Raw genomic sequence first — 228,647 nt, 5'->3', positions numbered from 1 at the left:
CACGGCCTTGGAGATGTCGCCCGTGCCCAAGTTCGAGGTGAAGATCAGCACGGTGTTCTTGAAGTCCACCGTGCGGCCCTGACCGTCGGTCAGGCGACCGTCCTCCAACACCTGCAGCAGCGTGTTGTAGATCTCCTGATCCGCCTTCTCGATCTCGTCGAACAGCACCACCGAGAACGGCTTGCGCCGCACCTTCTCGGTCAGCTGCCCGCCTTCCTCGTGGCCCACGTAGCCGGGAGGAGCACCGGTCAGCCGCGACGCGGTAGCGCGGTCGTGGTACTCGCCCATGTCGATCTGCACGAGCGCGTCGTCGTCGCCGAACAGGAACTCCGCCAGTGCCTTGGACAGCTCGGTCTTACCCACACCGGACGGGCCGGCGAAGATGAACGAACCGGCCGGACGCTTCGGGTCCTTCAACCCGGCACGAGTGCGGCGGATCGCCTGCGACACGGCCTTGACCGCGTCCTCCTGGCCGATCACGCGCTTGTGCAGCTCGTCCTCCATGCTCAGCAGCCGAGTCGTCTCCTCCTCGGTCAGCTTGAACACCGGGATGCCGGTCCAGTTCGCCAGCACCTCGGCGATCTGCTCGTCACCGACCTGCGCTTCGGTCTCCGCGTCGTCCTCACCGGCGATCACCCGGTTGATCCGGGTGCGCGCACCGGCCTCGTCGATCAGGTCGATCGCCTTGTCCGGCAGGTAGCGGTCGCTGATGTAGCGGTCCGCCAGGCTGGCCGCGGTGGTCAGCGCGGAGTCGGTGAACGTCACGCGGTGGTGCGCCTCGTACCGGTCGCGCAGGCCCCGCAGGATCTGCACCGAGGTGTCCAGCGACGGCTCGCCCACCTGGACCGGCTGGAAGCGGCGTTCCAGCGCCGGGTCCTTCTCGATGTGCTTGCGGTACTCGTCCAGCGTGGTCGCGCCGATGACCTGCAGCTCGCCGCGGGCCAGCACCGGCTTGAACAGGTTGGCCGCGTCGATCGCGCCCTCGGTGGCCCCGGCGCCGACGAGGGTGTGGATCTCGTCGATGAACAGGATGATGTCGCCACGGCTGTCGATCTCCTTGAGCACCTTCTTCAGGCGCTCCTCGAAGTCACCGCGGTAGCGCGCACCGGCGACCAGCGAGCTCATGTCCAGCGTGTAGAGCTGCTTGTCCCGCAGCGTCTCCGGCACGTCGCCTGCCGCGATCCGCTGCGCCAGGCCCTCGGCGACGGCGGTCTTGCCGACACCGGCCTCGCCGAGCAGCACCGGGTTGTTCTTGGTGCGCCGGGCGAGCACCTGCATGATGCGCTCGGTCTCCTGCTCCCGGCCGATCACCGGGTCCAGGTCGTTGTCGGTGGCGCGCTTGGTCAGATTCGAGCCGAACTGGTCGAGCGTCGTAGCGGAGGACGGCTGGCCGCCGCCCCGCGCGCCGGCGCCGGAGGGCTCCGCGCCACCGCCGGTCGAATCCGACAGCAGCTGCAGCACCTCCTCGCGCAGCCGGTCGAGGTCGGCGCCGAGCTTGATCAGGACCTGGGCCGCGATGCCCTCGCCCTCGCGGAGCAGGCCGAGCAGGATGTGCTCGGTGCCGATGTGCTCGTGGCCGAGTTGCAGCGCCTCGCGCAGCGACAGCTCCAGCACCTTCTTGGCACCGGGGGTGAACGGCAGGTTCTCGGCCGGTGAGCGCTCGCCCCGGCCGATCGTCTCCTCGACTTCCCGGCGCACATCTGCGCGGTCCAGCCCCGACGACTCGAGCGCCTTGGCGGCGACACCCCCGCCCTCCTGGATCAAGCCCAGCAGGACGTGCTCGGTGCCGATGTAGCTGTGGCCGAGCTCCCGGGCCTCTTCCTGGGCCAGGACGACCACCCGCCTAGCGCGGTCGGTGAACCTCTCGAACATTCGCACTCCCCTGACCGCCGTGGCGGTCGACGTGACTCCGGCCGCTGGCCGGCCAGTGCAACTGGTGGCCGCTCGCGCGGCCGGTCTTGCTGGTCTAACTCGGGACCGCTGGTGCGGTCGGGCTTTCTTGTCGTCGACTCCCCTGGTTAACGGACGGGCCCGTCCGACCATTCCAGATGAAGCGATCTACGGGGGCGTGTTCGTCCCTGGCGAACAGGCCCCGGGCGGCCGCTCGCGGCCCGCCTGCCGCTCCGGCAGCGGCCGCACCGCCGCAGAGCGGCAGGTCAGGCCGGGTCATCGGGTCCGCGCGCCGGGAGGCCAGGGCTCCGGAACCTCGGCGCCGTGGTGTCTCAATGACCGGAACGGAAAGCGCCGGAGCACTTGGTGGTTCGGCGCACGGCCAGCTGGGGAACGGCGCCCACCGCGCGGACAACGCACCCGGACTCCTTGCGCATTCCCGCGCCGACGTCGCTGCCTGCGAGAGTGACAGTCCTCCCAGCGAGGCTGGGTTCCTGCCCGCCACGAGTGGTATGTGGCACGGCAGGGCCGTCCGGCCACCGCGCTCGCAGCGCCGATGTTCCGGCCGCCGGACCGCCCTGTGATAGTCCTGCACTCGTTGGAAATTGCCCGGATGCAGGACCAGCCGGTGAACCGGCCCGCACCCGGCCCGATCCGGCGAAGGTGGAGCGCATGGCGCAGCAGGTCGCGGTGATCATCGGTAGCGGCGGGATTGGATCGGCCATCGCCCGGCGCCTGGGCCCCGAAGCGCACCTGCTGATCGCCGACCACGACCGGCAAACCCTGCACTCGGCGGCGACCGAACTGGACGGCGCGCGATGCATTACGACCACCGCGCACGTCGACGTCGGCTCGCCGGAATCGGTCACCGCGCTCGCCAGGCAGGCGGCTTCGCTCGGCGAGGTCGGCTCCGTGGTGCACACCGCCGGGCTCTCGCCGGTGCAGGCCGATGTGTCCGCGGTGCTGACCGTGGACCTGCTCGGCGTCGCGCTGGTGATCGAGGAGTTCGCCGAGGTCATCGCGCCCGGTGGTGCGGGCGTGGTGATCGCCAGCATGGCCGCGCACGGCCATCCCGGGTTCGCGCCCGAGCTCGCCGGGCAGCTGGCCACCGCACCCGCAGCCGAGTTGCTGTCGCTGCCGGTCACCGACCCCGCGGGCTTCGCCGACGCCGGGCACGCCTATTCCTTCGCCAAGCGGGCCAACCTGCTGCGCGTGCAGGCCGCCAGCCGCACGTGGGGCGCGAACGGAGCCCGGATCAACTCGATCAGCCCCGGCATCATCGAGACCCCGATGGGACGGGCCGAGCTGGCCGGGCGAAGCGGCCCGGACATGCGCGCCATGATCGCCGCGTCGAACGCGGGCCGTCCCGGAACCGCCACGGAGATCGCCGAGGCGGCGGCGTTCCTGCTCGGCCCCGCGGCGAGCTTCATCTCCGGAACCGACCTGCTGGTGGACGGCGGCGCCGTCGCCGCGTTCAGCTGACGCAGCTCAGTCCGGCACCGACCGAGAGGTTGCGCGCATGACGCCTCAGCACCCCTACCAGGACGCCGCGCTCGACGTGGATCAGCGGGTGGCCGATCTGCTGTCCCGGATGGACCTGGCGGACAAGGCCGGGCTGCTGTTCCAGCCCATGGCCGACGTGGGCGACTTCGACCGGCCCGGAACGTTCGGCACGCCTTCCGTGCACACCCTGCTGCAGCGGCGCATCACGCAGATGAACGTGCTCGAGGTGTCCTCGGCGCGCGAGACGGCCGAGTGGCACAACGCCCTGCAGCGCGCCGCCCGCGAGCACCCGCTCGGCATCCCGGTGACGATCTCCAGCGACCCGCGGCACTCGTTCACCGACAACCCGGCCGCGGCGTTCCTGGCGGGCCCGTTCTCGCAGTGGCCGGAGCCGCTGGGGTTCGCCGCGCTCGGGTCCGCCGAGCTCGTCGAGCGCTTCGCGGAGGTCACCCGCCGGGAATACCTGGCGGTCGGCATCCGCACCGCGCTGCACCCGCAGCTCGACCTCGCCACCGAACCGCGGTGGGCGCGCCAGAACGGCACCTTCGGCGAGGACGCCGACACGGTCGCCCGCTTGGGCGCCGCCTACGTGCGGGGTCTGCAAGGGCCGGCCGGCGCCGGTGTGTCGGCCATGGTCAAGCACTTCCCCGGCGGCGGACCGCAGCGGGACGGCGAGGATCCGCACTTCCCCTACGGCCGTGAGCAGGTCTATCCGGGCGGGTGCTTCGATCAGCACCTGGAGCCGTTCCGCGCGGTCATCGACGCGGGTGCCGCGCAGGTCATGCCGTACTACGGGATGCCGGTCGGCACCGAGCTCGAGGAAGTCGGGTTCGGTTTCAGCAGGCAGGTGCTGACCGGCCTGCTGCGCGAGGAGCTCGGCTTCGACGGAATCGTGTGCTCCGACTGGGGAATCCTCAGCGACATGTGCTGGGGCGTCGAGCATCTCTCGCACGCCGAGCGGATGCGCAAGGCCCTGGAGGCCGGGATCGACCAGTTCGGCGGGGAGTCGAGCACGGACGTACTGATCTCCCTGGTCGAGTCCGGCGCGGTCAGCGAGCGTCGCTTGGACTCCTCGGCGCGCCGGGTGCTGCGCGAGAAGTTCCGCCTCGGCTTGTTCGACGACCCGTTCGTCGACGCCGGACGCGCCGCGGCGGTCGTCGGTGCCGCCGACGCCCGCGAGCAGGGGCTGGAAGCGCAGGCCGCCGCGCACGCGTTGGTGCAGAACACCGCAGGCTCGGCCGCCGGTCTACCGCTGCGTTCCGGGATCAAGGTCTACGCCGAGAACGTCGATCCGGCCGCGCTGCGCGGCCGCGCCCAGGCGGTCGGAAGCCCGGAGGAGGCCGACGTCGCGATCTTGCGGCTGACCGCGCCGTGGGAGCAGCGCGGCACGCCGGGTGACCTGGAGAGCTTCTTCCGCGCCGGTTCCCTCGCGTGGTCCGCCGAAGAGCTCGACCGCATCGGCCGGATCGCCGCCGCGGTGCCGACCGCGGCCGTCGTGCACCTCGACCGGCCCGCGCTGCTCGGCCCCCTCGCCGAGGCCGTGTCCGCGCTGGTGGTGGAGTTCGGCGCCTGCGACGAAGCGGTCGCGCGGGTGCTGTTCGGGGAGGCCGAACCGCGCGGCCGACTGCCCTTCGACATCCCTTCGTCGGCCGAGGCGGTCGCGGCGAGCAGGCCCGACGTCGCGTTCGACACCGCCGAACCCGCGTACCGGTTCGGGCACGGCCTGCGCTACGGCTGATCGGCCGCGCCGACACGCCCGCGCGCCGCTCGATCAGTGCCGTTCGGTCAGCCGCTGCTGCCAGCCGATGCGCGATAGGTCCAGGTGAAGGCGTCGACGCCGCGTCGCGCGGCTCCGGACGTCCCCGGCGGAGCCTGTTGTTCGCCACCGCCGATGCGCATACTTGATCGGCCAAGGACACCGCAGTCCGCGGCCCGGCACCGGGCGCGGCAGCGAGGAGGAACATGACGGGCAACGACGGCCGCCGGCTGCGCTCGCAGGACTGGTTCGACATCCCGGGCGATCCGGGCACGAGCGTGCTGATGCTCGAACGGTTCCTCAACTACGGCCTGTCGCGGGCCGAGCTGCAGGCGGGCAAGCCGGTGATCGGGATCGCGCAGACCGGTTCCGACCTGTCCCCCTGCAACCGCCACCACCTGGAGCTGGCGCAGCGGCTGCGGGAGGGCATCCGGGAAGCGGGCGGTGTCGCGATGGAGTTCCCGGTGCACCCGATCCAGGAGACGGCGCGGCGCCCGACCGCGGCGCTGGACCGCAACCTGGCCTACCTGGGGCTGGTCGAGGTGCTGCACGGCTACCCGCTCGACGGGGTGGTGCTCACCACCGGCTGCGACAAGACGACACCGGCGGCGCTGATGGCGGCCGCGACCGCCGACCTGCCCGCGATCGTGCTCTCCGGCGGTCCGATGCTCAACGGCTGGGTGGACGGCGGGCGCTGCGGTTCCGGCACCGTGCTGTGGGCCGCGCGCAAGAAGTTCGCCGCCGGCGAGATCGACGAGGACGGCTACTGGAACCTCGTGTCGGCCGGCACTCCCTCGGCCGGGCACTGCAACACCATGGGCACGGCTTCGACGATGAACGCGCTGGCCGAGGCGCTCGGCATGAGCCTGCCCGGCAACGCCGCGATCCCCGCGCCGCACCGGGAACGCGCCGAGATGGCCTACCGGACGGGGCTGCAGGCCGTCGAGCTGGTCCGTGCCGATCGCAAGCCGTCGCAGGTGCTGACCAGGGACGCCTTCCACAACGCGATCGTGGTCAACTCCGCGCTGGGCGGGTCGTCGAACGCACCGATCCACCTCAACGCGATCGCCCAGCACGCAGGGGTCGGACTCACGCTCGACGACTGGGAGCGGATCGGGCAGGAGGTCCCGCTGCTGCTGAACATGCAGCCGGGCGGCACCTACCTCGGCGAGGACTTCCACCGCGCCGGAGGCGTGCCCGCGGTGCTGGCCGAACTCGCCGACGGCGGCCTGCTGCGCACGGACGCGGTGACGGTCAACGGCTCCACCATCGCCGAGAACCTTCCCCGCAGCGGCACCGCGGACCCCGACGTGATCCACCCGTTCGCTTCGGTGGCGGGCTCGCCGGGCGCGGGTTTCCGGGTGCTGCGCGGCAACCTGTTCGACTCGGCGATCATGAAGACCAGCGTGATCTCCGCGGAGTTCCGCGCCCGCTACCTGTCCGACCCCGAGTCGCCGAACGCCTTCACCGCGCGCGCGATCGTCTTCGACGGGCCGGAGGACTACCACGAGCGCATCGAAGATCCCGGCTTGCGGATCGACGCGGATTGCATCCTGGTGATGCGCGGGTCCGGCCCGCTCGGGCACCCCGGATCGGCGGAGGTCGTCAACATGCAGCCACCTGCCGCGCTGCTCGGCGCGGGCGTCGAGGAACTCCCGTGCATGGGCGACGGCAGGCAGTCCGGCACCTCCGGATCGCCGTCAATCCTCAACGCGGCGCCGGAGGCCGCGGCCGGTGGACGGCTGGCGATCCTGCGCACCGGCGATGCCGTCCGGGTCGACCTGAACGCCGGGCGGGTCGACGTGCTGATCGGCGAGGACGAGATCACGCAGCGTGAACGAGAACTCGCCGACGCCGGTGGTTACCCGGTGCGACCGCACCAGACGCCGTGGCAGCAGATCTACCGCGAATCCGTTTCGCAGCTGGACGACGGCGGTGTGCACACCAGCGCGCTGGCCTACCGCGAAGTCGGGCGGCGGGAGAACCTTCCGCGTTACAACCACTAAACGGCTGAAACAGCGGCTCGGACAGATTCACCCGGCGCAGTTGGATCGCCGGGAGAAAACAGCCTTTTCCGCCGTCCGCGGTAGTTTGCCAGTCCCCATGCGCGAGCGCCGCCACTCCTGCGACGTCTTCGCGGACGCCGCAGGAAATGGCGGAGTTCGACCAGTGCCGGAAGGCGGCCGGAACGGGCTCGCGAATCCGCCCGACGAAATCGCGGAGGTCAGCGCCGTGCGACCTGCCGTTGCAGGTCAGCGTCGTGCGACCTGCCGTTGCAGGTCGTCGAGCACGAGGTTGGCCGCGATCGGCCCGAGCCCGAGGAACCAGGTGCCGTCCGGAACCTCGACCGCGTTGCCCGCACGCACCGCACCCAGCGCAGGCCACTGCGCCGAGCCGATGACGTCGTTCATCTGGCCGCGGGCGTTGTCGCCGTAGGCCGCGTAGAACAACAGGTCGCCGTCGGCCTGACCGACCTGCTCCCGGCTGACCCGGGTGAAGGTCGTGTCCGCCTGCTGGTTCTGCGGCCGGGCGAACCCGGCGTCGGCGAGGATGCTGCCGATGAACGAGCCCTTGCCGTAGAGCCGGATGTCGCCGGGGACGAACCGCAGCATGCTGACCCTGGTGCGCCCCGGATCCCCTGCCTGCGCGCCGATCGCGGCCGCGCGCTGCCGGTACTCGCCGAGGATGCGCTGCGCTTCGGCCGGTTTGCCCAGCGCTTCGGCGTCCAGCAGGAAGTTCTGCTGCCAGGTCTTGCCGGTGGTCTCGGCGAACACGGTCGGCGCGATGGCGCTGAGCTGGTCGTAGCGCTCGCCGTCGCGGACCTTGCTGGACAGGATCAGGTCCGGCTTGAGCGCGGCGATCCGCTCCAGGTTCGGCGAGCCGATCGTGCCCACGATCTCCGGTTTGCCCGCCTGCTGCGCCAGGTACGGCGGTAACGAGCCGCCCGCGTCCGGCTGCACGACACCGACCGGCCGGACGCCGAGCGCGAGGGATGCGTCGAGTTCGCCCGTGTCCAGCACCACCACCCGCCGCGGTTCGCCCTTGATCGTCGTTTGCCCCATGGCGTGCTCGACCACGCGGTCTCCCGGCTGGGGAGACGCCTGATCGGCGGGCTGCGCGCCGCATGCCGCGGCAGCGGTCAGGGTCAGTGTGGCGGTGACCGCGGCCAGCAGGCGTCTTGGTCGGAACATGCTGCTCCTTTTAAGTCTCGAACAAGCTCGGCGAGCCTAACCTAACCATTCATCTTGCATAGTGATCGAGAGCCGAATCACGATCGGAGCAACGGATCGCCGAGCGCACCGGGAGCAGGCGCGGAACTTCGTTGAACGAATCAAATGGAACGCGATTCCCGCCGAGCGCGCGCGATCCGAAAACGTTCCACATCCGGCGAACCGAGTCCGCCGCGCAATCGAATCCCGGCCCGCTTGTCCGCCGCGGGAAAAAATTGTCGATCTTGTTCGGTGAGTTCGCCCCAGGTGATCGCGCTGAGCGCGGACACGACGCGCGGCGCGGAGGAATCCGGGGTGTTGAAAACCGCGGCGACGATGATTACCGTGCGTTCTCGACCAGGGTAGGCAAACCTAACCAGCCCTTTCCTGTCCGGCCGCAGACGACGACGCACGGCCGTGGCTCAACACAGCGAGACAGCACACCGCCGCCGGTGCGACGCCGCGCGCGGTGCGTTGCCGCACGACCCGAGCACGAGGAGACCCCGACGTGACGATCCGCACCGAGCTCGCGGGCGGCGGCAGCGGGCCGGCGAACCTGCGCCCGCTGCTGGCGACCGCGCTCGACGCCCTGGCCAAAGGCGTGGTCGAACGCGCCGGGCCGCTGCCTGCGGGCGGCCCCGGCGCCGTCGACGCGCTGCTGGCGGCCGATCCGCTTCCCGAGGACGGCATCGGCGCCGAACCCGCGCTGGCCGGTGTGCTGCAGGACTTCGCCGCGGGCGCGGCCGACCCGGCCGATCCCGCCTGCGCCGCGCACCTGCACACCCCGCCGCTGGCGGTCGCGGTCGCCGCCGAGGTCGTCGCCGCGGCGCTGAACTCCTCGCTGGACTCCTGGGACCAGGCGCCTTCGGGCAACCGCGCCGAGTCCGCAGTGGTGCGCGCGATGGCCGCGTGCACCGGCTACGACCCCGACACCGCGGGCGGCGCGGTCACCACCGGCGGCACCGAGTCCAACCTCACCGGCCTGTTGCTGGCCAGGGAACACGCGTTGGCCGCCGAGTTCGGCGCGCACCCCGTCGCGTCCGGATTCCCCCCGCAAGCGCACGGGCGGCTGCGGCTGCTGTGCTCGGAGACCACGCACTTCTCCGTCGCGCGCAGCGCGGGCGTGCTGGGTCTCGGCGAGGACAGCGTGGTGGGGGTCCCGGTCGACGACGAGTACCGGATGGATCCGCGGGCACTGCATTCGACCCTCACCGACCTGCGGGAACGCGGCGACGTCCCGGTCGCGGTGATCGCCACCGCGGGTACCACCGACCTGGGCGTGCTCGATCCGCTCGCGGAGATCGCGCGCATCGCCGGTGAACACGGCACTTGGCTGCACGTGGATGCCGCCTACGGCGGCGGTGCGCTGTTCTCGCAGCGCCTCGCCCCGCTGCTGGAGGGCGTCGAGCTGGCCGACTCGGTGAGCATCGACCTGCACAAGCTGGGCTGGCAGCCGGTCGCCGCGGGGGTGTTCCTGACCCGGCGAGCCGCATCGTTCGAGCCGGTGGAACGGCGGGTGGCCTATTTGAACACCGCCGATGACGAGGACGCCGGGTTCCGCAGCCTGCTCGGCCGTTCGCTGCGCACGACTCGGCGGCCGGACGCGGTCAAGATCCTCACGACCTTCCGCGCTCTCGGCCGCCGCGGGCTCGGCGAGCTGGTGGACAGCTGCCACGACCAGGCTCGGCACGCCGCCGCGGCGGTGCGCGCGCACCCCCGGATGCAGCTGTACCGGGATCCGGTGCTGACCACGGTCGTCTTCCGGTACCTGCCGGAGTCCGGTGATCCGGATCCGGTCAACGCGCGGCTGCGCCGGAGGCTGCTGGACGAGGGCACCGCCGTGGTCGGCCGCACCGAACTGGACGGCTCGGTGTGGCTGAAGCTCACCCTGCTGAACCCGAACACGACCGGTGGCGACATCGACGCCCTGCTGGCCGACGTGCTGGCCGCCGGCAACAAGGAGGTCCGATGACCGGCCGCTGGGCGGACCACGAGGCTTCGCCGGACACAGCCGCGCCGGACGCAGCCCTGCCGGACGCAGCTCAGTCGGATGCGGCGATTGCGGACGCGGCGACCACCGGCGGCTTGTTGCGGTGCTGGTTCCGCGAGACGGGCGTGCCGGTGCCGGACACCGGCGAGGTGCGGATCCCGCTGCCTGCCAGCGGCACCGCGCTGGTGGCCGAGGTGCTGCACCGGTCCCCGACCGGGCACCACCGCTTCGGTTCCGTGCGCTTGCCCGGGGGTGCGAGCCCGAACGCCGTGACCGTCGCCGCGCTGCTGTCGCTGGAAGGCTCGGCCGGGAACGCCGCCGAGGTCACCGAGCTGCTCGCGCGGGTCGCCGATTCGCAGCAGCGGACCACCCGGCACCTGCGGGAACGCCGGGACTCGCCGGAGGGCGCGAGCACCCCGTTCCTCGCCGCCGAGCAGGCGCTGGTGCTCGGGCACCCGATGCACCCGACGCCGAACAGCCGCAACGGCTGGAGCGAGCAGGAGGCGGCCGCCTACTCGCCGGAACTGCGCGGGAGCTTCGCGCTGCACTGGTTCGCCGCCGACCGGTCGGTGGTCTCCTCCGACGGCGGGCCGCAAGCGCGCCTCGAAGGCTTCGCGCCGGAGGTTCCGGAAGGCACGGTGCCGGTGCCGGTGCACCCGTGGCAGGCGCGGTCGCTGCTCGGGACCAAGGGCGTGCGAGCTCTGCTGGATGCGGGGCTGTTGCACGACCTCGGCGTGCAGGGTCCGCGCTGGTTTCCCACCTCGTCGATCCGCACGGTCTACCACCCCGATGCGCCGGTGATGCTCAAGTTCTCGCTGGGCCTGCCGATCACCAACTCGAAGCGGGAGAACCTGCGCAAGGAACTGCACCGCGGCGTGGAGATCGACCGGCTGCTGGACGCGGGCCTGGCCGGTGAGCTCGCCGCGGCGCATCCGGACTTCTCGATCGTGCGGGATCCGGCGTGGCTCACCGTGGACGTGCCCAGCGATTCGCCCGATGGCGCGGAAAGCGGTTGGGAAGTCCTGCTGCGGGACAACCCGTTCGGCGCGCAGCAGCGCGCGGCCTGCGTCGCCGGGCTGCTCGCGGAACGCCCGGAACTGGGCGGATCCGCGCTGCAGCAGGTGATCGGCGGGCTGGTCGAGCGCACCGGTGAGTCCCGTCAGCAGGTCGCCGAGCAGTGGTGCGCGCGCTACTTCGACCACCTGGTGGCTCCGGTGCTGTGGCTCTACCGCGAGCACGGCGTGGGGCTGGAGGCGCACCAGCAGAACTCCCTGATCGGACTCGACGGCGACGGCTGGCCAAACGGCGGCTGGTACCGGGACAACCAGGGCTACTACCTGTCCGAAACCCGGGTGGCAGAGCTGGAGCGGTTCCTGCCCGGCGTCGGCATCGCCGGGGAGAACCGGGTGGACGACGCGGTCATCGACGAGCGGCTGGGCTACTACATCGGCATCAACAACCTGATCGGCCTGGTCGGCGCGTTCGGCTCGCAAGGCCTCGCCGACGAGCGGCGGTTGCTCGCGCTGCTGCGGGCGAGGCTGCGCGAGTTCTCCGATCTCCCGCTCGCGGCGGGACTCGCCGAGTCGTCCTCGTTGCGGTGCAAGGCGAACCTGCTGACCCGGCTCGGCGGGATGGACGAGCTGGTGGGCCCGCTGGAGACCCAGTCGGTCTACGTGGACATCGCGAACCCGTTCGCAGAAGGGGAATCAGCCGCATGAGCCGCAGCTACGACCTGCTCGGGGTCGGTCTCGGCCCGTTCAACCTGTCGCTGGCCGCGCTCGCCGCGGAGGTACCCGGTGTTTCGGCGGCGTTCCTGGACGAGAAGCCGGAGTTCAGCTGGCATCCCGGGCTGCTCATCGAAGGCACCACGCTGCAGGTGCCGTTCCTGGCGGATCTGGTCACGATGGCCGACCCGACCAGCCGGTGGTCGTTCCTGTCCTACCTGCGCGAGCACGACCGGCTGTTCCCCTTCTACTTCGCGGAGAAGTTCCACATCTCGCGCCGCGAGTACGAGCACTACTGCCGGTGGGTCGCCGACTCGCTGGACTCCTGCCGGTTCGGGCGCCGGGTGACCGCGGTGCGGTGGGACTCCGAGCAGGAGCTGTTCCTGGTCCGCGCCGAGGACGTCGAAACCGGGCAGCACCAGGACTTCGCGGCGCGCAACGTCGTGCTGGGCGTCGGGACCGGGCCCGTGGTGCCCGAAGCGTTCCGCGACGTGCTCGGCGACGACGTCTTCCACGCCGCCGAATACCTGGACCGCCGGGAGTCGTTGCGCGCGGCCGGGGACGTGACCGTGATCGGCTCCGGGCAGTCCGGCGCGGAGGTCGCGCTGGACCTGCTCAGCGAGCGCGAAGGGACCGGGCGGCGGACGCGGTGGCTGACGCGCTCCCCCGCGTTCGCGCCGATGGAGTACTCGAAGCTCGGGCTGGAGCACTTCACCCCGGACTACACCGGCTACTTCCGCACGCTGCCGCAGGAAACCCGGGACCAGGTGGTGCCGTCGCAGTGGCAGCTCTACAAGGCGGGCAGTGCCGGGACGCTCGGTGCGATCCACGACGTGCTCTACGAACGTTGCGTGGGCGGCCGCGAGCCGGACTCGACGCTGATGCCGAACGTGGCCGTCACCGGCGCCCAGCGCGCCGCGGGACGGGTCGAGCTGCGTTGCCATCACACCGAGCAGGACCGCGAGTTCGATGTCCGCACCGACAAGGTCGTGCTCGCCACTGGCTACACCGCACGGCGACCGTCCTTTCTGGACACCATGAGCGACTTGGTGGACTGGGACGGCAAGGGTCGGTACAAAGTGGACGACGACTACCGGGTGGCGCTGTCCGCAGAGGTCACCGGTGGGCTATACGTGCAGAACGCCGAGATGCACAGCCACGGCGTCGGCGCCCCGGACCTCGGGCTGGGTGCGCACCGGGCGGCGTCGATCGTCAACTCCGCATCCGGGCGGAAGGTCTACCGGCTGCCGGAGCGCAACTCGTTCACGACCTTCGGCGTCACCTGATGCATTCGCGCACGGTTCTGCTGGCAGCGGCCGGAATGCACATGGTGACCGAGACGGCGCTGGCCCCGTTCTACCCGGCGTTGTTCCGGGCGGCGTTCGGGGTGCAGGACTTCGCCGCCACCGGTTGGTTCATCACCTTCACCCGGGTCGCCGCCGTGCTGGCGCTGCCGCTGTGGGGCTTGGCCACCCGGCGCTGGCGGCTGCACTCACTGGTCCTGTTCGGACAGTCCGCGGCGGTGCTGCTGACCATCGCGCTCGCGCTCGCACCGACGTTCGCGGCGTTCACCGCGATCGGTGTGGCGCTGGTCGCGGTGAAGTCGGTGGTGCTCGTGGCGCACCCGAGCACCGCGGGGACGCACCCGGACGGACTGCTGCCGGGGGTGCGCCAATACGTCGCGGTGCTGCAAGGCGCGATCGTGCTGGCCGCCGCGCTCGGCACGACGATCGTGACCGTTCCCGACCCGATGCGGGCGCTGCCCGCTCTCGCGGTCGCCGAAGTGGCACTGCTGCTCGCCTGCATCACGGCGTTCCGCCGAACCGGCGTTCCGCAGGCGCCGGACACCGCAACACCCGCGTACCGGGCGCCGCGGCTCGCGCTGCCACCGCTGGCGGTCGCGGTGTTGTTGTTCGCACTGGCCGGTGCGGTGGTGCGCCCCTTCTTCACCGAATTCGCCGCGGCGCGGGGAGCGTCCGAAGTGGGCGGTGCCCTGCTGTTCGCGCTCGCGCACGCTGCTGCCGTGTTCGCGGCGATCCGAGCGCGCACGGCCCCCGGTCTGACCGGGCCGGTGGCGCTGGCCGCGGTCGGCCTGGCGGTGCAGGCGGTCGCGACCGAACCGTTGTTGCTCGCGCTCGGCCGGGTGGTGTTCGGAGTCGGCCTCGGGCTCGCCCAGGTCGGACTCGACTTGCGGGTGCTGGGCGCCGCCCGCGGATCCGGCACCGGCTACGGCCTGGTGGCCGCCGCGCAGCACGCGGGACTGCTGGTGGCGCCGATGATCGCCGCGTCCGGGGCCGACGCGGACCTGGCAGCGCCACTGGCGATGGGTGCCGCCTTGTTCGCCGTGCTGGCCGTGGCCGCCATCCCGCTGCTGCGCACCGCCGTGCCCGACCGACCGCTGTCTCCGGAGGTATCTGATGTTCTTGTCCGTACCCGCTGAACTCGACGCCGGCCGCTGGAACCGCGCCGGGCGCGACATGCTGGCCAAGTCGCTGGCCGAGTTCTCCTACGAGCTGCTGCTGCAACCGGAGGAGGTGGAACCGGGCCGGTACCGGCTCGACCTGCCGGACGGCATCTCCTACGGCTTTTCCGCCCGCCGCGGAGCGTTCGGGCACTGGACGGTGCGCCCGGACTCGATCGTGCGCCGCACCGCGGACGGCGAGCAGCCCGCTTCGGACCCGCTGCGGTTCCTGCTCGACGCGCGCTCGACGCTGGGCATCACCGGCGACACCGCCGGGCATCTCGCGCGGGAGCTCAGCGCGACGCTGGCCGCGGACACCCGGTTGCTCGGATCGGGCCGCAGCTCGGCCGAACTCGCCGACCTGTCCTATGTGGACTTGGAGGGGCACCAGACCGGGCACCCGTGGATCGTGCCGAACAAGGGCCGCGTCGGCTTTTCCGCCTCGGACACGTCCCGCTACGCGCCGGAGGCGCGATCGGCGATGCGGCTGCCGTGGATCGCGGTGCACACCTCGCTGGCCGCGTACCGCGGAGTCGACTGGCTGCCCAGCGAGCGGTTGATCGAGGACGAGCTCGACGAGCCGACGCGGCAGCGATTCCGCGACCAGCTCGGCGAACGCGGCCTCGACCCGGCCGATTACAGCTGGCTGCCGGTGCATCCCTGGCAGTGGGACGAGATCGTGCTGCCCACCTTCGCCGCGGACATCGCGGCGGGCCGAATCGTGGCGCTCGGCGAAGGACCGGACCACTACCGCCCGCAGCAGTCCATCCGCACCTTCACCAACGTCGACGACCCGCAGCGCCACCACGTGAAGCTGCCGGTGTCCATTCTGAACACTTTGGTCTGGCGCGGGCTGCCGACCGAGCGCACCGTCGCCGCGCCAGCGCTGACCGCGTGGGTGCTCGGGCTCGCGGACAACGACCCGTACCTGCGGGACGAAGCCCGCGTGGTGCTGCTCGGCGAGGTCGCCTCGGTCACCGTGCGGCACCCGGTGCTGGAGGAGATCCCGGACGTCCCCTACCAATACCGGGAACTGCTCGGCGCGATCTGGCGCCAACCGATCAGCGGCAAGCTCGACGAGTCCGAACGCGCCCGCACGCTCGCTTCGCTGCTGCACGTCGACGACGACGGCCGCGCGTTCGTGCGCGAGCTCGTCGACCGGTCCGGATTGGACGCGGAAACCTGGCTGCAGCGGCTGTTCAGCGCGCTGCTGCCGCCGCTGCTGCACTTCCTGTACCGCTACGGGCTGGTGTTCTCCCCGCACGGGGAGAACGTGATCGTCGTGTTCGACGAAGCCGACGTGCCCAGCAGGCTGGCCGTGAAGGACTTCGTCGACGACGTCAACGTCGCCGACGCGCCGCTGCCCGAACTGGCGGGCATTCCCGATGAGGTCTCCGAAGTGCTGCTGCGCGAGCAGCCGCAGTTCCTGTGCCAGTTCATCCAAAGTGGACTGTTCGTCGGGCATTTCCGCTACCTCGCCCCGCTGGTGGAGGATCACCTCGGGCTCGCCCAGCAGCGGTTCTGGGAGATGGTGCGCGACGAGGTGCTGAACTACCAGGCGAAGGCCCCCGAACTCGCCGACCGGTTCGCGATGTTCGACCTGCTGACCCCGGAGATCGAGCGGCTGTGCCTGAACCGCAACCGGCTGCTGCTGGACTCCTACCGGGACCGCCCGGAGCGGCCGCACGCGGCGGTGCACGGCCACGTCGTGAACCCGCTGCACGATCCCGGGGCGCGGTGAGTTCCCGATAGCCGGCGCGCCCGGGCCGCGACTCGGGCGCGGCCCGGGCTCCGCCGTCGAGGACCTATCCGCGCCGGCGGAGCCTGGCGTTCGGCAACGCCGGTGCGGGCAGCGTCTGGGCCCATTGCTGCGGGAACGGCCCGAACCGGCCCGTTCCCGCACCGTCGCGTTCGGCCTGCCACTGCTCGCGGAACTCGACGATCTCCTCGTGCGAGCGCCCGACGAAGTTCCACCACATCACGATCTGCTCGCCCAGCGGCGGCCCGCCGAGCAGCAACACCCGCGCGCCGTCCGCGGACCGCAGCGACAGCTCGCCCGCTCCGGGCGGCTGGTACACGAGCCCGCCCGCGGTCGCCTCGACTCCGGACGCGGCCACCGCGCCGGTGTCCACGAGCACGCCGTGCTCGAACGCCGGATCCACTTCGATCCGCACTTCCCGCTCCGCGGGCAACGTGATCTCCGCGCCCAGCAACGGGGTGTGCGTGCGCACCGGTGCGGTGCACCCCAGCAGCGAACCGATGAACACCAGTGCACGAGCGCCTTCGTGCTCGACCACCGGCGGTGCGAAGTGCTCGAAACCCGGTGCGGTGAAACGACTTCGCTCCGGCAACGCCACCCACAGCTGAACACCGTGCAGCACGGTCGTGTCCGCAGTGGAGTACTCGGAGTGGGCGATTCCCGCACCGGCGGTCATCAGCTTGACCTCGCCGGGTCGCACGCGCGCGTGCGCACCGGTGGTGTCGCGGTGCTCGATCTCGCCGCTGAACAGCCACGACACCGTCTGCAGCCCGGTGTGCGGATGCCCCGCGACGCGCATCCCACCGGTCGCCGCGACGTCTTCGGGACCGTAGTGGTCCACGAAGCACCAAGCACCGATCAACGACCGCGCGCGCCGCGGCAACGTGCGCCGAACCTGCATTCCGCGCGGGCCGCCCAGCGGCACCTCGCGCGGTTCGATCAGCTGGCCGCGCACCCGATCGTCCGCTGCCGAGCCGCACTCGAACTCCGCGGGCGCTGCCTCGATGTTGCTCATGACACCTCTCCACTCCCCGACGAAGCCGGACTGCGCTCGGGCAGCGGCCCCTGCCGGACCGACAGTACCCACTTGAACCGGCCGGTCCGACGCGGCGCGAGCCGCGGGAACGCTCCATGCGCGGTGCCGCCGCACGGCTTAGCCTGACTTTCGTCACGCGCAACGACCGAACGGGATTTCTCGACGACCCGCGCCACGACTCGCCCGCAGCGGCACACCGCTAGGAGAAACAATGGCGAAGGAAATCAAGGTCTGCATCGGAACCGACATCGACGCCGTTTCCGGATGGCTCGGATCCTACGGTGGCGAGGATTCGCCCGCGGACATCCAGCGCGGCATGTTCGCCGGTGAAGTCGGCGTCCCGCGGTTGCTGCAGCTTTTCCGCGAATACGGCCTGACCACTACCTGGTTCGCGCCCGGGCATTCCATCGAGACCTTCCCACACCGGATCGAGCAGATCGTCGCGGCAGGCCACGAGATCGGCGCGCACGGGTACTCGCACGAAAATCCGATCAAGCTGAGCCCGCAGCAGGAGGAGGACGTGCTGAACCGCTCGATCGAGCTGATCGAGCGGTTCACCGGAGCCAAGCCGCGCGGCTACATCGCACCGTGGTGCGAGCTCTCGCCGGTCACCGCGGACCTGCTGCTGAAGAACGGGTTCCGCTACGACCACAGCCAAGCGCTGCACGACTTCCAGCCGTTCTACGCCCGGACCGGGGACAGCTGGACCAAGATCGATCTGAACCTGCCCGCCTCGTCCTGGATGCGACCGTTGCAGCGCGGCCGGGAGATCGACCTGGTGGAGATCAATTTCAACTGGTTCGTCGACGACCTGCCGCCTATGCTGTTCATCAAGGGCAGCCCGAACAGCCACGGATTCGTCAACCCGCGGGATGTCGAGCAGATCTGGCGGGACCAGTTCGACTGGGTGCACCGCGAATACGAGTACGCGATTTTCCCCATCACGATTCACCCGGACGTTTCCGGACGCCCGCAAGTGCTGCTCATGCTGGAACGGCTCATCGAGCACATCCTCGGCCACGAAGGCGTGGCATTCGACACGTTCGCGAACATCGCCGAGGATTTCCGCGAGCGCTTCCCGTTCGACACGAACCAACGCTATCCTTTCGACCGCGAACTGCCCTGAAGCGACGAGGTGGCGATCGATGCCGAAACCGCGCGTTCTCGTGCTGGCGCTGGGTGGAACCATCGCGTCGGTGCCGGAGTCCGGCCGGAGCGCAGCCGTCCCCCGGCTCGGCCCGGAGGAACTCCTCGCGGCCGTGCCCGGCATCGGCGAATCCGCCCGGATCGAAGCGGAGTCGTTGCGCACGTCCCCGTCCGGCGACCTGACGGTCCGCGACGTGACCGAGCTCGCCGAGGTGATCCGCACCCGGCCCGCCGACGGGTTCGTGATCACGCAGGGCACCGACACGCTGGAAGAGACGTCCTACCTGCTCGACCTGCTGCTCGGCGCGGGCGGCCCGCCGGTCGTGCTCACCGGGGCGATGCGCAACCCTTCCCTGCCGGGAGCGGACGGCCCGGCCAACCTGCTGGCCGCGGTCCGCGTGGCCGCCGCGCCGCAAGCCGAGGGGCTCGGGCCGCTGGTCGTGTTGGCCGACGAGATCCACTTGGCGCGCTACGTGCGGAAATCCCACAGCTCCAGCGTCACCGCGTTCGACTCGCCGAACGCCGGGCCCGTCGGCCGGGTGCACGAAGGCAAGGTGCGGATCCCGCTGGCGCCGCGCCACCACCCGCCGCCGCTGCAGGTCCTGGGCGAGCGGGTGCCGTCGGTGGGGATCGTCAAGTTCGGGCTGGGGTCCGGCCCGCTGTTGCCGCAGCACGCCGCCGGGCACGACGGGATGGTGCTCGAAGTGTTCGGCGGTGGGCACGTGCCGAGCTTCGCCGTGGACTCGCTCGCGGAGCTGAACGAGCGGATCCCGGTCGTGTTCGCCGGCCGGACCGGTGGCGGTGAACTCTACGAGGCGACCTACGGATTCCCCGGTTCCGAGCAGGACCTGCTCGGCCGCGGATTGATCAGCGGCGTCGCCTTCGACGGGGTCAAAGCGCGGCTGCTGCTGACCGTCCTGCTCGCGGCGGACGCCGATCGCCCGGCCATCAAGGCGCGGTTCGCAGCGGAACCGTGAACGCGCGCTAGCGCGGCCGGACCAGCAGGGTTTGGCTGCTGTTGGCCACCTGGCCCTGCTCGTCGTGGATCACCGAGACGGCCGTGCCCGTGCCGTTCGGCCCCAGAACGGTGCGCGCGTCCAGGCCGATCCACTCGCCGACCGGTTCGCGCTGGACGTGCACGGTGAGTTCGGTGTTGATGAACAGGAATCGGGTGGGGTCGAGCCAGGTGGACACGCCGCTGGCGGAGTCGGCGATCGTCATCAGCCGTTGCAGCGGCGTCGGCTCTTCCCCGGACACGAGCGGAATCCGTTGCCTGGCCCAGACGGTCGCCGGGCCGGGCTCTTGGAACGAACCGGACAGGGCGCACCATTCGACCGCGTCGATGTAGCCGGGCGACCAGCCCTCCGGACGCCCGAACGGCACGCCGTCCTGCGGCGGCGCCAAAGCCGGTGCCGCTCCGCTGGCCTGCGCCGAGGTGTCGGTGCTCGCCAACCGCCACGCCGAAGCCCTCGCCACCGCCCGGTCGGCGGTGCGCAGCTCGGCGGACAGCAGTTGCACCGACTTGCCGGGCCGGTCCACCTGCGCGCCGGTCCGCAGTTCAGCGATCGGGACCGGGCCGAGGATCTCGACGGTGATGCGCGCCAGCGCCCCACCGTCGTCGCCGCAGCCTTCCAGTTCCCTGGTCAGCAGCGCCGCCGGTGGTCCGAAGTGCTGCGCGTCCGGCGCCCACGGCCCGGCCGTGCTGTCGGTCGAGCTGAAGCCGTCGCCACTGGGCACGTAGAACGCGTCTGCCACTGCTGAACCTTTCGCGCGGATGCTTGCCGGCACCTTCCTACCCGATCGCGCACCGTGTCTTCGAGGGACGCGGTGTTTTGGTGGGCCTCGGCATCATTGGGGGCTGCGCCGTCATCGAGGGCTCCGGCATTCGACGGCCCCGGCACTTGACCGTGGCGGGCACCGAGGAGCAGAACTGGACGCTTCACCCGGCACGTTGTGGAGGCACCGTGGGACAGCCTCGTGTTGCGGACGAAGCCGACGTCCGCTGGATCACCTTCGACCGCCCGGAAAGCGGCAACGCCCTGCACCTGGACGATCTGGAGCAGGTCGCCGAAGCCGTCCGCGGCGTGCACGGCCGGGCGCGGGCGATCGCGTTCACCGGCAGCGGGCACGTGTTCTCCGGCGGGATGCACGTGGACACCTTCGCCGAAGCAGGCCCGGACGACGGGCGAGCGGTGATCTCGCGGGTGCGCGACTGCCTCGCCGAAGTCCGGCACTGCGCGGTGCCGACCGTCGCGGTGCTCAACGGCCACTGCGTGGGCGCGGCGTTCGAGCTGGCGCTGGCCTGCGATCTGCGGGTCGCCCACCACGGGGTGCGCGTCGGGTTGCCCGAGGTCAAGCTCGGCATCCCGTCGGTGGTCGAGGCCGCGCTGCTGCACCAGTACATCGGCCTGTCCAAGGCCAAAGAACTCGTTCTGACCGGCGAGCTCTACCCGCTGGGCACCTTCGCGGGCCACGACCTCGCCAACCGCACGGTGGAACCGGGACGGTTGCGGACGGTGGCGCTGGAACTGCTGGCATCGGTCACCGCGCACACGGCCGAGGTGATCGCCGCGCAGAAGTCGCTGTTCGAGACCTGGCTCAACGACGGCTTGCAGCGCAGCGTCGACACCAGCGTCGACGTGTTCGCCGAGGTCTTCCGCGAGCCCGCGACCGCCGAAGCCGTCGCGGCTTACCGCAGCAGCCGCCGGCCGAGTCGACCCGCTCCGGAAGCAGGCTGAGCGCACGCGCCCCGGCTCACGAGAAGCGGCCGACGAACCGCTTCTGCCAAGGCGTCTCCACGGCGCGCTTCGAGTAGTTCTCGCGCACGTAGGAGATCGGATCGTGCTCGGACGGCCCGTCCATCGCCACCAAGCAGGCCAGCGCCGTACCGGTGCGGCCGAACCCGGCGCCGCAGGCGATCTCGACCCGCTCGGTCTCCGAACGCTCCAGCGCCTCCCGCAGCGCCGCGCCGAAAACGGCGCGGTCGGTCGGCAACCAGAAGTCCGGCCAGCGCAGCCAGCGGCTCTCCCACTCCGTCTCCGGCGGCCTGCGCCCGCGCAGGTACAGCGCGAAGTCGGGTTTCGGTCCGGCGGGCAACCCATTTCGCAGCCCGCGGCCGCGCACCAGCCGTCCGGACGGCAAGCGCAGCACACCGGTCGCCGCAGGGTCCCAGGTCGTGTCCATCAGCCCAGCGTATTCCGCCGAACACCACTGCGAATGATCGGATGCTCGCGAAGCGCGACCGACCTTTATCCACAATGGATCGAATCGGAATCCGAACCCACCGCGGCGGAGCCGCCCAGCAGAGCTTTCAGGCAACGAGCAAGGACCGGGCCTCACATCTTCGCCACCGCGGCGTGCAGCGTCTCCGCGGCCATCCCGAGCCCGTCGAGCTGGGAGTAGTCGGCGTCCTCGTGCTCGATGTTGACGGCCATGTCGGGGTCCACTTCGGACAGAGCGGTCAGGAATCCGCTCCAGTACGCGACGTCGTGCCCGACGCCCACTGCGACGAACTTCCAGGCCGGGTCCTGCGGCCAAGCGTTGGCCCAGTGCCCGATACCGGTCGGGACCTTGCCGGGCGCATCGGCCGGCACCCGGGAGAACGACGTGTCCAGCACGCCGCGCACATCGGCCCCAGGGCAGATCTCGGCGTCCTTGGCCGCAGCGTGGAACACCAGCGGCCCGAGGTGGCGGATGCAGGCCGCGACGTCCATGCCCTGCCACATCAGGTGCGAAGGGTCCATCTCGGCACCGACGTTGGTCGCACCGGTCAGCTCGACCAGCCTGGTCAGCGTCACCGGGGAGAACACCAGGTTGTGCGGGTGCATCTCGACCGCGACCCGCACGTCGCGGGCCCGCGCCAGCCCGTCGATCTCCGTCCAGAACTCGGCGGCCACGCCCCACTGGTAGTCCAGCACGTCCAGGTAGACGCCGTCCCACGGGTTCACCACCCACGACGGGTATTTCGCCGCCGGGTCGGAGCCGGGAGTGCCGGACATGGTCACCACGTTGCGCACCCCGAGCAGCCCGGCGAGTTCGATGGTGCGGCGCAGGTCGTTCGCGTGCTTCGGGCCGACGCCGGGTAGCGGGTTGAGCGGGTTTCCGTTGCAGTTGAGCCCGGTCAGCTCCATGCCTCGCGCGGCGAAGCCCGCCAGGTAGTCCCGCCTGGCGGCCTCCGAGGACAGCAGCAGGTCCACCGGGCAGTGCGGCGCTGGCAGGAAACCACCGGTGTTGACCTCGACCGAGCTCAACCCGTTGGCCGCGAGCACGTCGAGGACGTCTCCGAGCGGGCGGTCGTGCAGACAGGCGGTGTAAGCACCGAGTTTCAGCGGCATCGCGGTACCTCCGGTTCAGGCGACCTCGACCGCGGCGCCGCCGTCCTCGGCGGAACGCACGACGGCGCGGATCACGTTCATGGTGTGCAGGGCGTCGGCGAAGGTGGCGCACGCGGGCAGCGGGTCGGCGATGCCCGCGATCTGATCGAGGAACGCGCGGCACTGGTAAACGAACATCTCCGCGTTGCCGCCGCCGTTGCCCGGCGCCTGCATCGGGTAGCCGCCCGCGAAGTAGGGCAGCTGCGGCCCGGCGATGACCTGCCGGGCACCGCGGGTGCGCGCTTCGGGCTGCGCGTCGTCGAAGGTGTACTCCGCCGGGCGGTGCCAGTCGAACGACGCCCGCCCGGACACCCCGCAGGCATCGACGGCCAGCCCGTTGGGCATTCCGAACGCGGTGCGCGAAACGGAGAACGAGCCGGTGATCCCGGAGCCGAACCGCGCGGTGAACGCCGCGGTGTCCTCGTTGCCGACCTCTCCCAGCTCGGCACCGACCGGAGCCGGTTCGTGCCCGACCACCGGGCCGAGCGGAACCGGCCGCTGCGGGATCTGCGTGGACAGCAGCCCGCCGGTGACCGACGAGATCGGGCCGCAGACGTGCTCGGCGACGTCGATGAGGTGCGCCCCGAGGTCGCCGAGCGCGCCGCTGCCGGGGCCGCCCTTGAACCGCCAGCTAAGCGGACCGCGCGGGTCGGCGGCGTAGTCGGCCCAGTAGCGGCCGTTGAACAGGCTCAGCTCGCCCAGTTCGCCGTCGCGCACGTGCCCGCGGATCGCGGCGAGCGCCGGTGAGCGGCGGTAGGTGTAGCCGACCGAGGTCACCACGTCGCCGGCTCGTTCGGCGGCCACCATCGCCTCCGCGTCGGCGATCGAACCGGCCAGCGGCTTCTCGCACAGCACGTGCTTGCCCGCGCGGATCAGCTCTTCGGCGATCGGCCGGTGCAGGTCGTTGCCGACGACGATGCTGACCGCGTCGATCGACGGGTCCGCGGCGATCGTCTCCCAGCCGGAGACCGCCCGCTCGTAGCCGTAGCGGCGGGCAGCGTCGGCGGCGAGATCGGGGTCGGCGTCGGCGATCGCGGCCAGCCGCACCGGCGGCAGCCCCGCGCCGAAAACCGTGTTGACCTGCCGATAACCGGCCGCGTGGCTGCGCCCGGCCATGCCGGCGCCGATCACGGCGACCGACAGCGGTTGCTCGGACATCGGGTGGAGTCCTCTCGTCGCCCGAGGCCGGGCCCGGAGGGGCGACCGGAGTCGGGGAGGTGCGGGAGCGGGAAGAGTTCTACCGAAACGTTTCGGTAACCTGCGACGGCGGGCATTAGGCAGCTATGGTCCTTATGTCAATACATACTCAGCGGGGCTCCGGGGGCTCCGCACACAGGAGGTCAGCCAAGTGCCCACCAACTCCGGCCGGGCGACGATCGTGGACGTCGCCCGCGCCGCCGGGACCTCGGTCTCCTCGGCCTCGGTCGCGCTGCGCGGCGCTTCCGGCGTCTCGGAGCCGACCAGGGAACGCATCCTGGAAGCCGCGCGACGGCTCGGCTTCCGCGCCGACCGGCAAGCCAGCCTGCTGCGCAGGCAGCAGCCGCGGGTGCTGGGCGTGACCTTCGCCCTGGACCAGCCCTTCCACACCGACGTGGTGGACAACCTCTACCGCGCCGCGGACGGCTGCGAGCACGACCTCGTGCTCAGCGCGGCGACCGCGACCCGCTCGGAGACCGACGCCGCCGAGAGCCTGTTGCGGGACCGGGCCCGCACGCTGCTGCTGATCAGCCCGGCGCTGTCCGAGCGGCAGCTGGCCGAGCTGACCACTCGGGCATCAGTGGTCACCATCGGCTCGCAACTGCGGGCGGGCCGGGCGGATTCGGTGCGCGCCGACGATCAGCAGGGCATCACCGACGCCGTCGAGCACCTCGTCTCGCTGGGCCATCGCGACATCGCCTACGCCGACGGCGGGGACTGCGCCATGAGCGCGGTCCGCCGCGCGGCGTACGCCGAGGCGATGCGAACGCGCGGACTCGAGCCCCGGGTCATCGGCGGTGCACCCACCGAGGAATCCGGGATCGGGATCGCGGAGCACCTGCTCGCGCAGGGCGGCCCGCCCACGGCGGTGCTCGCGCACAACGACATGATCGCGCTCGGCCTGCTGCTGACCCTGCGTTCGCGGGGAATCGCGGTGCCCGGCGAGGTTTCCGTCGTCGGCTACGACGACACCCGGACCGCCGCGCTGGCGACGGTCCGGCTCACTTCGGTGAGCCAGGACGCGGCCCGGCTGGCCCGGACCGCGGTCGAACTCGCGACCACCGAGGGAGAGGAACCGTCCGGGCAGGACGTGGTGGTGCCGACGCGCCTGGTCGTGCGGGACACCACGGGACCGCCGCGGGAGTGAAGGTCCTTCGTGGACGGAATCTCCGGGTCACGGCTGCACCGTCACCTCCCGCAGGCCCGCGTTGCCCTCGCCTTCCGGGTTGGTGAGCTCGACGCGGACGAACCGCGCCGTGCGGCCTTCCGGCATTTCCGGCGCGGCTTCCCGGAAGTGCACACCGTCCACAGAGGTCAGCAGGCGCGACGACACCGGCTTCGTGTCCGTCCACTGTGGCGTTATGCGGGAGATCTGCTGCGGTGCGCCGAGATCGACGGTCAGCGATCCCGGGCCGGTGGCGTCCAGTTCCCACGTCGTGGCGGGGCTGCCGTCGACCGCGGCTTCGGCGTACTTGCCCGCGTCCTCGGACGTGGCGGTCGCGGTCTTGCAGCGGGCGAGGTCGTCGGTCGGAGCACGGTCCGGGCGGCGGGTCTTGAGGCTCAGCGGCGCCGCCTCGCTCACGACGTGCGCACCGTCGGGCGCGTGCACCGTGAACGGCTCTCCCCCGCGGAGTTCGACGGTGCTCGTCTCCGGGCCGACGCGGACGTCGAAAGTCCTGCCCTGCCAATGCAATTCGGTCAGCTCGACGCCTCGCGGCAGCTGCGGCGGCAGCATCGGGTCGAGCGCGACGCCGTCCGCGCGCCAGCGCAGGCCGGTCAGCCCGAAGGTGAACACCTGCGAATACCCGCCGCCTCCGGTCAGGAAGTTCAGCGCGGGCGCACCGGCGCCCTCCCCCGCCTGATCCCCGCGCGCCTCGGAGAACTGCGCGAACGGTTCCCGCACGAACGGCCGGATCGAGCGGTTCAGGTAGGTGTTGGTGGCGCAGCCGGGTTCGCCTGCCGCGGCGGCGTCGATCGCGTGCACCGCGTCGGTCATCGCCGGGCCGTCCGGATCGGTGCGCGGCGCGTAGTAGTCCAGCGTGTTCGCCGCCGCCTCCGGCGACATCGGCCATTCCAGCGGGTATTGCAGCAGCACCGTGTCGGCCTGCTTGATCTTGCCCCCCTGGTAGCCGTCGTACTGCTGGAACACCTGCTGCTGCGGGTCGAACGGGATGCGCAGCTTGTCGGCGATCTCGGTCCACTGCGGGGGTGCCTGCCCGCCCAGCACGCGAGCGGCTTCCGCCGCCTGGCGCAGCGCGGTGGCCGCTCCGGCGTTGGTGAAAACCCCGTCGTTGACGCCGTTGCTGTATTCGTCGGGCCCGGCGACGTTGTTGATCGAGTAGCTGCCGTCCGGGTTCGGGGTGACCCGGCCGGTCCAGTACTCCGCGATGCTCTGCAGCACCGGCCACCCGTGCTCGCGCAGCCACTGCCGGTCACCGGTGGCCAGGTAGTACTGCCACGCCGCCAGCGCCACGTCGCTTTGCAGGTGGTTCTGCGTCCGGCAGTGCGGCGGATCCCAGCTGTGGCAGTCCTTCTCCAGATCACCGGTGTCCGCGCTGGTCCACGGGTAGAAGGCGCCGCGCTGGCCGAGAGCGGCCGCGTTGGCGCGCGCGGCGGGCAGCGTCTTCTCGCGGTACTCGACCACCGATTTGGCCAGTTCCGGGTGTTGCAGCAGCAGGCTCGGGTACATCCACAGCTCGGTGTCCCAGAAGATCAGGCCCGCGTAGTTGTCGCTGCTGAGCCCGGCGGGCGGGATGCTGGTGTCCTGCCCTTCGCGCACGCTCGACAGCAGCGCGTACTGCGTCGAGCGCAACGAGTTCTGCAGGTCCGGGCGCCCCGGGACGCGGATGTCGCTGTCCCACAGCCGCAGCCACCGCTGGACGTGCTCGCTGAACAGGTCCTGCCAGCCGCGGCGGGCGGCGTCGTGCGAGGCCGACACGGCCGAAGTGGCGTGCTGCGGCGAGGTGTCGACTCCGACGAACTTGCCGAGCTCGTAGGTTTCGCCCTGTTCGACGGGGAAATCCACGGTGTGCTCGGCGGTCAGCCCGTCGACGCTGCGCCGGTGCTCGGTGACGTCGACGCCCGAGCCCGGCCGCAGCGTCGACGCCACGGTCCCCTTGGCGCCGACACCGTCGGTGGAGAACCCGACCCGGACCGTGTCGCCGTTCGCGTCACCACCGGTCGGCTGCATCCGGCGCGCGCCTGCGCCGTCGATCGCGTCGGTGACCCGCGCCTGGCCGTCCCAGCGCGGGGTCATCCGGACCCGCACCGCGCCCACGCGCTCGTGCGCGCGGTCGGCCACCACCTCGTAGACCAGGTCGGTGGCCCGGCCGTCCGGGGCGGTCCAGGTCAGCTCGGTGCGCAGCAGTCCACATCGGACGTTGAGGGTCTGCCGGTAGTGCGAGATCTGCTCCGGCGGCGTGTATGCGCCGTATTCCTGGTCGCCGACGCCGACACCGAGCGTCGACCAGGTCGGGATCGCCGCGATCGAGTGCCGGTCCTTCGGCGTCTGGTCCGTCGGCGCGAGCCCGTAGAGCCCGGCGACGAAAGCACCGTCGAGCCGCGGCGTCTTCAGCGGATACCCGGTCTCCTCGCCGGTGGCCATGTAGCCCATCCCGGCGGGCGGAACCCGCTGCCCGAGGTAGCCGTTGCCGACGAAGGCGTGCCGGGTGTAGGTGTTGTCGAACTCGCCGGTGGACAGCTCCCACCCCGGCCCGGCGGCGCAATCGGCGGGCGGCTGGGCCGGAACGGCTTGCATCGGAGTGGGGGCCACCGTGGTCGCGATCGCCAGCACGGTGCCGCCGAACACTCCCCCGAAGCGCGTCAGTCGCATGGAGACACCTTTGTCCTGGGCCGGCACGAACAGCCGGAGAGCCAACACTCTGTCACGGGTTCAGTCAATACCGGGTTCGCGGCGCAGTTCCCGGTTCGGCGGGCGCCGGGCGGCGAAACCGTCTCGTCAAGCGAGTTCGTGCACTTCCAGCGAGATGACCTCGACCCGGCCTCCATCGGAGAACAAGCACAGGCGGTCCGCACCCGCATCCGGCAGCACCAGGTCGGTGAGCACCGCCTGCCCCCGGTCCCCGAACACCTCCACGCAGCAGCGGTCCGCGAGCAACCGGATCCGCAGCACCTCGCCCGCCGGGTCCAGCGGCGTGCCGTGCCGTGCCGGGAACGTGGGGCCGACCGGTGCCGATCCGGACTGCGTGCGATCGACGAAGAGCTCGCCCGCATCCGCGTCGTAGCCCACTCGGGTGCGCCGTCCACCGCCGGCGAACACGTCGAACCCGAACGCGCTCGCCGTCCCGAGCCGGAACTCGGCGACGACGTCGAGCGCGGTTCCGGTGAACTCCGGCGCCGATTCGCCGAGGACGCCTCGCCATCGCCGCACCCCCGCACGCCGGGACTCCAGCTCGGCGACCGGCTGCTGGGTCAGCAGCACCCCGGAAGCGGTCGCGGTGAGGCCGACCTGCCGCGGCACGGTCATCGCTCCGCGCCAGGGATCCGTGGGCACCTGCTCGGCGTAGTCCCAGTTGCTCAGCCAGCCGATCAACAGCCGCCTGCCATCCGCGGCTGGAACGTCCGAAAAGGACTGCGGAGCGTAAAAGTCGGCTCCCCGCTCCGCCCAGCGCACCCCGTCGGCCGGGCCCTGCGCGGAAAAGGTCGTCCCGTCGAAGTCGCCGAGGAAGTACTGCGTCGCCGAACCGCCGGCGGGACCGCCGGGGTTGATGCTGACGATCAGCACCCACCGCGTGTCCGCCGGATCACCGTCCATTGGCAGCTCGAACAGGTCCGGGCACTCCCACACGCCGCCGTGCGCGCCTTCTGCGGCGCCGAACTCGCTGAGCCGGTGCCATTCCCGGAGGTTCGGCGAGCCGTAGAACACGATGCGGTCCCCGGCCGCGAGCAGCAGGATCCACTGCGCGGACCGCTCGTGCCAGAAGACCTTCGGGTCGCGGAAGTCTTCGACGCCCGGGTTCGGGATGACCGGGTTGCCCTCGTACTTGGTCCAGGTGCGCCCGCGGTCGGCGCTGTGCGCGATGCTCTGCTGCTGGGTTTCGCCCGCGCTGGTGTAGATGGCGACCAGTCCCGCGCCGCCGTCGAAGAACCCGCTGGTGTCGTGGTGGTCGACCACGGCGCTGCCCGAGTAGACCTCGCCGAGCTCGTCCGGCCGCAGCGCGACGTCCAGCTCCTGCCAGCGGACCAGGTCGGTGCTGACCGCGTGCCCCCAGCTCAGGTTCGCGTGCGCCGTGCTTTCCGGGTTGTGCTGGAAGAAGAGGTGGTACTCGCCGTCGTGGTGCACCAGGCCGTTCGGGTCGTTCATCCAGTTGCGCGCCGGGGTGAAGTGCACCGCCGGTCGCCAATGCGGCGTCGCCGCGGCGCGAGCCGGTGCCGGGGCGAGGCCCAGGCCGAGCAGGGCTCCGGTGCCGACGAGGAAACCGCGGCGGTTCAGCGCCCGGCCACCGGGTGTCGTTGCGGCCCTGAAAGCGTCCGATCGCTGCTGCCATGCGGGTTGGTCGCGCACTCGATCCTCCTTGATCAAGCCTTCCGATCAGAGCGTTGTGCTGCGGTTGGGACTCGGCCGACATCACCGCGCGTTCTCGGAACCTGCGTTCGCTGAGGAGCATCAGCTGCTTGACGCAGGAACTCGGATTCCTGGGGAGGCCTAGGTGGCCGCGGGTTCCTCGTCGAGGTCCCGTTCGAGCAGCGCGACCAGCTCGTCGAGCGCTTCGGCGCTTTCCGAGCTCAGCTCCACCTGCTCGCCCTGCCGGGCGCCGAGCGTCATCAAGCCGAGCACGCTGCTCGCGTCGACCGGGTCGCCGGGACGATCATCGGTGACCTTCGCGATGGTCACCGCGGCGGGCTGCCCGGCAGCGGCCGAAGCCAGCAGGGCGGCGGGCCGGGCGTGCAGGCCGACCGCGGCGGCGATCGTGGCGCGACGATTCATGGAAATGCCTCTCAGTCCGTCGGTGCGAAAACCCTCGAGCTGCTTCCCGCGCAGCGAATTCAGGCTGCGACGGCGGTTTCGGCGGCGCCGGTCCGCTCGGTCCGCCGGAGCCGCTTGGCCAGCAGCACCGCCCCCGCCGCGACCACGACGCCCGCGACGATCGCACCCAGGTACGGCAACAGGTGCCCGGCGAGCGGCAGCACGAACACCCCGCCGTGCGGGGCGCGCAACGTGGCACCTGCGGCCATCGACAGCGCACCCGTGGTGGCCGAGCCGAGCACGACCGGCGGGATCACGCGCAGCGGGTCGCCCGCCGCGAACGGGATCGCGCCTTCGGTGATGAACGATGCGCCCAGCAACCACGCCGTTCGACCGGCGTTGCGCTCGGCCGCGGTGAACAGCTTCGCGCGCACCGCAGAGGCCAGCGCCAGCGCCAACGGCGGCACCATCCCCGCAGCCATCGCCGCGGCCATGACCTCCAGCGAGGTCTCGCTGGCGATGCTCAGCCCGCCGACGGCGAAGGTGTAGGCGACCTTGTTGACCGGTCCGCCCATGTCGAACGCGATCATCGCGCCCAGCAGCGCCCCGAACAGCGCGGCGTTGGTTCCGGACAGGCCGCTGAGCCAGCCGGTCAGCCCGCTCATCGCCGCGGCGATCGGCTTGCCGACCAGCACGAACATGATCGCGCCGACCAGCAGCGAGCCCAGCAGCGGCAGCACCACCACCGGCATGATCCCGGCGACCGCCCGCGGCACCGGAATCCGCACCAGCGCGGCGACCACGGCACCGGCCAGCAGGCCCGCGACGAGCCCGCCGAGGAACCCGGCGCCGACGGTCACCGCGACCGCGCCGCCGACGAACCCGGGCGCGATCGCCGGGCGCTCGGCCATCGCGAACGCGATGAAGCCGGCGAGCACCGGCACCAGGAAGTCGAACGCCTGCTGACCGATCTGGTTGGCCAGTGCCGCCCAGCTCTGCGCGCTCGCCGCGTCGAAGTGCTCGGTGACCGGTGGTGCCTCGGTGATCTGGTAGCCGCCGAGCGCGTAGCTCAGCGCGATGAGCAGTCCGCCCGCGGCCACGAACGGCAGCATGTAGCTCACGCCGGTCATCAGCCATTGGCGCAGCCGTGCGGCCGGACCTGCGCCCGCCTGCACCTTGCTGCCCAGTTCGGCTGCTCCGGAATCGTCCGGCGCCGCCGCTTCGGCGGCTTCGGGCTTGTGCTCGGCTGCCGTGTCTGCGCGTTCGAGCAGACCCGCGGCGTCGTTGATGGCCTGCTTGACGCCGGCTTCGACGATCGGTTTTCCCGCGAAACGCTCGCGGTCCCGCACGCCGACGTCAGCAGCGAAGATCACCGCGTCCGCCGCCCGCACGTCGGCCTCGGAAAGCGGGCTCGACCCGGCCGAGCCTTGCGTCTCCACCCGGATCTCGGCGCCTGCGTCCTTCGCCGCCTGCTCCAGGGCTTCGGCCGCCATGTAGGTGTGCGCGATTCCGGTGGGGCAGGCGGTGACGGCCACGAACTTCACGGCGAGACCTCCTGGCGCACGTACTGCGCCAGCGCCGCCGGATCGTCGGCCCGGCGCAGCGCCGTGGTGAACTCCTCGCGCACCAGCCGCCGGGCGAGCGCGGCGAGCACGGTCATGTGCTCCTCCCCGCCACCTTCCGGCGCGGCGATGAGGAAGATCAGCGTCGCCGGGCCGTCGTCGGCGCCGAAATCGACCCCCGCGGTGCTGCGGGCGAACACCAGCGTCGGCTCGGTCACCGCGGCCGAGCGGCAGTGCGGGATGCCGATGCCGCCTTCCAGCCCGGTCGCCATCTGCTCCTCCCGGGCCCGCACATCGGCCAGGAACCGTTCGAGGTCGGTGATCCGCCCGGCGTCGACGGCCCGCTGCGCCATCGAGCGCACGGCCGCGCGCCGGTCGTCGGCCGCGAGGTCGAGGTCGACCAGGCCGGGCGTGATCAGTTCGGTGGGGGTCATGCCGCCGCTCCAGTGAGGCTCAACGTCTCGTCCACTTCGTGCACCCGCACCCGTGCCGTGCGCACCTGGTGCGGGGCGGGCATCCGGGAGCCCGCCAGCCCGACCGCGGCGGTGCCGTAGGCGACCGCCGCGCGCAGGGCCGCGGGCCCGGATCCCCCCGCTCGCAGGAAACCCGCGAGCGTCGCGTCTCCCGCTCCGACGGTGCTGAGCACCGCCGGAACCGCCCGGCTCGTCGCGTGCCAGGCTCCGCCGCACTCCGCCAGGAGCGCCCCGTGCTCGCCGAGGCTGACCAGGACCGCCCGCACCCCGCACGACCGGATCTCGCCAGCGGCGTCGAGCACGTCGCCGAGCCGCGGCAGCGGTCTGCCGACGTGCCCGGACAGTTCCTGCAGGTTCGGCTTGATCAGGTCCGGCCCGGCCGCGCAGGCAGCGGTCAGCGCCGCGCCGGAAGCGTCGACCGCCACGCGCGTGCCCGCGGCGCGCCCGGCGGCCACAAGCCGCGCGTGCAGGTCGTCCGCGCCGCCCGCGGGCAGGCTCCCGCAGGTGACCAGCCAATCCGCCGTTTCGGCGAGTTCGGCGGAACGCGCTTCGAGCGCGGCTTGTTCGGTCCCGGTCAGTTCCGGGCCGGGCTCGTTGAACTTGCTCGTGGTCCCGTCGGCTTCGACGACGGCGAGGTTGCTGCGGATCGACCGCGCGATCGGCACCTCGGCCACCGGGACGCCTTCGGACGTGAGCAGTTCGGCCAGCTCGGCGCCCTCGGCACCGCCGGTGGGCAGCACGGCCACGGTGCGGCTGCCCGCCGCCGCCAGCGCCCGGGCCACGTTCACGCCCTTGCCGCCCGGGTCCAGGCGCGCGGCACCGGCGTGGTGGATCGTGCCCGGAACCAGCCGGTCCACCGCGACGGTGCGGTCCAGGCTCGGGTTCGGGGTGACCGTGACGATCATGCCGGGACCACTTCGGTCTCCGCGGCGAGTTCGGCGCGGGCCTCGGCGTCCAACGCCTCATCGCTCACCACGGCGTCCATCTCGCAGATCCGGGCGAAGCGGCTGAACTGGTCGTCGCCGTACTTGCTGTGGTCGGCCAGCAGCACGCGCCTGCGGCTGGCCGCGACCATCGCCGCCTTCACCGCCGCTTCCGCGGTGTCCGGCGTGGTGCATCCGCGGTGAGCGGAGAAGCCGTTGGTGCCGAAGAACCCGACGTCCACGGTCAGCCCCGCCAGCACGTCCAGCGCCCACGACTCGACCGAGGCCAACGTGGTGCCTCGGATGCGCCCGCCGAGCATGTGCAGCGTGCAGTTGGTCCGGTTGGCGAGCTGGGTGGCCACCGGCAGCGAGTTCGTCACGACGGTGTATTCGCGATCGCTGGGCAGCAGCCCGGCCAGCCTGCCGGTGGTGGTGCCCGCGTCGAGCAGCAGCGTGCCGCGCTGCGGCAGCAGGTCGACCGCGGCGCGGGCGATGCGTTCCTTCTCCGCGGCGTTGGTCTTGTCGCGCTGGGTCACGCCCGGTTCGAAGTCGATGCGGCCCACCGGGATGGCTCCGCCGTAGACGCGGCGCACCAGCCCCTGCCGTTCGAGCGCGCCGAGATCGCGCCGGATCGTCTCCGGTGCGACCTCGAGCTCGGCCGCCGCGGCCATGACGTCGATGCGCCCGTCGCGCCGCGCCCGCTGCGCCAGCAGCTGCTGCCGCTCGGCCCCGTACATGCCCGTTTTCCTCCGCTTCAAGATTTGTTGTTGCCTGATTGTGCCCTGTGTCGACATGTTGTCAAGGCTGCGCGGATGATCGACCACTCGGAGGCGGCACCTCGCGGCCGGCATCGGTTCGGCTACGTCGCTGCGGTCGTGGATCGCGGGATTTCCGTTCGGCCTCGGCGGGTCCGGGTGGTGTCGTAGACTCGCGATGATCTGTCGTGATCACGGGTGCAGTCGCGTGCGAGCGCTTGCTCAATGCGCTTTGTTCGTGCCTGTTGCCGTTGGCCGGATCGTCTGTGCGCGCCGTCTCGGCGTGGGTTCGTGTGGTGGGGGTTGCGATGGCGGATTTTCCGGAGCATTTGTTCTCGCTGGGCGGGTCGCCGGAGGCGATCGCGGGTTCGGCCCGCCGGTATGACCGTTTCGGCGAGTCCGCGGCGCACGCGGCCGAGCGGATCACCAGCATGGACACGGGTCAGTTCCAGGGTCCGGAGGCGGAGCAGTTCCGGGAGAAGATCGATTCGGAGTTGCCGCCGGACCTGCGGGTGACCGGCACGGCGTTCAGCCAGGTCGGCACGGCGCTGAACACCTTCTCGTCGCGGTTGTCGGAGCTGCAGGGCAAGATGCGACCGCTAGCGCATCAGGCGCCTGGCTTGTGGGAGCAGCTCAAGGCCAGCGAGGGTCGTGTGGAGCGGGCGGAGTCGGCCGACCGTGCTCATGCCCAGGCGGAGCGGGAGAAGGCGGCTCATGCTCCGGCCGGGCAGGCTCCGCCGCCGGGCCCTGCGTATGAGTCGGATACCGGGGACGCCTCGGCGGCGTTGTCGTCGGCGCGGGCGGCGTGGCAGGACTGCGTGGACAAGGCCAACGGCCTGCGCACGGAGATGACCGCTGCGGCCCGTGAGTGCACGAATCGCATCCACGAGGCCAAGGGGATGCGGTTCAAAGAGCCCCCGGCCAGCTACGACCTCATCGGGCAGGGGCAGGACTTCATCCGCGAGAACAAGGATGTGCTCAAGGAGATCTCCTCGGCGCTGAAGGTCGTCTCGGGCGCGCTCGCGGTCGTCGGTCTGGTCCTGCAGGCGATCCCGGTCGTCGGCAACGCCGTCGGCGGCGCCTTCCTCATCGCCGCCGGCATCACCGGCGGCGCCGCGCTGGCCATCGACGCCGGTATCTACGCCGCCACCGGCGAAGGCAGCCTCACCTCGATACTCGTCGACACCGCATTAACCGTCATACCGTTCGGACGAGTCGCGAAACTCGGCAGCAAAGCCATCGGGGGCTTGTCGAAGGCCGCCAAGGGCCTGCGCGGCACCAAACACGCGGGTGATGCGGCGGGGTTGTCGAAGACGACCCGGGAGATGCCGCTGTGCAAGGACCCGATCGACATCGACAGCGGCCGCATGGTGATGACCCAGACCGATGTCGAACTCGGCGGGCTGCTGCCGCTGATCCTGCGCCGCACCCATCTGTCGTCGTATCGGATCGGGCTCGCGTTCGGCCCCAGCTGGGCGTCCACTTTGGACCAGCGGCTCGAGGTCGACGCCGAGGGCGTGTACTTCGCTTCCGAAGACGGGCTCGCCCTGTGCTACCCGGACCCGATGCCCGGTGTGGAGGTCTACCCGGCCGAGGGCCCGCGCTGGCCGCTGACCCGCACCGACGACGGCGGCTACACGATCACCGACGTGCCCCTGGGCCAGCAGCTGCACTTCACCCAGCACGACACCCACTGGCCGCTCACGGCGATCACCGACCGCAACGGCCACCGCATCGACTTTCACCACGACGACACCGGATTACCCACCGAGATCGAGCACAGTGGTGGCTACCGCATCCGGATCGAGACCACCAACCGCCTGGTGACCGCGCTGTACCTGTGCGACGCCGACAACGGTGCGGACGTGGCCCTGATGCGCTACCGCTACCACGGCGAGCGGCTCACCGAAGTCATCAACGCCTCCGGCCAACCGTTGACGCTCGACTACGACGACGCCGGGCGCATCACGGGTTGGACCGACCGCAACGACTGCTGGTACCGCTACACCTACGACGCCGAGGGCAGGTGCGTGCGCACCGAAGGCTCCGGCGGCTCGCTGTCGGCCACCTTCGACTACGACCTCGACAACGCGATCACCCACGTCACCGACTCCCTCGGCCACACCACCGCCTACCACCTCGACAACGACGGCCAAGTCACCCGCGAAATCGACCCACACGGCGCCGAAACCCACTCCGAATGGGACGAACACCGCCGCCTCCTCGCCCGCACCGACCCGCTGGGCCGCACCACCAACTACGAGTACGACGAGGACGGCAACGTCGCCTCCGTCATCCGCCCGGACGGAAGCCGCATCCGAGCCGAATACAACGACCTCCGACTCCCGATCACGCTTATCGCTCCGGACGGTGCGATTACGCGTAACGAATACGACGAACGCGGGAACCTGACCCGGTCTGTCGATCCGGCGGATGCGGCCACTACCTGTGAATACGATCGGAATGGCCATCTCGTCAACGTCACCGACGCACTGGGGAACACCACTCGCGTTGAGATAGATGCTACGGGCTTGGCGACCGCGATCACTGACCCGCTCGGCGCCACGACCTGGTACGAACGTGACGCATTCGGTCGCGTCGTCGTGATCACCGACCCGGTCGGCGGGGCGACCCGCTTGGGCTGGACCGTCGACGGCAAACCCGCGTGGCGCATCCTGCCTGATGGCGCCACTGAGCGGTGGCTCTACGACGGGGAGGGCAATCTCCGCACCCATGTCGACGCGCTCGGGCAGTGCACGTCCACAGACGTAACTCATTTCGACCTGCCCTCAGCGGAGGTGCGCCCGGACGGCACGCGGCTCGAATTTCGCTATGACACCGAACTCCGCCTCGTAAACGTGACCAACGAGCAGGGCCTCGTCTGGCGCTACGACTACGACGCCACGGGTTGTCTGGTCTCCGAGACGGACTTCAACGACCGCACTCTCACCTACCGTCACGACGCTGCGGGCCAACTCGTCGAACGAACCAATGGGGCGGGCGAGACGACGACGTTCAACCACAACTTGCTCGGCGACGTCGTCGAACGCCGTGGGGGCGACACGAGTGCCACGTTCACGTATGACGAAGCCGGAAGGCTCCGCCATGCGATCAACTCGGATGCGTACGTGACCTTTGAACGCGATCCGGCAGGACGTGTGCTGAGCGAAACCATCAACGGGCGCACCCTGACTTCGGCCTATGACATGTTGGGGCGTCGAACCCGGCGCGTCACCCCGTCCGGGGCGGAAACCGACTGGGAATACGACGCGAACAGCAACCCGGTCGCGCTGCACACCGCAGGCCGCACGATTCGGTTCGACCACGACGCGGCGGGTCGCGAGATCCACCGCTCCATCGGCGGCGAGGCGGTCCTTACCCAGGCATGGGATGCGAACCATCAGCTCAAGTCACAAACGTTGATCGGTCAAGGCGGTAAACGAACCCAGCACCGCGCCTACCAATACCGCGCCGACGGCTACCTCACCGGCATCGAAGACCGACTCACCGGCGACCGCACCTTCACCCTCGACCGAGCTGGGCGAGTGACGGCAGTACAGGGCCGGGGTTGGACCGAGCGCTACGCATACGACTCTGCGGGCAATGTCACGAACGCGGCGTGGCCGAGCCCGGAGCAGTCCTACGACTCCGAAGCCCACGGAGAACGCGAGTACACGGGAACCTTGATCCGCCGAGCGGGCAAGGTCCGTTACGAACACGACGACCAAGGACGGATGGTGCTCCGTCAGCAGAAGCGTCTGTCGCGAAAGCCGGCCACTTGGCAGTACTTCTGGGACACCGACGACCGATTGACCGCCGTAGTAACTCCCGACGGACAACGATGGCGATATCGATACGATGCCCTGGGACGGCGAGTGGCGAAGGAACGTTTTGATCCAGAAGGCCCCGAAGTCGTCGAGCAGATCAAATTCAGTTGGGACGGCACGGTTCTGGCAGAGCAAGAGCACACTGAATTCGATCCTGGCGGGACCGTTCTTACGGATGCGAAGGCGACCGCATGGGACTATCAACCTGGAACGTTTCGGCCATTGACCCAGAATGGACGCACCGCCGCGCACGACGCGCCTCAGCAGTGGGTGGACGAGAATTTCTTTTCCATTGTCGCCGATCTCTCCGGAAGCCCGTCGGAAACAGTCGATGGCCGCGGTAGCATTGACTGGATCGATCGGACGGCATTGTGGGGCGGAACCGTCCTGCAAAATTCTGTCGCAACGCGCGTGCCGCTGCGGTTTCCCGGCCAGTATTTCGACCCCGAAACAGGATTTAATTACAACTTTTACCGCCATTATGATTCTTCCATCGGAAGATATTCGAGCGCTGATCCGGTGGGTCTTGCTGGTGGCCCTGACGCACACCGGTACGTGATCAACCCGCAAGTGTGGATCGATCCGCTCGGTCTCGCCCCCAAGGAATGCATAGAAAATGCAGTCCGACACACAGGGCCAGCTAGCCCTGCGGGGAAGCTCAGTCCAGCGCAGCAGAAAGATCTCGCCAAGTTCGTAGGGCTCAAGCCACTCGAATCGAAGCCCAACAAGAGTCACGGCCAGCCCGTGTTCACCGACGGCAAGAAATACTACAGTTATGATGTGGACGGCCACAGTGGTGGCCTTTTCAAGGTTGCCAAGAGTGTGCGGGCGCTCGGCTCGAAGCAAACTCGTGACGGAACCCTCGGTCTGGGGCGACCACGGGGGACGGACGAGCCATGGGAACTCTACCAGGTCGGGGATTGACAGATGCACCAATACAAGATCACCAAGTACGACCCCGAACTATACGGTGCGGGTGGCGCTTACGAGGGCGACGACTGGACTTCGATGTCCGAGATAGGAAAGGAGTTCGACGGTGCGATCCTGACACATTCGGATTATCGCCGCACCGAGTCCGCTTACCTGGAAGCGATTCGCTTGCTGGCTTCCTCATCTGGGGTTAGCTCACTAGAAGTCCGGGACCTGGAGGTCGACGAGGACAGCGGAGTCTCCGTGCGGGAGGGGGGACTCGTCACCATTGATCAGGGCTTGGAGCTCTGCAGGATGATGCTTCGCGAAGGGCCGGTTTGGTGCAAGCTGGAGAACGGAGAGCGGTTCTACGTACATGTCGGATATGATTACTACATGTACATCGGCTCCAGCGGAAACGATGCAAGCGAAATCTCAGAAATAAGAGAATCCGGTCTTTTTGTGACGGAAAACTTTCCCTCTCCGTATATCGACTAAGCAGATTCCCACTCGTCGAACACGCTGAATCCCGGCAGCAAGCGACGTGCGGGATGTCCCTCAGCGCTAGGTCGGAACCTTCCCACCCGGGCGTACCGAGGGCCGCTCAGGGTTTCCGGCCGATGGCGCCGATGTGCAGGGCGTGTGCCGGGTTCTGCGGGTCCGGGAAGTCCTCGTCCGGTCGCCATTGGTTGTTCGGCACCAGGCCGGGTTCGATCAGTTCGAGGCCGTCGAAGTAGTGCAACTGCTGCTCGCGGGTGCGGAAGCAGTTCGAGCCCATGCCGCCTTCGGCGAACGCGCGGGCGAGGTCGCGGGCGTGCGGCTCGCCGGTGTCGCAGGTGTTCGAGGCCATCAGGTAGCCGCCCGAGGGCAGCCGGTCGCGGATGCGGGCGGCGACGCCGTCCGGGTCCTCCTCGGCTTCGAGGTGCATGAGGATTCCGCCGAGCAGCACTGCGAACGGCTGGTCGGGGTCGATCAGCCGATGAGTCTCGGGGTCGTCGAAGATCGCGTCCGGGTCGCGCAGGTCCGCGTGGATGAGTCCGGTGGTCTCGTCGGCGGGCAGCAACGCGCGCCCGTGCGCGAGCACGATCGGGTCGTTGTCGGTGTAGAGCACCCGGACTTCCGGATCGATGCGCTGCGCGACCTCGTGCACGTTGCCCGCGGTGGGCAGGCCGGAGCCGATGTCGACGAGCTGGCGCACGCCGGCCTCACCGACCAGGTACCGCACCGCCCGGCGCAGGAACGCGCGGTTGGCCTTCGCCAGCAGCGGTGTCTCCGGGACCGCCTCGATCATCGTCCGGCACGACTGCCGATCCGCCTCGTAGTGGTCCTTCCCGCCGAGCAGGTAGTCGTAGACCCGCGCGATCGAAGGAACGCTCGTGTCGATCTGCGACGGGACCGGCGCCCGCCCGCTGGAAAGCCGGGAAAAGACCGGGTCGCTCACGTCCACCACCTGTTGCTCGTACCGCGGGCAGAGTGTCGATCATAGAACGGATCACCGCGCCGTCTCGACACTGCGTGCCACATCGCCCGAAATGCCGAGAACGACCGCCGGCGAGCAATTCGCTACCGCTCGCAGCCGGTACCCCGGGTCGCGAGCCACCTATCCTTGGACCAGCCGCGACGCGGGGGGTCGACAGGTGAGCAGCTGCCAGGACGAACCCGAGGATCCGCTGCTGGCAGGGGTCGTTCCCGCAGCGGAGCGGCGGATCTGGCTGTTGCTGGACGCCGGCCGCTTCGAGGAGGCCGAAGCCGCGTTCGACCGCATACCGGCCGCGCCGGACGAGGCCGGATACGCCCGGGCCGTGGTCCTGGTGAACCGGGCGCTGCTGGCCGCGCGGCTGGACCGCATCCCGCGGACGATCCAGCTGGCCGCCGAAGGGTGGTCCCGGCTCGACCTGGAAAGCGCAGACGACGCGAGCTCGGCGCACGCGGTCGGGATGCTCGGTTATCTGCTGGGGTCGGTGGGCAGCCACGATTCCGCGGTGGCGATGGGCACCTCGGCGGTGCGGCTGGCGCGCCGTTGCGGTGATCCCGACACCTTGGCGCACTGCCTGCTGCGCGAGGCGGGCACGCGGCTGGCCGGGCTGATCGACGACCCCGACGCCACCCGCGCCGATTTCACCGCGGTGCAGGCGCTCTGCGAGGAATCGCTGTCGCTGGCCTCGCCGAGCCAGACCCGCCGCCGGGCGCTGACCGCGAGCGCGCGGGTGCTGGCCAGCTTGGACTCCCTGGAGGAGGCCGAGAGCCGCGCCACGCGAGCACTCGAGCTCAGCCGCCGGACGGAGGACTGCTACACGCTGTCGTTCGCGAACCGCGTCCTCGTGGAGGTCCGCAAGCGCCAGGGGCGCCTGCACGAAGCCAGGGCCTTCGCCGACCGGGCGGTGGACGCGGTGCAGCGCACTCGCGAATACCGGCTGTTCCGGCGGTTCTCGTGGCAGCTGGCGACGCTGTGCCGGGAGCTGGACGACCCGGCAGGCGAGGCCGCCGCGCTGCACCGCATGATCGGGGCCGGGCGCACGACCGTGCGCGCCTTGCACGAGGGTCTCGGGCAGGCGCTGGAACAGCGCCACCTGTCCATGCGGGAGCAGCGGCGCGAAGAGGCCGCGCGGAAGGCGGCCGACCGCGACCCGCTGACCGGCCTGCTCAACCGCCGGGGCCTGGAGCACCGCGCGACGGTGCTGTTCGACCGGGCCGGGGGAACCGTCGTGCCGTGGCTGGTGCTGATCGACGTCGACCACTTCAAGGACATCAACGACCGCGCGGGACACGCCGCGGGCGATCGGACGCTGCAGGAGATGAGCAGGCTGCTGCGGCGCGAATGCCGCGATCAGGACCTGGTGTGCAGGTGGTCGGGTGACGAGTTCGTCGTGCTGGCCGTCGACAGCCGCGCGGCGGGCTGCCCACCGGCAGGTGCGGCCGCGGCGGAACGGATCCGGCGCCGCGTCGGCGAACACGACTGGCGCGGTGTTCTCGGCGACAGCGCGGCCGGTGCGGAGGTGACCGTGAGCATCGGCGTGGCTTCCGCGGCAGGCGCGCTGCCAGACCTCGTGCAAGCTGCCGACAACGCGCTGTACCGGGCGAAGCGGGAAGGCCGGAACCGCATCGGCACCGCCGCGCGATCCGCGAGCTGACGCCGCGGTTTGCCGCCCTCGGCGGCGTGGGTAGCGTCGGCGCGGAACCTGCGGGAAGGAGGTCCGGGCCGTGTCCGCAACCCCGACGATCGCGCTGCCCTCCGGCGAGGTGATCCCGGCGCTGGGCCAGGGCACCTGGGGCTGGGCCGAGCGCCCCGAGCGCCGCGAAGGCGAGATCGATGCGCTGCACGCCGGAATCGACCTGGGCATGACGCTGGTCGACACCGCGGAGATGTACGGCGACGGCGCGGCCGAGGAACTGCTCGGTTCGGCACTCGGCGGCCGCCGCGACGAGGTCTTCCTCGTCGACAAGGTGCTGCCGCAGCACGCCACGAAGCAGGGCGTGATCGACGCCTGCGAGCGGAGCCTGCGGCGGCTGCGAACCGACCGCATCGACCTGTACCTGCTGCACTGGCGCGGCCGGACACCGCTGGAAGAAACGCTGGAGGCGTTCGCCGAGCTGGTGCGGTCCGGCCGGATCCGGTATTGGGGCGTGAGCAACTTCGACCCCGAGGACATGTCCGAGCTCGCCCGCACCCGCGGCGGCGAAGGCGTCGGCACCGACCAGGTGCTCTACAACCTCACCCGCCGCGGCGTCGAGTACGACCTGCTGCCGTGGTGCAGGCAGCGCGAGTTGCCGGTGATGGCCTACTCCCCGATCGAACAGGGCCGGATGCTGGATTCGCCCGCGCTGCGGCAGGTGGCCGAGCGCCACGACGCGAGCCCCGCGCAGATCGGACTGGCCTGGCTGCTGCGCAACGAGGGCGTCTGCGCCATCCCGCGCGCGAGCAGCCGGGCGCACGTGCAGGAGAACCACGCGGCGCTGCGGTTGCGGCTGTCCGAACAGGACTTCGCCGAACTCGACGAGGCGTTCCCGCCGCCGACGAGCCCGCAGCCGCTCGAAGTGCTCTGAGAACCCGAACCGGCTCTCCGCGACGGGTTTGCACCACCCGGCGCTGGGGAATGCTCGCGCGCGGAAAGCACTCGCCGATCAGTACCGGCGAGGCGACGACCGAACTTGAACGAGGACTCCAACATGGCCAACACCAACCGGGTACTGATCATCGTCACGAGCGTCGGCGAGTACGAGAAGGCCGGATTCCGCACCGGGCTGTGGCTCGGCGAGCTGACCCACTTCTACGACGTGGTCGAACAGGCCGGATACGAACCCGTCATCGCCAGCATCGCGGGCGGACATGTGCCCATCGACCCGGAAAGCCTGTCCCACGACGTGCTCGGCGAGCTGGGCACCGACCGGCGCTACGCCGACCGGCAGTTCATGGACCAGCTGCGCGAGACCAGGTCCGTGGCCGAGGTCGACCCGGCCCACTACGACGCGATCTATCTCACCGGCGGCCACGGCGTGATGTTCGACTTCGCCCAGAGCGACCGGCTGGCCGGGCTGCTGCGGGAGTTCCACGAGTCCGGGAAGGTCGTCTCCGCGGTCTGCCACGGCCCGTGCGGGCTGCTCGGCGCGCAGCTTTCCGACGGGCGGTACCTGGTCGACGGCAAGGACGTCACCGGCTTCTCATGGCCGGAGGAAGAACTGGCGCAACGCGACCGGGCCGTGCCCTACAGCCTGCAGGACGAGCTCAAGCAGCGGGGCGCCGAGTATTCGACGGCCGAGCAGCCCTTCGCCACGTACGTTCGCGAGGACGACCGGTTGATCACCGGCCAGAACCCCGGTAGCGCCAAGGCCGTCGCCGAGGCAGTGGTCGCCAAGCTGCGCTGACCGCGGTCGCATCGACGCCGCGCGAGTTAGTCGATCCCCGCCGCGGGACACCCTCGGCACGGGAGCGGCCGTGCTGCCCGGCCGCCGCCGGAAGGAGGGGGATGGGCGGGTTCAGCGAACGCCGGCGACGCTTCCGGCGGTGCGGGGTGCGTCCGTGAGCGCGGCGGAGGCCGTGAGCGCGGCGGTGCCGGGCACCCCGGCGCAGGCCGCGGTCCTCGCGGTGGCGCACTCCCCCGCCGATCTGGCCGCGGCCCGCACGCAGATGGGGTTCTCGCTCGGCTGGCACATCGTGATCGCCTGCTTCGGGGTGGGGATGCCCGCGATCACGCTCATCGCCGAATGGCGCGGCCACCGCTACGACGACCCCACCTACCGCCTGCTCGCGCACCGGTGGGCCAGGGCGATGGGTGTGCTGTTCGCCGTGGGAGCGGTCTCCGGCACCATCCTGAGCTTCGAGATGGGGCTGCTGTGGCCGGGGATGATGTACACCTACGGCGAAGTCATCGGGCTGCCGTTCACCCTCGAGGGGTTCGCGTTCTTCATCGAGGCGATCTTCCTCGGGATCTACCTGTACGCGTGGGACCGGTTGCCGCCCCGCGTGCACATGCTCACCGCCGTCCCGATCTGCATCGCCGGGGTCGCCTCGGCGTTCTTCGTGGTCACCGCGAACGCCTGGATGAACCAGCCGCGCGGGTTCGACGTCGACGACGGCCGGGTCGTGCAGGTCGACCCGTGGGCGGCGATGTTCAACCCGGCCGCCTGGCCGCAGACCGTGCACATGATCATCGCCGCGTTCATGGTGGCGGGTTTCGGCATGGCCGCCGTCTACGCGGTGGCGATCCTGCGCGGCCGAAACGACCGCTACCACCGGCTGGGTTTCCGGCTGCCGTTCACCGTGGGCGCCGTGCTCGCCCCGGTGCAGATCGGAGTCGGTGACTGGGCGGCGAAGTTCCTCGCGACGAACCAGCCCGCGAAGCTCGCCGCGATCGAGGGCGTGTACCGCACGGCCAGCGGAGTCCCGCTGCACGTCGGCGGGGTCTACCGCGACGGCGAGATGCACTACGCGCTGGAGATCCCCGACGGGCTGTCGCTGCTGGCGCACTGGGATCCGGGCGCCACGATCATCGGGCTCGCGGAGTTCCCAGCGGCCGACCGCCCGCCGGTCAACATCGTGCACTGGTCATTCCAGATCATGGTGGCGATCGGGTTCGCGCTGCTGGCGCTCGGGGTCTGGTTCGCGATCACCTGGTGGCGGCGCCGGAACCTGCCGCGTTCGAGCTGGTTCTTCGCGGGCGCGGCCCTCGCCGGGGTGGCCGCCCCGATCGCGGTGGAATCCGGGTGGATCACCACCGAGGTCGGCAGGCAGCCGTGGATCGTGTGGGGCCACATGCGCACCGAGGACGCCGTTTCGCCGGTGCCGGGTCTCGTGGTGGGGCTGCTGGCGGTGCTGGCGGTCTACCTGGTGCTCACGATCACCAGCGTGTACGTGCTGCGCAGGCTGGCGAAGGTGCCGCTGGCGCAGGACGAGGACGTGCCGTGATCCTCGCGAACCTGCTGATCGGGACGATGTGGGTGGCGCTGACCGCCTACGTCCTGCTCGGTGGCGCCGACTTCGGCGCGGGCTGGTGGGCGCTGCTGACCGGCCGGAGCCGGTACGGCTCCCGGCAGCGGGAGCTGATCGACCACTCGATCGGCCCGGTGTGGGAGGCCAACCACGTATGGCTGATCTTCGTGATCGTGCTCTGCTGGAGCGGGTTCCCCGCCGTGTTCGCCTCCGTCTCGTCCACCATGTACATCCCGTTGACGCTGGTGGCGCTGGGCATCATCGCGCGCGGTTCCGCCTTCGCGTTCCGCAAGGCCAGCACCGCGACCGCCCAGCGGCACGCCTACGGCTCCGTGTTCGCGCTCTCGTCGGTGCTCACGCCGTTCTTCCTGGGCACCGTCGCCGGCGGGATCGCGTCCGGGCGCGCGTCGCTGGGCATCGCGCAGGGCGACATCATCACCAGCTGGATCAACCCGACCTCGATGCTGGGCGGGGTGCTGGCCGTCGCGGCCGCCGCGTACCTGGCCGCGGTCTACCTGTGCGCGGACGCGGTGCGCGAAGGCGCCGACGACCTCGCCACCGCGTTCCGCGCGAAGGCGCTGGTGACCGCGGCGGTCACCGGAGTCGTAGCGCTCGCGGGCATCGCCGTGCTGCACGCCGACGCGCCGGTGCTCTACCGGGGACTGATCGGGCCCGGTCTGCCGATCATCATCGTCTCGGTCGTGACCGGGGTGGCCTCCTTGGCGCTGCTGCTGATCCGGCGCTACGTGGCCTGCCGGGTCGCGGCCGCGCTCGCGGTCACCGCACTGCTGTGGGGATGGGCGGTCGCGCAATATCCGCTGGTGCTGCTGCCGGACACCACGATCCGGATGGCCGCGGCGAACCCGTCGGTGCTGCTGGCGGCGCTGATCTCCTCGGCGGTGGGAGCGGTTCTGCTGGTGCCTTCGCTGCTGTGGATGTTCGTGCTGTTCCAGCGATCCCCGCGGCGGTCCCGGACCTGAGCGCTCAGGCCCGCGGAGTCAGCAGGTCCTGCAGCAAGGCGCCGTACCGGGACACCAGCTCACCGCGGTCGGCGGCCAGCAGCCGCTCGTCACCGACCACCAGCAGCCCGTACAGCAGCCCCGCCAGCAGCGATCCCGCGAGCCGGGCGCGCAGGTCCGCGTCCGGCCCGGACAACCGGGCGCGCAGCGGTTCGACGAACGTGCCTTCGTGGGTGGCCTTGAGCCGGTCGGCGATGTGCGGTTCGTTGCTGCCGCGCAGCAGCGCCACGAACACGCCGCCGGACTCGTGCTGCAGGTCCAGCAGCAGCTCGACGAACTTCTCCCCGAGCTGTTCCAGCGGCACGTCCAGCAGCGGCTCGTCGTCCAGCGTCAGGTGCATGGTCTCCAGGAACAGCAGTTCCTTGCTGCCGAAGTGGCGGATCACCAGCGCCGGGTCGGCACCGGCCGCGGCCGCGATCTCCCGCACGGTGGTCCCGGCGAATCCGCGTTCCTGGAACAACCGGGTCGCGGCCGCGTGGATCGCCGCTGGCAGCGCGGTACCGGGTCGGGGCATGTCCGCCAGGCTAGGCGATCACCGGCCGCGCACGGCCGGGAGCCGCCGCGCCCCGCATGTTGCCGAGACGAACGTCGCCGGGCCCGGACGTCGCCGCACCCGAGCGTCCGCACCCGAACGTCACTGCGCCGACCAGCCGCCGTCGGACGGCACCACCGCCCCGGAGATGTTCACCCCGTCATCGCTGAGCAGGAAGCTGATCGAGGCGGCGAGCTGCTGCGCGGTGGCGACCGACGGCATCAGCGCCACGAAATCGCGGACGCGCCCCCGCCCGAACTCGGACATCTCGCCGCTGCCGATGCCGCCGCCGATGCCGGTGGCGACGCCACCGGGCGCGACCGCGTTGACCCGCACACCCTGTGGCCCGTACATGAACGCCGCACTGCGCGTGATGCCGACGACGGCGTGCTTCGAGGCGGTGTAGGCGACGCCCGCGGCCGATCCGCGCAGCGCGGCTTCGGAGGCGACGTTGACGATCGAACCGCTCCCGGCCGCGAGCATCGCGGGCACGACCGCGCGGGTCAGCCGGAACACCCCGTCCACGTTGATCGCGAAGATCCGCTCCCAGACCTCGTCGGAGACTTCGTGGATCGGGCTGAAGTCGTCGACCACGCCCGCGACGTTGGCCAGCCCGTCGATCCGCTCGCCGGCGGCTTCCAGGATCCGCTCGGTGTGGCCGGGGTCGGTGAGGTCGGCCTGCACGGTCACCACGTCCGGCAGCTCGGCGATCTCGGCCAGCCGGTCGGCGGAGATGTCCACCGCGACCACTCGCCCGCCTTCCCTGGCCACCCGGGACGTGGTGGCCCTGCCGATGCCGGAACCGGCACCGGTGACGATCACGGTCCGGCCCTCGAAGCGGCCCGGCGTGATCCGTTCCTGCCAGGCGGGCCGGTCGTCCGGAACGTCCTCGTCCGGGATCGTGCCGCCGTTCGCACGCCGCACCAGGTCGTCGACGACGTCCTCGGGCAGGGCGCCCTGGCTGAGCTCGGCCAGCTGCCGCAACGAGAGCTGCCGGACCGGCGCCAGCGCCTGCTCGTCGAAGCCCGCCTGCGCGAGCATCTCGCGCAGCAGCACGCCGCCCTCGGGGTGGGTGAGCCACTCGTCGACCGTGCTGGCCGCCCGCACCGGCCGGGGTTCCTGCGCCGTCCCGGGTTCCTGCGCCATGTCGTCTCCTCGAGAAGTCCGGCTGCGACTGCCCCGGGCAGGTTATTGTCAACTTAGTTGACACCGGCAACCGGGGTCGGCGTGCGGGCCGCGGACGTGCCGGAACCGGCGGGCCGCTGCCCGCGATTCCCCTGGTCCGGCGGGAGGCGGCGCCTGCGGTTCCCGATCACCTGCGCAGAACGACGTGCAAAGCGAGGAACTCAGAGGTCGGCGAGCGCGGAAACGGGCGACTCGACGGCATCGGCCACGAACCGCAGGAAGCCGGCGGCGGTCCCGCCGTCGCACACGCGGTGGTCGAACACCAGCGACAGCTGAGTGATCCGCCGCGGCTCCAGCCGCCCGTCCACGACCCACGGCCGCGGCAGGATGCGCCCCATGCCGAGGATCGCCACCTCGGGGTGGTTGATGATCGCCGCGCTGCCGTCGACGCCGAACGACCCGTAGTTGTTGAGCGTGAACGACCCGCCGGTGAGCCCGGCCGAGCCGTCCTTCGCCGCGGCGGTCGCGCTGCGGATCTCCGCGTCGAGCCCGCGGGCGCTGAGCCGGTGCGCGTCGCGCACCACGGGCACCACCAGTCCGCGATCGGTGTGCGTGGCGATGCCGAGGTTGATCCCGTCGAGCACCTGGATCTCCCCGCCCGCGACCCGCGCGTTGAGCACCGGGAAGCGGGCCAGGCCGGCGAGCGCGAACCGCGCGACGAGGGCCAGCAGGCCGGGTCCGCCCGCGTCGGCGGCGCGGTGCGCCACCAGTTCGGTCGCGTCCACGTCCACCCAGGTCGTTGCTTCCGGGATCTCCTGCCTGCTGCGGGAGAGCGCGGCGGCGATGGCTCCGCGCGTGCCGGTCAGGGGGATGCGTTCACGGATCGGCAAGCCGGTACGCGCGTCGGCTCCCGCGTCCGCCGATGCCACAGCTCCCGTGTCCGCCGGTGCCACGGCGCCCGCGTCCACCGGTGCCGCAGTGCCCATGTCCGCCGATGTCGCGGCGGACTCCACATCGGACCTCGTGATCAGGCCGTTCGCACCGCTCCCGCGGATCGCGGTGAGATCGACACTGCGATCCTTGGCGAGCTTGCGCACCAGCGGGGACACGACCGCGGGCCGCTCCCCCGCCGCCCGCTCGGGCGCCGGAGCGGATCGGCGGCGACGACGCGGCGGAGCATCAGCGGCAGGTCCGGTCCCGTACCCGATGAGGACGTTCCCGGAACCGCCGCGCTGCTCGTCCCCACCGGAGGGCGCGCCGTCGGCTTCGGCCCGCGCGGTTTCCACCGTGATCAGCGGTGCGCCCACGGCGATCGTGGCGCCTTCTGCACCGTGCAGTTCGGCGACAACCCCGGCGTAGGGCGATGGCACCTCGACCATCGCCTTGGCGGTCTCCACCTCGGCCACCGGCGCGTCGATCGCGACCGCGCCGCCGGGTTCGACCAGCCAGCGGACCAGCTGCGCTTCGGTGAGCCCTTCCCCGAGGTCGGGCAGGGCGAAGGTGCGGGTGCTCATCGGTGATCCCATTGCAGTTCGTCGACGGTGTCCAGGACGCGCTCGGCGCCGGGCAGGTAGTGCCGTTCGAGCTTCGGCGGCGGGTACGGCACGTCGAACCCGGTGACCCGCCGGACCGGCGCTTCGAGGTGGTGGAAGCACCCCTCGGCGACCCGCGCGGCGATCTCGGAGGCCACCGAGGCGAACCCGGGCGCTTCGGCCACCACGACCGCGCGCCCGGTCCGGCGCACCTCGGCAAGCACGGTCGCGTCGTCGAACGGCACGATCGAGCGCAGGTCGACCACGCCCAGGTCGCGCCCTTCCGCGGCGGCCATCTCGGCGGCGCCGAGCGCGACCGGCACGGACGGGCCGTAGGCGATCAGCGTGGCGTCCGCGCCGGGCCTGCGCACCACCGCCCGGCCGATCGGCGGCACTTCGCGCGTGGTGTCGACCTGCTCGGCGCTGAAGTAGTGCTTCTTCGGCTCGAGGAAGATGACCGGGTCCGGATGCTCGATCGCCGCCCGCAGCAGCCCGTAAGCGTCCGCGTTGGACGAAGGCGCCACCACGGTGAGTCCCGGAGTGTGCGCGTAGTACGCCTCGGACGAGTCGCAGTGGTGCTCGACCCCGCCGATGCCTCCGGCGTAGGGCACGCGCACCACCACGGGCAGCCGGACGCGTCCGCGCGTGCGGTTGGCCATCTTCGCCAAGTGGCTGGTGATCTGCTCGAACGCGGGGTAGGCGAACGCGTCGAACTGCATCTCCACGACCGGGCGCAGCCCGTTCATCGCCATCCCGATCGCGAGCCCGGCGATGCCCGCCTCGGCCAGCGGCGTGTCGAAGCAGCGCTGTTCGCCGAACGTCGCGGTCAGCCCGTCGGTCACCCGGAAGACCCCGCCGAGCGGGCCGACGTCCTCGCCGAACACGACCACCGAATCGTCGGCGGTCATCGCGTCGCGCAGTGCCGTGTTGAGCGCTCCGGCCATGGACAGTTGTGTCTCCACGCCCGGGATCGCAGTCGTCGCGGTCACCGGATCTCCTCCTGTGCAGCCAATTCCGCTTGCAACAACGCGGCCTGCGCGGCCACGTCCGGTGTCGGCCTCGCGTGCACGTGGGCGAACAGCTCGGCCGGGTCGACCGGGGAGTCCGCCGCCAGTGCGGTGCGGACGCGCTCTGCCTCGGCCTCGGCCGCCTCAGCGATTTCGGCGTCGGCCCGGTCGTCGAGCACCCCTTCGGCGCGCAAGTGCGCGCGCAGCCGGATCAGCGGGTCCCGCGGTTGCCATTCCGAGACCTCCGCGTCGGCGCGGTACCGCGCCGCGTCGTCGGCGTTGGTGTGCGCTTCAAGTCGGTAGGTGTCGGCCTCGACGAGCGTCGGGCCCGCACCGGCCGCGGCTCGCTCGACCGCCTCCTGCAGCACCACCGAAAGCGCCGCGGCGTCGTTGCCGTCGACCAGCACACCCGGCATCCCGTAGCCGACGCCCTTGTCCGCCAGCGAAGGCGCCACCGACTGCCGCGCCAGCGGAACTGAGATCGCGTACTTGTTGTTCTGCACCAGGAACACGACCGGCGCCCGCAGCACCGCGGCGAAGTTGAGCGCCTCGTGGAAATCGCCCTCGCTGGTCGCCCCGTCCCCGCACAACGCCATGACCACGGTGTCCTCGCCCTTGAGCCGCGCGGCGTGCGCCACGCCGACCGCGTGCGGCAGCTGCGTGGCCAACGGTGTCGCCTGCGGAGCCACCCGGTGCCGCAGCGGGTCGTAACCGCAATGCCAGTCGCCCGCCAGCAGCGTCAGGACTTCGACCGCGTCCACACCGCGGGCGGCGGCCGCGACCGAGTCGCGGTAGGTCGGGAACAACCAGTCGCCCGGGCGCAGCGCACCGGCCGCGACGACCTGGCAGGCTTCCTGGCCGCGCGAAGACGGGTAAACCGCGAGCCTGCCCTGGCGGACCAAGGCACCGGCCAGTTCGTTGAGCCGCCTGCCCAGCACCATCGTGCGGTAGTGCGCCAGCAGCGATTCCGCCGGTGGCAACGAATGGCGCTGGTCCTCGACCACTGCTCCGTCCGCCGCCAGCAGCCGGATCGGCCCATCCCGCGTCATGCGCACCTCCGCGTCGAACAGATCTCCCGGGATTGTGCGCAGCACTGCTATGTTCTGCCCACAAGTGCGGCGATTTCGCAGACACAGTGCCGAAAAAGCACTTCGGGAGGAGTCAGATGTCCAGCAACGGCGGCACTCCGGAAGGCGCGGGCGGACAGATTGCTCCGGGCCTGGACGAACTCGATCAGAACATCCTGCGCGAGCTCAGCCGCGACGGCCGGATGGCGGTGCGGATGCTGGCCCAGCGGTTGAACATCTCGCGCGCGAACGCCTACACCCGACTGGAACGGCTCAAGCGATCCGGCGTGCTGACCGGTTTCACCGCGGTGATCGACCCCGCGCGAGCGGGACTGTCCACATCGGCCTACGTCACCCTCACCGTGCGGCAGAACTCCTGGCGCGACCTGACGCAGCACCTGCGGCGCATCCCGGAGGTCCGGCACATGGCGCTGGTCGGCGGGGAATTCGACGTGATGCTGCTGGTGCACACGACCGACAACGAACACCTCCGGCGCGTGGTGCTCGAACAGCTGCCGAGCCTGCCCGGTGTGCGCGGCACCCGCACCCACTTGATCTTCGACGACATCCGCAACGATCCCGCCGACAGCGGTGGCTGAGGTGCCCGGCCGACTCTTGACCTGACACCGCGCGCACCGCACGCTTCCGGACACCGGCCGCGCCTGCGCCGGAGTGCGGAGGTTCGCATGGGCTGGGATCTGATCGTCGTCGGCGCCGGTTCTTCGGGCGCACCGCTCGCGACGCGTTCCGCGCAGCGGGGCAAGCGGGTGCTGCTGCTGGAAGCGGGATCGGACTACCGCTCGGCCGAGATGCCCGAGGCCTGGCGCTCCCCCAACCCGGGCCGGGCGTTGCTGGATCCCGCGGCGGCCGCGCACCTGCTGTGGGCGGGTCTCGACGCGACTCGCACGGACGAGCAGCCGCCTGCGCCGTACTGGCGCGGCAAGGGCGCGGGCGGGAGTTCCGCGGTCAACGGCCAGATCGCGATCCGCCCGCCGCTGGAGGACTTCGACGACTGGGCCCTCGCGGGCTGGTCGCGCGACGACGTGCTGCCGTACTTCGTGAAGCTGGAGGACGACGAGTCCTACGGCCACCTCCCCTACCACGGCCGTGGTGGCCCGACGCCCATCTACCGGACGCCGGACCACGAGTGGGGTGCGGTCGACGCCGCGCTGTGCCGATCGGCGCTGGACGCCGGGTACCCGTGGTCCGGGAACGTCAACGCGCCGGGCGCCACCGGGGTCTCGCCCTACCCGATCAATTCGCGTTCCGGGCGACGGGTTTCGGTCAACGACGCATATCTGGAAGCGAACCGGGACGGTGGCGGGCTCACGGTGCGCGGCGATGCTCTGGTCGAGCGCGTCGTCTTCGCCGGGGAACGGGCGACTGGGGTCGACGTGCGCGTTGGCGGGAAGACCGTCACCGAGTACGCCGACGAGATCGTGCTCAGCGCCGGAGCGATCCACTCGCCCGCGATCCTGCTGCGTTCCGGGATCGGTCCCGGTGCCGAGCTGCGGGCGCTGGGCGTCGAGGTGCGCGCGGACCTGCCGGTCGGGCGCGGGCTGCAGGACCATCCGCTGGCGCTCGTCGAGATCCCGCTGACCGCCGAAGCCACCGCCACGGACCCGGACGCCCGGCACACCAACGTCTGCGTGCGCTACGCCAGCTCGCCGACGGCGAGCAACGACATGCTGCTGACCGCCATGAACCGCAACGTGCTGTCGATGGCCGGAGCCGACACCGGCGCCGGAGCGGGCGCGTTCGGAGTGTGGGTCAACCAGTGCCACTCCCGCGGCTTGCTGCGGCTGACCTCGCTCGATCCGGAGGCGCAGCCGCGGGTGCAGGAGCGGATGCTCTCCGACGAGCGGGACCTCGCGCGGATGCGCGACGGGCTGCGCGAGCTGGTCGAGCTGGCGCGCGCCCCGGCCACCGCGAAGATCACCGAGGACTCGCCGGATTCGCACAACAGCGCCTTGTTCGCCGCGCTCGACGACGACCGCGCGCTGGATCGGTACCTGCTGAGCGCGGTCGCCGACGCGCAGCACGCCACGAGCACCTGCAGGATGGGCGGCGCCGGTGACCGCGACGCGGTGGTCGACCCGGACTGCCGCGTGCTCGGGTTCGATGGCTTGCGGGTGATCGACGCGTCGATCTTCCCGTCGGTGCCGCGGGCCAACACGAACCTGGCCGCGATCATGGCCGGTGAACTCATGGCCGACCGCCTGCGCTGAGCCGGATCTTCGCAGCGGCCACGTCGATTACCGTCGTGCGCCGGGTCGCTCAGCCCGGAGACCCGATGCCGGACTCCGATGGCGGCCCGGCAAGATCGGCCGCGTCTCGCCGGACGCGATAGGAGGCTGCGTGCAGTACTCGGAGTACCGCGAACACGACGGGCTCGGCCTGGCGGAGTTGATCCGTACCGGTGCGGTGCCCGCCGCCGAGGTGCTGGAAGCCGCGGTGGCGCGCGCCGAGGACGTCGGCCCGCGACTCGGGGCGCTGACGCAACGGCTCTACGACCAAGCCCGCGAGCGCGTCCGCGGCGGCGCACCCGAAGGTCCGTTCGCAGGAGTCCCGTTCCTGCTCAAAGACCTGCACCAGGAAGTGGCCGGGCTGCCGTCCAGCGGCGGATCACGCGCGCTGCGCACGGTTCCCGCCGCGGAGACCGCCGAGGTGGTGCGCCGCTGGACCGACGCCGGGCTCGTCGTGTTCGGCCGCACGAACACCCCTGAGTTCGGCGCGAAACCCATCACCGAGCCGACCGCGTTCGGCCCGGCGCGCAACCCGTGGCAGCTCGACCGCACGCCCGGCGGCTCGTCCGGTGGCGCCGCTGCCGCGGTCGCCGCGGGGATCGTCCCGCTGGCCGGTGCCAGCGACGGCGGTGGCTCGATCCGCATCCCGGCCGCCTGCTGCGGGGTGTTCGGGCTCAAGGCCGGGCGGGGCTTGGTGCCCGCCGGGCCGATGCGCGGCGAGAACTTCCACGGCGCCGCGCTGGACGGCGTGGTCTCGCGCAGCGTCCGGGACAGCGCGGCGGCGCTGGACTGCCTCGCCGGTCCCGACCCCGCGGGCCCGTTCGCGGCGGCGGCGCCGGAGCGCAGCTTCGCCGAGGAGGTCACGCGGGAGCCTGCGCCCCTGCGGATCGGCTTCAGCGCCGCCTCGGCGCTGGGTGATCCGCATCCGGAAGCGGTCCGGGCGATGACCGACGCGGCGGAACTGCTCACCTCCCTGGGCCACCACGTCGAAGAAGTCCCGCCGCCGGTGGACCTCTCCGCACTCGCCGTGGACTTCCTGCAGGCGTGGTCGGTGCGGCTGGCCGCAGCGCTCGACGAAGCCGCCCGCCACGCGCCGCGCAGCTCCTTCGAGCTGGACACCCGGCTGCTCGCCGCGGCGGGCCGCAGCACCGGCGCTGCGCAGTACGTGTCCACGTTGGATCGCTGGCACCAGCACACCCGGCGGCTGGCGGAGTTCCACCGGCACCACGACCTGCTGTTGACGCCCAGCCTGGCCGGTCCGCCGCTGCGCATCGGCGAGCTGGACACCCCGAAGGCGTTGCAGGTCCTCGGCAGAGCCGCGCTGGCGATGCGCGGCGGCGGACTGCTGCGCCGCTCCGGCGTGGTCGACCGGGTCGCGCGCGGCAACCTGCGGCACGTGCCCTACACGCAGCTGGCCAACCTCACCGGCCGCCCGGCGATGTCCGTGCCGCTGCACTGGACGCCCGAGGGCTTGCCGCTCGGCGTGCAGTTCGTCGCCCCGCTCGCGGGCGAAGGAACGCTGTTCCAGCTGGCAGGACAGCTGGAACAGGCTCGGCCCTGGGCCGGTCACGAGCCACCGCTGCGCGCCGCCGCGCACGGCTGAACCGACCCTGGCGAGGAATGCGCTCGCAACTCACACCCAGCCTGGATTCCGGGCGAAACGCGCATTTCCCCGCACCGCGGGCGCACGTTCGTCCATAGTGGAGGAAAACCCCGGAGTCGTGCGTCCGGGCGCCGGATTCCGCGCACGGTTCGGCAAAATTGCCACCGAATCGGAAAGTGCTATGCGCAAGGTGGTGGCGTGCAGTATTCGGAGTACCGCGAGCACGACGGGCTCGGGCTGGCAGAGTTGATCCGTTCCGGCGTGGTGCCCGCCGAAGAGGTGCTGGAAGCCGCGGTGGCGCGCGCCGAGGAGGTCGGCCCGCGGCTGGGCGCCCTCACGCAGCGCCTCTACGACCAGGCCCGCGAGCGCGTGCGCGGCGGATCCGACGGCCCCGCTGCTAGCGGAGGCCCTTTTGCCGGAGTCCCGTTCCTGCTCAAGGACCTGTACCAGGAGATGGCAGGAATGTCCTCCAGCGCCGGATCACGCGCACTGGCCAACGTTCCCGCCGCCGAGACCGCCGAGGTGGTGCGCCGCTGGACCGACGCCGGACTCGTCGTGTTCGGCCGGACGAACACCCCGGAGTTCGGCACGAGTGCCGTTACCGAGCCGGCCGCGTTCGGCCCGGCGCGCAACCCGTGGCGGCTCGACCGCACCCCCGGCGGCTCCTCCGGTGGTGCCGCGGCCGCGGTGGCAGCAGGGATCGTCCCGCTGGCCGGTGCGAACGACGGCGGCGGCTCGATGCGCAACCCGGCCGCGTGCTGCGGAGTGTTCGGGTTCAAGGCGGGCCGGGGCGTGGTGCCCGCCGGGCCGGCGCGCGCGGAGGGCTTTCACGGTGGACTGGTGGACGGTGTGCTCTCGCGCACCGTGCGGGACAGCGCGGCGGGCCTGGACTGCCTCACCGGCTTCGATCCCGCGGGGCCGTTCGCGGCAGCGGCGCCGGACCGCAGCTTCACCGAGCAGGTCACCCGGGAGCCCGGGACCTTGCGGATCGGGTTCAACGCCTCCGCGGCGCTGGGAGAACCCCATCCGGAAGCGGTCCGGGCCATGACCGACGCGGCGGAACTGCTCACCTCCCTGGGCCACCAGGTCGAGGAGGTTCCGCCGCCGGTGGACTTCGCCGAGATATCCGTGGATTTCCTGCGTGCCTGGTCGGTGCACCTGGCTTCCGAGGTCGAAGCCGCCTCCGCCCACGCACCGCAGAGCTCCTTCGAGCTCGAGACCCGGTTGCTCGCTGCGGTCGGCCGCAGCACCAGCGCCCCGCAGCTGCTGTCCGCACTCCAGAACTGGCACGGGCACGCCCGGCGGCTGGCGCGGTTTCACGAGCACTACGACCTGCTGTTGACGCCGAGCGTTGCCAGCCCGCCGTGGCGAGTCGGCGAGCTCGAGACCCCGCGGGCATCGCGGGTGCTCGGGAAGGCCGTGCTGGCGCTGCGCGCGGGAGGGCTGGTGCGCCGCTCGGGCATTCTCGACAAGCTCGCGCAGGACAGCATGTCGCGGGTGCCCTACACGCAATTGGCCAACATCACCGGCCGCCCGGCGATGTCCGTCCCGCTGCACTGGACGCCCGAGGGCTTGCCGCTCGGCGTGCAGTTCGTCGCCCCGCTCGCGGGCGAGAGCACGCTGTTCCAGCTGGCAGGACAGCTGGAGCGGGCCCGGCCGTGGGCCGGCCACGAGCCACCGCTGGCCCCCGGGGACGACTGACCCGACGGCAAGGCGTTCCCGGCCGTGGCGGCAAACGGCCGCGCGCCGGGAACGCGCTTGCCGCGGAACACCGGCCCTGGGCCGGTTCCCTCACGAGCGGACGCCGAAGACCCCGCGGCGACGCCTGCCGAGGGCTGCGGCTGACGCCTGCCGAGTCCCGGCCCGCAAACGACTCCGCCGCTCGTTCGGCAGCGCCGCACCGCGCACTCGGCGAGCTCCACTCCCCCGGCCGGATTCGCCGTCCTGACCATGGCGCCACCTGCTGTTCCGCGCGCACTCTTGCCACGCCCGCAGTATGTGTTACGTTTGGTAACAGGTTACCGCTGGTAACGGTAATGGGTGTCACGCGACCTCTCGAGGAGTACCCATGAGCAGCAACATCACCGGCACGGACACGCGACCGGCGCAGTCCGAAGACCACGATGCCGCGCCCGCGGACGCCGAGCGGGACAGCACCGCGCGCCGGTTGCTGGACTCCTCGGAGCAGCTCTCCTACGACCCCGCCCAGGAAGTCGACTGGGAAACCCCGCTGGACACCGATTTCCACGGCGCCAGCCCGGAGTGGAGCACGCTGTACGGGACGTCCTACTGGGACGAGCTGACCCCGGCCCAGCAGCGCGAGCTGACCCGCCAGGAAGCCGCATCGGTGGCCAGCACCGGGATCTGGTTCGAGATGATCCTGCAGCAGATGATGCTGCGGGACTTCTACGCGAAGGACCCGACCGACCCGGCGTTCCAGTGGGCGCTGACCGAGATCGCCGACGAGTGCAGGCACTCGATCATGTTCGCCCGCGGTGCGGCGAAGCTGGGCGCACCCGCGTACCGGCCGAAGCGCTCGGTGGTCGAACTCGGCCGCGTGTTCAAGACGCTGGCCGGAGGTGAAGCCGCCTACGCCGCGATCCTGGTCGCCGAGGAGGTCCTCGACGTCATGCAGCGCGACTGGATGCGCGACCAGCGGGTGGTGCCGTTCGTGCGGACCATCAACAACATCCACGTGGTCGAGGAATCGCGGCACATGAAGTTCGCCCGCGAGGAGACCAAGGAGCGGCTCAAGTCCGCCGGGTGGCTGCGGCGGCAGATCAACGCCGTGGTGGTGGCCGGTTCCGCCTACTTCATCGTCACCAGCATGGTCAACGACGAGGTCTACGCCAACGCCGGGCTGGATCCCGAGCGCGCCAAGCGCGAGGCGAAGGCCAACCAGCAGCACAAGTCGATGCTGCGCTCCAGCTGCTCCGGGCTGATGGAGTTCCTGCACTCGGCCGGGCTGCTCACCAAGCCCGCCACCTGGTTCTACAAGCGCGCCAGCCTGCTCTGAGCCGCGGCTCGGCAGAGCCGGACGTCGAGCCTGCTGCGGGAGCGAGCGGCCCGCTTTCGCCACCTGACCACCTGCCCGACCGGACTCGAAGACAGGCATTGCACCGATGGCCTTCGCGATCACCCAGACCTGCTGCAACGACGCCTCCTGCGTGAAGGTGTGCCCGGTCAACTGCATCCACCCGACGCCGGACGAACCGGACTTCGGCAGCACCGAGATGCTCTACATCGACCCGGCCACCTGCATCGACTGCGGGGCGTGCGCCGATGCCTGCCCGGTGGAGGCGATCTTCCCGGTGGACCGGCTCACCGGGCCGCTGAAGGCGTACGCCGAAGTCAACGCGGACTACTTCGCGGACAAGGCACCGGTGGCGGAGGCCCCGGGACGGGCCGCGGCGGAAGCTCCGGCCGCAGCAGCGGATACGCAGCCCTCGCCGAACTTCCACTCCTGGCAGCAACCGGTCTTCGACCGCAACATCCCCAGCGACCTCGCGCCGCTGGATGTCGCCGTGGTCGGGACCGGGCCCGCGGGGATGTACGCCGTCGAGGACCTGCTGCTGCACACCAACGCCAAGGTCACGCTGATCGACCGGCTGCCGGTCGCCGGGGGCCTGCTGCGCTACGGCGTGGCTCCGGACCACCCGTCGACGAAGAAGATCGGTGAGACGTTCGCGCGCTTCCACGACCACCCGCGGCTGCGGTTGCGCCTCGGCGTCGAGGTCGGCCGCGACGTCACCGCAGAGGAACTCGGCGCCCAGCACCACGCGGTGATCTACGCGGTCGGCGCCTCCTCCGCGCGGCGGATGGGCATCGCGGGTGAGGACCTGGCAGGCAGCATCACCGCCACGAGCGCGGTGGCCTGGTACAACGGCCACCCGGACGTGCCCGCGGACGCGGTCGGCCTCTCCAATGAGCGGGTGGCGATCGTGGGCAACGGCAACGTCGCGCTGGACGTGGCACGGATCCTCACCAGCGACCCGGATGCGCTGCAGGGCACCTCGATCTCCCCGGAAGCCTTGGAACGGCTGCGTTCCAGCAAGGTCCGCGAGGTCGTGCTGCTCGGCAGGCGAGGCCCGGAATCGGCCGCCTACACCAGGCCGGAGATGCTGGCGCTGACCCAGCAGCAGGGCGCATCCCTGGTGGTCGACGACCACGATCCGCGCATCGCGGCGGCCATCGATTCCGCCGCGTCCGATGACAAGGCGGCTCTGCTGCGGACCGTGCCGCGGGAGCAGGTGGACTGGGCCGCCACCCCCTCGCAGCGCAGGATCGTGCTGCGGTTCCATTCCGCGCCGGAGGAACTCCTCGGCGACACCGAGGTACGCGGGCTGCGAGTCACCGGTGGCGTGGAGATCCCGGCCGGGCAGGTGGTGCGGGCGATCGGCTATCGCGGGACCGCGCTGCCGGGCCTGCCCTTCGACGAGCAGACCGGCACGATCCCGCATTCCGGCGGGCGCGTCGAGGGGCGAGCCGGCACCTACGTCGTCGGGTGGATCAAGCGCGGCCCGTCCGGCGGCATCGGCGCGAACCGGGAATGCGCGCGGGAAACGGTCGGCACGCTACTCGACGACGCGGTTTCGGGCGCACTCCCCGAGCCGCAGCGACGCTCGTCGATGCTGGCCGGGCTGACCTCCCGGCTGCGGGAGCGGCTGATCGGCGCCGGGCGGTGAGGCCGGGAGCCGTGCGGTGAAGCCGCGTCGAGCGGACCTGAGTCACCGCACAACAATCCGGAAGGGCTGAAGAGCGCGGGCGGGCTTGCTAGCGTAAGTCACGTGACTGAATCACCAGTCGGCCACGCCGCACCGACGGGAGCCTTCCGCCGATGACCCGCACGCTCAGCTCGCCGCCCGTTGCCGACCCGGCGCAACCGGCGCACCCGCGCGTCGTCGTCCCGGTGCTGGCCTTCAGCGGAATCGTGGTCTCGCTGATGCAGACCCTGGTGATCCCGCTGGTGCCGCAATTGCCCGCGCTGCTGGGCGCACCCGCGGCCGACACCGCGTGGGCGATCACCGCCACCCTGCTGGCCGCCGCCGTGGCGGTGCCGACGGTGGGGCGGCTCGGCGACATGTACGGCAAGCGCCGGATGCTGCTGTTCAGCCTCGCGATGCTGGTGCTCGGTTCGGCGCTGTGCGCGCTGTCGGCCGGGCTGGGGATGATGATCGTCGGCCGGACGCTGCAAGGGTTGTCCTCGGCCGTGATCCCGCTGGGCATCAGCATCATGCGCGACGAGCTGCCGCCGGAGCGGCTCGGCGGGGCGACCGCGCTGATGAGCGCCTCGCTCGGCGTCGGCGGCGCGCTCGGCCTGCCCGCGGCGGCGTTCATCGCCGAGACGGCCGACTGGCACGTCTTGTTCTGGGTCGCCGCCGGGCTCGGCACCATCGCGGCGGCCGGCGTGCTCGGTCTCGTGCCGGAGTCCAGGGTCCGCACCGGAGGCCGGTTCGACCTGCCCGGCGCAGTGGGCTTGTCGATCGCGCTGCTGTGCCTGCTGCTGGCGATCTCGAAAGGCGCGGACTGGGGTTTCGGCAGCGGCATGACCTTGGGCCTGCTGGCTACCGCGCTGGTCGTGCTGCTGGTGTGGGGCTGGTGGGAGCTGCGCAGCCCGCGGCCGCTGGTGGACCTGCGCACCTCGGCCCGGCGGCAAGTGCTGCTGACCAACATCGCATCGGTGGTGTTCGGGTTCGCGATGTTCGCGATGTCCCTGGTGCTGCCGCAGCTGCTGCAGCTGCCGGAAGCGACCGGTTACGGGCTCGGCCAGACGGTGCTCGCCGCCGGCCTGGTGATGGCCCCGAACGGGCTGGTGATGATGGCGATGGCGCCGATCTCGGCGTGGATCTCCCGGACCATGGGCCCAAAGGTGACGTTGATGACCGGCGCGGTCGTGGTCGCCGCCGGCTACGGCCTGAACCTGGTGCTGATGTCGGCCATCTGGGAGCTGATGCTGGCCTCCAGCATCATCGGTGCCGGGGTCGGGCTCGCCTACGGCGCGATGCCCGCGCTGGTGATGGCGGCGGTGCCGGTCTCGGAGACCGCCGCGGCCAACAGCCTCAACACCCTGATGCGCTCGATCGGCACGTCCACCTCCAGCGCGGTGGCCGGTGTGATCCTCGCGCACATGACCGTCGACCTCGGCCCGGTCGCCGTGCCCGCGCAGAACGGGTTCCGCGTCGTGCTGGGCATCGGTTCGCTCGCGGCGCTGGTCGCCCTCGCGATCGCGGCGTTCTTGCCCGCCCAGCGCCGATCCGGCGACGACGCGCAGGACGCCGCCGCTGAGCCGGGCGGCATCGCGGGCACGCTGCGGACCGCGTCCGGCAGCGCCGTCGCCGGGGTGGTCACGGTGACCGAGCCCGGTGGCCGCCAGGTCGGCCGAGTTCGCAGCGACGCCGAGGGCAATTACGCGGTGCCCGCGTTGCAACCGGGTCAGTACACGATCATCGCCACCGCGGACGAGTGCCGCCCGGAAGCGGAGTCGGTCCAGATAGACGGTTCCGGTGCCGTTCAGGACTTCACGCTCGCCGGACTCGGTGCCATCGCCGGAACCGTGACCGCGCCCGGCGGACGTGTTCTGCCGGAGGTGACCGTGGCCGTGACCGACAGCGGCGGCAACGTCATCGGCAGTACCAGCACCGACGCCGACGGCCGCTACGAACTCGGCGGACTCGCGCCGGGCGACTACGTGGTGGTGGCGAGCCTCTACACGCCCGCGGTTCGGGAAATCCGCTTCAGCGGGGGAAAACCGCTCACGGCGGACCTCGCTTTGCACGGCGCCGGCCACGGGCGGAGCACCGCTTGACGCCCTTCGTCCATAGTGGATGGTTCATCCGTGCTGCGGCGTCGGCTTGCCCCCGTCGTATACGAGCAGGCCGTCGTCGCGCAGCCGGACACCGGAAATGGGCCGGTTCTCGGCCAGCGAGCTGTCGTGCATCAGGTGCCGCACTTCGACCCCCCGCGCGAGTTGCAGGAAATCGGCGATCATCCGCCGGTGACAACGCCACCACACCGTTTCGCCGCACATGATCGCGGTCACCTGGCCAACGGCCTGGTCGACGAGTCCGTCCACTGCGGACTGAAACTCCGAAGTCCGCATGTGCGCCGCATAGGCCCGGAACGCGTCGTTGTTCCACACCGGGTCCGGGGAATCCGGCGGCAGCTTCCGGAATCCGCCCAGGCGCCGGTCCCAGCGGTAGGAAATGCCCTGCTGCGGCAACCAGCTCTCGAGCTCGCCCCTCGCCACGTGCGGGTGGCGCCTGCTGCCCGGCGCGGAACGCACGTCGACCACTCCGGCCACGCCAGCTCCGCCGAGCAGCCGGATGATCTCGTCCTGCGTGGCGGTGCCGTGCCCGAACGTCAGTACCTGCACCATCTCCGGCGGTCCTCACGTCGCGAGACCGCGCCGATCACCTCGGCCGCGCCCCGTCCGGTCATCCTGCCCGTCGAGTTCCCGCACCGGGCGGTAACCATGCCTCGCAGACAGTGAACGGCCTGTTGGTCCCACTAGATTGGTCAAACGGTCCGTTCGCTCAGAGACGGCCCGGCGGCAACGGCTGCCTCCGGCCGTCACGAAGGCATGTACTCCCCGCCGTTGACGTCCAGGGTCGCGCCGGTGATCTCGCTGGCGTAGCGGGACAGCAGGAACAGGATTCCGCCGGTGCACGCGTCGTCGGTCGGGATCCGGCCGAGCGGGTTGCGCGCCGCGATCTCGTCGTAGACCTGCTGTTCGTCCACCCCGCGCTGCTGCGCGGTCATCTCCAGGTAGAACCGCACGCCCGGCCCGTCCAGCCAGCCCAGCACGGCCTGGTTGACGCGGATGGCGGACTCGCCGAGCTCCAGCGCGAGGAACCGGGTCGCCGCGGCCATCGCCTCCTTCGCGACCGAATAACCGCCTTCACCGCGGAGGGGCTTGCGAGTGGCCATGGTGCCGATGTTGACGATCGAGCCGCGGCCGGCGGCGCGCATGTGCGGCACGACCTCGCGCGCCATGTTCAGCGCCCCGAACAGGATGATGTCCATCGACCGGCGCAGCTTCTTCTCCGGCGTATCCAGCAGATCGGTGAACCCGGGGTGCCCGTAGGCGGAGTTGACCAGCCCGGTGATCGGGCCGAACCTCTCGGTCGCGGTGCGCACCACCCTGCTCACGTCGTCGGGATCGCGGACATCGCAGCGCACTCCCAGCGCTTCCCCTCCCGCTGCAGCAACGTCCTGCTCCACCTGTGCGAGCACGTCGCCGGAACGGGCCGCGGCGACCACTTTCGCCCCCTCGGCCGCAGCGCGGGTGGCGAGCTTCGCGCCGAGCCCCGCGCCGACTCCGGAGATCAGCACCACTTCATCGGAGAGCATCACAGGTAAGCCTCCCGGTAGAACGCGAAGTCCCGTTCCAGCCGGGACTCGGACAATCCGAACTCCTCCGGGGAGTACCGGTGCGCAGCGGTGCGACTCGCGCGGTCGCGCTCCACATAGGACTCGAACGCGGCTCGGTCGCTCTCCCCCGGTGACAGGCCCAGCGCGCGCAGCACCCGCAGCGCTTCGGCGACCGGATCGTCGAGCAAGGCGTCGAACCGCACGTCGACGAACCGGTCCGGGCGCGCCTCGCGAACCGCGCAGAACTCCCGCAACGACGCGACGAACCGGTCGCTCCAATACCGCCCGAGCCCGGCGTCGTCCACGTTTTCGCTGTACTGCGCGGAAAGATTGCTGACCATCGAGGCGTAGGAGGGCACCGCCCGCACCGGCGAGCGGTGCGTCATCACGATCGAGCAGTCCTCGAAAGCGTCCAGCACGGTGCCCACCGCGGTCAGGTGGTGCGGCGACTTGAGGATCCAGCGCAGCCCGGAACGCGCGGGCTGCTGCCACTGCAGCACCTGCAACCACTGGCGCAGCTCGTCGTACGCCTTGGTCTGATCGGTGGTGCGCAGCCAGTCGCCGTAGCCGGGCACCCAGTGGAACGACTCGAAACTCATCGACGTGAACGACCGGTCGACGAGGATCACGTCCTCCTCCGGCTCGTCCCAGGCCACGGTGTGGATGTCGCCGAAATCCGGGGAAAGCTCCAGGAACGCCCGCATCCGTTCCTGCGCGCGGCGTTTGCGCTCGGCCGCGTCCGGGCCTTCGCCGGGGAACGGCAGCGGGTAGGTCGTCTCCCAGGACATCGTGGAAGTCAGCTGCGGCGAGGTGGCCAGCAGCCGGTGCAGCAAGGTCGACCCGGTCCGCGGCAGTCCGCAGATCTCGGCGGCGACCACCGGCCGCACCTCCAGGATCTCCGGGTGCGCCCGCTGCACGGCGCGCAGCCGCAGGCGGTCGGCCAGCAGCGCGGTGAGCCTGCGGCGGGTCAGTTCCAGACCGGTCGCGGACAGCTGGGCCTCGTCGTTGAGCGAGGTGACCAGTACGCCGAGCGGTTCGAGGAACCAGTCGTCGCCGAACTCCGTCAACCCGGTCTTGTCCCGTGCGGCCGCGAGCAGGTCGTCCACGCGTAGTTCGGTACCCGTCACCGGTCCCCCTCGGAGCTCAGCGACGCCAGCGGCACGACCCGGCATTCCGGGATCGGGTGCTCATCGGCTCCGAGCCAGCGCAGCAGCGCGGTGCCGCGATCGTGCCCGCAGGTGTCGATCCAGTTGCCCACGCCCGGGTCCCGGTCGGCCACGACAATCCGCAGCCTGCCGTCCGGGCCGAGCCGGGCGGTGTGCTTGTTCACGGTGGTGCGCCGCCGGTTGTCCAGCGACTCCATCCACCAGTTGTCCAGCTGGAAGTTCCAGTACGGGCATTCGGGCACGTCGGTCTCGATCAGCCACGCCTCGCCGGGCCGCAACGTCCAGTAGCCGTGCAGGTAGTGGATCTCCGGGTCACCGCCTGCGCGCTGGAACATCTCCTGGCCGAAGTCGGGCAGCTCGTTCGGCTTGGTCGCGAACAGCTCCGCCCACCCGGCGAAGGTCGCCGCCGTGCCGTGCACCGCCAGCGCGGTGCGGCGCAGCGCCGCGGCGAGGAAGTCCGGCGCCAACTCGGCGGGTTCGCCCGGACCGTCGAGCCGCTCGATGTGCCATCGGCCGGGTGCTTCGGCGGCGCGGTCGAGGTAGGTCTGGCGAACCACGAGCCCGGTCGAGTCCGGCGCCAGCGGCAGCCAGTTGCGGCCCCGACGGGTCGCACTCGCGATGATCTCGATCGTGCCGTCCGGTTCGGCGACGAGATCGGCGTCGGTCAGCTCGCCGGTGGAGGCCATGGTGCCGTCCTTGGCGTAGCGGTTGGCCTTCGACCCGATGCTGAAGTAGCTGATCGTGCCGCGCTCGCCGGTGATCCGGTATTCGCGGTCACCGCGGATGTTGGCCGACAGGTAGACGTTGTCCGGGTTGTCCGCGCCGATCTTGACCAGGTCCAGCTCGTGCAGCCGCGGGAAGTCGGGATCGGCGTTGTCGACGCACGAATACAGCATCTCGCGGGTGAGCCGGGTCAGGTAGCGGAAGCCTTCGGCGCGGTCGAACGCGGTGTCCGGGGCGCTGCCGGACAGCACCACCTCGCCCGCCCGTTCCAGCGCGCGGCAGAACTCCGACCACGCCTGGCCGGAACGCACCGCATCCTCGGAGCCGCTCACCGGAACCTCCCTCGCTAGAACAGGTTCTAGCGAGGACTCTAAGGTCATCCCCGGCGAGGTTCAATACCGCGTCCGCAGTGATCGCCGCCCCGAGCGCTTGCTCGGTCCGGGCGATACCGGGTGCATCCGGGGTCTGGTGCGCGCGCCGGTGGTGCTCCAGGCTGAGAGCATGGACCTGATCGCGCTGGAAGAGATCCGTGCCCTCAAACACCGCTACCTGCGCAGCATCGACCTCAAGCAGTGGGACGAGCTCGCAGCCACCCTCGCCGAAGACGCGACCACCGACTACGGGTCGCCGTCCGGCGGGCGCCCGCTGGCGTTCACCGGCCGCGACGAGATCGTGTCCTACATGCGCGAGCAGCTCGGCTCCGGGATGACCACCGTGCACCACTGCACCGGCCCGGAGATCACCGTCGACGGCGAGCACGCGAGCGGGAGCTGGTGCCTGAGCGACACCGTTCTGGTGCCGCGCTACGAGGTCGCGATCATCGGTTCCGCCTACTACGAGGACCGGTACCGCCGCGTGGACGGCGCGTGGAAGATCGCGCACACCGGCTACGTCCGCCTCTACGAGGCGAAGATGTCGTTCGCCGACCTGCCGAGCTTCCGGCTCACCGCCGACATGTGGGCGAGCACCGGCTGAACGCCTTCGCCCGATCCGGTTTCGCGGAGCCCGCCGGGCAGCGGGAACCTCCAGGATCGCCGCGGATCTCCGAGATTCCCGACCGCCTTTCCATCCACAGTGGATCGAACTCGTGCCGGTGAGTCAGCGGGACCCGGCCATCGCCCCTGCGGTCAGCTCGACCGAGAGCACCCGCTCGGCGGTGCCGATGGCCTGGTGGGCGAGCATCAGCTCGTCGGCCCCGCTGGATTCGGCGAAACCTTCCAGGTATTCGCGGACCTCGTCGGCCGTCCCGGCCGCGGTGTACTTGGTCATCGAAGCCAGCGGGCGCCCGCTCGGCGAGGCGAGGAACGCGTCGATCTCGGCATCGGTCAGGTTCACCCCCGGCCGCCCGGACTTGATCATCATGCGCGCCCGCGCGCGGTAGGCGGTGGTCTTCTGCTCCACCGCGACGTCGTGGTCCTCGGCGGCGAAGACGTTGGCCCCCGCCACCACGTACGGCTCGGTCAGCTGCTCGGACGGCGTGAATTCCGCGCGGTAGACCGACACCGCCTCGTGCAGCGCGTCCGGCGCGAAGTGCGAGGCGAACGCGTACGGCAGGCCCAGCTGCGCGGCCAGCCGCGCGCCGAACAGCGACGAGCCCAGGATGTACAGCGGTGGCGCGGTTTCCGCGTGCGGCACGGCGCGGACGCCGCGAACCGATTTTCCGCCCAGGTACGCCTGCAGTTCGAGGACGTCCTGCGGGAACGCGTCGGCCTGGGCGGGGTCGCGGCGCAGCGCCAGCACGGTGTTCTGGTCGCTGCCGGGGGCCCTGCCGAGGCCGAGGTCGATGCGCCCGGGGAACAGCGTCTCCAACGTGCCGAACTGCTCGGCGATCACCAGCGGCGCGTGGTTGGGCAGCATGATTCCGCCCGCGCCCAGCCGGATGGACTCGGTGCGCGCCGCGATGTGTCCGATGAGGACACTCGTGGCGCTGGAGGCGATGGAGCCCATGTTGTGGTGTTCGGCGTACCACACGCGCCGGTATCCGGTGCGTTCGGCGGCCTGCGCCAGCTCGATCGAGGCGTCGAAGCTTTCCCGGGCGGTACCGCCACGGGCGATCGGCGCGAGGTCCAAAAGGGACAGTGCAGTGGGCATGAGAGGTCTCCTCCGTACTCCGTGGTTGCCGGCGGCCGCGTCAGCCGAGCGCTTCGTCGAGGGCGACGCGCCCGCGCCCGCCCGCGTCCAAATAGCCGAAGGTGCCGTGCTCGCGCAGTTCCCGCGCCGCGTCGGCCAGTGCCGCGTGCGCGGCGAACGCCAGCGCACCGCCGGTCGAAACGCGGCGCACGCCCAGCTCCGCGAGCTCGGCCACCGGCGGCACGCCGGGCACGGCCAGCACGCTGACCGGAACATCTACGTTGCGCACCACCGCGCCGATCTGCTCGGCCGTGTTCAACCCCGGGGCGAACACGACATCGGCGCCGGCTTCCACATAGGACTGCAACCGGGCGATGGTGTCGTCCAGATCGGACACTCCGCGCAGGTGGTTCTCCGCCCGCGCGGTGATCACGAGTTCACCCGCCGCGGCCGAGGCGGCCGCGCGCACCCGGTCCGCGGCGTGTTCGGGCTCGTAGAGCGCGGTGCCGTCCCAGTCCTCGACCGAGGCGCCCGCCAGCCCGCACTCGACCGCGAGCCGGATCGTGTCGGCGACCCCGGCCGGTTCCGCGGCGAACCCGTTCTCCAGGTCCGCCGAGACCGGCACGTCGACCGCTGCCGCGATCTCGGCGGCGGCGTGCAACGCCGACTCGCGGTTCAAGCCGCCGTCCGGCAGTCCCCGGGCGGCGGCCGCACCGCTGCTGGTCGTCGCAAGCGCCGAGAACCCGAGCGACTGCATGATCTTCGCCGCGCCCGCGTCCGGCGGGTTCGGCATGAGCAGCACGTCACCGCGGTGGTGCAGCGCTCTGAAGGTGTCCACGAGGGCCATGCCCGCAGCATACGTTTCCCGGTGACGGCACCGAGCTTCGCAGGCTCAAGCCTTGGGACCGCCGGCGACGTAGAGGATCTGCCCGGACACGAAGCCGGACCGCTCGTCGGCGAAGAACGACACCGCGTTGGCGATGTCGTCCACCTCACCCGCTCTGCGCACCGGGATCGCCTCGGCGCGGTCGGCCGCGTACTGCTCCCACGGCACGCCGATGCGCTGCGCGGTCGCTTTGGTCATGTCGCTGGCGATGAAGCCGGGCGCGACGCAGTTCGCGGTCACGCCGAACTTGCCGAGTTCCACGGCGAGCGTCTTGGTGAAGCCTTGCAGCCCGGCCTTCGCGGTCGAGTAGTTCGCCTGACCGCGGTTGCCCAGCGCAGCCGTCGACGAGAGGTTCACGATCCGCCCGTACCCGGCCGCGACCATGTGCTGCTGCACGGCCCTGCTCATCAGGAACGAACCCTTCAGGTGCACGCACATGACCGCGTCCCAGTCCGGCTCGGTCATCTTGAACAGCAGGTTGTCCCTGGTGATCCCGGCGTTGTTGACCAGCACGGAAGGCGAGCCGAGCGCCTCTGCGGTCCGCGCGACGGCGGCATCGACGGCTGCGGCGTCGGAGACGTCGGCACCCACCGCGAGCGAGGTGCCGCCTGCTGCGGCGATCGCAGCGGCGGTGCCCTCGGCCGCCGCTTCCTCCAGATCGAGCGCGGCGACCGCGAACCCGTCCGCGGCCAGGCGCAGCGCCGTGGCCGCGCCGATTCCCCTGGCCGCGCCGGTCACGATCGCCACGCGCTGCGCGGACAGCTGCTCAGCCATCAACGTCCCCTCCGCCGTCGGGTTGATCATCGAGTTCCAGTTCGGCGAGGATCGCCGCGTTGTGCTCGCCGAGCGCCGGGATCCGCCCCATCGGCAGTTCGGCGTCGCGGAACGTCATCGGCGGCAGCACCCCGCGGATCTCGCCCGCTTCGGTCGGCACCGTGCGCCACCGGTCCCGCTCGGCGAGCTGGGGATGCTCGGCCAGTTCCGCGGTGCCGTTGATCTGAGCGGCGGGGATGCCCGCGGCCGCGAGCCGCTCGTCGAGTTCGGCCGTGGCGAACCGCGCGGTGCACGCAGCCACCAAGGCGTCGCACTCGGCCCGGTTGCGCACCCGGTCGACGTTGGTGGCGAACCGCGGATCTTCCGCATGTTCGGGGGCGCCGAAGACTTCCGTCACCAGCCGGCGCCATCCGCGGTCGTTCTGCACCCCGATGAGGATCTGCCCGTCCGCGGTCGGATAGGCGTCGTACGGCGCGATCGCCGCGTGGCTCAGTCCCATCCGCGGGATCTGCGCGCCGCCGTAGAGCTGCATGTAGAGCGGATGGCCCATCCACTCGACGGCCGCGTCGAACATCGACACGTCGACCACGCCGCCTGCACCGGTGCGTTCGCGCCGCAGCAACGCGCTCATCGCGGACATCGCCGCGTAGAGACCGGCGCCGATATCGGCGTTGGGCACTCCGGTCTTGGACGGCGTCTCCGGTGTGCCGGTCACCGCGACCATCCCGGTCTCGGCCTGCACGAGCATGTCGTAGGCCTTCCGGTCGCGGCGCGGTCCGCCGGTCCCGTAGCCGGAGATGTTGACCACGACCAGCCGCGGGTGCGCGGCCCGCAAGGTCTCGCCGTCCAGCCCGAGCCGTTCGAGCGCTCCCGGCGCGGTGTTGTGCAGGAACACATCGGCCCGGGCGATGAGTTCGCGGGCAGCGCGCAGCCCGCCGTCCGACTTCAGGTCGATCGCCAGCGATTCCTTACCGCGGTTGAGCCAGGCGAAGTGGGTGGACAAACCGTGCACCGCGGCGTCGTAGTCGCGGGCGAAGTCGCCCTGCCCCGGCCGCTCGATCTTGATCACGCGGGCGCCGAGGTCGGCGAGGTGGCGGCTGGCCAGCGGCCCCGCGACGGCCTGCTCCAGCGCGACGACGGTGGTTCCGGCCAGCGGCAGCTCTCCGGTGGTCACGAGCCGCGCACCGCCTGGCGCACCAGTCCCCCGCCGACGATGAGCCGCTGGATCTCGCTGGTGCCTTCGTAGAGCCGCAGCAACCGCACATCGCGGTAGATCCGCTCGACCGGGATCTCGCGCATGTAGCCGGCGCCGCCGTGCACCTGCACGGCCGAGTCGGCGACCCTGCCCGCCATCTCGGTGCAGAACAGCTTCGCCGCGGAAGGGCCGATGCGGCGGTCCTCGCCGCTGACGTGCGCGCGCGCCGTTTCGCGGACCATGGCGCGACCGGCGAGGACATCGGTCTGCTGATCGGCCAGCATCGCCTGCACCAGCTGGAATTCGCCGATGCGCCGACCGCCTTGGGTGTTCGTGGCGGCGTGGGACACGGACTCGTCGAGGGCGCGCTGGGCGGCGCCGACCGCGAGCGCGGCGATGTGCACCCTCCCGCGCGCCAGCGAGGTCATCGCCGCGCGGTACCCGGCGGCCTCGTCGCCGCCCACGAGCGCGTCGGCGGGCACCCGGACCTGGTCGAAGCCGACCTCCGCGGTCCAGGCGCCTTCCTGCCCCATCTTCGCGTCCTTCGGGCCGACGGTGATTCCCGGCGTGCCCGCGGGCACCAGGAACACCGCGATGCCCGGGTTCTCCGGCTGCGGCTCGGCGGTGCGGGCGAACACGACGAACAGGTCCGCGATCGGCGCGTTGGTGATGAACTGCTTGCTGCCGTCGATCACCCACTCGTCGCCGTCCCGGTGCGCGCGGGTGCGCAGGCCCGCCGGGTCCGAGCCGGCGCCCGGCTCGGTCAGCGCGAACGAGGTCACCACGTCCCCGGAGGCGATGCGTTCGAGCCACCGCTGCTTCTGCGCATCGGTGCCGAATCCGACGAGCACCTGCCCCGCGATGCCGTTGTTCGTGCCGAACAGCGAACGCAGCGCCGGCGTGGTGTAGCCGAACTCCATCGCGAGTTCGACGTCCTGGGCCAGGTCGAGCCCGAGCCCGCCCCATTCCGCGGGGATCGCGTAGCCGAACAGGCCCATCTGCGCGGCGGCCGAGCGCAGGTCGTCCGGAACCCGGTCGGCGTTCATGATCTCGGTCTCGCGCGGCAGCACCGCGGAGCGGACGAACTCGCGCACCTGCCGCCTGATGGCCTCGAAGTCCTCTGCTGCCACCTCGCTCATGGTGTTGATGATGAGCGTCCGGCGGGTGCGAGTCCAACATCGGAGCACCCGCTCGGGTCCGCCCGCGGCGACGGATGAGTCACTTGGCTGTCTTAGGATTTGGCGGCCGGGTTCGCCGAACGCCGCTGCCCGGGCGATCCGATCCGCTGGCGAAGATCCGGAGCCGAAAGGCGGGCATGTCCACTTACGTCCTGGTGCACGGCGCGGCGCACGGCGGGTGGTGCTACCGACGGGTCGCGCGGATCCTGCGCGCGGCCGGGCACGACGTGCACGCACCGACGCTGACCGGACTCGGCGAACGCGCGCATCTGCTCGGTCCCGATGTCGATCTCGACCTGCACGTCCAGGACGTCCTGGCGGTGCTGCGGACCGAGGACCTGTTCGACGTCGTCCTGGCCGGGCACAGCTACGGCGGAATGGTCGTCACCGGCGTCGCCGACCGGGCGCCCGAGCGCATCCGGCACCTCGTCTACCTGGACGCCGCGACCCCGGTGCACGGGGAGGCGATCATCGATCTCGCACCCGTCGCGATCCGCGAGCACACCCAGGTGGTCGACGGGGTCGAACTCGTCCACTTCCCGGACACCGGGTCGTCCCCGATCTTCGGCGTGACCGACCCGGAGGACGCCGCATGGGTGCGCAGCAAACTCACACCGCACCCGTATCGGTGCTTCGAACAGCCGCTGCTGCTGACGAACGAGGCGGCGCTGAATGCGATCCCGCAGACCCAGATCGTGTGCTCCTCGGCGCTGCACGGTCGCGACCCCGCTCGGCTGGCCACCGCCCGCGCGGCGGGCCGGTTGTGGGAGATCGACACCGGGCACGACCTCATGATCACCGAGCCGGAGCTGGTCGCCGACATGCTGATGCGCGCCCCGGCCGAGATCTCCCCGCCGTCCTGATCCGGCTCGCGGGACTGCGCACCGCGGAGAATTCTTCGGCCGAAGTTCACGCCGTGCCCAGGCGATTGCATTCAGTCAGGCAACTGAATTAACTTGGCCCGGGGATGCCGCGACGAGCACCGACCACGCAGGAGCGCCAGTGACCCAGCCGTCCACCACCGGCCGAGAGCCCACGCCGATCAGCACCCGCCGCAGCGGGTTCGGCCCCGCCCCGGAGGTGGCGGCGGTGCGCGCGGCGGAAGGGATCGTCCGGGTGCCGACCCCGTTCGGCCCGCCGGCGTGGCTGCTCACCCGGCACGCCGATGTGCGGCGGATGCTCGGCGACGCCGACTCCTTCATCAACGGCTGGGGGCCCGCCGACCTCGACGCCGGGCAGCGGCCCGCCCGGGATCCGCGGCAGCTGTCCGGGCACCGCAGCGGGAACATCCTCTCGCTCGACCCGCCCGACCACACCCGGCTGCGGCGGTTGCTCACACCGGAGTTCACGGTGCGGCGGATGCGGCGGCTGCAACCCCGGATCGCCGAGATCGTCGACGAGCACCTGGACGCCCTCGAACGGCACGGACCGCCCGCCGACCTCGTCGCCGAGTACGCGCTGCCGATCCCGTCGCTGGTCATCTGCGAACTGCTCGGGGTGCCCACCACCGACCGCGCGGAGTTCCAGGAGCGCACCCGGCGCCAGCTGGACACCACAGCGCCCGAAGCCGACCGGATCGAGCTCTCCGAGGAATCCATCGCCTACATGACCGGTCTGGTCGACCGGGCTCGCGAGCGTCCCGGCGAGGACCTGATCGGGATGCTGATCCGCGACCACGCCGACGCGCTGAGCAACGGCGAACTCATCGGCATCGCCAACCTGCTGCTGGTCGCGGGGCACGAGACGACGTCGAACATGCTCGGTCTCGGCACCTTGGCGCTGCTGCGCCACCCCGAGCAGCTCGCGATCGTCCGCGACGATCCGGCCGCGGTGCCCGGCGCGGTCGAGGAACTGATGCGCTGGCTCAGCGTGGTCAACGGCGGTTCTCCGCGGATGGCCGTGCGCGACGTCGAACTCGACGGGGTCACGATCCGCCGCGGCGATCTGGTGAACGTGAACCTGCCCGCGGCGAACCGGGACGCCGGCCTGCTGGAGCAACCGGAGCGGTTCGACGTGACCCGCTCCGCCGCGCCGCACGTCGGATTCGGGCACGGCATCCACCACTGCCTCGGCGCTCCGCTGGCCCGCATGGAGATGCGGATCGCGTTTCCCGCGCTGCTGCAGCGATTCCCGGGTCTGCACGTGGTCGACGAGGAGATCGCCTACGCCGCCGACCAAGCCATCTACGGGCTGCAGCACCTCAACGTCGGGTGGTGATCCGCCACCGGCTAGCGCTGGATGCCGAACGGCCCACCGGAATCGAAGGCCAGTCCGGTGAAGCGCTCGCCGATGCGGCGGTGGGCGGCCGTGTCCGGGTGGAGCTCGTCGGGCAGCGGCAGCTCGGCGAAGTCCGCTTCGCCGTACAGCTCGCGGCCGTCCAGGTGGTGCAGGTTCGGGTCCTCGGCGGTACGCTCGCGCACGATCCTGGCCAGCTCGTCCCGGATGACGCCCAGCGTCAACTTGCCCGCGGCGCGCTCCGCCGGGTCGCCGGTGGCCCGGAACCGCACTTGCCCGGCGCTGAGCGCGCTGAGGTCGAAAGCGCCGGGTCCGGGCGTGTCCTCGTGGATCGGGCAGTGGATCGGTGAGATGACCAGCAGCGGCGTGGCGGGGTGCCCGTCGCGGATGGTGTCGAGGAACCCGTGCACCGCCGGGGTGAACCCGCGCAGCCGCATCAGGTCCGAGTTGACCAGGTTGATCCCGATCTTCGCGCTGATCAGGTCCGCGGGCGTGTCGCGCATGGCACGGGCGGTGAACGGGTCGAGCAGCGCGTTGCCGCCCAGCCCGAGGTTGATCAGCTCCACATCGCCTCGCACGGCCGCCGTCGCGGGCCAGGTCGTGCTGGGACTCGCTGCGTTGGAGCCGTGGCTGATCGAACTGCCGTGGTGCAGCCACACCCGCCGGCCCCGATCCGGCGCCGGCTCCACGGGAGCGTCGGTGCGCAGCGCGACGAGTTCGGTGATCTCGTTGTGCGGCAACCAGATCTCGACGTCCTTGCGGCCTTCGGCCAGACCGGTGAACCGCGCCGTGCCGGGCGGTCCGGGCCGGTACTCGGCGGCGCCGGTGCGCATGTCGATGCTCCGGGTGTTCCCGCCGGTCACGGTGGCCTGCCCGGTCAGCCGACCGTCCACGAGCAGGTCGTACACGCCGTCCGGGCGAGGTGGTGCGCCCGCGTAGACCAGCTTGGTGGGCAGCGTGTCCAGTTCGAGCGCGGTCGCCGAGGTGCGCAGTACCAGCCGCACGCCGGCGGGCTGGGACTCCATCATGGCCAGCCGCTCGTCCGCGCTCTGCGCGCGGGCGCGGGCGGGCAGGCGGTGCGGTAACAGGCCGTGCTCGGTGCGTTCGAGTTCGAGCGCACCGCGCAGGAGTTCCGCGGTGACCGGGGTGTTGATCCAGTCCGCTCGGCGGGTGGGATCGGGGTGATCGTTCACGGGCTCATCCTGCCAACCGGATTCCTCGTCGGCACGCGACTTTTCGCCGCAGGCGCCGTCACCTCTCCCACCGCACGGGCAGCTCGTCCGGGCCGCGCAACGCGGTGCCGACCTGGCTGGTGATGCGGACGGCGCACCCGGCGCGCAGCCGCAGCCCCGGCAGGCGCCGCAGCAGCACCTTCAAGCCCGCTTGCAGCTCGGCCACGGCGAACCACGTGCCGAGGCAGGTGTGCGGCCCCTGCCCGAACGCCAGCAGGTCGGCCGAGCGTCGGGTGACGTCGAAGCGGTGCGGATCGGCGTGCGCGGCCGGGTCGCGCAGCGCCGCGTTGATCGAAAAGATCATCGGTGTCCCCGTGGGTATCTCGATTCCTTGCCACGTGGTGGTTTCCGGGCAGATGCGCGGCAGCAGGCCCACCGGCGGCTCCCAGCGCAACCCCTCCCAGATCGCCCACGGCACGTGCTCGTCCGGGTCGCAGCGCACCAGCTCCAGCTGATCGGGATGGCTCAGCAGCGCGGCCAGCGTGTTGGCCAGCGCGAAGACCGTGGTGTCCGCACCGGCCGGAAACAGCAGGCGAAGGAACGCCAGCACCTGTTCGTCGTCGAGGTGCTCGTCTTCGGCGGTTTCGGTGACCAGCATCGAGATCAGGTCCGCACCGGGTTCGCGGCGGCGCCGGTCGAGGATCGGGCGGACGTGTTCGGTGAACTCCGCGGACGCCGCCATGGCCGCATCGGGATCGAGCGGGTAGTTGAACAGGTCTTGCGCCCAACGCCGCACGGTTCCCTCGCTCTCCGCGGGCAACCCGAGCATGCGGCTGATGAGCAGCACCGGGTAGCGGCTGGTGAACTCCGCGACCAGGTCGGCTTCCCCGCGCGCGGCGAACCGGTCGATCAGCTCGTGCGCGAGCGGTTCCAGCAGCGGTTCGACGTACTCGGCGACCTTGCTGCGGCGGAACGGTGGTGCGGCGACGGCCCGGTTGATGCGGTGTTCCCGGCCGGACATGCACTGCAGCGTCCGGCCGAGCACCGGTTGCGTGGTCAGCGGGTAGATCGCCGCGGCCGGGAACGTGCCCTCGTCCTTGAACGCGGCGCTGACCAGCTCCCGGGTCAGCAGCAGCACCGCGCGCGTGCCGGCGAACGGCACGCTCGCATAGGGCTTTTCCGCGCGCAGGCGGGCCAGCACTTCGTGCAGTTCGGGGATGTCGTCGAAGGCGAAGTCGATGCCTTCCGGGTCGGCGGGTCCGGGTGGCTTCATCGCGAACCTCCTGGCACGACTATTCGTGCTACGGTCACCGATATTCGGTTCGATCGAGATTAGGGGGCGCTGTGCCGGAGGGCAACGACCGGTCGGCGTCGCCGCCCACGCGACGAGTGGTCCGCGTCGTCGAACTGATCGCGGGCGACACCGGTCCGGCGAAGGGCGCGGAGATCGCCGACGAGCTGGAGCTCAGCAGGTCGACCGTCGCGGCGATCCTCGACACCCTCGATGAGCGCGGCTGGGTGCGCCGCGCACCGGACCGCACCTACCGGCCGGGACCGCGACTCCGCACGCTCGCAGGTGCGTCGGCCGCCGCTGCGGCGATGCCCACCGGCACGGAAGACGTGCTCGCCGAACTCGCCGAGCGGGTTGGCTGCGGAGCGTCGCTGAGCCTGGTCACCCGCACCGAGTCGGAGTTCGTGGCGGTGACCGCAGGGCCGGGCAGGTTGCCCGCGGGCATCACGACCGGCACCAGACTGCCGCTGCGCGCTCCCGCGGGCGCGGCCGTGGTGGCCTTCGCCGACGAGCGGCGGCAGCGCGCTTGGCTGGACACCGCAGAACCCGGGCAGCGGCCCGGCCTCGCCGACGCGCTCGAACACATCCGCACGACCGGGGCGGCGTTGTGGGGCATCGACGCCGCAGACCCGGCGATGCTGGACGTGCTCTCGGAAGTCGTCGAACACCTCACGAACGATCCGGCCGCGCAGCTGCGCGAACGCGTGCTGTCGCTGCTGGCGCGGATCAGCGGCGAACCCTACGGTTCCGCGCAGCTGCGCTCGCGGAAACGGCAGCCGCTGACGCATCTGGCGGCTCCGGTGTTCGACGGCACCGGGCGAGCCACCTGGGAGCTCCACATCGGCCCGTTGCGGCAGGACGTCGACCTCGGGGAACGACGCCACTACATCGACGAGCTGGTGCGAGCGGCGGCCTCGCTCGGGCCACCACCTGCCGGCGGCTGAGCGCCCGTTCCGGCGCCCGGACGGTTCCGCGCTACCGCTTGGAGAACGTCCGGTCCGAGGGCTCCTGGCGACCGTCGCCGATGGTCGCGCCCGCAGCCGCGGTGCCCCCGCGCCCGCGCACGAACAGCGCGGTGACGAACGCGAGCACCCCGACACCTCCAGCCACCACGAACGCGGTCCGCAACCCGGCGGCGTCGGGCGCTCCGGTCGCGGCCGAGCTGCCAGCGGCCGCGACGGTGACGAACACCGCGGTGCCGAACGCGCCCGCGACCTGTTGCAGCGTGGACAGGATCGCGCTGCCGTGCGAGTAGAGGTGGTCCGGCAGCACGCTCAGCGACTCGGTCATCAGCGGCGTCATCATCAGCCCGAGCCCGGTCATCAGCAGGATGTGGATCCCGATGACCGCGCCCAGCGCCGAGTCCGGCCCGAGCGTGGCGAACAGACACAGCGACACCGCCATCGCCAGCGCCCCCGGGATCACCAGCGGCCGCGCGCCGAAGCGGTCGAACAACCGCCCCACCGGGCGCCCGAGCACTCCCAGCACCAGCCCGCCCGGCAGCACCGCCAGGCCGCTGACGAACGTGCTGGTTCCCAGCACCGTCTGCAGGTACAGCGGCAGCAGGATCGCCCCGGCACCCAGCAGGCACATGAACAGCAGCGCGGCGAGCACCAGCGCGACGACGAACGGGCGGTAGGTCAGCGGGCGCAGGTCGAGCAGCGCGCGGTCGTCGCGTTGCAGCCGCACCTGGCGCGCTGCGAACACCACCAGCGCGACCGCGCCGACGGCGATCGCCGCCCACGGTGGCACCGGCTGGTGCCCGCCCGCGGACTCCCCCATCGCGGAAAGCCCGTAGAGGACACCGCCGAATCCGAGCGCGGACAGCAGCACCGAGCCGACGTCCAGCGGCACCCGCCGGGTCGCGGCGTCCAGCCGCATCCAGACCGCACCGATCACCAGCGCCAGCAACGACAACGGCAGCACGAGCCAGAACATCCACCGCCAGCCCAGCCAGGCCAGCACCGCTCCGCCGATCGTCGGACCGATCGCGGGGGCCACCGCGATGACGATGGTGATCGTGCCCATCGTCGCGCCGCGGTTGGCGGGCGAGACCAGCCGCATCACCGAGGTCATCAGCAGCGGCAGCATCACCGCGGTGCCGAACGCCTGCACCACGCGCCCGGCGAGCAGGACTCCGAATCCAGGTGCGAGCCCGCTGAGCAACGTGCCTGCGCTGAACAGCGTCAGCGAGGCCAAGAAGACCTGCCGCGGGGTGAACCGCTCCAGCAGGAATCCGGTGATCGGGATGACCACCGCCATGGTCAGCAGGAACCCGCTGGTCAGCCATTGCACGGTGGTGGTGGACACGCCCAGGTCCTCGGTCAGATCGCGCAACGCGACGCTCAGGATCGTCTCGTTGAGGATCATCACGAAGGCCGAGACGACCAGCACGGCGATCAGCACCGCCGCCCGCGGTGCTGCGACGTCCCGGCCGGAGTCCGCTGTCGCGGTGCTCGCGGAGTCGGTCATGGGTGGGCACACCTCGCAGCGGTAGTTCCGGTTCGCCGTCCGGCGCTGTTCGCAGCGCGCGGGCGGCCGGTCGTGCAAGAGCGGCGATCCGCTCCGCATCGCCTGCGAGCGGGGATCGGACGGCGTTGCACGGCACGGTCAGCTTTGCACTCCCGATGCCGCTGATCGTCCCCAGCTCCCCGGTCGCAAGGAAAATCACAGTCGGCGAAACGACGCCCCCAGCGCCGCGACCCCCGATGCCGCAGCCCGCAATGCCGTGATCCGCAGTGCTGGAAACCCCAGCGCCAGAACCCCAGTGCTAGAACCCCGGTGCGGCTCGCGCCCCCAGCGCCGACTCGTTTCAGCCTACCGCAGCAGAACTTCCGTTCCGGCGGGGAGAGCGAATTACACGTCCCTCCCGGTGCGGCCGGAAATCGGCGCCGAGCGGTCTCGGGTCCGAGCCCGGTGGCACCAGCGCACGAGCGAACCCCGGCCCGCGCTCGGGCCGTCGCCCGCTGCCGGTGACCGAAGCGGGGCAATCGTGTGATGATGTCCCGCCCGAGGAAGGAACCGATGCCGAACAAGATCTCCCTGGCCGCCGTCTCGCGGGCGCGGCAACTGCCGAAGTGGTCGCAGCTGCGCGAGGTCGTGCAGTTCAGCAAGCCGGCGTTCGGCCGCACCGCCCGCCGCCTGGAGAACGCCCGCACCATCGGCGAGCTGCGCGCCGCGGCCCGGCGCACCACTCCCCGCGCGGTGTTCGACTACGTCGACGGCTCGGCCGAGGAGGAGATCACCGCCGCCCGCAACATCGCCGCCTTCCGGCGCGTGACGCTGCGTCCGGAACCACTGCGCCCGGTGACGGATCCGGACACCGCGATCGAGCTCGCGGGCGAACGCAGTGCGCTGCCGCTGGTGTTCGCGCCGACCGGTTACACGCGGATGATGCACCACCACGGCGAGGCGGCGGTGGCCCGCGTCGCCGAGCACTTCGGCGTCCCGTACTCGCTGTCGACCATGGCCACCACGTCCGTCGCGGACGTCCGGGAGGCCGCGCCCGGCGTCGCGCTGTGGTTCCAGCTCTACTACACGCAGGACGCCGAGCTGAACGAACTGCTCATCTCGCGGGCCGAAGCCGCGGGCTGCTCGACGCTGCTGCTGACCGTGGACACCTCGGTGCCGGGCAAGCGCCTCAAGGACGTGGCCAACGGGCTGACCATCCCGCCTGCGCTGACGGCCAGGACGTTCCTGAACATGTCGATGTTCCCGGCGTGGTGGTTGCACAAGCTGACCACCCCGGGCATCGGCTTCGCCTGCCTCGACGGGGTGCGCGGCAACTACACCTCGGAGGACCTGGCGCGCACGTTGTTCGACCCCGGTCTGGACTTCGCCGCGCTGGAGCGGCTGCGGCAGCGCTGGCCCGGCAGGCTCATCGTCAAGGGGATCAACACCGCCGAGGCCGCGCGCGAGGTCGTGCGTCGCGGCGCCGACGGCGTGGTCGTGTCCAACCACGGCGGCAGGCAGCTCGACCGCTCGGCCGCGACGCTGGAGGTGCTGCCCGCCGTCCGCGCCGCCGTCGGCGAGCGGGCGACCGTGCTCATCGACGGCGGTGTCCGGCACGGCGCGGACATCGCGGTCGCGCGGGCGCTGGGCGCGGACGCGGCGATGATCGGGCGCGCTTACCTGTACGGGATCATGGCCGGGGGCCAGGACGGCGTCGTGCGCGCCTACGAACTCCTCGCCGAGGAGTACCAGCGCTGCATGCAACTGCTCGGAGTGCGTCGCAGCGCCGACCTCGCCGCACGGCACGTGGCGCTTCCGGGGAACGGCAGCGACGACCACTGATCCGGCGCGTCCGGCGGGCAGCACGACTGTCCATTGAAGACGGTCGAATCGCGGGGTGCGCACCGCGAGCCGCCGCCGTGCTGACCATCGCGGTGCCCCTGCAACTGCTCGCGGGCGTTTTCGGTTTCCTGAACAGGGACCCCGGTCCTGGCGATCGGGATGAGCACGCTCAGCGCCACCTGGCTGACGACGAGCGTGCTGACGCTGCGCAGCGCACCCGGCGGGCACAGCCCGGTGCTGGGCGTGGCCGGTGCTGTTCCTCGCCGCGGCGGTGTTGCTGTGCGCGGTCGTGACCGCCGCCGGGAAACCGCTGGTGGCGATCGTGCTCACGCTCGCCGGGTGCCGGTTCGCGTTGACCGGCGTGGTCGAGTACCGGCAGCTACCGATCGCACGGCTCTGCGATGGCTGGCTGGGCCTGGCGGTGTGCGTGGTCGCGCTCTACGCGGCCGCGGCCTTCGCACTGCAGGACGTGCACCAGCGGACGATCCCGCCGACCCTCAGCCGCGCTGGCCGGTCGTGAGCACTGCCCAGTCGTGAGCACTGCCCGGTCCTGAGCGCTGCGAGCCGCGCGGGCGGGCAGTCGCGCCGGGCGCCGCATGGGACCATCCCGATGTGGTGGATGCGGATTCGTGGGTTTACTTGATGGACCTCAACGGCGTGCTGATGCGCGACGAGGAGAACGCCGTGCCGGGCGCCGAGGAGTTCCTGGCCGCCCTGCGATCGGCGGGAATTCCGTTCCTGGTGTTCACCAACGAGTCCGTGCACACGCCGCGGGACATGCGCGCGCGGCTGCTCGAACGGGGCCTGGACGTCCCCGAGCACACGATCTGGACCTCGGCGCTGGCCACCGCCCGGTTCCTGCGCGAACAGCGTCCCGGCGGGTCGGCTTACGTCCTCGGTGAGGCCGGGCTGTCCGCGGCGCTGTTGGACGCCGGTTACGTGCTCACCGGCGACGATCCGGATTACGTCGTGCTCGGTGAGACGCGCACCTACAGCTTCGAGGCGATCACGCACGCCATCCGGCTGATCGAAGGCGGCGCCCGGTTCATCGCGACCAACCCGGACGAGAAGGGGCCGGGTGCGGAAGGGCCGCTGCCCGCCACCGGGGCCGTCGCCGCGCTCGTGCAACGGGTGACCGAGCACGAGCCCTACTACATCGGCAAGCCGAACCCGCTGATGATGCGCTCCGCGCTGCGGGCGGTGGGCGCGCGCTCGGCGAACGCGATCGTGCTCGGCGACCGGATGGACACCGACGTGCGCTGCGGCATCGAGGCCGGGATGCGGACGATCCTGGTGCTGTCCGGGCTCTCCGGCCCCGATGCCGTGGCGGGGCACCCGTATCAGCCGACTGCGATCGTCGATTCGGTCGCGGACATCATCGAGCACGTCCGCGATCCGTTCGGGTCCGGTTCGGCCTAGCAGCCTCCTGGCAGTCCCCGGCTACTTTTCGCCGAGGACGTAGCGGTCCATCCACTCCAGCAGCGCCTCGTTCTGCGCGCGCCGGTGGGTGACCGGCCCGAGCACCGAACCGACGTGCGAGGTTCCGGGAAACCGCAGCATTTCCGCCGTGACGCCGCGGCTTTTGAGGACCGTGTAGAACTGTTCGGTCTGCCCCGGCGGCGCGCGGTGGTCGCTCTCGTGCTGGAAGAACAAGGTCGGCGTGCTGGACCTGTGCGCGTAGGTAACAGGTGAGCAGCGCCGGTAGAGCTCGGCGCGTTCGTGCGGGTCGCCGCCCATGAACGAGCGGCCCGCCCAGATTCCGATGTCGCTGGTGCCGTACATGCTGGAGAAGTCGAACAACGGGTCCTCGGGGCACGCCGCCCGGAACCGGTCGGTCTGGGTGGTGAGCCAGCCGCTGAGCGTGCCGCCGGCGGAAGCGCCGAACACGCCGAGGCGGTCGGAATCGGCCAGGCCGATCGCGATCGCGTGATCGACACCGGCCATCAGGTCGGCGCAGTCGAGGTTGCCCCAATCCGAGGTGATCGCGGTACCGAAGTCGTCGCCGTAACCGGTGGAACCGCGGTGGTTCACGAACAGCACGCCATATCCCGCACCGGCCAGCATCAGGAAGTCGAAGACGAAGGTGTGGCCCCATCCGGCGTGCGGTCCACCATGGATTCCCAGCAGTGTCGGCAACGGGCGCTTCGCGCGCGCGGGTTCGAGGTACCAGCCCTCGACGGCCGTGCCGTCGGTGCTGGTGAACTCCAGGTGGTGCACGGCGGGCCACTCGAGCCGGGCCAGCAGCTCGGCGTTGAGTTCGGTCAGCCGACTCTCGGTCCCGGTGGCGGTGTCGAGCACGTGCAGGTCACCGGGGTCGCGGATGCCGAAGGCGGCGAACAGCAGCCGGTTCCCGCGCAACCGCACCGGTGCGCACCCGCGCTCACCCCCCGCCACGGGTTCGTGCGACTCGGCCCCGGACAATCCCACGCGCAGCACCCGCACTTCACCTCCGCGTTGCGCGGGCAGGTAAGCGTGCCGGGAGTCCGCGGAGATCAGGACGCCCGCCATCGTGAAGGCGAACGCGGGCATGTCCGGGACGAGCCGTCCGCCGACATCGTCCACAAGCCCCGTCGTGCGCCGCTGGTGAACCCCGGTTTCCGGGTCGTAGACCCACAGGTCGGCTTTCGATCCCGCGCGCCGACCGTCCTCATTGGTCAGCACGTACGCGATGCGCCCGTCCGGGCACACCGCGTGGCTCGCGATGGCCCCGCCACTGGCCACATCGGACACCGAACCGTCGAGGTCGACCCTTCGCAGCCGGTTGAGCATCCCCATCGATTCCGGGTCGAAGCTCGCGTTGAACACGAGCGCCGCACCGTCCGGTGTCCACTGCGGCGCGGTGTTCAGCGAGCGGTCTTCGGTCAACCGCACGGGTTCGCCGCCTTCGGCCGCGACCACGTAGACGTCCTGCAGCGCGTCCTCGATGACGCCCACACCGTCGGCCCGCCAGGCCGCGCGGTCGACTCGGTACGGCAGGGCGGGGTCGCGCCGCGTTCCGGGTGGCACGGCGGTGAAGGCGATGCGCGTCCCGTCCGGCGAGAACACCGGCCCGCCACCGACCCCGTCCGGGAAGGCGGTGAGCTGGCGCGCTTCGCCGCCGTCGAGGGGCAGCGCGAAGATCTGCGGCACGCCGGTGCGGGTGGACAGGAACGCGATTTCGCGCCCGTCCGGCGCGAACGCGGGGTACGCGTGCACCGCGTCGACGCTGGTGAGTTGCCGTTGACCGCCCGAGGAGACCGCCACCTGCACCAGGTCGGTGTGGTCGGTGTTCGCCTCAACGTCGGTGCGGGACAGGGCGAACACGACCGACTCGCCGTCCGGCGACAGGTCCGCCGAGGTCGCGAACCGGAGGCGGAACAGGTCGTCCGGTTCGATCGGCCGAAGCGCCTCATCCGAGTCCGGGCGCTCGGCACCTGCACCGGCCGCGCGATCGTCTTCCGGCATCTGCACCAAACCCCCGCAATTCCGCCAACACCTGCACACAACAACGAGCCCGCCCGGTTCGCCGAGCGCGGCCCGCTCTCCAGGAATACCTGCATCAGCTCCCGGAGTCGACGCAGATCGCTAACGGTGAACAACGGCGAGCCGCCGGCTTCGCGTTCAGAGCCGCGGAACAGAGGGCCACCCGACCTAGCGGAAACCCCCGAACGGCGGCTCACCGCCACGAGCGCGCGCGTTGAACACGACATGTACCGGTCGGTACGCTCGGCTGGTGAGTTCCAGGTCCGACAAGCGCGCCGAACTGCTGCGGCAGGTGGTGGACCAGCTGGCCGAGCACGGCATCGCCGACATGTCGTTGAGCCCGCTGGCCGCGCAGCTGGGCACCAGCAAACGCATGTTGCTGTACTACTTCGGCAGCCGGGACAACCTGATCGCCGAGGCGATCGCCGCCAGCAGGCCGGACGTCGCCGGGCTGTTCAGCGGTGTGCACGACGCCGCGAGCCTGCGCGAGGCGGCGTGGGCGCTGTGGACGGCGATCACCGAAGGCCACCAGCAGCGGCCGATCCGCATCCTGTTCCAAGTGCTGAGCCTGGCGCCGACACAACCGGACCGGTACGGCGCGGTGGCTTCCGAAGCCGTCACCGCCATGGTCGATCCGCTGGTCCCGGTACACCGCGATCTCGGTTTCGACGAGACGGAGGCGCGCGCCCGGGCGAGCCTGCTCATCTCCGGGCTGCGCGGGCTGTGCCTGGACCGGATCGTCACCGGCGACGTCCCCAGGATCGAAGCCGCCGCCAGGACGCTGATCGCGACCGCGACCACGCTGCCCGAGTCGCGCTGAACGCGGCGAACTCGAAGCAACTCCTCACCCGCAGGAAGTCGACGAGCCCGGACTCACGGCCGTGCGCGAGGGCCGACCGCGAAGGGCTCAACCGTCCAAGTTGCGGTCCCACGAGGCCATCACGATCAGCGTCTTGGTGCCCGCCACCTTCCCGGTGCGCCGGATGGCGTTGACGACCCGTTGCAGGTCGTCGACGTTGCGCACCCGGAAGCGCACCAGCGCGTCCGGGTCGCCGGAGGTGGTGAAGTACTGCTGGACCTCGGGCACCTGCTTGGCGATCTGCTCGATCTCGGCGGTGTCGGTGGCGCCGGTCAGGCGGATCTCGGTGAAGGCGTCCAACTCCCCCACCGCGGCGTCGTCGGTGATCGCCACGTAGCCCTTCAGCACGCCGTCGCGTTCGAGGCGTTCGATCCGGCGGGACACCGGCGCGCTGGAGAGTCCGACCTGCCTGCCGATCTCGCTGACGGGCGTGCGCGCCCGGGTTCGCAGGATCTCGACGATCCGCCGGTCCGTGTCGTCCATGGAGCACCTCGCACGTATCTTGCGCCGCCAGCCGAGATCTTGCGTCCGGGACGGCTCGGCAGGCTTGTTCCGCTGCGTTTCGTGCGCTGATTGAACCAAACAGTTGTCGCTGTCGGCGCGGCGCTGAAACGGTGCGCACCGCGTGCCCGCTGATCCGCCCGTCCCCTTGGAGCGCCATGGACCCCTCGCCGTCCCCGCCCGAGCCGTGGTCCGCGCTCGACGCCGAAGGCCGGTTGACCGCGCACGAGCTGCTGCCGAGCGGTGACGATGCGCTCGACCTGCACCGCGCCCACCGCGACATGGTGCTGGCGCGGCGGCTGGACACCGAGGCGATCGCCTTGCAGCGCCAGGGCGAGCTCGGGCTCTGGCCGTCGCTGCTGGGACAGGAGGCCGCGCAGGTCGGCGCCGCCTCGGCGTTGCACGAACGGGACGTGGTGTTCCCGACCTACCGCGAGCACGCGGCCGCCTGGTGCCGCGGCGTGGACCCGGTGGACCTGCTGGGGCTCTTCCGCGGCACGACCCTCGGCGGCTGGGATCCGCACGAGCGCGGCTTCAACCTGTACACGCTGGTGATCGGCGCGCACACGTTGCACGGGGTCGGCTACGCGATGGGCATCGTGCGCGACGGCGACGTGGGCACCGGAGACCCGGGGCGGGACCGCGCGGTGCTGGTGTTCCTGGGCGACGGCGCGCTCAGCGAAGGCGAGACGAACGAGGCGTTCGTCTGGGCGGCGGCGCAGAACCTGCCGGTGGTGTTCTTCTGCCAGAACAACCAGTGGGCGATCTCCGCGCCCTATTCAGTGCAGAGCCGGGTTCCCGCCGCGCAGCGTTCGCAGGGATTCGGCTTCCCGGGCGTGCGGGTCGACGGCAACGATGTGGTGGCCTGCCACGCGGCCGCGCACGAGGCGCTCAGCACCGCCCGGCGCGGCGGCGGACCGACGCTGATCGAGGCGGTCACCTACCGCCGCAACCCGCACACCACCTCCGACGACGACTCGCGCTACCGCGCCGCGGCGGAGAACGACGACTGGGCGCAGCGGGACCCGATCGAACGGCTGCGGTCGCACCTCGGCGAATCCAGCGAATCGCTGCGGGCCGAAGAGGACCGGCTGGCCGACCGGCTGCGCCGCGGTTGCCGCGAACTTCCCGTGCCTGCCCCGGATTCGCCGTTCCGGCACACCTTCGCCGAGCTGCCGCGGGAACTGGCCAAGCAGCTCGAGGAGCACCTCGCGTTCGTGCAAGGGCAGCAGGCATGACGGGCACCGCGATCGCCCACGCCTTGAACCGCGGTCTGCGCGACGCGCTGGCCGCGGACAACAAGGTGTTGCTGCTCGGCGAGGACATCGGGCGTCTCGGCGGCGTTTTCCGCGTCACTGCCGAGTTGCAGAAGGACTTCGGCGAGTCGCGGGTGGTCGACGCGCCGCTCGGTGAAGCGGGGATCGTCGGCAGCGCGATCGGGTTGGCGATGGCCGGGTACCGGCCGGTCTGCGAGATCCAGTTCGACGGCTTCACCTTCCCGGCGATGAACCAGATCGTGACTCAGCTGGCGAAGTACCGGCACCGGTCCGGGGGTCTGGTGTCGCTGCCGGTGGTGATCCGGATTCCCGTCGGCGGCGGTATCGGGGCGATCGAGCACCACGGCGAGTCGCCCGAGGCGTACTTCGCGCACACGGCCGGATTGCGGGTGCTGAGCCCGTCCACCGCGCAGGACGCCTACGACCTGATCGGGCAGGCCGTCCGCTGCGACGATCCGGTCGTGTTCCTGGAGCCGAAGCGCTCCTACTGGCGCAAGGGCGAACTCGACACCGCGACACAACCGTCCGCAATGGATAGTGCGCGGGTGGTTCGGCGCGGCGGCGACCTGACCTTGGTGGCGTACGGAGCGCTGGTGCCGATCGCGCTGGAAGCGGCCGAAGCGCTGGCCGAAGAAGGCCGCGACGTCGAGGTCGTCGACCTGCGGTCGCTCTCGCCCGTGGACGACGAGACGGTGGTGGAGTCGGTGCGGCGCACCGGACGGCTGGTCATCGCGCACGAGGCTTCGCGGACCGCCGGACTCGGCGGCGAACTCGCAGCCCGGGTGCAGGCCGCCGCGTTCTACTCGCTGGAGGCACCGATCGTGCGCGTCACCGGGCACGACACCCCGTACCCGGCTGCGCGGCTGGAAGCGGACTGGTTGCCGAACCTCGATCGCATCCTGGAGGGCTGCGACGAGTCCTACGCGCATTGACCCGAGGTCGCGAGCAGGAGTCCGCGTGAACAGCACCGCCCAGGAGTTCCACCTTCCCGATGTCGGCGAGGGCCTGACCGAAGCCGAGATCGTGACGTGGCACGTCGCCGAAGGCGACCCCGTCGCGGTCAACCAGGCCGTCGTCGACATCGAGACCGCGAAGTCCGTGGTGGCACTGCCCGCACCGCACGGCGGTGAAGTGCTCGAAGTGCTCGCCGCCGAAGGGGAAACGGTCCAGGTCGGCACACCGATCCTGCGCATCGGCTCGCCCGCCGGACCGGAGCAGCCTGCCGGCGATGCCTCGTCGTCCAAAGCGGACGCTGCAGAGTCCGCTGAGGACGAACCGAAGCTTCTCGTCGGATACGGCAACACCGGTGCGAATTCTCGGCGGAGTCGCCGGCAGCGTCGGGATTCGCAACCGCAGCAACAAGAATCGGCCACGGCCCGGCACCGCCCCCTGGCCAAGCCGCCCGTGCGCAAGCTCGCCAAGGAACTCGGTGTCGACCTCGGGGAAATCCGGCCGAGCGGGCAGCACGGCATCGTGGCGCGCCAAGACGTGCTCGCACACGCCGAGAAGAACGAGGCCCCGATCGAGACCGGGCGAACCGAGACCCGGGGAACCGGGGCCGGGCGAACCGAGACCCGGGTGCCGATCAAGGGCGTGCGCAAGCGCACCGCGGAGGCGGTGGTCGCGTCGGCTTTCACCGCACCGCACGTCACCGAGTTCAGCACGATCGACGTCACCCGCACGATGCAGCTGCGCGAGCAGATCCAGCAGCGGCGCGAGTTCCGCGACGTCAAACTCACCCCGCTCGCGTTCGCGGCGCGCGCCTACCTGGCCGCGATCGCCCGGACTCCGATCGCCAACGCCCGGTGGGACGAGGACGCCCAGGAGATCGTGCTGCGCGAACAGGTCGACCTCGGCATCGCCGCCGCAACGCCGCGCGGGCTGGTCGTGCCCAACGTCGAAGCGGCGCAACGGCTCTCCCTCCGGGAATTGGCCTCCTCGATCAACGAGCTCGCCGAAACCGCCCGCGCGGGCGCGACCACTCCCGGGCAGCTGGCGGGCGGCACCACGACGATCACCAACATCGGCGTTTTCGGCGTGGATTCCGGCACGCCGATCCTCAATCCCGGACAGACCGCGATACTCGCGGTCGGGGCGGTGCGCCGGATGCCGTGGGTGGTGCACGACGAGCAGGGCGAACGCATCGAACCGCGCTCGGTGCTGCAACTCGCGCTGTCGTTCGATCACCGGGTGATGGACGGCCAGCAGGGCTCCGAACTGCTGGCGGACACCGCCGCGGTCCTGGCCGATCCCGGAATGGCGTTGCTTTGAATCCTCCCGCCTGAAGGCGGGAGATTCCTGACTCAGGCAGCCTGACCGCGTTGCACGCGGTCAGGACTCACGCCCTCAACATCAGCCGGGTTGAAACCGAACTAGCATCACGCGTGCGGAGTTCTTGTCCCTCGGGGACCAGGCTCCGCACGCAGTGCAGGTGTAGGTACGTTCCGACAGCGGCAGGCGGTGCTTGGCTCTCGCGCCGCACTGTCCGCAGTCCATCGTGGTGTGCTTCGGGTCGACCAGCCGCAGCACGCGGTCGTGCTTGCGGGCCTGCTCGACCAGCGCAGTCTTGGTAGCGCCGATCGCAGCGTCAGCGGCCTTACGGGCCATCGTGGTCTTCGCGAGAAACCTTGGTCGGAAGGACACGCACCTGCGGCGGATGGAAGAGGTCATGCGGGCGGTGTGTGAGGACTTTGAAACCGAATTGGCCGAGTTCAACGGCGAGTCGAACCACGTGCACCTGCTCGTACACTTCCCACCCAAGGTCGCCGTGTCCAAGCTGGTCAACAGCCTGAAGGGTGTGTCCTCGCGGATGCTGCGGAAGGAGTTCGAGGACCTGCGGTTCTCGTACTGGAAGGGCGTCCGACTGTGGTCCGGCAGCTACTTCGCCGGTTCCGTGGGTGGCGCGCCGCTATCGGTAGTGCGGCAGTACATCGAGCAACAACAGCGTCCGCCTGTGTAGGTCACCGCTGGGCACGTCGCCCACGGACTGGACGCGCTTACTCCCCGCCCTGACGGGCGAGGCATCCGCGCTACGTTCGTTTGGTGAACGACATCGTCACTGCTGGCTCAGCTGCCAGGTGACCTCGTCGGTGTGCACCGATCCGTGCACTTCGGCCTGTGCGGTGAGCACGTTCGAGCCCGGCCGCAAGCGCACCGGCCAACTGAACACCCGGCCGTCGCGCGTGCCGTCGCCGAGCGGCGCGCCGTTGAGGGTCAGTGCCACCGATTCGGCGTTGGAGTACACCCGCACGGTCGTGTCCGGCTCCGTTCGGTGCGTCCACCGCCTGCTGGTGATGTGCAGAACCGCTTCGTCGCTCCAATGTGCTTTGTAGCAGTGGAAGGCGTCTTTGCGGACGGCACGGTCGTGGGTGACCAGACCCTTGTCGTTGATGCCGGGCGCAGCGCCCTCATCGCGGCTGTCGGAGGCGAAGTCGAACATGTTCCACAAGAACGTTCCCCACAGGTACGGGCGCTCGTCGATCTGGGCGATGAAGGATTCGTGCAGCAACGCCTGGTATTCCTCGGGATGCCACTGCCCGTCCGGAACCGGTGGCGCGGCCAGTGATGCGGGGCCGTGCTGGTCGATGTTGGCTCCGGCGCCGTACTCGGTAACCGCGATCTTGCGCATCGGATCGGCGGCGTGCAGGGAATCGGCCCACTGTCCGAACTGGTCTGCCGTGCCCTCGTACCAGCCCTCGTAGCGGTTGTAGCCGGACAGCTCGGCGTGCTCGGTGAACGGGTCGTCGTCGGCGCGTTTGAGCACGTTGGCGTAGGCGGAGGCGCGTTCCAGGTCCTCGGTGCGGACCAGCTCGGCGAGTTCTGCCAGCAGCGCGTTGATCTGCGGGTCCTTGTCCGTCTGGTGGAAGCCCAGCTCGTTGCCGATGCCCCAGAACAGCACCGAAGGGTGGTTGTAGTGCTGCCGGATCAGCTCGCGCAGCTGCTGCTTGACGTTGTCCCGGAAGGCCGCTGAGTCGGTGATCTCGTTGACCCACGGAACCTCGGTGTAAACCGCGAAACCCGCGGAGTCGGCGAGATCGTAGACCAGCGGGTCCTGCGGATAGTGCGCGGTGCGCAGCGCGTTGACGCCCATCTCGCGCATCAGCGCGAAATCCTGCTCGTGGTCGCCGTCGTGGACGGCGAATCCCTTGCCCCGCCGGTCTTGGTGCCGGTTGACACCGTGCAGCCGCAGGGGTTCGCCGTTGAGCGAGAACCCGTCGGACGGCGAGACGGCGAACGTCCGCAACCCCAACGGTTCCGTCACGGCGTCGAGCGGCCTGCCGGTTTCCGCTTCCCGCAGCTGCACCTGCACGCGGTGCACATGCGGGTCGGCGCGCCCGTTCCACAGCCGCGGTGATCCGATGTGGACCGGGAAGGTGCACTGTCGCCGCCCGCCAGCGGCAAGGGACACGGCAGGCGCGGATTCCTCCGCCACCACGCGACCGTCGTCGTCGATGATCGTGGCGCGCACATCCACGTGTTGGGCCTGCTCGGAATCGTTGGCCAGTTTCGCCGTGACCTCCACCGTGGCCGCATCCGCGCGAACCTCGCGCTGCCGCAGGTAGACGCCCGGCCCGCCGTGATCGAGCAAGTCCAGGTGCACCGGGTCGGTCAGCTGCAGGCGAACACCTCGGTACAGCCCGCCGAAGAACGTGAAGTCCGCCGAAAGTGGCGCCACATCCGGATTTTCCCCGTTGTCCACGCGAACTAGCAAGTCGTTCGCACCGGGGCGCAGCACCTCGGTCACGTCGAACCGGAACCGCGTGTAGCCGCCGCTGTGCTGTCCCGAGTGAACACCGTTGAGCCACACGTCGGTGGTCGTGTTCGCACCGTCGAATTCCAGAAAGGCGCGCCTGCCGGCCGATTCCGCGCTCAACGGCAACTCGCGCCGATACCAACCGGCACCGCGCCGGTAATCGTCACCGCCGTCCTGACCGTCGCGGGCGTTCCAGCTGTGCGGCAACCGAATGCGCTGCCAATCGCCCCGCTCGCCGAAGCGGAACGACCAACCGGTGTCCAGCTCGACCTGTTCCCGCATAGGGGACGGTGCCGCGGAGACCGCGCGCGGCAAGACGGACCATGCCAGTGGTACCGCAGCGGCGCCGAGGACGACCTGACGCCGGGAGAACCGCGCGTTGACCATGCTGCTCCTCCATCCGGACGGGCGCGCACGCCCAGCTGGCGCACGCCGCCTGAGCACCTCCACGGGCCGATCGGCCGGACGCCGCGACCCGGCGGTCGTGTGATCGTCAGCGCGGAAACCGCCGGGAGCCAAGGAGTTGCCGCGAGTTGCCGACACCGGCCGGCGCCGGATCCGCGCAGCCCACGTCCCGGCCGGAGCAAGGCAACTGTTGGCAACCGATTGCCGCGCGGTTGCGCGCTTGCCTAGCTTGTACGCGCTCGAAGTCGGCCTGCGGGCCGAGTCGCGCGGCGATCCCGCACAACGAGGTGGAAGCCGGAGAACGGAGCGAACCGTACCGGCGCCGGGAGAGGAATCGACATGCATCCGCTGGACTGGGCGGTCGTGGCAGGCTACCTGCTGGTCATGCTGGGCATCGGGATCTGGGCGCACCGCCAGGTCGCAGACACCGCGGACTTCTTCACCGCAGGCGGGCGGATGCCGTGGTGGCTGGCCGGGATCTCGCACCACATGTCCGGCTACAGCGCGGTCGTGTTCGTCGCCTACGCTGGAGTGGCCTACGAGCAGGGCATCGTGTCCTACGTCGTGTTCATGTTCCCGCTCGCGATCGCCACCGGCATCGGCGCCTTCCTGTTCGCGCCGAAGTGGAACAGGCTGCGCCTGCACTACGGCATCGCCTCCCCGCTGGAGTACCTCGCGCGCCGGTTCAACGTCACCACGCAGCAGGTGCTGGCGTGGAGCGGGTCGCTGCTGAAGGTCTTCGACGTGGCGGCGAAGTGGTCGGCGATCGCCCTGCTGCTGCAGGAGTTCGTCGGCGTGCCGCTGGTGTGGGGCATCGTCATCACCGCCGTGGTCACGCTCGTGTACTGCACCGCCGGGGGCCTTTGGGCGGACGCGCTGACCGAGCTCGGGCAGTTCGTCATCCAGGGCGTCGCGGCGTTCGCGATGATCGCGGCGGTCGGTATCGCGTTGGCGGACAAGGGGTTGAACTACGCGACGTTCTGGAGCGCGCTGCCGTCCGGGCACACCGACCCGACCACGAGCGACTACCCCGCCTACTTCCTGCTGGTGTACGTGATCGTGAAGACCTTCGAGTACAACGGCGGCATGTGGAACCTGGCGCAGCGCTACATCGCCACCCCCGATGCCCGCGCCGCCCGCCGCACCGCGCTGCTGTCCAGCGGCTTGTACCTGCTGTGGCCGGTCGTGCTGATGCTGCCGATGTTCGCCGGGCCGCTGCTGGTGCAGGTGTCCGACCCGGAGGACGTCTACGCCGAGATGGCCCTGCAATTCCTGCCCGCGGGCCTGCTCGGACTGGTGCTCGTCGGCGTCTTCTCGCACACGATGGCCATGGCCGCCTCCGACGCCACCGCCATCTCCGCGGTGATGACCCGCGACGTGCTGCCGAAGATCTGGCGCCGCGCCAAGGGATTCACCGACAAGCAGTTCCTGGCGGCGGGCCGGGTGCTGACCGTGGCGTTCGTGTTCCTCAGCGTCGTGATCGCCATCAACGCCGAAAACCTCGGCGGGGTGTTGGGCATCATCGTCGCATGGGTCGGTGCGCTGATCGGGCCGATCTCGATCCCGATGATGCTGGGGATGCTGCGCCCGTTCCGGCGCATCGGGCCGGCCGCGGCGCTGTCCTCGTGGGCAGGCGGGCTGATCACGTTCGCGGTCACCAAGTACGTGCTGCAACTGCAGGAAGCGATCACCGTGGTCTCGCCGGTGCTCGTGTCGCTGGCGCTGTTCGGACTCGTAGGAACGCTGCACCGGGACGCTCCCCCGGCTGCCGAGGAGATCACCGCCGCCCTTGCCGAGGACGAGCGCGAATCCGCGGCCCAGCCGACGGCTCCGTAACGCACCCTGTTCCCACCCGAACTCGGGCACTAGCGTGGCAACCGGTTGCTGCACGGTTGCAGGGAGACTGCAAGCTCCGGGAACTTCAAGCCTCATCAGCGGCGGAGCCGCTGAGCAGCGACCGTGCAAGCAACCGGCACCGCCACGCAAATCCTGCCGAAAGGACTACTCAGGTGGGCAGGCCGACGATCTACGACGTGGCGAAGCACTGCGGCCTGGCCGCCTCGACGGTCTCCCGCACCTACTCCCACCCGAGCCGGGTGAATCCGGCGACCAGGGAGAAGGTGCACTCCGCCGCGCAGCAGCTCGGCTACACCCCGCGCCCGCTGGCGCGCGCCGAAGCGCCAGGGCGGGCCAGGACGCTGACCCTGGTCGTCACCGACATCTCCAACCCGTACTACGCGAGCCTGATCAAGTCGGCCCAGCAGCAGGCGCTGGCGAACAACTACACGCTCGCGCTGGCCGACAGCGACGAGTCGCCGCGCGTCGAGGTGCGCAACCTGCGGCAACTGCTGGCGACAGCCAGCGGCGCCATCCTGGCCACCTCCAGGCTCTCCGACGAGGCCATCCGCCGGCTCGCCCGGTACCGGGCGCTGGTCATGGTCAACCGGGCCGTCGACGGCGTGCCCAGCCTGGTCGTGGACACCGCGGACGGGATGCGCAAGGCGGTGCGCCACCTCGCCGCCATCGGGCACCGCCGCATCGCCTACCTGTCGGGGCCGCACAACTCCTGGATCAACAGCGCCCGCTGGCGCGCGGTGCAGGAGGAAACCGGTGCGCTGGGTGTGGAAGCGGAGTTCCTCGGGCCGTACGCGCCGAACCGGCAGGGCGGTCAGGAAGCCGCCGACGCGCTGATGCTGCGGAACCCGACCGCTGCGCTGGCCTACAACGACCTCATCGCGATCGGGGCGCTGCAGCGCTTGCAAGCCGCCGGGGTGCGGGTTCCGGCCGAGTTCAGCCTCGTCGGCTGCGACGACATCTTCGGCGCCGACCTGATCGCACCGGCCCTGACCACGATCTCCGGGCCGACCGAGCGGGTCGGCAAGTACGCGGTGGACATCCTCGACGCGCAGCTGGGCAAGCCGTTGTCCGCACCGGAGTCGATGGTGTTCGAGGCGCACTTGGTCACCCGCGGTTCCACCGCGCCGCCCCGCCCGGCAACTGCTGGCAACTAGTTGTCGCGGCGATCGACCGGCGGCGAAGCTGTGCGGCATGGACGGCGGCAGCACCTCGAGCACCGGATCCGACCTCGCCGCCCGCTACGGCGGTCGCGCGCCCCTGCAGCCGCATCCCGATCGGCTGCTACCGCCCGATCCCGGGCAGCGCGGCATCGCCCGCCGCCTCTACGACAGCGTGCGGGAGCTTCCGCTGCTGAGCCCGCACGGGCACGTCGATCCGGAGTTGCTGGCCGCGGACCGCCCGTTCGGCGATCCCGCCGCCCTGCTGGTGACACCCGATCACTACGTGACCCGCCTGCTGCACGCGCACGGCGTGCCGATGCGGCGGCTCGGGCTGGCCGACCGCGACGGTTCCGCCCCCGCCGAGCCGCGCGAGGTGTGGCGGACGTTCTGCGCGCATTGGCCGCTGTTGCTGGGCACGGCCTCCCGGCAATGGCTGGAGGCGGAGCTGCACGACGTGCTGGGAGCGAGGCTGCAGCCCTCGGCCGAAACCGCCGACGAGCTGTTCGACGAACTGTCCGCCCGACTCCGCGAACCGGAGTTCCGCCCCCGCGCACTGTTCGAGTCCTTCGGCATCGAGGTGCTGGCCACCACCGACGATCCCGCCGACGAGCTGCGCCACCACCGCGCACTGGCCGCCGATCCCAGCTGGTCCGGGCGGGTGGTGCCGACGTTCCGCCCGGACGCCTATCTCGACGCCACCCGGGCGGACTGGCCGCAGTCCCTCGACCGCCTCGCTGCTGCCAGCGGCATCGACACCGGTGACTACGCGGGATTGATCCGCGCACTGGAAGAACGCCGGGAGTTCTTCCGGGCCAACGGCGCGACGGCCACCGACCACAGCGCGCCAGACGCGGGAATGGAGTTCCTGGACACCGACGAGGCATCCGGGTTGTTCCGCCGAGTCCGCGCCGGACGGGCCGATCCCGGCGAAGCGCGGCGGCTTTCCCGCCAACTGCTCGGCGAAATGGCCCGGATGTCCACTGAGGACGGTTTGGTGATGGCGCTGCACACCGGCAGCATGCGCAATCACCACCCGGAGACGTTCCGCCGGTTCGGCGCCGACACCGGCCACGACATCCCGATGCGCGCCGAGTACACCGAAGCGCTGCGACCGATGCTGTCCCGGTTCGGCACCCACCCCCGGTTCCGAACCGTGCTGTGCACCCTCGACGAGACCGTCTTCTCCCGCGAACTCGCGCCGCTGGCCGGCTTCTACCCATCGGTGTACCTGGGTGCACCGTGGTGGTTCCTGGACGCGCCGCGGGCGATGCGGCGGTTCCGCGACGCCGTCACCGAAACGGCCGGGTTCCACCGCAACGCCGGGTTCATCGACGACACCCGCGGGTTCTGCTCCATCCCGGCCCGGCACGACACCGCACGGCGGGTCGACGCCGCGCACCTGGCCGGGCTCGTGGCCGAACACGTGCTCAGCGAGCAGGATGCGGCCCGGATCATCCACGACCTCAACGACCGCCAGCCGCGCATCGCGTTCCGGCTCTGACCGCACCCGCTCGGCGAGCATGCCCGGCCGCCTCGACGGGTACAGCAGTTCCAGGACCGACTGCACGGGGTGAGCGACGATGGCGAACAACGCGCATTTCAACAACACCGGACCGACGCCGACGGTGACCGTCCGGGACGACCGGGGAAGCCCGGTCGTCGAGCTCGAGCTGTCCGCCGGGCAGCCCGGACCGGAACAGGCGGACGAACGGCTCCGCACCGCAGGGTGGACCCGCAGTGCCGACTGGACCGCGGCCTCGGACGGTTACGTGGCACCGGTCGTGCCTTCCTGACCCGATCGTCTACTGTGGATACACCTGGTGGCGCGGGTAGGTAGCGCGGTCGAAGTTCAACGCGGCAATGCGGTGCCTTCTCCGGCCGCGAACCGGTTCGCCGGGCGGGCCAGGCCGTAGTGCTCACGCAGGGTGCTTCCGCCGTAGTCGGAACGGAACAGGCCGCGCGCCCGCAGGATCGGCACGACGTGGTCCACGAACTCGTCCAATCCGGACGGCAGCACCGCGGGCATGATGTTGAACCCGTCGGCGGCGCCCGCGGTGAACCAGTGCTCGATGGTGTCCGCGACCTGCTCCGGCGTGCCGGTGAACGTGCGGTGCCCGCGCCCGCCGCCGAGGCGGTGGATGATCTGGCGCACGGTCAACTTCTCCCGGCGTGCCAGGTCGACGACGAGCGCGTAGCGGCTCTTGGCGGTCTCGATCCGCTCCTCGCCCGGCAGGTCGTCCGGCAGCGGCCGGTCCAGGTCCCGCTCACCGAGTTCGATCCCCAGCGTGTCGGCCAGCCGTGCGAGGGCGTAGCCGTGCACGATGCGCTCGGTCAGCTCGGAATCCTTGCGCTGCGCCTCCGACTCGGTCGAACCGATCACCGGGACGATGCCGGGCAGGATCTTGATCTCGTCCGGTTCCCGGCCGCGCTCGGCGGCGCGTTGCTTCAAGTCCGCGTAGAAGGCCTTGCCGTCGTTCAACGTCTGCTGTGCGGTGAACACCGCCTCGGCGTAGCGGGCAGCGAGGTCCTTGCCGTCCTCCGACGATCCTGCCTGCACCAGCAGCGGACGGCCCTGCGGCGATCTCGGTGCGTTCAACGGTCCGTCGACGCCGAAGAACTCGCCGCGATGCCGGATCGGGTGCACCTTCGCGGCGTCCGCCCACACACCGTCCTTGTCCCCGACCTGCGCGTCGTCCTCCCAGCTGTCCCAGAGCTTGCTCGCGACCTCGACGAACTCCGCCGCGCGGCGGTAGCGCAGGTCGTGCGCGGGCAAGTCGTCGAAGCTGAAGTTCCGCGCCGCCTCGACCGTCGCGTTCGTGACGATGTTCCAGCCCGCGCGGCCACCGCTGAGGTGGTCCAGCGCCGAGAACCTCCGCGCGAGGTTGTACGGCTGTTCGTAGGTCGTCGACGCGGTGGCGATGAGCCCGATCCGGCTGGTGGCCGAGGCGAGCGCGGTCAGCAGCAGGGTCGGTTCCAGCGCGACCGCCGGGCGCTGGCCCACGTCGGCGCGCAGCACCGGGCTGTCGGCGAGGAACAGCGAGTCGAACGTGCCGCGCTCGGCGGCCTGCGCCAGGTGCACGTAATGGTCCAGGCGGGTCGCCGCGAACGGGTCGCTCTCCGGCAGGCGCCAGGCGGCTTCGTGGTGACCTGCGTTCATCAGGAAGGCGTTCAGGTGCAACGGCGTTGCGACATCGGGATCCTTCGCGTCTCGCGGACCAGGACCGGTCCTCAGTGGACTAAGGGAAGCCGGCGCGCTACGCCGCGCTGCCCGCGGAGTAGGCCGCGGCGTCGCCGCGGCGCGCCACGCTGCGCCCGCCCTCGACGTCCACCGGCACATCACCGGCGACGGTGACCCGGCTGACCTTGCGCGCCAGCTCGCCGTAGTCGTCGACCGCGTAGTGCTGGGTGGCGCGGTTGTCCCAGATCGCCACGTCGCCGGGAGCCCACCGCCACCGGACGGTGTTCTCCAGCTGGGTCACGTGCGATTGCAGCAGGTCGAACAGCCGCGCCGTGTCCGACTTGCCGAATCCGAGGAACCGCTGCACGAAATGCCCGAGCAGCAGCGAACGTTCTCCCGTTTCGGGGTGCACCCGCACCACCGGATGCTCGGTGTCGTAGACCGTCGAGACGAACTGCTTGTGCCGCTCCTGCTCGGCGTCGGTCGGGTTGGGGCGTTTCGCCGCGTAGTCGTAGGCGTTCGAGTGCAACGCCCGGAGCCGCCCCGCGAGCTCTTGCAACTCGGGGGTGAGCCCTTCGTAGGCCGCCACGGTGTTCGCCCACACCGTGTCGCCGCCGTAAACGTTGTCTCGTAACCCGGTGGTTGTGGTCGTGTGCTGATCGTTGATCATGGGTGGATGCAGGTGATCTCGGCGGCTGGGTCGGAGTGGATTGCCCCGTTCACGGGGTTGGAACCACGGCAGTTCCGGAAGCTGGTGGGCACGGTCGCTGCCCGTGGTGGGGAGGCGATCGCGGATGGACGTCCGGGTCGGCAGTGGAGGCTGCGGCTGGAGGACCGGGTGTTGCTGGTGGCGGTGTACTGGCGCACGAACCTGACGATGCGCCAGATCGGCCCGCTGTTCGGAATCTCGCACGCGGCTGCCCACCGTGTGATCGACTCCCTCGGCCCGTTGCTGGCGCTGGCCCCGGTGCGCAAGCGCCGCACCGATCAGGTCGCGATCGTGGACGGCACCCTGGTACCCACCCGCGACCGGCGAGTGGCCGCGCCGTCGAAGAACTACCGGTACTCCACGAACCTGCAGGTCGCGATCGATGCTGACAGTCGCCTGGTCATCGCCACCAGCGAGCCGCAACCCGGCAACCGCAACGACACCACCGCCTACCGGGAATCCGGCATGGACCAGAAATTGGCTGCTCGCCCGGTGATGGCCGACGGCGGCTACCGCGGCAACCATGGGGTGATCATGCCCTACCGGAATCACCCTGGCGACCACGATTTGCCGCCATGGCAGGAAAAAATCAACGGCGAGCACCGCCAGATCCGCGCCCGCGTCGAGCACGCCCTGGCAGGCATGAAGACCTGGAAAATCCTCCGCGACTACCGACGCGCCGCGGCCACCCTCGCCGACACCGCCTCCGGAATCGCCCATCTCCGCAACCTCGCCCTCACCGGCTGAAGCAACCCCGCACCACACCAACCACAAGATCAGTTACGAGACATCATTTAGGGAGGCACGGTCACGGCCCGCAACACGGAGAACGCGGGCGGATTCTCGACGAACGTGACGTCGGTGTGCCAGGAATTCGCCCGCGCGCCGCGGTCGGCGTCCAGCGGGAGCACGTGCGCGGCGTGCTCTTCGCCCGGGACCGTGGGGTGAGCGGTGGTCACGGTGCCGAGCCGCGCGGCGAACTCGACCTGCTCGTCGTCGGTGAGCCCGTGCTGCCCCCGGAAGAAGACGACTTTGTGCTGCAGCAGGGCGTTCCGGATGTGCGCGACGGTCTCTTCGGAAAGCCGGTCGGCCAGCTGCACACCGGTGATCTCGGCTCCGATGCGTCCTGCGACGCGCAGCACGTCCGACTTCAAGTTCTCGTTTGTCATGTTCCGCCTCCTGGCTGGAGATGTGTCTTGAAAGGCGATCGCGTCCCGCGGAGGCGACTCGCGCAGGGCGCAGGTTGGGAAATCCACAAAGGACTGAAAGCGTGCACGCACGGCACTGTCGGCTCGTGCGGCGAAGGTTCAGGCGAGCGGGCTCAGCCGCGGTGACAGACCGCGGACGCGACGCGCACCAGGTCGATGTGCTCGCGGAACACCAGCAACGGCCGCATGAGCTGGATGCAAGCACGTCCGCAACGACCGGTCAATCACGCCCGGCGTCGTCCCGGCATTCGGAAACCTCCGGGTGGATTCGATCGCGAGCTTGACGCCCGCCGGGCGGAGCGGATTGCATCTCCGCCATGTCAGCAGGGCTCGTTCTGGTGCGGCGCCGTTGCGTGGACTGCTGCCGCGCGAACAGCGCCCGGTGTCGCCACGGGAGCAGCGCGCCGTGTCACCGCGCCAACAGCGCCCAGTGTCACCGCGCGAGCAGCGCCTCGTGTCACCGCACGCGCGTCAGCTGCCGCTGACCACCACCGCTGCCCCGCACTGACCGCCGTCCCGGCGGTCGTCTTCAGCTCGCTGCGGCCTGCGCCGTCCGCAGCACCTCCGCCCCGCACCGCGCCCTGCCGCGAAGTGCCCGCGAAAGCGAGTTCACCGTGTCCAGCACGATCGATCGACGAGCCGTCCTGCGCGGCTTGTCCGGCCTCGCCACCACCTCCGTCCTCAGTGGATGCGCGCACAGCAGCGCTTCCCCGCGGACGAACGTGATCCGCTACCAAGGCTGGAGCGGCGAAGTCCTCTACCCGGAACTGGCCGAAGATCTCGGACTGCTCGGGGACGTCCGGCTGGAGTGGATCGGCAACACCACCAGCGGTCCGCAGGACATCCAGGCCACCGTCACCGGCGACACCGACATCGGCGGTGCCTTCAACGGAGCCATCGTGCGGCTCGCCGCCGCGGGGGCACCCATCACCGCGGTCGTGGGTTACTACGGTGCCGACGCCCTCAGCTACGGCGGCTACTACGCCATGCAGCGCAGCCCGATCCGCGGGCCGCGCGATTTCATCGACAAGAAGGTCGGCGTGAACACGCTCGGAGCGCACTACGAGGACGTGCTCGCGATCTACCTGGAGCGCGGCGGCCTCACCCAGGACGAGGTCGACTCGGTGCAGCTGGTGGTGGTTCCGCCGGTGAGTGCCGAGCAGGCGTTGCGGTCCGGCCAGCTCGACGTTTCGTCGCTGTCCGACGTCAAGCGCGAGAAGGCGCTCGCGCACGGCGGCCTGCGGTCGGTGTTCAGCGACTTCGGCATGTTGGGCGCGTTCACGGCCGGTTGCTACGTCCTGCGGGACGAGTTCATCGAGCGGAACCCGGAAACCACTCGCCAACTGGTCACGGGCACCGCGAACGCGGTCCACTGGGCGCAGACCCGGCCGCGCGACGAGGTCGTGGCCCGCTACTCCGACATCATCCGCAGACGCGGCCGGAACGAGGACCTCAGCACCGTGTCCTACTGGCGTTCCACTGGAATTCCCAGCCCCGGCGGGCTGATCCAGGACCGCGAGTTCACCACGTGGCTGGATCGGCTGACCACCAGCGGGCGAGTCGCCCCGGGCGCGGTCGACGTCCGCGGGCTCTACACCAACGAATTCAACCCGTTCCGCGCGAGCGCGCAGAACTGAGGAGACCATGGCCGAGATCAGTTTCGAGGGCGTGTCCCGCACTTTCCCCGTGCGCGGGGGCAGAGGTGCGCCGGACGGCGAGCTCACCGCGCTGCAGGACGTGAACCTGCGGATCCGCTCCGGCGAACTAGCCGTGATCGTCGGGCCGAGCGGGTCCGGCAAATCGACGTTGCTGGACCTGCTGGGCGGGCTGGACGCACCGACTACCGGGCGGATCCTGCTGGACGGCACGCCGATCACCGGGCCGGGGCTCAACCGAGGTGTCGTGTTCCAGCAGTACGCGCTGCTGCCGTGGCGCACCGCCCAGTCCAATGTGGAATTCGGGTTGGAGGCGAAGAAGGTGCCCGCCGCGCAGCGCCGCGAACGCGCGCGGGAACACCTGGACCTGGTCGGCCTGTCCGGGTTCGCCGACCGCTACCCGCACGAGCTCTCCGGCGGGATGAAGCAGCGCGTCGCGATCGCGCGCAGCCTCGCCTTCGACCCGGACGTGCTGCTGATGGACGAGCCGTTCGCCGCCCTCGACGCGCAGACGCGGGAAACCCTGCAGGACGAGCTGCTGCGGCTGTGGCAACGCACCGGCAAGACCATCGTGTTCATCACGCACGGCATCGACGAGGCGGTGCACCTCGGGCAGCGGGTGGCGGTGCTGACCTCGCGGCCGGGAACGGTCAAGGACGTCGTCGACATCGACCTCGGCGAGCGCACCGAACGGGCGGACATCCGCTCCTCGCCCGAGTTCGCGCACTACCGGCATCACGTGTGGAGTCTGCTTAGGTCCGAAGTGGACCGCGCGCAGCAAGCCGAGCGCGCGGCCGCGCGGGAATCGCAGGACGCGCCGTCGAACGACCAAGACCCCGAGGTGATCTCGATTGGCTAGCATCGCACCGCCCGCCACTTCCGGTGCCACGTCGGCGATTCCGGCGCGGCACGTCGCCGAGCGCGTGCTGAAGTCCTCGGCGGCGATCGTGGTTTTCCTGCTGGTGTGGGAACTCGCGCCGCGCATCGGGCTGGCCGACAGCATCTTCCTGCCCCCGTTCAGCGAAGTACTGGGACAGTGGGTGCAGCTCGCGGCGAACGGGCAGCTGTGGGAGAACCTCGGGGCGAGTCTGGGCCGTTCCGTCGCGGGCTTCGGCATCGCCATCGTCGTCGCGGTGCCGCTGGGCGTCGTGATCGGCTGGTACCGGCTGGTCGGCGAACTGCTCAACCCGCTGCTCGAACTGTTCCGCAACACCGCGGCACTCGCGCTGCTACCGGTGTTCGTGCTGCTGCTCGGCCTGGGCGAGTCCTCGAAGATCGCGCTGATCGTGTTCGCCTGCACCTGGCCGATCCTGCTCAACACCATCAGCGCGGTCCGCACGGTGGACCCGCTGCTGATCAAATCGGCGCGGTCGCTGGGATTCGGCTCGACGGCGGTGTTCACCAAGGTCGTACTGCCCGCCGCGGTCCCGATGGTGTTCACCGGGATCCGGCTCGCCGCGGCGAACTCGATCCTCGTGCTGGTCGCGGCCGAAATGGTCGGCGCCAAGGCGGGTATCGGGTACCTGATCAACACCTCGCAATACAACTTCCAGGTCCCGCAGATGTACGCGGGCATCATCACGATCTCGCTGCTCGGCCTGGCGTTCAACCAGACCCTGGTGACCCTGGAACGCCGCCTGTCCCGGTGGCGGTCCTGAGCGGCGCTGGCTCAATCGGACGTGCCGTGGGCTGGCGTGATCTGCCGGACGTGGATGACGGCGTCGAAGGCTTGCCGCGGATCGATGTCGACCAGGAGGTTCTCCCCGGCCATGCAGGTGACCCCGGTGAACAGCTCCGCGGGTGCGCGCCGCAGGTCCACCAGGTGGTGCGGGAGGCCCGCGGTGTCCAGGATCGCGTCCAGCGAATGCGGTGGTGGAGTGATCCGTCCGGCCGGTGTGGCGAAGCGCTGCGACGGCTCGGCGTCGAGATCGACGTCCGGCACGATGCCCGGGCCGCGGGTCGTGCCGATCACGACCAGGTCCTCGCCGAGCTCGGCAGCCAGCAGGCCGCCGATGGCCGCGGTGCCGTCGAAGGCGGGCGTGCGTTGCAGGTGCACGTTGTGCGCTGCAACGACGATGCGCTCCTCGCGTTGCAGGATGCACCGCAGGTTCTCGGCCATCACCTCGTTGCGCAGGTTGCGCCCGGGCACGGGATAAAGACCGCCACGGCGGAACTCGAGCACGCTGCGGGCGCCGCGGGCGCAGTGCAGCGCAAGTTGGTCGGCTGCCGACTCGGCACGTTCGACGAGTTCGTCGATCCGCTGCTCCAGCCCGTCCGGGACTGTCGCCGTATCAGGTCCCGGCGCATCCGGGGCCGGTGCTTTACCGGGTGCACCCAGGTCGGCAGTGGCCAGCAGCTCGCCGTCGCCTGCTCGCGCGGGGATCCGCGCGAGACAACCGGCGACGCCGGGCGCGGGATTCAGGCACCAACCGGGCACGTCCATGCCGTAGAAGCGCACTGGGCATGCGGCTCGGTTGCGCACGCGCATCCAGCGCAACTGGTCGTGCATCTCGCTGCAACGGCCGAGCGACCAGGTGATCCCGGTGCGGGCGATCTCCGCGACGTCCCCGGCTCCGCCGCGCACCCAGTCGTCCACGGCCAAGCCTTCCGGCAGCCCGGATTCCAGCACGAACGCGGAGAAACCGAGTTCGCGGACCAGGAACCGCAGCACCCGGTCGTGCAGCAGGGCGAACTCGGAGGTGAAGTGCGCGCTCTCCCCGAGGCAGACGACGCGGGCGTCGCCGACCACCTCGCGCAACGCCTCGAGATCGGACTCATCGGGGGCGTCCGGATCGAGCGTGTGCAACGGTGCAGCAACATCGCGAATGGTGCGCACGCGCAGTCTCCTTCATCGGGATCCATGGGAGCGAAGGACTCGCTCGACCGAAGAGGTGGGGCGAACGGTCCCTCACTCACTTCGTAGCAGTTCTCCCGCCGTCAGCTCATCGCCCGCGCCGGGTGGCTGAGCACGTGTTCGCGGAACCGCTCCGAGGCGGGCGGCAGCGCGCGGCCCGCGAGCCAGGCCAACCCGATGTCGCGGCTGCTTTCCACGTCGGTGACCTCCAAGTGCGGCGTCGGCGGCTCGGTCGTGGACGGCGGGTCCGTGGCCGTCTGCGGCAGCGGCAGCAGCGAAACGCCCAGACCGGCGGTGACCAGGCCGCGCAGGGTGTCGACCTCCTCGCCCTCGAAGCCGATGCCGGGGGTGAAACCGACCTGCCCGCACAGGTCCTCGGTCCGCGCGCGCAGCCCGTACCCCTGGCGCAGCAGGATGAACGTCTCCCCGGCGGCTTCGGCGAGCCGCACCCGCCTGCGCCGGGCCAGCCGGTGCTGCGGCGGGACGGCCAGCCGCAGCGGTTCCACCAGCAACCGCTGCCAGCGGATCAGCGGATCGCCCGGATCACCGCTGGTGATCACCAGGTCGGCGGTGCCGTCCAGCAGCTCGCGGCGCAGCGCCTCCTCGCCGTGCTGGCGCAGCTGGAAGCGGGTGCGCGGGTACTGCTCGCGGAAACCGCTCAGCAGCGGCGGAACCAGCCAGGTCCCCAAGGTGTGCAGGAACGCCAGCGGGATCACGCCCGCCTCGGGGTCGACGGTTTCGGCGACGGCTCGTCCGGCGCGGTCGTACTGCTCCAAGATGGTGTCCGCGTACTCCTTGAACACCCGGCCCGCGGTGGTCAGCCGCAGCGACCGGCCGACCCGCTGGAACAACGCCGCGCCGAGGTCGTGCTCCAGCCGGCCCAGCGCGCGGGACAACGCCGACTGCGTGAGGTGCGCGCGGGATGCGGTGCCGGTCACCGTCGCCCCGTCGGCGACCTCCTGGAAGTAGCGCAAGACCTGCAGTTCCATGGCACTCATGCTCCCACCGCATGAGGCTCAGGACATCCAGGCATTGGACGCATCAGGAGTACTGCGGCAGCCTGGAAGTGCAACCGGAAACGAGGGAGGTCGAACGTGACCACAGTGGCCGAGCAGCTGGTGCACACCTTGCGCAACGCAGGTGTCCGCCGGATCTACGGCATCGTCGGCGACAGCCTCAATCCGATCGTGGACGCGGTGCGCCGCACCGACGGGATCGAGTGGGTCCACGTTCGGCACGAGGAGACCGCGGCGTTCGCGGCCGCCGCCGAGGCCCAGGTCACCGGCGAGCTGGCGGTGTGCGCGGGCAGTTGCGGCCCGGGCAACCTGCACCTGATCAACGGCTTGTACGACGCGCACCGCAGCGGCGCCCCGGTGCTGGCCATCGCCTCGCACATCCCGTCCGCGCAGATCGGCACCGGGTTCTTCCAGGAGACCCACCCCGACCGGTTGTTCCAGGAGTGCAGCCACTTCAGCGAGCTGGTGTCGCAGTCCGGGCAGATGCCGCGGCTGCTGCGCACCGCGATGCGGACCGCGCTGGGGCGCGGTGGCGTGTCGGTGCTGACGCTGCCCGGCGACGTCTCCGAGCAGAAGGCCGCACACCCCGGTCAGGAGCAGGTCACGCTTCCCCCGTCGGCGCCCGTCGTTCCGCGCGAGGAGCAGCTCGACGAACTCGCCGGACTGCTCGACGACAGCAAGAAGGTCATGCTGTTCTGCGGCGCGGGCTGCGCCCACGCGCACGACGAGGTAATGCAGCTGGCCGGGCGGCTGAACGCCCCGGTCGGGCACTCGCTCGGCGGCAAGGAGTGGATCCAGCACGACAATCCTTACGACGTCGGCATGAGCGGGCTGCTCGGTTACGGCGCCTGCCACGACGCGATGCACGAAGCCGACCGGGTCGTGCTGCTGGGCACCGACTTCCCCTACGACGACTTCCTGCCGCAGGCCAGGACCGTGCAGGTGGACATCGATCCGGAGCGGCTGGGTCGGCGCACCACGCTGGACCTCGGCGTGCACGGCGACGTCAAGGCGACGATCGACGGCCTGCTGCCGAAGCTGGCGCAGCGCACCGACCGCGAGTTCCTGGACCGGACGCTGCACGAGCACGCCCGCGCCCTGGAGAAGGTCGTCGACGCCTACACCACCAGGATCGAGGACCACAAACCGATCCACCCGGAGTACGCGGCGTCCATATTGGACGACGTCGCCGCCGACGACACCGTGTTCACAGTGGACACCGGGATGGGCAACGTGTGGGCGTCCCGGTACTTCACTCCGAACGGCAAGCGCCGCGTCGTCGGTTCGTTCCGGCACGGCAGCATGGCCAACGCGCTGCCGCACGCGATCGGGGCGCAGCTGGCCGAGCCCGGCAGGCAGGTCGTCTCGGTCTCCGGCGACGGCGGGCTGGCCATGCTGATGGGCGATCTGCTCACGCTCGCCGCCTACGATCTGCCGGTGAAGGTGGTGCTGTTCAACAACGCCAGCCTCGGCATGGTCAAGCTGGAGATGATGGTCGACGGGCTGCCGGACTACGAGACCGACCACGCGCCGGTCGACTTCAGCGCCATCGCCGAAGCCTGCGGGATCCGCTCGCGGCGGGTGACCGAGCCCGGCGACGTCCGCGGGGCGCTGAGCAAGTCGCTGGCCGAGCCGGGGCCCGCGGTGGTCGAGCTGGTCACCGACCCGAACGCGCTGTCCATCCCGCCCAAGATCAGCCGCGAGATGGTGCGCGGATTCGCGCTGGCCGCGGGCAAAACCGTGCTCAGCGGCGGTGTCGGCAAGATGCTCGACCTGGCGCGCAGCAACCTGCGCAACATCCCGCGGCCGTGACCGGATGCGGCGCCCTCGCCCGCGACGCCGGGCGAGGGCGCCGGTTCATCGCCGCCGCACTCATCCGTCCTGTTCGGACAGTGACGCGTAATCGGTGCGCAGCTGCCGTTTCAGGATCTTGCCGCTGGGGTTCTTCGGCAGCGCATCGGTGAACACGACGTACTTCGGCCGCTTGAACCCGGCCAGCCTGCCGGAAAGGTGCGTGCGGACGTCCTCGCCGGTGAGCGCGACGCCGTCCTTGAGCACCACGACCGCGGTGACCGCCTCGACCCAACGCGGGTGGGCGATGCCGAACACCGCGACCTCGGCCACCCCGGCGAGTTCGTAGACGGCCTCCTCCACTTCGCGGCTGGCGACGTTCTCCCCGCCGGTTTTGATCATGTCCTTCTTCCGGTCGACCACCGAGAGGTAGCCGTCCGCGGTCAAGGTGCCGAGGTCGCCGGTGTGGAACCAGCCGTTGCGGAAGACCTCCGCGGTCTTGTCCGGGTCGTCGTAGTAGCCCAGCGCGGCATGGGGGCTGCGGTGCACGATCTCCCCGACCTCGCCCGGTGCGACGGGTTCGTCGCGCTCGTCGACGATCCGAGTCTCCACATTGGTCGCCGCGACACCCGCGCTGCCCGCCTGTTCCAGCTGCTCGTGCGGGCGCAGGATCGTGGCCAGCGGGGCCATCTCGGTCTGCCCGTAGAAGTTCCACAGCGCCACGCCGGGCAACCGCTCCCGCAGCTCCCGCAGGATCTCCACCGGCATCGGCGACGCGCCGTAGTAACCCTTGCGCAGACTGGACAAGTCCGTCTTGTCGAAATCCGGGTGGCGCAGCAGCGAAATCCACGCGGTAGGCGGGCAGAACAGCTTGGTGACCCGCTCCCGCTCGATCGTCGCCAGCAGCGCCGCCGGGTCGGGGCCGGGCAGGATGACGTTGGTCGCGCCGAGGTAGACGTCGGTGGAGAAGAAGCAGTCCAGCTGCGCGCAGTGGAACATCGGCAGCGCGTGCACCTCGACGTCGTCGGCGCTCATGCCGCCGTCGACGATGCAGCTGACGTACTGCGCGATCAGCGAGCGGCTGCTGAGCATCGCGCCCTTCGGCCGCGACTCGGTGCCCGAGGTGTACATCAGCCGCAGCGGGTCGTCATCGGCGATGAGCACGTCGGGGGCGTGCGCCGGGCCGTCCTGCCACCAGGGGTCCACGCTTTCCCACCCGGGCGACGGGTCCTGGCCGCCGAGCGGGATCCAGCCGCGGACGCCACCGCGGACATCGGCCTGGTGCAGCGCCTGCTCGGCCGTGGTGCCCAGCGAATCCTCGACGATCACGCCGCCGGCCCCGGAATGGCCGAGGATGTAGGCGATCTCGTCGGCGGTGAGCATGAAGTTGATCGGCACCAGCACCACGCCCAGCTTCGCGGTGGCGAACGCGATCACCGCGAACTGCCACGAATTGCGGCTCAGCAGCGCCAGCCGGTCGCCCTTGACCAGCCCGCGCTCGGCCAGCGCGTGCGCGGTCCGGTTCACCGCGGCGTCGAACTCCGCGTAGCTGAACCGCTGCTCACCGGCCACCACGGCGAGCTTGTGCGGGTTGCGCCGGGCGGTCCGGTGCAGGAGATCGCCGATCGCGTGCTGGCGTGCGCGCGCCACGGACTCGTCTTCGGCCATGCTGTCTCCGGCCATGCTGGGCCCCCGCTTTCCCGCGACGCTGCGGCACCGATCGATGTCGCTGCCACTACATCGGACAGTGCCGCCCGGGGGCAAGGCAGTGGGGGTTCCGGCGTTACCCGGCTCGACAGGCCCTCCCACATCCCCGCCCGCACCTGTTGCATTGCCGGTGCCGCGCGCCGGGACCGGCGGCCGCGCTCCGCAGGGATCGAGCCTGCCGGGACACCGCGCCGGGCCGGTAATGACCGGACCGCGCAGCGGGTATGCCGCGCGGAAGGACTCTCGTTGGATTGGAAGAGCTGCAATGCGAGCGACTGTGATTCACGGTGCCGGTGACGTGCGAGTGGAACACGTGCCGGACCCGAAGCTGCACGAGCCCACCGACGCCGTCGTGCGGGTGCTGCGCTCCTGCATCTGCGGCAGCGACCTGTGGCCGTACGGGTCGATGGGACCTTCGCAGCAGGGCGAGCGCATCGGGCACGAATTCCTCGGCGTCGTCGAAGAGACCGGCTCGGACGTAACCGGGCTCAAGGCTGGAGACGTGGTCGTATCGCCGTTCGTATGGGCGGACAACACCTGCGACTTCTGCGCCGAGGGCCTGCAAACCTCCTGCCGCCACGGCGGAATGTGGGGCGTGGGCGATGTGGACGGTTGCCAGGGCGAGGCCGTGCGCGTCCCGCAAGCTCAAGGCACGTTGGTGAAGCTGCCGGTCGGTGAGGATTCGGAGCTGCTGCCCTCGCTGCTGACGCTGTCCGATGTGTTCCCCACCGGCCACCACAGCGCCGTGACCGCGGGAGTCGGGCCGCGCACGTCGGTGACCGTGATCGGCGACGGCGCGGTCGGGCTCTGCGCGGTGCTGGCGGCCAAGCGGCTCGGCGCCGAGCGGATCGTGCTGATGGGCAGGCACACCGACCGCACCGACCTCGGCCGCGAGTTCGGCGCCACCGACGTCGTCGCGGAGCGGGGCGCGGAGGGCGCCGCGCGGGTGCGCGACCTGACCGGCGGCGACGGCACGCACACCGTGCTGGAATGCGTGGGCTTGGAACCGGCGCTGGAGACCGCGCTCGAGGTGGTCCGGGACGGCGGTGCGGTCAGCCGGGTCGGTGCGCCGCAGTACGAGCAGGTGCCGATGGGCGCGGGCACGTTCTTCCGCAACATCACGCTCACCGGCGGTGTCGCGCCGGCCCGCGCCTACGTGGAGGACCTGCTGCCCGACGTGCTCATCGGCAGGGTCCAGCCCGGCAAGGTGTTCGACCGGACCGTCGGTCTCGACGACGTCCCCGCGGGCTACCGGGCGATGGCCGACCGGGAGGCGCTGAAGGTCCTCGTGCAGCCCTGATCCGCCCGCGGCGCGGTGCCCGCTGCCACGTGGACATCGCGCCGCGAGAACGCTCGCCGTAGCGGCGGGGTCCACATCGGACTGCGGTAGAGCGGTCCGTGTTCTCAGCGCTTGCCCGAATTCGGCTCTGCCGCCGGTTGTCTGCGCTGAACGAGCTCAACCACAGGCGCTCAGCCGTCTTTGATCTTCTTCATGGTCAGGTGCGACGTGATCCGCAGGACGCCGGACAGACCGCTGAGCTTGCCGGTCTGGAACGCCTCGTAGGCGGCGTGATCGGCCACCGCGACGCGGAGGAAGTAGTCGGGGCGGCCGAACAACTTGCGGAATTCGATGACCTCTTCGTAGCCGGACACGGTGTCCTCGAAAGCCTCGATGGTCTTCAGGTCGGTGGCGTAGACCTCGACCTCGATCAGCACTTCCAAGCCGCGACCGAGGGCGTCCGGGTCGATGACCGCCCGGTACCCGCTGATCACCCCGGATTCTTCCAGCCGCTTGACCCGGCGCAGGCACGGCGGCGGGGTCAGCCCCACCCGCTTGGCCAGTTCGACGTTGGTCAGCCGACCGTCCTGACGCAGGTGGAACAAAATTTCACGGTCGGTCGGGTCCAGGTCGATAGCATTGCTCACAGGGCGAGTGTAGCGGCATATCAGGAAACCATATGACGCGGGTTTTCTCCTAAAATTCCCCGCATGAGCACTCCGGTCGTCATCAGGGACCCCGACCGCCCGTCGAGAACACCGGAAGCCTTGGCCGCGCTCAAGGATTCCGGCTCGGTCGGGCTCGGGCTCGTGCCGATCGGGCTCGCGTTCGGCGTGCTGCTGAGCCATTCGGGGCTGGCGTGGTGGTGGGCCACCGCGTGCGCCGCGCTCATCTACGCCGGATCGTTCGAGTTCCTGCTCGTCGGCCTGGTCACGGCCGCGGCGCCGCTGTCGTCGATCGCGCTGACCGCGTTGCTGGTCAACCTCCGGCACGTGTTCTACGCGTTGTCGTTCCCGCTGCACCGGGTCCGGGGCAGCCTCGGCAAGACCTACAGCACCTTCGCGCTGACCGACGAGGCGTATGCGCTGACCACGACCGAACACGCCCGCGACTGGACCGGTGCGCACATCCTGTGGCTGCAGGGGTTCACGCACCTGTATTGGGTGGGCGCAGCGACCGCGGGCGCGCTGCTCGGCTCGTTCATCCCCGACGGCGTCACCGGGATGGACTTCGCGATGACCGCGCTGTTCGCCGTGCTCGCGATCGACGGCGTGCGCTCCAGCCGGAACGACCTGCCGACTCCGCTGCTGGCCGTGCTCAGCGCACTCGTGGCCCGGCTGGTCACGCCCGGCCAGCTGCTGCCGGTCGCGTTCACCCTGTTCACCGCCGGGCTCGTGGCCCGCTACCTCGCCAGGACCCGCCATGCCTGAAACCGGTTATCTGCTCGCCGCCGTGGCCGTTTCCGCCGCGGTCACCTGGGGTCTGCGCGCGCTGCCGTTCGCGGCGCTGTCCCAGCTGCGTGCCAGCCCGGTCGTGCACTTCCTGAGCACCAGGATGCCCGCCGGGGTCATGCTGATCCTGCTCGTCTACTCGCTGCCCGACCTCGCTCCGTCCGAGCCGTCTTCGCTGATCCCGCTGGTGGCGCTGGCGGTCACCATCGGCCTGCACCTGTGGCGCCGCAATCCGCTGCTGAGCATCCTCGCCGGAACCGTGGTGCACGTCGTCCTGGCCAGCACCCTCGGCTGATCACGCGCAGCCTCGATCACGGAGCGATCGGGCGGAAGCGGTAGGTCTCGCCGTGGCTGAGGTAGCGGAATTCCGCCGCTGTCGCGGATTCCGCCGCGGCTGCCTTGATGTCGTCCAGTCCGGACTGGAACACGGAGAAGTCGTTGTAATGGATGGGCACGGCGACCCGGGGTTCTACGATCTCCACGGCCCGGACGGCTTGTTCGCCGGTCATGGTGACCACGATGCCCAGCAGTGTGGTCCCGCCCGCGTGCACCAGCGCCAGGTCGATCCCGGGAAACCGCTGCGGGATGTCGTGCAGCCGATCGTGCAGCAACGTGTCCCCGCTGATGTAGAGCCGGAAATCCGCCGCGTCGCCGCGCCCGAAGTCCAGCACGCTGCCCATCGTGGGCGGCAGCATCCCGGCCACCGCATCCGGATCGTGCTTGGCGGGCATCGCGGTGACGCGCACTTGCGCATCCCCCTTCGTCACCAGCTGGGATTGCCAGGTGTCCAGCGCGTGGCCCGCGGTGAAGCCCTGCTCGGAAAGCAGGCCGACCGCGTGTCCGGTGCTGATGATGGGCGTGCCCGGGTCCAGTTCGGCAGCGGCCACATCGTCGAAATGATCGCCGTGGTGGTGCGAGAGCACGATGAAGTCCAGCTCCGGAAGATCGGCGATCTGGCAGGACGGTTCGACTTCGCGCCGGGCGTACATGCCGTGGCCGAGGTGCACGTGATCGCCTTGGTGCAGGAAGGCCGGGTCGGTGAGGATCGTGAACCCGCCGTAGCGGATCAGCGTGGTGGCGTTCCCGATGAAGTGGACGCTGCCCTCGCTGAAGTCGGCGGAACCTCCCACCGGCAACGCCAACGGTGCGTGCACGACTACACCCCTCACTCCGCCGAACCCTGCTGACTCGGCTCGGCCTACCCGGCCGGAACCGTCCCGCAAACAGCGCGCCGACGCCGCTGGTCGGATACGGAGTGAACGGGCCGGTCGCCGCTTCCTGCCGGGCCGGCGGCACGCTCGCTCAGGCCGATCCGCGCCGACGAACCCGGGTGGCGATGCGGCACGCGATGTTGGCGCAACCGGCCCACGGCGCACTGCCTGATCGTTATGGTGTTCGCGAGGTGTGTCGTTGGCGGATCTCGCCGTGGAGATCGACCACCGCGATCTCGCGGGAGCGGTCGTCGGTGCAGGGCATCGGCTGACTGCGTCTCGCTGCGGGGTTGGTTGGTCGTAGGGGGTTTGCAGGCGTGGAGTGGGACATTCACCCGGAGCAGGTCCGGGGTGTGCTGGCGCGCACGGCGAACGTGGCCGGGGAGTTCGACCCGCATGTGACCGCGATGCGCTCGGAGATCGAGGGCGCGGCCGGGCAGGCCTCGTCCGGGATCATCGGGCAAGCCCTGGCCGGGTTCGCCGAAGCGCGTGGGCCGGACATGCAGTTCGTGTTCTCCCGCATCCAGTCCGCGATCGGCGGCGCCTCGACCGCGGTCGGGGCGTATCTGCAGGGTGACCACGACATGGTCCTCAACGCCCAACGCGGCGTCGCCTCGGCTCCCGATCCACGGGCACACATGCCGGGAGGACGGCGGTGATCAACCCCGGCGCGATTCCACAGATCCCCGGCGACATGGACACCCTCGCCGCCCACGCGGCCGGATTACGGACTGCTGGCACGGGTTTCGCTGACACCGGCGCGGACGTGCATGCCACCTGGCAAGGCCTCGCACCCGCCTACCTGGCGCCGGAATCCGAGCAGTTGTTGCAGGCCACCCGGCCGGTCACCGAGACCGCCGGCAACGTCGGCCGCGACGTCGAGCAGGTCGCCGGGGCGTTGCAGCGCTACGCCGACGAAGTCCGCCCCATCCAACAACGCCTCCGGGACTTGAAGGCGCAGGCCGAGCAGCTGGTCGCCGACATCCACGCCTACGAAAACCAGAAACCGTCCACCTCAGAGATGGCCGCCTCGGCCAAAACCGGCATCGTCCCCGACAAAGACTGGACCGACGACAGCGACCTCACCGACCGCGACGCCCAGTTGATGTCCGCGGTCAACCAAGCCATCGCCGACTGGACCGCCGCCCAACGCCGCTGCGCCAACACCATCACCGGGTTGTACGGCGGCCAGCACTACACCACCGACAACGCTGACGGACAGCACACCCGCAGTGAGTACGGCTACTCGGCCGACCAACTCACCGCCGCCGCCGGTAGCGACCAAGGCTTGCCCTGGGGCCACACCGAAGACACCAGCAACCCCCTCGCCGACCTCGGCCACACCGCACTCGACCTCGGCGGCCTCATCCCCGGCATCGGCGAACTCGCCGACGGCGCCAACGCCGCCTGGTACGCCGCCGAAGGCGACCACCTCAACGCCAGCCTCTCAGCCGCCGCCATGATCCCCATCGGCGGCTGGGCCGCCACCGGCAGCAAGTTCGCCGGAAAAGGCGTCAAAGCCGTCACCGAAGGCACTGACGAAGCCGCCGAAGCAACCGCGAAGAACCTCGATGAGGCCGATGCGGTGACCGGGGTGCCGCTGCGTGAGGTGGATGGCCGGGCGCAGGAGTTGCAGAACAGCTTGCCGGAGAACACCCGGGGTCGTGTCACGATCGGGTTCGGCGTCGGCCGGGACGCCGACGGCAATGTTCGCAACGTGGTCGGCTCCAGCGAGCGCAACGGCTATCTGCGCAAACCGGTCGCGGAATCCCTCGGGGAGTCCGACGAAGTCGCGAGCGCGCGCGGTAACATGCACGCGGAACAACGAATCGTGTCCCATATGGAGCGAGAAGGCATCACGCCCGGCTCAGTAGGTGCTGGTCGCCCCATTTGCCACCAATGCGAACCGGTCATTCGTGACGCTGGCGCTTCGCCAGCAAGCCCACTCAAGGGAGCGCCGCCTCGTGGTCAATCGCCTTAGCCTCGTAGACGCCACCCTCGCAGACCGGATCAGCGCAGCTGGGCCGGAGGCGCAGCGCGCGGTCGCACGCAACGTGGCGCTCGCTGCGGCCGAGCACGTCGGCCTCGATGACGAGCGGTTGGCCTCGATCTTGGCCATTCTGCGGGCTGACGTGAGTGAGGCGCCCGATCTCACCAGGGCGAACGCAGCTGTGGAAGACCTCGACAACGCGGCCTTCGACGCACAAGACCGGGTCGACGACGGCACTGGTTCCGACGACGACTATGCCCGCGCATTCGCCAAGGCTCGCGCCGCAACCGCGCTGGTCGCTGCCTTCGCTGACGATCCGGCAGAAGGTGCCGAAGACGCCATCTACGAGGCATACCACGCCACAGACGAGGACATGGGACCTCTTCGCGACACGATCGAGCAAGTACTTTCATAGATCGAAATTGCCGACCCCATCCCATAGAACAGGTTTCGAGCTGACCTGAACTTGTCGCTCGCACAACTACGAGCGGTGTGATCACGTGATCCGACGTTTTTCAGCCGAAGAGTTGGGCCAGGTGTTCGGTGCATATCTGAACCAGTACTTTATAGATGAATACGACGGTCCATGGGACGCGGTTCAGGACTTTTGCGCCGGGCACCCGCCCGAGTCGGTGGCGCACGCCGACGAACAGGTCCGGACACTTCTCGAAAGAGATAGCGCTGAGCACCGACCCGAAGCTGCTACGGAAGTTGGAGCTGGAGTACCACCCTCCCGCGGACGGCTGGAGCTACCGTGGGTGGCGGACCGAGCTAAGTGTCTTCCTGCGCGCACAGGCTTCCATACCGCGTGCATGAGCAGAACGCGCGCGCCTTGTCGCGTATCTCAGCTCCGATCGCTCGATCTTGGGAACCTGCGAATTTCGACTCCTGGCATCAGCAGATCTGGCAGCGGCTAGCCGGCAGGACCGACAGTCCGCCTATTTCAGCTTTCCTGACGGCCGACGAACGGAGGTGGCGGTGCGCAATATTGGAAGGACCAGGAAGTGCGTCATGCAGTCGCTAGCAGCGACGAACACGTGCTGGATTCCATGACCTCGACGAAGGCATCCGCCGTGTGCACGGCACGGCTGAGCGGGGCAACACCGGCCCGCGCACGGAGCAGCAGGATGCTGCGCGGGGTCGCGTGCGAACCCTCGCTTGGTGCAAGATCTCACCTCCCAGCCGTGGTCCGCGGCCGGTGCTCGCATGTCCCGGGAGGTGCTGCCCATGACCCAGCGGTGCAAGCTCGCGCTCGCGAACAGTCCGCTGGTCACCGGCGCGTTGCGGCAGCTCACGACCGCCACCGGCCTGCCCGTCGTGTTCGGCGGGCCCGTGGGCGGTGACCGCGCGTTGCTGATCGACCAGCTCGGCGGCACCCGGACCCGCTCCTTGCAGCACCTGCGCGTGGACACGGGTGCGGGGCTGGGTGGCAAAGCCGTCGCGCTGGAGCGCCCGTCGACCGTCGTCGACTACCTGCACGCGCGCGGGATCACGCACAAGTACGACCGCGCCGTCGAGCCCGAGCAGCTGCGGGCGATGCTCGCCATCCCGGTCCGCGTCGATGCCGCCACGCGCGCGGTGCTCTACGCGGCGACCCGGGAGCAGACCTCGCTCGGTGACCGCACGCTGCGGGCCGCCGCCGGGGTGGCCGCGCGGCTGGAGCGGGACATCGAGGTGGAGGAAGAGGTCCGCCGCCGCGTCGCGGCTCCGCAGCAGGTCGCGGGCTCGGGACGGGGCACGGCTGCGCGGCAGGTGCCCGGCGACTCCGACGACCTGCACGCCGAACTGCTCGACATCGCGGGCCGGACCAGCGACGAGGATTCCCGCAACCGCCTGCTGGAACTGTGCGATCGATGGCGCGGGCAGCACGCCGAGCCCGGCGTCGAGCTGACACCGCGCGAGGTCGACGTGCTGCGCTGCGTCGCCGACGGCCACACCAACGACGAAGCCGCGGCGCACCTGGAGCTGCTGCCCAACACGGTCAAGTCCTACCTCAAGCACGCGATGCGCAAGCTCGGCGTCACCAACCGCATCCAGGCCGTGAACCGGGCGCGGTCGGCCGGCCTGCTGTGACGCCCACCCCCGTTGTGGGGTGGTACCGGAACCGGTCCCGGAGCACGATGCGCGCGTCGGGCAGAGCAGCCCGTGCTGACGAAGGGGCCAACATGTTCTACGACCTCGGCATCCGCGATTTCCTGGACCGCGCGGAGACGGTGTACCCGGACCGGGTCGCGGTGGTCGACGAACCCGACCAGCCCGCGCACTCGTGGGGATCGCTGACCTACCGCGAACTCGCCCGCCGGGCCAGGGCGCAGGCGGCGAACTTGGACGCGCTGGAGGTCCCCGCCGGTGGCCGCGTCGCGATCGTCTCGCACAACGCCGCCCGGCTGCTGACGTCGTTCTTCGGGGTCTCCGGCTGGGGCCGGGTGCTGGTGCCGGTGAACTTCCGGCTGGCCGCCGCCGAGGTGCAGTACATCGTGGAGCACTCCGGGGCGGAAGTGCTGCTGGTCGATCCCGAGCTCAGGCCGCTGCTGGAGGAGGTCACCGCGAAGCACGTGTTCGTGCTCGGCGAGGACGACGAGCACGTGTTCGGCGGTGATCGCCGGCCGCTTCCGTGGGCGGGCGACGAGAACGCGACCGCGACGCTGAACTACACCTCCGGCACCACCGCACGACCCAAGGGCGTGCAGCTGACCCACCGCAACCTTTGGCTCAACGCCACCGTTTTCGGCCTGCACACCACATTGGACGACAACGACGTGCTGCTGCACACGCTGCCGATGTTCCACGCCAACGGCTGGGGGATGCCCTACGCCGTCACCGGTCTCGGCGGGCAGCACGTGGTGCTGCGCAAGGTCGACGGGCACGAGATCCTGCGCCGCATCGAGCAGCACGGCGTGACGATCATGTGCGCGGCTCCCGCCGTCGTTTCCGCGGCGCTCGACGCCGCGCAGAGCTGGGACGGCGAGGTGCCCGGGCGCGACAGGGTGCGGATCGTGGTCGCCGGTGCGCCGCCGCCGACGCGCACCATCGAGCGGATCCGCGCCGAGCTGGGCTGGGAGTTCATCCAGATCTACGGGCTCACCGAGACCTCTCCCCTGCTGACGGTCAATCGGATGCGCAGCGAGTGGGCCGAGCTGACGCCGAACGAGCAGGCCGCGCGGCTCGGCCGCGCCGGGACTCCGGCGCTGGGCGTGCGGGTCGGCATCGACTCCGAAGGCGAGGTGCTGACCCAATCGAACACGAACCTCGACGGCTACTGGGAGAACCCGGAGGAAACCGCCAGGGTGCAGGCCGGGGGCTGGTTCCACACCGGCGACGGCGGGACGTTCACCGAGGGCTACCTCACCATTTCCGACCGGAAGAAGGACGTGATCATCTCCGGTGGCGAGAACGTGTCGTCCATCGAGGTCGAGGACGCGCTGAACTCGCATCCGGGCGTCCGCGAAGCGGCGGTGATCGGGATCCCGGACGAGAAGTGGGGCGAGCTGGTCACCGCGCTGGTGGTGCGCTCGACGGACGCAGCGGACACGGCCACGGCCGAGGAGCTCATCGCGCACTGCCGAAAGCACCTCGCCGGGTACAAGTGCCCGAAGCGGGTCGACTTCCTCGGCGAGCTGCCGCGCACGGCGACCGGCAAGGTGCAGAAGTTCAAGCTACGCGAACCGTTCTGGCGCGACGCGGACCGGCAGATCAACTGATCCGGCCCGGGCGGCGGGAGCCCGGGCGGCCGGGCGCGGGAGGGCGGTGCCCGGCACGCCCGGCCGCTCGGCGGGAACCGGTCAGTTGCCGGACCAGCGCGGTCGCCGCTTCTCGGCGAACGCCCGCGGGCCCTCCGCTGCGTCCTGTGAGGACAGCATCCGCTGGTAGCCCGGCAGTCCGCGCATCCGGGCGAAACCGGCCTCGACCCCGCAGTCCTCGGTGGCCGCGGTGATCTCCGCAACGGCGGCCACCGCCAGCGGAGCCGACGCCGCGACCCGCTCGCCCCACGCGCGCGCCTCGTCGAGCAGCTCGGAAGCCGGGACCGCGCGGTTCACCAGGCCCCAGTGCTCGGCTTCCCGGGCGCCCATCCGCCGCCCGGTCAGCAACATGTCCATGGCCACCGGCCGCGGCAGCCGCCGGGGCAGCCGCAACACCCCGCCGGAATCCGGCACGATTCCCAAGCCCGTCTCCGGCAGCGCGAATTCCGCGTGCTCCGCGGCGACGATCAGGTCGGCCGCCAGCGCCAGTTCGAAACCGCCGCCCACCGCGAGGCCGTTCACCGCCGCGATCACTGGTTTGCCGACGTCGAAGAACTCGGTGAGCCCGGCGAATCCGCCCGGCCCGTGATCCGCGTCCACCGCTTCCCCGCCCGCGGCGGCCTTCAGGTCCCACCCGGCCGAGAAGAACCGGTCCCCGCCGCCAGTGATCACCGCGGCGCGCAGCTCGTCGTCGCGCCGAAGCCGGTCGAACGCGGCGTGCAGCTCGCGGCTGGTGGTCACGTCGATCGCGTTGGCCTTGGGCCGGTCCAGGGTCACCACCAGCACGGGGCCGGTCACGGCCACCCGGACCGGCGGTTCGTCGGTCTTTCCGCTCATCGCGCACCTTCCGTCGCGGTTCCGCCCAGCCTGACCAGCGCGTCCGCCGCCACCGCGCCACGGCCTGCGGGCAGCACCAGCAGGGGGTTGACGTCCATTTCCAGCAGCCGGTCGGCCTGCTCAGCGGCGAACCGGGCGATCGCGGCGACGGCCGAGACGACCGCGGGCACGTCGGCCGCCGGTGCGCCCCGGAATCCCGCCAGCAGCGGCCACACCCGCAGCGACCGCAGCGCGGTCTCGATGCGCTGCTCGGTCACCGGCGTCAGCAGCGTGACCGAGTCGCGCAGCACCTCCACCAGCACGCCGCCGGTGCCGATGGTCAGCACCTGGCCGAACCAGCGGTCCTGGTGCACTCCGACGATCAGTTCCGCCACCGCATCCGGCACCACGCGCTCGATCAGGAACGTCCCGGACAGCTGCGCCATGTCGCGCACCGCCCCGACGACCTGCTCGCGCTCGCGCAACCCGAGCCGGACGCCGCCGGCTTCGCTCTTGTGCGCCAGGGTCGGCGAAAGCGCCTTCGCGACCACCGGAAATCCGAGTTCCGCGGCGGCATCCCCGGCTGCTTCCGGGGAGTCGACGACCCGGCCCGCCGGGATGGAGAGGCCGTGCTCCGCGAGCGCTCGCTTGCCCGAACGCTCGTCCAGCTGTCGCTGCGGTTCGTCCGGCGGAGGATTACCGGGCTGCAACGGCGCGACATCACCTGTCGACTCGTGCGCCTTCCGCAGTGCCCCGGCCGCGGTGATCGCCGTGACAGCGGCGCGCAGGCCCTGCATCGGTGCGATGCCCTCGGTGAGCAACCGCCGGCCCAATGGCTCCGGAATCCCTTCCGGTAATGAGCTGACCACGCAGGTGACGGCGGGAACCGCGCGGTGCGCCGCGATCAGAGCGTCCACAGTGGTCTCCCACTGCTCCGGTTCGCACCGGTCCTGCCGCGGAATGTCCAGCAACAGCAGGTGCGCGTCGTATCCGCCGCCGAGGAATGCGGTGAAGCACTCGGTCTGCTCCTCGGACCGGCCCCAGATGTAGGCGTTGTAGTCGAGCGGGTTGCGCACCGACACCCGGGAACCGAGCACTTCGCGCAGCCGCTGCGCCGATTCCTCCGGCAGCGGCGGCATTTCCGCCCCGCCCGACTCGGCCAGGTCCGCCGCCAACGCGGCCTCACCGCCGGAACAGCTCGCCGAAGCGATCCGCACACCCGGCAACGTGCCGTGCACGTGCAGGAACTTCAGGGTTTCCACGAGTTCGCCCGGATCGCGCACGCGTGCCATCCCGTAGCGCTCGAAGAAGGCGTCGCAGAGCACGTCCGGCCCGGCCAGCGAACCGGTGTGGCTCAGCGCCGCGGCCGCACCGAGCTCGGAACCGCCGGTTTTGAGCACCACGATCGGAATTCCGCGCCGCGCGGCCGCGCACGCGGCCCGGGAGAGCCCGGCAGCGTCCGAGATGTCCTCCAGGTGCAGCCCTATCGCGGTGATCCGCGGATCGTCCAATGCGGACTCGATCAGCTCGGCCACACCGATCACCGCGCTGTTGCCCACGGTGATCAGTTGCGCGATCGGCAGCGAGCGCCGGTGCATGGAGATGTTCTGCGCGATGTTGCCGCTCTGGGTGATCAGCGCGACGCCGTCCTGCACCTGGGCTCCACCGTGCTGGTCCGGCCACATCGCCACGCCGTCCAAGTAGTTCAGCACGCCGATGCAGTTCGGTCCGATGACCGGCATTTCCCCTGCTGCGGCGACGAATTCGCGCTGCAGCCGGGCACCGTCCGCGTCGTGTTCGCCGAATCCGGCGGCATGGCACACGGCGCCACCCGCTCCCAGCTCGGCGAGTTCGCCGAGCAGCGACACCGTGATTTCCGGCCGCACGGCGAGGAAAGCCGCATCCGGTGCCGCGGGCAACGCTGCGATGTCCGGGTAGGACGGTATGCCTTCGATGCTGGTTCTCGTCGGGTGCACCGGCCAGATCCGCCCGGTGTAACCGACCCGGCGGCACTGCCGGACGCACTCGGCGGCCGCTTGCCCACCGAAGACCGCAAGGTGCCGCGGCGCCAGCAGCCGCCGCAGGTCCCGCCGCCTCATCACGACCCCAGCGGGCGCAGCATGGAGCGCGAAATGATGTGCCGCTGGATCTCGCTGGTGCCGTCCCAGATCCGCTCCACCCGGGCGTCCCGCCAGAAGCGCTCGATGGGCAGCTCGTCCATCAGCCCCATGCCGCCGAAGATCTGCACCGCCCGATCGGTGATCCGGGCCAGCGCCTCGCTCGCGTACAGCTTCGCCATCGCGGCATCGCGTTCGCTCATCCCGCCGTTGTCGAGGTTCGCCGCGGCGCGCAGCGTCAACAGCTCGGCCGCGTCCAGCTCGGTCGCCATGTCGGCGAGCTGGAAGCCCACCCCCTGCTTGCGTCCGATCGGCTCGCCGAACTGGTTGCGCTGCGCCGCCCACTCGGTGGCCAGCTCCAGCACCCGCCTGCCGCGTCCGACGCTCGTCGCCGCGACGCTCAGCCTGCTGGCGCCGAGCCACTCGTTCATCAGCTCGAAGCCACGCCCCTCGGCGCCGAGCCGCTGCGCCACCGGTACCCGGCAGTCCACGAAGGACAGTTCGCACTGGTGGTACCCGCGGTGCGACACGCACGAAGACCCGCGCCGCACTTCGACTCCAGGCGCGTCCAGATCTACCAGGAAAGCGGTGATCAGGTTGCGGCCGGGACGCTCGACTCCGGTTGCGGCGAACAGGATCACGAAATCCGCGGCGTCGGCGTGGCTGATGAAGTGCTTGGTGCCGTCGATGACGTAGTCGTCCCCGTCGCGCACCGCCTTGGTGGACATGGACCGCACGTCGGAACCGGCGCCGGGCTCGGTCATCGCCAGGCAGTCGTGGCGCTGCCCACGGATCGCGGGCAGCAGGTAGCGCTCGCGCTGCTCGCCTTCGCAAGCCTCCAAGATGTTGCTCGGGCGGGCGACCAGCGACTGCAACGCGTAGCTGGTCTTGCCGAGCTCGCGCTCGACCAGCGTCATGCTCACCGCGTCCAAGCCTGCGCCGCCCAGCTCCTCCGGCATGTTCGCGGCGTACAGACCGGCCTGCAAGGCTCGGTCGCGGATCCGCTCGGCCACCCCGTCCGGCACTCGGTCCAGGCGCTCCACCTGCTCCTCGTAGGGCTCCAACTCCGCGGCGGTGAACGAACGCACCGTGTCCACGATCATTCGTTGCTCGTCGGTGAGGCCGAAGTCCACGGCTACTCCTTAATCGTCCAGGGGATGCCGGATCAGTCCGGGGATTGCGGGTTCTTCCGGGGAATCCCGATCGGCCTTCCGGCGAGTTCGGGAACGGCGAGCGCCTGGTGCGCGCGGTGCACCGCGGCGAGGTGCTGCTGCAGGAACTCCGGCATGGCCCGGGATCGCCCGAGCGTCGCGTCCACATGCACCAGCAGCTGCTCCGCGGTCGCCAGCAGGGCGCCGTCGCCGCCGTGGCGCATCTCGTGGAACAGGTGCACGCGCTTGGCGTCGTGGTCGAGCAGCTGCACCGACAGCGCCAGCGGCTCGCCCTCGGCGACCTCTCGCAGGTTGTGCAGGTGGGATTGCACCGTGTACAGCGAGCGGCCCTGCTCCCGGTACTGCTCGTCGATGCCGATGTAGCGGAAGAAGGCATCCGAGTGATCACCGAACACGAGCAGGTAGCAGGACTCGCTCATGTGGCCGTTGTAGTCGACCCACCGCGGGCTGACCGGGGTCTCGTGCAGCCGCAGCGGAGCGGGGATCTCCGCATCGTCGTCCCACGGGCGGTGTCCCGTGCCTTCGTACGGGGTCACCACCCGTTGTCGGTGTTCGGTCATGCTCGCTCCGCATCGCGCGCCACTCGCGGTCGCTTCGGTTCCGGATCAGCCTTCAAGCTAGCGAAGCATTGCGATAATCGCAATAGCTGGTCATCCGTTGCGATCCACCGACCGCTCGATCGCGCCTACCCGGACGCGATGTTCGAACTTTTCCGCACCGTTACTTGACCGCGTTGCACACTTCGGCGAAGGTGTCCACTCGTCCGAATGACTGACGTATCAACCGGATCGCAACGGTTGATCATGGTGCGTGCGCGCCGGACGACCGTCCGGGGCGCGGACCGGCGAAGGGTGGAGGTGCTTCCGTCATCGACGTGCCGAACACGAAAGTGCGGCTGGATAAACGGGTTTTCGGGTTCTCCCTGCTGCTGACCGCGGTGATCGTGGTTCCGGTCGCGGTCGCCCCGGAACGCGGCAAAGCGGCCCTGGACGGGGTGCTGGGCCTGCTCACCGGGCAGTTCGGTTGGTTGTACCTGTGGTTTGCCGCGGCGGTCGCCGCGATGCTGATCTGGCTGGCGGCCGGCCGCTACGGCCGGGTCACCTTCGGCGACCCCGGCGACAGGCCGGAGTTCTCCACGCTGAGCTGGATCTCGATGATCTTCACCGCGGGCATCGGCGGCGGGATCATGTACTGGGGCGTGATCGAGTGGGCGTACTACTACAACGAGCCGCCGATGGGCATGGCCCCGCGCAGCACCGAAGCCGCCGAGTGGTCGGCCGCTTACCCGATGTTCCACTGGGGCATCACCGCGTGGGCGCTGTTCTGCCTCCCGGCGCTGGCCCTCGCTTACGCCTACCACGTGCGCAAGCAGCGCACGTTGCGGTTGTCCGACGCGTGCCGCGGGGTGATCGGCGACCGGGCCGACGGCTGGCTCGGCGGGCTCATCGACGTGCTGTTCATCTTCGGGCTGGTCGGCGCGGCCGGAACCTCGCTCGGGCTCGAAGTCCCGATCGTCTCCGACGCGATCAGCTCGATCACGCCGCTGCGGCCGGGGCCGCTGCTCGACGTCGGGGTGATCGTGCTGTGGACCGCCATGTTCGGGGCGAGCGTTTTCCTCGGGCTGCGCAAGGGGCTCAAGCGGCTGGCCGACTTCAACGTGTGGCTCGCGGGCGCGCTCGGCGCGTTCATCCTGATCGCCGGACCGACCGTGTTCCTGATCGACACGTTCACCAACAGCATCGGGCTGATGGTGCAGAACGTGCTGCGGATGAGCTTCTACACCGACCCGGTCGGCGGGTCCGGGTTCGAGGAGCAGTGGACGATCTTCTACTGGGGCTGGTGGATCTCCTACGCCCCGTTCGTCGGGCTGTTCACCGCGAAGATCTCCAAGGGCCGCACCGTCCGCGGGATGATCGGCGCCATGTGCCTGGCAGGCAGCGCGGGCTGCTGGCTCGCGTTCGCGCTGCTGGGCAACACCGGGCTGTACTACCAGATCAAGAACCTGGTTCCGATCGCCGACCTGGTCGCGCAGCAGGGCGACACCGCCGGGATCATGGCCACCCTCCGGCAGTTGCCGCTCGGCGACCTCGTGCTCGGGGTGTTCGTGCTGCTGCTGGTGGTCTTCCTGGCCACGACGCTGGACTCCGCGGCTTACACGATGGCCACGGTCGCCTCGAAGGAACTGCCCAGGGACGCGGACCCGGCGCGCTGGCACCGGGTTTTCTGGGCCGTGGTGCTCGCGGTCGTCTCGATCGTGCTGATGTACGCGGGCGGGCTGGACACGTTGCAGACGCTGTCGGTCATCACCGCGTTCCCGCTGATCTTCGTGCTGGGCACGGTGATGCTGTCGTTCTACCGATGGCTCAGCACCGATCAGCAGGTGCGCGAACAGCTCAGCCGCACGACCTCGACCGCGGACGATTCCGCGCCCTCGAACGGGGATTCGCCGGAAGTCCCGGCGTCCGCCGCACCCGTCGCGGCGCAGTCGGAAAGCGGTGCACCGCAGGCAGGCACCTGACCTCGCGGGTTCTTCCGCGGGCGGTCGGCGTCCATTCCGGACTCAAGTCCGAATGCGCCGGCCGCCGGCCCAGCCTTGACCCGCCAGGGCGCGGCAGGTCAGGACGTGGCAGCTGAGCGGGCCGCGTCGAGCCTGCGCTTGATCTCGGCGAAGTGCTCGGCCATCGCCGACGAAAGCCGCACCACCCGAGGCATCGCCGGGACCATCCCGGAAACCGGCGCAGCAGCCCGGTTTCCGGGGGCCGGAGCGGTTCCGGCCGAATCAGCTCGCTTCGGCGAACCCGCCCGGCTCGCCCGCGGCCTCCGGACGCGACCCGGCGGGCAGCCGCCGCCGCTCCTGGGCGGTGGTGCCGCCGAAGACACCGAAGTCGAGGCCGTTCTCCACGGCGTGGTTCAAGCATTCGGCGCGCACCGGGCAGCGAGCGCACACCGACTTGGCGCGGCGCACCTGCTCGGCACCGGGCCCCATTTCGGAGATCGGGAAGAACAGTTCCGGATCCTCGTCCAGGCAAGCGGCCCGGTCCCGCCAATCCATCTGCGCCATCGTCATCGCACCTCCTTCCAGAGCTGGCTCGCGCATTCGACGCCCCGCGGGGAACCCGCTCGGCGGGTCGGCGAAACGCGGAGCGCGTGGAATCCGCAGTGCCAACGCGTCGCGGCCCGATCGATGTTCCTGATTGGATCGTGGTTCCCGTCATAACCGCGCGTGACGCGCGGAATCGCGATCAGGACTTCTGCGGCCCCCAAGCCGCCACGAGCACTTGCACGCACACCAGCGCGACCACCGGCGAGAGCAGCAGCCACGGCGCGGTGGAGAGGTGTTCGACCGACTCGGCGATCATCGCTCCCCACTCGGGGTTCGGCGGCGGCGGTCCCAATCCCAGGAAGCCGAGCGCGGCAACGGTGTTGACCATCGCGGGCAGCCGCACACCGGCCAGCGCGCCGGTCGCTGGAGCCAGGAACGGCAGCATCGACCCCCGCCAGATCCGCACCCGGCCCGCCCCGAGCGCCCGGTGCGCGAGCACCCAGTTGCGGGTCCGCAGCTCGGCGACCAACGCGTCGGCCTGGCGGGCGAACGGCAGCCATCCCACCGCGATCAGCGCGAGCAGCAGCGCCGCGGTGCTCGGCCCGGCGACCAGCACGGTCACCAACGCGACGATCAACGGCGGCACCGCTACGGCCACGTCGACCAACGAGCGCACCAGCAGCGCCGCGCGACCCGCGCTCCACCCGGTGGCGATGCCGATGAGCACGCCGAGCAGCGCCGAGACCACCAGCGCGACACCCGCCGTCGCGAGCGTGCTCACCGCGCCGTGCGCGAGCCGCGCCAGCACGTCCCGGCCCAGGTCGTCGGTGCCCAGCGGATGCGCGGGCGATGGCGCCAGCAGCACCGAGCTCAGGTCGGTGCGCAACGGATCTCGGGTGAGCCCGGTGCCGCAGGTCACGGCCAGCACGCAGCCCGCGGTCCAACCGCCGACCCGGCGCAGCGCGCTCATCCGCGCACCGCCCGGCGCGAACGCGGCTCCGCGAGCGTGCCCAGCAGGTCACCGGCCGCGCCCACGAACAACGCCCCGACCGCGGCGAAGACCAGCCCGGCGCCCACCACCGGAACGTCCTGCGAGCGCACCGCTTCGACCACGGTGCTGCCCAGGCCGGGGATGTCGAAGACCACCTCGATCGCGGCGGTGCCGGAGATCGCTCCGGCGGCGTTGTAGCTCAGCAGCGACAGCGCGGCGGGCAGCGCCGGTCTGGACAGGTGCACCGACCACACGCGCAACTCGCGCAACCCGCGGGCGCGCGCCGCGGTCGCGAAGTTCTCGCCGCGCAGCGCGATCGCCTGCTCGCGGGTGACCGCGGCGATCGGCGCGGCCAGCGGTGGTACCAGCGCCAGCAGCGGCAGCACCGCGTACGCCGGTCCGCTCCACCCGGAACTCGGCAGCATCCGCAGCCCGACCGCGAAAAGCAGCACCAGCAGCGGAGCCAGTGCGAACTCCGGGACCGCCGAGAACACCCGCACCAGCGCGGAGATGACGCGGTCGGCCACCGATCCGGGTCGCCGCGCGGCGAACAGCCCGGCGACGTAGCCGACCGCGAACGAGCCCGCGCAGGCGCCGGCCATGATGCTCAGCGAGATCTGCAGCGCGGGCCCGACCACCGACAGCACCGGCGCCCCCGAGACCCAGGAAGTGCCGAGGTCGCCCTGCACCCAGCCGCCGAGCCGTTCGGCGATCCGCTGCGGCCACGGCAGGTTGGTGCCCAGCTCGGCGCGCGTCGCGGCCAGCACCACCGGGTCGGGATCGCCGTCGGCGTAGCGGGTGGCGAGCACGGTGCGTGCTGCGTCTACTCCGGACAGTTCCGGCAGCGCCACCGCGAGCACCGCGAACGCGGCCACGACGACCGGTGCCAGCGCGAGCCGCAGCAGCAGCGCCCGTCCGGCCGTCAACGCCGCGGGGCGCGCGCGGTTAGCACGAAGAACCCGGGCGCGCTGGGGTACGGAACGTCGTCGAACACGGAGGTTCGGTCGGCGATGTCGACCAGCCCGGCCCGCGCCACGAGTTCCCTGCACGCCGCGAAGTCGTAACCCATCGGCAACTGCTCCGCGGTGTCCGAATAGGACTCGCGGAACCGCTCCTCGGCGGCGGCGTCGCTGCTGGCGGTCGAGTCCCACCGGGCATCGGTCAACAGCAGCAGCCCGCCGGGCCGCAGCACCCGCGCCCACGCGCTGACCGCCTGCCGGGCATCGGGCAGCGTCCACAGCACGTTTCGGCTGACCACGGCGTCGAACGGACCGCGCGGCGGCCGGTCCGATTGGCCCAGTTCCCACCGGATGCCGAGCCCTTCGGCCGCGCCGCGCTCGGCCGCGACCGCGAGCATCCCGGCCGAAACGTCCTGCCCGGTGAGCCGGTGCCCGTCCGCGGCGAACAGCCGCGCCAGGAATCCGGTCCCGCATCCGGAATCGAGCACTTCGGCACCGCGTCCGACCACATCGGACACCAGCGGTCCGACGCGTTCGGCCCACAGCGCGCGGGCCGGGTCCTGTCCGGGCTGGCTGTCGTAGCCGAGCCGCGCGCGGGCGTCCCAGTACTCGACGACCGCTTCTGGTGCCTCGGTCATCCCAGCGTGACCTCCCGGGTCAGGAACTCGTGCTCCAGCGGGTCGGCGGGGATGCCGCGCACTTCGGCGCGGTGCGCGAAGCGCTGCTGCTCGTGCACCAGCGGGATCCCCGCCACCTTCTCGGCCAGCAGGTCGTCGGCTCGGCGGAACACCTCGGCCCGGCGGGCCGGGTCGGTGAGCCGCGGCAGCTCGGCGAGCAGCGCCTCGAACTCCGGCGCGCAGAAGTGATCCAGGTTGAACCCGCCCCGGCAGCTGAAGTCGCTGGTCAGGTGCGTCGCGGCGTCCGGGGTGTCGACGAGCTGGTTGCGCGAGTACACGACGGCGTCCAACTCGCCCGACAACGCGCGGGCCTCGATCCGGTCGGGTGGCTGCTGCACGATCCGCACCTGGAAACCGGCTCGGCCCAGTTCGTCGGCCACCGCCGTGGCCAGCGCGGGCAGCTCCGGCCGGTCCGGGTAGGTGCCGATGGTGATCGGCACCGGCCGCCCGCCGGTCGCCGCGGCCAACGCCTGCCGCGCAGCGGGAACATCGCCCGGCGGTGGGGGTTTCTCGGCGCTGAACGGGACCGCGGGACCGAAGTAGCGGCTCGCGGGCTTGCCTTGTCCTCGGAGGACACCGGAGACGAGTTCGGCGCGGTCGATCGCCTCGGCCGCGGCGCCGCGTACCCGCGGATCGTCGAACGGCGGCCGCGCGGTGTTGAGATGCAACGCGGTCGTGCGCGGCAGGTCCACGGTGGACAGCGCGAGCGATTCGTCGCCGCGCAGCGCGTCCAGCTGCGTGATCGGAACCTTGTCGATCAGGTCGAACTCGCCGCTGCGCAACCCGCTGACCCGCGCAGCGGAATCCTCCACGAAACGCACCTGCGCCTGCGCGACCTTGGCCGGGCCTGCCCGGTGACCGTCGAAGCGGCGCAGCGACACGCTTTGCGCACCGTCCGCTCCGGTGATCTCGAACGGCCCGGTGCCCGGCCCCTTGAGCGGGTCGACCGAACCGTCCGGGCGGATCGCGGAGGGCGCCAGCACCGCCGTGTTCGCCGTGCTCATCCGCTGCGGCAGGATCGGATCGGGCGCAACCGTGCGGACCGAGAGGGTCCGGTCGTCCAGCGCGGCGGCCTGCTCGATCGTGCCGCGCAGCGCACGCGGCGGTGCGGGCGCGTGCACGACCCGGTTCACCGAGTCCGCGGCGGCCTGCGCGGTCAGCGGCTCACCGGACTGGAACCGGACGCCCTCGGCGAGCGTGAAACGCCACTCGGTCGGGCCGGTGCGCTGCCAGGACTCCGCCAAGCCCGGGCGGACCGTGCCGTCCGGTGAGCCGTCGAGCAGCGTCTCGGTGACGCCGAGCCGCATCAGCAGCAGCGCGTCGTCCGAAGCCGGGGACCAGTTCGCCCGCGGCGGGATCGCCATGGCGACCCGCAGCGCCGCCGGGTCCGCGGCACCACCGGTGAAGCCGCAGCCGGCTACGGCCAGCACCAGTCCGAAGACCAGCCAAGTGCACCTGATGCGCAACGACCAACTCCTTGCAAGAACAAACCCCGGAATCCTTGCACGGACAACGTGGCCGGGGCCAGGAATGGCCGTCGAATGTGGGCGCGATCGCTGGTTGTTACCGGTTCAGCGGGTGCGGCCCGGAGCGCGTGCGGCATCGAGCCGCGCCTGCGCGCAGGACTCCGGCGCGCTGCGCGGCCTCGGGCAAGCCGCGAGCGGGCCAGCGGCACGGCTGCTCACTGCGCCACCAAGCCGCTGCCCGGAAGCTTCGCCCCGGACGCGTAGTTCACGGCGCAATACACCACGTGCCGGTACTCGGATTGCCGCTCGTCCCACCGCTCCCTGGCGGGCGCCAACGCCGTGACCTCGACTTCGCGCTCCTGCAGCCACGGGTTGTTGCGGTAGGAGCCGAACCTGTCGCGGCACAGCGTCGCCGCCTCCGCCGGCGGCGGGTAGGCCTCGTCCTTGGCCAGCTGGATGCCGGCGAACACCTCCATGTCGTGCGCCGCATCGCAGCCGACCGGGTCCATCCGCCCGCCGGGCCGCGCGTCCCCGTCGGCGCACCAGGTGTTGCCGTAGGTGGTCTCGGTCAGATCCACGTCTTCCGGGTTCGGGGTGCCGTCGTGGATCTGGCTGTTCCAGGTCGTCGCAGACGTGCCGACGACCCGCGCGGGGATGGCGACGCCGGTATCGCCGGTGGCGGTGGCTCCGCCGATGGCGATGCCTCCCACCAGCGCGGCCGCGATCGCCAGCGCCGTCCCGGCGACGACCAGCGCCATCCGCCGCCGCGGTGCGCACCGCCGCCTGACGGAGGTCGTGCGGTCCTGCGACCCGCTCCGCCCGTCGGGCGCGTACTGCTCCAGGACGCCCCGCACGTCGTCGGCATCCGGGCGCCGCTCGGCGCGCTTGTCCAGCAGCCCGGCCACGGTGGAGGCGAGCGGGTCGCCGCAGTCCAGCTTCGGCGGCGAATAGCTGACCACCGCGTACAACCCCGCCTGCTGTTCGGTGCGGCCGAACGGGGAATGCCCGGACAACATGCTGTAGAGCGTGACGCCGAGCTGCCACATGTCGGTCGCGGTGCTCACCGGGTCGCCGTTGACCTGTTCCGGGCTCAGGTAGGCGGGCGAACCCATGATCATGTCGGACCGGGTGAGCCGGGTGTCCTCCTGCATCCAGGCGAGCCCGAAATCCGCGAGTTTCGCGCGCGAACGGGCCGACGGCAGCAGGACGTTGCTGGGTTTGACATCGCGGTGCACGATTCCGATGCGGTGCGCGCTCTGCAGCGCGTCGAGCACTTCCAGCGCGATCGCCGCGGCCCATTCCGGCCGCATCGGCCCGAATCGGTCCAGCACTTCGGCGAGCGAAGAACCCTCGACGAATTCCATCACGATGTGCACGACACCGGCATCGCTGTCCCAGAGCACATCGTGGACGGTGACCGCGGCCGGATCGTTGATCCGCCCGGCCCCGCGGATTTCCCGCAGCAGCCGCCGGATGGACGAGTCCCGGTCCTGCGCGGTGAGATTGCGCGGCACCGAGATCTCCTTGATCGCGACCGGCCGCTGGATGAGCCGGTCCTCCCCGTGCCAGACGACCCCCATTCCGCCTCTGCCGACCTCTTCCAGCAGCGCATAGCGCCCGTCCCCGATCGTTCGTACTTCGGCCTGCGAACCCGGTCCACTCACCCGCGACACCCCTCCACCGTCATCATCGATCAGCCACGCGGCGACGGATACGTGATCCGGAATTTACCGCAGCACGGCGGCGGATCCGGAAATAGGTGGATTCATGGTCCGCGGTGCGCGACAACCGACCATCCCGGTTATCACGGGAATCAATAAACGAACTCCGCACCGGTGCGGAAACCGACGCCCCTTCGGAATGAATCGCGCAACAGGAGGGCCTCCGAAACCCGCGGCCGACGCGCTCGTCGATTGTGCACAGCACCGGCGCACAGCGGTTCTCGCTGATCGGCGCCGTCGAACGCGAATTCGGTCAGGTCGCGCAGGCGATGCACGTCGCCGCGGCGGGCAGCGCCTCCAGCCGCTCGGCCCCGATGGCCGCCCCGCACCGCTCGCACACGCCGTAGCTGCCCGCGTCCACGCGGGCGGCCGCGCGGTCCAGCGCTTCCAGCTCTCGGCGAGCATCGTCGAACAGCCCGCGCACCTGGGCGCGCTCGTACGCGATCGTCGCGCCTTCGGGGTCGTGCTCGTCGTCGGTGCCGGTCCAGGTCGAGGTCTCCCGGATCGCGGCGAGATCGCGCCGCAGCGACTCGATCCGGGCCAGCGCACCGGCGCGCGCCTCGGCCAGCCGCGCGCGGGTCTCCTCCTGCGGCTGCTGCATGGCGGGTGAACACCTGCTGTGCGCGCACCATTCCGTTCGTGCGACGACGTCCCGGCGGTTCGCCGACACCAAGGACAGCTGGGGCGCACCGGAAGGATTTATTTCATTCGAGACTGATCATAACGAGCCGCCCGATATACGGTCCGCTCCGCAGTCCGGCCGCGACGATCAGCACCGGACCGCCTCCTGCCCGGTCACGAAACGGCAGCCGCCACCGCCGCGACGGTTGCCCCGACACCCCGGGCGCGAGTACTGATGACGTCCGCCGATTGATCACCGAACGAACTCCGCCCGAACACCAGGTTCCGCCCGCGGGTCACCGCAGCACCGCCCCGCTACCGGCGAAACGCACGAAAAGGATCGCGCATGTCCCGTACCCGCGGGTTACCACCACTCGCCGCCCACCCGTCGCCAGCGAGCAACGCAGGCAGGCACTCGTGAACCGGCCGGGGTGGCAGCAACTGCTGCGGCGCAAGCCGGTTCGCACGCTGCTCGCCGAGAGCGGCACCGAAGACGGCCGCGGCGAACTCAGCCGGTCGATCGGCGTGGTGCGGCTGACCATGATCGGAGTCGGCTCCACGGTCGGAACCGGGATCTTCATCGTGCTCAACGAGGCCGTGCCGGAGGCAGGGCCCGCGGTGATCCTCTCGTTCGTGATCGCCGGGATCACCGCCGCGCTGACCGCCCTGTGCTACGCCGAACTCGCCTCGACGATCCCGGTTTCCGGGGCTTCCTACACCTACGCCTACGCGACCCTCGGCGAGATCGTCGCCTACGCGGTCGGCGCCTGCCTGCTGTTGGAATACGGAGTGGCCGCGTCGGCCGTCGCGGTGGGCTGGGGCGAGTACCTCAACGCGTTCCTCGCCGATACCGCCGGGTGGCAGATACCGGCCGCGTTGAGCGCGCCGCCCGGTGAGGGCGGGATCATCAACGTGCCCGCGGCCGTGCTCGTCGCGATGTGCGGCGTGCTGCTGATGCGCGGCACTCGCGAGTCCGCGACGATCAACGCCGTCACCGTGGGCATCAAGCTGGCGGTGCTGCTGCTGTTCAGCGCGATCGCGCTCACCGCGTTCTCCACGCAGAACGCGGCTCCGTTCGCACCGTTCGGCGTCGCGGGCATCGGCACGGCGGCGTCCACGGTGTTCTTCTCCTACATCGGCATGGACACCGTCTCCACCGGCGGCGAAGAGGTGCGCAATCCGCGCCGGACGCTGCCGCTGGCGATCTTCTGGACGGTCGTGATCGTCACGGTGATCTACGTGCTGGTGGCCGTGGCGGGGGTCGGCGCCCAGGCGTGGCAGCGGTTCGAGGGCCAGGACGCCGGACTCGTCGTGATCCTCGGCGACGTCACGGGGGCGGGCTGGCCCGCGATCGTGCTGGCGCTGGGCGGCGTGGTGTCGATCTTCGGCGTCACCCTCACCACGCTGTACGGGCAGACCCGCGTGCTGTTCTCGATGGGCCGCGACGGTCTGCTGCCCGAGGCGTTCCACAGGGTGCACCCGCGCACCGGCACGCCCACCCGCAACACGCTGATCGTTTCCGGGTGCGTCGGAGTGCTGGCCGCCGTGGTCCCGCTGAGCACCCTCGCGGATCTGACCAGCATGGGGACGCTGGTCGCCTTCACCGTGGTCTCCGCAGGGGTGATCGTGCTGCGGCGCAGCAGGCCCGACCTGACCCGCGGCTTCCGCGTTCCCGGTTATCCGGTCACGCCCGCGCTGAGCATCGCGGCCTGCCTGTACCTGATCTACAGCCTTCCCGCGGTGACCTACCTGCTGTTCCTGGTGTGGATCACGCTCGCGTTGATCTTCTACTTCAGCTACAGCGTGCGGCATTCGCGGCTGGCGGGGTCCAAGGACGCCCCCGGCTGAGGCCGGTTCACCCGAGCACGAGCGGGAGTTTCCCGGCCAGCTCCGCCAGCTCCGCATCCTCCGCAGCCGTCGGGGCGCGCCGCCCGGTCCCCACGAGCAGCGCATCGGCGTCCGAGAACGACGCGGGAAACGCCGCCCCGGCGATCTTTTCCAGCATCCGGCGGGAACGGGCCAGGCCTTCGGCGGGCGGTCCGTCCGCGGCCGGGAGGTGCGCGACGAGGTCCAGGTGGTGCAACGTCCATTCGAGGACGTAGGCGGTGAGGTAGTCGCCCGCGGTGAGCACCTCGTCGCGCGTGCTCACCCGGGCCGCCGGGTCGGCGAGTCCAGCGGCGCGACCGGCGGCGGAACCGACGTCGTCGAGGTGGAAGCGCAGCAGCCACGGCTGCTCGTACGCGGCGGCCAGCCTAACGGTGAGCGCGTCCAGCGGATCGTCGCCGGCCGGTGGCGTCGCGGCGACGTGCCAATAGCTCAGCGCGTCGCGGGTCGGTTCCGTGTCGGCGGGTGTGACCAGGGTGATCAGGACGTCCTGCGCGTCGATGATCAGGTGGCACACCAGGTCCCGGACGAGCCATCCGGTACAGCCGGACGGTCGTGCGAAATCCTCGTCCGGCAGCTCGGCGACCGCGGTGCGCAGCGCTGCCCAAGAGCGCGAGAACAGGTCCACATCAGCAAGGTAGCCCGCCGCCCGCGCGGGCACGCCCGCCTCGCCCGAATCGTGCAGCACGCGACGGGCTCGCGGAGCATCTGCCGCTGCGGATTCAGCGCGCTTCGCAGGACGCGTGCTGCGAAACGTGCAGGGCGCTGCCGACGAGAAGCATCCGCAAGGCGCGGGCGGTGGCGCCGGCGATGAGCTCGGGAGCTTCGGCGATCGCCTCCCGGAGCAACACCGGTCCGGTCAGGATGCCGGTGAAAGCGTCGATTCCGGTGTCGTAGCTGCGCTCGGCGCCGGGCCCGATGGTGCCGCACACCGCGATCACTGGTTTGCCCCGGCGCTTGGCGCGGCGCGCGACCTCAGCGGGCATCTTGCCGAGCGCGGTGGACGCGTCGATCGCGCCCTCCGCGGTGATCACCAGGTCGGCGGCCTGCAACCGCGCGTCCAGATCCGCGTCGTCGAGGAACACGTCGAACCGGGACACGAGCCGGGCGCCGAGCACGCCGGCCAGCCCGGCGCCGAGCCCGCCCGAGGCACCCCCGCCGGGCCGGTCGCCCAGCTGCGCGCCGCCGTGTTCGCGCAACAGCTCCGCCCAGTGCTCCATGGCCGCGGCAAGCCGCTCGATCCGGGCGGGTGCTGCGCCCTTCTGCGGGCCGTAGACGCGGGCGACGCCGTTCGGCCCGCACAACACGTTCTTCGGGTTCACCGCCACCACGAGCTCCACTGCGGACAGTCGCGGATCCAGGGCACCGGCGTCGATTCGCACCGCGTCGGCCAACCGGCCGCCGCCCGGGCCGATCTCCCGTCCCGCACCGTCGAGCACTCGAACCCCGAGCGCTTGCAACGCGCCGGCCGCACCGTCGCCGACTCCGGAGTCCCCGCAGCCGATGACGATCTTGGCGGGGCCGGTGTCCAAGGCCGCGGCGATCAGCTCGCCGACACCGCGGCTGGACGTGCGCGCCGGGTCGCGTTGTGCGTGCGGCACCAGCGAAAGTCCGGCGGCGGCGGCCACCTCCACGAACGCGGTGCGCGGACCGGCTCCGCCGAGCAGTGCGAAGCAGGCGTCCACCGGCTCACCCACCGGGCCGGTCACCCGAGCCGGGACCAGCTCGCCACCGGTCGACGCGGCCAGCTGCCGCGTCGATCCTTCACCGCCGTCGATCAGCCCGACGGTGTCGACGACGGCACCGGGAACCACCCGGCGGATGCCGGTGCCGATCCCCGCGGCGACGTCTTCGGCATCGAGACATTCCTTGAACCCGGCCGGGGCGACGAGGATTCGGAGCACGATGACCTCCATAGTGGACTGATCAGGTTAGGGGCAGGCCGAGCACCGGCCAGACGTACCGGGCGAACAGCAGGACCAGCGCGCCCAGCGCCGGCCCGAGCAGCGCCGAGAGCTTCAGCAGGTCGCGCGGCGCGAAGGTGGGCGCCTGCTCGATCCCGGCGAACATCGCGACCGGTTTCGCCGAGGAAGTCAGGGTGTGGCAGAAACCAGCCGCGGCCGTGGACGCGAACGCCAGCGCCACCGGGTTCAGCCCCGCGGCCGCTGCCGCGGGCACGACCACGGGAATCAGCACCGAGGACCGTGCCGAGCGGGATTGCACCAGCAAGTGCGCGGCGACGCTGAGCACGACGATGCCGAGCAGCACGTGCTCCGGACGGCTCCTGCCGAGCAACTCGCCCACCACCCACGCCGCCGCGCCCGATTCGGTCAATGCCGTACCGAGCCCGCTCGTGGCGGCCATGAACAGCAGCAGCGACCAGGGAATCCCCGCGAGTGCGGCGTTGATGCCCACCGTGCCGACGTGGGGTGAGGTGATCACCAACGCCCCGACCAGCGCGACCAGTGCGGGCGACAGACCGTGCACCGGCTCAGTGCTCCACAGCAGCACCACGCAGCCGAGCAACACCGCCGCGCGGACTTCGTTGCGCTGCAACCGTTCTGGAACATCGAGCTGTCGGCGCAACGTCCCCGCGTCGATCCGCAACGGCTCGCTGCGATCGCAGTGGCGGGTGAACAGCAGCAACACGATCTCGGCGGCCAGGTGCGAACTGACCGCCGCGAACGGCAATCCCCACAGCAACCAGCGCGCGAAGCCGATCTCCGCGTCGATGGTGCTGTCCAGGATTTCGCTGGTGATCAAGTGAGCACCGGCGCCGAGCAGGCTCGCGATGGCCGACAGCAGCACCACCGCCGGGAAAAGGACTGCGAGCGCCCGCACCATCCGCTGCCTGGACGCGAACGTCGCGGCCAGCGCGAGGTAGAGCGGCAGCACGAGCGCGGCCCGGCCGCTGGTGCTGGGCACCAGCAGCGCGGTGCCCACGAGCGCGAGCGTGATCAGGTGGAACAAGCCTCGCGGCCGGCGGGCGCGCGTCGCGAGCGCGACCGCCGAGCGGGCAGGCAGCCCGGTCCGCTCGATCCCGGCGGCCAGCACGAACGCCGCCACCAGCAGCCAGATCTGGTCCTGCCCCAACGACTCGAAAACGTCCTCGGACGGCATGACGCCGCAGACGACGAGCACCACGGCCGCGGCAAGCGCGACGAACGTGTCGTCCGAACGGCGGCTCATCCAGCCGGCTACGGCTGCGATGAACACCAGGATCGTGAGCGCCCCGTCCCGGCCGAGCTCTCCCGGCCCGGCCGGATCCGGCACGTTGTGCAGAAATGCGGCCACCACGCCGAAAACGGCGATAGCCCCGACAACAGCGGCACCGATCCGCACCCGGCGGGAACGCACCGGTCCGATGCGAACCGTCTCCGCTTCCCGCTGGGCGTCCATGGCGTAGACGATCTGCCACGTTGCTGAGCGTTGCGTGAACCTTCGATGAGGACAACCTCATGCACAGTGCCGCGCCACCCGGTCTCGGCGGCGCGGAACGTCAGGCCATGAACGACGCCAGTTCTTCGTTGAACCGGTCAGGTTCCTCGATGAACGGGCAGTGCGCGCTGTCGTCGAAGACCGTCAGCCGCGCATCGCCGATCGTCTCGGCGAGGTACGGGCCGTTGCCCGCTGGGATGACCCGGTCGTGGGCACCGGTGAGCACCAGCGTCGGCACCTGCACCTTGGCCAGCACGTCGGTGTAGTCCTGGTTGAGCACGTTCCAGCACATCGCGGCGGAACCGGCCGGGTTCATGCTCGTGATTTCGGTGCGCAGCCACGCGAGCTGCTCGGCAGGACGCTCGTCGCGGAAGAACTGCGGCAGCACGAAATCCGCTGCTTCTTCCATGCTTTTGCGTTGCAGCGCAACCCAATCGAGAGCTTGCGGCACATCGACGAAGCCGAGCTCCCACTCCCCCGAGTTGATCAGCCGCGGACCACCGCAGACGAGCGCGATCCTGCGCAGCACGCCGCAGCCGAACACGTCCACATAGGACAGGACGGTCGAAACGCCGAGCGACCATCCGAGCAGCGTGATCTCGCGCAGGTCCAGCGCGGTGATCAGGTCGTGCAGGTCCTTCGCGACCCGTTCCATCCGCTGCCCGGCGTCGGTGCGCTCCGACTCCCCCTGCCCGCGCGGGTCGAAGCAGACCACCCTGAAGCGCCCGGAAAGCCCGCTGATCTGCTGCTCGAACCAGCGCGCCGAACCGCTCCAGCCGGGGACGATCAACAACACCGGGGCATCCCGAGGCCCCTCGTCGACGTAGTGCAGGCGGAGGTCGTCGCTGGTCGTCAGAACGGGCATCGCGAGAAGCGCTCCTCGGGATCTCGGGGCAACGCGGCGAAACGCTGCGGGCCGCAGCGCCACTACCGGCACCCGCGAAACCGCTTTTCCGCTCGACGGGAGCAATTCGCGCGCACTGCCGGCTGTCGGCACGGCCGCGGTCGGCGTCACGAAGACTTTGCACGCGCCGCACCGGCGGAGTCAACGACTCCGATCAAATTGATGCTAATGATTACTCCGGACGGCAGGCGTCTCGAGAACAGGCCCGCGAGTGGTCGCCGGGGTGCCCGACGCCCATCAAACGCTCAGCGGACGCTGTCGGCACTGGGCGTAGGCGGGCTGCCACGGCTGGATCCGCTCCAGCGCGGCCGCCGCCGCCAGCACGCTGCGGTCGCCGTAGCGCGGTCCGATGATCTGCAGTCCGACCGGCAGCGACTCCGACATGCCCGCCGGTACCGAGATCGCCGGATGCCCGGAGAAGTTCAGCGGGTAGGTCAAGCACCAGCCGATGAGCGGATTCACCTGCACGCCATCGACCCGCTGCGGGCCGAGGGTGTTCCCGTCAGCGGCGTTCGGCACCGGCGGGCAAGCCACGGTGGGCGTGACGAGCAGGTCGTGGTCGGCGAACACGGCCTGGATCGCGTCGTAGACCTCGGTGCGCTGCTGCTCGTCGTGGACCGCGTCGAGCGCGCTGCGCCCGAGCGAGGCGTCGAGGTAGCCGCGGAATTCCGCGGGGAAGTCCTCCGCGTGCTCGCCGAACACGTCGACCCCGAGGTTCGCGAAGGTCTCCACGACCTCCTGCCCGGACATCATCCGGCACCAAAGTTCGGCGAGATCCCGCTGATCGCACGGCATTCGCGGCGCCACTTCGTCCACAGTGGCCCCTGCTTGCCCGAACAGCGCGGCGGCCGCCGCGGCCACTCCTGCCACTGCCGGTTCCACGGGGTACATGCCGAAGTCGGGCGCATACGCCACGCGCATCCCCGACAGCGAAATCTCCGTCGCCTGCAGATAATCCACCTGCTGGTCGAGGGCGAACGGGTCACGCGAGTCGTATCCGGTGAGCACCGTGGCGGCGAGGGCGACATCGGCGACGGTGCGCGCGATCGGCCCCTCGAACAAGAACGGGTGCGCACCGCCGAACGCGTTCGGCCGCGTCACGCACGGGACCCGGCCGAACGATGGTTTGTAGCCGACGACTCCGCACCAGGCAGCCGGAATCCGGATCGATCCACCGCCGTCGGCACCTTCGGCCAACGGCAGCAGCCCGTCGGCCACCGCGGCGGCCGATCCTCCTGAAGAGCCACCGGAATTGCGGGTGGTGTCGAAGGGATTCCGAGTGGGACCGAACAACGGGTTGTCGCACGTCCCGCGGAACCCCATGACCGGTGAATTGGTCTTGCCGAGCAGGATCGCCCCGGCCGCCCGCATCCGCTCGGCATAGATGCAGTAACGATCGAGCACCTTGTCACGCAGGGCGCGGACGCCGCCGAAGGTCGACGGCCAGCCGGGGTGGAAATCCAGCAGGTCCTTCAACGCGGTCGGGACACCGTGCAGCGGGCCCAGCCGGTCTCCGTCCAGCACCGCCCGTTCAGCGCGTCGTGCCTGTTCCACGGCTTCATCGGCGAGGTATACGAAACTGTTGAGGCTGCCGTCGCGGTGCTCGATGCGCCGCAGGAAGAATTCGACGATCTCGACGGGCGAGAGGTCGCGATCGCGGACCGCCGCGGCAAGGTCGGCCGCCGACGCGTAAGCCAGTTCGTCGTTGCGCACAGCTCCTCCTCCGGCCGGTACGTCCGTGCACCTGCGCACCACGTCCTCGGCAGCTCCCGGAGTGTGCGGACGGCCTCGCCGGATCATGGACCGAAGTGCGTCGCGGTTCAAACACGAGCCGCGGCACCGGGCTCGATCTCATCAACTCAGCGCAACGGCACTACCCCATACGGTGCGAGCGACCGGACGTTCGGTCACCGTGCACCGAAAAGCCGCTGCCGCGCGCAAAAAGCACCGCCGCACGCTGGGCGCCGGAAGAATCGGCTCAGCGTGCGGCGGTGCTTCAGCGTCCGCTCGGTCTAGCTGCGCGCGCTCACTGGGGCGCGAGCGGGCCGACCGGGAGCAGGGTGCGCTTCCAGGTGGCATTGGCCACGGCCGCGAACGAGCCGTACCAGGCCAGCACCGCGGTGATCAGCCCGAGGTAGCCGCCGGCGTGCACCACGGTCTTCGCACCGGTGAAGTCGCCGTAGGCCAGCACCAGGAACGTCAGCGTCAGCGCGACGAACACCGCCAGCACCGAGACGTTCACCCGCAGCGCGGCGACGGTCATGTACGCGGTGAAGATGCCCCAAGCGAGCAGGAACAGCGCGGTGGCCTTGTCCCCGTCCGGGCCGAGACCCTCGGAGACGAACTTGACGTAGGCCGCGAACGAGAGCCAGAACGCGCCGTAGGAGGTGAACGCGACCGCGCCGAACGTGTTGGCCTTGCGGAACTCCCACATCCCGGCCAGCAGCTGCGCCAGCCCGCCGTAGAACAGGGCCAGCGGCAGCACCACCGGTTCGAGGTCCTCGCTGAGCAGACCCGCGTTGAACACGCTGAGCACGAACGTGGTCAGCGCGAAAGCGGCCAGCCCGAGGGGGCCGGGGTCGGCGATCGACGAGGCGGCGTCTTGCGAGCTGTCCGCGCGCGGATCGGTTTCCTGCGCTTCGGTCCCGGTTGCCATTGCCGTACTTCCTTTTGCGGTTCGTGGATGCGGAGTGCGCCGATTCCGCCGGCCAGACGGGCGGCCCCGCATTACCGATGTGGATGAAGCTGAATCGACTACACGCTGCCAGAAGTCCGAAGTGGACGGGAATTCGCCACCGCTTGCGCCGATCCGGGAGTTTGCCCGGTTTTTCCGGCCCGCGACGGCCAGGTTCCCATTCGATCCCTTTCGGACTCGGCGTTGAGTGTGTCACACCCTCTGACAGCACCCTGCGAACGGTCAAGGACGCCGTGTGACCTGGCCCCCTCAGTTGAGGGGTTGGATACCGCGGACGCACCGCCTAGGCTTCGGCTCCGGATGCGGTGGGGAACGAAGGCGACGCGGGCGAACCGTCCGGATCCGCCTGCGGAGCGGGCGCTGCGGTTCGGCGAGCTGCTCGGTTCGCACGCGCAGGTGCTCGACCTGCTGGACCGGGCGGCGGCGCTGCGCGGGCTGGCGAAGCGGGTGCGCGAGGAGTGCGGTGTGCACATCGGACTCGCCGGGCTCGCGGAGTCCGAGGAACTGCTCGTGCTGCGGCAGTGGGACGGGCTGTGGCAGGGCGACGCAACGCCCGGCTCGACCCTGCACGACCTGCACGTGCCGATCGGCCTCGGGCTCGGCGGCCGGGTCTACGAGCGGCTCGAACCGGTCTGGGTCGACGATTACCGGCGCTCCGATCTGATCACGCACGACTTCGACGTCCCCATCTCGGCCGACGACGTCCGCAGCATGATGGCGGTGCCGATGATGCTCGACGGCCGCACGCAGGGCGTGCTGTACGCGGCGATGCGCGAGCCCGTCGGGTTCAGCGACCGGCAGCTGGACACCGCCTTGGAGATCGCGGGAACCGGCGCGCTGGCGCTGCAGACGGCGTCGGCGGCCGAGCGGCAGCGGCAGAGCGCGGTTTCCGCGGAGCGCCGGAGAATGGCATCCGAGCTGCACGACTCGGTAGGTGCCCAGCTGTTCCGGATGGGCGCGGAATTGCGGGATCTGCGCAATTCGGTCGGCGGTGAGGCGGCGGATCTGCTCGCCCGCCTGGATTCGCTGCAGGACCAGCTGGCCGAAACGGCTTCCACGTTCCGCGAATCCGTGCACGCCCTGGACCACGACGAGCCGCCGGCGGGAAGGCTGGCCGCGGCGCTCACCCGCGATTGCGCGGAGTTCGGCAAGCGAACCGGAATCTCGGCGCAATCCGTCGAGATCGGACCGGTAACCGAATGTGACCCGCAACGGGGCAGCGTGCTGCTCGCGGTCGCGCGCGAAGCACTGCTGAACGTGGAAAAGCACTCCAGCGCGTCCTCGGTGCTGATCAGTTCGGTGGCGCTGGACGGCGGCATGGCGGTGTCGGTGGCGGATGACGGCGACGGTGCGGGCGTGCGGGATTCCGGCGGCATCGGCTTGCGTTCGGCCGCCGACCGGGTCGGTGCGCTCGGCGGTACGTTGTCCACTGTGGTCAACGAGGATGGCGGGTTGACGGTGCGGGTATGGATGCCGACGCCGTGACCGCGAACACCGTCCGGGTCGCGGTCGTCGACGATCACCCCGTCGTGCTCGACGGAGTCCGCCTGCTGCTGCGCGACGACCCGGCGATCCGGGTGGTCGGCAGCGCGCCGGACGCCGCGGGCGGGCTCGCGCTCGCCGAACGCGAGCAGCCCGACATCGTGCTGCTGGACTTGCGGCTGCCGGACGCGCTGGCCAGCGAAGTCGTCGGCCGGTTCCGGAAAGTCGCCGCCGCCACCCGGATTCTGCTGTTCACCGCCTACCGCGAGCACGCGGCGCTGCAGGCGACGCTCGACGCGGGCGTCGACGGCTGCCTGCTCAAGGACGCCGGTGGCACCGATCTCGTCACGGCCGTGCGCAAAGCGGTGCACGGTGTCGGGATCTTCGATCCGCGGGTGGGCGAGCGGGCCTCATCGCATCTGAAGGCCCGGCTCTACGACACCGGCCTGACCCGCCGCGAGTACGACGTGGTGCGCCAGGCCGCGGCCGGGCTGACCACCCCGGAGATCGCCGCGCAACTCGGCCTGACCCGGCACACCACCGCCGGTTACCTGCGCAACGCGATGCGCAAACTGGGCGCGCGCAACAGGATCCAGCTCATCACCAAGGCTTCGCAGTCGGGTTTGCTGTGATGCGGAGCCGACACCGCGGCTAGCGGACCGCTGAGGGTCTCGTCGCGGGGCACCGCTATCGTCCCGAATGGACTCCTCACACCAACCGGACGTCCTCGATCAGCCAGCGGTCCGCGGGACGGCTCAGCGTCATCTGCATCCGGGTGCGGTCCACCCGCGGCTGCGGGTTGTTGGTGTTGGTGATGCTCTGGTCGACGAACAGCACGAGCACTGCGCGGTCCTCGTCCGCCTCGACCACGCCCTGGTTGAGCACGTTGCCGCGAGATGTCGCCTGGTACTGCTGGATGAGCTGGGTGAGCCCGTCGCTGACCTGCTTGTACTGGCGCGCGAAGGCCGGCGACGAATTGTCCGTGACGGTGCGGAAATTCCCCTCCAGGTCGCGGTGATCGTAGCTGGTCAGCGCCAGCGCGTACTGCCGCGCGGAAGCGATCGCGCTCTCCCGCGCCGAGTCCTGCGCGTCGCGCTGCCACAGTTGCGTTCCGGTGTAGGCGAGCCCGGCGGCCAGCAGCAGGACGACCAGCGTCGTCGCCAAGACCGGCGGTCTGCGCAGTGCCGAGAACAACCGGCGGAAACGGCCTTCGGTGGCTCGCGAGTCCACACTGGACCCCGCTACGCTTTCCGCGCTGCTCGACCGTTCTTCCGCTGCGGAGCTTGCGGCGGGCGCCGTTGCGACCTCCGATCCGGGATCGGACTCATCCACAGTGGTCACATCATCCGCCGCCGCGACGTGCACGGCCCCGCCTTCGGCAGCGTCCGCACGCGTCTCCGGCACCGATGGCCGTTGACCCGAAGCCGCCTCGTCCGGCTCGGAATCGTCCGCCGCGCGGCGCTTGCCATCGAGGTCCGCTCGGTCGCTGAGCATCATCGAACTCCTTGGGTGAACATCGAAGACCACGGTCGTGGCCCCAGAACTTGCCGTTGACCCGCGCCTGCCGGGGCGGGCTCCGGTGCGGGTGCGGAAGGCGATACCGCCGAGGTGGTCCCGCCCGTCGCCGAACCCGGACGCGGTGCGCTGTCGGCGCCGCGTTGTTGCAGTCCCGGCCCGGACGGGCAGTTCCAGCCGAGCTGCGGCTCGCGCGGGCCGGTCTCGGTCGGCATCCGGCGTTCGGTGCCGTAGTAGCAAACCGGGCCTTGTGCGGCCACGAGGTAGAAGTCCGCGACATCGCCGTGCACGATGCTGCCCAAGTCGCCGAGTCCCCGCGGCAGCGCGGTCATCGTCTCCTTCAGCGCCGGGACGTGTGCACCGAGGACTTGCGAAGTGCCGAGCAGGTTGCCGAGCAGCGCAGAACCCGCCTGCTGGTTCTGCGCCAGCAGCTTCGTCACTTCGGTGGCGGTGCCGGGCGCGGTATCGAGCAGCTGCCGGATCCGCGGCTCCTGCGCGCCCGCTTGATCGGCGAGGTCGCGCATGGACGCGGCGAGTTCGGGCAGGTCCTCAGCGGGACCGAGCGCTTGCGGCCCGTGCTCGATCAGGTTCGTGATCTTCGGTTCCTGCCGCGCGGCCAGCTGCGTGAGATCGCGAGTTCCGTCCAGGACGCGCTGCAGCTGCGGAGCAGTGCCGTTCAGCCCGGTGGAGGCAGCTTCGGAGAGGACTTGCACGTCGTGCGGATCGATGCTGTCGGCGAGCCGCATGGTGTGCACCAGCAGCGTCTCCAACGGCATCGGTGCACTGGTGCGTTCCGCGCGGATCTCGCCACCGTCCGAAAGGTACGGTGGGCCGTCGGTTTCCGGTTGCAGGTCGAGGTGCTGCACCGCCATCGGGGTGTCCATGCTGATCCGCGCGGTGGAATCGGCCGGAACGCGACTACCGGGATCCAGCAGCAGATCCAGCGTCACGCCCGCCCCTGCCCGGTCGATCCGAACGTCCCCGACCGTTCCGGTGCGCACACCCCGATAGGTCACCTGCGAGGTCGGAGCGAGCCCTGCCGCGTCGGGCAGGCGCACGGCCACCCGGATCGGCGCGCGCACGGCCTGCGGACCGAGGACGGTGTTGAACACGAAACCCGCGCACACCAAGGCGATCACCACGAACATCGACAGCTGGACCAGCACCGCGCGGTTCATCGGGTACCTCCGCTCAACAGTCCGGTGGCATCACCGGGCGGTGTCGGTGCGGCGGGCGATCCGGGCGGCAACGGCGGATTCCGCCCCGTCAGCAACGGAACCAAGGTTCCTGCCACGTCGAGGGTGCCGTCCAGGTTCAGGTAGTCGCCGGGGATCGCTCCGCCGAGGCGCTGCTGGAACAGCCGCAACTGGTCCAGCGTGCCCGCGACGTCGCCGTTGAACCCGGCCAGCGAATCCAGCACCGGACGCAACTGGTCGAGTTGCCTGGTGAACGCGGGCCCGGCTTCGCGGACCACAGCGTCGCTGCTGCGCCCGAGTTCGGTGACCTTGCTCAGCAGCTGCTCGAATTGCCCGCGCTGGCTCAGCAAGGTCTGCACGGCCGGGTCGAGGTCGCGCAGCGCGGACTCCAGCAGCGGGGTGTTGGCCGCGGTCTCGGCGGAGAGCCGGTGCAGCGAGTCGATCGTGGTGTCGAACTCGGCGCGATGCGAGTCCACTTCGGTCAACAGCTCGTCGAGCCGGTGCAGCAGGTCGCGCACCTTCCGCTCCCGGCCGCCGATGGCGGTGTTGAGCTCGGTGACCACGGTGCGGGCCTGGTCGAGGCCGCTGCCGCCGAGCACGGTGCCCAGCGCGGCCAAGGTGTTCTCCAAGTCCGGGCCGCGCGAGGTCTCGGTCAACCGGTCGCCTTCGCCGAGCGGGTGCGGATCCGGTCCCGGTTCCAGCGCGACGAATTGCTCACCGAGCGCGGAAGTCAGCTCCAGGCGCGCCGCGGTGTCGCGGGGCAGCGGGACGTTCTTGTCCAGATCCAGCACCACGAACGCCTTGAAGTCCCTTGTGGACAACTGGTTGACCTTGCCCACCGTGGCTTGGCCGACCCGGACCGCTCCCCCGATCGGAAGGTTCGACACGTCGTCGAACACCGCCGTCACGCGGTAGGAATCTCCCCCGGCTGCACGGCCGAGCGGCAGATTGTGCAGGCTCAGGCCGCACGAGCTCGTCAGCAGCACCGCGATCAGCACGGCGGAGGCCTTGACCGCCTTGCTCATCCGCCACCTCCCTGCTTGCCGGCCAGCGCGCGCAGCGGATCGAGGTCGGGCGGGAACGGAATCGGGTTCACGATGCCCGGTCCCGAGCACAACGGCACCGGAATCCGGTCGCAGAGCCGTGCCGTGGCGGGGAACTGCGAAAGGTTGCTGGAGATGTTCAGCCGGATCCGGAGCCGTTCGTCCTCGGTGACCGCACGGCTGAAGTTGCCGAACACCAGCGGCAGCATCGTCATCACCTCGCCGAGCGCCTCCCGCTGCGCGGCGACCTGACCGGTGGTGCCCGCCAGGTCGTGCACGCTGCCGGTGATCTCATCGCCGTGCTCCCGGACCAGCTCGTCCACTTCGGTCAACGCCCTGGAAAGCCGTCCGATGGTGCGGTTGAGGTCGAGCCGTTGCGCGCCGTAGTCCTGGCCGGCCTGCTGCACGTTCGCGGACAACGAGTCCACTGTGGCGCGATGCTCGGTCAGGGTGCGCACCAGCACGTCCAAATCGCCGATCAGCCCGGCCAGCTCTTCCCGGTTCCCGGCGACCACGTCGGTCGCGCGGGCGAGCCGATCGATCGCTTCGCGCACCTGCGGGCCTTTGCCGTCCACCGCGGTGGCCGCCTGGTGCAGCGTCGAACCGAGGTCGCCACCCTTGTTGAGCCCGTCCGGGCCGAACGCGCCGACCACGGTGTCCAGTGAGGACATCAATTGGTCCCAGCGGATCGGCGAGTGCGTTCGCTCGGCCGGGATCACCGCGGCTTCGGGCAGCTTCGGCCCGCCGGTGTAGCCGGGACCGAGTTCCACGAACCGGTCGCTGATCAAAGCCGGACTCAGGATGTACGCCTGCGCGCCCGCCGGGATGCTGACTTCCGGCTCCACCTGCATGGTCACCCGGACGACCGGCCCGCGCGGCTGCAGCGATCTCACCACTCCGACCGGAACACCGAGCACCTGGACCTTGTTGCCCGGGTAGATTCCGTCCACAGTAGCGAAATCCGCCGATACGGTGTGCACCCGCTGCGGCCGCAGCAGCGTGTACCAGCCACCGGCGATCAGCAGTGCCACCGCGCACGCCACGGCCACGATTCGCGATTTCCGGCTCATCGGCACCCCTCGACAAGTCCGGCCACGCACAACAGGTTGTCCGGCAACGGTCCCGCGGGCCCGGAGACGTCGCCCCAAGATCCGTTGCCGGTCGCGTTCGCCAGCGACTTCCCGGCGGGGGCGAGCTTCGCGATGGTCTCCCCGATCGCCCGCTCATCGCGGCGCAGCGCCGCGGTGATCGCGTGCAGGTCGGTCAGCAGCGGGCCGAGCTTCGCGGAGTTGTCCGCCAGAAAACCATCCAGCTGGGAGGTCAGCGACTCCACGTCGGTGATCAGCTGTCGGATCGTGTCGCGTCGTTCGCTGAGCGTCCGCGTGATCACGTCCGCGTCACCGAGCAGCTGCACGAGCGTGTCCTGTTGGGACACCAGCGCCGATGTGGTCGACCGGGCGCCGTGCAGCAGCTGGTCGAGCTGCTGATCGTGCCGGCCCACCAGCTCGGCAGCGCCGCTGATGCCGGTGAGCGCCCGGCCGAGCAGTTCCGGATCCTCCGGAGTCGTCTGCTGCAACGTGCGCATCATTCCGCGCAGCGCACCGAGGTCGAGTTCTTCGGTGGTGCCGGTAGCGTCCGAGCCGAGCTCGTCCAAACTGTACGGAACTCGCGTCCTGTCACGCGGAATCACCGCCCCGGCGGGCAATTCGCCCATCCCCGCCGGCTCGATCGCCAAGTAGCGGGTGCCCATCACCGTGGCGAGCCGGACCGAGGCCGAGGTCGCCTCGCCGAGACGCTGCGACCGGTCCAGCCGGAACCGCACCCGCACCCGGTCACCGGCGAGCTCCATCGCACTAATCCGTCCCGCCGGGACACCCGCGACATGCACCTGCGCATCGGTGGTGAGCCCGGCCGCGTTCGCGAATTCCGCGGTGTACTCGCGGGTTCGCAGCCGGAACGACAGCTGCGGGACCGCCACCACCGTCCCGAGCAACAGCAGCAGGACGACGATTCCGCCCGTGCCCACCGCCAATGGGTTGTTCCGGAAGCGGTTGCGGCGGCTCATCGGCACACCTCCGAATGCGGCAGCGGCGCCGCACCGAGGTCGACGCGCGCACCACCGACGCTCAACCGCAGGTTGCAGACGTAGATGTTGACCCAGGTGCCGTAATCCATTGTCCGGTTCAGCTTCGTGACCAGTTCGGGAAGTCCCTGCACGGCGGCGTCGAAGCGCTGCTCGTTCGCCACCCACCCGCTCGTCATCTGCCGCAGCGCGTCCACATCGCGGGTCAGGTTCGGAGTGATCTGCTGCAACGATCCGTCCACCGAGTTCGCCAGCGCGCCGCCGGCGTCCAGGGCCTCGGCGATCTGTCCCCGGTCTTGGGCCACCGCGGAACTCAACTGTCCTAACCGGACGATGAGTTGCTCAAGGTCCGCGCGATGTTCGCTGGTCGTGGCGAGCACCGTGTTGAGATTGCCCAGCAACTGCCCGATGACCTGGTCGCGCTCGACCAGCCCGGAAGTCACCGAGATCACCCGCTGCAGCAGGGACGTCAAGGTGCCCGACTCGCCCTGGAACACCGCCACCAGCTCGTGCGCCAGCTGGTTCGCCTGCCCGGGGTCGATGGAATCGAACAGCGGCTTGAAGCCGTTGAGCAACGAGGTCAGCTCCAGCGCGGGCCGGGTGCGCGAGCTCGGAATCGTGCTGCCCTCCCGCAGTTCGCCGCCACCCGCACCCGGATCGAGCGCGATGTACCGGCCGCCGAGCAGGTCGGCGTAGCGGATCACGGCGCTCGACGTGGCGGGCAACGGCTGGTCGTCGAGCACGTCGAAGGTCACCAGCGCCCGGGCATCGCGCAGCCGCACGTCGGTGACCTTCCCGGCGCGCACCCCGGCGATGCGGATCTCGTTGCCCTCCTGCACGCCCTGGGCGTCGGTGAACACCGCCCGGTAGGTGCGCGTGCCGCCTTCGAGCGGATGGTTGAGCGTGTTCACCACGAGCACCGCAGCCAGCACGGAAACGACGACGAACACGGTGAACTTCACTGCGGGACCGGCGATGTTCACGGCGCCACCACCCGGGTTCCGCGCACGACCGGCCCGAACAGCAGGCCCGCCACATCGGTGTCGATGTCCGGTGTGGACGGTCCAGCCGTCGCAGGTGGCGGTACCAGATCGGCCAGCGCCCGCTTCTCCTGCTCAGTGCCGATCGGGCCGACGGTGCCGCCGAACCGCGGAGCCGGTGGCGTGGGCTGCGCGCAGTTCGGCCCGTCCAGGCCGGGATAGCGCGGGCAGTCCTGCGGGCCGTACGGCTGCGGGTCTTCGAGCGTGACCGGCGCGCGGATGTGGAAGCGGTCGTCTTTGAAGGTACGGCTGGCGTTGCCCGTGAAATCCCGCAGGTTGTGCAGCGTCGCGGTGAGCTGGTCCGCGTTCGCGCCCAGTACCTCGGAGGAGGGCTCCATGGTGTGCACGACCTCGATGGCCTTGGCGGCGTTGTCGTCGAGGAAGCGCTGCGACTCCGCGGTGAGCGCGGTCCCGGCGCTGAGCAGGTTCGCCAAGTCCTGGCGCTCGTCCACGATCGTGCGCGACAACGTCACGGCATCGTCCAAAGTGGCCAGCAGGTCCGGCGACGCGTCGGCGAGCTGCTTGCTCAGCCCGGCGATTTCGGACATGTTCCCGATCGTGCGCTGCGGATCGTAGCGTCCGGAGAGGTCGTGCAGCGTGTCGATCGTCCGGCCGATCTCCGCACCGCGGCCTCGCAACACGTCGGCCATGGTGGTCAACGCGGTCTGCAACTCCGCGGGCCGCAGCGCGGTCAACAGCCCGTACATCCTGGTGTAGGCCCGGTATATCTGCACCGTGCCGCGGGTGTCGTCGGCCGCCACTACCGACCCCGGTCGCAAACTGCCCTGTCCGGTCGACGAATCTCCCGCCAGATCGACGTATTGATCGCCGAACAGCGTTTTCGGCAGGATCCGCAACCGCACGCCTGCGGGCACGGAATCCAGTTCTGCCGGTTCCATGCGGAGCGTGAGGCGCGAACCGCGAGTCCCGGCCTCCACTTCGGACAGTTCGCCGACCACCACCCCGCGGTAGCGCACCGCGGAGTTCGCCCGCACCGGACCGGCCTCGGCGGGCACGGTCGAGGTCACCGTGGGGGCGCCGTTGAACAGCTCGGCACCGCCGGATGCGGACAGCACCACCGCCCCGAGCACCACGACCACGGCCAGTGCGCCGCGCACCGCCAGCGACCGCCTGCTCACCCCGCCGCGCATGAGGTCCGCCATCACTGCACCCCCAGCGCGGGCAGGCTCGGGCTCAGCCCCCAGAAAAGCAAGGTCAGCAGCATGTCGGTGAACGTGATCGCCACGATGCTGGTGCGCAACGCCCGCCCCGCCGCGCGCCCAACGCCTTCCGGCCCGCCGGTGGCGTAGTAGCCGTAGAAGCAGTGCACCAGCGTCACGACCATGGCGAACACGACGGCTTTCAGCAGCGACAAACCCACATCGGACGGGCTCAGCAGCAATTGGAAGTAGAAGTCGTAGGTGCCGCCCGACTGGCCCTGCAGGTGCACCACCGCCACCCGCGTGGCGATGTAGGACGCGAACAGGCCCACCAGGTACAGCGGCACCACCGAGATGAACGCCGCGGCCATCCGGGTGCTGACCAGGAACGGCAACGACCGCACCGCCATCGACTCCAACGCGTCCACCTCGTCGGCGATGCGCATCGCGCCGAGCTGCGCGGTGAACCCGGTGCCCACCTTGGCCGCCAGCGCGATGCTGGCCACCAGCGGCGCCAGCTCGCGCGTGTTGACCATGGCCGACATCAGCCCGGACATGGGGGTCAGCCCGATCAGGTCGAGCCCGCGGTAGCCCTCCAGGCCGACCTGCGTGCTGGCGACGAAGGACATCGCGAAGATCACGCCGATGGTGCCGCCACCGGCGAACAGCGAGGCCGCCCCGAAGCTGATCTCCGCGACCAGCCTGGCCACGTGCTTGCGGTAGTGCAGCAGCGCGCGCGGCAGCGCGACGATCGCCCGGAGGTAGAACGTGGCCTGCATCCCGAACCCGGCCAGCACGTCCACGAACTTGCGGACCGGTTGGGCGCTGCGCGGTTGCGGAGCGGCCATCAGTAATCGCCCTTCGGCGGCAGCAGCAGCGGATGCAGTTCGGTGAGCACCACGTTGGCCACGAACACCATCACGAACGCCATCACCACGGCTTCGTTGACCGCATCGCCGAGACCGCTCGGACCGCCCTTCGCCGTCAAGCCCTTGAACGCGGACACCAGCGCGGCCAGCACGCCGAACGCCGCGGCCTTGACCTCGGCCACCAGGAACGCGCCCGGATCGGAGTAGGCGGTCAGCGTCGCCAGGAACCCGCCCGCCGAACCACCCATCAGCACGTGCACGAACAACGTCGCGCTGATCCCGATCGCCATCACCACGCCGTCGAGCAGCACGGTCACCACGACCGCCGCCAGCACCCGGGGCACCACCAGACGCTCCACAGTGGATATACCCATGACCTCCATGGCGTCGGTCTCCTCGCGCAGCTTGCGCGCCCCGAGGTCGGCGCAGATCGCCGAGCCGCCGACACCGGAGATCATCAGCGCGCACACCAGCGGCGAAGCCTGCCCCACCACGACGAAGGCCACGACCGCGCCCGCATAGCCCTCGGCGCCGAGCTGCCCGGCCAGCGCCCCGATGTTGACCGCCACCAGCACGCCCAGCGGGATGGTCATCAGCACCGCGGGCAGCGTGCTCACCGAAGCCAGGAACCACCCCTGAGCCAGGCATTCCCGCCAGGACAGGCGACCGCGGACCAGCGCTCGCAGCCCTGCGAACAGGGTTGTGACAGCGAACTCCACCAGCAGCCCCGCCTGGGTCGCCGCGTCCGCGAACGCGCCCCGCGACGGCGGGATCTCCAGAGCCATCGGTGGCTCCCTTCGGCGGGCGGCGTTGCACCGGCTAGAACGAGTGTTGCGTAGCATGAGTTACGCAACAGTTGTTACGCGTGTTTCCCCGGGTCCCGCACCCTGTTGTGCAGTGGGTTCGCGAAGCGCGACCGCGTACCGGGGTTGCGCGACCGACACCCGCGCGAGGCGAGGACGAGAGGTGCGCCAGTGGCCAAGCGGATCCGCGATCCCCGATCGCGCCAGCACCTCGTGGAGACCACCCGGCGCCTGGTCGCCGCCCGCGGCGCGGCGGCCACCACGATGCGCGCGGTGGCCGCCGAGGCAGGGGTGACCACCGGTTCGGTCACGCACTACTTCGACGACAAGGCGGAGCTGATGACCGCGGTGCTCCGGCACAACGGCGAGGTCGCGGCGCAACGGGTCGTCGACTCCGTCGGCAATCGGCGCGGACTGGACGCGGTGCGCCGCGCGGTGCACGGACTGCTGCCGGTGGACGAGCAGCAGCTCACCTGCTGGCAGGTGTGGCTGGCGTTCTGGTCGCACGCACCGGAGGAGCGCGACGGCGGGTTCAGCGACGGCTACGAGGTCTGGCGGGCGCTGCTCAAGCAGCACTTGGCCGAAGCGGTCGAGGACGGCGACCTGCCCACCGGCCTGGACCTGCCGCACGAGGTCCGGGTGCTGGGCGCGCTCGTGGTCGGCACCGGACTGCTGGCGGGTTCGGACCCGGCCGCGCGCCGCCGGTTGCGGCGCCGCGCCCGCCGAGTGTTCAACGAGCACTTCGAGCGGCTCGCTCGTTCCTCCGGGGCGGAGTGAGCCCTACGTCCGAAGTGGACGGACGAAGGTCCGGTGCCGGAACATTCGCACGGTCGCAGGCCGCTTCAGTCACGCGGCAGCAGCGGGCCGAGCGGACCGAGGTCGAGGTTGAGCTCCTCGGGGCTGATGTCGAACCGCTCACGCAGCTCGGTCACCGCCTCTTCCAGCCGCAGCAGCGCCACCCCCAGGTCCTCCACCTGCTCGTCGCCGAGCTCACCGGTGTCCACCCGGCGCAGCGCCTGGCGCTCCATCAGCTGCCGCAGCAACTCGATGATGGTGAGCACGAGTTTGAACAGGTCGCGTTGCACCGACTCGGAATCCGACTCGATCCGGCGCGGCAACTCCCTGGCGTGCGGTTCCTGCTCAGCCATCACCGGACTCCACACGCGGCGCCAGGCCGGTCATGCCCTCGCTCTCCCGGACCGAGGTGATCAACGCCTGCAACGACACCCGCACCAGGTCGACGCCCGCCAGCGACAGCGTGATGTCCCCGGTGAGCACGACCCCACCGGCCAGCAACCGGTCCAGCAGGTCCACCAGCGCGATCTCCCGCGTGGCCCGCACCGGCGAGCCGCCCGCCTCGGCGAGCGCCCCGAGCTGCGGTTCCGGCCCGGTCACCGCGGGCCTCCGGCGTTCTCCTCGTCCTCGAGGGTGGCGAACGAGTACGGCGGCCACGGCCCGGTCAACTCGGCCCGCAGCCCCACCCGGTCGGCCGAGCCGGTCACCGCTCCGGCGAACTCGTCGCCGCGCTCGTCGTCGACCAGGTAAGCGCCGTTGAGCAGCATCCGGCCGGTGTAACCGGCCAGGTCGCGGTCCTGCGGCGGCAACACCCTGCTGGCACGCGCGAAGGCGGCCAAGTCCGCGTGCAACCGCTCGGCACGGTGCACCGCGTCGGCCCACGAGCGTTCGGAGAACTCGCGACGCCGCCGGGCCCGCTGCAGGTACGCCGCGCCCGGCCGTTCGGATTCCGGTTCCTGCGGCGGTGTTTCCTCGGCGGGCGGATCCGCGTACGCCTTAACGCCCCACTCGGTGCGGCCGGCGACGCGATCCAGCACCGCGCGGAAATGCGCACCGCGCTCGCGCAGCACTTCCCGGACGCGGTCATCGGACAGGTAGACCGTCGCCAGGCCCAGCGGCGCGATCGGTGTCCGGGCGGCGTCGACCACGCGGTTGTGGGCGCGCGCGGTCTCCTCCAGCCACCGCACGTCCTCCAGGTGCTCCCGCAGTCCCCGCTCGCCGAAGTCTGCCGCGTCGACCGTGCTCACCAGCGCCGTGATGCCCTCGCCCGGCACGACGCGCACGGGCTCGCCGCCGATGCCGCTGATGCCTTCCGGCGCGGGCGGCTCGCGGCTGATCGCGTAGAGGTAGGTCATCGGTTCAGTCACGGTCGTGCTCCTCGAGCGCGGCGTCCTCCCCGTCTCGCAGCTTGCGCACCTCGTCGCGCAGTTCGCGGTTTTCAGCCGCGAGCTCGCGGTGCTCCGCCGAGAGCGCCGGATCCGACTCCCACCAGTTGATGCCCATCTCCCTGGCCCGTTCCACCGAGGCCACCACCAGCCGCAGCTTGATCGTGAGCAGTTCGATGTCCAGCAGGTTCACCTGCACGTCCCCGGCGATCACGATGCCCTTGTCCAGCACCCGCTCCAGGATGTCGGCGAGGTTCGCGCCGTCCTGCTGCGCGGGCCTGCCGCCGCCGGAGTGCCAGGCCGGGGCACGAGCGCCGCCGCTGTCGGTCATCGCAGCCTCCGCTCACCGCACTTCGTCCGCGCCGCGGCACCTGCCGCCCGCGGTGGAGCCGCTCACCCTTGGCCCCGCGGATACCGGGCGGTGCGCCGATACCCGACCAGCTCGCCGTTCTCGTCCAGTTCCGCCTCGTAGACCGCGAGGATGTCCGCGGTGGCGGGCACCCGCCGGATCTCGACGACCTCGACGCCGACGAGCCAGCCGTGCTCGCCGCGCTGCACCGAGGTCGCGCCTTCGGGTTCCTTGCCGATCAGCTCCCCCAGCTGCGTCAAGGCCAGCCGGGCCGCTTTCGACGCGCGCAACCGTTGCGGCGCGGGGGACTCGTCCTGCGGCGGAGGCCGTCGCGGACGCCCGCCCCGCTGCTCGCCCGTGCCCGCCACCGCGGATCACCGCTGCCCCGCCTGCCTGCGCCGCTGCGCCTGGAACAACCGGGACAGGTAGGCGTCCTGCAGTTCGTCGCGCTCCTGCTCGGTTATCTCTCCGGCGGCCAGCAGCTCGTCGGCCCGCGCCATGCCGCGCTGGATGGCGCCGAGGTCGTAGTACTCGCGCTCGGCCTGTTCGCGGATGCGCTCGGCGATCCACGCCACGCCACGCACCGGGGCGATGGGCGCGGTGAGAATTCCGCTCAACAGACCCATGTCAGTCCTCCGGAAGGAAGTCGTACGGGGCCAACGGCCCCAGCAGCCGCAACCGGACTCGACCGGCGAAGTCCTCGCCGAGTTCGTCGACGGCGCGCTGGAAGTCCTCGATCCGATCGCGGTCGACCAGCAGCGCGACGCTCAGCGCATCGTCCTGCCCGCTGACCTCGCGCACCGAAGTGGCCGCCGAGTGCGGCGACAGCGCCGCCACCGCGGCTCCGACGGTCAGCTCCCGCTTGCGCCCCACCGCGGCGCTGACCAGCTCGCCCAACCGGACGCGCGCGGCGTGCCCGGAATCCTCCGGCACGCCCTGCAATTCCTCGCGCAGGCCGCGGATCTCCGGATCGTCCCCGACGATCTCGCGCAGGTGGATCTGGTCGAGATAGCTGCCGTGCAAGGTGAATTCCACGAGACCGTCGAGTTCGGCGAGGATCGACTCGAAGTCGTCCTGGTTGCCCGCCAGCAGCTCGTTGCGCACCGCCGCCAAGTCCTGCACCACGCCGCCGAAACGCAGCGGCAGCACGGTGGAATCCGCCGCCACCGCATCCAGCACGCCTTCGTGCGCGAGCAGGTCGTCGCGCAGGCCCAGCGGCCGGTCCAAGTCGACCTCGCTGACCAGCGCCGCCAACGGGCCGGAACGCACCAGCCGCAAATCGGTTCCGCCCACGGTCGGCAGGTCGTCCGGCACCGGCACCTCGGCGCGCACGATGCCGTAGACGTAGATGCCCGCGGTGACCGAGGCTCTGCCGGTGTCCGAAGTTCGCTGCGCGGTCATCGCTCGCGCTCCCTGCCCCGTTCGCGCCGCGGCCGGGCCGGCTCGCGCTCCGGTTCCTGTTCGGTGCGGATCTCGTCGTACTTGTCCTTGGCCGCGTCCAGCACGCCCTTGGTCTTGCCCTGCGCGCCGCCCTGGGTCACGCCCTCGGACATGCTCTGCATCAGCTCCGGCAGGTCCTTGCCGCCCTTCTGATCCAGATCGAGGCGGTTGGTCGCCTCCGCGAACCGCAGGTAGGTGTCCACACTGGCCACCACGATCCGGGCGTCCACCGTGAGCAGTTCGATGCCCACCAGTGAGACGCGCACGAAAGCGTCGATCACCAAGCCCTTGTCCAGGATCAGTTCCACGACGTCGGCCAGGTTCCCCGCCGATCCCCGCTCGACGGATCCGCCTTGCGCGTTCGCCACCGTCACTTGTGATCACCTGCTTCGGCGCGTGCGCATCCGGGAACGGCGCGGCGTCGGCGCGGGCTCGTCCTCGTCGTCGCCGTACTCCTCGTCCGAGTAGCGGTCCGCGTAGTCCTCGTCGGTGCGCTCGCGGTACTCGCCGTCCCCGTACTCGCCACGCCGGCCTTCGTCGTCCCCGTACTCGTCGTCGCGGTACGCATCGTCTTCCGGGTATTCGTCCTGATCCCGGTACTCGTCGCGTCCCGCGCCCTCGGATTGCTCGCCTTCGGCCGCCACCGCGTCGTCGTGGCTGCGAACCACCTCGCGGTCGCGGATCTCCCCGCGCCATCCCTCGATCTCGTCCTGTTCGAGGATGGTGCGCGTCATCATGTGCCGCTTGATGTGCTTGAAGTCCGAACGCACCCGGCGTCCCTGCGCACGCCACAGGTTCGCGGTCTTCTCGAAGAATCCCTGCGGGTGGTACTCGAGCACCAGCAGGATCCGGGTCAAGGTGGGCGTGAGCTCGTGGAAGGACACCGTGCCGTCCACCGAACCCTTCGAGCCGGTGGAGGTCCACACGATCCGCGAATCCGGGACCTGCTCCACGATCGTGGACTGCCAGCTGCGGTGCGACAGGAAGATCTGCGCGCGCCAGTTGACCTTCTCGTCGGATTCCTGCTCGACGCTTTCGACTTTGCGGGTGAAGCCGGGGAAATCCTCCAGCAGGGTCCACTGGTCGTAGACCACCCGCAGCGGCAGCCCGACGTCGTTCTGCTCGACGATGTTGACGACCTTGGCGCTGCCGCCCGACGATCCGCCGCCGCCCGCGCCACCGCCGGCGGCCTGCTTCACCGCCTCGGTGCCCGCGCCGAGCGCCGCCTTCAACGGCCCGCTGCCCTCGGCGAGCTTCTTGCCACCGGTCACCGCGGCCATCAGGCCCGGTCCACCGCCGTCGCCCGCGTAGTCGGTGAGCCGATCGGTCAGCTGCTCGACCTGCTTGCCCGCCGAGCCCGCGACTCGCTCCACCAGGGCGGTGAGCAGGTCCTGGGCGGCGCTTTTGAGGTGTTCCAGCGGCTGTGCCTCCGCCCCGGAGCCGGATTCCTGATCGCGCCGGTCAGCCATCATCGCCTCCCCGCCTGCTGCGCGGACGTGCCTCCGAAGGGCTCCGCGGTGCCTGTTCCGGGCGCGGGCGGTCTTGCGCGCGGGAACGCGCCGCCTGCTCCGGCCGCGGGCGCGACGACCGCGCGCGCGGTCGTTCGGTGCCGGAATCGGGCGCCGACTCGGCAGCCGAGGAAGTCGGATCGGACTCGCGACGCCCGGACTCCTCGCCGGATTCTCCGCCACCGGTGCCGCGCAGCTTCGCCGCACGTTCGGTCAGGCTGTCGCCGAGCGAATCGATGCGACCGGACAGCGCCGCAGTGGCCGCTTCCTTCGCCGCGTCGGCCAGCCGGCCCCGCACGGTTTCGGTTACCGAACTCAGCCCCGGCGAGGACGACAGCACCTTCGCCCCCTGCCGCAACAGCTGTTGCGGGTCGGTGCCGAACCGACGCCCGGCCAGTACCCCGCCGATGGTGATGGCGAGCTTCATCTTCTTGGTACGCCCGAGGAAGTAGCCCAGCGCCACCGCTGCGGCGACCTGCGTCCGCATCACCGACCTCCTCCCGAATCACCGATTCCGCGTCGTGCGCGGCAGATCGTTATCATCCATTTTGGACAGTCACGGGGCCGGACCGCTGCGCGGACACCGGGTTCTTCTCGACAGTACTCCCAACGAAGCTCGTCGACATAGGGATCGAGAGCGAATTCCGCCGCACACCAAGCGGATCAGCTTCGGAAATCGATTCCCCCGGCGGCCGGCGAATCTTCGAGCGGGTTTAACGATCCCGCCTCGCGGCCAACGCCTGAACCGCACGCGTCCGATCGCCGAAGACGGGGGGATCCGATGACCCGCCAACAGACCAGCGTCCCCGCACAGCAGCAGCAACCGCCGGGAGCCACCGGCGAGATGACGCCGCGACCGCGCGACGAGATGCGCGACTACGAGGGACGCGGGCTGCTGCAGGACAAGCGCGCCCTGATCACCGGCGGCGACTCCGGGATCGGCCGGGCCGTCGCGGCCGCGTTCGCCAAGGAAGGAGCCGACGTCGCGATCGTCTACTTCGGCGACTCCGAGGACGACGACGCCCGGCACACCGCCGGGCTCGTGACCGCGCAGCAGCGGCGTTGTTCGCTGCACAAAGGAGATCTGGGCTCGCGCTCGGAGTGCGAACATCTGGTGACCGAAGTGGCCGGAGAGCTCGGCGGGATCGATTTGCTGGTCAACCACGCCGGAACGCAAGCCGTGGAAAGCGATTTCACCGAGATCACCGACGAGCAGTTCGACCGCACTTTCAAGGTCAACGTCTACGCGCCGTTCTGGGTGATCCGCGCCGCGCTGCCGCACATGGGCGACGGCGGCTCGATCATCAACACCGGCTCGGTGAACGGACTTCGCGGCAACAAGTCGATGATGGACTACTCGGCCAGCAAGAGCGCGGTGCACACGCTCACCAAGTCGCTGGCGCAATCGTTCGCCGGACGCGGGATCCGGGTGAACTGCGTGGCACCCGGTCCGGTGTGGACACCGCTGATCCCGTCGACGATGCCGGCGGAGAAGGTCGAAGGGTTCGGCGAGCAAGCCCCGATGGGCAGGCGCGGTGAACCGGACGAGATCGCCCCGTCCTACGTGTTCTTCGCCGCGGACCGGCTTTCCAGCTACTACACCGGCGAGGTGTTCGCCCCGGTGGGCGGCGAAACCCACCCCGGCTGACCGGCCGAAAGCGGCGCGCAGCCAGGCATTCGGGGCGGGCGGCACAGCCACCCGCCCCGTGCGCTTCGGCCTCGTCTCACCGGCCGGAGCGGAAGGTGAAGCGGACCTTGCCCACCCAGATCTCGTCACCGTCGGAGAGTTCGGCCCGATCCACCACGTGCCGGTTCAGGTAGGTGCCGTTGAGCGAACCGGCATCGGCGACGACGAACTGGTCGCCAACGCGGTGGATCTCGGTGTGGTAGCGCGAAACCGTGACGTCACCGAGCACGATGTCGCAATCGCGGTGCCTGCCCAGCACGGTGCACGCGCCCGCCAGCGGGAACTCGGAGCCCTTGTCCGCCCCGCGGGCGACGACCAGCGCGGCCACCTCGCTGCGGGGCCCGCCCTGCTGCGCGGGCACCTCGGCGGTGCCCGGCCGATCGGCCCGCGGCGCGGGCACCTGGACCGTTCCCGCGGTGTGCTGCCGCTCAGCTTGGTCGAACGGGGTTTTCGGGGCGCCGTACGGGGTTCGGATCATCGTCGTTCTCCTTGCGCGGACCACTCGGATCGTGCAGTTCCAGAGTGGCCGCTCGAACGGATTATTTCACCGGGTACTTGGTCCTGAGCCGGGTGTCATCGGACACACCAGGTCACTGGTCAAGCACGCAACGAATCCTCAACGGCGCCGACACCGTGCTTTTGAAGGCCGATCCCCAGCCCGTCACTCACATTTCGTGAGCGGTCGGCGCGAGCGGCAGGCCGCAGGCGCCTTGCAGTCCCCCGGATCTCCGCCGCGGACGCGAAAATGGGGGCCGGTCTGCCGCCCCGACCACGGCAGACCGGCCCCCGACCGGCGCTTCCGACTCAACCCCCCTCGTCCGGGCTAAGCCGGATGCGCCTCGCTCACGTGCAGCGGGGTCCCCTGCATGCACGTGGTTGGCGCGCCGGGTTCCGGATGGCCACGCACCACCAGGTGCGCACCAGGTTTGACCACCGCCGGATCCCCTCCGAGCAACAGGTACGGCGAGCGGCCTTGCGCGGGGAGCACCATGCAGCGGGACTCGACCCCGGATTGGACCTTGCCGGTCACCGTGATCTCCCCGCCTGCTCCCGCCGGAGTCGTCGCCCCCAGCATTCCGGCCGTGCACACGAGCAGAAATCCTGTGGCTACCCACCGCGATGTCCTCATGCCGCTCATTGCACAGGCGCTGCGGCCGGTTCGCCACTTGACCAACCCCCGCCCGCGATGAACCGGGCGTCCGCTCGGATAATCGGGTGCATGACGCGCAACTCCGCCCCGGCGCAGCAGACCGCGACGGTGGCCGTCGAGCCGAGCTACCGGCGCTACGGCGCCTGGATCGGGCTGCCGGTGGCCGGCGGGCTGCTCGGCTGCCTGGTGACGTTGCTGGCCGGTTGGGTCGCCGGGCTGCCGTGGGCGCCGTTCCAAGGGCCGTTCGAGCTGGTGGCCTCGCTGCCGCAGCCGCACGGCACGCTCGCGGTGGCCGGTTTCGGGATGGTCGCCGGGCTCGGCTTCGCCTCCTACATGGCCACTGATCGGCTCGCGGTGTCGGTGACGGCCGAGGGCGTGGAGCTGCGCCGCGGGAGGCGGCCCGCGCAGACGATCGACGGGACCTGCGTCCGCACGGCGTTCGCGGGCGGCGGAACGCTGGTGCTGCTGGACGACGACGGGGACGAACTCGCCCACGAAGCCACCGCCATCCCGGTCCACACGCTGCGCGAGGCTTTCCGGGCGCACGGATACCGGTGGAGCCAAGGCGACCCGCACGCCGGTGAGTACCGGTTGTGGGCCGAGGACGATCCGGATGTAGGGGTGCGAGCGAACTCGCTGCTGCGGACCCGCAAGCACGCGCTCGCCAAGCGGCACGGAGCCGAGGCGGCGCAGCTGCGCGCCGAACTCGCCCGCGCCGGATACCTGGTGCACGACCGCAAGAAGCAGCAGTACTGGCGGCCGCGCCCGAACCGCGCGGACGGCTGAGGCGACCCCCGAGCGCTACGCGGCGCGCGAGCGGACCGGCGACTGAGCCGCCGGCCGCTTCGGGCGGGCTCCCGGGATCAGTCCTCGAACAGCGGGCCGCGGTGCACCTTGTGCTGCGCGGCCTGCGCCACCGGACGCAGCACCAGGCGATCAACATTGACGTGCAGCGGCTGCGCCACCGTCATCTGGATCACCCCGGCGACGTCATCGGCGGTCAGCGGCCGGTCCACGTTCTCGTAGACCGCGTCGGCCTTGTCCTGGTCACCGCGGAAGCGGTTCACCGAGAACTCGTCGGTGTGCACCATCCCCGGCTGGATCTCGATCACCCGCACCGGGTCGCCCGCCAGCTCCAGCCGCAGCGTCTCGGTCAGCGCGTGCGCGCCGTGCTTGGCGGCGCTGTAACCGCCGCCGCCCTCGTAGTTCACGTACGCGGCGGTCGAGGTCAGGTTCACGATCGTGCCGCCGCCCCCGGCGCGCAGCAGCGGCAGCAGCGCCTGGGTCACGTGCAGCACGCCGAGCACGTTGACCGAGAACATCCGCTGCCAGTCCTCGGCGTGGCCCTCGGCGACCGACTCCGAACCCCACGCGCCACCGGCGTTGTTGATCAGCACGGCGCAGTCGTCCAACTCGGCGGCGAACGCGGCCACGGAGTCCTTGTCGGTCACGTCCAGCGCCAGCGCGCGTCCGCCGATCTCGGCGGCCAGCGACTCCAGCCGGTCCTGGCGGCGGGCCGCCACCACCACGTCGTAACCATCCGCTGCCAGCCTGCGGGCGGTCGCCGCACCGATCCCACTGCTCGCTCCGGTCACCACGGCGGTCTGTGCCACGTGAACTCCCCTGCTCGACTACCTGCGCGATAACCCTAGGAAACCCGGTCGGCAGTGGGCCAACCTGGGGGCTCGCGGTCTCCGCGCACCGGTCATTTCGGTCCGAATCCTCCGAAACGCCCCACCCGGCACGCCCGATCCGCTAGCTTGATCGCAAGTCCTGACCAACGGCGATCCGCGCACCATCCGCAAACTCTTCCTAGGTGAGGCCCGCTGTGCTCTACGGCATCGACATCTCCCACCACCAAGGCGCGTTCGACCTGGCCCGCACCCGGGCGGAAGGGTTCGACTTCGCGTTCTTCAAGGCCACCGAGGGCAGCTCGTTCGTCGACTCCCGGTTCGGCGCCAACCTCGAAGCAGGACGCGCCGCCGGGCTGCTGGTGGCCGCGTACCACTACCAGCGCGGCGATTCCAGCGCCGAGGCGCAGACCGCGCACATCACCGCGACCGTGCCCGCCGACGTGCCGGTGATCCTCGACGTGGAGGACGGCGGAGGCGGGGCCGACCTGTCCCGCGACATCATCGGGCGGCTGGTGGCCGCCGGGTACCGCTCCCCGCTGCTGTACCTGCCGCGCTGGTACTGGGAGCAGATCGGCTCGCCGGACCTGACCGGGCTGCCCGCGCTGTGGTACTCGCGCTACGCGAGCAACGAAGGCGGCTACGCCAGCGAGATCTACGAGCGCTACCGCGACTTCTACGACGCGCAGTGGGGCGGCTACGGCGGCCTTGGCGTCGCCGTCCTGCAGTTCACCAGCTCCGCGACCGTGGCCGAGCAGTCCCCGGTGGACGCGAACGCCTTCCGCGGCACCCGCGAGGAGCTCGCGGCCCTGCTCGGCTAGGCCGAAGCCCTGGAGTGAACGGACTGTTGGTCCCAATAGACTGGACGAACAGGCCGTTCACTCGGACTGCGCGCGAGCGTCATCCGCCGGGAGCGATCGTCCGTGGAACGAACGGACCGTTCGCCCAATGCGGATGGGCGAACGGTCCTCTAGCTGCGATCAGTCCGCGCCCTCGCGCGCGGCGCTAGTTGTCGCTGCCGGTGCCCGCGTCCAGCGGCCGGATGTCGTTGCGGTCGTCGGAACTGGGCACGTCGCCGGGCAGCGAGACGGTCCGCGGCAGCGGGCCGGGCGTCCAGGTGCCCCAATGGGTTTCCTGGTGCGTGCGCATCGCCGCCTCCGCGGGCAGTGCGCTCGGTTCGTACGGGTCGACCGCGTACAGCGTGCCCCAATCGCGGTTGAGGTCGTCCTTCATGTACGTCGGCAGTTCCCGCATGCTCGCGGTGACGTTCATCCAGCCGAACGGCCCGCCCTTGTCCGGCGACGACCAGCCCTGGCCGATGGCGCGCACGCCCGCACCGCCCGCGACGCGGAACCGCGGCATCTCGGCGATGCCGTTGTTCAGACCGGACAGTTGCAGGCAGGGGTGCACGAACGCGGCCGACCAGTCCACGAACGTCGGGCTGTCGCCGACCACGTCGGTCATGTTCGTCAGCTGCGGCGCGCGGGGTGCGCTGACCGCCTGCCAGCCGCGCGGGGACACCGACTGGTCCACGGCGACGATGCGCATCTTCGTGGTGCCCTCGGCCTTGCCGTCCACGACCAGCCGCTTGTCCCGCCAGTTCGGCCCGCCGGGCTGCAGCAGGTAGCGACGGTCGGTGATCTGGAAGCCCTCCGGGCTGTCCTTGCCGAACTCCACCGCCAGCGAGTTGGCCCCGCCCTCGATGCCGGCCATCGCCAGCACGATCGGCACTTCACCGCTGGCCGCGCGCTGCGGCACGTCGTACCACTGGGTGCGCAGTTCGCCGGTGCCGCGCTGGGTGTAGCTGCCCCACACCGGAGCGTTGTCCCCGCCGAACTGGTACGGCGGCTTCCAGTCCGGTTCTTCGGTGGTGGTGCCGTTGCCGGGCGGCAGGCCGGAGCGGTTGAAGCCGGTGAGCTTCGCGTTCAGGTAGTCCTCGGGCGATTCCTCGCCCTCCAGCCGGTTCGACGGCACCGGCACGTCCGGATCGACCGCCGGAGCCGCCTTCGCCGGCTGCTTGTCGGCGACCTTGAGCATCCCGGCCTGCGGGTTGGTCTCCGCGTAGACGTAGTCGGACAGCCCGCAGCTGCCGCCGGTCATCGCGTTGATGTTGTCCCCGCCGAGGCTGTAGCCACCGGCGCGCTTTTCGACCGCCGCGCCGAACGCGGCCAGCTCGCTGAGGATCAGCAACGCGCACAACAGCGACAACGGCGCGGTACCCAGGCGCAGCGCGCGGCTGCGGTGCTCCACCCCGCCCGGCGGCGCGAGCCGCTTGTCCGCCCGCACGTGCTCGACGAACGCGATGATCGCCGCGATCAGCGCCACCGCAAGCAGCAGCGTGCTGGCCTCGTAACCGCCGATTTTCGGCGTTTCCTCGGACCAGCGCACTCCCCACCCGGACACGTACCACCAGGCGTTCGGCCCGGTGGCCGAGAACGCGCAGATCACCATGAGCCCGGAGAAGAACGCCGCCCGGTTGCGCCGCGAGCGCAACACGGTGGTGCTCGTCGCCAACGCGGTCAGCGCGGCCAGCGCGCCACCGACGGCCGCGAAGATCCCGAAGTGGTGGGTGTGCTTGGTCTGCGTCATCGCCAGCGCCACGAACGACATGCCCGCCACCGCCAGCAGGCGGCGGCTCGGCCCGAGCGCGGCACCGCGGATCCGGTTGCGCCGCAGCAGCACCACCGCGCAGGTCACCAGGCAGAGGATCACCAGCAGCACCGGGAACCGGCGGGTCAGCGAACCGTCCGGGATCGGGCTGAACAGCATGTTGTAGCGGTTCAGCTCCTGGTACCACTTCTCGCTCGGCCCGAGGTCGATCTTCAGCGAGGTCGCCTCGGAGATCGTCTGCCAGGTCTGGTCCCACACCAGCAGGTTCAGCACCACGAACCCGGCCGCCGAGATCGGCGCCAGCACCGGTAGCCAGCCGAACTCCTTCACCCGCCTGCCCAGCAGCTTCAGCAGCGGTTTCAGCGCGGCCACGAACGGCAGCACGGCGACGATCCCGTGCGGCCCGGCACCGACCGCGAGCGCTGCCACGACCAGCCCGAGCGCGGCGGGCATCAACCGGCTGGTGGCCACCGCGCGTTCGACCGCGCAGAGCGCGGCCAGCGAGAACACCACGATGACCGGCTCGGAGCGCAGGCCGTTGTTGTACGGCAGCCAGAACGCGAGGAACACCGCGGCCGCGGCCCAACCGGCGGCCTGGCTGCGGCGGACCTGCTGGCCGAGCCGGGGCAGCACTTCGCGGCTGATCAGCATCCAGCTCACCAGCGCCATCAGCAGCGCGGGCAGCCGCATCCACGGAATGGCCGTGGAGACCTTCACCCACAGCGCGTAGACCTCGTAGAACCAGCCCCACGGCGCTTCCGGGTTGGCGAACCAGCGGTAGTAGTTGCTGATGTAGCCCGCGCTCTCACGCGCTCGTGCGATCGCCATCGTGTAGCCGTCGTCGGAGCTCATCGCCCCGATCAGCCACCAGATCAGCAGCGAGCCGATCACCGCGACGTCCGGCAGCGTCGGTTTCCACCATCCCGGCTGCACCCAGCGCGGTGGTCGCCGCCCGGCGCGGGTGTCCAGCTTGCGCAGGCACACCACCGAAGCGACGAAGGCCACCAGCGCCAGCGCGATCACCGCGAGCTTCAGCGCGGTCGGCGAGCTCTCGAAGCGGTTGTCCACCTGGGCCTCGAACGAGAGCCCGTCGACCTGGTCGGTGCGCGCGTTGAGGTCCGAGTAGATCCCGGTCAACTGTGGACGGTGATCACCGGCGATGTTGGTGAGCACGTTGTCCCCGACGCGGGCTTTGAACCCGACGGCGTCGGAATGCAGGTCCAGCGCGCACCCGCCCGCCGGGATCGGCACCGTGTTGATCTGCTTGCCCTGGGTCAGCAGCGTGATCAGGCCGTTGTCGACCTGCAGCGTCAGCCCGGTGAGCCTGCCGTAGTCGGAGTCCGGCGGGTTGGTGCTCAGCAGCGTCGCCGGACCGTTGGTGCGCGCGTCGAGGTCCTGCGCGCTCGAGCACGGGATCTGGGCGTCCAGCCAGACCGGGGAGAACGTGACCAGCGGAGCCGACACCGGCGTGGTGCCGCTGGCGGTGGGCCAGCGCAGCGTGGTGATCTCGTGGGTCACCGGCAGGAACGGCACGGCCAGCGACAGCACGGTGCCGAGCAGGCCGAACAGCGTCGCCAGCAGCTTCAGCCGCCGCAGCGGCCGGCGCGGGCGGCTCTCGGCGGCGGCCTCCGAGGGCGGCGCGGAATCCGCCGTCGCCTGATCGGTGTCATCTTTCTCCGCATTGAGCACGCCCGGAGAATAGTCGCCGCCGTTGCGGGCTCGGCGGAGCATTGGCCGTCGTGTTGGAGGCGCCACACGGCTCGACGAAGCGGCCGCCGGAATCGACGAACGAACTCAGGTTCTTCTCAGTGTCCTGTGATCAACCGGTGACCGGAATGACGTCGCATCGCAGTTCGATTTCCGGTTTCGCCGGGCTCCGCCCGCGCCGCGGCCAGCCATGATCACCCGGTGTGATGCCGATGCGCGCGATCGGCACCGATATCTTCGCCGCGGCTTGTCGGCGTTGCCGCGGGAAAGTCCTGTTTCGCGGCAACACCGGCGATACCGGGCGCGGGGAAATGCCAGGGCGGCGTTCGTTCAGCCGCTCTCGGGCGTTTCCGCGGCGATCCGGGGTGGCCGGTCGTGGTTCAGCGGCGGTGGTTCTTCCTCGAACGGCTCCACCTGCACGCGGGTCTGCTGCCCGGCGCAGCCCTGCGACAGCGCCGAGGTCGGCCGGTCGGGGGTGAGCACGTTCGGATTGCCGTGCACGCACCAGGAGCCGCCGGGCTGCCCCGGGTGGTCCACGGGGTCGTACCAGGCCCCGGTCGCCAGCACCGCGACGCCGGGCAGCACGTCCTCGGTCAGCAGTGCTCCGGCCAGGCAAGCGCCGCGGTCGTTGAACACGCGCACCACGTCGCCGTCGGCGATGCCGCGGCCGCGCGCGTCCGCCGGGTGCAGGCGCAGCGGCTCGCGGCCCCGGATCTTCGACGAGCGGCTGAGCGCGCCGACGTCCCCTTGCCCGTGCAGCCGGGTACGCGGCTGGTGGGCGATCAGCCGCAGCGGCAGGCGCGCGTCGTGCAGACCGTCTGCCGGTTCGCGCCACACCGGGTGCCCGGGCACGTCCGGCAGGCCGAATCCGGCGATGGTCGCGGAGCGCAGTTCGATCCGGCCGCTGGGCGTGGCCAGCGGATGCGCTGACGGGTCCGCGCGGAACTCGGCCAGCGGGGTGGGCCGGTCGCGTTGCGGCAGCACGTGTTCGCCCGCCGCCCAGAACTCGGCGAACGCCGGCGCCTCGTGGCCCTGCTCCAGCATCCGGTCCCGCCAGTCCGAATAGAGGTGTTCGAGCCATTCCTGCGACGTGCGGCCTTCGGTGAACGCCGCACCGGTACCGAGCCGCTCGGCCAGCGCGGCGAAGATGTCGTGGTCGTCGCGGGCCCGCCCGACCGGATCCAGCACCCGGTGCATGGCGATCAGCCTGGTGTCCCGCCTGCCAGCGCCGATGTCCGCGCGTTCCAGCGTGCTCGTCACCGGCAACACGACGTCGGCGTGCCGCGCGGTGGCCGTCCAGTGCGGTTCGTGCACGATCACCGTGTCCGGCCGCTGGAACGCCCGCCGCAGCCGGTTGAGGTCCTGGTGGTGGTGGAACGGGTTGCCGCCCGCCCAGTACACCGCGCGGATGTCCGGGTAGGTCAGCCGCTGCCCGTCGTAGTCGTAGGTCTCGCCGGGGTGCAGCAGCATGTCGGCGATCCGCGCCACCGGGATGAACGTCTCGACCGGGTTGGTGCCCTGCGCCAACGTCGGCAGCGGCAGCAGCGGGCCGGGGTCGCCGACGTCGCCGCTGGAGCCGTAGCCGTGGCCGAATCCGCCGCCCGGCAGTCCGATTCCACCGAGCATCGCCGCCAGCGCCAGGCCCGCGTGCAGCGGCTGTTCGCCGTGCTCGATGCGCTGCAGCGACCAGCTCACCGTCACCAAGGTGCGCCCTGCGGCCATCCGGCGGGCCAGCGCCCGAATCTCGTCGGCGGGCACGTCGCACAGCCCGGCGGCCCACTCCGCGTCCCGCTCCGGACCGTCCGCGCCGCGCAGGTAGTCGGCGAACCGGTCGAAGCCGACCGTGCAGCGGGCGAGGAACTCCTCGTCGTGCAACCCCTCGGTGAGCAGCGTGTGCGCGATGCCGAGCATGAGCGCGACGTCGGTGGCCGGGCGCACCGGCAGCCACTCGGTCCGCGCCGAGTCCGGCAGGTCGCTGCGCAGCGGGCTGACCACCACCAGCTGCACGCCGCGGGAATCCCAATCGGCCAGCGTCCGCGACGTGCTGTGCTCGGTGACACCGCCCGGGCTGATCTGCACGTTCTTCGGCGGCATACCGCCGAATGCGACGACGAGGTCGGTGTGCTCGCGGATGGTCTGCCAGCTCTCGCCGCGGTGCAGGTACGTGCCCGCGTCTCCGACCAGGCGCGGCAGCAGCACCGATGAAGTCCCGAAGCTGTAGGTGTTCCGGGACGCGGTGTAGCCGCCGATGGTGTTCAGGAAGCGGTGCAGCTGGGACTGCGCGTGGTGGAAGCGCCCGGCGCTCGACCAGCCGTAGGAGCCGCCGTAGATCGCCTCGTTGCCGTGCCGTTCGCGGACCCGGCGCAGCTCGCCCGCGACGAGGTCGAGCGCGGTGTCCCAGCCCACGGAGACGAACTCCTCGCGACCGCGTCGATCCGAGGGACCGGCGCCGCCTTCGAGCCAACCGCGCCGGATCGCCGGGCGCTCGACCCTGGTGGCGTGGTGCACCGCGGTCGCGACGTTGCCGAGCAGCTCGGACGGGGCCGGATCGGCCGGGTGCGGGCCGATCTCCAGCGCGCCGTCCGGGTCGACGCGGGCGCGGTAGGCACCCCAGTGCGAGGTCGTGGACCGCCAGGAACTCATGCCGCCGAATCTAGTTGTGCTCGGTGCGGGGCCGGGCTGGGCCGCGGGTGCCGGTAGGCGCCGGGTCCGCGGCACGGGACCGGAGGAGCTGGTGCAGAGGCGCTGCCTCGGGCGCGCCGATTCCGGAGCGCCGGCTCGGGGCGCGTTCGATCTTCCGGCGGTTGCGGCGAGGCGGTGCGGCGACTTCCGGTGCGGCGCCGCGCGGCGCCGTCGCATCGTCAGCCGGTCACGCGCGGAGCGTCACGCCTGGTAGAGCCCGTCCAGCTGCTCGCGGTGGTGCTCGGTCAGCACCTTGCGGCGGATCTTGCGGGTCGGCGTGAGCTCACCGGCCTCCTCGGTCCACTCGTCCGCGGCCAGGCCCCAGGAGCGGACGTGCTCCACCCTGGCGAGCTTCGCGTTCGCCGCCCGCACGGCACCGGCGAACTCGGCGCGCAACCGCGGATCGGTCAGCAGCTGCTCGCGCCCTGCCGCGGCGAGCCCGCGGGCGCCGGCCCAGCGCGCCAGCTCGTCCGGGTCCGGCATCAGCAGCGCCACCAGGTGCGGGCGGTCGTCGCCGTGCACCATCGCTTGCCCCACCAGCGGGTGCTCCACCAGCAGCGACTCCACCGCGACCGGGCTGATGTTCTTGCCGCCCGCGGTGACGATCACCTCCTTCTTCCGGCCGGTGATCTTGAGCTGGCCGTCCGCGGTGAGTCGCCCGAGGTCGCCGGTGCGCAACCAACCGTCCACTGTGAACAGATCGGCGGTCGCCTCCGGCAGGTTGCGGTAGCCGGACGTGCACAGCGGCCCGCGCAGCAGCACCTCGCCGTCCTCGGCCAGTTCCAGTTCCACGCCCGGCATCGCCGAGCCGACCGTTCCGGACCGGTCGGCGTCCGCCCGGTGCATCACCGCGGCGCCGCAGGTCTCCGAGAGCCCGTAAACCCCGGTCAACCCGAGCCCGATTCCCGCGAAGAACCGCTCCAGTCCCGGCGGCAACGGCGCCGCACCGACCGCGCGCACCGCGCACCGGTCCAGCCCCAACGCCGCCGGGATGCGGTGCAGCACCGCGCGATCCGCCAGGCGTGCCAACGCCTTCCGGCCTCGTGTCGCGTCCGGTTCGGCACCGGCGGTTCCTGCGCGCAACGCCCAGCGGCCGAGGCGAGCGCGCAATCCGCCCTGCTCGGCGAGCTTCGACTCGATGCCCGCGCGCAGCTTCTCCCAGACCTGCGGGACGCCGAAGAAGATCGTCGGGCGCACTTGCGGGAGCCGCTGCGGCAGTTCCTTGACGCTGGCGCAGAAGTGCGTACGCCCACCGCAACGCAGCGGCAGGTAGACCGACAGCACCCGCTCGGCCACGTGCGCCAGCGGCAGGTACGACAGGCTCACCACCTGGTCCGGCAATCCGGCCACCCGGGCCAGTGCCTCGACTTCGTAGAGCAGCGCGCGGTGGCTGAGCCGGACGCCCTTCGAGCGGCCGGTCGTGCCGGAGGTGTAGATCAGCACCGCGGTGTCCCCCGGGTCCGGCCGGTCGCCAGGTGCTTCGGGCTCCGCGCCGAGTTCCAGGAAGTCCTGCCAGTCCAGCACCCGGCCGCCGAAACCCGCCGGTGCCGGTGCGCCGGGGACGTCGAGCGCGACGAGCACGTCCAGCTCCGCCGATTCGCCCTGCTCCCCCGACTCGCCCTGCTCCGCCGACTCGTCCCGCTCCGCCGACTCACCCAGCTCGGCAGGCTCGCCCAGCACCGCGCCCCACCGCCGCCAAGCGTCCTCGCCCTCCACGACCGCGAGCTTCGCGCCGGAATCCACCAGCACGTGCCGGATCTGCTCCGGCGCCAGCGTGGAATACAGCGTCGTGGTCGTCGCGCCCGCAGCCGAAGCACCCAGGTCCGCCAGCACGTGTTCCGGCCGGTTGCTCGCCATCAGCGCCACCACGTCACCGGAGCCCACCCCCAGCGAACGCAGCGCCGCTGCCACGCCGAGCACCTGCCCGTGCGCCTGCGACCACGTCCAAGTCTGCGACTCGGAGCAGAAGGCCTGCTCGTCCGGGCGATCGCGCGCCATGTCGGCGAGCAGGTCCGGCACCGTGCGGCCCGCGATCGCCGCCTCGATCTCCGCGCGTTCGGCCTGCACCGGCGTCATCGGCGCCTCCTCGCTCACATCCGATCTGTTCCGATCACGTTAAGCCGATCGGCCGTGCGGGCTATGACACCGGCGGTCAAGTGATTGATACTTCCGGCCATGCCGCAACGAAGCGACACCGCGCAACCCTCCGAGCAGAACACCCGTCCCGCGATCCCGGACCCGGTCGTGCGCGACTGGGACTTCCCGCGCAGCACGACCAGCGCCCAGCTGCTGACCCGGTTCGCCGCCGCCGAAGGGGTGCCGCCGGAGTCGCTGCTGTGCGGCACCGGGCTCACCGAGGTTGAGCTGGAGGACCCGAACGGGTCCGTGGACGCGCACCAGGAGCTGCGGATCGTGCGCAACCTGGTCGCGGCCCTGCCGGACGACCCGGACCTCGGGATGCGGGCGGGGTTGCAGTACCACCTGACCGCCTACGGCATCCTCGGGTTCGCGTTCATCAGCAGCCCGACCGTGCGGGACGGCATCGCGGTGGCGCTGCGCTACCTGGAGCTGAGCTTCGCGTTCTGCATCCCGCGCATCCGGATGCGCGACGGCGCGCTGCGGGTCGAGCTGGACACCGGAGCGATCCCCGCCGATGTGCGCGAGTTCCTGCTCGGGCGGGACCTCTCGGCGATCTACACGATCATCCGGGAGCTGCTGGACCAGCCGATCCCGCTGCGCGGCGTGCAGCTGTCGCTGCCGGAGCCCGCCGACGTCGCGGAGTACGAGCAACTTTTCGGCACCGCCCCGCAGTTCGGCAGCTCCGCCGACGTGGTGCTGCTCGATCCGGCGCTGCTGGACCACCCGCTGCCGCAGGCCAACGCGCACACCTTGGCGATGTGCGAAGCGCAGTGCCGCGACCTGCTCGCCGAGCGCCGCGAGCGCGCCGGGTTCGCCAAGCACGTCCGCGAACAACTGCTCGCACCGGACGGGGTCCGGCTGAGCATGGAGGACGTGGCCCGCAGAATGCACACCACCGCCCGCACGTTGCACCGCCGGTTGCACGCGGAGGGAACGCATTTCCAGGCGGTGCGCGACGAAGTCCGCTCGGCGCTGGCCGAAGGGATGCTGCGGGACGGGACGCTGTCGGTCGACGACATCGCGATCCGGCTCGGCTACGCCGAAGCGGCCAGCTTCATCCACGCCTTCAAGCGGTGGACCGGCAGCACCCCGATGGCCTACGCGCGCCGCCGGTCGTGAACCGGACCTCGCGGATCAGCGGTATTCCACCTCGGCACCGCGCAACACCGGCCCGACCAGCATCGAGCCCCATTGCGGAACCTCGCGCGCGGGCACGCCCATCGACGGCGCCAGCGTGCTCGACACGGCGTTGCGCTCCTGCGGCGAGTTGATCAGACCGAGCCCGGAGTCCGGCGTCCCGCCTGCCGCGGGCGGCGTGGAACCGTCCTCGATCGGGCCGTCCGGCGGGTACTGCGGCCGGGTTCCGGGATAGTCGTAGCAACGCGGCCCGCGCTGGTCGGAGTACTGCGGCTCGTCCTCGCCCGGCTGGTACGCACCGCGGTTCGGCACGACTTCCAGCTTGATGTGCGCACCGGGTTCGTCGGTGCCCGCGCCGAAGACCTCGTTGACCCGCGGAACGATCCCGCTGACGCTCTGCAGCAGGCACGGGTACTGCGGCGAGTACTTGGACAGCACGTCCAGCGTGGGCCGGGAGGTCTCGCCGAACCGGATCAGGTTCTGGCCGTTGGCTTCGAAGAACTTCGTCGCGTCCCCCGACGTCGTGGTCAGCTGCGAGGTCAGCGTCCGCAGGTTCTGCTGCTGATCCACCAGCGTCCGCGCCGTGGTCGAGAGGTTGCCCAACGCCTGCAGCACGTCCGGCGCCGCCTGCTCGTAGGTCTCCGCGACCCCGACCACCTCGCGCAGGTTCGCCTGCAGATCCGGCAACGACGGATTCAACTCGGACACGTAGGAGTTCAACCGCGAAATCGTGTCGCCGATCGACTGGCCCCGGCCCTCCAGCGCGTGGTTCAGCGAGTTCAGCGTCGTCGCCAGCTCGGCCGGATGGATCGCCTCCAGCACCGGCATCGTGTCCGACAGGACCTGCTCCAGCTCCACCGACGCCCGCGTGCGGTCCTGCGAGATCACATCCCCCGCCTGCAACCGGCCCGCCGGATCCTCGGGCGTGTCCAGCGACACGTACCGCTCACCGAACAACGTCCGCGGCAGCAGCCGCGCCGAAACGTTGGCGGGCAACAACTTCGCCTTGTCCGGCTCCAACTCCAGGTGCACCGCCGAGCCGTTGCGCGTCGGCTCCACTTCGGACACCCGGCCCACGATCATGCCGTGCACCTTCACGTCCGAGTCCGGCAACAGCTGGTTCCCGGTCGAAGCCGCCTCCAACACCACGTCCGTGCTGGAGGTGAACGCGCGCTGATACGTCGCCACCGTCAGGACGATGAACAGCGCCCCGCACAGCAGCAGCGCTAACCCCAGGATTCTCCGCCGCACCGTAGCGCGGGTGCTCGTGTTGCTCATCCGGACCGCCGTCAGCTCGTACCCCGTCGTACCGCGGCCCTCGCAGCGGGCGTGCGAACGCCACCGCGCCAAGGGCCGCACCGGTCGTCCGCCTTGTGGAGCACGGCGCGACGCCGGACAGACGAGAACGCTAAGTCGTACGAGTGATCTAGGTCATGACATCGCCGGTCAGTCGATTGAGCTTTCCGGACAGATCAGCGGTCGGCGAATCGTCCGGATGCGATGCCCCCGGCGGCCGGACGGCTCGCGGACGGATGCGAGTCCCTGCCGCGGTCGAGTCTCTGCTGCAGTCGAAGATCTGCCGCGGTCGAGGACCTGCTGTGGTCGAGAGCCTGCCGCGGTCGGGTGCCGGTAGCGGTCGAGCGTCCGGCGACGAACCGCACGCACGGCCGGTCTGCGCTCAGCGCCGCTCGTCGATTTCCGGGTCGCTGGACTCGGAGGTCGGCATCGGGGTGGCCGCCACGCACGTCACGCAGGGCATGCAACCGCCCTCCGGGACATCGGCGATGGATTCGGGCCGTAGCGCGAGCCCGCAAGCGGTCCGCGCCACCCCGGCGTCCCAGTCGACGGTGGTGATCGCGTGCGCCTCGCGCAGCGAGACGCGGACATGCCTGCGCAGCACCCAAACGCGCTGGTCGGACCCGGTAGCAGCGGGCGCGCGGCGAGGACGTGCGGAGCCTTCGGCAACGCTGGGCATCTTTGCTCCCTCCGTTGTTGAGATTAATCCTAGTGAACGATTAATCTTGTTGTCGAGTCGACCCAAGGAGGGCGCGAGGTGCACACCCCGAACGCGACAACGCACACCCCGGACTTCCCCCGGCACGGCTGGATCTCCGCCGGCCGCTGCGGCCCCAACGGCGGCAACTGCGTCGAGGTGAACGATCTCGGCGCCGGTCGCCCGATCGGAGTCCGGGACAGCAAGAACATCGACGACGGAGTCCTGGTCTTCGACGCCCGCCGGTGGCGGGCTTTCCTGTCGGCGGCCCGCACCGGGGCGTTCGACCTGCCGTGATCACCATCGTCCGGTTGCCCCGGGTCGATTATTCCCCTGAAGGGTGAATCTCGGGGCAATTCAGGCACCGGGCCCGGTGGGCGGTCCCGCCCACCGCCCTCGGCTACCATGATCTGCTTGTCGGGTCAGCGAACGAAGATCGGGGAGTCCGAGTGCCGAGCACGGTGACGTCGCGGCGCAGACAGCTCGGCAACGAGATCCGGCGAGCCCGGATCGCTGCGAGCATGACGCAGCAGGAGGTCGCCGAGCTGCTCGGGTGCCGCCAGGGCAAGGTCAACAAGATCGAGTCCGGCACCGTCGCGGTCAAGCAGGCCGAGCTCAAGTCGATGCTGGAAGCGTTCCAGACCAGCGACACCGAAGCCGAAGTGATGCTGGAGCTGGCGCGCAGCAGCGCAGGCCAGCGCGGCCAGTGGTCCGGCTACCGCTCGGCGGTGCCGCACTGGTTCCGCACCTTCACCGACCTCGAACCGGCCGCCGGGGAGATCCTGAGCTGGCACGGCGAGCGCATCCCCGGTCCGCTGCAGTCCGAGCACTACATGCTCACGCAGTTCAGCGAGGACCGGGCCACCGACGTGACATCGCTGGTGCGCAACCGGCAGGACCGCAAGCAGGTCTTCGACCTGGACCGCCCGCCGTACTACCGGTTCGTGCTGGGCGAGGCCGCGTTCCGCCGGATCCCGGGCGGGCCGAACCCGCCGGTGGCGCTGGACCAGGTCGAGCACCTGCTGGAGCTCGGCGAGCGCTATCCGCGGGTGTTCATCCACGTGCTGCCGTTCGACGTGCGGCTGGCGTTCGTGCCGAACGACTTCACGATGATGCGCTTCTCCGACGCCACCAAGGACTTCGTGTTCATCGAGCACGCCGCCGGCGGGATCTACCTGGACGACGAGAGCGACTTCGAGCTGTTCGTCGACTCCTGGGACCGGCTGCGCGGCGCCGCGCTCGAGGTCAACGAGTCGGTGGAGTTCCTGCAGGGACTGGCCGCGGAGTTCCGCTCGAAGATGTCCTTCTGACCGGGAGCATCACGGTTGGGATTAATTCCGCCCGGGCGCCCGTCACAACCGGCGTCCGGAGGACTACTATGCGTCCCAAGATCACCCGGTCGTGAATGAAGGACCATGCGAATGAGCGATGTGGACGACGACCCGTTCCCCCCGCAGCAAGCGGACTTGAGCAAGCCCAGCGTCGCGCGGGTCTACGATTATTACCTCGGCGGCGACGCCAACTGGGCGATCGACCGCGCGTTCGGGGAAAGCGTCCTGGAGAAGTACCCGTTGCTGCGCCCGATCGCCATCAACAACCGGCTCTTCCTGCACCGCGCGGTGCGGCGGCTGGTCTCGCAGGGCGTGCACCAGTTCATCGACATCGGCTCCGGGGTGCCCACGATGGGCAACACGCACTCGGTGGCCGACGAGGTCGAGCCGGGATCGCGGGTCGTCTACGTCGACCACGAGCCGGTGGCCGTCGCGCATTCGCAGGTCCTGCTGGAGACCGACGGCGACACCGACCGGCACGCGGTGATCAACGCCGATTTCCGCAACCCGGACAAGCTCTGGCAGCGCGCCATCGAGACCGGCGTGCTGGACCTGGAGGAGCCGATCGCGGTGCTGCTGATCGCGGTGCTGCACGTCCAGCAACTCGGCCCCGAGGGCACCGACATCTCCCCGCAGGTGATGGCCCGCTACCGCGAGCTGCTGCCGCCCGGTTCCTTCCTGGCGATCTCGCAGGTCACCGATGACGGCGTGCTGCCGGAAATGGACGAGAAGCTGGTCGGCATCAAGAAGATGTACGACCGCTCCACCAGCCCGGTGATCTGGCGTTCGCAGGAGGAGATCCGGTCGTTCTTCGGCGACTTCGAGATGCTGGCGCCGGGCATGACCTGGACCTCGGAGTGGCACCCGGAGGATCGCAGCCCGAACTACACCCCGGACCTGGACCTCGCGGCGCCGGAAGAGGCCGCGATCTGGGCGGGCGTGGGCCGCAAGCCGCTGCGCTGATCCGCACCTGGGCCGGGGTTCGCAGCGCAGCGCCCCGGCCCCTCCGGCGAGCGGAGCGGGCGGGTCAGTAGAGCCCGGTGTCGACGTGTTCGGCGATCGTGAGGTGCTCGCGCAGCACGCCGAACCGCTCGTAGTTGTCGGCGATCTCCTGCAGCTGCCCGACGACCCGGCCGTCGACCGGTCCGCCGACGCGCTGCTGGCGCTGCGCGACGAGCCCGGCTACCTCCGGCCCGCGGTGGCTGACTTCGCCGTAAACCCGCGCGTTCGCCGCGGGATTCGCCCGCGCCCACTCCAGAGCCCGGTTGTAGCGGGCGATGAAATCGCGGATGGCCGCGCGGCGCGCCGGGTCGTCCAGCGCTTCTTGGTAGGCGTTGATGAAGCTGAGCCCGTAGGACAGCCCTCGCGCGTCACGCAGGATGGTGGCGCCCTGCTCCACCTGCGCCGCCGCGGTGTAGGGGTCCCATGTGGACCAAGCGTCGATCGCCCGGGAACTCAGCGCGGCACTGGCGTTGACCGGCTCGAGGAAGCTGATCCGCACGTCCCGCCCGGAAAGCCCGGCCTCGCGCAGCGCGTTGAGCAGCAGGTAGTGCCCGACGCTGCCGGGCGTCGTCGGGGACACGGTCCTGCCGCGCAGGTCGGCGACGGTGCTGATCGGCGAGCCGGGCGGCACCAGGATCGCCTGCCCGAACGAGCGCTGCGCCCGGGTCGCCGAAACGATCTTCAGGTCGGCTCCGGAGCCGAGCGCGTTCAGCGTCGGCGCGTCGCCTGCGAACCCGATGTCGACGGCGCCGCTGCGCAACGCCTCCAGCAGCGGCGAAGCGGCGGCGAACTGGGACCAGCGCAGCTGGTACGGCACGTCGCCCAGCACGCCCGCGGCGTCCACAAGGGACTGCTGGATCCCGGCTTGGTCGCCGACGGTCAGCGTGACCTTGCTGAGGTCGACGCTGCCGTCCGCGCGCACCGCCGGATCGCCGCCGCACGCCGCGAGGAACATCGGGCTCAGCGCGACCGGCGCGGCGGTCAGCGCGGACAGGAACGAGCGTCGCGAGGTGCTCATGCACTCCTCCGGGGATCGGGCGCGCACGCGCGCCGGCCGCGCCCGAACGGCGGAGCGCGGGATGAGGTGAAGCGGGACCGGGGCGTCAGCGCGGACAGCGCGCGGCGCAGACCCGGGAGAGGTCGACGTGCTCCCGAGTGGTGAGCATCGGCCGGTGCGGCATGCGAGGACCGTAGGTGCCGGAGATCCCGGGGTAAACCCGATCCAACGGGTTGGGAATCGGGTGCGCACGCCCGAACGTCCGCTCCCGGCTGGGCGCGGGTGCCGGGACGGCGCATATGGTGGCGCCATGGCTGAAACGATCACCGCTGAGTTCACCAGCGTCGGTTCCTCCCGCGTGTACCTCGCCCGGCCGGACGACGACGGCGGTGCGGGCATGCTGCTGCTGCCGATGGTCACCGGTGTCAGCGAGCAGGTGCGGGAGTTCGCCGCGGACCTGGTCGGCACCGGGGTCACCGCGCTGTCCTGGGACCCGTGGCAGGGCCCGAACGCCGACGACACCGCGCACGAGAAGCTGTTCGAGCTGATGGGCCGGCTCGACGACGAGACGGTGCTTGCCGAGCTGGAACGCCTGCTCACGCACATGTTCGACGAACTCGGCCTGTCCAGGGTCGGTGTCATCGGCTGGTGCATGGGAGGCCGCTTCGCGCTGCTGCTCGGCGGCCGGGACCAGCGGCTGGCGAACGTGGTGGCCTACCACCCGACGGTGCCGATCCCGCCGGCCGCGAACCACGCGCTGGACGCCGCCGAGCACGCCGCCCGGATCCAGGCGCCGGTGATGATGCTGTACCCGGGTGCGGACCACCTCGTGCCGCGGGAGAGCTTCGACGCGCTCGATTCCGCGCTCAACGGCCGGGAAACGGGGGCCAGCATCGTGCACAACTACCCGGGTGCCGACCACGGGTTCAGCGCCCGCGGCAGGCAGGACAAGGAGGTCAACGCGACCGCCTACAAGCTGTCCTGGCCGCAGGCCCTCGATTTCGTGCGCACCACGACGCGTCCCTGACTCGCGCACCGCTGCCGGCAACGCCGTTTCCGAGTGAACGGACCGTTGGTCCCAACAGATTGGGCCACCGGTCCGTTCGCTCGGGAATTCCGGGCGTGTGCGGGAAGAGAGCTCGTCAGCCCAGCAGGACGGCGACCACTCCGATCACGGGGGCGGCCAGGATCGTGGAGAGCAGGACCGACTCGCGGGCCAGCGTCATCGAAGTCTCGTAGCGCGCGGCATAGGTGAACAGGTTCTGCGCGGCCGGCAGCGCAGAGGTCACCACGACGCCGAACAGCACCGCGCCGCTCAGGCCGAACACGAGCGCGCCGAGCAGCCACGCCACGGCGGGCTGGCCGACCGACTTCAACGCCACCGACAGGAACACCACGCCCCGCTCCGGGCTGCGGCCCGGCGGGTTGCTGCCGCGCAGCGAGATCCCGAAGGCCAGCAGCACCGCGGGCACCGCCATCCCGCCGAGCAGCGAGATCGGGTCGAACAGGCCACCGGGCACCTGCCAGCCGGTCGCGGCGACGGCGACCCCGCCGAGCGACCCGATCACCACCGGATTGCGCAGCGGAGCGGTCAGCCGCGACCACCACGGCCCGCGCGCGCCGGGGCGGGACAGGTCCAGCACCGCCAGCGCGATCGGCGTGATGACCAGTTGCTGCAGCAGCAGGACCGGCGCGACCAGCGACGCGTCCCCCAGCACGTACACCGCGATCGGGATGCCGAGGTTGCCGGAGTTGACGTAGCTGGAGCACAGCGCGCCGATCGTGGTCCGGCCGATGTCCCACCGCCGCAGCACGCCGACCGCGATGAACGTGCCCGCGGTGCTGAACGTGCTCAGCGCCGTGATCACCAGCGGCAGCGAGACCAGCACGGACAGGTCGGCGCCGGCCAGCGTGGTGAACAGCAGTGCCGGGGTGGCCACCGAGAAGGCCAGCCTGCTGAGCACCTCTTGGCCCTGCTCGCCCAGCGAGCCGCGCCATCCCAGCGCGTAGCCGACGGCGATGATGGCCGCGATGACGGAGAACCCGGTGATCACTCCTGTCACGCGGGCTCCGATCCTTCCCTCCGCGGCCGCGGCGGAGAACGCCTGAATCGCCACGGGAGGTTAGCCGAGCGAACCAGTCGGGTGGGTCGCTCGATGAGCTATCTCATGCGCGCGGCTTCAAACCGGCCCGTCGTCGATCTCCCGCGCGCCGCCGAGCGGGCTCGCAACCGCACAAAGTCGTGGGACCGGCCGCTCGGACCGGTCCCACTCGAATCGACTTCCCCGCGTGCTCGGCGAAGGCCCTGCTCTTGGTCGTGCCACTGCTGCCAGTCGTGCCGTCGGGTTCTTGGTCGGGTGCCGGGGCGTGCCCGGCACCCGGGAGTCACTTCGCGCGCAGCTTGCTCATGAACGCCAACCCGGCCACGCTGGCACCGGTCAGGATCATGACCGCACCGGCCACCACGTTGCTCCAGATCAACCCGATGCCGGGCCCCATCGAGGGCACCACCCAGGTCGAGATGATCAGCCAGATGCCCAGCGGCACGGCGACCCAGCTCAACCCGCCGCCCCGCTCGGCCATGCCGGTCACGCCGAGCCCGATGGCCGCGACCACCAGCCCGATGATCAGGTCCTGGTTCCGCATCGCCGGGCTGGTCAGGCTGAACCCGAGCACCCACGGCGAGATCGCGGTCCACACCCCGGCCAGCGCCAAGAGCCCGTCCCCGAGCACCGTCTGCGGCGACCCCAGGGATGACCCGAACTGCCGTTGCATGTCCAGGACATCCGGATGTTCCCGCATCGATCCTTCCTGCGAGGTACGTTGCGCCACGGCCGCTCACCTCCTGTCCGGTCCCGTGTCAGACAACCACCGGGTTTCCGTGCACGAGCGAACGAAACGTACTGCAGCCGGGTGGATGCGCAGCGTGCTCAAAGGCCTAGTTCGGCCACTCCGCACCAGGTCTCGGAGTCCGCCGGTCGCTCACCCGGTGCGGGCACCGCGCGCCACTGCGGGGTCCACACCACGCCGGGTTCGAGCAGCCGCCAGCCGGTGAACAGCTCCCGCACCGCACCGCGATCGCGGTGGGTCACCTCGGTTCCCGCGCGTGCGAGCACGTCGCGCAGCGCACCGGCGACCTCGGGCTTGCGGTCCTGCGTGGTGTGCGAGATGACCAGGCGACTGCCCGCTGCGCAGCGCAACCGGTAGGCCGCCAGCAGGTCCGGCAAGCCCTCGTCGTCGCCGATGTAGTGCAGCACGGCGACCATGAGCACCGCGACGGGCCGGGTGAAGTCGAGCAGCCGCCGCACCGGTTCCGCCTCCAGCACCGCGGCCGGGTCGCGGAGATCGGCCCGCACCATCGCGGCCCGGTCGTTGCGCTCCAGCAGGTGGCTGGTGTGCGCGGCGGCCACCGGCTCGTTGTCGACGTAGACGACGCGCGCGCCCGGATTGCGGGCCTGCGCGATCTCGTGGGTGTTTCCGCTGGTGGGGATGCCGGAGCCGAGATCGAGGAACTGGTCGATGCCCGCCTCGGTGCAATGTTCGACAGCACGGCGCAAGAACGCCCGGTTGGCGCGGGCGACCGCGGGGCCGGTGGGCAGCACGGCGAACACCGCGTCCGCCACTTCGCGGTCGATCTTGAAGTTGTGCGAGCCGTCCAGCGCGTAGTCGTACATCCGCGCCGGGTTGGCGTGCGTGACGTCCACGCCTGGGATCGCTTGCAGCGACGGGACATCCGGGGTTCCGCGCCGGTCGTGCACCGCTCTTCGCGCGGCGGGGACGCGGCCGGTTTCCCGGGCCTGCGGCCGCTGCGTTTGCCGTCCGGTGAGTTCGTCCCCCTGTGCCATCGCGCGCTCCCCTCGCCGCCCCCTGCATCGAGGTTCGGTTGCGGCGTACTCGGGCACAACGGCCGAGCGGCCCAACCGGGTGCCTCCCAGCGGGTGGCGTCGCGCGGCCCGGCGCGCTCAGTCCGGGGAGTCGTTGATGTGCAAGGCGAAGTACAGCTCGTACCGGGCCGACGGGCCGTGCAGCAGGGACCGCTCCAGCACTCCCTCGATCCGCAGGAGGCGTTTGCGCGCCGCGGGAACCGACAGGCCGAGCGTCGCTGCGGCCGGCTCCAGCCGGGCGTCGCCGTCCAGCCACGCCCGCAGCGTCGCCAGCAGATGCCCCTCCGCGGCCAGCAGCGGCGCCAGCTGGCGGTGCGCCCAGGCGCGCACTTCCGCCGTCGTGAGCAGTTCGAGCAGCTCGGTGCCGTCGTCGGCGGCGCGCAGCCCGCGCGGCGGTCCGAGCAGTTGCAGTGCCAGGTGCAGCCGCGATTGGGTGCCGATGTCCCGCAGGTCGCTGCCGAGGATGCGTTCGACGTGCCGCATCCGCGCGGTCAGCGTGTTGCGGTGGATCTTGAGCTGGCGGGCGGCGCCGGTGCCGAAGTTCAGCCACGAACCGAGGGTGCTCAGCAGCGCGCCGGAGTCCGGGTCCTGCGCGCGGCGCGGCTCGAAGTCCAGCAGGCCGGACAGGGTGCGTTCGGCCCACGCCCGGGCGGCCGGGCCCAGCAAGCTCACCAGGTCGCGCTGCGCGGTGAAGACCTCGACCGTTCCGGAACCGTTGCGCGCGACCGCGAGCGCGTGGAACGCCTGCGCGTAACCGGTGCCGACGTCGTGCAACGGCACGACCTGGCTGGCCCCGGCGCGCACGCCCGGTTGCTCGGCGGCGAGCCCGCGCACCTGCCGAACCGCGCCGTCCGGCCGGTCGCCCGGTGCGAGCACGATGGTGTGCTCGACGTAGACCGGGCAGCGCACGATCCACGCCCGGTCACCGGTGGCCTCGCTGATCCGCGCCACGACGGCGTCCCGGGCCGAGACGGCGGACTCGATCACGCACACCGTCACCGATTCCGGGAGGCGGGGCCGCAGGGTGTCGGCGACCCGTTGCGCGTCGTCCTGGCGGCCCAGCATCAGCAGGTGCAGCACCACCTCGCGGATCGCCGTCACGGAGTCGTCGACGCGCCGCAGCGCGCCGCGGGCCGAGTCGGTCCGCCAGCGCAGCCACAGCAGCCGGGCGGCGTCGGTGATCAGCTCACCGGCGCTGCGCAGCGCGGTCTCCTCGGCCGCGACCAGCAGGATCGGCGCATCCGGCTGCTCACCGACCAGCTGCGCGGAGACCACCCGGTCGCGCTGGTGCAACGTGATCGAGCGGGCCCCGCCCGCCCGGATGCGACCGAGGTCTTCGCGCACTGCCGCGAACAGGTCCGGGTCCACCGCAGGTGTCTCCGGCACCGAGCGGTCGTCGGGGCCGAGCAGCGCAGCCGGACCGCCGACGAACCTCGAGAGCCGGCGCAGCACCAGCGCCAAGCCGCCGGGGGCTGCGGCGTCGGCCTGCAGCCCGCGCAGCTGCTCGACCTCCGGTCGTGCCGCTTCGGGGGCCTGTTCGGCCGCCGACGCACCCGAATCGCAATTGATCACTTCACGCACCCGCACCTGTCTCCGCCGCGGCAACCTACCGCACACCGGCGTCGTGTTGATCATCGAACCCGCCGGGCGGTGGTCCGTGACGTTTCCGCCTCCGCAGAGCTATGGTCGAACGACCCGCCGCCGAACTAGATCATTTTCCGGCGAACCGCCGCTGAACAGCGCGACCGGGCAATTTCTTACCGCCGCGCGGCCCGATTGGGCAAGAATGAACTTCCCGCGCGCCATCGGCAGCCCTAAGTTGAGCCACCACGTGAGAGCAAGCGGGTTCGGCCGATCTGGGGGTGCGGCCGAAGCCGTTCCAGCCGCACCGCGAACCCGGCGACACCGCGCCGCCGCCGGGCTCGTGACCGCTCCCCGCGGGCGACCTCCGGAAAGCTCATGCGCCCGCGAGTCTGCTACCCCGGAAGCTCGGGCGATCGGCTCAGGCACCGGAGAACTCCCGCGGGGAGGCGGCGGCCGCCTCGGAGAGACGCCTACGTTCGGCTCTGGTGTTGGTCTTTTTTAAGCGGCGCCAGCCGCTTCCGCCACCCACCTACGCAACGCAACCACCGGCGGGTGAGGTTCCGCGAAGCAACTGCCCACGCAAGCCGACCGCTAAGACAGGCATTCAGAAATCCAGGTCGGCCAGCCCGACCGGATCTCCCGGCAGCCCTTCCGGCGGCCCGGTGCGCAGCGCGTCCAGCAGCAACCGCGCCCGCCGCTCGCGCCCGTCGCCACCGAACTCGTGGTTGAGGTTCTCGCGCAGCAGCAGCGAGCACAGCATGGCCACGTCGCCGGTGCCGACATCGCGGCGCAGCGTGCCTTCCCGCTGCGCGTCCCGCACCACCTCGTCGAGCAGGCGAAGCAGTTCCGCACGCGAACGCGCGCTGAGCTCGTCGGAGGTGATGATCCGGTGCACCTTCGGCGACACCAACGCCAAGTGCACGCTCAGCTGCAACGCGCGGACATGGCGCACGATCCGCACCAGCGCCTGCCACGCGGTCGGCTCGTCCTGCTGCGCCAGCCGGGCCTCGTCCAGCGCCTGGCGGTAGTTGTCCTGGCAGACGCCGCGGATCAACGCCTCGCGGTCCGGGAAGCGGCGGTAGAGCGTGCCGATGCCCACCCCGGCCGCGCGGGCGATCTCCTCCATCGCGACGTCGGGGCCGTGCTCGGCGAACATGCGGCCCGCGGCCTCGATGAGCTGGATCCGGTTGCGGCGGGCGTCGGCCCGCAGCGCCGTATCCGGCACTGTCGAATCGGACGTCATGGGATCTTCCTCCTCGTCGCCGCGGATCTTCTCACCCGGACGCAGGTGGATGGAAATCCTCCGCTTCGCTAACCTGGGTGAGAGTAACCGGACTGTTTCCCTCCACATAAGGAGCCGGGATGCCCGACCCCGCCGCCTCCCAAGCACCGTCCTTCCCGATGACCCGCGAGTGCCCGTTCCGCCAGCCCGCCGCCTACCAGCAGCTTCGCGAGCAGGGCCGCCTCGGCAGCGGCCGACTGCCGGACGGCCGCGGGGTCCGGGTGCTGACCAGGCACAAGGACGTCCGGACGATGCTCGCCGATCCGCGGTTCAGCTCGGACCGCCGCAATCCGGGTTTCCCGCTCCAGGTCGAACGGCCCAAGGGCGAGCAGTTCCCGAAATCGATGATCTCGATGGACGGAGCCGAGCACGCCGCCGCGCGCCGGGCGGTGCTCGGCGAATTCACCGTCCGGCGGATCAACGCGCTGCTGCCGCGCGTCCAGCAGATCGTCGACGAGCACGTCGAGGCCATGCTGGCAGGGCCGCCACACGCGGACTTGGTGCGCGAGCTGTCGCTGCCGGTGCCCTCGCTGGTGATCTGCGAACTGCTGGGGGTTCCCTACGCGGACCACGACTTCTTCCAGTCCCGCAGCGCCACGCTGCTCAACCGGGACGCGACCCCGCAGCAGCGCGGTTCCGCGATCGGCGATCTGAAGTCCTATTTGGACACACTCGTCCGCGGCAAGGTCGCCCAGCCCACCGACGATCTGCTGGGCAGGCAGGTCGCCGCCCAGCGCGCGGCCGGCGAAGTCGACGTCGAGGCGCTGGTCGCGACGGCGGTGCTGCTGCTGATCGCGGGCCACGAGACCACCGCCAACATGATCTCGCTGGGCACCTTGATGCTGCTGGAGAACCCGGAACGGCTGGCGGCGATCACCGCGGATCCGGGCAAGACCCCGGGCGCCGTGGAGGAACTGCTGCGCTACTTCACGATCGCGGAGTTCGCGACCTCCCGGGTCGCGCTGGAGGACGTGGAGATCGGCGGCGGACTGATCCAGGCCGGCGAGGGCGTCATCGGCCTGGCGCTGTCCGGCAACCGGGACGCCGAGGTGTTCGACCGGCCCGAGGAGCTCGACGTCGAGCGGGGCGCCCGCAACCACCTGGCGTTCGGTTTCGGGCCGCACCAATGCCTCGGGCAGAACCTGGCCCGCGCGGAACTGCGGATCGTGTTCGACACGCTGTTCCGGCGAATTCCCGGGTTGCGGCTGGACGCCGCGGTGTCCGAGCTACCGTTCAAGAACGATGCGAACATCTTCGGGCTGCACCGGTTGCCGGTGGCCTGGTAGGAGGGAACATGCGGATCATCGCCGACACGGACCGGTGCGTCGGGGCCGGGCAGTGCGTGCTCACCGAGCCCGACGTGTTCGACCAGGACGAGGAAGAGGGCACGGTCCTGCTGCTGACCGAACGCACCACCGAGCAGACCGCGGAGGCGGTGCGCACGGCGGTCGACGTGTGTCCCGCGCAGGCGCTCTCGCTCGAGCAGGACTGAAGCGGCGGAGGCGGGATGCGGTGCGGGATGCGTTCCGCACCGCGATTCACCGCTTCATGAGCCACTGTGGACAGTAATCCGGTTTTGCCGATGTGGCACGGCAAAAACCGGATGAGTCCACTGTGCACGAATCAGCGCCAGGACACCTGCGAGCGCGGCCAGCTGCGGGCGGCCCGCTCGATCGCGTCCCGGACGCGCAGCAGGTGCCGCACGGCTTCGCGCTCGAACTCCGGCGTCACCCGCGCGGTCGGCACCGAGCAACTGATCGCGTCCTGGGCGGGCTCGTCGTAGCGCAGCGCCACCCCGATGCAGTGCACCCCGAGGTTGCTTTCGCCGTCCTCCACCGCGTAGCCGCGCTCGCGGGTCGCGGCCAGGTCCGAGCGCAGTCCGTCGCGGTCCAGCGTGGCCTCGGTGAACATCGGCAGCGGATCCGGTAGCAGCGCGGCCACTTCCGCCGCGTCGCGCTCCGCAAGCAGCGCTTTGCCCAGCGACGTCGCGCTGGCGGGCAGGCGACGGCCGACGCGGCTGAACGGGCGCAGGTGGTGCTTGGACTCCCGGGTGGCCAGGTACACCACGTCCGCGCCGTCCAGCCGGGCGAAGTGCACCGTCTCGCCGAGTTCGGCGACCAGCTCGTCCAGGTACGGCTTGGTCTCGGCCACCAGCCGGTCACCGTCGATGTAGGACGTGCCGACCAGCAGCGCACGCATCCCGATGCCGTAGAGCGAGCCGGTGGCGTCGGTGCGCACCCAGCCGCGCGCCACCAAGGTCTGCAGCAGCGCGTAGAGGCTGCTGCGCGGAACACCGGTGCGCTCGGCGAGTTCGCGCAGGTTCACCGGCTCCCCTTCCAGGGCGCCGAGCACTTCCAGCACTTCCACGGTGCGCGCAGCCGACTTGACGTCGCGCACGCCCTTCTGGCCCTCCGCCATGCTCATCCCGCACTTCCCGGCGACCGCGAAAACGCCGCCACGGCGCCCTTTTCCCAGCGCCCGCTTTCCCGCTGCAACCGTACACATCGCCCGGTCCGGGCGGCGCCGACGGGCGCTGCGGCGGTCACGAACCGGCCGGGACGGCGGCGGCGCGATCGCGTCCCCGGCCGATCAGGGTGGCCGAACCCGCCGCGAGCAACGAAGCGACCGACAGCCCGTACAGCCCGATGGTCGTCGAGCCGGTCGACTGCTCCAGGAATCCGATGACCGTGGGCGCGACGAACCCGCCCAAATTGCCCAGCGAATTCACCAGCGCGATGCCCGGTGCGACGATCCGCCCGTCCAGGCCCTGCTGGGCGATCGGCCAGAAGATCGACGCCGAGCACTTGAACCCGACCGCGGCCACGCACATCGCCGCCACCCCGAACCACGGACTGCCCAGAGTGGTCAGGAACGTGCCGATCGCCGCGATGACCAGCGCCGCCGAGACGTACGGCTTGCGGACGCCGGTGCGGTCGGTGAACCGCCCCATGCCGTACATCGCGGCGATCGCGCACGCCCACGGGATCGCGCTCACCACGCCGACGCCGAAGTCGGGCAGCCCGCGGATGCCGTCGACCAGGCTCGGCAACCAGAACGTGATGGTGTAGCCGGTCAGCGAAATCGCGAAGAAGATGAAGCACAGCAGCAGAACCTGCGGTTCCAGCAGCAACCGCGCCTTGGACGTGCGCGCTCCGGCGGCTTGCCGGTTCGCGTCGTCGGCGGCCACCGCGGCCGACAGCGCCGATCTCTCCTGCGCCGAGAGCCACTTGGCCTCGGGGATCCGGGAGACCAGGAAGAACGCCGCGACGATGCCGATCAGCACCGAAAGCGCGCCCTGGGACAGGAACATCCACTTCCAGCCCGCCAGCCCGGCGACCCCGTCCAGTTCCAGCAGGCCGCCGGTGACCGGCCCGGTGACGACGTAGGCCCCCGCCGAGCCTGCCAGGAAGATCGCCGTCGCCCGCCCGCGGTAGCGGTCCGGCAGCCAGCGGGTGAAGTAGTACATGACGCCGGGGAAGAAGCCGGCTTCGGCCACGCCCAGCAGGAACCGCATGAGGTAGAACGTGGCGGGGTTGGTGATGAACGACATCAGGAACACCACCACGCCCCAGCTGATCATGATCCGGGTCAGCCAGACCCGCGCGCCGAAGCGCTCCATGAGCATGTTGCTGGGCACTTCGAAGATGGCGTAGGCGACGAAGAACAGCCCGGCGCCGAGCCCGTAGGCGGCGGCCCCGATGCCCAGATCGGCCTCCAGGTCCGCGCGCACGAACCCGATGTTCGTGCGGTCCATCTGGTTGATGATCAGCATCAGCACCACGAGCGGGATCATGCGGCGGAAGAACTTGCGCACCGCGCTGCGCAGCGCTGGGTCGTCCGCAGTGGACGAAGGCGGCACCGTCGTCATTGACGTCTCCGATTTTTCTTGTGCGGCGCGGCCAACCGGCCGCTGGCGTTACCAGACGGGGAAGCTCGGCGATGTCCACTCCGGATGGACGCGCCGCATCGCTGCGGCGTCGTCGCGGCCGCGCACGTCGCTGTCCAGCCAGCGCTGGTGCAGCCGCGCTAGCGAATCGCGGTCCAGCGCCACGCCGAGCCCCGGGGTGTCGGTGACCTCGACCGCACCGCCGGTGAAGGTGTGCGGGACGGTGATGACGTCCTCGGTCTGCCAAGGCCGGTGCGTGTCGCAGGCGTAGCCGAGTTCCGGGATCGTCGCGGCCACGTGGGTCATCGCGGCCAGGCTGATGCCGAGGTGCGTGTTGGAGTGCATGGACAGCTCGCGCCCGAAGGTCCGGCACACCGCCGCCAGGTCCTGGGTGGCGCGCAGCCCGCCCCAGTAGTGGTGGTCGGAGAGCACGACCTGCACCGCGTCGCGGGTGAACGCCTCGGCTACCTCTTCGACCGCGGTGACGCACATGTTCGTGGCCAGCGGCAGGCTGGTCCGCTCGGCGACCTCGGCCATCGACGTGGTCCCGGCGGTCGGGTCCTCCAGGTACTCCGCGACGCCTTCCAGCGCGGCGGCCACTTCCAGGCTCGTCGAGACCGACCACGCCCCGTTCGGGTCCAGCCGCAGCGGCGCGTCCGGGAACGCCTCGCGCAGCGCGTGGATCGCGGCGACTTCCTGCTTCGGCTCGAACACGCCGCCTTTGAGCTTGAACGAGCGGAACCCGTAGCGGTCGGCGAAGCGCTGCGCCTGCGCGACAACGCCCGCCGGGTCGAGCGCGGCGCCCCAGTCGTCGGACGGTTCTCCTTCGCCCGGATGCTCGGCCCAGCGGTAGAACAGGTAACCGCTGTATTCCACGCGGTCGCGCACCTTGCCGCCGAGCAGCGCGTGCACCGGCATCCCGGTCTCGTGCCCGAGCGCGTCCAGCATCGCCACCTCGAACGCGGAAACCACGCTGTGCACCAATTTGTGCTGCGTCCGCGAGCCGCGCAGGCCCTCGGCGACGACGGTGTTGTCCAGCTCGGCGGTCCGCACTTGCGCCGCCGCGGCCGAAACCAGCCGGAACAGGTCGTTGCGCGCGGTCAGCGGCGCGCCGACCAGCTCGGGCCCGAATGCCTGGGCGATCTTGAGGTAGTCGGTGTCGCCGTAGGTCTCACCGATGCCGCTCGCTCCGGAGCCGGTGACGACTTCGACGATCGTGCGCGGCGTGTAGGGCTGGTGCACGCCCTGCACGTTCAGCAGCGGTGGGTCGCTGATCAGGATGGGGGTGACGCGGACTTCGGCGATGCGCGCCGGGTTCGACATGCTCGTGGAGTTCGACATGCGGGGCCTCCGGAGTTCAGGACACGAGCGCGAGGCCCGTTTCGATCAGGTCGCCGAGCTCGGCGAGGTCGTCGGTGCCGGGGTCGGCCAGCGGTGCGCGCACCGGACCGACGGACAAGCCGCGCAGCCGCGCGCCCGCCTTGACCAGCGAAACCGCGTATCCGGGCTGGCGGTCCCGCAGCTCCACCAGCGGGTGGTAGAACTCGCGCAGCAGTCGCTCGACGCGCTCGTGCTCACCGGCGTGCAACGCGCTCCAGAACGCTTTGGCGATCTCGGGCGCGAAGGCGTGCACGGCCGACGAGTACGGCCCGACACCGATGGCGGCGTAGGAACGCGCCTGCATCTCGGCGGTGGCCACACCGTTGAAGAACAGGAAGTCCTCCGGCGTGCGCAGCCGGATGCGCTGCAGCCCGTCCAGATCGCCGTGCCCGTCCTTGAGCCCGATCACGGTGGGGATCTCGGCGATCCGGGCCGCGCTGGCGGCGGTGAACCGGACGTAGTCGCGCTGGTATGCGATCAGCGGCAGCGAGGTGTGCTCGGCGACCTTGCGGACCTGCTCGACCAGGCCGTGCTGCGGGGCTTTGACCAGGTAGTGCGGCATCAGCAGGCCGCCGTCGGCGCCCGCGTCGACGGCGCGCTCGGCGAACTGCCGCGCCAGCGCCCAGCCGTAGCCGACACCGGCCAGCACCGGCACCCGGCCGTCGGCGACCTCGACCGCGGTGCGCAGCAGCGCGGAGTACTCGTCGAGGGTCAGCGAGAAGAACTCACCGGTGCCGCAGGCCACGAAGGCCGCTGCGGGGTCGGCTTCGAGCTGGCCCGCGAAGTACTCCCGGAATGCGTCGAGGTCGAGTTCGCCGTCGGCGGTGAAGGGGGTCAGCGGGAAGCAGAGCACCCCGGCGCGCATCCGCGCGTCGAGATGCGCGACGAAGCGGGCGGTGTCGGGAGGCGGATCCGAAGTCGCGGTCATGACCACTCATCTTCATATGTAGATGCCGGTTTCTTATGTAGATGACATTAGAAACCGGCATCCCCCGTGTCAACGCCTCCCGCGGTCGCGCACCGGCGCGGCGCACCGTCTAGTCCTCAGTGGACAGAACGGGCGGTCCGGAACCGCTCAGCGCTTCCGGAAGCGCGCCAGCCATGCCGGGACTTCGATCCGGTCCCCGTCGCGGACACCCATCACGCGGGCCGGTTCCCCGTAGGCGATTCCGGCGTAGCGGCTCGGCTGCACGTAGTCCACATCCCAGCCATCGGCGAACGCATCGCGGATCTCGTCCTGGCGCACGCTCGGACCGAATTCCGCATTGGCCTCGCCCAGCGCGAGCACGTGGACAACACAGCCCGGCAGGCAGACCCGGTGCAGCGAACGCGCGTACCGACGCTGATCCGCCGGCCCGAAAACGTGGAACAGGGCGCTGTCGACGACGGTGTCGAAACGCGGCTCCGGCGGCAGTTCCAGAGCGTTCGCGAGCTCGAAGCGCGGCGTGCAGCCCGCTTCGGCCGCCTTCGCCCGCGCCCGCTCCAGCGCGTTCGCCGCCGTGTCGACGCCGACCACTTCGTAGCCGAGCAGCGCGAGATGTATCGCGTGCTCTCCCGTCCCGCAACCGGCGTCGAGTATGGTGCCGCCGAACGCGCCGGAGCGCGCCAGTTCGGCCACGACGGGCTGCGGTTCGCCGATCACCCAGGGCGGATCGCCCTCGGCGTAGCCGCGATCGAACTGCTCAGGCGGGATAGTTCGCTCCATGTCGCTCCTCGGCCAGGTGCGGAACGGGTGGCCGGCCGGCCGCCCGCCGGTGGGCACCGGACCGCCCGGACAGGGCGGATCGAGTCCGCGGCGACCCGGTGCCCACCGCCTACGACGCTAGAACTTTCAGTTCGCTCGAAGTCAACGACGCGATCCTGCCGCGAAATCCGGATCTCCGCCTGCCGCGCCCAGCTATCGCTGCGAATTTTCCCCTGACAGCAAGAAATACGGAGTACACGTGTGCGCACCACCCACCCGGATCGTCGTCACCGGCGGGCCGGGAGCCGGCAAGACCACGCTGCTCGACGCGCTCGCCGCGGCCGGTCATGCATGCTCGGCCGAGGCCGGTCGCGGCATCATCCGGGACCAGGCCGCTCTCGGCGGCCCCGGACTGCCGTGGCGTGATCGGGAGTTGTTCGCCGAGTTGATGCTGTGCTGGGAAATGCGTTCCCACCGCATGGCAACCGGAATCACGTTCTTCGACCGCGGATTGCCCGACATCATCGGCTACCTGCGCGTCGAAGGACTTGCCGTGCCCGCGCACGTGCACGCCGCGGCGGGAGAATTCCGCTATGCCGCAAGGGTTTTCCTCGCCCCGCCGTGGCCGGCGATATACCGCACCGACGAGGAGCGCAAACAACCGGCCGAACTGGCCGAGCGGACCTGTGAGGCGGTCGCCGATGCCTACGCCGAGCACGGCTACGAGCTGGTGGAACTGCCGCGCCTGCCGGTTGCCGAGCGGGCACGGTTCGTGCTCGACTCGGTCGAGCAGTGACCATTGCAATGGTAATCAGGGTTCTGCTTTGCTGGTCGCAGTCGACCCGCAGGGCGGAGGAGTCCACGATGGCCGAACACCTGATGCTCGTCGTCAGCAACGCCAAACCGGACCGCGAGCAGGAGTTCAACGACTGGTACAGCGGCAAGCACGTGCTCGACGTGCTGGAGAAGCTCGAAGGGTTCGCCACCGCGCAGCGGTTCGTGCTCGCCGACGAACAGGTCGAGGGCGGTTGCCCGCACCGGTACCTGGCGCTGTACCGGATCCCGGAAGGCAGGCTCGCCGAAGCGCAGGAGTGGATCCGCTACCAGCGCACCGAGCGGGCGCAGGCGGAGTCCGAGGGGCGCGATCCGCTGGTCGACGTCGCCGAGGTCTTCGACGGCCCGACGCATTCGTGGTTCTTCACCGCGATCACCGACGAACTCACCAGCAGCCGCACTCCTCGCAGGTGACCAGCTACACTGCCGGATCCGCGAACACCACGGACTTGCACGAGCGGTCTGGCACGCGACGCGGGCCGGGACCGCGCAGGAACCGGGCTCGGGTCGCGGCGATGGTGGCGGACTCGGTGCGCACGGTTCGGATCCAGTGGGGGCACCGGTCCTGGGTTCGGTTCGTCATCGCTGCTCGCAATTCTTGGCGCGGAAACTCTTTCTACAGTGGACGATCAAGCGGCTGATGCGGGCTGTCCGGGCAACATCGCCGCCCGGGCCTCGCGCAAGTCGGCGAAGGTCGGCAGAGTGGCCGCCAGCCCGGCGGCCGCCAGTGCGTGCTCGACCGTTCGGGTGTTGTTGACGATGCCCAAGGCGATCCCCCGGTGCCAGGCATGGGCGTGGGCATCCGAAAGCAGTTCCAGGCCGGCGACGGCGAGGAAAGTCAGGTTGCTGAGATCGATCACGATCGCCGCCAACTTGGTTTGCAGCCGGGGCCAGAGCAACCCGGCCAAGCTCGGCGCCGTCGCGGCGTCCAGCTCTCCGAACGCGCTCAACACCGCCAGGTGCCGGTCCGAAAAATTCATCCGCAGCAGCAACGTCGGTCGTCTCGTGGCCGCTGTCGTCCCGTCGATGTCGACTTCGGGAGTGGTGACTGGAAGGTCGATGGAAGAACTGCGTGTCAGCACGCGCGTCTCCTGTTCGTCGCGATCACGACTTTTCGCGGTCGCCGGGCCGGTGAGGGGCCGAGAACGATCGAGCCGCCGTTCTGAGGGGAAGGGCGGCGGGAGCAAGTAAGCGGCGTCCTCGTTCGGTGTGCCAGCTACTGCTCAACCAGCCACCATCGACGCTACGGGTCACACGTGCCACTGTCGACCCCGCAGTCCACCCGGTGGCGAGCGATATTCACCCAAGAACTGGCCACCGCACTGTCGATGCCGAGTGCGTACTCGCGACCCCGCCGCCGCTCCCGAACGCGGTCCGCGCTGCCGAGCGGATCTCATCGGCCGCCGTCCGCGCCGGGTTCACGGGTGAACGCGGGTGGCCTGATGCTTCGCATGGGCCTGTCGAAGCAGGCTCACCAGTTCCTGATCGTTCCGGAGCTTCTCGCGGTACTTCTCCGGCAGCGCGCTCAGCTGCCGTTCCCTGGCGAGCATCTTGTCGTAGATCTGCCTGCGAACGGCGGGATCGGTTTCGTAGCCCTCGTCGAGGTATTCCGCCGCGTGCCGCCGGGCGCCCGAGATGGCGTTCTGCGCGCGACCCTTTTTGCTGACCAGGGAGGCGACAGTGGTGACCACCAGCACGCCGAGGATCACGCTCAGCGACAACCCCGTGCTGATCTCGACCACGGGAACCGATCGGCCGCTGTTGATGAACGGCACGTTGTTCTCGTGCAACGCGTGCAAGACGAGTTTGACGCCGATGAAGGCGAGGACGGTGGCCAGCCCGTAGGACAGGTAGACCAGCCGGTCCAGCAGACCATCGATCAGGAAGTACAGCTGCCGCAGCCCGAGCAAGGAGAAGGCGGTGGCCGTCAGGACCAGGTAGACGTCCTGGGTCAACCCGAAGATGGCCGGAATGGAGTCCAGTGCGAACAGGACGTCGGTGGCTCCGATGGCGACCATCACCAGCAGCATCGGGGTCAGTACCCGCTTGCCGTCGACGGTGGTCAGCAGCTTGTCGCCGTCGAAGGAATCGGAGGTCCGCAGGAACCGCTTGGCCAGCCGGACCGGGAGGTTGTCGGCAGTGCGCTGCTCGGACGTCTGGGGCTTGACCAGGTTCCCCGCTGTGATCAGCAAGATCAGCCCGAACAGGTAGAACACCCACGCGAAGGTGTTGATCAGTGCGGCGCCGAGGAAGATGAACCCCGTCCGGGCCAGCAGCGAGAACACGATGCCGAACAGCAGGACCTTCTGCTGGTCCGCCCGCGGGACTTGGAAGCTGGCGAGGATGACCAGGAACACGAACAGGTTGTCGACCGACAACGCCTTCTCCGTGACGTAGCCGGCGAAGTACTCGGTGCCCATGACGACACCGCCGAAGATCCACACTCCCAGGCCGAACACGATCGCGATGCCGACGTAGACGGCCGACCACCCGGCGGCTTCCCGCAACGAGGGCGTGTGCGCCTTGCGCACGTGGAAGAAGTAGTCGAACAGCAGCAGCGCGACGATCCCCGCGATCGTCAGCGCCCAGACGTAGCCGGGTACGCCCACGAATCCACCTCGCTTCCTGTCCAGTGGCGGTCAGGTGCTGCGTGCCGTCCGTTTGTGGAGGCGCTGCCGTGTGGCCCACCGAACTTGGTGCGCCCAGCCGAGCTTCTCGAACACCCGGATCGCGCGGGCGGAGACGTCGAGTCGCCCGCGACCGACACCGTGGCGGGCGCAGGTCGGAACGCACGGTGGGTGAAGTGACGATCCAGACCGTTCCCCCAGGCGAAAGGGACCGCAGCGCCCAGCGCGAGCAAGGGGCCGACGGTGAACAACGTGATCAAGACGATGGCTCCTGACGAATGACGGCCCCCGATGGCCGGGGCCGGCGATTCTCCGGCGTGCGAGGAATCTGCGGGGTGCGGTCGTGGTCATGTCGTCCGTCTCGGTCGCTCTAGCGGTGGCTGGCGTGGAATACCCCTCAGCCAGGTGACTCACGCCTGCGGCACCCAGGCCGACGGTGCACGGCAAGGGGCGGGGGCTGAACGCGGGATCGCGAGTGGGCACCGACGTTGCGAGCCCGTCCCGGCGGCACCGGCGCCGGGCGTATCGGTCACCGGGATTCTTCGCTGCCGGACGCCTGTGCTGATGTCGCGGGGACCTGAGCCTCGTCGGTGTCGGTCGGGTCCGCTGCCACCGTTTCGCCGTGTTCCAGTACCAGGGAGCGAATCGCCGCGTTGAGAATGGCGGTGATCGGTACCGCCAGCACCGCGCCGACCGCCCCGGCAAGGATGAATCCGGCCGTGATACCGAGGACGATCGCCAGCGGATGCAGCCGTACGGCGTGACCGAGGATGAGCGGTTGCAGCACGTGCCCTTCGAGCTGCATCACGCCCACCACGATGGCCAGGACGACCAGCGCCGGGAAAGGTCCCGTGGTGACCAAGGCGACGAGGACCGCAACGGTCCCGGTGACCATCGACCCGACATAGGGCACGAAAGCGCCCAGGAACACCAAGGCCGCCAGGACAGCCGACAGGGGGACGCCGACGAACGCGGTGCCGATTCCGACACCGGCCGCATCCATCAGGGCCACGGCCGCGGTCGCTCGGATGTAGGCGACCAAGGACGCGAACGAACGCAATCCCGCGACGTCGACACGAGCCCGGACGGAACCCGGAACCGTCACCCGAAGCACGAAATCCCAGATCTTGCGCCCGTCTCGCAGGAAGAAGAAGAGGGTGAACAGCACGAGCAGCAGTCCGGTGAGGAACCCCAGCAAGGTACTCGCGGTACTGAGTGCGCCCGAGGTCAACGTGGCTTCGCTGTTGCGGATAGTGGTGGTGAGCCGTTCGAGCCCTTGGTCGAGCTGCCCCTGGCTCAGCTGCAGCGGCCCGTGTTGCAGCCATTGATGGGTGGCCTCGACGCTGTGGCCGATCTGTTCCTGCAGGCCCGGCAAGCCACGGATCACGGTGGTGACGACAAGGGTGAGCACACCGCCGACCGCGGCCAGCCCACCGACGAGCACCACCGCTGCTGCCAAGGTGCGCGGCAGGCCCTTACCCACGAGCCATTCCACGCCCGGCGCCAGCAACGCCGCCAGGAGCAACGCAACGGCCGTCGCTGTGACAACCGCGTAGAGCGTGACGGCCAGCCAGCACACCACCGCCACCACCGCGGCGATGGCCAGCAACCGCCAGCACACCGCGCCCGCGACACGTACTCCTCGCGGAACCTCTTCCGCGGCGACGCGCTTCTCGCCGCGCATCTCCATCTCGTTCACATCGCCACTGTCACCGAAACGAGCCGTGGCCAAACATCAACGTCGATGAAATCGTCTCATCCCGCCTCGTGCCCAGCTAACACGCTCGCGGCGCGGATCGCCCGCGCGGTGCGATATCACGAGCCTCTGTTGCCGGTTCCGGTTCGGCGCGGGTGTGCTTTCCAGGCATCCGGATCCGGTGCTCGGTAAGGCGATGCCTGTACTGCCTCCCGGCCGCGGGCTCATTCTTCGGCAGGATCGGCAAGGCGCTGGTTCTGCTGAATTTGCTCTTTGATCTGCCGGATGCGCTTGGCACCTTCGGGCAGTTCGGTCCGGTGCATGGCGTGCTGCATGGCGTTGAAGGCGTGTTCGATCTCGGAGGTGAATACGTGGTCGAGCGCGGTCGGCAGTACCCGTTGAAGGCGGTCGAAGGCGATGCGCTGGTTGCCGGGCTCCAGCTGGGGCAGTGCCCGGGACAGGACGGTGACGACGGCACCGCACGTTTGGTGTTGTCCGGACTGCCCGGAGGCGGCGATGACGCTGGTGAGCCCGTCAAGGATCTTCTCGATGACCGGGTCCTTATAGACCAGCGGCAGCTCGCCTCCGTGCGCACCGGCGGAGTGCCAGCGTTCCTGCTCTTGAAACGTGATGAGCAGGCTGTGCAGCGTCTCGACCGTGATCTGCGCACCTTCCGGGTCCGCGGAAGTGGCCGTGGCCGCCCAGGCCATGTTGGAGAGGTGATCGACGCTGTGGGCCGCGTCGCGGCCTAGGTCGCGCATGCGACCGAGCCACAGCGCATCGAGGACGGTCCCGGCGAGGCGGTTGCGTTCGGCTTGGTCCTCGGCGCGTACCTCGGCCAGCAGGCCGCCGCGCACCACGTGATCGCCCATGGACACTTGTAGCTCGACTTCGGCGGTGTCGCTGACCGGGCGCAGGGCCCGGTCCAAGAGGTCGCCGTTGATGTGCACGACATAGCCGGCCTGTCCCGAGGTGACCTCGGTGGCCGGCATGTCGGTGAGTTTTGCTTGCGCCCGGCAACGAGCGTGCAGTGGTTGCTGGCCTTTCTGTGCTTGCACCGCGAGCTGCTGCAACATCCACACCGTCGCACTCGGACGGATCTGGTCGACGGTGCTGTAGACGAACACCAGCAGGCACACGAGCGTGATCGCGGTCAGCAGCAGGGCCAGTGTTCCCGCCATGATCGCTCCTGCTGGAACCAGGGCCAAGGCCAGCAGGCAGAACACGGTCAGGCCGACGAAGACACCGAAGAAGACCTGGTTGAGTCTGCGCCGCAGGAACTGGTCCAGCACTACCGGACTGTAGGTCGCCGACTGGTGCTGCACCGCCATCAGCAGCACGAAGAAGATGATCGAGATGACTGTGAGCAGACCCGGAGTCACTGTGGACAGCAACGTGGTGGTCGCCTCTGCCGGTACCACCGTCGCCATAGCTTGATACGCCGGCATTGCCCATAGCTGCGCGTTGCGATCGAGCACGCTGGCGATTACCGCCAACAGGATTAACACGCCTGTCACCACTGAGGGCACCACCAAGAACTCACGCAGCGCGTAGGTCACCCGGTTGCGATGACGCGGGCGCGCTCCCGGATTTCCGCCCCGGCCACCGTTGCCAGCCATGTCACTCCCTTCATCATCGTTGGTCACTGCGCCTCACGGGACCGGCACGAGCTTTTTCCCGGGGGCGAGCAGCTCCATAGGCGCCGACACGGTGTATCAAGGCCGCACTCCGCAGGGACATGGCCATCGAATCCATGATCGAGCTGCGCGGCGAAACCAGCGGATCACCGAGTTTGCCGGGTATTCGGCGACATGAAAACGGCAACCGGGCGACCGCTCGGAAGCCGGACTCGCGCGGCTCGGTAGTACCGGCTCGCAAGTGCTCCTCCCAGGTCATCGCCTCACCCGTGGTCGGACCGGACGTGCCCCGACCGAGCACCCACGGGAAGCAGCCCGCCAGGCGCAACGCGGCTGTACGCCCTTGGCCCGTGCGGCGGTGGAACCGCCGCCTGTGCCGCATCTGCGGCAGGGTCCTTCTTCCACGCGTGATCTCTTGACGTCACCCGACTTACCCTCGATCACGGCTGTTCACACACCGCGGCGACGAACGCGGCCGTGCGTTGCGCCGAGTATCAGACGGTGAGCTAGGTAAAGTTCGGTCGCGGGGCCTTCCCGCCCGTCCCTGCTCCGGCGTGTCCTGCCGGAAACGCCGGTTCGTGGGCTCCCGCCCTGTTCGCGTGATCAACGTCGTTCGAGCACGCCGCCGAACTGCGTTGCGTCCCACGGTGCCGGAACACATCGGAAACGACGGCGGGATTCGCGCTCGGCCCGCCAGCTGGGGTCACGGGACCCAAATTGTCCGAAGTGGACTTACCGCGGGCAGTCGCTGTGTTTCGTCACCGGCGACGCCGTTCCAGCACCGCGTCCGGGAAATGCCCCGGCGAAGCCGCGGGCGGGTTCGGAATGGCGTTGGTGATCCGCCGGCTGGCCGCGTACGAACGGCCGCGACCGGGTTCATCGGTGCACGCGGCTTCGCCGGAGCGCGCGAGCGGAAGCCGGGAATCTACTCGGTCTCGAAACCAAGTGGCAGCGAGCCCTGCCGCACCTGGTCGAAGTCAGCGGGGCGGAGCCAGTACAACTGCATGGTCGCCCCGAAGTACTTGCTGGCCTCCCCCACCCATTCCAGCACCGCCGCCAGTGCCGCGGCTGCATCGTCGATTTTCCAGCTTCGCGGCACCGACCGATCCGTCACCAGACGTGCAGCCATACTCAGCAGCCTGGACAGGCTCCCGCACGGCAACAGTTCGTCGGATCGACGCCGAGACCAGCAGCAGCGCCCGGCTCATCGTGCGCCAAGACGGGCGTGCGCACCTCCAGCCGCCTTGCCCGTTTCACTCGACACGGCCGCCGGAAGACGGCCGCGCCTCACCCGAGGACCCCTCGGAGCTCTCGTCCAAGTGCACATCGTTGACCGAAATGTTCACTTCCACCATCTCCATCCCGGTCATCTCCTCGACGCACGAGATGACGTTCCGGCGCACCGACCTCGCCAACTCCACGATCGAGACCCCGTACTCGACGCTGAGATCGAGGTCCACCGCCGCTTGCTTCTCACCGACCTCTACCCGCACACCGGATGTCGACGAGGTCGAACCGCCACCGGGTATGCGCTCGCGCAACGCACCGACGGCGCGTGAGGTTCCACCACCCATGGAATGCACGCCGGACACCTCCCGCGTGGCCATCCCGGCGATCTTCTGGACCACCGACGCCGCGATGGTCGTCCTGCCTCGCTCCGATGCCTGCGCGGGCTGCGCGGACTCGCCGCTGCCGCGGCTCTGCGGAATCCGAGCCTCCTGCTCCTGCACCGACGGCCGAACGTCGGCGCGTCCCGAACTACCTTGCGCCACTGCAAATCACCTCTCTGCACACCTCGGCGACCAGGCACCGAATTGCTCGAACGCTGTTGCCACCGCCGAACCACGCCCACGCCACACCGGGCTCGCGGCACCGGCGCGAGCTATCCGCGGCCGCCGTGCGTGCCCGCGTTCTGGCTGCGCAACGCGAAACGTCGCCCGGCGATAGCAGCGCTTCCAGTCAGGTACCCGGCTCTTGGGCAGAGGATTCCTGGAGGAAACGGCTCGCCTGGACCGCACTGATCCTCCGGAGGGCGAGCTCGGCGGTAGCAGACGCCGGGTGCAGGTCGGAGCACAAGCAGGTCGGCTGCACCGGACAGCGGGCGCAGAGGTGTCTCGCCGGGGTTTGCGCCGCCGTCGGCTCGACCACCTCGACCGGTCGCGGGCGGCGTGGCGACGGCAAGATCGCGAACGAGGTGTAGTGTTCGTGGTGGTCGTTGTTTCTGGGTTCGTGTTCGCGCACGCTCGCAGGATGTTGGTGCGGGCGAGCTGCTGTCTTTGGTGTTGCTGGAGTTGAGCCGCCGTCTGAGATCCCCGGCCCGGGATCGTCGCGCGGTGCGGCGTCCCGTGATACTGCCCATCTCTCGAACGGAGACAGCACATGACGAACGGAACCGTGAAGTGGTTCAACTCGGAGAAGGGCTTCGGCTTCATCGCCCCGGACGAGGGCGGGCCGGACGTGTTCGTGCACTACTCGGCCATCGACGGCACGGGCTTCCGCAGTCTCGAGGAGAACCAGCAGGTGAGCTTCGAGGTGACGCAAGGCCCCAAGGGCGCCCAGGCGGAAGTCGTCCGCGCGATCTGAAATCACGCTCGGTGCCCCGCTTTGCGGGGCACCAGGGCACCCCCGGACACTGCTCCCCGCGTCGCGCGGTCGAGCCGTGTCGATCCCGGGCAGCGCCTTCGCGCCGGAGCGCGCCACTCGTGCCGAACAGTCCACCACCGGCGCACGGCATCCCGGCGAGTTTTCTCGCTCGCACACTTTTCCCGCCCGGTAGAGCCGAGTTCGTGACCGTCGCCGAGGGCCGGCTCCCCGCGGACGTTCCCGAATCCAGCCACCTGCAGCCGCGACCGCTCGCGCCGGGTCGGTTGAGCCCTCTTATTGCATTGGAGTCCAATGCGGACAACAACCCCCGTCCCACTTTCCCAGCCGCTTGCACAGTAGACGGTGACATCACCGGATCCGGAACATCCGCACCGGCCGAGAGGCTGTGGCCGCACCTGTTGACGCGCCGTCGAGGATCCGTCGCGCACGAGCGCGGCGGAACGAGTGGCGGCAGCACAGCCCGCAACCCCCTTGGCAGCAGGCGAGCCTGAAGCCGTCGCCGCCATCGATGACGCGGAAATGGGTGCGGTCCCGGTCGCGGGACTAGCATCGGGGTCATGGCTAAGATCGACTTCAGTTCCCGCGTCGGCGTGTGGTGGACCAGCGACGCCTGGCCGATCCGCGATGTCCAGCCGCACGCCCGCGAGATCGAGCAGCTGGGCTACGGCTCGCTGTTCTACGGCGAAGCGGCGGGCAAGGAATCGCTGACCCAGGCCGCGGCGCTGCTGGGCGCCACCGAACGGCTCGCGGTCGGCACCGGCATCGCCAACGTGCACGCCCGCGATGCGCTGGCGGCCGAGGCAGGCAGCCGGACGCTGAGCGCGCTGCACCCCGGCCGGTTCGTGCTCGGGCTCGGCGTCAGCCACGGCCCGCTGGTGGACAACACCTACGGCCGCTACGCCAAACCGCTGGCGACCATGCGGGACTACCTGCAGAAGATGGACTCGGTTTCGGACAAGATCGAGCCCGGTGCGCCGCGACCGGCGAAGCTGCTGGCCGCGCTCGGGCCGAAGATGATCGAGCTGTCCGGCTCCGCGGCCGACGGCGCCCACCCGTACCTGATCACCCCGGAGCAGACCGCGCGCACCCGCGAACTGCTCGGGCCGGACAAGTGGGTCGTCAGCGAGCAGGCCGTGGCGCTGACCACCGACCGCGAGACCGGGCTGCGGCGCGCGCACAACCACCTGGACATGTACTCGCGGCTGCCGAACTACCGGAATTCCTGGCTGCGGCAAGGCTTCGACGAGTCGGACGTGGTGGTCGGCGGCTCGGACAAGCTGGCCGACGGGGTCGTGGCGATGGGCGACACCGCAGTCATCGCCGAACGGGTGCGGCAGCACTTCGAGGCCGGGGCCGACCACGTGGTGATCCAGGTGCTCGGCGACGGCCTCAGCGACGACCCGTTGCCCGCGCTGCGCGAACTCGCCCCGGCGCTGCTGGGCTGAACGTCGAGCCGTGCCCGGCGCCGATCGCTCGAGCGGCCGGTTCGCCGGCAAGCGCGGGCGCTGCGCCGCAGCGCAGCCCCGTGCCGGATGCGATCGGCGGCGCTGCGGCGGAGACTGCGTGCGCACTCGACCCCGGCGACAGGAAGCCCGTTGCACACCGGTTCCGAACGACACCGGATCGGCCCGCGGGTCCCCCGCGAGTGGTCGGTCTCCGGCAGCGGTGGTCCGCGTCCGTTCACCTCGTGGGTCGCCTACCGGACGCCGGACCGGTCGAGATACCTGTGGGAGTCGCGGCACGGCCGCAAGGGGGCGGGGCCGGTCACCGCGACCGGCCGCGCCGCCCCGCACGTGCCGGTGGGCGCGCCGATCCCGAACCCGTGGCTGCGGTTCTGGGCCCCGCAGCGAATGGCCTGGTGGATCGCCGTCGCGTTCATGATCGGCTCGGTGTTGTTCGTCGCCGGGGCCGCCGGATCGCTGATGCCGGAGGTGTTCGGCGGCCAGCACGCGATGGCCATCTACGCCGAGTCCTGCTACTTCCTGGGCGCGCTGCTCTACACCGTCAGCATCTACGGGCAGCTGTTCGAGAGCCTCAACGCCGACGACGAGGTCGGCATCGACCGCACCACGCACGCCCCGAGCCGCTACCGGTGGTTCGGGTTCGAGCCGCGGCGGTTGTCGTTCTGGACACCGTTCGTGCTGCTGATCGGCTCGCTGGTGTTCAACTACGAGACGGTCTTCGCACTGGGAGCGAAAGCCGAGCTGCTGCCCGCGGCCGGGTTGTGGTGGACGAGCCTGCTCGGCAGCGTGCTGTTCCTGGTGTCCAGCGTGCTGCAGCTCGCCGAGGCCGGGCACGGCTACCTGAGCTTCGAGCCGCGGGACGTGTCCTGGTGGGTCGGTGTGCTGTTCGTGCTCGGTTCCGTCGGGTTCATCGTGGGGTCGCTGCCCGGTTTCCCGGACGTCGGGCTGCCCACCGCGGAAGCGCCGCAAGGCGCGATCATCGTCAAGCTCGGCTTCCTCGCCGGGGGTGCGGCGTTCCTCGCCGGTAGCTACCTGATGCTGCCCGAGCTGTTCCTGCAGTTGCGCTCGCAGGGCCGTTCTCGGTGAAGTGTCGTGAACCTGCGCTGGATCTGCATCCACGTGATCGGTCACTGCGCGCACGCCGACCTCATCCGGGAGCGCATCGACGGCCGCACCGGGGATCACCACGGCACGGAGCTGCCGTCCCAGGAGAAGAACCGGCCCGTGGGGCCGTCCGCCGGCAGCCAAGCCAGCCGAACCGCCTCCGGCGCGACCTCCGCGGGGTCCCCGTCGGAACCGGCCGCCCTGGCGTTCAGGTCGGTCGCCCGCAGTCCCGGGGCGAGCGCGTTGACCTTGAACCCCTCCCCCGCCAGCGCCTGCGCGTAGAAGACGGTCAGCGCGTTGAGCGCGGCCTTCGAGGAGCGGTACGCAGCCCCGCCGCCCCCGCTGACGCTGAACCCGTGATCGGGGTCGGTGCTCCAGGCCAACGATCCGGTCCCGCTGGAGATGTTGACGATGCGCGGCTGCGGCGACCGGCGCAGCGCGGGCAGGAAGGCGTTGGTGACGGCGAGGACGCCGTGCACGTTCGTCTCGTAGGTCCGCCGGAACTCCTCGATCCCGGTCTCCTGCGGCGGCGCGAGCGACGGCGCTATCCCCGCGTTGTTGACCAGCACGTCCAGCCGGTCGAGTTGCGCCGCGGCCCGGCCGATCGCGTCGCCGTCGGTCACGTCCAGCACCAGCGGGCGGGCTCCGCGGCCGATCTCCTCCGCGGCGCGCCGTCCGCGCTCGGCGTCCCGGGAGCCGACGTGCACCGCGCAGCCCTGCTGAGCGAGCAACCGGGCGATTTCCTTGCCGATGCCCTTGTTGGCACCGGTGACGAGTGCTGTGCGATCGTTCATGCCCCGAGGGTTCCCCGGCAGCGAGCAGCCTGCCAGGGACGAGTCGTACCAGGGAGATCAGCTATGCCCCGGCGGGAACTGGCCCGCTTCCTGCGCGCCCGCCGCGAGCGGCTGCGCCCGCAGGAGTTCGGTCTGCCCGCGGTCGCGGACCGGCGGACACCCGGGCTGCGGCGCGAAGAGGTCGCCGAGCTCGCGCACATCTCGGTCGACCACTACGTCCGGCTGGAGCAGGCGCGCGGCTCCCGCCCGTCGGCGCGCGTGCTCGATGCGCTGGCGCATTCGCTGCGGCTGACGCAGGCCGAACGCAGCCACCTGTTCCGGCTCGCCGGTATGAGCGCGCCGCCCGGCAGCAGCGCCGCGCGGCAGGTCCGTCCGCACGTGGCGCAGCTGCTGCGGCGGCTGCCGGAGACCGCCGCGATCGTCACCGACGCCGGTTACGGGGTCGTCAGCTGGAACCCGCTGGCGCGGGAACTGCTCGGCGGAGATCCCGGCGGTGCTGCGAACCTGGCCCGGCGCCGCTTCCTCGGCGGCGGACGGCTGCACGAGAGTTCCGGCTCAGCGGAGTTCGGCGACATCGTGGTCGCCCGGCTGCGCCGGGCGGCGGACCGCTACCCGCACGACCCGTCCCTCGCCGCACTGCTGGCCGAGCTCGACGCGGGAAGCGAGGAGTTCCGGCGCATCTGGGAGACCCGCCCGGTGCACGCTCCCGGGCACCGGACCAAGATCGTCGACCACCCGGTGGCGGGTGAGCTGCGGTTGAACTGCGACGTGCTGCTCGTTCCCGAAGACGATCAGGAAGTCGTGCTGATCACGGCCGATCCCGGTTCGCGTTCGGCGCGGCGGCTGCGCGGTCTGGCATCGCGAGCTGCGTGAACCGCCCTGGGGTGGTTCGCGAGCGGCGACCAGCCGCTCCGCGAAACCGCCTCACCGGCCGGTTCCGGACAGTTCGAGCTCCTCGAGGCTGCGGTTCGTCGTCTCCCGCACGCACAAGACCGTGAACACGATTGCCACTGCCGCGAACCCGGCGAAGATCCCGAACACCGCGCCGGCGCCGAACACCAGCAGCACCGGGAACAGCTGCGAGACCGCGAGGTTCGCGGACCAGTTCACGAACGAACCCGCGCCGACGCCGACCGAGCGCACTCGCAGCGGGAACTGCTCGGGCAGCAGCACCCACATCAACGGGCCCCAGCTCAGCGAGTACGCGACCTTGAACACCGCCAGGCACAGCAGCGCACCGACCGATCCGGCGAGGCTTTCCAGCAGCGCGAAGCCGAACAGCACCGCCAGCACCGCCATGCTCAGCAGCATCACCGCGCCGCCGGCCAGCAGCAGGCGGCGTCGCCCGAACCGGTCCACCACCCGCACCGTCACCAGTGTGGTCACAATGGACAGTGCGCCGAGTCCGACGCTGTTGAGCAGCGAGGCGCTGTCGCCGAAACCGGCCGCGTGCAGGATCGTCGGCGCGTAGTAGACGATCGTGTTGATCCCGATGAGCTGCTGCAACAGCGCGAGCCCGACCGCGATCAGCAGCGGCTTGCGCATCGCGGGTGCGAACAGCTCGCGCCACCGTCCCGCGCGTTGTTCGCTCTTGCCGGATTCGACCGCGCGCTGCACGTCGGCGACGACCTCGTCGGCCTCGGCCGGGCCGAGCTGGCGGGCCAGCACCCTGCGTGCCTCGTCGATGCGGCCGCGCGAGACCAGCCAGCGCGGCGTTTCCGGTGAGCGCCAGACGCCGTAGAGCAGCAGCGCCGAGGGCAGCAGGGCGATGCCGACCATCCAGCGCCAGGCCGCCCACGGCGAGAGCAGGAAGCTCGCCAGGTACGCCGCGAAGATGCCGATCGCGATCATCAGCTGGTTCAGCGTGGCGATGCCGCCGCGGTTGCGCGTCGGCGCCAGTTCCGAGAGGTACGTCGGTACCACCACCGAGGCGATTCCCACCGCCAGTCCGCCCAGCACGCGCGCGCCGACCAGGACACCGACGTTCGGCGCGAAGGCCATGCCGAGCGCGGCGACGCCGAAGACCACCGCCGCCACCTGCAGCACGCCGCGCCGCCCCCAGCGCTCGGCCAAGCTGCCCGCGACGATGCTGCCCGCGATGGCGCCCAGCATCAGCGAGCTGACCACCAGCCCTTGCAGCCAGGGCGACAGATTCATCTCCCGCTTGATGAACAGCAGCGCGCCCGCTGCGATGCCCTGGTCGTACCCGGCGAGGATGCCGCCGAAGGCGCCGAAGAAGAACACCGAGCGCGCCGCGGCGCCGGACGAACTCGCGGAAGTGCTTGGGGAGGCCGACATTCCGTCATCTCCGCTCCGGGCAGGCGGGTGGGTTGCGAGGCAGCTTCGCAGCGGCCCCGAATTCCGTCAATGCTCCGTCAGAACCAGTGCGCATTAATGACGAGCCGTTGTCGTAATTCGCGCCGCCGGAGTAAGCTGCGCTGCCATGAGCGATGCCGCCACCCCGCCCACCGCGCTGCACCGGTTGCGCCAGAGCAACGCGGAGCGGGTGCTGGACTGCCTGCGCAGGCACGGGCGACTGAGCCGGGCGGAGATCGCCGAGCACAGCGGACTTTCCCGCACCACGCTGTCGACCATCCTCAGTGGACTCCTGCGGCGCGGTACCGTCGTGCAGGAGGAAGGGCGACCGCAGAACCGGCGCGGCCGCCCGACCGCGCTGCTGACGCTGAACCCGTCCGCCGGGCAGTACGCCGGAGTGGAACTCGGACGCCACCGGCTGCGCATGGTGATCGCCGACGCCGCGCACCAGGTGCAGGCTCGGGAGGAACTTCCCTACGGTGCGGCGCGCAGCGCGGGCGCGCGGCTGGCGCTGGCCGAACGCTCGCTGCGGGACCTGGCGGCTCGGCACGGCATCACGCTGGAGGCGCTGACCGGCATCGGCGTGGGCTCCACCGGCCCGGGTGAGGCCGTTTCCGCCCCCGCGAGCGGACTCGCGGAAAGCGTCCGGGCCGGACGCGCGCGAGTCGCCGACCGGCTCGCGCGGGCGTTCGGGGTGCGGGTCGACGCGGACAACAACTCCCGGCTCACCGCGCTGGCCGAAGCGACCCGCTCCGGCGCGGGCGGGGATCTGCTCTACGTGCACTTCTCGCACGGCGTCGGGGGCGGCCTGATCATCGGCGGGCAACTGGTGCGCGGAGTCGGTGGCGTGGCCGCCGAGGTCGGGCACCTGTGCGTAGATCCCGGCGGTGCGGCCTGCTGGTGCGGCGGGCACGGCTGCCTGGAGCTGCACGCCTCGGTTCCCGCGCTGCTGCGCACGACCGGGCACCGGAATTGGGCGGTGCTGCGCGACGCGCTCGAACGGGGGCGCGCAGCGGAGCAGGAGGCGGTGCGCGCGGCAGGTGCGCACGCGGGCAATGCGCTCGCCGCGATGTGCACGGCGGTGAACCCGGGTCGCATCGTGCTGGGCGGCGAACTCGCCGATCTCGGCGAGGCTTTTCAGCGCCCGTTGCGGGACGCCCTCGCCGGTCGCGGCATGCGGGCGCTGCGCCGGATCGACATCAGCACGTCGAGCGTCGCGCCTTGGGGCGGCGCGCTGGGCGGGCTGGCGCTGGCACTGCGCGAATCCCCGCTGCTGGCGCGCTACCCGGTGCCCGCGGACGCCGGCGGCGACCCCGATGCGGCCGCCGGAGCGCAGTGACCATTGCGGACCCATCGACCGTCCACTGCGGACCAACGATCGTCCGGACAGGAACCGATCGTCCGGCAAGGAACCAACGACCGCGAGGAGCCGGCGTGCCGCGCAACATGCTGTTCTTGATGACCGACCAGCACCGCACCGACACCTTGGGCTGCTACGGCAACCCGCGGGCGCACACCCCGAACCTGGACGCGCTGGCAGCCGACGGCACCCGGTTCGGCAACTTCTTCACCCCCACCGCGATCTGCACGCCCGCCCGCGCGAGCCTGCTGACCGGCTACGCGCCGTTCCGGCACAAGCTGCTGGCCAACTACGAGCGCAACGTGGGCTACCTGGAGGACCTCTCCCCCGGCCAGTTCACCTTCGCCGAACGGCTCGCCGAGCGCGGCTACAACCTGGGGCTGCTGGGCAAGTGGCACGGCGGGGTGCAGCGCTCGGCGGCGGACTACGGTTTCCAGGGGCCGGACCTGCAAGGCTGGCACAACCCCGTGGACCACCCGGACTACCTGTCCTATTTGGACGAGCACGGGCTCCCGCTCTACTCGATCCGCGACGAGGTGCGCGGCACCGCGCCCAACGGCAACCCCGGCAACCTGCTGGCCGCGCGGCTGGACCAGCCGGTGGAGGCGACGTTCGAGCACTACCTGGCGACCCGGACGATCGAGATGCTGCAGCGGTTCGCAGCCGCGGAGTCCCACGACGGCACACCGTTCTTCCTGGCCACGCACTTCTTCGGCCCGCACCTGCCGTACCTGCTGCCGGACTCCTACTACGACATGTTCGACCCGGACGAGATCGAACTGCCCGCATCGGTGCAGGAGACCTTCGAGGGCAAGCCGCCGGTGCAGCGCAACTACAGCGACCACTGGGCGTTCGACACGATGCCCGCCGAGGTCAGCCGCAAGCTCATCGCCGTGTACTGGGGCTACGTGACGCTCATCGACGAGCAGATCGGGCGGATCCGGCGGGCGCTGGACGAGCTGGGCCTCGCCGAGGAGACCTCGATCTTCTTCACCGCCGACCACGGCGAGTTCACCGGCTCGCACCGGCTGCACGACAAGGGCCCGGCGATGTACGACGACATCTACCGCATTCCGGGGCTGCTGCGGGTCCCCGGCGAGCCTGCCGGGCAGGTGCGCGACGAGTTCGCCGGGCTCACCGATCTCACCGCCACCATCCTCGACCTCGCCGGCGAGGATCCCGCGCCCGCGGTCGACGGCCGCAGCCTGCTGCCGCTGGTGCGCGGCGAGGACGTGGCGTGGCGGCAGGAGCTGGTGGCCGAGTACCACGGCCACCACTTCCCGTACCCGCAGCGGATGCTGCGGGACGAGCGCTACAAGCTGGTGGTCAACCCGGAATCCCGCAACGAGCTCTACGACCTGCGCACCGATCCGGACGAGCTGCACAACCGCTACGAGCAACCGGAGCTGCGCTCGGTGCGGGACGCGATGCTGCACCGCCTCTACGTGCTGCTGCGCGAGCGCGGCGACAACTTCTACCACTGGATGACCAGCATGTACCCGGTCGGCGAGCTGGACCACGACCCCACGCTGAGTTCGTTCTGACGGGCGTGACCTTCCGCCGGGCCGGGTAAGCGGGCGGCGGGGAGGAGGCGCCGATGGTGATGGCCGAACGGACCGTGGTCGCGGGCGTCGACGGTTCCGAAGCGTCCGCCCGCGCCGCGATGTGGGCGGCCGACGACGCAGCCCGCCAGCCCGCGTCGATGCAGCTGGTGCTGGCCTACCGCGCGGCCGGGCACCAGCGGGATGCCGAGCGGCTGGTGCGCGAGCTGGCCGGTCGCTGCCGGGCCGACCAGCCGGGCCTGCACGTCGGGAACGAGGCGGTGCCGCGCGACCCGGCCGACGAGCTGCTGGAGCGGTCGGCCACGGCTTCGACGGTGGTCGTGGGCTCGCGCGGGCACGGCGCCATCCGGGACGTGCTGCTCGGTTCGGTGAGCGCGGCGGTGGCCACGCAGGCCCGCTGCCCGGTGGTCGTGGTCCGCGGACAAGTGGTATCCGGCGCCGTGGTGGTCGGCATCGGTCCGTTCAGGTCCAGCGCGCCTGCCGTGGAGTTCGCCTTCGCCGCGGCCCAGCGGCACGCGACGGAAGTCCTCGCGGTGCAGGCGATCCCGGACGCCTACCTGCTACCGGGCATCGCGCTCGACGAGCGCCGCCAAGAGGTCCAGGAGCAAGCCGAGACCCGGGTCGCCGAACTGCTCGACGACTGCGCCGGGCGCTATCCGGACGTGCCGGTCCGGCGGGTTACCACCGACCAGCACCCCGTGGAGGCGTTGTGCGAGCAGGCCCAGCACGGCCGGATGGTGGTCGTCGGGCGGCGCGAGCGGAGTTCGGCGGTCACGCGGCTCGGATCGACCGCGCTGGGCACGTTGCACCACTCGCCCTGCCCGGTCGCGGTGGTGCCGCAGGAAGTCGCGCAGTAGCGGGCGGGTGCGGTTCGGGGCGTCAGTCGGTGACGGGCGCAGGCTGCGCGGGCGGTGACTCGACGTACCGGCGAGCCGCGGCGACTGCACCGCCCGCGGCACCGGAGGTGTCCACCTCGACCGCTTCCGGCCAGTCCGCGAACCGGCTGCGCATCTCGTCGGCGACCGCCCCGGTCGCCTCCGACGGGTCGTCCCGGCGTGCGTCGATCCGCTGCCGCGCGAGGTCCGCGGGCGCAGCGCAGCGGATCTCGACGATGTCGGCGAACGTCTCGCGGGCGACCTCCCGCGCGTGCTCGCGCTCGCGTGCGCTGCTCCAGCTCGCGTCCAGCAGCACCAGTTCGCCGCGTTGCAGCAGGAGCTTCGCCCGGTGCGCCATCCGCCGATACGTCTCGTGGACCTGCGAAGGCTCGTAGCGGCCGGTGCCGTAACCGTCCGCAGGCTCTCCAGCGAGCTCGGCCCGGATCTCGTCGGTGCGCAGCAGCGAGGCGCCGAGCCGGTCGCCGAGCCCGCGCGCCAGCGTCGACTTGCCGGTCCCCGGCGGCCCGCCGACCAGCACCAGCCGCGGCCGCGCGGCCAGCAGATGCCGTTGCGCGATGCCCGCTAGCCGCGCCGCCAGCTCGGCCTGATCCGCCACGCCCTGCTCGTGGCGCAGGCACGCGACCTTCGCCCGCACGAACGCCCGGTACGCGACGTAGTGCCGTGCCAGCGAGTCGGGGAACGCCCCGCCTGCGTACTCGCCGTAGCGGGCCAGGAAGAACTCGCCGAGCCCGGCGGCCCCGAGCCGTTCCAGGTCCATCGCCAGGAACGCCGCGTCGTCGAGCCCGTCGACGTGCCGCAGCTCGTCGTCGAACTCCAGGCAGTCCAGGATCCGCGGCCCGTCGTCGAGCAAGTACACGTCGTCGGCCTGCAGGTCGCCGTGACCGTCCACGACGGCACCGCGGCGCGCTCGGTCCGCGAACAGCTCCGCGCGGCCGTCCACGTAGCGCAACGCGAGCCGTTCGATGAGCTCCAGCTGCTCGGCGTCCAGCACGTCACCGGCGAACCGGCGCGCGCCGTCGAGGTTGTCCACCCAGCGCCGCCGCAGCGCATCCTTGCCGCCGGCCGCGGAGATCCGCGGCCCGGTATCGGCGCTGCTGTGGAACGACGCCAGCGCCCTGGCCAGCCGGGTGAGCCCGGGCCGCACCTCGGCACCGGCTGCGACCAGCGAGGACAAGCTGCTGCCCGCGGGCATCCGGCGCATCACGACCATCCAGTCGCAGGTTCGCCCGTCCTCGCCGCTGATCCGCAGCAGGTCCAGGTAGACGTCCGGAGCGAGCCGCCGGTTCAGCTCCACTTCGCGGCGGCAGGCGCGCTCCCGCTCCCGCACCGAGCGGAAGTCCAGGAACCCGAAGTCGACCGGCTTCTTGACCTTGTAGGCGCGGTCGCCGCAGAACACGACCACGGCGGTGTGACTCTCGGCCAGCTCCGCCATGCCCGCTCAGGTCCCGGCCGCGCGGCGCGGACCCGGCGGCTGCGGCGACCGGGGCGGTTCGGGTGGATATGCCGCCATGACACCTCCAACGGACCTTGCCGACCACGAACGGATACCCGCACCCTGGGGATCACATGCGCGGTGGGGCTTTGGCCTCTCACCACGGGATCCGCGCGGCAGGCAGGATGGAACCGGCATCCGGAGGAGGGAGGGACCAGTGCACAGCCACGAACGGCGGGAGCTCGCCGAGATCGAGAACCGGCTCGCCCTCGATGATCCGGAGTGGTTCCGGCAGTTCTCCGGAACACCACCGGTCCGCGGGGCGCAGCGGCTGCGCATCGCGGCCGCCCTGTTCACGAGCGTGCTCGCGGTCGCCGCCGTGCTGGTCGCGGACGCGGTCGGGTTCGCGTTGTGCTCGGTGCTGGCCGCCATGCTGTTCGCCTTCCGGAGTTGGCCGATCCACTCCGATTGAGCCTTCTCCGAGCCTTTTTCCCGGCGGTGTCGGCAGCGGGGCTGCACCGGCGCGCCCGGCTCACCCCTTGCTCGTCGGTCCGCGCCACCGCGGTCCGACCACTTCCCACTCCCGCTCCCAAGCGCGGCGGGCGCGGGCGTCGGTGAGGGCCCGCACCGCCAGCAGCGCCGCCCCGCACAGCACCACACCACCCCCGGCGAGCAGCACCGCGACGCTGATCGCCGAGGCCAGCGCCCGGTCGGTGCTCAACGGCGGTTGTACGGGCCGGGCCGTCTCGTCGATCCACACCGTCACGGAGTCGCCGGCCGCACGGGGCGAGTCGACGTCGATCAGCGCGGTCCGGGTGCCGCCGCCCGGGTCCTGCCAGCCCGCCATCGCCTCGAACCGGATGTCGCGCACCTGCGGGTGGCGGGCGAGCACCCGCATCCGCGGCGGTTCGAGCAGCTGCGCGGTGACCTCCCGCCGGGTCGCGGCCTGCTCGGCGGCGTCGGCGAGCAGCCGCTGGTGCGTTCCGTGACCGATGGCGGCGGCGACCGGCAGCACTGCCAGCGCGAGCACCATGAGCCCGGCCATCAGCGCGGCCGCGCAGCGGTCGCCGCGCCGGCGCAGCGGGTTCGGCTCCCGGCTCAACGCCCGCGCGATCCACCGCAACTGCTCGGTAATCGGCCCGGTCGCCACCATGTTCACCATCTCGGCCCAAGGATCACCGCCCGCCGCGCTCGGGACAAAGAGCAGTTGTTCCCGAGCGCAGGGCTCGACCTTGGCCGCGGGCGCGCGGAAGGGCTAGGTTCCGGCGGTCGGAACACCGCGATCTTGGGGAGTGCACATGTCGTCTCGGGTCGGGATCGTCAAGCTCGCCACCGCCGCCGCGCTCGGCGCGACGCTGGCAGGCGGGGCGGGCGCCCTGGGCGCGCAGCGGACCGCCGCGCCGGAGCCGGACAACCTCGGGCAGGCGAAGCAGGCCGTGCAGGAGTACTACGGCGACCGCGAGGACGCCGCGGGCGAGCACCACGCCTCCCCCGGCAGCGCCTGGGACGTCGACACCGACCGGGAGGTGACCGACGCGCGGGCGTACCTGCAGCGCCGCCTCGCCGAAGGCGTGCCGAACCCGGCGATCGTGCTGGACGTGGACGACACCTCGGAGGTGACCTACGGCTGGGAGGCCGGGCGGGACTTCGGTTTCGACGAGGACGCGCAGCGCGAAGCCATCGAGAAGGGCGTGTTCGAGCCGATCGGGCACACCCGTGAACTGGCGCAGTGGGCCGCGGGGCACGGCGTGCGGGTCTACTTCATCACCGGCCGCGGGGAGAGCCTCCAGGACGCTTCGCTGCGCAACCTCGCCGGGGAAGGGTTCCCGAGCCCGGCCGGGGCGTTCTTCAAACCGGAGACGCACGCCCCGGACTACCTGCCGTGCGGGCTGGACTGCAGCACCGTGGAGTACAAGTCGGGCACCCGCGCGCACCTGGAATCGCAGGGCGCGCACATCTTGCTCAACATCGGCGACCAGCACAGCGACCTGCGGGGCGGGCACGCCGAGAAACCGGTGAAGCTGCCGAACCCGATGTACTACCTGCCCTGAGCGGGCGCGTGCGCGGGGTGCCGGGCCAGGTAGACGACGTCCGGTTCACCCCGCGCGACCGGGGTTTCGTGCACCGCGACCTCCCGGAAGGCGTTGCGCAGCGCCGCCTCGAACGCGGCCGACCGGTTCGCGCTCCAGAACGCGACGGCACCCGGGTCGCCGAGGCGTTCGCCGAGCCGGCCGAGCCGGGATCCGCCGTAGAGCGCGCCGTTCTCGGGCGTGGTGAGCCATTCCGGCCCGTTGTCGGTGTCCAGGCAGACCGCGTCCAGCGGCCCGTCGTCGCGGTCGAGCCATGCCGCGATGTCGCCGTGCACGATCCGGACGCGGGGATCGGCGGTGTTGCGCTCGGTGCGTTCCGGCAGGTAGGTGCGGTTCCACTCGATGACCTGGCGGTGGATCTCCACCACGATGATCTCGGCGGGAACCGGTGAGGCCACCGCCGCCGCCAACGAGAACCCGAAGCCGAGACCGCCGATGACCAAGCGCGCCCCGGGCGGCGCGACCGCGAGCACCCGCTCGACCATCGCCCGTTCCGAGCGGCCGTCGCGGGTGTCCATCAGGAACATGCCGCCGCTGATCAGCTCCAGGTCGGCGCCGCAGCGGCGCAGCACGAGCTCGCCGAGGCCGGTGCGGCTGCGTTCGAGCACCTGCGGTCGATCGTCGGGCTCGTCGTCGGTCATCCGGTCACCTCGTGCGGGTTCGGTCCACCTTCGGTTCGGGTGTGCGCCGGAGCGCGTTCACCACCAGGTTACCGCCGCGCGGGCTCGATGATCACCCGCGAATTCCGCACCGCGATCTTGCGGGCGGTCAGAACGGTCGGAGAATCTGATCACTGTTCGCACCTCCCGCTTCCCGAACTGGGATCACCGGTTCCCCCGATCGGTGTTCCGACACTGCGCGGACCTCCACACATCGCGATTAGTATCGCTTCCGGCTTGCTTTGATCGACCGATCGAATGATCGCAGTGCGCCAGTCGGAGGGATCTCATGCCGATTCCCGCGTCGCCTCGCCGCCGTGCCCGGTTCATGCCGCTGCTCGCGGCGCTGATCGGCGCGCTGGTCCTCGCAGGTTGCAGTGCCACCGCACCGCCGAAGCGGGTTCCCGCGCCTGCGCTCACGATCGAACCGGCGAACGCCGCCACCATCAACCCGCGGACTCCGATCACGGTCCGGGTCGCCGACGGCACGCTCACCGACGTCACCGTGACCAACACCGAAAAGGGCAACGCCGTGCGCGGCGAACTCAGCCCGGACGCGAAGACCTGGCGCAGCACCGAACCGCTCGGTTACGCCGCGCACTACGACGTGCTCGCGCACGCGCGCGGCGCCGACGGCAAACCGGCCGAGCAGCGCAGCGCGGTCGGCACCGTCGAGCCGGCCGAGAAGTTCGAGGCCAACCTGATCCCGTCGCCGGACGCCGTGGGAGACGACGGCATCGGCGTCGGCCAGCCGATCGTCTTCCAGTTCACCAAGCCGGTGCAGGACAAGGCCGCGATCGAGCGGACGCTGGAGGTGCACAGCGATCCGGTCCAGCCGGGAGCCTGGCACTGGATCGACGACGAGAACGTGCACTACCGCCCGAAGGAGTTCTGGAAGCCGGGCACCACGATCCACGCCCGCGCCAACGTCTACGGCGCGGATCTGGGCGGCGGCGTGCTCGGCGGCTCGGACACCGCGCACACCTACCGGGTGCACGACGCGATGATCGCCAGGGCGGACGGGAAGTCCAACCAGATGCAGATCTTCCGCAACGGCGCGCTGATCAACACGATGCCGATCTCGATGGGCAAGAAGTCCTCGCCGACGCACGCGGGCACGCACGTCGTCTCGGAGAAGCGCGAAAGCATGATCATGGACTCGTGCACCTACGGGGTGTGCGACAAGAGCGATCCGGACTACTACCGGATGCGCGAGCGCTGGTCGGTGCGGGTGTCCAACAGCGGCGAGTTCGTGCACGAGAACCCGGCGAGCGTGGGCAGCCAGGGCAGCTCGAACGTCTCGCACGGCTGCATCAACCTCAACGGCGAGAACGCCCGGTGGTTCTTCCGCAACTTCGGGTACGGCGACGTGGTCGAGGTGACCAATTCCGGCGGGCCGGAGCTGCCGGTGTGGGACCGCTACGGCGACTGGTCGATGGACTGGCAGCAGTGGCAGCAGGGCAGCGCGCTGAAGTAGCGCGGAGCCGTGCAGACTTTCCTGCCTTACTCGGACTTCGCGGCGAGCGCGCGGGTGCTCGACCGGCGCAGGCTCGGCAAGCAGCGGGTGGAGGCGTTGCAGGTGCTGCGCGCCTTGACCGTCTCCGGCTACGGCTGGCGACGGCACCCGGCGGTGCTGATGTGGTGCGGCTACGAAGAAGCGCTGACCTGCTACGGGCTCGTGGTGTGCGGGGTGTGGCAGGCCGGCGGCCGCGGTGACACCTGCGAGCCGAGCCTGCGCGCGGACTTCGCGGTCGCCACGGACCGCGATGCGGTCCGCACGCAGGCCGAACTCGGCAAGGCCGGTGAGCTGCCGCCGTGGCTCGGCCGGGCCGAGCTGCATCGCAGTCACCGATCCGCGCTGCTGCGCAAAGATCCCGAGCACTACGGCCGGTACTTCTCCGACGCCGATCCCGAGCTGCCCTACCTGTGGCCGTCCTCGGACCGCCCGGAACGGCCCGAGGAGCAGCGGGTCGCTCGGTGATCCGGGCGCCGTCTCGTCGGTTGGGAAGCTTGGCACCGCGCCCGCCGCACGGCCTACAGTGATCCGATCCGGCGATTTCCTTGGCACGATGGCGTTTTCCCGGGAGGGAGGCTGCGATGCGCGCGGCCGCGGGTTTCCGCGCCGTCCGGCGGCGCCACGTCGACCTGCTGCGGGTGATCAGCGCGCGGTGTCCGGGCGCACCCGACACCGCCACGTTCCCGCAAGCAGGAGAGGAATTCCCATGCCCGGCACACACCTCGCCGTCGCGCTCGACGGCGCGGGCTGGCACCCGGCGGCTTGGCGCGATCCGAGCGCCACGCCGGAAAAGCTGTTCACCGCGCCCTACTGGGCCGCGCTGGCCCGCACCGCGGAGCGCGGGCTGCTCGATTTCGTCTCCGTCGAGGACGGTCTCGGCTTGCAGTCCGAGGACCACCTCGAGCCCGGTGACCGGCGCACCGACCGGGTCCGCGGCAGGCTCGACGCGCAACTGATCGCTTCGTTCCTCGCGCCGCTGACCTCGCGGATCGGGCTGGTTCCGACGGTGACGAGCACGCACACCGAGCCGTTCCACGTGGCCTCGGCGATCTCCACGCTCGATCACGACAGCCTCGGCCGCGGCGGCTGGCGGGTGCAGACCTCGGCCCGCGCCGACGAGGCCGCGCACTTCGGGCGGCGCAGCCTGCCGCCGATCCGCCGCGACGCGCTCGATTCGCCCGCGGTGCAGGAGGCCATTGCGGACCTGTTCGCCGAGGCCGCCGACGCGGTCGAGGTGGTGCGGCGGCTCTGGGACAGCTGGGAGGACGACGCGGAGATCCGCGACGCGGCCACGAACCGCTTCCTGGACCGGGAAAAGCTGCACCACATCGACTTCGCCGGCCGGTTCTTCTCGGTGCGCGGGCCGGGGATCGTGCCGCGGCCGCCGCAGGGCCAGCCGCTGGTGGTCGCGCTCGCGCACCGCGAACTCGCCTACGAGTTCGCCGCGCGCTCGGCCGACGTCGTGTTCGTGACTCCGCAGGAAACCGCCGACATCGCGGGAATCCTGTCCGAAGTGCGCGCGGCGGAGCGAAAGGTCGGCCGCGACGGGGAACCGCTGCGGGTGCTGGCGGACGTGGTGGTCGCGCTCGACGCCGACGCCCCGGCCGCGCGGCGGCGGCTGGCGCGGCTCGACGAACTCGCCGGTGAGCCGTTGCGCTCGGACGCCGCGGTGTTCTCCGGCGATGCTCCGCAACTGGCGGATCTGCTGGAGGAATGGCGAATCGCGGGCATCGAAGGTTTCCGCCTGCGCCCCGCGTTGCTGCCGATCGACCTCGACGCGATCGTCGACCGGCTCGTGCCGGAGCTGCACCGGCGCGGGAGCTTCCGCACCGGCTACGGCGCGGAGACCCTGCGCGAACGCTTCGGCCTGCCCCGGCAGTCCAGCCGCTACGCCGTGGAGGTGGCGTGATGAGCAAGCAGATCATCCTGGGCGCGTACTTCCCGGGCGTCAACCACGACACGGTGTGGAGCGATCCGGCTTCCGGCAGCCACATCGACTTCGAGTCCTACGCGCACTGGGCCGAAACGGCCGAGCGCGGCAAGCTGGACCTGCTGTTCCTGGCCGAGGGGCTGCGGTTGCGCACCCGCGGCGGACAGGTCTTCGACCAGGACGTGGTGGGACGGCCGGACACGTTCACGGTGCTGTCCTCGCTGGCCGCGATCACCGAGCACATCGGACTCGCGGGCACCATCAACTCGACGTTCAACGAGCCCTACGAGCTGGCGCGCAAGTTCGCCACGCTGGACCTGCTCTCCGGCGGCCGGGCCGCGTGGAACGTGGTGACCAGCTTCGACGCCGACACCGGGGAGAACTTCCGGCGCGGCGGGTTCCTGCACCGCTCGCAGCGCTACGAGCGGGCCGGGGAAACGCTCGAAGCGGTGCGCAGGCTGTGGGACTCGTGGGGTCCGGAGGCCGTGGTCGCCGACCGGGACGCGGGGCGGTTCCTGCGCGACGAGCACGTGGGCGACTTCGAGTTCCGCGGCGAGCAGTTCGACATCGCCGGGCGGTTCTCCACTCCCCGCCCGCCGCAGGGTCATCCGGTCATCTTGCAGGCCGGGGAGTCGCCTGCCGGGCGGGATTTCGCCGCCCAGCACTCGGATGCGATCTTCTCGCGGTACCAGGAGTTCGACCAGGCGCGCGAGTTCTACGCCGACGTCAAGGCTCGGGTCGCCAAGGCGGGCCGGGAGCCTTCGCAGGTCAAGATCCTGCCATCGGCGGGCGTCATCCTCGGCGACACCGCAGCCGAAGCCCGCGACCGGCACGCCGATGTGCGCAGCCGCCAGGTCGACCCGTTCACCGCGATCGTGCTGGCCGAGACGATCTGGAACCGGGACCTGTCCGAGTTCGACCCGGACGGCCCGGTGCCGGATGTGGATCCGACGCCGGAAGCTCCCAAGTGGATTCGCGGCCGCGCACCGCTGTCGCAGGATCCGCAGGCCACCGCCGAGTCTTGGCGCGCGCTCGGCAAGGCCGAAGGATTGTCCCTGCGGGAGGTCGTCACGAAGGTCTTCGACCGCGCGGTGTTCGTCGGCACGCCCGATCACGTCGCCACCGAGATCGACCGCTACGTGCAGGCCGACGCGGTGGACGGTTTCATCCTCAGCTCGCACGTCAGCCCGTCCGGGCTGGACGAGGTCGTGGACCGCGTGGTCCCGCTGCTGCAGGAGCGCGGTGTGTTCCGCACCGAATACACCGGCACGACGCTGCGGGAGAACCTGGGCGCCGGCGCCCCCGGTCGGGTGGAGTGAGCGGTTCGCTTGGAGTGAACGGAACTTTCGCCCAATCTATTGGGACCAACGGTCCGTTCACTCCTTGAGTCCGCGCGGGTTCCGGCTAGGGGTGACCGGCCGGTGCCCTTGGGGGAGGGATCGGAGTGCAGGCACCGGCCGGTCGGTCCGCGCGGAGTCGGGGATACCGCCGCGCGGGGTCACCGCCTCCGGGGGTGAGGCGGAGTCGAGGTGGGGCTTCGCGTCGACGTGAATTCGGCCGCGGCAGCGCGCTGATGTTCAGGGCGCTGACGTTCCGGGCGCCACCGTTCCGGGCGTCCCGTTCAGGGCACCGCCGTTCAGGGCGTCCGCGTTCGGCCGGGCCGCGGGTCGCCCGGGTTTTCGCGCGCTAGCTCGGCTTCGGCCGCCGCGCACAGCGAGCGGCCCAGTTCGCCCGCCGCGGGCTCGGTACGCCGAAGATGAACGGGACCGCGCACGTAGTGGCCGCAGAGACATCGCAGGGATCCGAAAGCACACCGGACGACACAATGCCATTCCGCGTCTCGCGGTCCGGTGGCCCAAGCGCGCGGCTCGACGGGTGCGGCGGCACCGGGCCGTGCGAAATCCCCGCCATGGAGCACGATTTCTTCGCCCTCGCACACGTTGCGCACCGCCGTTCCGCAACACCGATCGATCCGCGCATCAACCGTCCACACAGGACTCTTCCGGAGTCGGCGCAGACCTCCCGATCCGCGCTTGCGCCGAACGCGACAGCGGCCCAGTAGTTCACGCACGCATCCCTCCCAGCTCATGCCGCCTGGCGACCTAGACTGTGACCTGACAACCGGTACGTGTGGCACGCTACATCCACTTGTAGCGTGCTTCCATGCCCCGGACGGATGAACGAGGTTGGGTTTCGATGGCGAACGCACGACAACTACGGCTCGCGCAGATCCTTCGTGAGTTTCGCGAAGGCGCTGGATTCGACCAGGTCGAAGTCGCTAAGCGTGCTCGGGTCAGCCGGAGTTCGATCGGCCACTACGAGTCTGCCGAGCGCTGCCCAGGGCGTGACACGCTGGATCGGCTGCTCGATGTGTACGAAGTGGACGAAAAAACGCGAAGCCGAATCCAGCAGCTGCGGGCGGACAGCCACAAGACCGGCTGGTGGACGCTGCATAGCTTGCCGGAGTGGTTCACGCCGTACGTCGGATTCGAAGCTGACGCCGTCGAAGCATTCAACTTCGAGACGACTTTCGTTCCCGGACTGCTGCAAACACGCGATTACGCCCGGGTCGTCCACGAAACGACCAGAACTCCGCTGGATCCGGATACCGTAGAGGATCAAGTGGAAGCGCGCATTCGTCGACAGTCCCGGCTGAGCCAAAAAGATCCTCTGATCCTCCAGGCCGTGGTCGCCGAAGAAGCGCTGATCAGGCCGATGGGAACCGATGCCATCATGGCCGAACAGCTGCAACACCTCCTCGACCTCTCCAACCGGGGCAACATCCACTTGCGAGTTTTGCCGATCAGCGCGGGCGGCAGCGGAGTGATGCAGTGCGGTTTCATGGTGCTCAGGTTCAACGACCACGCCGATATCGCATTCGTTGACACACCCTTGAGCGGCAGCGTCATCGATGCACCACAGCAGACAGCTGAACTCGCGCGGACGTTTTCACATCTGCAATCATTCTCACTATCCGATACCGATAGTCGTTCTGCACTGACTACACTCGCTGCGAAGTATGAACAAGCTTAGCCACAGGAGTTCATCATGGTGTACACGTGGAAGAAATCTTCCCGCAGCGCGCCGTCCTCGCAGTGCATCGAAACCTCCGCTGCCGCGCGGGGAGCAGCCGTCCGCGACAGCAAGCTCGGCGATCGGTCTCCCTTACTGCACCTGAGCACGAGTCAGTACGCGAGCTTCATCGCCGCAGTGCGACGCGACCACTTCACCAGCTAAAAGCGAACTCGGGTCGCCCATCGGGGCGTCCAGGAAGCTCCCCTCGAAGTAGCACGCCACACTATTGTGCGGCGTGCTACTTTAGGTTTTTGGTGATGCGAACCAACCGGTGCGGCAGCGAGGACCGGCCCGGTTACCGAGAGGGGACGAGCATGGCCGGTCGGAACACACCCGCGATGGGAACTCCGACGACACCGCGGGCGTACGGCCTGCCGTGCATCTGGCACCACGAACCCGCGACTGATCTGACGTTCCGCTGGGGCCGCGGCGACGGTTGCATCACCGTACTGACCGGCCGCCACAACGGCCGGGAAACCGCAGCCGACGTGCTCGCCACCTTCCCCGCCCCCGCCTGCTGGCTGGAGCAGAACGAACTCACCACCCGAGCCCGCCACTGGCTCGCCCGCCGCAACGAAAGGCGTTGACACGAAGTAACTTCCGGCGATGAACAGGCTTGCGGGATCTCGTCCAGCATTGACGAGCTGGTACTCGGACGCCCGCTAAGACGCCGGGCGAGCTCATCCCACCTTGACGTAGAGCTGCATCCCGACCTGGCGGTGGTTGCCGATCGGGCACCAGAAGTCGTAGGTGCCGCGCTGCAGGGTCACGGTCAGGTCGGCGAAGCGGCCGGACTGCACCGTCGGGGTGCGGGCGTTGAGCACGCCGGGTCCGTAGATCTGCAGGGAATGCGGCGCGATTCCCGCGTTGTAGGCGCGGAACGTGTAGCGCCCCGGCGGGAGGAATTCCGGTTGCAGCAGCGCGTAGTCGACCATCCGGACCGGCACCAGCCTCGGCGGTGCGTCGGAGTGGTGCGGGTCCGGTGGAGTGGCCGCGGCAGCGCCGGAGCTGATGGTGGCCGTCAGCGCGAGCACGCCGAGCAGCACGCCCAGCGTTCTGCGAACGGTGCCGGCTTTTCCGTTGTGCGGCTTGGACATGGCGCGAACCCCCGTGGCGATCCGCGGGCGGGCGGGCGGCCCGCCCGCTGGTTTCGCGTAGCTGGCCGGTTCACGGTAAACCCGCCCGCGCGCCCGGTTCTTGCCGAATGTTCCTGTTGTGACGGGGGAAAACATACGAGCGCGGGCTGCCGCGAGAGACGCGCGAGCGTCCGTACTCAGTGGACGGAAGTTGCGCTTTCGCCGCTGTTGCGAGGTTTTCCGGAGGCGTTACGCTTCACCGACCCGCTCGAACAGGGCCGCAAGTCCTTGGCCGCCGCCGATGCACATCGTCTCCAGGCCGTAGCGGACCTCGCGGCGCTGCATCTCGCGCAGCAGCGTCGCCAGGATCCGCCCGCCGGTGGCTCCCACCGGATGCCCGAGCGAGATCCCGGAACCGTTGACGTTGACCCGATCCAGGTCCGCGTCGGTGAGCCGCCACTCCCGCAGGCACGCGAGCACCTGCGCGGCGAATGCCTCGTTCAACTCGATCAGGTCGACCTCGGACAGCGCCACCCCGGCCCGGTCCAGCGCGTTGGCGACCGCGGGCACCGGCCCGATGCCCATCGTCGCCGGCGGTACCCCGCCGATCCCCCACGAGACCAGCTTCGCCAGCGGCCGCAGCCCCAGCTGCGCGGCCCTCTGCGGCGTGGTCACCACGCAGATCGCCGCACCGTCGTTCTGCCCGGACGCGTTGCCCGCGGTGACGGTGGCCGCCGAGTCCTGCTTGCCCATGACCGGGCGCAGCTTCGCCAAGACCTCCGGCGTCGAGTCCGGGCGGATGTGCTCGTCCCGCTCGACGACGGTGTCCTGCTTGCGGCCGGGCACGGTGACCGGCACGACCTCGTCGGCGAATCGGCCCGCCTCCCACGCCGCGGCGGCGCGCCGGTGCGAGCGGGCGGCGAGTTCGTCCTGTTCCTCGCGTGCGATGGAGTAGTCGCGGCGCAGGTTCTCGGCCGTCTCCAGCATCCCGCCCGGCACCGGGTGGTTCTCGCCGCCCGCGGTGACCCGGCCCTTGGCCAGCGAGTCGTGCAGCATCACACCCGGCCCGCCCTTCTGCGGGCGGCGCATCGAGGTGGAGTAGTGCGGCGCGTTCGACATCGATTCGGCACCGCCGGCCAGCACCAGTTCGGACGCGCCGCTGCCCACCTGCATCGCGGCGTTGAGCACCGCCTGCAGCCCGGATCCGCAGCGCCGGTCCACCTGCGCGCCCGGCACCGTCACCGGCAGCCCGGCGTCCAACGCGGCGACCCGGCCGATCGCCGGAGCGTCCATCGTCGGGTAGCAGTGGCCCAGCAGGACGTCGTCGATCGAGTCCGCGGGCAGCCCGGTGCGTTCCAGCAGCGCCCGGATCGTGGTGGCGGCGAGGGTGTGCGGCGGGACCTCCGCCAGCGACCCGCCGAAGCCGCCGACCGGGGTGCGCAGCGGTTCGCAGATCACGACATCAGCCATCAGCGTCCTCCTGGTAGTTCTCGGCCCACTCGCGCAGCTGGGCGGCGCGGATCTTGGCCCCGTTGGTGCCCGAGGTCGTGGGCATCTCGTCGATGATGTGCACCCGGGCGGGCACCTTGAACTTCGCCAGCGTCGCCGCGCACCATTCCCGCAGCTCGACCGGAGTGGCCGCGGCGGGCTCGGTGAGCACGACGAAGGCGACGGCCCGCACGCCGTTCCCGGTCCGCGCGCCTACGACCTTGGCGGTGCTGACCGCTTCGTGCGCGGCCAGCCGGTGCTCGATCTCGGCGGGCGCGACGAGGAAACCGCTCAACCGCAGCACGTCACCCATCCGGCAGACGTATTCGATGCCGCCGTCTTCGCTGCGAACCGCGAGGTCGCCGGTGCGGAACCAGCCGTCCGCGGTGCTCGCCCCGGCGTCGCCCCCGCTGAGGTAGGCGTCCACGACGGTCGGCCCGGCGAACTGGAGCTCGCCCTGCTCACCGTCGGCCACCGGCCGGTCGTCGTGCGGGTCGGCGGTGCGCACCCGGATCTGCGGCGAGACCGGCAGTCCGCCGCCGGACCACCGGCGCGGCACGGGAGTCGACTCCGGCCACAGCAGCGCCAGCGCGAACACCTCGGACGAGCCGTAGACGCCGGTGGTGCTCGCCCCGAATTCGGCGGCCCAGGCGGCGACTTCCGCGCTGCGGCCGAGGAAATCGGCCAACCCGAGCCAGCGCAACGCGGGCAACTCCACCGGCCGCTCGCGCCACGCGTCCAGCAGCCGCCCGGCCATGTCGTCGCCGCCGACCAGGTGGGTCGCGCGCTGCTCGGCCATCGCGGCGACGGTCGCGGCCGGGTCGAAGACCGGTTCCAGCAGGCACGCCGCTCCGCCCGCGACCGCGGCCAGCGCGGTGCAGAAACCGAAAACCCCGGACAGCGGGAGCACGCAAGCGGCCACGTCGCCTTCGCCGAGCCCGAGCGCCGCAGCGTCGGCGCGGGCGTGCGCCACCACGGCATCTTCGCGGTGCGCGGCGAGTTTCGGCAGCCCGGTGGATCCGGAGGTGGTGAACGCGACCGCCAGGTCCGAGCCGTCGCGGTCCGCCGATTCCGGACCGTCGCGCTCGACCAGGTCCGTGCCGTCGCCTTCGGCCAGGCCCGTGCCGTCGCGCTCGGCAGGCTGCGCGAGCGGGGCGACCACCGCCGCTCCCCCGCCGAGATCGAACGCGCCCGCGTCCGGCTCGGACTTCCCGGGACCGCTGACCGGGACGACGAACGGTGCCGGGACCTGCGCGGTCCGTACCGCTTCGCCGAGCACGCCGATCAGGTCGAGTCCGTGGAACCCGGCGGCGACGGCCACGACGCGGGGCCGCGCCCGGTTCAGCACGTGGCCGACTTCCTCGACGTTGTAGCGGGTGTTGAGGCCGATGACGTGCGCACCGCGCGCGGCGGCGGCGAATTGCCAGCTCAACGCGTCCGACCAGTTCGGCAGCCACACCGCCACGCAGTCACCCGGACCGACCCCGGCCGCGGCCAGCCGAGCCTGCACCGCGCGCGCCCGCGCGTGCAGCTGCGCGCGGGAGACCGCACGGAATCCGTCCTCGACGCGGTCCAGCGCGATCGGCGCGTCCGGGTCGGCCTCGACGAGGTCGTTGAGCAGGCGGCGCAAGGTGCTCATGCCCGCACCTCCGCGAGCTCGGCGAGCCAGCCGGTCAAGGTCCGCGCGAAGTCCGGCAGCTCCTCCATCGGGTAGTGGCCGACGCCGGGCAGCAGCGTGAATCGGCCGTCCGGCAGCTCGCCCGCGGCCGCGCGGACCGCGTCGGGCTTGATCCAGAGGTCGTCCTCGCCCGCCACGAGGTGCACGGGGCAGCGGATCGAGCCCAGTTCGGCGCGCACGTCGTGCGTGCCCCAGCCGATGAGGTCCGAGTTCGACACCGCCGGGTCCTCGCGCCGGTGCATGGTGGCGATCAGCTCGGCACGTGCCGGATCGACTCCGGAACCGACCACGGCCAGCGTGCCGAGATGGGTGCGGTCGGTGCGGCTCGGTGCGGCGATGTCCTCCAGCTCGCGTTCCAGGCCCGAGACCTTCACCCGCCCGCGCCCGGCTTCGGCGGCCATCGCGACCACGCCGCGCACGTCACCGGACAGCGCCGCGATCTGCAACGCGATCTTGCCGCCGATCGAGCAGCCGACCACCAGCGGATCGGCCAGCCCGAGCCGGTCCAGCAGGTCCAGGCAGAACCGGGCGTACTCGGCGAGGTCGCGGACCGGCCCGTTCGCGGCGGGCTCCGACCTGCCGTGACCCGGCAGGTCGGGGACGACTACGCGGTAGCCCGCAGCGGCCAGCGCGGCCGTGGTGTGCCGCCACTGCACACCGCTCTGCCCGGCGGTGTGCAGGCACAGCACGACCGGGCCGGAACCGGCCAGCTCGGTGAACGCGAGGGTGCCTGCCGCCTCGACGTAGCGGGCCTCGATCATCGCTGCTCCTGACCGGCCCCGCGGGCCGCCTCGGCGATCAGCTGCAGCGCCTTGGTCAACCGCAGGTACTCGTAGGCGTTGCCGGAGACCTGGAAGTCACCGTTCATGGCGCGCTGCATGAAGTCGTTGCGCTGCGCGGTGACCAGCTCGGTCCACACCAGCGGCGATGCCGCGAGGGTGAACGCGGGCCCGTGCGGGGTGCGCGTCGCGGCCTCCAGCACCCGGCCCCGGTAGATCCGCAGCTGCACCTCGTCGTCGCCGCTGCGCAGCCCGATCGCGCCGTCCCAGGTGGCGACCGCGGAGGCGAACCGTTCGTCGAGCCGTTCGGTGAGCGCTTCGGCCCAAGCCACCGTGCCGAACCTGCGACCCGCCGGGTCGGGGCCGGTGCCGCGGGCCGGGACCAGGAACGCGGTGGTCCCTTCCTGCACCGTCTCGTCGTCCTGGTTGAGCAGCCGCACGTGCCGGTCGACCACGCCTCGCGAACCATCTCCGGTGCGGTGGCAGCGGATGATCGTCATCGTCATGCGCAGCGCGTCACCGGGGAAGATCGGGCGCAGGTAGCGCCAGTTCGTGTCCAGCAGCGCGACCTCGGAGCCCGGGACCAGGCCGAGGTCGTGGAACATGCCGAAGAACACCGCGATGCCGAACGGGCCGTGCAGCACCGGTTTCCCGAAGCGCGTGCGCGCGGCGAATTCGGCGTCGTGGTGCAGGGGGTGCTGATCACCGCTGATGGCGGCGAAGGCGGTCAGGTCGTGCTCGGTGACCTCGCGCGGACCTGCTTCGAAGCGGCGGCCGACGGTGAAATCCTCGTAGGCCCCGACGCTCCCGTGCGACCGATCGGCACCGGAGGACGCGGCGGTGCGCACCGGTTCGGATATCATGAACGCCTCCCCGTCCGCCGCACACCGGCGAACGCTTTCACCGAACCACTGCAACGCCCTCGGCGTCAAAGTCCGCTGGTGCGGCGACATCGCGCAGCACGCTCAGTCCACTATGGACTTACGAGCACCAGGTGGCGGCTCGGGGGTTCCCTCCGCCGATCCGCCGAAGTATTGTACGGCCAAATACCATCCGGACGAACTCGACGAACGCTGATCGCCGCCTGTCGCAACGCCGTTCCCGTTCCGCAGCACCGATCTGCGAGCGCTGCCCGACCAGCGCAAACGGTCGCGCAATGGCCGCACCAACCTGGAGGTCCGCCGTGCCGCCTGCCCCCGGCCCGCTGTCCGGTCTGCGCGTCGTCGAGATCTCGTCGTTCGTCGCCGCGCCGCTGGGCGGGATGACGCTGGCGCAGCTGGGCGCGGACGTGATCCGGGTCGATCCGCGCGGCGGGGCCGCCGACCGGCACCGCTGGCCGCTGGCCGATACCGGCACGAGCATCTACTGGGCCGGGCTGAACAAGGGCAAGCGCTCCGTGGTCGCCGACCTACGCTCGGACGCGGGCAGGCAGGTGGTGCGCGACCTCGTCGCCGCGTTCCCCGCGGGCAGCGGAGTCGTGCTCACGAACTCGGCGGGCCGCGACTGGCTCTCGCACGAGAAGCTGTCCGAGGTGTGCCCGGACCTGATCCACGTGCTGATCGAAGGCCGCAGCGACGGATCGTCCGCAGTGGACTACACGGTCAACGCCGAGTCCGGATTCCCGCTCGCCACCGGCGATGGCGACCGGCCGGTGAACCACGTGCTACCCGCCTGGGACATCAGCTGCGGGCTCTACGCCGCCCTCGCGGTGAGTTCGGCGGCTCGCGAGCGCGAACGCACCGGGCAGGGCACCGGAGTGCGGCTCGCGCTCGCGGACATCGCGCTGGCGATGGCGGGCAACCTCGGGTTCCTGGGCGAAGCGGAGCTCAACGGCACCTCGCGGGAACCGATCGGCAACCACATCTACGGCACGTTCGGCAGGGACTTCCGCTGTTCGGACGGCGGCCGGTTCATGGTGGTGGCGCTCACCGGACGGCATTGGCGGGACCTGGTGTCGCTGACCGGCATGTCCGAAGCGGTGTCCGCGCTGGAAGGTGCGCTGGGCGCGAATTTCTCCGCCGAGGCCGAGCGGTACGAGTACCGCGAAGCCCTGGCGGGGTTGTTCCAGCGCTGGTTCGACTCGCGGACGAGCGAGCAGGCACGTGCGGCGCTGGCCGGGACTTCGTTGCTGTGGGCGCCTTATCGCAGCTTCGCCGCTACCGTGGACGCGCTGCGCAGCCCCGGCGGCGCGAATCCGCTGATGTCGACGCTGGACCAGCCCGGAATCGGGCCGCACTTGGCGCCGGGCTCTCCCATGCGGTTCGGCGGAGCGTACGAATCGGCCGAGGCCGCACCGATTCTCGGTCAGCACACCGCCCAGGTGCTCGCCGACGAGCTGGGCATGTCCGCCGAACGGATCGCCGCGCTGCGCACCGAATCCGCCGTCCAGCAAGCCGACGACCTCTGAACTCCCGGCATTCGCACGGTGATCCATTGTGCACGGTGCGTATCGGGCGCCGCCGGACTGCGCCGGAGGGATGGCCGACTCCCCGCCGAGCACTGGCAGCCTGCGAATCCTCCGACTTGCCCCGCGACGACGCGACCTGAACCGCACTCGAAGTCCATTTCGGACTTTCCGGTCCGGCTTCGCCCGAGCACGCGCTGAAAAGGCTTGCCCCGGGCGGGTTTAGCATCCCCACGGCTCGTGGAAGCTCCCCTGGCGGCTCGTCGATCAGCGAGCCCGCCGACCCGGGAAGGAAT

General features: G+C 70.6%; 207 protein-coding genes and 1 pseudogene (1 of these 208 only partly in view). 91 read left to right on the top strand and 117 right to left on the bottom strand.

The genetic code is table 11. The features are described from left to right. Positions 1–1,872, bottom strand: the 5' portion of a protein-coding gene (locus V1457_RS21735) for an ATP-dependent Clp protease ATP-binding subunit (RefSeq protein ID WP_200073363.1). Its footprint begins 501 nt before the window's first position; 1,872 of the gene's 2,373 nt are visible here — the first part of the coding sequence; it begins with the start codon at positions 1,870–1,872; its stop codon lies off the left edge, out of view. Positions 1,873–2,562: 690 nt separating this feature from the next. Here V1457_RS21735 and V1457_RS21730 point away from each other — a divergent pair. From V1457_RS21730 to V1457_RS21720, 3 genes are all read left to right on the top strand, one after another. Beyond that, positions 2,563–3,372 carry an SDR family oxidoreductase gene (locus V1457_RS21730; RefSeq protein ID WP_338596395.1) on the top strand — a complete coding sequence of 270 codons (810 nt, stop codon included), beginning with the start codon at positions 2,563–2,565 and terminating at the stop codon, positions 3,370–3,372. 37 nt (positions 3,373–3,409) lie between these two features. Further along, the gene (locus tag V1457_RS21725) at positions 3,410–5,131 is read left to right on the top strand and encodes a glycoside hydrolase family 3 N-terminal domain-containing protein (RefSeq protein ID WP_338596393.1); all 1,722 of its coding nucleotides are present in this window, start codon (positions 3,410–3,412) and stop codon (positions 5,129–5,131) included. A 224-nt stretch (positions 5,132–5,355) separates the two neighbouring features. Next, entirely contained in the window at positions 5,356–7,155 is a 1,800-nt protein-coding gene (locus tag V1457_RS21720; RefSeq protein WP_338596391.1) for an IlvD/Edd family dehydratase, read from the top strand. 246 nt (positions 7,156–7,401) lie between these two features. On the opposite strand, the gene V1457_RS21715 is transcribed toward V1457_RS21720, so the two are convergent. Together V1457_RS21715 and V1457_RS21710 are read right to left on the bottom strand one after the other, a co-directional pair. After that, positions 7,402–8,340 carry an iron-siderophore ABC transporter substrate-binding protein gene (locus V1457_RS21715; protein ID WP_338596389.1) on the bottom strand — a complete coding sequence of 313 codons (939 nt, stop codon included), beginning with the start codon at positions 8,338–8,340 and terminating at the stop codon, positions 7,402–7,404. A gap of 140 nt (positions 8,341–8,480) precedes the next feature. Next, a complete protein-coding gene (locus V1457_RS21710; RefSeq protein WP_200073358.1) occupies positions 8,481–8,771 on the bottom strand; it encodes a hypothetical protein in 291 nt (96 codons plus the stop codon). 95 nt (positions 8,772–8,866) lie between these two features. On the opposite strand from V1457_RS21710, the gene V1457_RS21705 reads away from it, so the two are divergent. The 5 genes from V1457_RS21705 to V1457_RS21685 are packed head-to-tail and all read left to right on the top strand — an operon-like array spanning position 8,867 to position 16,274. Further along, a complete protein-coding gene (locus V1457_RS21705; protein WP_338596386.1) occupies positions 8,867–10,330 on the top strand; it encodes a pyridoxal-dependent decarboxylase in 1,464 nt (487 codons plus the stop codon). After that, positions 10,327–12,066 carry an IucA/IucC family protein gene (locus V1457_RS21700; RefSeq protein WP_338596385.1) on the top strand — a complete coding sequence of 580 codons (1,740 nt, stop codon included), beginning with the start codon at positions 10,327–10,329 and terminating at the stop codon, positions 12,064–12,066. The genes V1457_RS21705 and V1457_RS21700 overlap by 4 nt, the downstream gene beginning before the upstream one ends. Next, complete coding sequence (locus tag V1457_RS21695; protein ID WP_200073355.1) at positions 12,063–13,358, top strand: lysine N(6)-hydroxylase/L-ornithine N(5)-oxygenase family protein; 1,296 nt, start codon at positions 12,063–12,065, stop codon at positions 13,356–13,358. Before V1457_RS21700 ends, V1457_RS21695 begins: the two co-directional genes overlap by 4 nt. Next, the gene (locus V1457_RS21690) at positions 13,358–14,512 is read left to right on the top strand and encodes a hypothetical protein (RefSeq protein ID WP_338596383.1); all 1,155 of its coding nucleotides are present in this window, start codon (positions 13,358–13,360) and stop codon (positions 14,510–14,512) included. Before V1457_RS21695 ends, V1457_RS21690 begins: the two co-directional genes overlap by 1 nt. Next, entirely contained in the window at positions 14,490–16,274 is a 1,785-nt protein-coding gene (locus V1457_RS21685) for an IucA/IucC family siderophore biosynthesis protein (protein ID WP_338596381.1), read from the top strand. Before V1457_RS21690 ends, V1457_RS21685 begins: the two co-directional genes overlap by 23 nt. Before the next feature lie 64 nt (positions 16,275–16,338). On the opposite strand, the gene V1457_RS21680 is transcribed toward V1457_RS21685, so the two are convergent. Beyond that, the gene (locus tag V1457_RS21680) at positions 16,339–17,307 is read right to left on the bottom strand and encodes a pirin family protein (protein WP_338596379.1); all 969 of its coding nucleotides are present in this window, start codon (positions 17,305–17,307) and stop codon (positions 16,339–16,341) included. A 232-nt stretch (positions 17,308–17,539) separates the two neighbouring features. On the opposite strand from V1457_RS21680, the gene V1457_RS21675 reads away from it, so the two are divergent. Both V1457_RS21675 and V1457_RS21670 read left to right on the top strand, forming a co-directional pair. Beyond that, positions 17,540–18,454 carry a polysaccharide deacetylase gene (locus V1457_RS21675; RefSeq protein ID WP_200073351.1) on the top strand — a complete coding sequence of 305 codons (915 nt, stop codon included), beginning with the start codon at positions 17,540–17,542 and terminating at the stop codon, positions 18,452–18,454. 19 nt (positions 18,455–18,473) lie between these two features. Further along, a complete protein-coding gene (locus V1457_RS21670; RefSeq protein ID WP_338596377.1) occupies positions 18,474–19,451 on the top strand; it encodes an asparaginase in 978 nt (325 codons plus the stop codon). Between the two features lie 7 nt (positions 19,452–19,458). Here V1457_RS21670 and V1457_RS21665 read toward each other — a convergent pair whose 3' ends face one another. Beyond that, positions 19,459–20,229: a thioesterase family protein gene (locus tag V1457_RS21665; RefSeq protein WP_200073350.1), complete on the bottom strand. Its 771-nt coding sequence runs from the start codon at positions 20,227–20,229 to the stop codon at positions 19,459–19,461. Between the two features lie 209 nt (positions 20,230–20,438). Between V1457_RS21665 and V1457_RS21660 the strand changes: the two genes are divergently transcribed. Next, positions 20,439–21,212 (top strand): enoyl-CoA hydratase/isomerase family protein, encoded by a 774-nt coding sequence (locus V1457_RS21660; protein ID WP_338596376.1) that lies wholly within the window; start codon positions 20,439–20,441, stop codon positions 21,210–21,212. Positions 21,213–21,228: 16 nt separating this feature from the next. Here V1457_RS21660 and V1457_RS21655 read toward each other — a convergent pair whose 3' ends face one another. From V1457_RS21655 to V1457_RS21645, 3 genes are all read right to left on the bottom strand, one after another. Beyond that, complete coding sequence (locus tag V1457_RS21655; RefSeq protein ID WP_338596374.1) at positions 21,229–21,657, bottom strand: protein-tyrosine phosphatase family protein; 429 nt, start codon at positions 21,655–21,657, stop codon at positions 21,229–21,231. Positions 21,658–21,809: 152 nt separating this feature from the next. After that, the gene (locus V1457_RS21650; RefSeq protein WP_338596373.1) at positions 21,810–22,808 is read right to left on the bottom strand and encodes a sugar phosphate isomerase/epimerase; all 999 of its coding nucleotides are present in this window, start codon (positions 22,806–22,808) and stop codon (positions 21,810–21,812) included. Positions 22,809–22,823: 15 nt separating this feature from the next. Further along, entirely contained in the window at positions 22,824–24,005 is a 1,182-nt protein-coding gene (locus tag V1457_RS21645) for a Gfo/Idh/MocA family oxidoreductase (RefSeq protein WP_338596371.1), read from the bottom strand. 190 nt (positions 24,006–24,195) lie between these two features. On the opposite strand from V1457_RS21645, the gene V1457_RS21640 reads away from it, so the two are divergent. Next, positions 24,196–25,191: a LacI family DNA-binding transcriptional regulator gene (locus tag V1457_RS21640; RefSeq protein WP_338596369.1), complete on the top strand. Its 996-nt coding sequence runs from the start codon at positions 24,196–24,198 to the stop codon at positions 25,189–25,191. Positions 25,192–25,218: 27 nt separating this feature from the next. On the opposite strand, the gene V1457_RS21635 is transcribed toward V1457_RS21640, so the two are convergent. The 7 genes from V1457_RS21635 to V1457_RS21605 all read right to left on the bottom strand — a co-directional run bounded on the left by V1457_RS21635 (position 25,219) and on the right by V1457_RS21605 (position 33,665). Next, complete coding sequence (locus V1457_RS21635; RefSeq protein WP_338596367.1) at positions 25,219–27,876, bottom strand: glycosyl hydrolase family 65 protein; 2,658 nt, start codon at positions 27,874–27,876, stop codon at positions 25,219–25,221. Positions 27,877–28,002: 126 nt separating this feature from the next. After that, positions 28,003–29,568, bottom strand: coding sequence for a glycoside hydrolase family 32 protein (locus V1457_RS21630; protein ID WP_338596366.1), 1,566 nt, complete (start codon positions 29,566–29,568; stop codon positions 28,003–28,005). Between the two features lie 141 nt (positions 29,569–29,709). After that, positions 29,710–29,991, bottom strand: a complete 282-nt coding sequence (locus V1457_RS21625) for an HPr family phosphocarrier protein (protein ID WP_200070416.1) — start codon at positions 29,989–29,991, stop codon at positions 29,710–29,712. A 59-nt stretch (positions 29,992–30,050) separates the two neighbouring features. Continuing rightward, a complete protein-coding gene (locus V1457_RS21620; protein WP_338596364.1) occupies positions 30,051–31,514 on the bottom strand; it encodes a fructose-specific PTS transporter subunit EIIC in 1,464 nt (487 codons plus the stop codon). Next, positions 31,511–31,966, bottom strand: a complete 456-nt coding sequence (locus V1457_RS21615) for a PTS sugar transporter subunit IIA (RefSeq protein ID WP_200070418.1) — start codon at positions 31,964–31,966, stop codon at positions 31,511–31,513. Before V1457_RS21615 ends, V1457_RS21620 begins: the two co-directional genes overlap by 4 nt. Beyond that, the gene (locus V1457_RS21610; protein ID WP_338596363.1) at positions 31,963–32,910 is read right to left on the bottom strand and encodes a 1-phosphofructokinase family hexose kinase; all 948 of its coding nucleotides are present in this window, start codon (positions 32,908–32,910) and stop codon (positions 31,963–31,965) included. The genes V1457_RS21615 and V1457_RS21610 overlap by 4 nt, the downstream gene beginning before the upstream one ends. Beyond that, positions 32,907–33,665 (bottom strand): DeoR/GlpR family DNA-binding transcription regulator, encoded by a 759-nt coding sequence (locus tag V1457_RS21605; RefSeq protein ID WP_200070420.1) that lies wholly within the window; start codon positions 33,663–33,665, stop codon positions 32,907–32,909. Before V1457_RS21605 ends, V1457_RS21610 begins: the two co-directional genes overlap by 4 nt. 206 nt (positions 33,666–33,871) lie before the next feature. On the opposite strand from V1457_RS21605, the gene V1457_RS21600 reads away from it, so the two are divergent. Together V1457_RS21600 and V1457_RS21595 are read left to right on the top strand one after the other, a co-directional pair. Next, complete coding sequence (locus V1457_RS21600; protein ID WP_338596361.1) at positions 33,872–38,434, top strand: RHS repeat-associated core domain-containing protein; 4,563 nt, start codon at positions 33,872–33,874, stop codon at positions 38,432–38,434. 3 nt (positions 38,435–38,437) lie between these two features. After that, complete coding sequence (locus V1457_RS21595; protein WP_338596360.1) at positions 38,438–38,917, top strand: hypothetical protein; 480 nt, start codon at positions 38,438–38,440, stop codon at positions 38,915–38,917. Positions 38,918–39,023: 106 nt separating this feature from the next. On the opposite strand, the gene V1457_RS21590 is transcribed toward V1457_RS21595, so the two are convergent. Next, positions 39,024–39,860, bottom strand: a complete 837-nt coding sequence (locus V1457_RS21590) for an SAM-dependent methyltransferase (protein WP_338596359.1) — start codon at positions 39,858–39,860, stop codon at positions 39,024–39,026. Between the two features lie 196 nt (positions 39,861–40,056). Here V1457_RS21590 and V1457_RS21585 point away from each other — a divergent pair, with 196 nt between their 5' ends. The 5 genes from V1457_RS21585 (at position 40,057) to V1457_RS21565 (ending at position 45,826) form a co-directional block, all read left to right on the top strand. After that, on the top strand, positions 40,057–41,550 hold the full coding sequence (locus V1457_RS21585; RefSeq protein WP_338596357.1) for a diguanylate cyclase: 1,494 nt from the start codon (positions 40,057–40,059) through the stop codon (positions 41,548–41,550). Positions 41,551–41,620: 70 nt separating this feature from the next. Further along, positions 41,621–42,463 carry an aldo/keto reductase gene (locus tag V1457_RS21580; protein WP_295146774.1) on the top strand — a complete coding sequence of 281 codons (843 nt, stop codon included), beginning with the start codon at positions 41,621–41,623 and terminating at the stop codon, positions 42,461–42,463. A gap of 123 nt (positions 42,464–42,586) precedes the next feature. Beyond that, positions 42,587–43,282, top strand: a complete 696-nt coding sequence (locus V1457_RS21575; protein ID WP_200070424.1) for a type 1 glutamine amidotransferase domain-containing protein — start codon at positions 42,587–42,589, stop codon at positions 43,280–43,282. A gap of 154 nt (positions 43,283–43,436) precedes the next feature. Beyond that, positions 43,437–44,822: a cytochrome ubiquinol oxidase subunit I gene (locus V1457_RS21570; RefSeq protein ID WP_307850049.1), complete on the top strand. Its 1,386-nt coding sequence runs from the start codon at positions 43,437–43,439 to the stop codon at positions 44,820–44,822. Continuing rightward, positions 44,819–45,826 (top strand): cytochrome d ubiquinol oxidase subunit II, encoded by a 1,008-nt coding sequence (locus tag V1457_RS21565; RefSeq protein WP_338596353.1) that lies wholly within the window; start codon positions 44,819–44,821, stop codon positions 45,824–45,826. Before V1457_RS21570 ends, V1457_RS21565 begins: the two co-directional genes overlap by 4 nt. A gap of 4 nt (positions 45,827–45,830) precedes the next feature. On the opposite strand, the gene V1457_RS21560 is transcribed toward V1457_RS21565, so the two are convergent. The 5 genes from V1457_RS21560 to V1457_RS21540 all read right to left on the bottom strand — a co-directional run bounded on the left by V1457_RS21560 (position 45,831) and on the right by V1457_RS21540 (position 51,110). Next, entirely contained in the window at positions 45,831–46,379 is a 549-nt protein-coding gene (locus V1457_RS21560; protein WP_200070426.1) for a TetR/AcrR family transcriptional regulator, read from the bottom strand. Between the two features lie 120 nt (positions 46,380–46,499). Then, the gene (locus tag V1457_RS21555) at positions 46,500–47,543 is read right to left on the bottom strand and encodes an SDR family NAD(P)-dependent oxidoreductase (RefSeq protein WP_338596351.1); all 1,044 of its coding nucleotides are present in this window, start codon (positions 47,541–47,543) and stop codon (positions 46,500–46,502) included. Positions 47,544–47,743: 200 nt separating this feature from the next. Further along, positions 47,744–49,036 carry a dihydrolipoamide acetyltransferase family protein gene (locus tag V1457_RS21550; protein WP_338596349.1) on the bottom strand — a complete coding sequence of 431 codons (1,293 nt, stop codon included), beginning with the start codon at positions 49,034–49,036 and terminating at the stop codon, positions 47,744–47,746. Further along, positions 49,033–49,998, bottom strand: a complete 966-nt coding sequence (locus V1457_RS21545) for a transketolase C-terminal domain-containing protein (RefSeq protein ID WP_338605066.1) — start codon at positions 49,996–49,998, stop codon at positions 49,033–49,035. The genes V1457_RS21550 and V1457_RS21545 overlap by 4 nt, the downstream gene beginning before the upstream one ends. A 41-nt stretch (positions 49,999–50,039) precedes the next feature. Further along, a complete protein-coding gene (locus tag V1457_RS21540) occupies positions 50,040–51,110 on the bottom strand; it encodes a thiamine pyrophosphate-dependent enzyme (protein ID WP_338596347.1) in 1,071 nt (356 codons plus the stop codon). Positions 51,111–51,226: 116 nt separating this feature from the next. On the opposite strand from V1457_RS21540, the gene V1457_RS21535 reads away from it, so the two are divergent. From V1457_RS21535 to V1457_RS21505, 7 genes are all read left to right on the top strand, one after another. Next, positions 51,227–51,727: an Lrp/AsnC family transcriptional regulator gene (locus tag V1457_RS21535; protein ID WP_295143276.1), complete on the top strand. Its 501-nt coding sequence runs from the start codon at positions 51,227–51,229 to the stop codon at positions 51,725–51,727. A gap of 87 nt (positions 51,728–51,814) precedes the next feature. Beyond that, the gene (locus tag V1457_RS21530; protein ID WP_338596344.1) at positions 51,815–53,356 is read left to right on the top strand and encodes a GMC family oxidoreductase N-terminal domain-containing protein; all 1,542 of its coding nucleotides are present in this window, start codon (positions 51,815–51,817) and stop codon (positions 53,354–53,356) included. Positions 53,357–53,486: 130 nt separating this feature from the next. Then, entirely contained in the window at positions 53,487–54,977 is a 1,491-nt protein-coding gene (locus V1457_RS21525; RefSeq protein WP_338596342.1) for an amidase, read from the top strand. Between the two features lie 198 nt (positions 54,978–55,175). Beyond that, positions 55,176–56,678, top strand: coding sequence for an amidase (locus V1457_RS21520; RefSeq protein ID WP_200070433.1), 1,503 nt, complete (start codon positions 55,176–55,178; stop codon positions 56,676–56,678). A gap of 367 nt (positions 56,679–57,045) precedes the next feature. Beyond that, on the top strand, positions 57,046–57,993 hold the full coding sequence (locus V1457_RS21515) for a diiron oxygenase (RefSeq protein ID WP_200070434.1): 948 nt from the start codon (positions 57,046–57,048) through the stop codon (positions 57,991–57,993). Between the two features lie 106 nt (positions 57,994–58,099). Next, positions 58,100–59,662, top strand: coding sequence for an FAD-dependent oxidoreductase (locus V1457_RS21510; protein ID WP_338596337.1), 1,563 nt, complete (start codon positions 58,100–58,102; stop codon positions 59,660–59,662). A 152-nt stretch (positions 59,663–59,814) separates the two neighbouring features. Beyond that, complete coding sequence (locus V1457_RS21505) at positions 59,815–61,782, top strand: MFS transporter (RefSeq protein WP_407074709.1); 1,968 nt, start codon at positions 59,815–59,817, stop codon at positions 61,780–61,782. A gap of 24 nt (positions 61,783–61,806) precedes the next feature. Here the strand turns inward: V1457_RS21505 and V1457_RS21495 are convergent, their stop codons facing one another. From V1457_RS21495 to V1457_RS21480, 4 genes are all read right to left on the bottom strand, one after another. After that, positions 61,807–62,352 (bottom strand): DUF488 domain-containing protein, encoded by a 546-nt coding sequence (locus V1457_RS21495; protein ID WP_338596335.1) that lies wholly within the window; start codon positions 62,350–62,352, stop codon positions 61,807–61,809. Between the two features lie 194 nt (positions 62,353–62,546). Beyond that, the gene (locus V1457_RS21490) at positions 62,547–63,326 is read right to left on the bottom strand and encodes an SDR family oxidoreductase (protein WP_338596333.1); all 780 of its coding nucleotides are present in this window, start codon (positions 63,324–63,326) and stop codon (positions 62,547–62,549) included. Continuing rightward, positions 63,326–64,474, bottom strand: coding sequence for a sulfotransferase (locus V1457_RS21485; RefSeq protein ID WP_338596331.1), 1,149 nt, complete (start codon positions 64,472–64,474; stop codon positions 63,326–63,328). The genes V1457_RS21490 and V1457_RS21485 overlap by 1 nt, the downstream gene beginning before the upstream one ends. Continuing rightward, positions 64,471–65,568 carry a DUF1214 domain-containing protein gene (locus V1457_RS21480; RefSeq protein WP_295139905.1) on the bottom strand — a complete coding sequence of 366 codons (1,098 nt, stop codon included), beginning with the start codon at positions 65,566–65,568 and terminating at the stop codon, positions 64,471–64,473. The genes V1457_RS21485 and V1457_RS21480 overlap by 4 nt, the downstream gene beginning before the upstream one ends. Before the next feature lie 169 nt (positions 65,569–65,737). On the opposite strand from V1457_RS21480, the gene V1457_RS21475 reads away from it, so the two are divergent. Next, positions 65,738–66,211 (top strand): nuclear transport factor 2 family protein, encoded by a 474-nt coding sequence (locus V1457_RS21475; RefSeq protein WP_295139907.1) that lies wholly within the window; start codon positions 65,738–65,740, stop codon positions 66,209–66,211. Positions 66,212–66,334: 123 nt separating this feature from the next. Here the strand turns inward: V1457_RS21475 and V1457_RS21470 are convergent, their stop codons facing one another. Genes V1457_RS21470 through V1457_RS21450 form a run of 5 tightly spaced genes read right to left on the bottom strand, consistent with a single transcriptional unit; the run spans position 66,335 to position 71,300 of the window. After that, positions 66,335–67,327 carry an LLM class flavin-dependent oxidoreductase gene (locus tag V1457_RS21470; protein ID WP_338596327.1) on the bottom strand — a complete coding sequence of 331 codons (993 nt, stop codon included), beginning with the start codon at positions 67,325–67,327 and terminating at the stop codon, positions 66,335–66,337. Between the two features lie 40 nt (positions 67,328–67,367). Further along, complete coding sequence (locus V1457_RS21465) at positions 67,368–68,153, bottom strand: isocitrate lyase/phosphoenolpyruvate mutase family protein (protein ID WP_200070443.1); 786 nt, start codon at positions 68,151–68,153, stop codon at positions 67,368–67,370. Between the two features lie 45 nt (positions 68,154–68,198). Next, on the bottom strand, positions 68,199–68,966 hold the full coding sequence (locus tag V1457_RS21460; protein WP_338596326.1) for an SDR family oxidoreductase: 768 nt from the start codon (positions 68,964–68,966) through the stop codon (positions 68,199–68,201). After that, the gene (locus V1457_RS21455; RefSeq protein WP_338596324.1) at positions 68,959–70,140 is read right to left on the bottom strand and encodes a CaiB/BaiF CoA-transferase family protein; all 1,182 of its coding nucleotides are present in this window, start codon (positions 70,138–70,140) and stop codon (positions 68,959–68,961) included. The genes V1457_RS21460 and V1457_RS21455 overlap by 8 nt, the downstream gene beginning before the upstream one ends. Then, positions 70,137–71,300 carry an acyl-CoA dehydrogenase family protein gene (locus V1457_RS21450; RefSeq protein ID WP_338596323.1) on the bottom strand — a complete coding sequence of 388 codons (1,164 nt, stop codon included), beginning with the start codon at positions 71,298–71,300 and terminating at the stop codon, positions 70,137–70,139. The genes V1457_RS21455 and V1457_RS21450 overlap by 4 nt, the downstream gene beginning before the upstream one ends. Before the next feature lie 176 nt (positions 71,301–71,476). On the opposite strand from V1457_RS21450, the gene V1457_RS21445 reads away from it, so the two are divergent. Further along, positions 71,477–72,202, top strand: coding sequence for an alpha/beta hydrolase (locus V1457_RS21445; RefSeq protein WP_338596322.1), 726 nt, complete (start codon positions 71,477–71,479; stop codon positions 72,200–72,202). A 139-nt stretch (positions 72,203–72,341) separates the two neighbouring features. Then, positions 72,342–73,556, top strand: a complete 1,215-nt coding sequence (locus tag V1457_RS21440) for a cytochrome P450 (RefSeq protein ID WP_338596321.1) — start codon at positions 72,342–72,344, stop codon at positions 73,554–73,556. A gap of 11 nt (positions 73,557–73,567) precedes the next feature. On the opposite strand, the gene V1457_RS21435 is transcribed toward V1457_RS21440, so the two are convergent. Both V1457_RS21435 and V1457_RS21430 read right to left on the bottom strand, forming a co-directional pair. Next, on the bottom strand, positions 73,568–74,767 hold the full coding sequence (locus V1457_RS21435) for an SGNH/GDSL hydrolase family protein (protein WP_338596319.1): 1,200 nt from the start codon (positions 74,765–74,767) through the stop codon (positions 73,568–73,570). Between the two features lie 58 nt (positions 74,768–74,825). Continuing rightward, positions 74,826–76,019, bottom strand: coding sequence for a cytochrome P450 (locus V1457_RS21430; RefSeq protein WP_338596317.1), 1,194 nt, complete (start codon positions 76,017–76,019; stop codon positions 74,826–74,828). A gap of 71 nt (positions 76,020–76,090) precedes the next feature. Here V1457_RS21430 and V1457_RS21425 point away from each other — a divergent pair, with 71 nt between their 5' ends. Next, positions 76,091–76,981, top strand: coding sequence for a helix-turn-helix domain-containing protein (locus V1457_RS21425; RefSeq protein WP_338596315.1), 891 nt, complete (start codon positions 76,091–76,093; stop codon positions 76,979–76,981). 31 nt (positions 76,982–77,012) lie between these two features. Here the strand turns inward: V1457_RS21425 and V1457_RS21420 are convergent, their stop codons facing one another. Next, a complete protein-coding gene (locus V1457_RS21420; protein WP_338596313.1) occupies positions 77,013–78,509 on the bottom strand; it encodes an MDR family MFS transporter in 1,497 nt (498 codons plus the stop codon). Between the two features lie 552 nt (positions 78,510–79,061). On the opposite strand from V1457_RS21420, the gene V1457_RS21415 reads away from it, so the two are divergent. From V1457_RS21415 to V1457_RS21405, 3 genes are all read left to right on the top strand, one after another. Then, on the top strand, positions 79,062–80,330 hold the full coding sequence (locus tag V1457_RS21415; protein WP_338596311.1) for an alpha-hydroxy acid oxidase: 1,269 nt from the start codon (positions 79,062–79,064) through the stop codon (positions 80,328–80,330). 250 nt (positions 80,331–80,580) lie between these two features. Next, positions 80,581–80,850 (top strand): hypothetical protein, encoded by a 270-nt coding sequence (locus V1457_RS21410; protein WP_338596309.1) that lies wholly within the window; start codon positions 80,581–80,583, stop codon positions 80,848–80,850. A gap of 122 nt (positions 80,851–80,972) precedes the next feature. Then, positions 80,973–81,749 (top strand): HAD-IIA family hydrolase, encoded by a 777-nt coding sequence (locus tag V1457_RS21405; protein WP_200070775.1) that lies wholly within the window; start codon positions 80,973–80,975, stop codon positions 81,747–81,749. 21 nt (positions 81,750–81,770) lie between these two features. Here V1457_RS21405 and V1457_RS21400 read toward each other — a convergent pair whose 3' ends face one another. Next, positions 81,771–83,774: a S9 family peptidase gene (locus V1457_RS21400; RefSeq protein WP_295140632.1), complete on the bottom strand. Its 2,004-nt coding sequence runs from the start codon at positions 83,772–83,774 to the stop codon at positions 81,771–81,773. A 268-nt stretch (positions 83,775–84,042) separates the two neighbouring features. Here V1457_RS21400 and V1457_RS21395 point away from each other — a divergent pair, with 268 nt between their 5' ends. Next, complete coding sequence (locus tag V1457_RS21395) at positions 84,043–84,612, top strand: TetR/AcrR family transcriptional regulator (protein WP_200070456.1); 570 nt, start codon at positions 84,043–84,045, stop codon at positions 84,610–84,612. 87 nt (positions 84,613–84,699) lie between these two features. Here the strand turns inward: V1457_RS21395 and V1457_RS21390 are convergent, their stop codons facing one another. Next, positions 84,700–85,134, bottom strand: a complete 435-nt coding sequence (locus V1457_RS21390; protein WP_295140637.1) for an Lrp/AsnC family transcriptional regulator — start codon at positions 85,132–85,134, stop codon at positions 84,700–84,702. A 176-nt stretch (positions 85,135–85,310) separates the two neighbouring features. Between V1457_RS21390 and V1457_RS21385 the strand changes: the two genes are divergently transcribed. Genes V1457_RS21385 through V1457_RS21375 form a run of 3 tightly spaced genes read left to right on the top strand, consistent with a single transcriptional unit; the run spans position 85,311 to position 88,700 of the window. Continuing rightward, positions 85,311–86,390: a thiamine pyrophosphate-dependent enzyme gene (locus V1457_RS21385; protein ID WP_338596304.1), complete on the top strand. Its 1,080-nt coding sequence runs from the start codon at positions 85,311–85,313 to the stop codon at positions 86,388–86,390. Next, on the top strand, positions 86,387–87,361 hold the full coding sequence (locus tag V1457_RS21380) for a transketolase C-terminal domain-containing protein (protein WP_338596302.1): 975 nt from the start codon (positions 86,387–86,389) through the stop codon (positions 87,359–87,361). Before V1457_RS21385 ends, V1457_RS21380 begins: the two co-directional genes overlap by 4 nt. 25 nt (positions 87,362–87,386) lie before the next feature. Further along, complete coding sequence (locus V1457_RS21375; protein WP_200070460.1) at positions 87,387–88,700, top strand: dihydrolipoamide acetyltransferase family protein; 1,314 nt, start codon at positions 87,387–87,389, stop codon at positions 88,698–88,700. Between the two features lie 81 nt (positions 88,701–88,781). On the opposite strand, the gene V1457_RS30655 is transcribed toward V1457_RS21375, so the two are convergent. Beyond that, on the bottom strand, positions 88,782–89,036 hold the full coding sequence (locus V1457_RS30655) for a zinc ribbon domain-containing protein (protein ID WP_407074708.1): 255 nt from the start codon (positions 89,034–89,036) through the stop codon (positions 88,782–88,784). On the opposite strand from V1457_RS30655, the gene tnpA reads away from it, so the two are divergent. Then, positions 88,996–89,388 carry an IS200/IS605 family transposase gene (tnpA, locus tag V1457_RS21370; RefSeq protein ID WP_374220943.1) on the top strand — a complete coding sequence of 131 codons (393 nt, stop codon included), beginning with the start codon at positions 88,996–88,998 and terminating at the stop codon, positions 89,386–89,388. The genes V1457_RS30655 and tnpA overlap by 41 nt on opposite strands. 96 nt (positions 89,389–89,484) lie before the next feature. On the opposite strand, the gene V1457_RS21365 is transcribed toward tnpA, so the two are convergent. Further along, on the bottom strand, positions 89,485–91,569 hold the full coding sequence (locus V1457_RS21365; RefSeq protein ID WP_338596299.1) for a glycoside hydrolase family 2 TIM barrel-domain containing protein: 2,085 nt from the start codon (positions 91,567–91,569) through the stop codon (positions 89,485–89,487). 357 nt (positions 91,570–91,926) lie between these two features. Here V1457_RS21365 and V1457_RS21360 point away from each other — a divergent pair, with 357 nt between their 5' ends. The 4 genes from V1457_RS21360 to V1457_RS21345 all read left to right on the top strand — a co-directional run bounded on the left by V1457_RS21360 (position 91,927) and on the right by V1457_RS21345 (position 96,397). Then, a complete protein-coding gene (locus V1457_RS21360) occupies positions 91,927–93,423 on the top strand; it encodes a sodium:solute symporter family protein (protein WP_338596297.1) in 1,497 nt (498 codons plus the stop codon). A gap of 173 nt (positions 93,424–93,596) precedes the next feature. Beyond that, positions 93,597–94,598: a LacI family DNA-binding transcriptional regulator gene (locus tag V1457_RS21355; RefSeq protein WP_200070465.1), complete on the top strand. Its 1,002-nt coding sequence runs from the start codon at positions 93,597–93,599 to the stop codon at positions 94,596–94,598. Between the two features lie 37 nt (positions 94,599–94,635). After that, on the top strand, positions 94,636–96,105 hold the full coding sequence (gene uxaC, locus V1457_RS21350) for a glucuronate isomerase (RefSeq protein WP_200070466.1): 1,470 nt from the start codon (positions 94,636–94,638) through the stop codon (positions 96,103–96,105). Positions 96,106–96,184: 79 nt separating this feature from the next. Then, a complete protein-coding gene (locus V1457_RS21345) occupies positions 96,185–96,397 on the top strand; it encodes a hypothetical protein (RefSeq protein ID WP_295150591.1) in 213 nt (70 codons plus the stop codon). Positions 96,398–96,453: 56 nt separating this feature from the next. Here V1457_RS21345 and V1457_RS21340 read toward each other — a convergent pair whose 3' ends face one another. Together V1457_RS21340 and V1457_RS21335 are read right to left on the bottom strand one after the other, a co-directional pair. Next, a complete protein-coding gene (locus tag V1457_RS21340; protein WP_338596295.1) occupies positions 96,454–97,782 on the bottom strand; it encodes an LLM class flavin-dependent oxidoreductase in 1,329 nt (442 codons plus the stop codon). Positions 97,783–97,858: 76 nt separating this feature from the next. After that, positions 97,859–98,452 carry a TauD/TfdA family dioxygenase gene (locus V1457_RS21335; protein ID WP_338596293.1) on the bottom strand — a complete coding sequence of 198 codons (594 nt, stop codon included), beginning with the start codon at positions 98,450–98,452 and terminating at the stop codon, positions 97,859–97,861. Positions 98,453–98,458: 6 nt separating this feature from the next. On the opposite strand from V1457_RS21335, the gene V1457_RS21330 reads away from it, so the two are divergent. Further along, positions 98,459–99,238: a transposase family protein gene (locus V1457_RS21330; RefSeq protein WP_338596291.1), complete on the top strand. Its 780-nt coding sequence runs from the start codon at positions 98,459–98,461 to the stop codon at positions 99,236–99,238. A gap of 47 nt (positions 99,239–99,285) precedes the next feature. On the opposite strand, the gene V1457_RS21325 is transcribed toward V1457_RS21330, so the two are convergent. Together V1457_RS21325 and V1457_RS30650 are read right to left on the bottom strand one after the other, a co-directional pair. Continuing rightward, entirely contained in the window at positions 99,286–99,660 is a 375-nt protein-coding gene (locus tag V1457_RS21325) for a TauD/TfdA family dioxygenase (RefSeq protein WP_338596288.1), read from the bottom strand. Between the two features lie 152 nt (positions 99,661–99,812). Further along, positions 99,813–99,887, bottom strand: coding sequence for a putative leader peptide (locus V1457_RS30650; protein WP_367269011.1), 75 nt, complete (start codon positions 99,885–99,887; stop codon positions 99,813–99,815). 426 nt (positions 99,888–100,313) lie between these two features. Here V1457_RS30650 and V1457_RS21320 point away from each other — a divergent pair, with 426 nt between their 5' ends. Genes V1457_RS21320 through V1457_RS21310 form a run of 3 tightly spaced genes read left to right on the top strand, consistent with a single transcriptional unit; the run spans position 100,314 to position 103,012 of the window. After that, positions 100,314–101,336: an ABC transporter substrate-binding protein gene (locus V1457_RS21320; RefSeq protein WP_338596286.1), complete on the top strand. Its 1,023-nt coding sequence runs from the start codon at positions 100,314–100,316 to the stop codon at positions 101,334–101,336. A 7-nt stretch (positions 101,337–101,343) separates the two neighbouring features. Then, positions 101,344–102,213 (top strand): ABC transporter ATP-binding protein, encoded by an 870-nt coding sequence (locus tag V1457_RS21315; RefSeq protein ID WP_338596284.1) that lies wholly within the window; start codon positions 101,344–101,346, stop codon positions 102,211–102,213. Between the two features lies 1 nt (position 102,214). Next, complete coding sequence (locus tag V1457_RS21310) at positions 102,215–103,012, top strand: ABC transporter permease (RefSeq protein WP_374220945.1); 798 nt, start codon at positions 102,215–102,217, stop codon at positions 103,010–103,012. A gap of 11 nt (positions 103,013–103,023) precedes the next feature. On the opposite strand, the gene V1457_RS21305 is transcribed toward V1457_RS21310, so the two are convergent. Both V1457_RS21305 and V1457_RS21300 read right to left on the bottom strand, forming a co-directional pair. Further along, a complete protein-coding gene (locus V1457_RS21305) occupies positions 103,024–104,190 on the bottom strand; it encodes an erythromycin esterase family protein (RefSeq protein WP_338596282.1) in 1,167 nt (388 codons plus the stop codon). Positions 104,191–104,291: 101 nt separating this feature from the next. Continuing rightward, positions 104,292–105,206, bottom strand: a complete 915-nt coding sequence (locus V1457_RS21300; protein ID WP_338596281.1) for a LysR substrate-binding domain-containing protein — start codon at positions 105,204–105,206, stop codon at positions 104,292–104,294. A 96-nt stretch (positions 105,207–105,302) separates the two neighbouring features. Here V1457_RS21300 and V1457_RS21295 point away from each other — a divergent pair, with 96 nt between their 5' ends. Beyond that, positions 105,303–107,036 (top strand): pyruvate dehydrogenase, encoded by a 1,734-nt coding sequence (locus tag V1457_RS21295; RefSeq protein ID WP_338596279.1) that lies wholly within the window; start codon positions 105,303–105,305, stop codon positions 107,034–107,036. 60 nt (positions 107,037–107,096) lie between these two features. Here V1457_RS21295 and V1457_RS21290 read toward each other — a convergent pair whose 3' ends face one another. After that, positions 107,097–108,683: an acyl-CoA synthetase gene (locus V1457_RS21290; protein ID WP_338596277.1), complete on the bottom strand. Its 1,587-nt coding sequence runs from the start codon at positions 108,681–108,683 to the stop codon at positions 107,097–107,099. Positions 108,684–108,987: 304 nt separating this feature from the next. Between V1457_RS21290 and V1457_RS21285 the strand changes: the two genes are divergently transcribed. Next, positions 108,988–110,022 carry a zinc-binding dehydrogenase gene (locus V1457_RS21285; RefSeq protein ID WP_200070474.1) on the top strand — a complete coding sequence of 345 codons (1,035 nt, stop codon included), beginning with the start codon at positions 108,988–108,990 and terminating at the stop codon, positions 110,020–110,022. 170 nt (positions 110,023–110,192) lie between these two features. Here the strand turns inward: V1457_RS21285 and V1457_RS21280 are convergent, their stop codons facing one another. Further along, positions 110,193–110,648: an Lrp/AsnC family transcriptional regulator gene (locus V1457_RS21280; RefSeq protein WP_200070475.1), complete on the bottom strand. Its 456-nt coding sequence runs from the start codon at positions 110,646–110,648 to the stop codon at positions 110,193–110,195. Between the two features lie 63 nt (positions 110,649–110,711). Between V1457_RS21280 and V1457_RS21275 the strand changes: the two genes are divergently transcribed. Both V1457_RS21275 and V1457_RS21270 read left to right on the top strand, forming a co-directional pair. Next, a complete protein-coding gene (locus tag V1457_RS21275) occupies positions 110,712–111,431 on the top strand; it encodes an AzlC family ABC transporter permease (RefSeq protein ID WP_338596273.1) in 720 nt (239 codons plus the stop codon). Then, positions 111,424–111,747 carry a branched-chain amino acid transporter permease gene (locus tag V1457_RS21270; protein WP_295146052.1) on the top strand — a complete coding sequence of 108 codons (324 nt, stop codon included), beginning with the start codon at positions 111,424–111,426 and terminating at the stop codon, positions 111,745–111,747. Before V1457_RS21275 ends, V1457_RS21270 begins: the two co-directional genes overlap by 8 nt. Positions 111,748–111,763: 16 nt before the next feature. Here V1457_RS21270 and V1457_RS21265 read toward each other — a convergent pair whose 3' ends face one another. After that, positions 111,764–112,606, bottom strand: coding sequence for an MBL fold metallo-hydrolase (locus V1457_RS21265; RefSeq protein WP_200070478.1), 843 nt, complete (start codon positions 112,604–112,606; stop codon positions 111,764–111,766). 374 nt (positions 112,607–112,980) lie between these two features. Between V1457_RS21265 and V1457_RS21260 the strand changes: the two genes are divergently transcribed. The 6 genes from V1457_RS21260 to V1457_RS21240 all read left to right on the top strand — a co-directional run bounded on the left by V1457_RS21260 (position 112,981) and on the right by V1457_RS21240 (position 118,354). Further along, the gene (locus tag V1457_RS21260; RefSeq protein ID WP_338596268.1) at positions 112,981–113,322 is read left to right on the top strand and encodes a DUF6507 family protein; all 342 of its coding nucleotides are present in this window, start codon (positions 112,981–112,983) and stop codon (positions 113,320–113,322) included. Continuing rightward, positions 113,319–114,644 (top strand): hypothetical protein, encoded by a 1,326-nt coding sequence (locus V1457_RS21255; protein ID WP_338596267.1) that lies wholly within the window; start codon positions 113,319–113,321, stop codon positions 114,642–114,644. Before V1457_RS21260 ends, V1457_RS21255 begins: the two co-directional genes overlap by 4 nt. After that, a complete protein-coding gene (locus tag V1457_RS21250; RefSeq protein ID WP_338596265.1) occupies positions 114,628–115,068 on the top strand; it encodes a hypothetical protein in 441 nt (146 codons plus the stop codon). Before V1457_RS21255 ends, V1457_RS21250 begins: the two co-directional genes overlap by 17 nt. A gap of 85 nt (positions 115,069–115,153) precedes the next feature. Continuing rightward, positions 115,154–115,570, top strand: a complete 417-nt coding sequence (locus V1457_RS30645) for a contact-dependent growth inhibition system immunity protein (protein ID WP_407074707.1) — start codon at positions 115,154–115,156, stop codon at positions 115,568–115,570. 310 nt (positions 115,571–115,880) lie between these two features. Continuing rightward, the gene (locus V1457_RS21245; protein ID WP_295146159.1) at positions 115,881–116,726 is read left to right on the top strand and encodes a helix-turn-helix transcriptional regulator; all 846 of its coding nucleotides are present in this window, start codon (positions 115,881–115,883) and stop codon (positions 116,724–116,726) included. 92 nt (positions 116,727–116,818) lie between these two features. Beyond that, positions 116,819–118,354 carry an AMP-binding protein gene (locus tag V1457_RS21240; RefSeq protein ID WP_338596264.1) on the top strand — a complete coding sequence of 512 codons (1,536 nt, stop codon included), beginning with the start codon at positions 116,819–116,821 and terminating at the stop codon, positions 118,352–118,354. An 81-nt stretch (positions 118,355–118,435) separates the two neighbouring features. Here the strand turns inward: V1457_RS21240 and V1457_RS21235 are convergent, their stop codons facing one another. Genes V1457_RS21235 through V1457_RS21220 form a run of 4 tightly spaced genes read right to left on the bottom strand, consistent with a single transcriptional unit; the run spans position 118,436 to position 123,058 of the window. Then, positions 118,436–119,230 carry an enoyl-CoA hydratase-related protein gene (locus V1457_RS21235; RefSeq protein ID WP_338596263.1) on the bottom strand — a complete coding sequence of 265 codons (795 nt, stop codon included), beginning with the start codon at positions 119,228–119,230 and terminating at the stop codon, positions 118,436–118,438. Then, positions 119,227–121,308, bottom strand: a complete 2,082-nt coding sequence (locus V1457_RS21230) for an acetate--CoA ligase family protein (RefSeq protein ID WP_338596262.1) — start codon at positions 121,306–121,308, stop codon at positions 119,227–119,229. Before V1457_RS21230 ends, V1457_RS21235 begins: the two co-directional genes overlap by 4 nt. Continuing rightward, the gene (locus V1457_RS21225; RefSeq protein WP_338596261.1) at positions 121,308–122,459 is read right to left on the bottom strand and encodes an acyl-CoA dehydrogenase family protein; all 1,152 of its coding nucleotides are present in this window, start codon (positions 122,457–122,459) and stop codon (positions 121,308–121,310) included. The genes V1457_RS21230 and V1457_RS21225 overlap by 1 nt, the downstream gene beginning before the upstream one ends. 32 nt (positions 122,460–122,491) lie before the next feature. Further along, a complete protein-coding gene (locus V1457_RS21220) occupies positions 122,492–123,058 on the bottom strand; it encodes a thioesterase family protein (protein ID WP_200070487.1) in 567 nt (188 codons plus the stop codon). A 314-nt stretch (positions 123,059–123,372) separates the two neighbouring features. Between V1457_RS21220 and V1457_RS21215 the strand changes: the two genes are divergently transcribed. Further along, complete coding sequence (locus V1457_RS21215; protein WP_338596260.1) at positions 123,373–125,016, top strand: BCCT family transporter; 1,644 nt, start codon at positions 123,373–123,375, stop codon at positions 125,014–125,016. A 261-nt stretch (positions 125,017–125,277) separates the two neighbouring features. Here V1457_RS21215 and V1457_RS21210 read toward each other — a convergent pair whose 3' ends face one another. From V1457_RS21210 to V1457_RS21180, 7 genes are all read right to left on the bottom strand, one after another. Then, entirely contained in the window at positions 125,278–125,565 is a 288-nt protein-coding gene (locus V1457_RS21210; protein ID WP_374220944.1) for a WhiB family transcriptional regulator, read from the bottom strand. Between the two features lie 175 nt (positions 125,566–125,740). Further along, the gene (locus V1457_RS21205) at positions 125,741–126,511 is read right to left on the bottom strand and encodes an ABC transporter permease (RefSeq protein ID WP_338596259.1); all 771 of its coding nucleotides are present in this window, start codon (positions 126,509–126,511) and stop codon (positions 125,741–125,743) included. Further along, on the bottom strand, positions 126,508–127,458 hold the full coding sequence (locus tag V1457_RS21200; protein ID WP_338596257.1) for an ABC transporter permease: 951 nt from the start codon (positions 127,456–127,458) through the stop codon (positions 126,508–126,510). The genes V1457_RS21205 and V1457_RS21200 overlap by 4 nt, the downstream gene beginning before the upstream one ends. Next, positions 127,455–128,129 carry a class I SAM-dependent methyltransferase gene (locus V1457_RS21195; protein ID WP_338596256.1) on the bottom strand — a complete coding sequence of 225 codons (675 nt, stop codon included), beginning with the start codon at positions 128,127–128,129 and terminating at the stop codon, positions 127,455–127,457. Before V1457_RS21195 ends, V1457_RS21200 begins: the two co-directional genes overlap by 4 nt. After that, positions 128,126–129,634: an ABC transporter substrate-binding protein gene (locus V1457_RS21190; RefSeq protein WP_338596255.1), complete on the bottom strand. Its 1,509-nt coding sequence runs from the start codon at positions 129,632–129,634 to the stop codon at positions 128,126–128,128. The genes V1457_RS21195 and V1457_RS21190 overlap by 4 nt, the downstream gene beginning before the upstream one ends. Before the next feature lie 215 nt (positions 129,635–129,849). Beyond that, a complete protein-coding gene (locus tag V1457_RS21185) occupies positions 129,850–131,298 on the bottom strand; it encodes a serine/threonine-protein kinase (RefSeq protein WP_338596254.1) in 1,449 nt (482 codons plus the stop codon). Between the two features lie 310 nt (positions 131,299–131,608). After that, complete coding sequence (locus tag V1457_RS21180; RefSeq protein ID WP_200070494.1) at positions 131,609–131,956, bottom strand: TraR/DksA C4-type zinc finger protein; 348 nt, start codon at positions 131,954–131,956, stop codon at positions 131,609–131,611. A gap of 437 nt (positions 131,957–132,393) precedes the next feature. Between V1457_RS21180 and V1457_RS21175 the strand changes: the two genes are divergently transcribed. Beyond that, positions 132,394–133,824, top strand: a complete 1,431-nt coding sequence (locus V1457_RS21175; RefSeq protein ID WP_338596251.1) for an amino acid permease — start codon at positions 132,394–132,396, stop codon at positions 133,822–133,824. A gap of 7 nt (positions 133,825–133,831) precedes the next feature. On the opposite strand, the gene V1457_RS21170 is transcribed toward V1457_RS21175, so the two are convergent. From V1457_RS21170 to V1457_RS21145, 6 genes are all read right to left on the bottom strand, one after another. Continuing rightward, entirely contained in the window at positions 133,832–134,488 is a 657-nt protein-coding gene (locus V1457_RS21170) for a maleylpyruvate isomerase N-terminal domain-containing protein (protein WP_338605060.1), read from the bottom strand. A 94-nt stretch (positions 134,489–134,582) separates the two neighbouring features. Continuing rightward, the gene (locus V1457_RS21165) at positions 134,583–135,764 is read right to left on the bottom strand and encodes a glycerate kinase (protein ID WP_338596249.1); all 1,182 of its coding nucleotides are present in this window, start codon (positions 135,762–135,764) and stop codon (positions 134,583–134,585) included. A 22-nt stretch (positions 135,765–135,786) separates the two neighbouring features. Further along, a complete protein-coding gene (locus V1457_RS21160; protein ID WP_338596247.1) occupies positions 135,787–137,259 on the bottom strand; it encodes an SLC13 family permease in 1,473 nt (490 codons plus the stop codon). Between the two features lie 100 nt (positions 137,260–137,359). Continuing rightward, on the bottom strand, positions 137,360–138,163 hold the full coding sequence (locus tag V1457_RS21155; RefSeq protein ID WP_338596245.1) for an alpha/beta hydrolase: 804 nt from the start codon (positions 138,161–138,163) through the stop codon (positions 137,360–137,362). Between the two features lie 276 nt (positions 138,164–138,439). Next, positions 138,440–139,915, bottom strand: a complete 1,476-nt coding sequence (locus V1457_RS21150; RefSeq protein ID WP_338596243.1) for an amidase — start codon at positions 139,913–139,915, stop codon at positions 138,440–138,442. A gap of 313 nt (positions 139,916–140,228) precedes the next feature. Then, a complete protein-coding gene (locus tag V1457_RS21145; protein WP_338596241.1) occupies positions 140,229–140,858 on the bottom strand; it encodes an acetate uptake transporter in 630 nt (209 codons plus the stop codon). Between the two features lie 339 nt (positions 140,859–141,197). On the opposite strand from V1457_RS21145, the gene V1457_RS21140 reads away from it, so the two are divergent. Next, positions 141,198–142,382, top strand: a complete 1,185-nt coding sequence (locus V1457_RS21140) for a GAF domain-containing protein (RefSeq protein WP_338596239.1) — start codon at positions 141,198–141,200, stop codon at positions 142,380–142,382. Next, complete coding sequence (locus V1457_RS21135) at positions 142,364–143,011, top strand: response regulator transcription factor (protein ID WP_200070503.1); 648 nt, start codon at positions 142,364–142,366, stop codon at positions 143,009–143,011. Before V1457_RS21140 ends, V1457_RS21135 begins: the two co-directional genes overlap by 19 nt. Positions 143,012–143,087: 76 nt before the next feature. Here the strand turns inward: V1457_RS21135 and V1457_RS21130 are convergent, their stop codons facing one another. From V1457_RS21130 to V1457_RS21090, 9 genes are read right to left on the bottom strand one after another with little or no spacing between them, the layout of a single operon-like run. After that, positions 143,088–143,873 (bottom strand): VirB8/TrbF family protein, encoded by a 786-nt coding sequence (locus tag V1457_RS21130; RefSeq protein WP_338596237.1) that lies wholly within the window; start codon positions 143,871–143,873, stop codon positions 143,088–143,090. Then, entirely contained in the window at positions 143,873–145,072 is a 1,200-nt protein-coding gene (locus V1457_RS21125) for an MlaD family protein (RefSeq protein ID WP_338596235.1), read from the bottom strand. Before V1457_RS21125 ends, V1457_RS21130 begins: the two co-directional genes overlap by 1 nt. Next, on the bottom strand, positions 145,069–146,115 hold the full coding sequence (locus V1457_RS21120) for an MCE family protein (RefSeq protein WP_338596234.1): 1,047 nt from the start codon (positions 146,113–146,115) through the stop codon (positions 145,069–145,071). The genes V1457_RS21125 and V1457_RS21120 overlap by 4 nt, the downstream gene beginning before the upstream one ends. Next, positions 146,112–147,203 carry an MCE family protein gene (locus V1457_RS21115; RefSeq protein WP_338596232.1) on the bottom strand — a complete coding sequence of 364 codons (1,092 nt, stop codon included), beginning with the start codon at positions 147,201–147,203 and terminating at the stop codon, positions 146,112–146,114. The genes V1457_RS21120 and V1457_RS21115 overlap by 4 nt, the downstream gene beginning before the upstream one ends. Then, positions 147,200–148,198 (bottom strand): MCE family protein, encoded by a 999-nt coding sequence (locus V1457_RS21110; RefSeq protein ID WP_338596231.1) that lies wholly within the window; start codon positions 148,196–148,198, stop codon positions 147,200–147,202. Before V1457_RS21110 ends, V1457_RS21115 begins: the two co-directional genes overlap by 4 nt. Then, on the bottom strand, positions 148,195–149,199 hold the full coding sequence (locus V1457_RS21105; protein WP_200070509.1) for an MCE family protein: 1,005 nt from the start codon (positions 149,197–149,199) through the stop codon (positions 148,195–148,197). Before V1457_RS21105 ends, V1457_RS21110 begins: the two co-directional genes overlap by 4 nt. Continuing rightward, positions 149,196–150,419, bottom strand: a complete 1,224-nt coding sequence (locus V1457_RS21100) for an MCE family protein (protein ID WP_200070510.1) — start codon at positions 150,417–150,419, stop codon at positions 149,196–149,198. The genes V1457_RS21105 and V1457_RS21100 overlap by 4 nt, the downstream gene beginning before the upstream one ends. Next, entirely contained in the window at positions 150,419–151,264 is an 846-nt protein-coding gene (locus V1457_RS21095) for an ABC transporter permease (RefSeq protein WP_200070511.1), read from the bottom strand. Before V1457_RS21095 ends, V1457_RS21100 begins: the two co-directional genes overlap by 1 nt. Next, on the bottom strand, positions 151,264–152,070 hold the full coding sequence (locus V1457_RS21090; RefSeq protein ID WP_200070512.1) for an ABC transporter permease: 807 nt from the start codon (positions 152,068–152,070) through the stop codon (positions 151,264–151,266). Before V1457_RS21090 ends, V1457_RS21095 begins: the two co-directional genes overlap by 1 nt. Positions 152,071–152,259: 189 nt before the next feature. On the opposite strand from V1457_RS21090, the gene V1457_RS21085 reads away from it, so the two are divergent. Further along, positions 152,260–152,865, top strand: a complete 606-nt coding sequence (locus tag V1457_RS21085; protein WP_338596230.1) for a TetR/AcrR family transcriptional regulator — start codon at positions 152,260–152,262, stop codon at positions 152,863–152,865. Between the two features lie 65 nt (positions 152,866–152,930). Here the strand turns inward: V1457_RS21085 and V1457_RS21080 are convergent, their stop codons facing one another. The 10 genes from V1457_RS21080 to V1457_RS21035 form a co-directional block, all read right to left on the bottom strand. Then, a complete protein-coding gene (locus tag V1457_RS21080) occupies positions 152,931–153,236 on the bottom strand; it encodes a gas vesicle protein K (protein ID WP_200070514.1) in 306 nt (101 codons plus the stop codon). Next, a complete protein-coding gene (locus V1457_RS21075) occupies positions 153,229–153,429 on the bottom strand; it encodes a gas vesicle protein (RefSeq protein ID WP_295138926.1) in 201 nt (66 codons plus the stop codon). The genes V1457_RS21080 and V1457_RS21075 overlap by 8 nt, the downstream gene beginning before the upstream one ends. Positions 153,430–153,479: 50 nt before the next feature. Then, entirely contained in the window at positions 153,480–154,250 is a 771-nt protein-coding gene (locus tag V1457_RS21070; RefSeq protein WP_200070516.1) for a GvpL/GvpF family gas vesicle protein, read from the bottom strand. Further along, positions 154,243–154,599 (bottom strand): gas vesicle protein, encoded by a 357-nt coding sequence (gene gvpJ / locus V1457_RS21065; protein ID WP_200070517.1) that lies wholly within the window; start codon positions 154,597–154,599, stop codon positions 154,243–154,245. The genes V1457_RS21070 and gvpJ (V1457_RS21065) overlap by 8 nt, the downstream gene beginning before the upstream one ends. 62 nt (positions 154,600–154,661) lie before the next feature. Beyond that, positions 154,662–154,985 (bottom strand): gas vesicle protein, encoded by a 324-nt coding sequence (locus V1457_RS21060; RefSeq protein WP_200070518.1) that lies wholly within the window; start codon positions 154,983–154,985, stop codon positions 154,662–154,664. A 6-nt stretch (positions 154,986–154,991) separates the two neighbouring features. Next, on the bottom strand, positions 154,992–155,243 hold the full coding sequence (locus V1457_RS21055) for a gas vesicle protein GvpG (RefSeq protein WP_200070519.1): 252 nt from the start codon (positions 155,241–155,243) through the stop codon (positions 154,992–154,994). A 1-nt stretch (position 155,244) separates the two neighbouring features. Further along, a complete protein-coding gene (locus tag V1457_RS21050; protein WP_338596228.1) occupies positions 155,245–156,018 on the bottom strand; it encodes a GvpL/GvpF family gas vesicle protein in 774 nt (257 codons plus the stop codon). Further along, positions 156,015–156,431 carry a gas vesicle protein GvpJ gene (gene gvpJ / locus V1457_RS21045; RefSeq protein ID WP_200070521.1) on the bottom strand — a complete coding sequence of 139 codons (417 nt, stop codon included), beginning with the start codon at positions 156,429–156,431 and terminating at the stop codon, positions 156,015–156,017. The genes V1457_RS21050 and gvpJ (V1457_RS21045) overlap by 4 nt, the downstream gene beginning before the upstream one ends. Positions 156,432–156,437: 6 nt before the next feature. Continuing rightward, positions 156,438–157,526, bottom strand: coding sequence for an SRPBCC family protein (locus V1457_RS21040; RefSeq protein ID WP_338596226.1), 1,089 nt, complete (start codon positions 157,524–157,526; stop codon positions 156,438–156,440). Beyond that, a complete protein-coding gene (locus V1457_RS21035) occupies positions 157,519–158,052 on the bottom strand; it encodes a hypothetical protein (RefSeq protein WP_295144081.1) in 534 nt (177 codons plus the stop codon). Before V1457_RS21035 ends, V1457_RS21040 begins: the two co-directional genes overlap by 8 nt. A 294-nt stretch (positions 158,053–158,346) precedes the next feature. On the opposite strand from V1457_RS21035, the gene V1457_RS21030 reads away from it, so the two are divergent. Beyond that, entirely contained in the window at positions 158,347–159,213 is an 867-nt protein-coding gene (locus V1457_RS21030) for an SDR family oxidoreductase (protein ID WP_295144084.1), read from the top strand. 76 nt (positions 159,214–159,289) lie between these two features. Here V1457_RS21030 and V1457_RS21025 read toward each other — a convergent pair whose 3' ends face one another. Further along, a complete protein-coding gene (locus V1457_RS21025) occupies positions 159,290–159,730 on the bottom strand; it encodes an FHA domain-containing protein (protein WP_200070525.1) in 441 nt (146 codons plus the stop codon). A gap of 345 nt (positions 159,731–160,075) precedes the next feature. Next, positions 160,076–160,381: a hypothetical protein gene (locus V1457_RS21020; RefSeq protein ID WP_233627506.1), complete on the bottom strand. Its 306-nt coding sequence runs from the start codon at positions 160,379–160,381 to the stop codon at positions 160,076–160,078. Positions 160,382–160,471: 90 nt separating this feature from the next. On the opposite strand from V1457_RS21020, the gene V1457_RS21015 reads away from it, so the two are divergent. After that, positions 160,472–161,188, top strand: coding sequence for a hypothetical protein (locus V1457_RS21015; protein WP_338596222.1), 717 nt, complete (start codon positions 160,472–160,474; stop codon positions 161,186–161,188). A 77-nt stretch (positions 161,189–161,265) separates the two neighbouring features. Here the strand turns inward: V1457_RS21015 and V1457_RS21010 are convergent, their stop codons facing one another. Next, positions 161,266–162,015 carry an SDR family oxidoreductase gene (locus tag V1457_RS21010; protein WP_295145187.1) on the bottom strand — a complete coding sequence of 250 codons (750 nt, stop codon included), beginning with the start codon at positions 162,013–162,015 and terminating at the stop codon, positions 161,266–161,268. Between the two features lie 203 nt (positions 162,016–162,218). Here V1457_RS21010 and V1457_RS21005 point away from each other — a divergent pair, with 203 nt between their 5' ends. Further along, a complete protein-coding gene (locus tag V1457_RS21005; RefSeq protein WP_295145184.1) occupies positions 162,219–162,854 on the top strand; it encodes a glycoside hydrolase family 25 protein in 636 nt (211 codons plus the stop codon). A gap of 184 nt (positions 162,855–163,038) precedes the next feature. Here the strand turns inward: V1457_RS21005 and V1457_RS21000 are convergent, their stop codons facing one another. From V1457_RS21000 to V1457_RS20990, 3 genes are all read right to left on the bottom strand, one after another. Continuing rightward, complete coding sequence (locus V1457_RS21000) at positions 163,039–166,374, bottom strand: arabinosyltransferase domain-containing protein (RefSeq protein ID WP_407074706.1); 3,336 nt, start codon at positions 166,372–166,374, stop codon at positions 163,039–163,041. Between the two features lie 306 nt (positions 166,375–166,680). Beyond that, positions 166,681–168,993: a molybdopterin-dependent oxidoreductase gene (locus V1457_RS20995; protein WP_338596218.1), complete on the bottom strand. Its 2,313-nt coding sequence runs from the start codon at positions 168,991–168,993 to the stop codon at positions 166,681–166,683. Positions 168,994–169,233: 240 nt separating this feature from the next. Next, positions 169,234–171,108 (bottom strand): AMP-dependent synthetase/ligase, encoded by a 1,875-nt coding sequence (locus tag V1457_RS20990; RefSeq protein ID WP_338596216.1) that lies wholly within the window; start codon positions 171,106–171,108, stop codon positions 169,234–169,236. Positions 171,109–171,207: 99 nt separating this feature from the next. On the opposite strand from V1457_RS20990, the gene V1457_RS20985 reads away from it, so the two are divergent. Further along, the gene (locus tag V1457_RS20985; protein ID WP_295146242.1) at positions 171,208–172,290 is read left to right on the top strand and encodes an AraC family transcriptional regulator; all 1,083 of its coding nucleotides are present in this window, start codon (positions 171,208–171,210) and stop codon (positions 172,288–172,290) included. A gap of 15 nt (positions 172,291–172,305) precedes the next feature. Here the strand turns inward: V1457_RS20985 and V1457_RS20980 are convergent, their stop codons facing one another. Together V1457_RS20980 and V1457_RS20975 are read right to left on the bottom strand one after the other, a co-directional pair. Next, the gene (locus V1457_RS20980) at positions 172,306–173,586 is read right to left on the bottom strand and encodes an MCE family protein (RefSeq protein WP_338596214.1); all 1,281 of its coding nucleotides are present in this window, start codon (positions 173,584–173,586) and stop codon (positions 172,306–172,308) included. A 400-nt stretch (positions 173,587–173,986) separates the two neighbouring features. Beyond that, the gene (locus tag V1457_RS20975) at positions 173,987–174,283 is read right to left on the bottom strand and encodes a hypothetical protein (protein ID WP_200070533.1); all 297 of its coding nucleotides are present in this window, start codon (positions 174,281–174,283) and stop codon (positions 173,987–173,989) included. Between the two features lie 78 nt (positions 174,284–174,361). On the opposite strand from V1457_RS20975, the gene V1457_RS20970 reads away from it, so the two are divergent. The 3 genes from V1457_RS20970 to V1457_RS20960 all read left to right on the top strand — a co-directional run bounded on the left by V1457_RS20970 (position 174,362) and on the right by V1457_RS20960 (position 176,595). Continuing rightward, on the top strand, positions 174,362–174,598 hold the full coding sequence (locus V1457_RS20970) for a DUF397 domain-containing protein (protein WP_200070534.1): 237 nt from the start codon (positions 174,362–174,364) through the stop codon (positions 174,596–174,598). Positions 174,599–174,750: 152 nt separating this feature from the next. Further along, positions 174,751–175,611, top strand: a complete 861-nt coding sequence (locus V1457_RS20965) for a helix-turn-helix transcriptional regulator (protein WP_200070535.1) — start codon at positions 174,751–174,753, stop codon at positions 175,609–175,611. Between the two features lie 111 nt (positions 175,612–175,722). After that, a complete protein-coding gene (locus V1457_RS20960) occupies positions 175,723–176,595 on the top strand; it encodes an SAM-dependent methyltransferase (RefSeq protein ID WP_338596210.1) in 873 nt (290 codons plus the stop codon). A 64-nt stretch (positions 176,596–176,659) separates the two neighbouring features. Here V1457_RS20960 and V1457_RS20955 read toward each other — a convergent pair whose 3' ends face one another. Further along, positions 176,660–177,652, bottom strand: coding sequence for an ABC transporter substrate-binding protein (locus V1457_RS20955; protein ID WP_233627507.1), 993 nt, complete (start codon positions 177,650–177,652; stop codon positions 176,660–176,662). Between the two features lie 289 nt (positions 177,653–177,941). On the opposite strand from V1457_RS20955, the gene V1457_RS20950 reads away from it, so the two are divergent. Beyond that, positions 177,942–178,658 (top strand): dienelactone hydrolase family protein, encoded by a 717-nt coding sequence (locus tag V1457_RS20950; protein WP_200070537.1) that lies wholly within the window; start codon positions 177,942–177,944, stop codon positions 178,656–178,658. A 115-nt stretch (positions 178,659–178,773) separates the two neighbouring features. Here the strand turns inward: V1457_RS20950 and V1457_RS20945 are convergent, their stop codons facing one another. The 5 genes from V1457_RS20945 to V1457_RS20925 form a co-directional block, all read right to left on the bottom strand. Beyond that, complete coding sequence (locus tag V1457_RS20945) at positions 178,774–179,694, bottom strand: AEC family transporter (protein WP_295139754.1); 921 nt, start codon at positions 179,692–179,694, stop codon at positions 178,774–178,776. Between the two features lie 322 nt (positions 179,695–180,016). Next, the gene (locus V1457_RS20940) at positions 180,017–180,463 is read right to left on the bottom strand and encodes an SPW repeat protein (RefSeq protein ID WP_295139756.1); all 447 of its coding nucleotides are present in this window, start codon (positions 180,461–180,463) and stop codon (positions 180,017–180,019) included. Between the two features lie 98 nt (positions 180,464–180,561). Continuing rightward, positions 180,562–181,476, bottom strand: coding sequence for an SAM-dependent methyltransferase (locus V1457_RS20935; RefSeq protein ID WP_295139758.1), 915 nt, complete (start codon positions 181,474–181,476; stop codon positions 180,562–180,564). A gap of 117 nt (positions 181,477–181,593) precedes the next feature. Then, positions 181,594–183,096 carry a helix-turn-helix domain-containing protein gene (locus tag V1457_RS20930; protein WP_338596205.1) on the bottom strand — a complete coding sequence of 501 codons (1,503 nt, stop codon included), beginning with the start codon at positions 183,094–183,096 and terminating at the stop codon, positions 181,594–181,596. Positions 183,097–183,703: 607 nt separating this feature from the next. Continuing rightward, positions 183,704–184,342: a helix-turn-helix domain-containing protein gene (locus tag V1457_RS20925; RefSeq protein WP_338596203.1), complete on the bottom strand. Its 639-nt coding sequence runs from the start codon at positions 184,340–184,342 to the stop codon at positions 183,704–183,706. 119 nt (positions 184,343–184,461) lie between these two features. Between V1457_RS20925 and V1457_RS20920 the strand changes: the two genes are divergently transcribed. Further along, positions 184,462–185,667: a cytochrome P450 gene (locus V1457_RS20920; protein WP_200070538.1), complete on the top strand. Its 1,206-nt coding sequence runs from the start codon at positions 184,462–184,464 to the stop codon at positions 185,665–185,667. A gap of 8 nt (positions 185,668–185,675) precedes the next feature. Continuing rightward, positions 185,676–185,873, top strand: a complete 198-nt coding sequence (locus tag V1457_RS20915) for a ferredoxin (RefSeq protein WP_200070539.1) — start codon at positions 185,676–185,678, stop codon at positions 185,871–185,873. Positions 185,874–186,004: 131 nt separating this feature from the next. Here the strand turns inward: V1457_RS20915 and V1457_RS20910 are convergent, their stop codons facing one another. From V1457_RS20910 to V1457_RS20890, 5 genes are all read right to left on the bottom strand, one after another. Further along, positions 186,005–186,805, bottom strand: coding sequence for an IclR family transcriptional regulator (locus V1457_RS20910; protein WP_200070540.1), 801 nt, complete (start codon positions 186,803–186,805; stop codon positions 186,005–186,007). A gap of 118 nt (positions 186,806–186,923) precedes the next feature. After that, entirely contained in the window at positions 186,924–188,249 is a 1,326-nt protein-coding gene (locus V1457_RS20905) for an MFS transporter (RefSeq protein WP_338596199.1), read from the bottom strand. A gap of 48 nt (positions 188,250–188,297) precedes the next feature. Next, positions 188,298–189,608, bottom strand: a complete 1,311-nt coding sequence (locus V1457_RS20900) for an enolase C-terminal domain-like protein (RefSeq protein WP_233627508.1) — start codon at positions 189,606–189,608, stop codon at positions 188,298–188,300. Between the two features lie 16 nt (positions 189,609–189,624). Further along, complete coding sequence (locus tag V1457_RS20895; RefSeq protein ID WP_255520853.1) at positions 189,625–190,575, bottom strand: 5-dehydro-4-deoxyglucarate dehydratase; 951 nt, start codon at positions 190,573–190,575, stop codon at positions 189,625–189,627. Between the two features lie 147 nt (positions 190,576–190,722). Beyond that, positions 190,723–191,409 (bottom strand): class I SAM-dependent methyltransferase, encoded by a 687-nt coding sequence (locus tag V1457_RS20890; RefSeq protein ID WP_338596195.1) that lies wholly within the window; start codon positions 191,407–191,409, stop codon positions 190,723–190,725. A gap of 181 nt (positions 191,410–191,590) precedes the next feature. Here V1457_RS20890 and V1457_RS20885 point away from each other — a divergent pair, with 181 nt between their 5' ends. Next, positions 191,591–192,127 carry an AAA family ATPase gene (locus V1457_RS20885; RefSeq protein WP_338596194.1) on the top strand — a complete coding sequence of 179 codons (537 nt, stop codon included), beginning with the start codon at positions 191,591–191,593 and terminating at the stop codon, positions 192,125–192,127. Between the two features lie 68 nt (positions 192,128–192,195). Continuing rightward, positions 192,196–192,579 (top strand): DUF4286 family protein, encoded by a 384-nt coding sequence (locus V1457_RS20880; protein WP_200070543.1) that lies wholly within the window; start codon positions 192,196–192,198, stop codon positions 192,577–192,579. A 215-nt stretch (positions 192,580–192,794) separates the two neighbouring features. Here V1457_RS20880 and V1457_RS20875 read toward each other — a convergent pair whose 3' ends face one another. The 6 genes from V1457_RS20875 to V1457_RS20845 all read right to left on the bottom strand — a co-directional run bounded on the left by V1457_RS20875 (position 192,795) and on the right by V1457_RS20845 (position 199,897). After that, on the bottom strand, positions 192,795–193,352 hold the full coding sequence (locus V1457_RS20875; protein ID WP_338596193.1) for an STAS domain-containing protein: 558 nt from the start codon (positions 193,350–193,352) through the stop codon (positions 192,795–192,797). 231 nt (positions 193,353–193,583) lie between these two features. Next, positions 193,584–194,774, bottom strand: a complete 1,191-nt coding sequence (locus V1457_RS20870) for a TerC family protein (protein ID WP_200070544.1) — start codon at positions 194,772–194,774, stop codon at positions 193,584–193,586. Positions 194,775–195,321: 547 nt separating this feature from the next. Beyond that, the gene (locus tag V1457_RS20860) at positions 195,322–196,401 is read right to left on the bottom strand and encodes an AI-2E family transporter (protein WP_338596192.1); all 1,080 of its coding nucleotides are present in this window, start codon (positions 196,399–196,401) and stop codon (positions 195,322–195,324) included. Positions 196,402–196,712: 311 nt separating this feature from the next. After that, positions 196,713–198,047 (bottom strand): DUF2254 family protein, encoded by a 1,335-nt coding sequence (locus V1457_RS20855; RefSeq protein ID WP_200070545.1) that lies wholly within the window; start codon positions 198,045–198,047, stop codon positions 196,713–196,715. A 1,003-nt stretch (positions 198,048–199,050) separates the two neighbouring features. Beyond that, complete coding sequence (locus V1457_RS20850) at positions 199,051–199,254, bottom strand: hypothetical protein (RefSeq protein WP_338596191.1); 204 nt, start codon at positions 199,252–199,254, stop codon at positions 199,051–199,053. A 124-nt stretch (positions 199,255–199,378) separates the two neighbouring features. Further along, entirely contained in the window at positions 199,379–199,897 is a 519-nt protein-coding gene (locus tag V1457_RS20845) for an Asp23/Gls24 family envelope stress response protein (RefSeq protein WP_200070547.1), read from the bottom strand. A 607-nt stretch (positions 199,898–200,504) separates the two neighbouring features. Here V1457_RS20845 and V1457_RS20840 point away from each other — a divergent pair. From V1457_RS20840 to V1457_RS20825, 4 genes and pseudogenes are all read left to right on the top strand, one after another. Then, positions 200,505–200,708, top strand: a complete 204-nt coding sequence (locus tag V1457_RS20840) for a cold-shock protein (RefSeq protein WP_200070548.1) — start codon at positions 200,505–200,507, stop codon at positions 200,706–200,708. Between the two features lie 578 nt (positions 200,709–201,286). Then, complete coding sequence (locus V1457_RS20835) at positions 201,287–202,174, top strand: LLM class F420-dependent oxidoreductase (protein WP_338596189.1); 888 nt, start codon at positions 201,287–201,289, stop codon at positions 202,172–202,174. A 150-nt stretch (positions 202,175–202,324) separates the two neighbouring features. Continuing rightward, positions 202,325–203,278 carry a hypothetical protein gene (locus tag V1457_RS20830; RefSeq protein ID WP_338596188.1) on the top strand — a complete coding sequence of 318 codons (954 nt, stop codon included), beginning with the start codon at positions 202,325–202,327 and terminating at the stop codon, positions 203,276–203,278. A gap of 6 nt (positions 203,279–203,284) precedes the next feature. Beyond that, positions 203,285–203,371: pseudogene (locus V1457_RS20825) on the top strand (Mini-circle protein); the annotation flags it as partial. Between the two features lie 2 nt (positions 203,372–203,373). On the opposite strand, the gene V1457_RS20820 reads toward V1457_RS20825, so the two are convergent. Next, the gene (locus V1457_RS20820) at positions 203,374–204,090 is read right to left on the bottom strand and encodes an SDR family oxidoreductase (RefSeq protein WP_338596187.1); all 717 of its coding nucleotides are present in this window, start codon (positions 204,088–204,090) and stop codon (positions 203,374–203,376) included. Positions 204,091–204,153: 63 nt separating this feature from the next. Here V1457_RS20820 and V1457_RS20815 point away from each other — a divergent pair, with 63 nt between their 5' ends. Further along, the gene (locus V1457_RS20815; RefSeq protein WP_338596186.1) at positions 204,154–204,963 is read left to right on the top strand and encodes a helix-turn-helix transcriptional regulator; all 810 of its coding nucleotides are present in this window, start codon (positions 204,154–204,156) and stop codon (positions 204,961–204,963) included. A gap of 51 nt (positions 204,964–205,014) precedes the next feature. Here V1457_RS20815 and V1457_RS20810 read toward each other — a convergent pair whose 3' ends face one another. Continuing rightward, positions 205,015–206,388 (bottom strand): sugar porter family MFS transporter, encoded by a 1,374-nt coding sequence (locus V1457_RS20810; protein WP_295142800.1) that lies wholly within the window; start codon positions 206,386–206,388, stop codon positions 205,015–205,017. A gap of 145 nt (positions 206,389–206,533) precedes the next feature. Between V1457_RS20810 and V1457_RS20805 the strand changes: the two genes are divergently transcribed. The 3 genes from V1457_RS20805 (at position 206,534) to V1457_RS20795 (ending at position 210,185) form a co-directional block, all read left to right on the top strand. Then, positions 206,534–207,745, top strand: coding sequence for an ROK family transcriptional regulator (locus V1457_RS20805; protein ID WP_338596185.1), 1,212 nt, complete (start codon positions 206,534–206,536; stop codon positions 207,743–207,745). 95 nt (positions 207,746–207,840) lie between these two features. Then, positions 207,841–209,310 (top strand): sulfatase-like hydrolase/transferase, encoded by a 1,470-nt coding sequence (locus V1457_RS20800; RefSeq protein ID WP_338596184.1) that lies wholly within the window; start codon positions 207,841–207,843, stop codon positions 209,308–209,310. A gap of 53 nt (positions 209,311–209,363) precedes the next feature. Beyond that, the gene (locus tag V1457_RS20795) at positions 209,364–210,185 is read left to right on the top strand and encodes a universal stress protein (RefSeq protein ID WP_338596183.1); all 822 of its coding nucleotides are present in this window, start codon (positions 209,364–209,366) and stop codon (positions 210,183–210,185) included. Positions 210,186–210,207: 22 nt separating this feature from the next. Here the strand turns inward: V1457_RS20795 and V1457_RS20790 are convergent, their stop codons facing one another. Then, positions 210,208–211,656, bottom strand: coding sequence for an AAA family ATPase (locus tag V1457_RS20790; protein ID WP_338596182.1), 1,449 nt, complete (start codon positions 211,654–211,656; stop codon positions 210,208–210,210). A 217-nt stretch (positions 211,657–211,873) separates the two neighbouring features. On the opposite strand from V1457_RS20790, the gene V1457_RS20785 reads away from it, so the two are divergent. Then, positions 211,874–212,128 carry a DUF3040 domain-containing protein gene (locus V1457_RS20785; protein ID WP_200070559.1) on the top strand — a complete coding sequence of 85 codons (255 nt, stop codon included), beginning with the start codon at positions 211,874–211,876 and terminating at the stop codon, positions 212,126–212,128. Between the two features lie 60 nt (positions 212,129–212,188). Here the strand turns inward: V1457_RS20785 and V1457_RS20780 are convergent, their stop codons facing one another. Continuing rightward, entirely contained in the window at positions 212,189–212,818 is a 630-nt protein-coding gene (locus V1457_RS20780) for a hypothetical protein (RefSeq protein WP_200070560.1), read from the bottom strand. 136 nt (positions 212,819–212,954) lie between these two features. On the opposite strand from V1457_RS20780, the gene V1457_RS20775 reads away from it, so the two are divergent. After that, entirely contained in the window at positions 212,955–213,707 is a 753-nt protein-coding gene (locus tag V1457_RS20775) for an HAD family acid phosphatase (RefSeq protein ID WP_338596181.1), read from the top strand. On the opposite strand, the gene V1457_RS20770 is transcribed toward V1457_RS20775, so the two are convergent. After that, positions 213,695–214,387, bottom strand: coding sequence for a spermidine synthase (locus V1457_RS20770; protein ID WP_338596180.1), 693 nt, complete (start codon positions 214,385–214,387; stop codon positions 213,695–213,697). The genes V1457_RS20775 and V1457_RS20770 overlap by 13 nt on opposite strands. A gap of 307 nt (positions 214,388–214,694) precedes the next feature. Between V1457_RS20770 and V1457_RS20765 the strand changes: the two genes are divergently transcribed. The 7 genes from V1457_RS20765 to V1457_RS20735 all read left to right on the top strand — a co-directional run bounded on the left by V1457_RS20765 (position 214,695) and on the right by V1457_RS20735 (position 221,513). Next, positions 214,695–215,882 carry an Ig-like domain-containing protein gene (locus tag V1457_RS20765; protein WP_338596179.1) on the top strand — a complete coding sequence of 396 codons (1,188 nt, stop codon included), beginning with the start codon at positions 214,695–214,697 and terminating at the stop codon, positions 215,880–215,882. Positions 215,883–215,891: 9 nt separating this feature from the next. Beyond that, the gene (locus V1457_RS20760) at positions 215,892–216,386 is read left to right on the top strand and encodes an MSMEG_6728 family protein (RefSeq protein WP_338596178.1); all 495 of its coding nucleotides are present in this window, start codon (positions 215,892–215,894) and stop codon (positions 216,384–216,386) included. 241 nt (positions 216,387–216,627) lie between these two features. Then, positions 216,628–217,830, top strand: coding sequence for an LLM class flavin-dependent oxidoreductase (locus V1457_RS20755; protein WP_338596177.1), 1,203 nt, complete (start codon positions 216,628–216,630; stop codon positions 217,828–217,830). Beyond that, positions 217,830–219,170, top strand: a complete 1,341-nt coding sequence (locus tag V1457_RS20750) for an NtaA/DmoA family FMN-dependent monooxygenase (RefSeq protein ID WP_338596176.1) — start codon at positions 217,830–217,832, stop codon at positions 219,168–219,170. The genes V1457_RS20755 and V1457_RS20750 overlap by 1 nt, the downstream gene beginning before the upstream one ends. Positions 219,171–220,047: 877 nt before the next feature. Then, positions 220,048–220,884 (top strand): helix-turn-helix transcriptional regulator, encoded by an 837-nt coding sequence (locus V1457_RS20745; protein ID WP_338596175.1) that lies wholly within the window; start codon positions 220,048–220,050, stop codon positions 220,882–220,884. 15 nt (positions 220,885–220,899) lie between these two features. After that, on the top strand, positions 220,900–221,088 hold the full coding sequence (locus tag V1457_RS20740) for a DUF397 domain-containing protein (protein WP_338596174.1): 189 nt from the start codon (positions 220,900–220,902) through the stop codon (positions 221,086–221,088). A gap of 152 nt (positions 221,089–221,240) precedes the next feature. After that, a complete protein-coding gene (locus V1457_RS20735) occupies positions 221,241–221,513 on the top strand; it encodes a hypothetical protein (protein ID WP_338596173.1) in 273 nt (90 codons plus the stop codon). Between the two features lie 93 nt (positions 221,514–221,606). Here V1457_RS20735 and V1457_RS20730 read toward each other — a convergent pair whose 3' ends face one another. The 5 genes from V1457_RS20730 to V1457_RS20710 form a co-directional block, all read right to left on the bottom strand. Next, entirely contained in the window at positions 221,607–222,023 is a 417-nt protein-coding gene (locus tag V1457_RS20730; protein WP_200070568.1) for a hypothetical protein, read from the bottom strand. Between the two features lie 228 nt (positions 222,024–222,251). Further along, positions 222,252–223,472 (bottom strand): acetyl-CoA C-acetyltransferase, encoded by a 1,221-nt coding sequence (locus tag V1457_RS20725; protein WP_338596172.1) that lies wholly within the window; start codon positions 223,470–223,472, stop codon positions 222,252–222,254. Continuing rightward, the gene (locus V1457_RS20720; RefSeq protein WP_338596171.1) at positions 223,465–225,129 is read right to left on the bottom strand and encodes an AMP-binding protein; all 1,665 of its coding nucleotides are present in this window, start codon (positions 225,127–225,129) and stop codon (positions 223,465–223,467) included. Before V1457_RS20720 ends, V1457_RS20725 begins: the two co-directional genes overlap by 8 nt. Then, positions 225,126–225,929, bottom strand: coding sequence for an alpha/beta hydrolase (locus tag V1457_RS20715; protein WP_338596170.1), 804 nt, complete (start codon positions 225,927–225,929; stop codon positions 225,126–225,128). Before V1457_RS20715 ends, V1457_RS20720 begins: the two co-directional genes overlap by 4 nt. Next, the gene (locus V1457_RS20710; RefSeq protein ID WP_338596169.1) at positions 225,926–226,810 is read right to left on the bottom strand and encodes a MaoC/PaaZ C-terminal domain-containing protein; all 885 of its coding nucleotides are present in this window, start codon (positions 226,808–226,810) and stop codon (positions 225,926–225,928) included. Before V1457_RS20710 ends, V1457_RS20715 begins: the two co-directional genes overlap by 4 nt. A gap of 320 nt (positions 226,811–227,130) precedes the next feature. Between V1457_RS20710 and V1457_RS20705 the strand changes: the two genes are divergently transcribed. After that, the gene (locus tag V1457_RS20705) at positions 227,131–228,354 is read left to right on the top strand and encodes a CoA transferase (protein WP_338596168.1); all 1,224 of its coding nucleotides are present in this window, start codon (positions 227,131–227,133) and stop codon (positions 228,352–228,354) included. Positions 228,355–228,647 lie beyond the last annotated feature (293 nt).

The organism is Saccharopolyspora sp. SCSIO 74807, from assembly GCF_037023755.1.
GTDB classification, from domain to species: Bacteria; Actinomycetota; Actinomycetes; order Mycobacteriales; family Pseudonocardiaceae; genus Saccharopolyspora_C; species Saccharopolyspora_C galaxeae.
Note: the sequence above shows the minus strand (reverse complement) of the source record. Positions and strands in the feature narration are given on the sequence as shown.

Bases quoted from the DNA above. Each gene is read 5' to 3' on its own strand.
- V1457_RS21730 (WP_338596395.1), top strand. From the start codon at position 2,563: ATGGCGCAGCAGGTCGCGGTGATCATCGGTAGCGGCGGGATTGGATCG.
- V1457_RS21725 (WP_338596393.1), top strand. From the start codon at position 3,410: ATGACGCCTCAGCACCCCTACCAGGACGCCGCGCTCGACGTGGATCAG.
- V1457_RS21720 (WP_338596391.1), top strand. From the start codon at position 5,356: ATGACGGGCAACGACGGCCGCCGGCTGCGCTCGCAGGACTGGTTCGAC.
- V1457_RS21715 (WP_338596389.1), bottom strand. From the start codon at position 8,340: ATGTTCCGACCAAGACGCCTGCTGGCCGCGGTCACCGCCACACTGACC.
- V1457_RS21700 (WP_338596385.1), top strand. From the start codon at position 10,327: ATGACCGGCCGCTGGGCGGACCACGAGGCTTCGCCGGACACAGCCGCG.
- V1457_RS21695 (WP_200073355.1), top strand. From the start codon at position 12,063: ATGAGCCGCAGCTACGACCTGCTCGGGGTCGGTCTCGGCCCGTTCAAC.
- V1457_RS21690 (WP_338596383.1), top strand. From the start codon at position 13,358: ATGCATTCGCGCACGGTTCTGCTGGCAGCGGCCGGAATGCACATGGTG.
- V1457_RS21685 (WP_338596381.1), top strand. From the start codon at position 14,490: ATGTTCTTGTCCGTACCCGCTGAACTCGACGCCGGCCGCTGGAACCGC.
- V1457_RS21680 (WP_338596379.1), bottom strand. From the start codon at position 17,307: ATGAGCAACATCGAGGCAGCGCCCGCGGAGTTCGAGTGCGGCTCGGCA.
- V1457_RS21675 (WP_200073351.1), top strand. From the start codon at position 17,540: ATGGCGAAGGAAATCAAGGTCTGCATCGGAACCGACATCGACGCCGTT.
- V1457_RS21670 (WP_338596377.1), top strand. From the start codon at position 18,474: ATGCCGAAACCGCGCGTTCTCGTGCTGGCGCTGGGTGGAACCATCGCG.
- V1457_RS21655 (WP_338596374.1), bottom strand. From the start codon at position 21,657: ATGGACACGACCTGGGACCCTGCGGCGACCGGTGTGCTGCGCTTGCCG.
- V1457_RS21650 (WP_338596373.1), bottom strand. From the start codon at position 22,808: ATGCCGCTGAAACTCGGTGCTTACACCGCCTGTCTGCACGACCGCCCG.
- V1457_RS21645 (WP_338596371.1), bottom strand. From the start codon at position 24,005: ATGTCCGAGCAACCGCTGTCGGTCGCCGTGATCGGCGCCGGCATGGCC.
- V1457_RS21635 (WP_338596367.1), bottom strand. From the start codon at position 27,876: ATGCGACTGACGCGCTTCGGGGGAGTGTTCGGCGGCACCGTGCTGGCG.
- V1457_RS21625 (WP_200070416.1), bottom strand. From the start codon at position 29,991: ATGAATCGTCGCGCCACGATCGCCGCCGCGGTCGGCCTGCACGCCCGG.
- V1457_RS21615 (WP_200070418.1), bottom strand. From the start codon at position 31,966: ATGACCCCCACCGAACTGATCACGCCCGGCCTGGTCGACCTCGACCTC.
- V1457_RS21610 (WP_338596363.1), bottom strand. From the start codon at position 32,910: ATGATCGTCACGGTCACCCCGAACCCGAGCCTGGACCGCACCGTCGCG.
- V1457_RS21605 (WP_200070420.1), bottom strand. From the start codon at position 33,665: ATGTACGGGGCCGAGCGGCAGCAGCTGCTGGCGCAGCGGGCGCGGCGC.
- V1457_RS21595 (WP_338596360.1), top strand. From the start codon at position 38,438: ATGCACCAATACAAGATCACCAAGTACGACCCCGAACTATACGGTGCG.
- V1457_RS21575 (WP_200070424.1), top strand. From the start codon at position 42,587: ATGGCCAACACCAACCGGGTACTGATCATCGTCACGAGCGTCGGCGAG.
- V1457_RS21560 (WP_200070426.1), bottom strand. From the start codon at position 46,379: ATGCCCCGACCCGGTACCGCGCTGCCAGCGGCGATCCACGCGGCCGCG.
- V1457_RS21555 (WP_338596351.1), bottom strand. From the start codon at position 47,543: ATGGCGCAGGAACCCGGGACGGCGCAGGAACCCCGGCCGGTGCGGGCG.
- V1457_RS21550 (WP_338596349.1), bottom strand. From the start codon at position 49,036: ATGAGCACCCGCACCTTCGCCCTGCCCGACCTCGGGGAAGGGCTCACC.
- V1457_RS21545 (WP_338605066.1), bottom strand. From the start codon at position 49,998: ATGGCCGGAGCGCTCAACACGGCACTGCGCGACGCGATGACCGCCGAC.
- V1457_RS21540 (WP_338596347.1), bottom strand. From the start codon at position 51,110: ATGACGCGGGATGGGCCGATCCGGCTGCTGGCGGCGGACGGAGCAGTG.
- V1457_RS21535 (WP_295143276.1), top strand. From the start codon at position 51,227: ATGTCCAGCAACGGCGGCACTCCGGAAGGCGCGGGCGGACAGATTGCT.
- V1457_RS21530 (WP_338596344.1), top strand. From the start codon at position 51,815: ATGGGCTGGGATCTGATCGTCGTCGGCGCCGGTTCTTCGGGCGCACCG.
- V1457_RS21515 (WP_200070434.1), top strand. From the start codon at position 57,046: ATGAGCAGCAACATCACCGGCACGGACACGCGACCGGCGCAGTCCGAA.
- V1457_RS21510 (WP_338596337.1), top strand. From the start codon at position 58,100: ATGGCCTTCGCGATCACCCAGACCTGCTGCAACGACGCCTCCTGCGTG.
- V1457_RS21505 (WP_407074709.1), top strand. From the start codon at position 59,815: ATGACCCGCACGCTCAGCTCGCCGCCCGTTGCCGACCCGGCGCAACCG.
- V1457_RS21495 (WP_338596335.1), bottom strand. From the start codon at position 62,352: ATGGTGCAGGTACTGACGTTCGGGCACGGCACCGCCACGCAGGACGAG.
- V1457_RS21490 (WP_338596333.1), bottom strand. From the start codon at position 63,326: ATGCTCTCCGATGAAGTGGTGCTGATCTCCGGAGTCGGCGCGGGGCTC.
- V1457_RS21475 (WP_295139907.1), top strand. From the start codon at position 65,738: ATGGACCTGATCGCGCTGGAAGAGATCCGTGCCCTCAAACACCGCTAC.
- V1457_RS21470 (WP_338596327.1), bottom strand. From the start codon at position 67,327: ATGCCCACTGCACTGTCCCTTTTGGACCTCGCGCCGATCGCCCGTGGC.
- V1457_RS21465 (WP_200070443.1), bottom strand. From the start codon at position 68,153: ATGGCCCTCGTGGACACCTTCAGAGCGCTGCACCACCGCGGTGACGTG.
- V1457_RS21460 (WP_338596326.1), bottom strand. From the start codon at position 68,966: ATGGCTGAGCAGCTGTCCGCGCAGCGCGTGGCGATCGTGACCGGCGCG.
- V1457_RS21450 (WP_338596323.1), bottom strand. From the start codon at position 71,300: ATGAGCGAGGTGGCAGCAGAGGACTTCGAGGCCATCAGGCGGCAGGTG.
- V1457_RS21445 (WP_338596322.1), top strand. From the start codon at position 71,477: ATGTCCACTTACGTCCTGGTGCACGGCGCGGCGCACGGCGGGTGGTGC.
- V1457_RS21430 (WP_338596317.1), bottom strand. From the start codon at position 76,019: ATGAAGCCACCCGGACCCGCCGACCCGGAAGGCATCGACTTCGCCTTC.
- V1457_RS21420 (WP_338596313.1), bottom strand. From the start codon at position 78,509: ATGACCGACTCCGCGAGCACCGCGACAGCGGACTCCGGCCGGGACGTC.
- V1457_RS21415 (WP_338596311.1), top strand. From the start codon at position 79,062: ATGCCGAACAAGATCTCCCTGGCCGCCGTCTCGCGGGCGCGGCAACTG.
- V1457_RS21405 (WP_200070775.1), top strand. From the start codon at position 80,973: ATGGACCTCAACGGCGTGCTGATGCGCGACGAGGAGAACGCCGTGCCG.
- V1457_RS21400 (WP_295140632.1), bottom strand. From the start codon at position 83,774: ATGCCGGAAGACGATCGCGCGGCCGGTGCAGGTGCCGAGCGCCCGGAC.
- V1457_RS21390 (WP_295140637.1), bottom strand. From the start codon at position 85,134: ATGGACGACACGGACCGGCGGATCGTCGAGATCCTGCGAACCCGGGCG.
- V1457_RS21385 (WP_338596304.1), top strand. From the start codon at position 85,311: ATGGACCCCTCGCCGTCCCCGCCCGAGCCGTGGTCCGCGCTCGACGCC.
- V1457_RS21380 (WP_338596302.1), top strand. From the start codon at position 86,387: ATGACGGGCACCGCGATCGCCCACGCCTTGAACCGCGGTCTGCGCGAC.
- V1457_RS30655 (WP_407074708.1), bottom strand. From the start codon at position 89,036: ATGGCCCGTAAGGCCGCTGACGCTGCGATCGGCGCTACCAAGACTGCG.
- V1457_RS21365 (WP_338596299.1), bottom strand. From the start codon at position 91,569: ATGGTCAACGCGCGGTTCTCCCGGCGTCAGGTCGTCCTCGGCGCCGCT.
- V1457_RS21360 (WP_338596297.1), top strand. From the start codon at position 91,927: ATGCATCCGCTGGACTGGGCGGTCGTGGCAGGCTACCTGCTGGTCATG.
- uxaC (WP_200070466.1), top strand. From the start codon at position 94,636: ATGGACGGCGGCAGCACCTCGAGCACCGGATCCGACCTCGCCGCCCGC.
- V1457_RS21345 (WP_295150591.1), top strand. From the start codon at position 96,185: ATGGCGAACAACGCGCATTTCAACAACACCGGACCGACGCCGACGGTG.
- V1457_RS21335 (WP_338596293.1), bottom strand. From the start codon at position 98,452: ATGATCAACGATCAGCACACGACCACAACCACCGGGTTACGAGACAAC.
- V1457_RS21330 (WP_338596291.1), top strand. From the start codon at position 98,459: ATGCAGGTGATCTCGGCGGCTGGGTCGGAGTGGATTGCCCCGTTCACG.
- V1457_RS21325 (WP_338596288.1), bottom strand. From the start codon at position 99,660: ATGACAAACGAGAACTTGAAGTCGGACGTGCTGCGCGTCGCAGGACGC.
- V1457_RS21315 (WP_338596284.1), top strand. From the start codon at position 101,344: ATGGCCGAGATCAGTTTCGAGGGCGTGTCCCGCACTTTCCCCGTGCGC.
- V1457_RS21300 (WP_338596281.1), bottom strand. From the start codon at position 105,206: ATGAGTGCCATGGAACTGCAGGTCTTGCGCTACTTCCAGGAGGTCGCC.
- V1457_RS21290 (WP_338596277.1), bottom strand. From the start codon at position 108,683: ATGGCCGAAGACGAGTCCGTGGCGCGCGCACGCCAGCACGCGATCGGC.
- V1457_RS21285 (WP_200070474.1), top strand. From the start codon at position 108,988: ATGCGAGCGACTGTGATTCACGGTGCCGGTGACGTGCGAGTGGAACAC.
- V1457_RS21275 (WP_338596273.1), top strand. From the start codon at position 110,712: ATGAGCACTCCGGTCGTCATCAGGGACCCCGACCGCCCGTCGAGAACA.
- V1457_RS21270 (WP_295146052.1), top strand. From the start codon at position 111,424: ATGCCTGAAACCGGTTATCTGCTCGCCGCCGTGGCCGTTTCCGCCGCG.
- V1457_RS21245 (WP_295146159.1), top strand. From the start codon at position 115,881: ATGACCCAGCGGTGCAAGCTCGCGCTCGCGAACAGTCCGCTGGTCACC.
- V1457_RS21240 (WP_338596264.1), top strand. From the start codon at position 116,819: ATGTTCTACGACCTCGGCATCCGCGATTTCCTGGACCGCGCGGAGACG.
- V1457_RS21235 (WP_338596263.1), bottom strand. From the start codon at position 119,230: ATGAGCGGAAAGACCGACGAACCGCCGGTCCGGGTGGCCGTGACCGGC.
- V1457_RS21230 (WP_338596262.1), bottom strand. From the start codon at position 121,308: ATGAGGCGGCGGGACCTGCGGCGGCTGCTGGCGCCGCGGCACCTTGCG.
- V1457_RS21220 (WP_200070487.1), bottom strand. From the start codon at position 123,058: ATGACCGAACACCGACAACGGGTGGTGACCCCGTACGAAGGCACGGGA.
- V1457_RS21210 (WP_374220944.1), bottom strand. From the start codon at position 125,565: ATGACGATGGCGCAGATGGATTGGCGGGACCGGGCCGCTTGCCTGGAC.
- V1457_RS21205 (WP_338596259.1), bottom strand. From the start codon at position 126,511: ATGAGCGCGCTGCGCCGGGTCGGCGGTTGGACCGCGGGCTGCGTGCTG.
- V1457_RS21195 (WP_338596256.1), bottom strand. From the start codon at position 128,129: ATGACCGAGGCACCAGAAGCGGTCGTCGAGTACTGGGACGCCCGCGCG.
- V1457_RS21180 (WP_200070494.1), bottom strand. From the start codon at position 131,956: ATGCAGCAGCCGCAGGAGGAGACCCGCGCGCGGCTGGCCGAGGCGCGC.
- V1457_RS21160 (WP_338596247.1), bottom strand. From the start codon at position 137,259: ATGGACGCCCAGCGGGAAGCGGAGACGGTTCGCATCGGACCGGTGCGT.
- V1457_RS21155 (WP_338596245.1), bottom strand. From the start codon at position 138,163: ATGCCCGTTCTGACGACCAGCGACGACCTCCGCCTGCACTACGTCGAC.
- V1457_RS21145 (WP_338596241.1), bottom strand. From the start codon at position 140,858: ATGGCAACCGGGACCGAAGCGCAGGAAACCGATCCGCGCGCGGACAGC.
- V1457_RS21140 (WP_338596239.1), top strand. From the start codon at position 141,198: ATGCGGTGGGGAACGAAGGCGACGCGGGCGAACCGTCCGGATCCGCCT.
- V1457_RS21135 (WP_200070503.1), top strand. From the start codon at position 142,364: ATGGATGCCGACGCCGTGACCGCGAACACCGTCCGGGTCGCGGTCGTC.
- V1457_RS21130 (WP_338596237.1), bottom strand. From the start codon at position 143,873: ATGCTCAGCGACCGAGCGGACCTCGATGGCAAGCGCCGCGCGGCGGAC.
- V1457_RS21125 (WP_338596235.1), bottom strand. From the start codon at position 145,072: ATGAACCGCGCGGTGCTGGTCCAGCTGTCGATGTTCGTGGTGATCGCC.
- V1457_RS21120 (WP_338596234.1), bottom strand. From the start codon at position 146,115: ATGAGCAAGGCGGTCAAGGCCTCCGCCGTGCTGATCGCGGTGCTGCTG.
- V1457_RS21115 (WP_338596232.1), bottom strand. From the start codon at position 147,203: ATGAGCCGGAAATCGCGAATCGTGGCCGTGGCGTGCGCGGTGGCACTG.
- V1457_RS21110 (WP_338596231.1), bottom strand. From the start codon at position 148,198: ATGAGCCGCCGCAACCGCTTCCGGAACAACCCATTGGCGGTGGGCACG.
- V1457_RS21100 (WP_200070510.1), bottom strand. From the start codon at position 150,419: ATGGCGGACCTCATGCGCGGCGGGGTGAGCAGGCGGTCGCTGGCGGTG.
- V1457_RS21095 (WP_200070511.1), bottom strand. From the start codon at position 151,264: ATGGCCGCTCCGCAACCGCGCAGCGCCCAACCGGTCCGCAAGTTCGTG.
- V1457_RS21090 (WP_200070512.1), bottom strand. From the start codon at position 152,070: ATGGCTCTGGAGATCCCGCCGTCGCGGGGCGCGTTCGCGGACGCGGCG.
- V1457_RS21080 (WP_200070514.1), bottom strand. From the start codon at position 153,236: ATGGCTGAGCAGGAACCGCACGCCAGGGAGTTGCCGCGCCGGATCGAG.
- gvpJ (WP_200070517.1), bottom strand. From the start codon at position 154,599: ATGACCGACAGCGGCGGCGCTCGTGCCCCGGCCTGGCACTCCGGCGGC.
- V1457_RS21055 (WP_200070519.1), bottom strand. From the start codon at position 155,243: ATGGGTCTGTTGAGCGGAATTCTCACCGCGCCCATCGCCCCGGTGCGT.
- V1457_RS21050 (WP_338596228.1), bottom strand. From the start codon at position 156,018: ATGACCGCGCAGCGAACTTCGGACACCGGCAGAGCCTCGGTCACCGCG.
- V1457_RS21040 (WP_338596226.1), bottom strand. From the start codon at position 157,526: ATGGCTGACCGGCGCGATCAGGAATCCGGCTCCGGGGCGGAGGCACAG.
- V1457_RS21035 (WP_295144081.1), bottom strand. From the start codon at position 158,052: ATGCGGACGCAGGTCGCCGCAGCGGTGGCGCTGGGCTACTTCCTCGGG.
- V1457_RS21030 (WP_295144084.1), top strand. From the start codon at position 158,347: ATGACCCGCCAACAGACCAGCGTCCCCGCACAGCAGCAGCAACCGCCG.
- V1457_RS21025 (WP_200070525.1), bottom strand. From the start codon at position 159,730: ATGATCCGAACCCCGTACGGCGCCCCGAAAACCCCGTTCGACCAAGCT.
- V1457_RS21020 (WP_233627506.1), bottom strand. From the start codon at position 160,381: ATGAGGACATCGCGGTGGGTAGCCACAGGATTTCTGCTCGTGTGCACG.
- V1457_RS21015 (WP_338596222.1), top strand. From the start codon at position 160,472: ATGACGCGCAACTCCGCCCCGGCGCAGCAGACCGCGACGGTGGCCGTC.
- V1457_RS21000 (WP_407074706.1), bottom strand. From the start codon at position 166,374: ATGCTCCGCCGAGCCCGCAACGGCGGCGACTATTCTCCGGGCGTGCTC.
- V1457_RS20995 (WP_338596218.1), bottom strand. From the start codon at position 168,993: ATGAGTTCCTGGCGGTCCACGACCTCGCACTGGGGTGCCTACCGCGCC.
- V1457_RS20990 (WP_338596216.1), bottom strand. From the start codon at position 171,108: ATGACGCCGGTGCAGGCCGAACGCGCGGAGATCGAGGCGGCGATCGCG.
- V1457_RS20985 (WP_295146242.1), top strand. From the start codon at position 171,208: ATGCCGCAACGAAGCGACACCGCGCAACCCTCCGAGCAGAACACCCGT.
- V1457_RS20980 (WP_338596214.1), bottom strand. From the start codon at position 173,586: ATGAGCAACACGAGCACCCGCGCTACGGTGCGGCGGAGAATCCTGGGG.
- V1457_RS20975 (WP_200070533.1), bottom strand. From the start codon at position 174,283: ATGCCCAGCGTTGCCGAAGGCTCCGCACGTCCTCGCCGCGCGCCCGCT.
- V1457_RS20960 (WP_338596210.1), top strand. From the start codon at position 175,723: ATGAGCGATGTGGACGACGACCCGTTCCCCCCGCAGCAAGCGGACTTG.
- V1457_RS20955 (WP_233627507.1), bottom strand. From the start codon at position 177,652: ATGAGCACCTCGCGACGCTCGTTCCTGTCCGCGCTGACCGCCGCGCCG.
- V1457_RS20950 (WP_200070537.1), top strand. From the start codon at position 177,942: ATGGCTGAAACGATCACCGCTGAGTTCACCAGCGTCGGTTCCTCCCGC.
- V1457_RS20935 (WP_295139758.1), bottom strand. From the start codon at position 181,476: ATGGCACAGGGGGACGAACTCACCGGACGGCAAACGCAGCGGCCGCAG.
- V1457_RS20925 (WP_338596203.1), bottom strand. From the start codon at position 184,342: ATGACGTCCGATTCGACAGTGCCGGATACGGCGCTGCGGGCCGACGCC.
- V1457_RS20920 (WP_200070538.1), top strand. From the start codon at position 184,462: ATGCCCGACCCCGCCGCCTCCCAAGCACCGTCCTTCCCGATGACCCGC.
- V1457_RS20915 (WP_200070539.1), top strand. From the start codon at position 185,676: ATGCGGATCATCGCCGACACGGACCGGTGCGTCGGGGCCGGGCAGTGC.
- V1457_RS20910 (WP_200070540.1), bottom strand. From the start codon at position 186,805: ATGAGCATGGCGGAGGGCCAGAAGGGCGTGCGCGACGTCAAGTCGGCT.
- V1457_RS20905 (WP_338596199.1), bottom strand. From the start codon at position 188,249: ATGACGACGGTGCCGCCTTCGTCCACTGCGGACGACCCAGCGCTGCGC.
- V1457_RS20900 (WP_233627508.1), bottom strand. From the start codon at position 189,608: ATGTCGAACTCCACGAGCATGTCGAACCCGGCGCGCATCGCCGAAGTC.
- V1457_RS20895 (WP_255520853.1), bottom strand. From the start codon at position 190,575: ATGACCGCGACTTCGGATCCGCCTCCCGACACCGCCCGCTTCGTCGCG.
- V1457_RS20880 (WP_200070543.1), top strand. From the start codon at position 192,196: ATGGCCGAACACCTGATGCTCGTCGTCAGCAACGCCAAACCGGACCGC.
- V1457_RS20850 (WP_338596191.1), bottom strand. From the start codon at position 199,254: ATGGCTGCACGTCTGGTGACGGATCGGTCGGTGCCGCGAAGCTGGAAA.
- V1457_RS20840 (WP_200070548.1), top strand. From the start codon at position 200,505: ATGACGAACGGAACCGTGAAGTGGTTCAACTCGGAGAAGGGCTTCGGC.
- V1457_RS20835 (WP_338596189.1), top strand. From the start codon at position 201,287: ATGGCTAAGATCGACTTCAGTTCCCGCGTCGGCGTGTGGTGGACCAGC.
- V1457_RS20820 (WP_338596187.1), bottom strand. From the start codon at position 204,090: ATGAACGATCGCACAGCACTCGTCACCGGTGCCAACAAGGGCATCGGC.
- V1457_RS20815 (WP_338596186.1), top strand. From the start codon at position 204,154: ATGCCCCGGCGGGAACTGGCCCGCTTCCTGCGCGCCCGCCGCGAGCGG.
- V1457_RS20810 (WP_295142800.1), bottom strand. From the start codon at position 206,388: ATGTCGGCCTCCCCAAGCACTTCCGCGAGTTCGTCCGGCGCCGCGGCG.
- V1457_RS20805 (WP_338596185.1), top strand. From the start codon at position 206,534: ATGAGCGATGCCGCCACCCCGCCCACCGCGCTGCACCGGTTGCGCCAG.
- V1457_RS20795 (WP_338596183.1), top strand. From the start codon at position 209,364: ATGGTGATGGCCGAACGGACCGTGGTCGCGGGCGTCGACGGTTCCGAA.
- V1457_RS20790 (WP_338596182.1), bottom strand. From the start codon at position 211,656: ATGGCGGAGCTGGCCGAGAGTCACACCGCCGTGGTCGTGTTCTGCGGC.
- V1457_RS20780 (WP_200070560.1), bottom strand. From the start codon at position 212,818: ATGGTGAACATGGTGGCGACCGGGCCGATTACCGAGCAGTTGCGGTGG.
- V1457_RS20775 (WP_338596181.1), top strand. From the start codon at position 212,955: ATGTCGTCTCGGGTCGGGATCGTCAAGCTCGCCACCGCCGCCGCGCTC.
- V1457_RS20770 (WP_338596180.1), bottom strand. From the start codon at position 214,387: ATGACCGACGACGAGCCCGACGATCGACCGCAGGTGCTCGAACGCAGC.
- V1457_RS20765 (WP_338596179.1), top strand. From the start codon at position 214,695: ATGCCGATTCCCGCGTCGCCTCGCCGCCGTGCCCGGTTCATGCCGCTG.
- V1457_RS20755 (WP_338596177.1), top strand. From the start codon at position 216,628: ATGCCCGGCACACACCTCGCCGTCGCGCTCGACGGCGCGGGCTGGCAC.
- V1457_RS20750 (WP_338596176.1), top strand. From the start codon at position 217,830: ATGAGCAAGCAGATCATCCTGGGCGCGTACTTCCCGGGCGTCAACCAC.
- V1457_RS20745 (WP_338596175.1), top strand. From the start codon at position 220,048: ATGGCGAACGCACGACAACTACGGCTCGCGCAGATCCTTCGTGAGTTT.
- V1457_RS20740 (WP_338596174.1), top strand. From the start codon at position 220,900: ATGGTGTACACGTGGAAGAAATCTTCCCGCAGCGCGCCGTCCTCGCAG.
- V1457_RS20735 (WP_338596173.1), top strand. From the start codon at position 221,241: ATGGCCGGTCGGAACACACCCGCGATGGGAACTCCGACGACACCGCGG.
- V1457_RS20730 (WP_200070568.1), bottom strand. From the start codon at position 222,023: ATGTCCAAGCCGCACAACGGAAAAGCCGGCACCGTTCGCAGAACGCTG.
- V1457_RS20725 (WP_338596172.1), bottom strand. From the start codon at position 223,472: ATGGCTGATGTCGTGATCTGCGAACCGCTGCGCACCCCGGTCGGCGGC.
- V1457_RS20720 (WP_338596171.1), bottom strand. From the start codon at position 225,129: ATGAGCACCTTGCGCCGCCTGCTCAACGACCTCGTCGAGGCCGACCCG.
- V1457_RS20715 (WP_338596170.1), bottom strand. From the start codon at position 225,929: ATGATCGAGGCCCGCTACGTCGAGGCGGCAGGCACCCTCGCGTTCACC.
- V1457_RS20710 (WP_338596169.1), bottom strand. From the start codon at position 226,810: ATGATATCCGAACCGGTGCGCACCGCCGCGTCCTCCGGTGCCGATCGG.